General features: G+C 37.6%; 199 protein-coding genes, 1 tRNA gene, 1 pseudogene, 3 riboswitches and 1 other annotated feature. Of the genes and pseudogenes, 35 read left to right on the top strand and 166 right to left on the bottom strand.

Annotated features, from left to right (window positions below; translation table 11 throughout):
* Nucleotides 1-400: 400 nt before the first annotated feature.
* From HHT355_RS07965 to HHT355_RS08000, 8 genes are all read right to left on the bottom strand, one after another.
* Nucleotides 401-934, bottom strand: a complete 534-nt coding sequence (locus HHT355_RS07965) for a L,D-transpeptidase family protein (protein ID WP_103202916.1) — start codon at nucleotides 932-934, stop codon at nucleotides 401-403.
* A gap of 416 nt (nucleotides 935-1,350) precedes the next feature.
* Nucleotides 1,351-1,722 carry a PH domain-containing protein gene (locus tag HHT355_RS07970; RefSeq protein ID WP_103202917.1) on the bottom strand — a complete coding sequence of 124 codons (372 nt, stop codon included), beginning with the start codon at nucleotides 1,720-1,722 and terminating at the stop codon, nucleotides 1,351-1,353.
* Nucleotides 1,723-1,749: 27 nt separating this feature from the next.
* The gene (locus tag HHT355_RS07975) at nucleotides 1,750-2,460 is read right to left on the bottom strand and encodes a DUF4352 domain-containing protein (protein ID WP_103202918.1); all 711 of its coding nucleotides are present in this window, start codon (nucleotides 2,458-2,460) and stop codon (nucleotides 1,750-1,752) included.
* A gap of 113 nt (nucleotides 2,461-2,573) precedes the next feature.
* Nucleotides 2,574-4,076 (bottom strand): sensor histidine kinase, encoded by a 1,503-nt coding sequence (locus tag HHT355_RS07980; protein WP_103202919.1) that lies wholly within the window; start codon nucleotides 4,074-4,076, stop codon nucleotides 2,574-2,576.
* A complete protein-coding gene (locus HHT355_RS07985) occupies nucleotides 4,073-4,750 on the bottom strand; it encodes a response regulator transcription factor (RefSeq protein WP_103202920.1) in 678 nt (225 codons plus the stop codon). The genes HHT355_RS07980 and HHT355_RS07985 overlap by 4 nt, the downstream gene beginning before the upstream one ends.
* Nucleotides 4,751-4,819: 69 nt before the next feature.
* A complete protein-coding gene (locus HHT355_RS07990) occupies nucleotides 4,820-5,809 on the bottom strand; it encodes a Gfo/Idh/MocA family protein (RefSeq protein ID WP_199179174.1) in 990 nt (329 codons plus the stop codon).
* Between the two features lie 322 nt (nucleotides 5,810-6,131).
* Nucleotides 6,132-6,992: a GNAT family N-acetyltransferase gene (locus tag HHT355_RS07995; protein WP_103202922.1), complete on the bottom strand. Its 861-nt coding sequence runs from the start codon at nucleotides 6,990-6,992 to the stop codon at nucleotides 6,132-6,134.
* Between the two features lie 291 nt (nucleotides 6,993-7,283).
* Complete coding sequence (locus tag HHT355_RS08000; protein ID WP_103202923.1) at nucleotides 7,284-8,084, bottom strand: hypothetical protein; 801 nt, start codon at nucleotides 8,082-8,084, stop codon at nucleotides 7,284-7,286.
* A gap of 187 nt (nucleotides 8,085-8,271) precedes the next feature.
* Between HHT355_RS08000 and HHT355_RS08005 the strand changes: the two genes are divergently transcribed.
* Together HHT355_RS08005 and HHT355_RS08010 are read left to right on the top strand one after the other, a co-directional pair.
* Entirely contained in the window at nucleotides 8,272-9,084 is an 813-nt protein-coding gene (locus tag HHT355_RS08005; RefSeq protein ID WP_103202924.1) for a DUF2935 domain-containing protein, read from the top strand.
* A gap of 69 nt (nucleotides 9,085-9,153) precedes the next feature.
* Nucleotides 9,154-9,696: a rubrerythrin family protein gene (locus HHT355_RS08010; protein WP_103202925.1), complete on the top strand. Its 543-nt coding sequence runs from the start codon at nucleotides 9,154-9,156 to the stop codon at nucleotides 9,694-9,696.
* 52 nt (nucleotides 9,697-9,748) lie between these two features.
* On the opposite strand, the gene HHT355_RS08015 is transcribed toward HHT355_RS08010, so the two are convergent.
* Nucleotides 9,749-10,936 (bottom strand): CAP domain-containing protein, encoded by a 1,188-nt coding sequence (locus HHT355_RS08015; RefSeq protein ID WP_242967610.1) that lies wholly within the window; start codon nucleotides 10,934-10,936, stop codon nucleotides 9,749-9,751.
* Nucleotides 10,937-11,381: 445 nt separating this feature from the next.
* Here HHT355_RS08015 and HHT355_RS08020 point away from each other — a divergent pair, with 445 nt between their 5' ends.
* Nucleotides 11,382-11,576, top strand: a complete 195-nt coding sequence (locus HHT355_RS08020) for a hypothetical protein (RefSeq protein WP_103202926.1) — start codon at nucleotides 11,382-11,384, stop codon at nucleotides 11,574-11,576.
* A gap of 116 nt (nucleotides 11,577-11,692) precedes the next feature.
* On the opposite strand, the gene HHT355_RS08025 is transcribed toward HHT355_RS08020, so the two are convergent.
* From HHT355_RS08025 to HHT355_RS08055, 7 genes are all read right to left on the bottom strand, one after another.
* Nucleotides 11,693-12,430 carry an amino acid ABC transporter ATP-binding protein gene (locus HHT355_RS08025; RefSeq protein ID WP_103202927.1) on the bottom strand — a complete coding sequence of 246 codons (738 nt, stop codon included), beginning with the start codon at nucleotides 12,428-12,430 and terminating at the stop codon, nucleotides 11,693-11,695.
* 27 nt (nucleotides 12,431-12,457) lie between these two features.
* Nucleotides 12,458-13,225, bottom strand: coding sequence for an amino acid ABC transporter permease (locus HHT355_RS08030; RefSeq protein ID WP_103202928.1), 768 nt, complete (start codon nucleotides 13,223-13,225; stop codon nucleotides 12,458-12,460).
* A gap of 289 nt (nucleotides 13,226-13,514) precedes the next feature.
* Nucleotides 13,515-14,333 (bottom strand): transporter substrate-binding domain-containing protein, encoded by an 819-nt coding sequence (locus tag HHT355_RS08035; RefSeq protein WP_103202929.1) that lies wholly within the window; start codon nucleotides 14,331-14,333, stop codon nucleotides 13,515-13,517.
* Nucleotides 14,334-14,612: 279 nt separating this feature from the next.
* Nucleotides 14,613-14,794: riboswitch (Lysine riboswitch) on the bottom strand.
* Nucleotides 14,795-14,908: 114 nt separating this feature from the next.
* On the bottom strand, nucleotides 14,909-15,343 hold the full coding sequence (locus HHT355_RS08040) for an RrF2 family transcriptional regulator (RefSeq protein WP_103202930.1): 435 nt from the start codon (nucleotides 15,341-15,343) through the stop codon (nucleotides 14,909-14,911).
* A 31-nt stretch (nucleotides 15,344-15,374) separates the two neighbouring features.
* Nucleotides 15,375-16,052, bottom strand: a complete 678-nt coding sequence (locus HHT355_RS08045) for a peptidylprolyl isomerase (protein ID WP_103202931.1) — start codon at nucleotides 16,050-16,052, stop codon at nucleotides 15,375-15,377.
* A gap of 148 nt (nucleotides 16,053-16,200) precedes the next feature.
* Nucleotides 16,201-17,997: a DUF4153 domain-containing protein gene (locus HHT355_RS08050; protein WP_103202932.1), complete on the bottom strand. Its 1,797-nt coding sequence runs from the start codon at nucleotides 17,995-17,997 to the stop codon at nucleotides 16,201-16,203.
* A gap of 260 nt (nucleotides 17,998-18,257) precedes the next feature.
* A complete protein-coding gene (locus tag HHT355_RS08055; RefSeq protein ID WP_103202933.1) occupies nucleotides 18,258-19,556 on the bottom strand; it encodes a uracil-xanthine permease family protein in 1,299 nt (432 codons plus the stop codon).
* A gap of 233 nt (nucleotides 19,557-19,789) precedes the next feature.
* Here HHT355_RS08055 and HHT355_RS08060 point away from each other — a divergent pair, with 233 nt between their 5' ends.
* Complete coding sequence (locus tag HHT355_RS08060; protein ID WP_103201470.1) at nucleotides 19,790-20,737, top strand: DDE-type integrase/transposase/recombinase; 948 nt, start codon at nucleotides 19,790-19,792, stop codon at nucleotides 20,735-20,737.
* Between the two features lie 97 nt (nucleotides 20,738-20,834).
* Here the strand turns inward: HHT355_RS08060 and HHT355_RS08065 are convergent, their stop codons facing one another.
* Entirely contained in the window at nucleotides 20,835-22,229 is a 1,395-nt protein-coding gene (locus HHT355_RS08065) for an NCS2 family permease (protein WP_103202934.1), read from the bottom strand.
* A 203-nt stretch (nucleotides 22,230-22,432) separates the two neighbouring features.
* Nucleotides 22,433-24,517 (bottom strand): elongation factor G, encoded by a 2,085-nt coding sequence (gene fusA, locus HHT355_RS08070; protein WP_103202935.1) that lies wholly within the window; start codon nucleotides 24,515-24,517, stop codon nucleotides 22,433-22,435.
* A 363-nt stretch (nucleotides 24,518-24,880) separates the two neighbouring features.
* Between fusA and aroF the strand changes: the two genes are divergently transcribed.
* The 3 genes from aroF (at nucleotide 24,881) to aroA (ending at nucleotide 28,644) form a co-directional block, all read left to right on the top strand.
* Nucleotides 24,881-25,894 carry a 3-deoxy-7-phosphoheptulonate synthase gene (gene aroF, locus HHT355_RS08075; protein ID WP_103202936.1) on the top strand — a complete coding sequence of 338 codons (1,014 nt, stop codon included), beginning with the start codon at nucleotides 24,881-24,883 and terminating at the stop codon, nucleotides 25,892-25,894.
* Between the two features lie 117 nt (nucleotides 25,895-26,011).
* Nucleotides 26,012-27,139 (top strand): prephenate dehydrogenase, encoded by a 1,128-nt coding sequence (locus HHT355_RS08080; RefSeq protein WP_103202937.1) that lies wholly within the window; start codon nucleotides 26,012-26,014, stop codon nucleotides 27,137-27,139.
* 206 nt (nucleotides 27,140-27,345) lie between these two features.
* Nucleotides 27,346-28,644, top strand: coding sequence for a 3-phosphoshikimate 1-carboxyvinyltransferase (gene aroA / locus HHT355_RS08085; RefSeq protein ID WP_103202938.1), 1,299 nt, complete (start codon nucleotides 27,346-27,348; stop codon nucleotides 28,642-28,644).
* Between the two features lie 41 nt (nucleotides 28,645-28,685).
* On the opposite strand, the gene HHT355_RS08090 is transcribed toward aroA, so the two are convergent.
* The 13 genes from HHT355_RS08090 to HHT355_RS08150 all read right to left on the bottom strand — a co-directional run bounded on the left by HHT355_RS08090 (nucleotide 28,686) and on the right by HHT355_RS08150 (nucleotide 51,433).
* Entirely contained in the window at nucleotides 28,686-30,479 is a 1,794-nt protein-coding gene (locus HHT355_RS08090; protein ID WP_103202939.1) for an ABC transporter ATP-binding protein, read from the bottom strand.
* Nucleotides 30,479-32,194 (bottom strand): ABC transporter ATP-binding protein, encoded by a 1,716-nt coding sequence (locus HHT355_RS08095; protein ID WP_199179175.1) that lies wholly within the window; start codon nucleotides 32,192-32,194, stop codon nucleotides 30,479-30,481. Before HHT355_RS08095 ends, HHT355_RS08090 begins: the two co-directional genes overlap by 1 nt.
* Before the next feature lie 253 nt (nucleotides 32,195-32,447).
* Complete coding sequence (locus HHT355_RS08100) at nucleotides 32,448-33,881, bottom strand: alpha/beta hydrolase (RefSeq protein ID WP_103202940.1); 1,434 nt, start codon at nucleotides 33,879-33,881, stop codon at nucleotides 32,448-32,450.
* 148 nt (nucleotides 33,882-34,029) lie between these two features.
* Nucleotides 34,030-38,325: a 2-hydroxyacyl-CoA dehydratase gene (locus HHT355_RS08105; protein WP_103202941.1), complete on the bottom strand. Its 4,296-nt coding sequence runs from the start codon at nucleotides 38,323-38,325 to the stop codon at nucleotides 34,030-34,032.
* Between the two features lie 658 nt (nucleotides 38,326-38,983).
* The gene (gene abc-f, locus HHT355_RS08110; protein ID WP_103202942.1) at nucleotides 38,984-40,549 is read right to left on the bottom strand and encodes a ribosomal protection-like ABC-F family protein; all 1,566 of its coding nucleotides are present in this window, start codon (nucleotides 40,547-40,549) and stop codon (nucleotides 38,984-38,986) included.
* A gap of 308 nt (nucleotides 40,550-40,857) precedes the next feature.
* The gene (locus HHT355_RS08115; protein ID WP_103202943.1) at nucleotides 40,858-41,601 is read right to left on the bottom strand and encodes a lytic transglycosylase domain-containing protein; all 744 of its coding nucleotides are present in this window, start codon (nucleotides 41,599-41,601) and stop codon (nucleotides 40,858-40,860) included.
* Nucleotides 41,602-41,661: 60 nt separating this feature from the next.
* A complete protein-coding gene (locus HHT355_RS08120; protein ID WP_103202944.1) occupies nucleotides 41,662-42,651 on the bottom strand; it encodes a diaminopimelate dehydrogenase in 990 nt (329 codons plus the stop codon).
* A gap of 314 nt (nucleotides 42,652-42,965) precedes the next feature.
* Nucleotides 42,966-44,777 (bottom strand): phosphoenolpyruvate carboxykinase (GTP), encoded by a 1,812-nt coding sequence (locus HHT355_RS08125; RefSeq protein ID WP_330403389.1) that lies wholly within the window; start codon nucleotides 44,775-44,777, stop codon nucleotides 42,966-42,968.
* A gap of 312 nt (nucleotides 44,778-45,089) precedes the next feature.
* Nucleotides 45,090-46,100, bottom strand: coding sequence for a ketol-acid reductoisomerase (ilvC, locus tag HHT355_RS08130; RefSeq protein ID WP_103202945.1), 1,011 nt, complete (start codon nucleotides 46,098-46,100; stop codon nucleotides 45,090-45,092).
* Nucleotides 46,101-46,218: 118 nt separating this feature from the next.
* A complete protein-coding gene (gene ilvN, locus HHT355_RS08135; protein WP_103202946.1) occupies nucleotides 46,219-46,722 on the bottom strand; it encodes an acetolactate synthase small subunit in 504 nt (167 codons plus the stop codon).
* Nucleotides 46,723-46,949: 227 nt separating this feature from the next.
* On the bottom strand, nucleotides 46,950-47,879 hold the full coding sequence (locus HHT355_RS08140) for a glycosyltransferase family 2 protein (RefSeq protein ID WP_103202947.1): 930 nt from the start codon (nucleotides 47,877-47,879) through the stop codon (nucleotides 46,950-46,952).
* A gap of 12 nt (nucleotides 47,880-47,891) precedes the next feature.
* Entirely contained in the window at nucleotides 47,892-48,851 is a 960-nt protein-coding gene (locus HHT355_RS08145) for a glycosyltransferase family 2 protein (RefSeq protein ID WP_103202948.1), read from the bottom strand.
* 38 nt (nucleotides 48,852-48,889) lie between these two features.
* Entirely contained in the window at nucleotides 48,890-51,433 is a 2,544-nt protein-coding gene (locus HHT355_RS08150; protein WP_103202949.1) for a homocysteine S-methyltransferase family protein, read from the bottom strand.
* Between the two features lie 205 nt (nucleotides 51,434-51,638).
* Here HHT355_RS08150 and HHT355_RS08155 point away from each other — a divergent pair, with 205 nt between their 5' ends.
* Nucleotides 51,639-51,872: a ubiquitin family protein gene (locus HHT355_RS08155; RefSeq protein ID WP_103202950.1), complete on the top strand. Its 234-nt coding sequence runs from the start codon at nucleotides 51,639-51,641 to the stop codon at nucleotides 51,870-51,872.
* 12 nt (nucleotides 51,873-51,884) lie between these two features.
* Entirely contained in the window at nucleotides 51,885-52,052 is a 168-nt protein-coding gene (locus HHT355_RS13735; protein WP_170124940.1) for a hypothetical protein, read from the top strand.
* A gap of 226 nt (nucleotides 52,053-52,278) precedes the next feature.
* On the opposite strand, the gene HHT355_RS08160 is transcribed toward HHT355_RS13735, so the two are convergent.
* The 4 genes from HHT355_RS08160 to HHT355_RS08175 all read right to left on the bottom strand — a co-directional run bounded on the left by HHT355_RS08160 (nucleotide 52,279) and on the right by HHT355_RS08175 (nucleotide 58,241).
* Nucleotides 52,279-54,273 carry a sensor domain-containing protein gene (locus HHT355_RS08160; RefSeq protein ID WP_158245930.1) on the bottom strand — a complete coding sequence of 665 codons (1,995 nt, stop codon included), beginning with the start codon at nucleotides 54,271-54,273 and terminating at the stop codon, nucleotides 52,279-52,281.
* A 238-nt stretch (nucleotides 54,274-54,511) separates the two neighbouring features.
* Nucleotides 54,512-55,690: a Gfo/Idh/MocA family protein gene (locus tag HHT355_RS08165; protein ID WP_103202952.1), complete on the bottom strand. Its 1,179-nt coding sequence runs from the start codon at nucleotides 55,688-55,690 to the stop codon at nucleotides 54,512-54,514.
* Nucleotides 55,691-55,975: 285 nt separating this feature from the next.
* Nucleotides 55,976-57,139, bottom strand: a complete 1,164-nt coding sequence (locus HHT355_RS08170) for a Gfo/Idh/MocA family protein (RefSeq protein WP_103203100.1) — start codon at nucleotides 57,137-57,139, stop codon at nucleotides 55,976-55,978.
* Between the two features lie 25 nt (nucleotides 57,140-57,164).
* Nucleotides 57,165-58,241: a Gfo/Idh/MocA family protein gene (locus tag HHT355_RS08175; protein ID WP_103202953.1), complete on the bottom strand. Its 1,077-nt coding sequence runs from the start codon at nucleotides 58,239-58,241 to the stop codon at nucleotides 57,165-57,167.
* Nucleotides 58,242-58,501: 260 nt separating this feature from the next.
* On the opposite strand from HHT355_RS08175, the gene HHT355_RS08180 reads away from it, so the two are divergent.
* Nucleotides 58,502-59,341, top strand: coding sequence for an AraC family transcriptional regulator (locus HHT355_RS08180; protein ID WP_158245931.1), 840 nt, complete (start codon nucleotides 58,502-58,504; stop codon nucleotides 59,339-59,341).
* A gap of 18 nt (nucleotides 59,342-59,359) precedes the next feature.
* Here the strand turns inward: HHT355_RS08180 and HHT355_RS08185 are convergent, their stop codons facing one another.
* From HHT355_RS08185 to HHT355_RS08215, 6 genes are all read right to left on the bottom strand, one after another.
* On the bottom strand, nucleotides 59,360-61,384 hold the full coding sequence (locus tag HHT355_RS08185; RefSeq protein ID WP_103202955.1) for a methyl-accepting chemotaxis protein: 2,025 nt from the start codon (nucleotides 61,382-61,384) through the stop codon (nucleotides 59,360-59,362).
* A gap of 127 nt (nucleotides 61,385-61,511) precedes the next feature.
* Nucleotides 61,512-67,928 carry an RHS repeat-associated core domain-containing protein gene (locus HHT355_RS08190; protein WP_158245932.1) on the bottom strand — a complete coding sequence of 2,139 codons (6,417 nt, stop codon included), beginning with the start codon at nucleotides 67,926-67,928 and terminating at the stop codon, nucleotides 61,512-61,514.
* A gap of 263 nt (nucleotides 67,929-68,191) precedes the next feature.
* Nucleotides 68,192-69,202, bottom strand: a complete 1,011-nt coding sequence (locus tag HHT355_RS08200) for a GGGtGRT protein (protein ID WP_103202958.1) — start codon at nucleotides 69,200-69,202, stop codon at nucleotides 68,192-68,194.
* A gap of 20 nt (nucleotides 69,203-69,222) precedes the next feature.
* Nucleotides 69,223-69,915 carry an iron-sulfur cluster assembly scaffold protein gene (locus tag HHT355_RS08205; protein ID WP_103202959.1) on the bottom strand — a complete coding sequence of 231 codons (693 nt, stop codon included), beginning with the start codon at nucleotides 69,913-69,915 and terminating at the stop codon, nucleotides 69,223-69,225.
* Nucleotides 69,916-70,116: 201 nt separating this feature from the next.
* Nucleotides 70,117-70,791, bottom strand: a complete 675-nt coding sequence (locus tag HHT355_RS08210; RefSeq protein ID WP_103202960.1) for an acyltransferase — start codon at nucleotides 70,789-70,791, stop codon at nucleotides 70,117-70,119.
* A 143-nt stretch (nucleotides 70,792-70,934) separates the two neighbouring features.
* The gene (locus HHT355_RS08215; RefSeq protein WP_103202961.1) at nucleotides 70,935-73,022 is read right to left on the bottom strand and encodes a DNA topoisomerase; all 2,088 of its coding nucleotides are present in this window, start codon (nucleotides 73,020-73,022) and stop codon (nucleotides 70,935-70,937) included.
* Nucleotides 73,023-73,236: 214 nt separating this feature from the next.
* Between HHT355_RS08215 and HHT355_RS08220 the strand changes: the two genes are divergently transcribed.
* From HHT355_RS08220 to HHT355_RS13630, 3 genes are all read left to right on the top strand, one after another.
* The gene (locus HHT355_RS08220; RefSeq protein WP_103202962.1) at nucleotides 73,237-74,139 is read left to right on the top strand and encodes a DegV family protein; all 903 of its coding nucleotides are present in this window, start codon (nucleotides 73,237-73,239) and stop codon (nucleotides 74,137-74,139) included.
* A 60-nt stretch (nucleotides 74,140-74,199) separates the two neighbouring features.
* Nucleotides 74,200-74,835, top strand: coding sequence for a lactate utilization protein (locus tag HHT355_RS08225; protein ID WP_103202963.1), 636 nt, complete (start codon nucleotides 74,200-74,202; stop codon nucleotides 74,833-74,835).
* A gap of 74 nt (nucleotides 74,836-74,909) precedes the next feature.
* Complete coding sequence (locus tag HHT355_RS13630; protein ID WP_158245933.1) at nucleotides 74,910-75,083, top strand: hypothetical protein; 174 nt, start codon at nucleotides 74,910-74,912, stop codon at nucleotides 75,081-75,083.
* A 199-nt stretch (nucleotides 75,084-75,282) separates the two neighbouring features.
* On the opposite strand, the gene glyA is transcribed toward HHT355_RS13630, so the two are convergent.
* The 16 genes from glyA to HHT355_RS08305 form a co-directional block, all read right to left on the bottom strand.
* A complete protein-coding gene (gene glyA / locus HHT355_RS08230) occupies nucleotides 75,283-76,521 on the bottom strand; it encodes a serine hydroxymethyltransferase (RefSeq protein WP_103202964.1) in 1,239 nt (412 codons plus the stop codon).
* Between the two features lie 314 nt (nucleotides 76,522-76,835).
* Entirely contained in the window at nucleotides 76,836-77,324 is a 489-nt protein-coding gene (locus HHT355_RS08235) for a cytidine deaminase (RefSeq protein WP_103202965.1), read from the bottom strand.
* 12 nt (nucleotides 77,325-77,336) lie between these two features.
* Nucleotides 77,337-78,002, bottom strand: coding sequence for a deoxyribose-phosphate aldolase (gene deoC / locus HHT355_RS08240; RefSeq protein WP_103202966.1), 666 nt, complete (start codon nucleotides 78,000-78,002; stop codon nucleotides 77,337-77,339).
* 29 nt (nucleotides 78,003-78,031) lie between these two features.
* Nucleotides 78,032-78,739, bottom strand: coding sequence for a purine-nucleoside phosphorylase (gene deoD, locus HHT355_RS08245; protein WP_103202967.1), 708 nt, complete (start codon nucleotides 78,737-78,739; stop codon nucleotides 78,032-78,034).
* Nucleotides 78,740-78,946: 207 nt separating this feature from the next.
* On the bottom strand, nucleotides 78,947-79,264 hold the full coding sequence (locus HHT355_RS08250; RefSeq protein ID WP_103202968.1) for a hypothetical protein: 318 nt from the start codon (nucleotides 79,262-79,264) through the stop codon (nucleotides 78,947-78,949).
* A gap of 215 nt (nucleotides 79,265-79,479) precedes the next feature.
* Entirely contained in the window at nucleotides 79,480-79,995 is a 516-nt protein-coding gene (locus tag HHT355_RS08255) for an NUDIX hydrolase (protein ID WP_103202969.1), read from the bottom strand.
* Between the two features lie 183 nt (nucleotides 79,996-80,178).
* On the bottom strand, nucleotides 80,179-84,192 hold the full coding sequence (locus tag HHT355_RS08260; RefSeq protein WP_103202970.1) for an Ig-like domain-containing protein: 4,014 nt from the start codon (nucleotides 84,190-84,192) through the stop codon (nucleotides 80,179-80,181).
* A gap of 343 nt (nucleotides 84,193-84,535) precedes the next feature.
* Complete coding sequence (locus tag HHT355_RS08265) at nucleotides 84,536-84,967, bottom strand: Mini-ribonuclease 3 (RefSeq protein WP_103202971.1); 432 nt, start codon at nucleotides 84,965-84,967, stop codon at nucleotides 84,536-84,538.
* Nucleotides 84,952-86,355, bottom strand: a complete 1,404-nt coding sequence (cysS, locus tag HHT355_RS08270) for a cysteine--tRNA ligase (protein ID WP_103202972.1) — start codon at nucleotides 86,353-86,355, stop codon at nucleotides 84,952-84,954. The genes HHT355_RS08265 and cysS overlap by 16 nt, the downstream gene beginning before the upstream one ends.
* Before the next feature lie 48 nt (nucleotides 86,356-86,403).
* Nucleotides 86,404-87,096 carry a serine O-acetyltransferase EpsC gene (epsC, locus tag HHT355_RS08275; RefSeq protein ID WP_103202973.1) on the bottom strand — a complete coding sequence of 231 codons (693 nt, stop codon included), beginning with the start codon at nucleotides 87,094-87,096 and terminating at the stop codon, nucleotides 86,404-86,406.
* Nucleotides 87,097-87,395: 299 nt separating this feature from the next.
* Nucleotides 87,396-87,612 (bottom strand) — a binding site (T-box leader).
* Nucleotides 87,613-87,785: 173 nt separating this feature from the next.
* Nucleotides 87,786-88,337, bottom strand: coding sequence for a 2-C-methyl-D-erythritol 2,4-cyclodiphosphate synthase (ispF, locus tag HHT355_RS08280; protein ID WP_103202974.1), 552 nt, complete (start codon nucleotides 88,335-88,337; stop codon nucleotides 87,786-87,788).
* Nucleotides 88,338-88,433: 96 nt separating this feature from the next.
* On the bottom strand, nucleotides 88,434-89,993 hold the full coding sequence (locus HHT355_RS08285) for an ASKHA domain-containing protein (RefSeq protein WP_103202975.1): 1,560 nt from the start codon (nucleotides 89,991-89,993) through the stop codon (nucleotides 88,434-88,436).
* Nucleotides 89,994-90,274: 281 nt separating this feature from the next.
* A tRNA-Met gene (locus HHT355_RS08290) sits at nucleotides 90,275-90,348 on the bottom strand.
* Nucleotides 90,349-90,609: 261 nt separating this feature from the next.
* Entirely contained in the window at nucleotides 90,610-91,350 is a 741-nt protein-coding gene (gene pflA, locus HHT355_RS08295; RefSeq protein WP_199179177.1) for a pyruvate formate-lyase-activating protein, read from the bottom strand.
* 135 nt (nucleotides 91,351-91,485) lie between these two features.
* Nucleotides 91,486-93,711, bottom strand: a complete 2,226-nt coding sequence (pflB, locus tag HHT355_RS08300) for a formate C-acetyltransferase (RefSeq protein WP_103202977.1) — start codon at nucleotides 93,709-93,711, stop codon at nucleotides 91,486-91,488.
* 124 nt (nucleotides 93,712-93,835) lie between these two features.
* A complete protein-coding gene (locus HHT355_RS08305; protein ID WP_103202978.1) occupies nucleotides 93,836-94,069 on the bottom strand; it encodes a hypothetical protein in 234 nt (77 codons plus the stop codon).
* A 188-nt stretch (nucleotides 94,070-94,257) separates the two neighbouring features.
* Between HHT355_RS08305 and fliK the strand changes: the two genes are divergently transcribed.
* The gene (fliK, locus tag HHT355_RS08310) at nucleotides 94,258-96,168 is read left to right on the top strand and encodes a flagellar hook-length control protein FliK (RefSeq protein WP_103202979.1); all 1,911 of its coding nucleotides are present in this window, start codon (nucleotides 94,258-94,260) and stop codon (nucleotides 96,166-96,168) included.
* A 124-nt stretch (nucleotides 96,169-96,292) separates the two neighbouring features.
* Here the strand turns inward: fliK and gatB are convergent, their stop codons facing one another.
* The 7 genes from gatB to dapF all read right to left on the bottom strand — a co-directional run bounded on the left by gatB (nucleotide 96,293) and on the right by dapF (nucleotide 104,570).
* Nucleotides 96,293-97,726 (bottom strand): Asp-tRNA(Asn)/Glu-tRNA(Gln) amidotransferase subunit GatB, encoded by a 1,434-nt coding sequence (gene gatB / locus HHT355_RS08315; RefSeq protein WP_103202980.1) that lies wholly within the window; start codon nucleotides 97,724-97,726, stop codon nucleotides 96,293-96,295.
* Between the two features lie 106 nt (nucleotides 97,727-97,832).
* On the bottom strand, nucleotides 97,833-98,279 hold the full coding sequence (locus HHT355_RS08320) for a hypothetical protein (protein WP_103202981.1): 447 nt from the start codon (nucleotides 98,277-98,279) through the stop codon (nucleotides 97,833-97,835).
* Between the two features lie 75 nt (nucleotides 98,280-98,354).
* Nucleotides 98,355-99,818, bottom strand: coding sequence for an Asp-tRNA(Asn)/Glu-tRNA(Gln) amidotransferase subunit GatA (gatA, locus tag HHT355_RS08325; RefSeq protein ID WP_103202982.1), 1,464 nt, complete (start codon nucleotides 99,816-99,818; stop codon nucleotides 98,355-98,357).
* A gap of 10 nt (nucleotides 99,819-99,828) precedes the next feature.
* Nucleotides 99,829-100,116 carry an Asp-tRNA(Asn)/Glu-tRNA(Gln) amidotransferase subunit GatC gene (gene gatC / locus HHT355_RS08330; protein WP_103202983.1) on the bottom strand — a complete coding sequence of 96 codons (288 nt, stop codon included), beginning with the start codon at nucleotides 100,114-100,116 and terminating at the stop codon, nucleotides 99,829-99,831.
* 233 nt (nucleotides 100,117-100,349) lie between these two features.
* Nucleotides 100,350-102,578 (bottom strand): LTA synthase family protein, encoded by a 2,229-nt coding sequence (locus HHT355_RS08335; RefSeq protein WP_103202984.1) that lies wholly within the window; start codon nucleotides 102,576-102,578, stop codon nucleotides 100,350-100,352.
* Between the two features lie 8 nt (nucleotides 102,579-102,586).
* A complete protein-coding gene (locus HHT355_RS08340) occupies nucleotides 102,587-103,615 on the bottom strand; it encodes a S66 family peptidase (protein WP_103202985.1) in 1,029 nt (342 codons plus the stop codon).
* A gap of 118 nt (nucleotides 103,616-103,733) precedes the next feature.
* Nucleotides 103,734-104,570, bottom strand: a complete 837-nt coding sequence (gene dapF, locus HHT355_RS08345; RefSeq protein WP_103202986.1) for a diaminopimelate epimerase — start codon at nucleotides 104,568-104,570, stop codon at nucleotides 103,734-103,736.
* Between the two features lie 142 nt (nucleotides 104,571-104,712).
* Between dapF and HHT355_RS08350 the strand changes: the two genes are divergently transcribed.
* The gene (locus HHT355_RS08350; protein WP_103202987.1) at nucleotides 104,713-105,384 is read left to right on the top strand and encodes a PilZ domain-containing protein; all 672 of its coding nucleotides are present in this window, start codon (nucleotides 104,713-104,715) and stop codon (nucleotides 105,382-105,384) included.
* A gap of 3 nt (nucleotides 105,385-105,387) precedes the next feature.
* Here the strand turns inward: HHT355_RS08350 and HHT355_RS08355 are convergent, their stop codons facing one another.
* The gene (locus HHT355_RS08355; protein WP_158245934.1) at nucleotides 105,388-106,659 is read right to left on the bottom strand and encodes an LCP family protein; all 1,272 of its coding nucleotides are present in this window, start codon (nucleotides 106,657-106,659) and stop codon (nucleotides 105,388-105,390) included.
* A gap of 17 nt (nucleotides 106,660-106,676) precedes the next feature.
* A complete protein-coding gene (locus tag HHT355_RS08360; protein WP_103202989.1) occupies nucleotides 106,677-107,576 on the bottom strand; it encodes a diacylglycerol/lipid kinase family protein in 900 nt (299 codons plus the stop codon).
* 256 nt (nucleotides 107,577-107,832) lie between these two features.
* On the opposite strand from HHT355_RS08360, the gene HHT355_RS08365 reads away from it, so the two are divergent.
* Nucleotides 107,833-108,285, top strand: coding sequence for an Hsp20/alpha crystallin family protein (locus HHT355_RS08365; protein ID WP_103202990.1), 453 nt, complete (start codon nucleotides 107,833-107,835; stop codon nucleotides 108,283-108,285).
* Nucleotides 108,286-108,473: 188 nt separating this feature from the next.
* On the opposite strand, the gene HHT355_RS08370 is transcribed toward HHT355_RS08365, so the two are convergent.
* The 4 genes from HHT355_RS08370 to HHT355_RS14005 form a co-directional block, all read right to left on the bottom strand.
* On the bottom strand, nucleotides 108,474-110,153 hold the full coding sequence (locus HHT355_RS08370; protein WP_103202991.1) for an extracellular solute-binding protein: 1,680 nt from the start codon (nucleotides 110,151-110,153) through the stop codon (nucleotides 108,474-108,476).
* Nucleotides 110,154-110,229: 76 nt separating this feature from the next.
* On the bottom strand, nucleotides 110,230-111,099 hold the full coding sequence (locus HHT355_RS08375; protein ID WP_103202992.1) for a carbohydrate ABC transporter permease: 870 nt from the start codon (nucleotides 111,097-111,099) through the stop codon (nucleotides 110,230-110,232).
* Between the two features lie 15 nt (nucleotides 111,100-111,114).
* A complete protein-coding gene (locus tag HHT355_RS08380) occupies nucleotides 111,115-112,044 on the bottom strand; it encodes an ABC transporter permease (RefSeq protein ID WP_103202993.1) in 930 nt (309 codons plus the stop codon).
* A 6-nt stretch (nucleotides 112,045-112,050) separates the two neighbouring features.
* Nucleotides 112,051-112,161 (bottom strand): hypothetical protein, encoded by a 111-nt coding sequence (locus HHT355_RS14005; protein ID WP_456298589.1) that lies wholly within the window; start codon nucleotides 112,159-112,161, stop codon nucleotides 112,051-112,053.
* Nucleotides 112,162-112,371: 210 nt separating this feature from the next.
* Here HHT355_RS14005 and HHT355_RS08385 point away from each other — a divergent pair, with 210 nt between their 5' ends.
* The 3 genes from HHT355_RS08385 to HHT355_RS08395 all read left to right on the top strand — a co-directional run bounded on the left by HHT355_RS08385 (nucleotide 112,372) and on the right by HHT355_RS08395 (nucleotide 115,933).
* Nucleotides 112,372-113,199 (top strand): AraC family transcriptional regulator, encoded by an 828-nt coding sequence (locus HHT355_RS08385; protein ID WP_103202994.1) that lies wholly within the window; start codon nucleotides 112,372-112,374, stop codon nucleotides 113,197-113,199.
* 519 nt (nucleotides 113,200-113,718) lie between these two features.
* Nucleotides 113,719-114,726, top strand: a complete 1,008-nt coding sequence (locus tag HHT355_RS08390; protein ID WP_103202995.1) for an Ig-like domain-containing protein — start codon at nucleotides 113,719-113,721, stop codon at nucleotides 114,724-114,726.
* Nucleotides 114,727-115,306: 580 nt separating this feature from the next.
* Complete coding sequence (locus tag HHT355_RS08395; protein WP_103202996.1) at nucleotides 115,307-115,933, top strand: superoxide dismutase; 627 nt, start codon at nucleotides 115,307-115,309, stop codon at nucleotides 115,931-115,933.
* Between the two features lie 165 nt (nucleotides 115,934-116,098).
* Here the strand turns inward: HHT355_RS08395 and HHT355_RS08400 are convergent, their stop codons facing one another.
* Nucleotides 116,099-116,473 carry a RidA family protein gene (locus tag HHT355_RS08400; RefSeq protein ID WP_103202997.1) on the bottom strand — a complete coding sequence of 125 codons (375 nt, stop codon included), beginning with the start codon at nucleotides 116,471-116,473 and terminating at the stop codon, nucleotides 116,099-116,101.
* Nucleotides 116,474-116,655: 182 nt separating this feature from the next.
* Here HHT355_RS08400 and HHT355_RS08405 point away from each other — a divergent pair, with 182 nt between their 5' ends.
* Nucleotides 116,656-117,564, top strand: coding sequence for an EamA family transporter (locus tag HHT355_RS08405; RefSeq protein WP_103202998.1), 909 nt, complete (start codon nucleotides 116,656-116,658; stop codon nucleotides 117,562-117,564).
* A 170-nt stretch (nucleotides 117,565-117,734) separates the two neighbouring features.
* On the opposite strand, the gene HHT355_RS08410 is transcribed toward HHT355_RS08405, so the two are convergent.
* The gene (locus tag HHT355_RS08410; RefSeq protein WP_103202999.1) at nucleotides 117,735-118,802 is read right to left on the bottom strand and encodes a DUF362 domain-containing protein; all 1,068 of its coding nucleotides are present in this window, start codon (nucleotides 118,800-118,802) and stop codon (nucleotides 117,735-117,737) included.
* A 163-nt stretch (nucleotides 118,803-118,965) separates the two neighbouring features.
* Nucleotides 118,966-120,666: a M3 family oligoendopeptidase gene (locus HHT355_RS08415; RefSeq protein WP_103203000.1), complete on the bottom strand. Its 1,701-nt coding sequence runs from the start codon at nucleotides 120,664-120,666 to the stop codon at nucleotides 118,966-118,968.
* Nucleotides 120,667-120,850: 184 nt separating this feature from the next.
* Here HHT355_RS08415 and HHT355_RS08420 point away from each other — a divergent pair, with 184 nt between their 5' ends.
* Both HHT355_RS08420 and HHT355_RS08425 read left to right on the top strand, forming a co-directional pair.
* On the top strand, nucleotides 120,851-122,236 hold the full coding sequence (locus HHT355_RS08420; RefSeq protein ID WP_103203001.1) for a PQQ-dependent sugar dehydrogenase: 1,386 nt from the start codon (nucleotides 120,851-120,853) through the stop codon (nucleotides 122,234-122,236).
* Nucleotides 122,237-122,466: 230 nt separating this feature from the next.
* A riboswitch (THF riboswitch) is annotated at nucleotides 122,467-122,563 on the top strand.
* 76 nt (nucleotides 122,564-122,639) lie between these two features.
* Nucleotides 122,640-123,200, top strand: coding sequence for a folate family ECF transporter S component (locus tag HHT355_RS08425; protein WP_242967616.1), 561 nt, complete (start codon nucleotides 122,640-122,642; stop codon nucleotides 123,198-123,200).
* A gap of 225 nt (nucleotides 123,201-123,425) precedes the next feature.
* Here the strand turns inward: HHT355_RS08425 and HHT355_RS08430 are convergent, their stop codons facing one another.
* Nucleotides 123,426-123,956: a histidine phosphatase family protein gene (locus HHT355_RS08430; RefSeq protein WP_103203002.1), complete on the bottom strand. Its 531-nt coding sequence runs from the start codon at nucleotides 123,954-123,956 to the stop codon at nucleotides 123,426-123,428.
* A 411-nt stretch (nucleotides 123,957-124,367) separates the two neighbouring features.
* Between HHT355_RS08430 and adhE the strand changes: the two genes are divergently transcribed.
* Both adhE and HHT355_RS08440 read left to right on the top strand, forming a co-directional pair.
* Nucleotides 124,368-126,998: a bifunctional acetaldehyde-CoA/alcohol dehydrogenase gene (gene adhE / locus HHT355_RS08435; protein ID WP_103203003.1), complete on the top strand. Its 2,631-nt coding sequence runs from the start codon at nucleotides 124,368-124,370 to the stop codon at nucleotides 126,996-126,998.
* 199 nt (nucleotides 126,999-127,197) lie between these two features.
* Nucleotides 127,198-127,950 carry a phosphotransferase family protein gene (locus HHT355_RS08440; RefSeq protein WP_103203004.1) on the top strand — a complete coding sequence of 251 codons (753 nt, stop codon included), beginning with the start codon at nucleotides 127,198-127,200 and terminating at the stop codon, nucleotides 127,948-127,950.
* A 168-nt stretch (nucleotides 127,951-128,118) separates the two neighbouring features.
* Here HHT355_RS08440 and HHT355_RS08445 read toward each other — a convergent pair whose 3' ends face one another.
* The 3 genes from HHT355_RS08445 to iolC all read right to left on the bottom strand — a co-directional run bounded on the left by HHT355_RS08445 (nucleotide 128,119) and on the right by iolC (nucleotide 131,697).
* On the bottom strand, nucleotides 128,119-128,964 hold the full coding sequence (locus HHT355_RS08445) for a ketose-bisphosphate aldolase (protein ID WP_103203005.1): 846 nt from the start codon (nucleotides 128,962-128,964) through the stop codon (nucleotides 128,119-128,121).
* 121 nt (nucleotides 128,965-129,085) lie between these two features.
* Complete coding sequence (locus HHT355_RS08450; protein WP_103203006.1) at nucleotides 129,086-130,588, bottom strand: CoA-acylating methylmalonate-semialdehyde dehydrogenase; 1,503 nt, start codon at nucleotides 130,586-130,588, stop codon at nucleotides 129,086-129,088.
* A 92-nt stretch (nucleotides 130,589-130,680) separates the two neighbouring features.
* Nucleotides 130,681-131,697, bottom strand: coding sequence for a 5-dehydro-2-deoxygluconokinase (gene iolC, locus HHT355_RS08455; protein WP_103203007.1), 1,017 nt, complete (start codon nucleotides 131,695-131,697; stop codon nucleotides 130,681-130,683).
* Between the two features lie 271 nt (nucleotides 131,698-131,968).
* On the opposite strand from iolC, the gene HHT355_RS08460 reads away from it, so the two are divergent.
* A complete protein-coding gene (locus HHT355_RS08460) occupies nucleotides 131,969-132,730 on the top strand; it encodes a DeoR/GlpR family DNA-binding transcription regulator (RefSeq protein ID WP_242967618.1) in 762 nt (253 codons plus the stop codon).
* A 291-nt stretch (nucleotides 132,731-133,021) separates the two neighbouring features.
* Here the strand turns inward: HHT355_RS08460 and HHT355_RS08465 are convergent, their stop codons facing one another.
* The 12 genes from HHT355_RS08465 to HHT355_RS08525 form a co-directional block, all read right to left on the bottom strand.
* Nucleotides 133,022-133,873 (bottom strand): GNAT family N-acetyltransferase, encoded by an 852-nt coding sequence (locus HHT355_RS08465; protein WP_103203009.1) that lies wholly within the window; start codon nucleotides 133,871-133,873, stop codon nucleotides 133,022-133,024.
* 77 nt (nucleotides 133,874-133,950) lie between these two features.
* Complete coding sequence (locus HHT355_RS08470; protein ID WP_103201628.1) at nucleotides 133,951-135,063, bottom strand: IS30 family transposase; 1,113 nt, start codon at nucleotides 135,061-135,063, stop codon at nucleotides 133,951-133,953.
* A 472-nt stretch (nucleotides 135,064-135,535) separates the two neighbouring features.
* Nucleotides 135,536-136,321: an inositol monophosphatase family protein gene (locus HHT355_RS08475; protein ID WP_103203010.1), complete on the bottom strand. Its 786-nt coding sequence runs from the start codon at nucleotides 136,319-136,321 to the stop codon at nucleotides 135,536-135,538.
* Nucleotides 136,322-136,688: 367 nt separating this feature from the next.
* Nucleotides 136,689-137,744: a hypothetical protein gene (locus tag HHT355_RS08480; RefSeq protein WP_103203011.1), complete on the bottom strand. Its 1,056-nt coding sequence runs from the start codon at nucleotides 137,742-137,744 to the stop codon at nucleotides 136,689-136,691.
* Nucleotides 137,745-138,199: 455 nt separating this feature from the next.
* Nucleotides 138,200-139,285: a M42 family metallopeptidase gene (locus HHT355_RS08485; protein WP_103203012.1), complete on the bottom strand. Its 1,086-nt coding sequence runs from the start codon at nucleotides 139,283-139,285 to the stop codon at nucleotides 138,200-138,202.
* Nucleotides 139,286-139,477: 192 nt separating this feature from the next.
* Complete coding sequence (locus HHT355_RS08490) at nucleotides 139,478-140,479, bottom strand: DUF2804 domain-containing protein (RefSeq protein WP_103203013.1); 1,002 nt, start codon at nucleotides 140,477-140,479, stop codon at nucleotides 139,478-139,480.
* Nucleotides 140,480-140,758: 279 nt separating this feature from the next.
* Complete coding sequence (locus tag HHT355_RS08495; RefSeq protein WP_103203014.1) at nucleotides 140,759-142,579, bottom strand: Sip1-related alpha-galactosidase; 1,821 nt, start codon at nucleotides 142,577-142,579, stop codon at nucleotides 140,759-140,761.
* A gap of 13 nt (nucleotides 142,580-142,592) precedes the next feature.
* The gene (locus tag HHT355_RS08500; protein WP_146039181.1) at nucleotides 142,593-142,820 is read right to left on the bottom strand and encodes a hypothetical protein; all 228 of its coding nucleotides are present in this window, start codon (nucleotides 142,818-142,820) and stop codon (nucleotides 142,593-142,595) included.
* A 126-nt stretch (nucleotides 142,821-142,946) separates the two neighbouring features.
* Nucleotides 142,947-144,371: a sucrose phosphorylase gene (gene gtfA, locus HHT355_RS08505; RefSeq protein WP_103203016.1), complete on the bottom strand. Its 1,425-nt coding sequence runs from the start codon at nucleotides 144,369-144,371 to the stop codon at nucleotides 142,947-142,949.
* Nucleotides 144,372-144,723: 352 nt separating this feature from the next.
* Nucleotides 144,724-145,587, bottom strand: a complete 864-nt coding sequence (locus HHT355_RS08515) for an N-acetylmuramoyl-L-alanine amidase (RefSeq protein ID WP_158245935.1) — start codon at nucleotides 145,585-145,587, stop codon at nucleotides 144,724-144,726.
* Nucleotides 145,580-146,035: a phage holin family protein gene (locus HHT355_RS08520; protein ID WP_103203019.1), complete on the bottom strand. Its 456-nt coding sequence runs from the start codon at nucleotides 146,033-146,035 to the stop codon at nucleotides 145,580-145,582. Before HHT355_RS08520 ends, HHT355_RS08515 begins: the two co-directional genes overlap by 8 nt.
* Before the next feature lie 34 nt (nucleotides 146,036-146,069).
* On the bottom strand, nucleotides 146,070-146,585 hold the full coding sequence (locus tag HHT355_RS08525) for a hypothetical protein (protein WP_103203020.1): 516 nt from the start codon (nucleotides 146,583-146,585) through the stop codon (nucleotides 146,070-146,072).
* Nucleotides 146,586-146,861: 276 nt separating this feature from the next.
* Here HHT355_RS08525 and HHT355_RS13635 point away from each other — a divergent pair, with 276 nt between their 5' ends.
* On the top strand, nucleotides 146,862-147,014 hold the full coding sequence (locus HHT355_RS13635; protein WP_158245936.1) for a hypothetical protein: 153 nt from the start codon (nucleotides 146,862-146,864) through the stop codon (nucleotides 147,012-147,014).
* A 10-nt stretch (nucleotides 147,015-147,024) separates the two neighbouring features.
* Here HHT355_RS13635 and HHT355_RS08530 read toward each other — a convergent pair whose 3' ends face one another.
* On the bottom strand, nucleotides 147,025-147,537 hold the full coding sequence (locus tag HHT355_RS08530) for a hypothetical protein (RefSeq protein ID WP_103203021.1): 513 nt from the start codon (nucleotides 147,535-147,537) through the stop codon (nucleotides 147,025-147,027).
* The gene (locus HHT355_RS08535; protein ID WP_103203022.1) at nucleotides 147,521-147,724 is read right to left on the bottom strand and encodes a hypothetical protein; all 204 of its coding nucleotides are present in this window, start codon (nucleotides 147,722-147,724) and stop codon (nucleotides 147,521-147,523) included. Before HHT355_RS08535 ends, HHT355_RS08530 begins: the two co-directional genes overlap by 17 nt.
* Before the next feature lie 125 nt (nucleotides 147,725-147,849).
* On the opposite strand from HHT355_RS08535, the gene HHT355_RS08540 reads away from it, so the two are divergent.
* Entirely contained in the window at nucleotides 147,850-148,086 is a 237-nt protein-coding gene (locus HHT355_RS08540) for a hypothetical protein (RefSeq protein ID WP_103203023.1), read from the top strand.
* Here HHT355_RS08540 and HHT355_RS13640 read toward each other — a convergent pair.
* The 37 genes and pseudogenes from HHT355_RS13640 to HHT355_RS08705 all read right to left on the bottom strand — a co-directional run bounded on the left by HHT355_RS13640 (nucleotide 148,067) and on the right by HHT355_RS08705 (nucleotide 177,807).
* Entirely contained in the window at nucleotides 148,067-148,243 is a 177-nt protein-coding gene (locus HHT355_RS13640; protein WP_158245937.1) for a hypothetical protein, read from the bottom strand. The two genes, HHT355_RS08540 and HHT355_RS13640, sit on opposite strands and share 20 nt — an antisense overlap.
* 225 nt (nucleotides 148,244-148,468) lie before the next feature.
* On the bottom strand, nucleotides 148,469-149,377 hold the full coding sequence (locus HHT355_RS08545) for an Ig-like domain-containing protein (protein WP_103203024.1): 909 nt from the start codon (nucleotides 149,375-149,377) through the stop codon (nucleotides 148,469-148,471).
* A gap of 64 nt (nucleotides 149,378-149,441) precedes the next feature.
* The gene (locus tag HHT355_RS08550; RefSeq protein ID WP_103203025.1) at nucleotides 149,442-151,745 is read right to left on the bottom strand and encodes a tail fiber domain-containing protein; all 2,304 of its coding nucleotides are present in this window, start codon (nucleotides 151,743-151,745) and stop codon (nucleotides 149,442-149,444) included.
* 2 nt (nucleotides 151,746-151,747) lie between these two features.
* Entirely contained in the window at nucleotides 151,748-152,149 is a 402-nt protein-coding gene (locus HHT355_RS08555) for a DUF6711 family protein (RefSeq protein WP_103203026.1), read from the bottom strand.
* Nucleotides 152,150-152,161: 12 nt separating this feature from the next.
* Entirely contained in the window at nucleotides 152,162-155,113 is a 2,952-nt protein-coding gene (locus HHT355_RS08560) for a hypothetical protein (RefSeq protein WP_103203027.1), read from the bottom strand.
* Nucleotides 155,114-155,116: 3 nt separating this feature from the next.
* A complete protein-coding gene (locus HHT355_RS08565; RefSeq protein ID WP_103203028.1) occupies nucleotides 155,117-155,692 on the bottom strand; it encodes a Gp15 family bacteriophage protein in 576 nt (191 codons plus the stop codon).
* Nucleotides 155,670-156,125, bottom strand: coding sequence for a hypothetical protein (locus tag HHT355_RS08570; protein WP_103203029.1), 456 nt, complete (start codon nucleotides 156,123-156,125; stop codon nucleotides 155,670-155,672). Before HHT355_RS08570 ends, HHT355_RS08565 begins: the two co-directional genes overlap by 23 nt.
* A 72-nt stretch (nucleotides 156,126-156,197) precedes the next feature.
* Nucleotides 156,198-156,689: a hypothetical protein gene (locus HHT355_RS08575; RefSeq protein WP_103203030.1), complete on the bottom strand. Its 492-nt coding sequence runs from the start codon at nucleotides 156,687-156,689 to the stop codon at nucleotides 156,198-156,200.
* Nucleotides 156,689-157,138, bottom strand: coding sequence for a hypothetical protein (locus HHT355_RS08580; protein WP_103203031.1), 450 nt, complete (start codon nucleotides 157,136-157,138; stop codon nucleotides 156,689-156,691). The genes HHT355_RS08575 and HHT355_RS08580 overlap by 1 nt, the downstream gene beginning before the upstream one ends.
* Nucleotides 157,135-157,560 carry a minor capsid protein gene (locus HHT355_RS08585; RefSeq protein WP_103203032.1) on the bottom strand — a complete coding sequence of 142 codons (426 nt, stop codon included), beginning with the start codon at nucleotides 157,558-157,560 and terminating at the stop codon, nucleotides 157,135-157,137. The genes HHT355_RS08580 and HHT355_RS08585 overlap by 4 nt, the downstream gene beginning before the upstream one ends.
* An 8-nt stretch (nucleotides 157,561-157,568) precedes the next feature.
* Complete coding sequence (locus HHT355_RS08590; RefSeq protein WP_103203033.1) at nucleotides 157,569-157,943, bottom strand: DUF6751 family protein; 375 nt, start codon at nucleotides 157,941-157,943, stop codon at nucleotides 157,569-157,571.
* Nucleotide 157,944: 1 nt separating this feature from the next.
* Nucleotides 157,945-158,307 carry a head-tail connector protein gene (locus tag HHT355_RS08595; protein WP_103203034.1) on the bottom strand — a complete coding sequence of 121 codons (363 nt, stop codon included), beginning with the start codon at nucleotides 158,305-158,307 and terminating at the stop codon, nucleotides 157,945-157,947.
* A gap of 133 nt (nucleotides 158,308-158,440) precedes the next feature.
* Complete coding sequence (locus HHT355_RS08600) at nucleotides 158,441-159,322, bottom strand: hypothetical protein (RefSeq protein WP_103203035.1); 882 nt, start codon at nucleotides 159,320-159,322, stop codon at nucleotides 158,441-158,443.
* A gap of 16 nt (nucleotides 159,323-159,338) precedes the next feature.
* Nucleotides 159,339-159,899 carry a phage scaffolding protein gene (locus tag HHT355_RS08605; protein WP_103203036.1) on the bottom strand — a complete coding sequence of 187 codons (561 nt, stop codon included), beginning with the start codon at nucleotides 159,897-159,899 and terminating at the stop codon, nucleotides 159,339-159,341.
* 294 nt (nucleotides 159,900-160,193) lie between these two features.
* Nucleotides 160,194-160,490 (bottom strand): DUF4406 domain-containing protein, encoded by a 297-nt coding sequence (locus tag HHT355_RS08610; RefSeq protein ID WP_103203037.1) that lies wholly within the window; start codon nucleotides 160,488-160,490, stop codon nucleotides 160,194-160,196.
* Nucleotide 160,491: 1 nt separating this feature from the next.
* Nucleotides 160,492-161,652 carry a phage minor capsid protein gene (locus HHT355_RS08615; protein WP_103203038.1) on the bottom strand — a complete coding sequence of 387 codons (1,161 nt, stop codon included), beginning with the start codon at nucleotides 161,650-161,652 and terminating at the stop codon, nucleotides 160,492-160,494.
* Nucleotides 161,653-161,665: 13 nt separating this feature from the next.
* Nucleotides 161,666-163,015 (bottom strand): phage capsid protein, encoded by a 1,350-nt coding sequence (locus tag HHT355_RS08620; protein ID WP_103203039.1) that lies wholly within the window; start codon nucleotides 163,013-163,015, stop codon nucleotides 161,666-161,668.
* Nucleotides 163,015-164,925, bottom strand: a complete 1,911-nt coding sequence (terS, locus tag HHT355_RS08625) for a phage terminase small subunit (protein WP_158245938.1) — start codon at nucleotides 164,923-164,925, stop codon at nucleotides 163,015-163,017. The genes HHT355_RS08620 and terS overlap by 1 nt, the downstream gene beginning before the upstream one ends.
* A gap of 95 nt (nucleotides 164,926-165,020) precedes the next feature.
* The gene (locus HHT355_RS13740) at nucleotides 165,021-165,194 is read right to left on the bottom strand and encodes a hypothetical protein (RefSeq protein ID WP_170124943.1); all 174 of its coding nucleotides are present in this window, start codon (nucleotides 165,192-165,194) and stop codon (nucleotides 165,021-165,023) included.
* 199 nt (nucleotides 165,195-165,393) lie between these two features.
* Nucleotides 165,394-165,831: a DUF1492 domain-containing protein gene (locus HHT355_RS08630; RefSeq protein WP_103203040.1), complete on the bottom strand. Its 438-nt coding sequence runs from the start codon at nucleotides 165,829-165,831 to the stop codon at nucleotides 165,394-165,396.
* A 4-nt stretch (nucleotides 165,832-165,835) separates the two neighbouring features.
* On the bottom strand, nucleotides 165,836-166,009 hold the full coding sequence (locus HHT355_RS13645; protein ID WP_158245939.1) for a hypothetical protein: 174 nt from the start codon (nucleotides 166,007-166,009) through the stop codon (nucleotides 165,836-165,838).
* Between the two features lie 267 nt (nucleotides 166,010-166,276).
* On the bottom strand, nucleotides 166,277-166,804 hold the full coding sequence (locus tag HHT355_RS08635) for a hypothetical protein (protein WP_103203041.1): 528 nt from the start codon (nucleotides 166,802-166,804) through the stop codon (nucleotides 166,277-166,279).
* Nucleotides 166,788-168,161: an SNF2-related protein gene (locus tag HHT355_RS08640; RefSeq protein ID WP_103203042.1), complete on the bottom strand. Its 1,374-nt coding sequence runs from the start codon at nucleotides 168,159-168,161 to the stop codon at nucleotides 166,788-166,790. Before HHT355_RS08640 ends, HHT355_RS08635 begins: the two co-directional genes overlap by 17 nt.
* Nucleotides 168,118-168,453: a PDDEXK family nuclease gene (locus HHT355_RS08645; RefSeq protein ID WP_103203043.1), complete on the bottom strand. Its 336-nt coding sequence runs from the start codon at nucleotides 168,451-168,453 to the stop codon at nucleotides 168,118-168,120. Before HHT355_RS08645 ends, HHT355_RS08640 begins: the two co-directional genes overlap by 44 nt.
* A gap of 276 nt (nucleotides 168,454-168,729) precedes the next feature.
* Complete coding sequence (locus HHT355_RS08650; protein ID WP_103203044.1) at nucleotides 168,730-171,147, bottom strand: virulence-associated E family protein; 2,418 nt, start codon at nucleotides 171,145-171,147, stop codon at nucleotides 168,730-168,732.
* Nucleotides 171,148-171,157: 10 nt separating this feature from the next.
* Nucleotides 171,158-171,589 carry a hypothetical protein gene (locus HHT355_RS08655; protein ID WP_103203045.1) on the bottom strand — a complete coding sequence of 144 codons (432 nt, stop codon included), beginning with the start codon at nucleotides 171,587-171,589 and terminating at the stop codon, nucleotides 171,158-171,160.
* Between the two features lie 14 nt (nucleotides 171,590-171,603).
* On the bottom strand, nucleotides 171,604-173,577 hold the full coding sequence (locus tag HHT355_RS08660) for a DNA polymerase (RefSeq protein ID WP_103203046.1): 1,974 nt from the start codon (nucleotides 173,575-173,577) through the stop codon (nucleotides 171,604-171,606).
* Nucleotides 173,578-173,582: 5 nt separating this feature from the next.
* Nucleotides 173,583-174,155 (bottom strand): DUF2815 family protein, encoded by a 573-nt coding sequence (locus HHT355_RS08665; protein ID WP_103203047.1) that lies wholly within the window; start codon nucleotides 174,153-174,155, stop codon nucleotides 173,583-173,585.
* A gap of 15 nt (nucleotides 174,156-174,170) precedes the next feature.
* The gene (locus tag HHT355_RS08670; RefSeq protein WP_103203048.1) at nucleotides 174,171-174,434 is read right to left on the bottom strand and encodes a hypothetical protein; all 264 of its coding nucleotides are present in this window, start codon (nucleotides 174,432-174,434) and stop codon (nucleotides 174,171-174,173) included.
* Between the two features lie 54 nt (nucleotides 174,435-174,488).
* Nucleotides 174,489-175,646 (bottom strand): DUF2800 domain-containing protein, encoded by a 1,158-nt coding sequence (locus tag HHT355_RS08675; protein ID WP_103203049.1) that lies wholly within the window; start codon nucleotides 175,644-175,646, stop codon nucleotides 174,489-174,491.
* Nucleotides 175,646-175,996 (bottom strand): hypothetical protein, encoded by a 351-nt coding sequence (locus HHT355_RS08680; protein WP_103203050.1) that lies wholly within the window; start codon nucleotides 175,994-175,996, stop codon nucleotides 175,646-175,648. The genes HHT355_RS08675 and HHT355_RS08680 overlap by 1 nt, the downstream gene beginning before the upstream one ends.
* Nucleotides 175,997-176,212 carry a YdbC family protein gene (locus HHT355_RS08685; RefSeq protein ID WP_103203051.1) on the bottom strand — a complete coding sequence of 72 codons (216 nt, stop codon included), beginning with the start codon at nucleotides 176,210-176,212 and terminating at the stop codon, nucleotides 175,997-175,999.
* 4 nt (nucleotides 176,213-176,216) lie between these two features.
* Nucleotides 176,217-176,450 (bottom strand): hypothetical protein, encoded by a 234-nt coding sequence (locus tag HHT355_RS08690; protein WP_103203052.1) that lies wholly within the window; start codon nucleotides 176,448-176,450, stop codon nucleotides 176,217-176,219.
* Between the two features lie 160 nt (nucleotides 176,451-176,610).
* Nucleotides 176,611-176,719 (bottom strand): annotated as a pseudogene (locus HHT355_RS14010) (AbrB/MazE/SpoVT family DNA-binding domain-containing protein); the annotation flags it as partial.
* Between the two features lie 80 nt (nucleotides 176,720-176,799).
* Nucleotides 176,800-177,111, bottom strand: coding sequence for a hypothetical protein (locus tag HHT355_RS08700; RefSeq protein WP_103203054.1), 312 nt, complete (start codon nucleotides 177,109-177,111; stop codon nucleotides 176,800-176,802).
* Between the two features lie 238 nt (nucleotides 177,112-177,349).
* The gene (locus tag HHT355_RS13650) at nucleotides 177,350-177,508 is read right to left on the bottom strand and encodes a hypothetical protein (RefSeq protein WP_158245940.1); all 159 of its coding nucleotides are present in this window, start codon (nucleotides 177,506-177,508) and stop codon (nucleotides 177,350-177,352) included.
* A gap of 104 nt (nucleotides 177,509-177,612) precedes the next feature.
* Entirely contained in the window at nucleotides 177,613-177,807 is a 195-nt protein-coding gene (locus HHT355_RS08705) for a helix-turn-helix domain-containing protein (protein WP_103203055.1), read from the bottom strand.
* Between the two features lie 201 nt (nucleotides 177,808-178,008).
* Between HHT355_RS08705 and HHT355_RS08710 the strand changes: the two genes are divergently transcribed.
* From HHT355_RS08710 to HHT355_RS08720, 3 genes are read left to right on the top strand one after another with little or no spacing between them, the layout of a single operon-like run.
* Nucleotides 178,009-178,338, top strand: a complete 330-nt coding sequence (locus tag HHT355_RS08710; RefSeq protein ID WP_103203056.1) for a helix-turn-helix domain-containing protein — start codon at nucleotides 178,009-178,011, stop codon at nucleotides 178,336-178,338.
* Nucleotides 178,335-179,384, top strand: coding sequence for an ImmA/IrrE family metallo-endopeptidase (locus tag HHT355_RS08715; RefSeq protein WP_103203057.1), 1,050 nt, complete (start codon nucleotides 178,335-178,337; stop codon nucleotides 179,382-179,384). The genes HHT355_RS08710 and HHT355_RS08715 overlap by 4 nt, the downstream gene beginning before the upstream one ends.
* 15 nt (nucleotides 179,385-179,399) lie before the next feature.
* Nucleotides 179,400-180,986 carry a recombinase family protein gene (locus tag HHT355_RS08720; RefSeq protein ID WP_103203058.1) on the top strand — a complete coding sequence of 529 codons (1,587 nt, stop codon included), beginning with the start codon at nucleotides 179,400-179,402 and terminating at the stop codon, nucleotides 180,984-180,986.
* Here the strand turns inward: HHT355_RS08720 and HHT355_RS08725 are convergent.
* From HHT355_RS08725 to HHT355_RS08760, 8 genes are all read right to left on the bottom strand, one after another.
* Nucleotides 180,940-181,602 carry a polysaccharide deacetylase family protein gene (locus tag HHT355_RS08725; RefSeq protein ID WP_103203059.1) on the bottom strand — a complete coding sequence of 221 codons (663 nt, stop codon included), beginning with the start codon at nucleotides 181,600-181,602 and terminating at the stop codon, nucleotides 180,940-180,942. The genes HHT355_RS08720 and HHT355_RS08725 overlap by 47 nt on opposite strands.
* Before the next feature lie 177 nt (nucleotides 181,603-181,779).
* Nucleotides 181,780-182,412, bottom strand: a complete 633-nt coding sequence (locus tag HHT355_RS08730) for a hypothetical protein (RefSeq protein ID WP_103203060.1) — start codon at nucleotides 182,410-182,412, stop codon at nucleotides 181,780-181,782.
* A 22-nt stretch (nucleotides 182,413-182,434) separates the two neighbouring features.
* On the bottom strand, nucleotides 182,435-183,058 hold the full coding sequence (locus tag HHT355_RS08735; RefSeq protein ID WP_103203061.1) for a hypothetical protein: 624 nt from the start codon (nucleotides 183,056-183,058) through the stop codon (nucleotides 182,435-182,437).
* Between the two features lie 189 nt (nucleotides 183,059-183,247).
* Complete coding sequence (upp, locus tag HHT355_RS08740) at nucleotides 183,248-183,877, bottom strand: uracil phosphoribosyltransferase (protein ID WP_103203062.1); 630 nt, start codon at nucleotides 183,875-183,877, stop codon at nucleotides 183,248-183,250.
* 251 nt (nucleotides 183,878-184,128) lie between these two features.
* The gene (locus HHT355_RS08745; RefSeq protein ID WP_103203063.1) at nucleotides 184,129-184,602 is read right to left on the bottom strand and encodes a hypothetical protein; all 474 of its coding nucleotides are present in this window, start codon (nucleotides 184,600-184,602) and stop codon (nucleotides 184,129-184,131) included.
* Between the two features lie 485 nt (nucleotides 184,603-185,087).
* Entirely contained in the window at nucleotides 185,088-186,449 is a 1,362-nt protein-coding gene (locus tag HHT355_RS08750; protein WP_103203064.1) for an aldehyde dehydrogenase, read from the bottom strand.
* Between the two features lie 11 nt (nucleotides 186,450-186,460).
* Nucleotides 186,461-186,682: a hypothetical protein gene (locus HHT355_RS08755; RefSeq protein ID WP_103203065.1), complete on the bottom strand. Its 222-nt coding sequence runs from the start codon at nucleotides 186,680-186,682 to the stop codon at nucleotides 186,461-186,463.
* A 573-nt stretch (nucleotides 186,683-187,255) separates the two neighbouring features.
* On the bottom strand, nucleotides 187,256-188,314 hold the full coding sequence (locus tag HHT355_RS08760) for an aldose epimerase family protein (RefSeq protein WP_103203066.1): 1,059 nt from the start codon (nucleotides 188,312-188,314) through the stop codon (nucleotides 187,256-187,258).
* A 263-nt stretch (nucleotides 188,315-188,577) separates the two neighbouring features.
* A riboswitch (cobalamin riboswitch) is annotated at nucleotides 188,578-188,758 on the top strand.
* Between the two features lie 124 nt (nucleotides 188,759-188,882).
* On the opposite strand from HHT355_RS08760, the gene HHT355_RS08765 reads away from it, so the two are divergent.
* Both HHT355_RS08765 and HHT355_RS08770 read left to right on the top strand, forming a co-directional pair.
* A complete protein-coding gene (locus HHT355_RS08765) occupies nucleotides 188,883-189,287 on the top strand; it encodes a DUF4430 domain-containing protein (RefSeq protein ID WP_158245941.1) in 405 nt (134 codons plus the stop codon).
* A gap of 4 nt (nucleotides 189,288-189,291) precedes the next feature.
* Entirely contained in the window at nucleotides 189,292-189,801 is a 510-nt protein-coding gene (locus tag HHT355_RS08770) for a hypothetical protein (protein ID WP_103203068.1), read from the top strand.
* A 313-nt stretch (nucleotides 189,802-190,114) separates the two neighbouring features.
* On the opposite strand, the gene HHT355_RS08775 is transcribed toward HHT355_RS08770, so the two are convergent.
* From HHT355_RS08775 to HHT355_RS08835, 13 genes are all read right to left on the bottom strand, one after another.
* Nucleotides 190,115-190,972, bottom strand: a complete 858-nt coding sequence (locus HHT355_RS08775) for a hypothetical protein (protein ID WP_103203069.1) — start codon at nucleotides 190,970-190,972, stop codon at nucleotides 190,115-190,117.
* Nucleotides 190,973-190,988: 16 nt separating this feature from the next.
* Nucleotides 190,989-191,654, bottom strand: a complete 666-nt coding sequence (locus tag HHT355_RS08780) for an RHS repeat-associated core domain-containing protein (protein ID WP_199179178.1) — start codon at nucleotides 191,652-191,654, stop codon at nucleotides 190,989-190,991.
* A gap of 159 nt (nucleotides 191,655-191,813) precedes the next feature.
* Entirely contained in the window at nucleotides 191,814-192,014 is a 201-nt protein-coding gene (locus tag HHT355_RS08785; RefSeq protein WP_103203070.1) for a cold-shock protein, read from the bottom strand.
* A 90-nt stretch (nucleotides 192,015-192,104) separates the two neighbouring features.
* Entirely contained in the window at nucleotides 192,105-192,551 is a 447-nt protein-coding gene (locus HHT355_RS08790) for an ACT domain-containing protein (protein WP_103203071.1), read from the bottom strand.
* Nucleotides 192,552-192,592: 41 nt separating this feature from the next.
* Nucleotides 192,593-193,894 carry a phenylacetate--CoA ligase family protein gene (locus HHT355_RS08795; protein WP_103203072.1) on the bottom strand — a complete coding sequence of 434 codons (1,302 nt, stop codon included), beginning with the start codon at nucleotides 193,892-193,894 and terminating at the stop codon, nucleotides 192,593-192,595.
* Nucleotides 193,891-194,313 carry an ACT domain-containing protein gene (locus tag HHT355_RS08800; protein WP_103203073.1) on the bottom strand — a complete coding sequence of 141 codons (423 nt, stop codon included), beginning with the start codon at nucleotides 194,311-194,313 and terminating at the stop codon, nucleotides 193,891-193,893. The genes HHT355_RS08795 and HHT355_RS08800 overlap by 4 nt, the downstream gene beginning before the upstream one ends.
* Before the next feature lie 123 nt (nucleotides 194,314-194,436).
* Nucleotides 194,437-195,012, bottom strand: coding sequence for an indolepyruvate oxidoreductase subunit beta (locus HHT355_RS08805; protein ID WP_103203074.1), 576 nt, complete (start codon nucleotides 195,010-195,012; stop codon nucleotides 194,437-194,439).
* A 10-nt stretch (nucleotides 195,013-195,022) separates the two neighbouring features.
* Nucleotides 195,023-196,765, bottom strand: a complete 1,743-nt coding sequence (gene iorA / locus HHT355_RS08810) for an indolepyruvate ferredoxin oxidoreductase subunit alpha (protein WP_199179179.1) — start codon at nucleotides 196,763-196,765, stop codon at nucleotides 195,023-195,025.
* Nucleotides 196,766-196,986: 221 nt separating this feature from the next.
* On the bottom strand, nucleotides 196,987-198,291 hold the full coding sequence (locus HHT355_RS08815; RefSeq protein ID WP_103203075.1) for a phenylacetate--CoA ligase family protein: 1,305 nt from the start codon (nucleotides 198,289-198,291) through the stop codon (nucleotides 196,987-196,989).
* A 115-nt stretch (nucleotides 198,292-198,406) separates the two neighbouring features.
* Nucleotides 198,407-199,933 carry a sodium:solute symporter family protein gene (locus HHT355_RS08820; protein ID WP_103203076.1) on the bottom strand — a complete coding sequence of 509 codons (1,527 nt, stop codon included), beginning with the start codon at nucleotides 199,931-199,933 and terminating at the stop codon, nucleotides 198,407-198,409.
* Nucleotides 199,934-200,334: 401 nt separating this feature from the next.
* The gene (gene aspS / locus HHT355_RS08825; protein WP_103203077.1) at nucleotides 200,335-202,128 is read right to left on the bottom strand and encodes an aspartate--tRNA ligase; all 1,794 of its coding nucleotides are present in this window, start codon (nucleotides 202,126-202,128) and stop codon (nucleotides 200,335-200,337) included.
* An 84-nt stretch (nucleotides 202,129-202,212) separates the two neighbouring features.
* Nucleotides 202,213-202,521, bottom strand: coding sequence for a Dabb family protein (locus HHT355_RS08830; RefSeq protein ID WP_103203078.1), 309 nt, complete (start codon nucleotides 202,519-202,521; stop codon nucleotides 202,213-202,215).
* A 262-nt stretch (nucleotides 202,522-202,783) separates the two neighbouring features.
* Nucleotides 202,784-204,658: a sialate O-acetylesterase gene (locus HHT355_RS08835; RefSeq protein ID WP_199179180.1), complete on the bottom strand. Its 1,875-nt coding sequence runs from the start codon at nucleotides 204,656-204,658 to the stop codon at nucleotides 202,784-202,786.
* Nucleotides 204,659-204,848: 190 nt separating this feature from the next.
* Here HHT355_RS08835 and HHT355_RS08840 point away from each other — a divergent pair, with 190 nt between their 5' ends.
* A complete protein-coding gene (locus HHT355_RS08840) occupies nucleotides 204,849-205,829 on the top strand; it encodes a LysR family transcriptional regulator (RefSeq protein WP_103203079.1) in 981 nt (326 codons plus the stop codon).
* 108 nt (nucleotides 205,830-205,937) lie between these two features.
* Here the strand turns inward: HHT355_RS08840 and hisS are convergent, their stop codons facing one another.
* From hisS to HHT355_RS08875, 7 genes are all read right to left on the bottom strand, one after another.
* Nucleotides 205,938-207,200: a histidine--tRNA ligase gene (gene hisS / locus HHT355_RS08845; RefSeq protein ID WP_103203080.1), complete on the bottom strand. Its 1,263-nt coding sequence runs from the start codon at nucleotides 207,198-207,200 to the stop codon at nucleotides 205,938-205,940.
* Nucleotides 207,201-207,446: 246 nt separating this feature from the next.
* Nucleotides 207,447-208,925, bottom strand: coding sequence for a coproporphyrinogen dehydrogenase HemZ (gene hemZ, locus HHT355_RS08850; RefSeq protein ID WP_199179181.1), 1,479 nt, complete (start codon nucleotides 208,923-208,925; stop codon nucleotides 207,447-207,449).
* Nucleotides 208,926-208,957: 32 nt separating this feature from the next.
* Entirely contained in the window at nucleotides 208,958-209,587 is a 630-nt protein-coding gene (locus HHT355_RS08855) for an MBL fold metallo-hydrolase (protein ID WP_103203082.1), read from the bottom strand.
* Nucleotides 209,588-209,660: 73 nt separating this feature from the next.
* Nucleotides 209,661-211,952 (bottom strand): RelA/SpoT family protein, encoded by a 2,292-nt coding sequence (locus HHT355_RS08860; protein WP_103203083.1) that lies wholly within the window; start codon nucleotides 211,950-211,952, stop codon nucleotides 209,661-209,663.
* A gap of 75 nt (nucleotides 211,953-212,027) precedes the next feature.
* Entirely contained in the window at nucleotides 212,028-212,546 is a 519-nt protein-coding gene (locus tag HHT355_RS08865; RefSeq protein ID WP_103203105.1) for an adenine phosphoribosyltransferase, read from the bottom strand.
* 126 nt (nucleotides 212,547-212,672) lie between these two features.
* Nucleotides 212,673-214,430: a single-stranded-DNA-specific exonuclease RecJ gene (gene recJ / locus HHT355_RS08870; RefSeq protein WP_330403391.1), complete on the bottom strand. Its 1,758-nt coding sequence runs from the start codon at nucleotides 214,428-214,430 to the stop codon at nucleotides 212,673-212,675.
* Nucleotides 214,431-214,439: 9 nt separating this feature from the next.
* Nucleotides 214,440-215,075 (bottom strand): GDSL-type esterase/lipase family protein, encoded by a 636-nt coding sequence (locus HHT355_RS08875; RefSeq protein ID WP_158245942.1) that lies wholly within the window; start codon nucleotides 215,073-215,075, stop codon nucleotides 214,440-214,442.
* A gap of 440 nt (nucleotides 215,076-215,515) precedes the next feature.
* Between HHT355_RS08875 and HHT355_RS08880 the strand changes: the two genes are divergently transcribed.
* The gene (locus tag HHT355_RS08880; RefSeq protein WP_103203086.1) at nucleotides 215,516-216,385 is read left to right on the top strand and encodes a DegV family protein; all 870 of its coding nucleotides are present in this window, start codon (nucleotides 215,516-215,518) and stop codon (nucleotides 216,383-216,385) included.
* 247 nt (nucleotides 216,386-216,632) lie between these two features.
* Here HHT355_RS08880 and HHT355_RS08885 read toward each other — a convergent pair whose 3' ends face one another.
* From HHT355_RS08885 to HHT355_RS08900, 4 genes are all read right to left on the bottom strand, one after another.
* Nucleotides 216,633-216,842, bottom strand: a complete 210-nt coding sequence (locus tag HHT355_RS08885; protein ID WP_103203087.1) for a YdeI/OmpD-associated family protein — start codon at nucleotides 216,840-216,842, stop codon at nucleotides 216,633-216,635.
* 293 nt (nucleotides 216,843-217,135) lie between these two features.
* Nucleotides 217,136-218,890 carry a M3 family oligoendopeptidase gene (locus HHT355_RS08890; protein WP_103203088.1) on the bottom strand — a complete coding sequence of 585 codons (1,755 nt, stop codon included), beginning with the start codon at nucleotides 218,888-218,890 and terminating at the stop codon, nucleotides 217,136-217,138.
* Nucleotides 218,887-219,384 (bottom strand): methylated-DNA--[protein]-cysteine S-methyltransferase, encoded by a 498-nt coding sequence (locus HHT355_RS08895; RefSeq protein ID WP_103203089.1) that lies wholly within the window; start codon nucleotides 219,382-219,384, stop codon nucleotides 218,887-218,889. The genes HHT355_RS08890 and HHT355_RS08895 overlap by 4 nt, the downstream gene beginning before the upstream one ends.
* 443 nt (nucleotides 219,385-219,827) lie before the next feature.
* Complete coding sequence (locus HHT355_RS08900) at nucleotides 219,828-220,430, bottom strand: nitroreductase family protein (protein ID WP_103203090.1); 603 nt, start codon at nucleotides 220,428-220,430, stop codon at nucleotides 219,828-219,830.
* A gap of 270 nt (nucleotides 220,431-220,700) precedes the next feature.
* On the opposite strand from HHT355_RS08900, the gene HHT355_RS08905 reads away from it, so the two are divergent.
* Entirely contained in the window at nucleotides 220,701-221,192 is a 492-nt protein-coding gene (locus HHT355_RS08905; RefSeq protein WP_242967620.1) for a MarR family winged helix-turn-helix transcriptional regulator, read from the top strand.
* Nucleotides 221,193-221,342: 150 nt separating this feature from the next.
* On the opposite strand, the gene HHT355_RS08910 is transcribed toward HHT355_RS08905, so the two are convergent.
* The 6 genes from HHT355_RS08910 to argC form a co-directional block, all read right to left on the bottom strand.
* Nucleotides 221,343-223,994, bottom strand: coding sequence for an ABC transporter permease (locus HHT355_RS08910; protein WP_103203091.1), 2,652 nt, complete (start codon nucleotides 223,992-223,994; stop codon nucleotides 221,343-221,345).
* On the bottom strand, nucleotides 223,991-224,674 hold the full coding sequence (locus HHT355_RS08915) for an ABC transporter ATP-binding protein (protein ID WP_103203092.1): 684 nt from the start codon (nucleotides 224,672-224,674) through the stop codon (nucleotides 223,991-223,993). The genes HHT355_RS08910 and HHT355_RS08915 overlap by 4 nt, the downstream gene beginning before the upstream one ends.
* 191 nt (nucleotides 224,675-224,865) lie before the next feature.
* Nucleotides 224,866-225,870, bottom strand: coding sequence for a sensor histidine kinase (locus tag HHT355_RS08920; RefSeq protein ID WP_103203093.1), 1,005 nt, complete (start codon nucleotides 225,868-225,870; stop codon nucleotides 224,866-224,868).
* A 14-nt stretch (nucleotides 225,871-225,884) separates the two neighbouring features.
* On the bottom strand, nucleotides 225,885-226,619 hold the full coding sequence (locus HHT355_RS08925) for a response regulator transcription factor (RefSeq protein ID WP_103203094.1): 735 nt from the start codon (nucleotides 226,617-226,619) through the stop codon (nucleotides 225,885-225,887).
* Nucleotides 226,620-226,864: 245 nt separating this feature from the next.
* Entirely contained in the window at nucleotides 226,865-228,763 is a 1,899-nt protein-coding gene (locus tag HHT355_RS08930) for an alpha-glucosidase (protein WP_103203095.1), read from the bottom strand.
* A 279-nt stretch (nucleotides 228,764-229,042) separates the two neighbouring features.
* Nucleotides 229,043-230,029, bottom strand: a complete 987-nt coding sequence (gene argC / locus HHT355_RS08935; RefSeq protein WP_103203096.1) for an N-acetyl-gamma-glutamyl-phosphate reductase — start codon at nucleotides 230,027-230,029, stop codon at nucleotides 229,043-229,045.
* Between the last annotated feature and the right edge of the window lie 107 nt (nucleotides 230,030-230,136).

The following is a 230,136-nucleotide window of genomic DNA, read 5'->3' on the forward strand; positions in this document are numbered from 1 at the left end:
TTGGTCTTGCACTTAGACCTCGGCTTTTAGAATTTTCGGGGTTGTTTCACTGTTCAGTTATCAAGGTTCTGTTAATCTTGCTGATTTTATTCGTTTTTTGTCGGTTATTTATTGCCGCCGACAAGATCTAATTTTATCATATCTGCTTATTTATGTCAACCGCTTATATTAATTATTTTTTTCTTATAATAAGCAATACTTATAAGCGGTTGCCCCTTTGTCATCAGCGGATGTCCATATTATCACATCTAATTTATAATGTCAATACGAAATTGTATTAATTTTTTATTCAATTAACAAAATTTATTCCTGTATCAGATGTGGACCTATATTATCACGATCTAAATATAAAGTCAATCTTAATTAGAAAACTTTATTTTAAGTCTTTCCGTTATGTTTTTTACGGCTCTATAATTACCGGAGTTCCAGTCGGGCAATTATCCCACAATATATCCATTATATCGTTATCTACCGCCACACAACCGGCAGTCCAGTCCGAATGGGAGCCGTGCCCATGTATCATTATTTCACCGCCCAAAGGTGTATTCCAGGGAGGAGTTATTTTACGGTTAACAGCATCTGCAATCTTCTCGTATGTTTTTTGATCGATTAAACCCGCATTTAAAGCCTCCATTCCGTCTTCCTTATTTGGATATGATATCCCTAACGATAAATAAAACTTGCTTTTACTGTTTCTTATACAGATATAATATTCACCTTCAGGGGTCCTGCCGTCTCCCTCCTTTTTCTTGTCCCCAATCGGATTCCATCCTAATCCTACAGGGTAGCTGCCATATAAAATGTCTCCATCCCAAAGTTCAAGAATTCTTTTTTGCTTTTTTATAATAATTTTCGGTTTCTTTATTTTAACCTCTTTGTCTATCTCAAATCCGTTTTTATATTCAAATTTTTCAGGATTTGTAACTCCACACATAACTCATTTATACATCCTTTTCATTATATAATTTTACTTTTATCAAGATATATATCTCTTATTATCTCTTATTATCTCTTATTATCTCTTATTATCTCTTATTATCTCTTATTATCTCTTATTATCTCTTATTATCTCTTATTGTTTTTCTGTTTTATTTTCTGTTCTCTTAATTTAATATGAATAAATTTAATTATTAAAGGAACCTTCCCAAAATTCTTATTATTTTCGGGAATAAAAAATGAAAGTTCCGGGCCCAAGTCTAAAACTCATTCTGTAGGAAAATAATCTCATAGCAACTATAAAAAATCTTATACATAAAATGCAGAGTGTATATTTTCTTCCACTCTGCATAATTTCATTTTGTTATATGGTGTTATATTATTCTTTTATGCCTGTCAATTAAATTTTTGGATTTAATCGCTTTTGCTTTGTGATATATCTTCTTCTTCCATTTTCATAGCTCTTAAGGCTCTTCTTTTTCTCCTTGCTTCTTCGGAGGCATATAAAATAAAATCCTTTATAATCCCCGGCCGTTTGATATGTTCCAATACCAGCTTAGGATGGGTGGTATCACCGGTATAGCAAGTGATTGTACCCAGTTTAAATATCCTTTCCCAAAAGCTTCTTGTAAGGCGTACATCCTGTATCTTATACATAAATGCATCGTCTTCGGTGATACTCAAAAAGCCGGATGTTATTGTTAATTTTTCTTCCGATATAGTATACTTTGTATAACTTAAAGGAAGTCCAAAAAATAACGTACGTTTTCTTTCTATATATATCATTGTTAACCCCTTTAAAAAATATATATTTTATTTAACTTTGAGCTCTTTTGTCATTGTATCATTTGTAACAACCAAATTAACATTTGATAAGTCCGCATCTTCCTCAACTTCAAATGCCAATATGGCAGATATTTTCTCTCCGGCTTTTATATTCGTATTAATGAATAGCAGATTATTTTCCAAAAGGACCGACTGAGGTCTATATGTGGTTTCATCATTTATATGAAGCATATACCTTGCGTCTGATTTAATAAGGTCTAGTAGTTTTTCACTATCCGTTATGTTCTCAACCTCAAATTCAACCACAAAAAACCGATATCCTTGTTTGGCATCGATGTAAAAGACCTGATTGGTTTCATCGTCGGATAATGTATCAACCGTACGATATCCTACATACTGAAAATCAAAATTTGTCTCCCCTATAACTTCGGATAAAGTATATTCTTTAGTTTCGCTTTCATTTCGGTTATTATCCTCGTTAACCGTATCAGTATTACTGTCTTTAGAATCATTTTCTGCAATATCATTTATGTCTTCTTTTTCTTCAGAAGCGGAAGTTTCGTTTATCTTACTGTAACTTAGTAAATCCGCGGAATAATTTTTATCATACTTTAGAAGTAATCCGGCCATATATTCCGCCACTGCATTTATGTTATTTTCATTTAACGGATACTTTTTCATACATCCCGTAAGCAAAAGTGCAAATATACATATAAGTACAAAAGAAATTTTTTTCACAGCATTAAGCCCCCAATCTCCCGTATTCGACTATGCTAAGTATATTTTATATCAATAATCTTACCATTAAATTTTATCTTCTTCAACTAGAACCAAATGATAAATTGGTATGATTATGTCAAATCCACCTCGAACCAGAATTCCACACCCATATTGCGGTTTATAACACCACATTCTCTGTTATGGGAATTCATAATTGCCTTTACAATAGAAAGACCGATTCCGCTTCCGCCGTATTCCCTCGTCCTTGCCTTATCTACCTTATAGAATTTAATCCATATCTTATCCAGTTCATCTTCCGGAATATTTTGGCCTGTATTAAAGACAGCCACCCTTAATACGTTTCCCCTTGGTATAAGTTTTATTTCAATAATATTTTGGCCGCTTACATGGTTGAGGGCATTACTGATGTAATTTGTAACCACCTGTTCTATCAGATACTCATCTGCCCATACGTATATTGGCCCGTAATCTTCAAAATGGATGGTTACATTTTTCTGTTTAAAAAGTATTTCCGTAGACATCAGTACCGATTTTATTAATTGAACAATATCAAACCGTTCAAAATTTACCTGATTGTTTCCGAATTCCAACTCATTTAAAGTCAGAAGTTTCTTAACCAGTTGATTCATTTTATTTGCTTCATCAATTATAACTTCACAGTAAAAGTTTCTGTTTTCTTCGTCTTCGTTAACATTTTCCATAAGGCCTTCTGCATAACCCTGAATTAGTGAAATCGGAGTTTTAAGCTCATGGGACACATTGGAAAGAAATTCTTTGCGCATTTCATCAATTTCTATCTTTTTCTGAATATCGTTTTTAAGCTCATTGTTTGCTTTTTTAAGCTCTGATATGGTTTTTTGAAGCTTATCAGACAGAATGTTGATGCTGGCTCCAAGTTCGGCAATTTCGTCTTTCCTGTTAATTGGGTATTTTGCTTCAAAATCCAGATCTGCCATACGTTTGGCGATATTGGAAAGATCAAGAATTGGCTTTGTAAACCTGCTGCTTATTATAAACATTGCAATTATACCTATAATAACTGCAATCAGGCCTACATATCCCAAAAATTGGTTTGACAGATTAACGCTTTCTTGAATACTTTCAAAATTAGACCTTAAAAATACAACCTTATTGCCATCCACTAAGCCAATTAGATCTATATAATTGGCATCCAGCCTACTGTCATACAGCCTGTATATAACATAATTCTCACATTCTTCTATAACTGTTCTGTTTTTGCTATTGGCATTTCTGCTCATATAGTCTCTTATTAAAGATTGTATCTGGTATTGTTCTCTGTCGCCAAGATCATTCGGATGAGGATAACTGGATACCGGTGCCCCAGCAAAAGACATCAGAACATAAATATTGACATCACTGCTTGAAGACAGCTTCTCCATTGTTAATGTGTCTTCTTCGGCCAAAAAAATCTCTTCTTTACTGTTGGCATATATATCCTGAACTTTGTAAAAAACATCTTCCAACTTGTCTACTTTGCAATGAAGATAGTAATCGGACAAAAATGTCCGGTTGATAAACCACGGTATAAATATTGTAAATGCTATCAATGCTGCAAGTAATACTGACAGCTTAAACCTTATGGAATGTTTCATTCATCCACCTCAAATTTGTATCCAAGCCCCCAAATGGTCTTGATATAACTGCCCTTATCCCCCATTTTGCTTCTTAGTTTCTTAACATGGGTATCTATAGTTCTTGCATCCCCAAAATAGTCATAATTCCATACATTATTAAGAATCTTTTCTCTTGACAGGGCAACTCCCTTATTCTTGACAAAGTAGGACAAAAGCTCAAATTCCTTGAAGCTTAATTCTATGGGAACGCCGTCTATTTTTACCTGATGGGCCGCTTTATCAAGAGTAATTCCCCCAACTTCTATAACCTCATCGTCAATTCCTGCTGTTCTTCTAAGTACGGCTTCCACCCTTGCCACCAGTATCTTGGGACTGAATGGTTTGGAAATATATTCATCCACTCCGAGTTCAAATCCAAGCAGTTCGTCCTTTTCATCCCCTTTGGCTGTAAGCATAATTATAGGTACATCGGAATACTGTCTTATTTCCCTGCATACCTGCCATCCGTCGACTTTCGGCATCATGATATCCAATATGATTAAAGCAATGCCTTTATTGGAAAAAAATATATCCAAGGCCTGCTCACCGTCTTCTGCTTCAATAACTTCGTAATCGTTTCGTACCAGGAAATCTTTTACCAGCTTTCTCATTCTGCTTTCGTCATCGACGACCAGTATCTTTAGCTTTTCCATGGGGCACCTCCGACTTAGATATGTAAAATTAATTATATATTAGCAGTTATCTATGTCGAAATTGTGAATTTATTTTAGCTCCTGAGGATAAACAAGTCCCCATTGCATACGGATTTCATCCATTATATTCATAACATCCAGGGTACTTTGCAACGGATTTATCGGACTTTCAAGCAGACCTTCCCTTAAGCATCTGTTAACTTCGGCAGCTTCATATTCATAGCCGTTAACTATATATGGTTCTTTAAATGCCTCAACACATTGAAGATTATTGTCATATAAAAAGGCAGAGTCAGCCTTAAAGAATTTTTCCACTTTTATATAACCTTTTTCACCAAATATAAGGGCATCTGAACCTAATTGAGCACATAAAGCAGTGCTTAAATCTGCCAGAGTTCCGTCATTGTAATGAAGCAAAATAACATTTTGCTCGTCAACCCCGCTTTTGCCCATAATTGCGCTGCTGTATATCTTATCAGGCAAACGGTTAAGAAGATATGTGGCATAGGTTATGGGATAAACCCCTAAATCCAAAAGGGCACCGCCGCCCAAATCAGGATTGAACAGTCTGTGGTTATAATCAAACTCAAAGCAAAAACCGAAGGATGCCCTAATATGAAGGACTTTACCTATCCTTCCTTCGTCAATCCACTTTTTAATTCTTTTAGTAGCCGGTAAAAATTTTGTCCACATGGCTTCCATTAAAAATACTTTATTTTCTTTTGCGATATCGATTAATTGCTTCGTATCCTTGCTGTTTAGAGTAAAAGGCTTTTCACACAAGACAGCCTTTTTATGTTCTAGGCAAAGCTTAGCCATTTCCTTATGTTCTGTATGGTGAAGTCCTATATACACAACATCTATATCAGGGTCTTTTATAAGAGCCTCATAGCCTGCATATGCTTTTTCAATTTGAAATTCTTTTGCAAATTTTTCTGCCCTTTCTGCACTTCTTGATGCCACTGCTGCAATGCTGCAATCCTCCAATGCTTTTAGTGCTGAAGAAAATTGAGTTGCAATTGAACCTGTACCAAGTATACCCCAACGTATTTTTTTCATATAATGCATCCCTTTCTTAAAATGTTTATAAAATTCCTTCCCTAGACAATTGTTTAAATAAAATTTATAAATTCATTTTACTATCTGAAAATATTAAAATCAATTTATTTATATATAATAAAACTTTTATTATTTCTTCCAGCTTTTAAAGCAGAATCAAAACTTTTACTATTACAACTAAATATCACAATTATCATAATGGATAAATCCAGAAATTAACTCATTATAAGCTAAACAGTAACATTATAAAAACACTTAAAAAAATAAGCCTGTTTCTTACCTGGAAACAGACCTTTATGTATTACTTCAGAATACCATAAAATTATACCTGAAGTAATTTATATTCGTATATATCGTCCACCGTATGGTAGCCTACCTTCTCATATGCCCGTCTGGAAAGCATATTTTTCTTGTCCACAAACAGAGTACAAAAATCATAACCTTTATCAAGATACTTTTTACTGATATTATATATATTTGTTGCCGCATAACCTAGTCCTCTGTATTCTTCCGGTGTATAAACATAGTTTATAGCAATCCCATGGACGAGCTTTCTGCTTGCAGCGGCCATAGATACAACAGTTCCATTATTGTCTTCAAAAACATACAGCCTATTGTCGTCAATCATTCTTGTTGTCTTAACCAGCGCCGATTCATAATCTATTTCTTTAGCCAGTGCTTCAATTTGAAACTGTATCATCCAGTCGGTCAACATTTTTACTTCATGGGATAATGCCAGTCTTGTATATCCTTCTGCCGGTTTAATTTCATTTACCTGCGTAATTACCATAATGTCTGCTTCCAACCTTTGCACAAATGTGCATTTAACCCTTTTTCTGTACTCATCAATAAAGGCTTCACAAACCTCATACTTTGCACTGATACCTTCAAAATTTATCTGATTATCCGCCATATAACCGGCCAGCACCATAGCCGCTTCGCGAATGTCTTTGCCATAATCCTGGACATAAACTGCCATATTACTGTTCGGAATGTTGCTGAAATGCAATACAACCCGGTCATCATCCGTAATCACGCCAAACAGAATATCACATAAATCCGGATTATTTTTGCACTGATATGCATTATAAAGCACCAACTGACTGACTGCTTCATTTTCCAGCAGTACCGATTCATAATCCAATAAATATTCTTCGGCATTATTATAGACCCTGACAATCATATTGCTTTCCTTCTTTCTGCGGATATTTATACCCTATTATTAATCTTCCCATTTTTATGCATTTTAAACTCTTATATTTGCTAATATCATACAGTATAATTATTATACAGTTATTGGGTATAATTACTTTGTCTTATTTTTCTATACTTCGAATTCATTATCTGTCATAATGCAATTATACTATTATTTTCCATATATTGTAAATAGTTAAATAAATACCCGGTATTATAATTTGACAAAAGCCAGTGGGATTAAATAAAAATCCCATTGGCTTATTGTCATCGGCAAAATTTACTTAATATCCTTACCCATTTTCTTTTTCTTTAATGCAACGGTAGATGCTCCAAGCAAAACTACTCCGCCAGCTATTGCAGCTGCCATACCCGGTATTGATAACTTCTTCTCTTCTTTTTCACTATCCTTATCCGAAATGGTTCTAATATTATCATCTTCGATAGAAGTTCTCTTAAGTTCATCTATGACTTCTTCCGCATTTTCCTCAGAACCTGTTGCATATAATATCTCATCAGTTTCTTCGGCTAAATCTTTTTCTTCGGCTTCCTCAAAGGCCTGAATTTGAATTTTAAATTCCTCTTCTTCTATGGCAGTATCCTCAATTTCATCTTTTTCCATCAAAATCCCGTCAGATGCAGTGGCAGATACCGGTGTGTCGCCTGTATCTGTTATATCAGCCCCTGCATTATAAACATCTGCGTCGGGGGCTTCAAGCGGCTCTGACTGAAAGATTACCGGATCGCTGGCCACAACCTTAACCAAATCCTTGCCGAATAAGTCGTACAATATTTTTGCATTTTCCTCACTGTAAGGAGTTATGCCTACTTCAACATAATCTTTTGCAATTCCGGTGTAGACCACCATAAATCCCAATTTTTCTATATCTTTTACATGGTCAACAAAAAGATATTGATCCATTTCTCTTTGCTTTTCGAACAAAGCCTGGTCTTGTGTGTTTACCGTTCCTACGTATGCAGGCGAAGAACCGCCGCCGGACTGCGCAAATGCTGCTCCTGTCCACATTGCTGATATACATAAACCAAGTGCAAAAGTTTTTATCATATTTTTTCTGATCATATTATCCTCCTATCAAAATTTATTACTTTGTTAAGCGCTTACAATAATTAGACGAAGAAGCAGCTTTTTAGTTCCAATATAATTACGTATGTTTAATAGTTAATTTTGGTTATGCAGTCTAAGTTGTGCTATAAGATTTTATTACCTTGCATATACATAGAGTATAGAGTAACGCAGGAGGCAAATTATGGATGAGCATAATTTTTTTGATATTGCAGTGGCTGAACATAGATTTTGGCTGCAGATTATGGGTGACCACGCCAGATTTATATTTTTCTCATTGGCCCCAAATGAAATAGAATATCTCCAAAGATCACAAGACTTTATTATAGCTTTTGATGAACTTCTTGACGGAGTAAACAACATATCGGGAATCGATGAGCTTGAACGGATTACGGATCAGGCTTATAAAATGTCTCTTCATTTGCGTGAATTTAAACTTCTTCTATTGTCACTTACCTTAAATTCGGATATAAAAATACACCTTTCTTCCACCTTCATAAATGATATGCTGAATGAACTGGAAGAATATCTGACAGTTTTGTCTTTACTGCAATCTAAAGAATCCATATTGTTTCATCCCCTGCATTATCATCTGTTGTGGTTAACAGACGCTGTCGGGCATGCCGCTTCTGTATCATCGAATTTGGACCCTGTCGAAAAGGATATGATTGATAAATGCAGCCATTTTGAAACCCTATTTGTTGATCTGCTTCTTAAAGCAACAATTATGAACGGATACATTCGGACGCAGATAAATAATTTTCCGGCCCTTGACCGGTTAAACAAACAGGTAGAAACAGCGATAATTTTATTTAAAGACTTTTTGGAAGAAATCAGGGACCAAAGAATAAGCGGACAGGTACTTGGAACTCTCTTTCCTCTTATGGCTGATCATATGGCAAGGGAAGAATGTTATTATCTGTGGAAATTATCCCAAACGGCCGGCCTGACCAAGCGTCCTGACTGCAATCCTGCAAGCCCAAGAATTGAAGGATAATTATCCTGTTTACATATTAGTTATTTTATCACATAAAATATAGTAACCTATATCCTGAAAGGAGATTATATGGAATTCCAACAAAGCAGAACCTTTTCAAATCTGCAAAATGCTTATGAACTGGAACTTATGTTGAGTACTATTTATTCTATATATGGCGATATAGCAAGGCAGTCAGGCTATCAGGAAATCGGCTTTATATACGATACATTCCAAAGAAACAGCAAAGAACATGCAAGGATCTGGCTAAGGCAGATGAATCAAGGTCTTCTTCCTAATCTTGAAGAAGCCCTTGCTGCTTCCGCTCAAATTGAAAATTACAAAGGGTCTCAGCTCTACAGGCAAAATGCTATTATAGCCGGGGAAGAAGGGTATACGAATCTGGAATCGTTATTTAACGGTATAGCAAATATCGATCTTAACCATGCTCTCCAATTTGAAGAAAATTACAATAATCTTCTGAGAAACCAGGTTTTTTGCAAACCACAGCCTCAATTTTGGATATGTATGCAATGCGGCAACATCATGAACGGCTTATGCGCTCCTGAAGTCTGCCCCGTATGTGGTTTCCCGCAGGGTTACTACCGCCTATATAACGTCGAAAGGGTTTAGCTGCCAAAGAAAAAAGGAGGCAGCCAAATAAAGCCGCCTCCTTATGGTTTAATTAGTTTGTAAATAACTGTGACCAGTAAATTACACCATTTGCCTGGTATACACCGATACCTATTTTATTAAAGTTACCGTTCAGTATATTGGCTCTGTGTCCGGAAGAATTCATCCAGGCATTTACAACTTCCTGTGGTGTTCTCTGACCGTAAGCTATATTTTCTCCTGCTGTCCTGTAAGAAATTCCGTATTCCTGTAGTACGGTAGAAAATTTAGAACCGTTCGGTCTTGTGTGTGAAAATGACACGGATGTTTCCTGAGCCCTTTTATCTGCTGCCGCTTTCAAAGTAGCATTCGTTGTTAAAGGAGCAAGTCCAGCTTTTGAACGCTCAACATTGACAAGCCTTAATACCTCTTCTGCATAGCTGTTGCTGCTTGTAGTATTGGCAGACGTATTAGAAGAATTTGTATTCTTCGATGTTGTTCCGGTTTCCTTAGGTTTTGAACTTGAATTAGAGTTTGTTGCATTTGTGTCCTTCGGTGTGGTAGTGGTGGTTTTCTGAGTATTATTGGTACTCTTTTGACCTAATGAAGATAATATATCATTCAGAGCGCTTATATTATTGATATTAGCATCAGTAATATTAGTATATCCTTTATCCTGCAGTTTCTTTACTACATCATTTACCGAATAGCAATCGGACAGGTCAACATTATTATATATATAAGTTGTTGTTTTACCGGACTTGTTTGCTGTGGCTGTATTGTTAGCAGTGTCGGTGCTGTTATTAGCTTCAGAAACAGTATTCTTAGTTACTGTATTAGTCTTGCCGGCATTCGAAGCATTGTTACTGCTTACTGTATTTTTAGTTGAAACAGTATTATTTGTATTCGCTTTCCTACTGCCGGTTTTTGCGGCATTTCCTGTATTATTAACGGTTTTATCTTTCTTTTCTGTATTTGAATTTTTTAATTCTTTAGTATCGTCTCTTTTTGCATTTTCAGTTGTAGGGGCAGCCGTTTCTGCCTCAGAAGCCTTATCTTCTGTCGCTTCGTTTCTTTCAGTTTCCTGAGTAAATTCAGGCAGCTTTGCCATATTCTGTGTTTCATCGGCATCCTCTTGTATAATAACTTGCTGTATATTTTTATCTATATTTAAACCTTCATTGGTAACAAGCTGATTGATGCCGAAAGTACCTGCACAAGAAAGTGCCAGTGAACATATAGCTACAATTAATTTCCTCATTGTTTTAACCTCCTATTTGGTTTCTGTCTTGCTGCTCCTTAAGACTACCATAGTAGAACAATTGTTACAACCGTAAAATAATGGAGAACTACATAATTTATGTATAAAATATGGTATCTATCACCAAAATATTTGCTATATATTTCATAAAATCATTCAAGATTCTTCCATCTGTTGATTGATTAAATGCCGAATTTACAGATATTTTAGAGATATTATTATATTTTGATTCCGTTTAAAATCATTACAATTTCAACTGAATTTTGTAACTGATTTTAAGCTAAAATAAATTTCATTTTTTTAAAATTATTATTACAAATTCATTAAATCCAGCAGAACTTTTCCACTATTATGTTATTTATTATCATAAAATTGGAATATTTCTGCTGTTTCTAACAACAATATTATTGCTTATATATATTTTCTTACGAAAGGAGATATAAATATGAATAAATTCAATGACAGCAGAGCAACGCCCAAAAAAAGAACGAAAGAGGATAATGATAATTACACCGATATCAACAAAGAAAATGATTCAAAGCAGAAAAATACATCCGAAATTATTCAGCCTAATCCACCCTCCGCTACCCCTTCCTATCCTGACGAAATGCCCAGCCGGGATGTAAGAACAGAAATATAAAAAAAGAAAAACACCTGCTGTGATGCCATTTTCCGGACGTATGTCCGTATACGGCATTTGACGGCAGGTGTTTATATTAGGATGTTATATGATAATATTTATAAAGATAATTTATATTAGTTTCCGATAATTCTTTTTAAAAATTCTCTTGTACGTTCCTGCTTGGGATTGTTGAAGATCTCCCGGGCTGTGCCTTCTTCGGCAATAACACCTTTGTCCATAAATACAACCCGATCGGCAACCTCAGCGGCAAATCCCATCTCATGGGTTACTACCAGCATGGTCAGCCCGCTTTTGGCCAAATCTTTCATTACGTTAAGAACTTCCCCTACCATCTCCGGGTCCAGAGCGGATGTAGGTTCATCAAAGAGCATAACATCCGGTTCCATTGACAGTGCCCGGGCTATGGCTACTCTTTGCTTTTGCCCACCAGAAAGCTGGCTGGGCTTTGCATTTATATATTGATCCATTCCAACTACTTTCAAATATTTCATGGCAGTTTCCACTGCTTCTTCTTTTTTGCGGCCCAAAACCTTAATCTGCCCTACGGTGCAATTGCCTAACACATTATGATTGTTAAACAGATTAAATTGCTGGAATACCATTCCCATCTTTGTTCTGTACTCCTGCAAATCATGCTTATCTGACAGGATATTTTTCCCTCTGTAAAATATCTCTCCGCCACTGGGCTTCTCCAGTAAATTTATACAACGAAGAAGTGTTGATTTACCGGAGCCGGAAGCCCCGATTATACAAACTACCTCTCCTTTTTTTACATTAAAATTTATATCCTTTAAAATCTCGTTTGATCCGAACCATTTGCTCAGATGCCGAACTTCTATAATATTATCCAACTTTCTCTTCCTCCTTTAGCCAAAGCCTTACTGCCCGGCCTTTTTTGCCAAATCTTCCGGTCTTGCAACCTGCATCTGATTTCCCGGAATAACATTAAAGTGTTCAGGTCCGTCTATTTTCTTTTCAAGCCATCTAAGTAACCTGGTAACAGTCAGAGTCATAATAAGATAAATAATACATGCTACAAGAAAAGGTTCGAAGAACCGGAACACGTTTCCGGTTATGGAACTGGTCTGGAAGAATAATTCCGTAACCGATATTACATTAAGAACCGAAGTATCCTTGATATTAATTACAAATTCGTTGCCTGTAGCAGGAAGAATATTTCTGATAACCTGCGGCAAGACCACATAAAGCATAGTCTGGATATGATTCATACCGATGGCATGGGCAGCTTCAAATTGGCCCTTATCAATAGAAATAATTCCGCCGCGGACAATTTCCGCCATATATGCTCCGGTGTTTATCGAAACAATAAAAACACCGGCAAACATCCTGTCCATATCTATATTAAAAAGCATAAGAGATCCGTAATAAATAACCATAGCTTGTACTATCATCGGGGTTCCGCGAAATACTTCAACATAAACCGTAAGTATGGCATTTACTATTTTCAAAATAACTCTTTTTACCATGTTATCCGATAAGGGTATTGTACGGATTACTCCTATGATAAGGCCTATAGCAAATCCCAAAACCGTACCAATAATAGAAATAAGTAGGGTTACACCGGCTCCCCTAAGAAACATAGGCCAATAATCAACAATTACTTTAAAAAACCACTTCCATGTCATTATGGTTACACCAAACCTCTCAATTAAAATCAAAATCTAAGATTAAATTTCATTTATAAGTCTTTAATATTTATAAAACCCTCTAAACAATTTAAAATATGCCGAATTCGTGTTTAGGTATCATTACTAATATTTATAAATCTCATCACTAAAATTACTTGCATAAATTTAATTACCATATCGAATATTCATAATCAATATATGTTCTTTTCCAGTATCTAAACAACACCATAAAAACGGAGGCTCTCCAAGCGTTATATTATATAGGACAGCCTCCAAATCATATTTCTTATTCTGCTCCGGGTTGATTTTTGATAGCCTCGTCCATTATTCTAATCCGTTCTTCTTTAGAAATGTCAGCCAGAATCTTATTGATATCATCCAACAATTCGCTTCCTTTGCGAAGTCCCACAGCAATTGCGGTATCGTCAGGAGATGTTTCAAAACCGTCTTCAAAAACAACCATAGCAAAATTCGGATTGGCTGTAGTAGCACTTACAGCCTCAGGCCTTTCGGACACATATCCGTCTATAGCTCCGGATTCCAAGGCTACTCTCATAGCGGCAAAATTATTCATGGCTGTCTGTTTATTTACACCTTCTATCTGATCGATTACGGTATAATGGAAGGTATTGAGCTGTGCGGTAATTTTTGCTCCCGCAAAATCGGATAGTTTGGTCGCATTTTCGTACGGGCCGCCTTTTTTCACTACCATAACCAGATCAGACTCATAATAATTATCTGAAAAGTCAATGGATTCTTTACGTTCCTCAGTTGGCGACATACCTGCTATTATGGCATCAATTTTACCTGAAACAAGGGCAGGCAATAAGCCGTCCCAGTCTGTTTTAACTATAACCAGTTCTTTACCGAGACCTTCGGCAATTCTTTTTGCTATTTCAACGTCATATCCACCGGCATACTCTTTGGAGCCGTCAATCGGAACCGCCCCGTTCGAATTGTCAATCTGAGTCCAGTTAAACGGAGGATAATCCGCTTCCATACCGACCCTAAAGTAATTTCCGTCATTAGTTTTTTTACCGCATGCCGCTGTCAAAACCATTATTATGGCTGTAAAAATAACCAGTACTGCTGCTTTTCTTCTCATAAATTTCCTCCTCTTTAAAAACCTTATTTTCGTAACTTTTCCCTAACCCTATCTATTAAGGTTTTTATCTTTGTCCAATTAAATATGTAATCTTTACATAATTTTCCTTTCATAAAATAACCGAATTAAAACCTTTTATTAATGTAATGCTTTAATAAATAGACACTTTAATATATGAAAGGATTTCATCAAGAAAAAAATACAGGACAAAGATTCAGAGGATAAAAAAACCTGAGACTATCTCTCAGGTTATTAAACGCAATAATCCTCCTGTCCCCCCAATGAGATAGCGCAACTCATAAAGCCGGGCCACTTTATGAGACAGTCCTGCAGCTCTTAACTGCAGGCCCAGCATATAATACCGAGTATATTATATGCTTCGGCGATATTTCCTTCTCCCCAGCCTCATCGCTTCTCAGGCTCCACTGGGGACTGTTAAATACCGCGCCTCTACCTCACTGTCTTTAAGTGAGGCTTCTACAATATTCATTTATTGTTGCTATAAGTCTACAACATGCTCTTCTATATGTCAATAACAAATAATAAAAAATAGTACAAATTATATCCAAATTTTACTAAATATAATACATAGGAGCAGGATCTCTCTCCATATAGTCTTCGATAATATCCTTCAATGTATATTCATCTATGAATGAAAATACCCTTTCATCGATTTTATTCCAAATGCTTTCCCTGATAAAACTTTCTATAGGATTGGTTATAACTTCGTCTTCCATAGGAACAACAGACAAATCCCCTTCCAGGGCTCGCAGTATCATCCCGACGGTTATCTCGTCGGCATCATAAGCAAGCACATATCCGCCTTGGGACCCTTTTATACTTTTTACCAGTCCGGCCTTGCGCAGGGCTGAAAAAACCTGTTCCAGATAACTTTTTGATATATCCTGTCTTTCTGCTATACTGACCAGTGGTACCGAATCATTTTGAGAATATAAGGCCAGATCAATCATAGCCCTAAGGCCGTATCTTCCTTTTGTAGACACCTTCATAATACATCACCCTTCAAACAACAATTTATTTTTATTCATATTCAAATACACGAATTGTTTCTATTACAACAGGTTCTGCCGGTATTCCGGCTTCTTCGTCAAGTTTTTCGACTTTTGCCACCGCATCAAGTACATCATATCCTTCATAAACCTGCCCGAACACCGTATGTCTTCTAAACAGCCAGGGAGTCCCCCCTACTTTTCCGTAATTTTTTACGGCTTCTTCGCTAAATTCCACACCCAGGTTCAATCCTAACCAGGTCAGATAATCCTTTGTGTATGTTTCTTCAGACTGAACTATGAAAAATTGGCTTCCGTTAGTGTTCGGCCCGGCATTGGCCATGCAAAGTGCTCCCCGGTACGGATGCAAATCATCCGAAAATTCGTCTTCAAAGTCTTTCCCCCATATACTTTCACCGCCGGTACCGTTCCCGTTGGGATCACCACCCTGTATCATAAAATCTTCAATAATTCTATGGAAAGTAAGGCCGTCATAATATCCTTCCCTGGCATGAGTTATAAAATTTTCGACTGCTTTGGGCGCTTCATCTTCAAAGAACTTAACAAATATCGAACCGTAATCTCGTATTTTAATTTCCGCTACCGTTTCTCCTTTTTCAGGTTTTTTAAACTGTTTTGAAGAGCCTGCGCATCCGCTTAAAGAAAAAATTGATAAAAGCAACAATATAAATAAAGCCGCTTTCTTCATCTTTATCCTCCCCGTAAAGCATATAGTTAAGTAAAATTTGTTTCTCCCAATAACTATCTCTAACTTTCATATTCTAATTAACACTGTTAAATTGTAAATTCTTTAATTAAGAGAAAACTATCATGATAAATATTTTAATATTTGCCAACTACTTAATCTTTATCATAATTAACGCTTCAATATTTTGATATGAGCCGCCGTCCCAAACTTCATAATTTACACTTTTTGCAACAATACATAAAGAGACACTGGCACTTTCTACTATAAACCTAGCTTCGTCTAAAGACATTTCACCGACTTTTTCATCCCTGTCTGTAAACCTGTCAAAGATTTCATTCAGCGAAAAACTGATAAGCTCATTTTTTTGGCTGTCTGTCAGCAAAAGATTTCCTAAACTATCATTATCATTTTCATGGATTAAAATATATTCTTTATTTTCTCCGTCAGCAAGTTCGTATGATACCTGGTTATCCTTACCATAAAATTCAGCTTCCATAATATAATCGTATCCCGATACGTTTATAAATACCCCACTTGGCAGATAAAGCCTGTATACTACGGGATCTCTATAATCCGTTTCGTATTGGGAAAATCCGAATGTTTTTTCAAAATCATACGACTGACTGTAAGCCTTAAGCCAATCAATATCCTTAGTATAATTCATCCGGCTCAGATACTGAACCGAACTTATTATAACCTGTTTATCCTCCTGCGATATATTTGCATTCGGAACGATCTTTCCGTCCTTTAGCATATTGTTTTTTTGAAGCACTTCAGTCAGCCGGCTGATCTGATTATTTCTGCTTACGGTAAACGCATCCGTTACAGGAAAGACAGATATCAGGGAAAGAACAATTAATATAGGCGCAACTATATTAGTTTTACTGTTTGGTCTCAGGCTGAAAATAAATGCCGTTACCGTCGAAAAGATACCAAACATTATAACATAATACCTGCCTGCGGTTATTCCCAACTCCCCAATTTTAAGCACGGACGATACGGTCTGGAACAATACAACCGGTATCAGAACCTTCGGAAATATCATTCTGAAATATATGGCTATTTTGCTTTTAATAACACAAGCCAAAAGATACACGGTTATTACCGTAATGGAATAAGATACCAGCAAAGGCTCCATAAGATTGTCTTTCCAGAAGTCGCCGGTTATATTAAGAATTATATAAAGCAGTAGTATAAAAGTAAAAACAACCGTTATCGGAATAATAATATATGATATAAGGCCTTCCAAAAATTTTGAAGGTTCTATGGCTTTTATTAACTGCTTTTCATTATTATCTTCCAAATTTAGGACAGAATCATTTGCATCTTTGTTATAAGCAGGATATAAAGGAATTAATGAAAGAAAATGTAAAGGAGCATATAAAAAAGCGATCGCATTCAGAACATGCCTGTATGCTTTGCTGTTTATATCCGCAATCAGCATATCTATAGCCATCAGAATCAGGGCTATCCCCAAAAACATAACAGCCGAGTAAAATGCCACAGTAAAAAAACTTTTAAATACCGCCATGAAGCTGTCACTAAAACCAATTCTTGATTTCATGGACGGAATCCATATAAATAAAATCAAAAGTATAAATAACAGGACAATTGTTCTTACAGCAATTTCAGTACTGATTTCTTCAACAGCAAATTTTAATATTAAGTAATATATAATGGCTCCGATTACAGCAATGGTCGCGAATATAAGCCTGATTTTCTCCGACCTAATAAAGCGTTCATAGCATAATTGCAGCACCATAAAAAGAGCCGCACCGATTATAAAAGAAAATAACAGTTCAAAATAATTATCATCAGCCTCTTTGGTTATATAATAGGATGTCAGAATGGCCGAAGAAAAAAAGAAAACAATCGTCAGCGGAAAACGCTTTATCGTCCCGGTAAATCCCTGTAATGTAGATGTCAGTTTTTCTAAATGCTTCATGTTCTGGCCTCCTGTCAGCAATTCATAGTTTACAGACCAATCTGCTTATATATAACATTATATCATATGAGTTATTAAGTTCCAAGGTATACCATATTTTAAAGTAAAAATAATTTATTTAAAATCATTCTGTCATAAAAAAGTATTACCATCTCACAAACAGGATATTAGCCTCTTTATGAGATGGTAACCGATTCTGCATATATTTATTAATCTATGTGTATTCTAATATTTAATTTTTTATATGTGCCGATATTCTTCTAATTGGTCTCTTCTTTTTCTAAAATATTGTCTTTACCGACCGGAAGCACCAGAGCAAGGAATATTCCCGCAAATGCCGCCAGGGCAAGACCGGATATGCTTACAGTATCTGTAATAGGGATACTGTCACAACCGATACCCAGCACAAATATGATTGCGGCAATCATCAGGTTTCTGCTGTTACCAAAATTCAGTTGGGATTTAACAAGGATACGTACTCCAACAGAAGAAATCATACCGTATAATACTATACTTATTCCGCCGGTTACGGGTGCCGGTATACTGTTTACAAAACCGCCAAATTTACCTATAATGCCTAGTAAAACCGCAATCCAAGCCGCAACACGGATAACTGCGGGATCATAATTTTTTGTAACTGCTAAGACTCCGGTATTTTCGCTGTAAGTTGTATTTGCAGGTCCACCAAGCAAACCTGCCCAGGATGTTGCAAGACCGTCTCCAAGTAAAGTCCTGTGTACCCCCGGATCAACCATGAAATTCTGACCCACAACCGCACTGTTGGTTGTTATATCACCGACATGTTCTATTAAAGTAACCAAGGCAATCGGAGCTATCGCAAGAATAGCATCAAGTTCGAACTTAGGCATAAGCAATAATTGCTTCATTATATTTTCGTCCATGAAAGAGAACCATTCTGCCTGTCTTACAGGAGTGATATCTACAAGACCAAGAGGAATGCAAACTAAATAACCTGCAATTATAGCAAACAGAATTGGCATCAGATTATATATACCCTTTGCAAAAACGGAGATGCATATGCAAGTTGCCAGTACAACCACCGTTACCAACACAGCCTTAAAACTAAATACCTGCTCTCCGGTCTCAGTTGTCAGGAAGAAAGCGTTGTTAATGGCTACACTACTAAGTCTTAAGCCTATAACAATTATTATGGGTCCGGTTACAATTGGCGGAAGCAACTTATTAATTTTTTCGTAGCCAACAAACTTAATCAGTAAAGCAAATACCGCATAAACAAGACCGGCCACAATAAGTCCGCCTTTTACGGCAGCCAGTTTAGGAAGAAAATCAGGATCCCCTATTCTGGAATTTCCTATAACTGCCATGATTCCTACCATGAAAGCGAAACTTGAACCCAAAAAAACAGGAACCTTCTTTTTCGTTATCAAATGAAATAACAAGGTTCCTGTTCCTGCACAAAATAGAGTAATTGATGTATCAAGCCCTGTCAGCGCTGGTACTAATACCGTTGCACCAAACATGGCCAATACATGTTGAATGCCAAGTATTAATTTTTTGTGTAGTGATTTCCTTTCCATATCTTTCTCCTTTGACTTTATTTTCGGCAAACTTTCGTAAAAAAGTTTAACCTTTCATATATTACAGTATATTTTATAAAAAATCAATAGTAATTTAAAATTTTTATTTTTCTGTCTGTAGGTTTACAATACATGTGTTACAAAATTAAATAAATAAAAACGGAAATGCTCTCTTTTGTGTTATATTTAAGTTACCATACAAAAATACAAACAGAAAGGAGAAGCATTTCCGTATGGCTATTATAACACAGGATATGAGATTTAGACTAGCATTAATTAAGTATGCTGATAAATATGGTGTTTCAAAAGCTGCTGCTCGTTATAAAACCAATCGCCAGTATGTCTATCGCTGGAAACGCCGTTACGATGGCTCTTGGGATTCTCTTAGAGATCGGTCCAGAAGGCCTCATCATCATCCTAATCAGCATACTGAAGAAGAAATCAAACTTATTAATAACATGCGCCGTCGTAATCCTCATGATGGTTTGGTTGTTTTTTGGGTAAAACTTAGGCAACGTGGCTATAAAAGATCCATCACCGGTCTATATCGTTTTCTTCGTAAGAAAAGCCTTATGCCTACTAAACCAAAAAAACCAAAGTACATTCCTAAGCCTTATGAGAAAATGTCATATCCTGGCCAGAGGTTCCAGATTGATGTCAAGGCCGTACCTTCTTCATGCCTGGTTAATGAAGCCAAGGGGCAAAAGTTTTATCAGTATACTGCTATTGATGAATATTCCAGATGGCGTTATGTTGAAGCTTTTGAAGAGCGTAGTACATATTCATCTATGCAGTTTTTAGAGCACCTTGTAAAAGCATTTCCACTGCCCATAGAATGCATTCAAACAGATAATGGCATGGAATTCACTAAACGCCTTTCATCAGGAAATAAAGCTAAAACACCGACAATTTTTGAAGTACGACTTAAGCAACTAGGTATTCGTCATAAACTCATACGGCCATTTACGCCCAGGCATAATGGTAAAGTAGAACGAAGTCATAGAAAGGATAATGAGCGATTCTATTCAACGCATACCTTCTATTCATTCGAGGATTTCAGTAAGCAGCTAACTATATATAACAAAAGAGAGTATAACCGTTTTCCAATTAGACCCCTGGGATGGAAATCGCCACAAGAAGTCTTAAATGATTTTATTAAGTATGGTGTAACATATGTTTGACAAACCTACAAATTTAAAATTTTTATTTTTCTGTCTTAAACCCCATATAATACCGGGGTCGGTTTAAACCTCCCCCGGTATTTAAGCTAATATATAATTACAGTAATATATATTTCAAAATAAATAATACAGTCAATACATACATTAAAACGCTGATCTTTTTCTCTTTTGCCTTACCTGCAATCAGGTTGATAATAACGTAAGAAATAATGCCAAAGCAGATACCTTCTGAAATACTGTACATAAACGGCATAGCTATTACGCACAGGAATGCAGGTATAGCTTCTGTCATATCTTCAAAATTAATTTTAACAATAGAAGTAATCATGTAGAAGCCTACTACTATCAAGGCAGGTGCTGTTGCAAAAGAAGGAATAGCAAGGAAAATAGGTGACAAAATGATTGAAACAGCAAATAATACTGCGACTACAAATGATGTTAGACCTGTTCTTCCGCCTTCGGAAACACCTGTAGCACTCTCTACATAAGTAGTTACGGTAGAAGTACCGAGTGCGGCTCCTACAGTCGTTCCGATTGCATCTGCCATAAGGGCTCCCTTAATACGAGGAAGTTTCCCGTCTTTATCAAGCATATTCGATTTAGAAGAAACACCTATCAAAGTTCCAAGAGTATCAAAAATATCAACAAAGAGGAATGCAAATACAACTACCAAAAAGTCCATTGATAAAATACCTGAAAAATCCATCTTAAATGCTACATCTTTTAATGCGGATAACTGAATTCCGCCGGAGAAGTCAGGCAGCAAGGAATAAAATCCTGCTTCTGCATTAACTTCATAAAGACCTGTAAGCTGGCAAATGATTCCCAAAATCCATGTTGCCAGTATTCCTAATAAAATACCGCCCTTTACTTTTTTAATCAATAATACTGCAGTAATAATGATACCTAAAAGTGTAAGAACTATTGTGACATTTTCGGTTCTAGTAACACCTTCAGCGGTAAATGAATGGAACTGAACCAGAGTTGCGGAATTATCTTTTACAATACCGGAATTCTGAAGGCCTATAAATGTAATAAACAAACCTATACCGGCACTTACCGCATATTTTAATGTCATAGGGATTGCGTTAAAGATAGCTTCACGAACATTTGTTAAAGATAACAGAATAAAGATTATACCTTCGATAAACACTGCTGCCAATGCCACTTGCCATGAATAACCCATGGTAAGTACTACCGTATATGCAAAATACGCATTTAAGCCCATGCCGGGAGCAAGCGCAAACGGATAGTTAGCCAAAAATGCCATCAACAAAGTAGCAATGAATGAGGATATCGCTGTTGCCATAAATACGCCGTTGGGATTCATTCTGGCTGAACCTTCAAGGCCAAGAATATCATTAAAAGCAGTCATGGTGCTGGGATTCACAGCCAGAATATACGCCATTGTCATAAAGGTTGTAATTCCGGCCATTATTTCCGTCTTAACATTGGTGTTGTTCTCTTTCAGCTTGAAAAGTTTTTCTAACATAAGTATCCTCCCACAAAAAAATTATTCCGTAATAAACGGACCTTTATTACGGAATAATTGTATCAAATGTTACTTTTGTTTACAAGCAAGCCACTTATTATATATTTTAATCTTATTTATTAGTATATCTCTTAATAATTTGCTGTTTTATCGGATATATTGTCGGCCTCACTTTAAAATTAATATAAAATGTCAATTGAGGCTTATTCTTCATTCTCTTCTTCTTTAGCATTTTCCTCAATTACTTTTTGTTGAACATCCGCAGGTGCCTGCTCATATCTTGCAAATTCATAGGAGAATTCGCCGATACCGCCGGTCATGGATCGAAGATCGGTTGAATATCCGTATAACTCGGCCAAAGGTACGTCAGCAAGTATTTCCTGTTTGCCGTTTACGGGATTCATGCCTAGTACACGGCCCCGTCTCTTATTGAGGTCACCCATAATATCGCCGGTATACTTATCGGGAACGACAACCCTCATAGATACAATCGGCTCAAGAAGTACAGGCGATGCTTCCATAAAACCTTGCTTGAATGCCAAAATAGTAGCCAGTTTAAATGCCATTTCGGAGGAATCTACTGGATGGTATGAACCGTCTACTAATGTTGCTTTAATACCGACAACAGGATAACCGGCCATAGGTCCCTTTAATACGCTTTCCTGCAAACCTTTTTCTACAGCAGGGAAGTAGTTTTTAGGTACAGCACCGCCGAAGATTCTTTCTTCAAAGATATAAGGCTTTTCAAGATCTCCTGAAGGTTCAAATTCAATTACAACATCACCGTATTGACCGTGACCGCCGGACTGCTTCTTATGTTTACCGCGGACACTAACTTTCTTTCTGATTGTCTCACGATAAGGAACTCTGGGTTTGGTTACTTCAATATCAACTTTATATCTTGACAAAAGTTTGCTTACCACAACTTCCAGGTGCTGATCTCCGATACCGTAGAGTAATGTCTGTCTGTTTTCAACGTCATTTACTACTTTAAGAGTAAGATCTTCGTCCATCAGCTTAGCAAGAGCCTGTGATACCTTGTCTTCGTCGCTCTTATTCTTGGTCTTGTATCTCATGTATGTATAAGGTACAGATACCTCAATCGGATCATATTCAACCGGAACCGCCTTGGTTGCCAGGGTATCTCCCGTAGCGGTAACATTAAGTTTTGCCAAAGCTCCGATATCACCTGCATGAAGTTCATTAACTTCAATCTGTTCTTTTCCGCGAAGAATATAAATCTTGTTAACCTTTTCATCGGTATCCTTGTTTGTATTATACAAAGGAGTATCTCCCTTAAGTACACCTGAGCAAACCTTAAGCAATGAGAATTTACCGATAAACGGATCGACTATGGTCTTAAATACTCTTGCGGTAAACGGTTTCTTATCATCATAATTGGCCTCAAAAACCTCACCGTTTGAGGTGTTCTTGCCTTTAATGGTCTTCTTTGTCGGATCTGGGAAATACTTAACTATAGCCTGCATAAGCATAGTTGTTCCCTGAGCATTTATACCTGAACCCATAAGAACAGGTACAATGGAACCGTCTATAACGTTAGTTCGAAGTGCATGAGAGATTTCTTCCTGGGTAAATTCTTCGCCGCTGAAATATTTATCCATTAATTCTTCACTGGTTTCTGCAACTGCTTCCAGCAAATCCTCTCTGAACTTCGAAAGAGTTTCCTTACAATAATCCGGAATTTCGCATTCTACATAATTGCTTCCTGTCGTGAATTTTCTGCCGGCCATTTTTACTACATTTACAAATCCTACAAACTTATTGTCTTCTTTGATAGGAAGATGGAAAGGCGCAATCTTATGGCCATACAATTCTCTTAACTGATCTACTACCTGACTAAAATTGGCATTTTCTACATCCATATCGGTGACGAAAAAGATTCTGGGTAAATTAAATTTCTCACAATATTCCCACGCTTTAATTGCACCAACTTCAACACCGGCCTTTGCTGATACGACAATGACAGCCGCGTCGGCAACAGCTAATGCTTCTTCTACTTCTCCCACAAAATCGAAATAGCCCGGTGTATCCAGGAAGTTGATTTTAACCCCTTCATAATCAATGGGTACTACTGTGGTGCTTATGGAGAACAGTCTTTTCTGTTCTTCTTTGTCATAATCACTGATGGTATTTCCTTCTTCTACTTTTCCTTGGCGCTTAATGATTCCTGTAGTATAGGCCATAGCTTCTACCAATGTTGTCTTGCCGCATCCCCCGTGGCCTAATAAAATAACATTGCGTATTTTTTCAGAAGTGTAAACATTCATACCTATTCCTCCATTACATTATTTAGTAAGTAGTAGAGTAACAAACTAGTCACCTACGTTATTACCCGCTATACCTCTTAGTCTATTTTACTAAATTTGCATACTGATTACAATAGTTTTATAATAAACTTAACAAAGTTATATTTTCCAAATGCAAAATTTCTCGGAATAATTGATAAATCTACATTTTTACGTATTTTTCCATTATATTTAATGTCGTAACGCATTAAACCGTTACGCTTTAAACCGTAACGCTGTGAATAATCAGAGTATTGACATAAGGATTTTTTAAGAGTATAATCGGTCCAAGTACCCGGTTAATGAAAATATACGGTACATAATGAAAGTAAAGGAGTATGTCATATGATTATTGTAATGAAACCTCAGGCTAAACCCGAATCCATACAGCGTATAAAATCTATAATTGAATCAAAAGGTTTGCAGGCCCATATATCCGCCGGTCATGAAGTTACTATTATAGGTGTTGTGGGCGACAAATCAAAGCTGATGGATCAAAACCTGGAGATTTTTGAGGATGTAGACAAAATTGTTCCTGTTACAGAAAGCTATAAGCTTGCCAACAAAAAATTTCATCCGGAGCCTACAAAGGTTAAAGTCGGAAACGTGGAAATAGGCGGGGATACTACCGTAATTATTTCCGGCCCCTGTGCAGTAGAAAGTAGAACTCAGCTTCTTGTTACCGCCCATGCCATAAAGAAGGCCGGCGCCCACATTCTCCGGGGCGGAGCTTATAAGCCCAGAACATCTCCGTACGCATTCCAGGGTTTGGAAGAAGAAGGTTTGAAATATATGAAGGAAGCCAAAGAAGAAACAGGCCTTCCTGTAGTGTGCGAAGTCACAAGCCAAAATGCCATTGAAGCCGCCGTAAAATATGTGGATATGCTGCAGATCGGCGCAAGAAATATGCAGAACTTCTATCTCTTAAAAGAAGCCGGCAAGACCGGTTTGCCGGTTTTGCTTAAGCGCGGCCTTTCTGCTACTATTGAGGAATGGCTAAATGCTGCCGAATATATTATAGCCGAAGGAAATCCCAATGTAGTTCTGTGCGAACGGGGAATCCGCACCTTTGAAACATCTACCAGAAACACCTTGGATATAAGTGCCGTTCCGGTTATAAAATCAAAAAGCCATCTTCCTATCATAGTAGATCCAAGCCATGCTTCCGGTGTAAGAGCTTATGTAAAATCTCTTTCTATGGCGGCTGTAGCTGTGGGCGCAGACGGACTGATGATAGAAACCCATCCCGATCCTTCCACTGCATTAAGTGACGGTCCTCAGTCATTGTCCTTCGATCAATTTGAAGATTTGACAAAAGAATTAAAACCGCTTATACAACTAATGGGTAAAAAATTTTAAAATTAATAAAATTTTATGTACGATTTATTTATATAAGTATTGTCAAAATTATATGCCCTTTATTGCAAAAAGTAATTTATAATCAAACTTATTATTTAGGAGGATAAACCGGATAAAATGAAAGATCAAAACAGCGACTTTAAAATAAAAATCATAGGATTCATAGGTTTTGGACTTATAGGCGGTTCTATTGCCAGGGCCATAAAAAAAGTAAGGCCCGATATCAGCCTGTATGCCTATGATTATCACCCCAATCCTCCAAGCAGTGGTTATAAAGAAGCCCTGTCCGACGGGGTTCTTGATTTTGTTACAGGAAATCTTGAAGAAGGATTTCCCGATTGTGACATTATTTTCCTTTGTGCCCCGGTGCTTTCCAATATCTCATACCTGCCTAAACTTAAATCCATAATAAAGCCTTCCTGTATTCTAACCGATGTGGGCAGTGTAAAAGGCAATATCCACGAAGCCATAAGTGAACTTGGGATGGATGAAGTTTTTGTTGGCGGCCATCCCATGACCGGTTCGGAAAAAACAGGCTACAGAAATTCTTATGCTTTATTGCTGGAAAACGCTTATTACATACTTACGCCTACGGATAAAACACCCAAATTTAAACTTGATGTTCTCAAAAAACTGGTCGAAGATATCGGTTCAATACCTATTATACTGGACCCTAAGGAACATGATGAAATCACTGCTGCCATCAGTCACCTTCCCCACATCATAGCAGCAACATTGGTAAACCTTATAAGAGAGTCCGATAACTCTGAGAAGATGAAGCAACTTGCTGCGGGAGGTTTTAAGGATATAACCAGAATAGCTTCATCCTCACCGATGATGTGGCAAAATATTTGCCTTACCAATGCCGGCGTTATAAATACCATACTTGACCGTTATATAGAAATGCTGAAGACAGCTTCTAACGCCCTGTCCGAATTGGATGAAGATTATTTGTATACCATGTTTGAAACAGCCGGTGAATTTAGAAACAGCATTCCCAATAAATCGGCCGGTTTAATCAACAAAGTCTACGAAATATATGTTGATATTATTGACGAAACGGGAGCTATAGCTACTATTGCAACCCTTCTGGCAAATAATAATATCAGCATAAAAAATATCGGTATTATACATAACAGAGAATTTCAGGAGGGGGTACTTCACATAGAATTCTATGATGAGCAATCCGAAAATGATGCCATAGATTTGCTAAGCAGGCATAATTACCACGTTTATGACAGGTAATAAATCTGTGTTTCATAAAATGGGTAATACGAAAGATACGTAGAGTTTACTAATATTATATTATGACTATATAATAGGTGCTTTAAAGATACCAAAAACATTGTAAATGATACTATGCTTGCTAAAGCTATTATAAAACTAGATACGAAGTTAAACTTCAATATATTAATATTTAAAAATATTAATAAGAAAACGAGGAGCCAAATATGATAATTAAGAAAAATGGTCCCTTAAAGGGAAACTTATCAGTTCCTGGAGACAAATCCATTTCTCACCGTGCTGTTATGCTGGGAGCTCTGGCCAAGGGAAAGACCGAAATTGACAATTTTTTAATGGGTGAAGACTGCCTTTCTACAATCTCATGTTTTCGCAAGATGGGAATACATATAGAGCAGGATATTCGAAATCGTAAAGTTATCGTATTCGGCGAAGGATTGGACGGGCTGAAAGCGCTAACAGAAATCTTGGATGTGGGTAACAGCGGCACAACTATCAGGCTTTTGTCCGGTATCTTATGCGGGCAAAATTTTTCATCTGTCATAACCGGAGATACTTCCATTCAAAAACGTCCTATGGGCAGAATCCTTACACCTTTGCAGCAAATGGAAGCAGATATTGAAAGTGTCAATAACAACAACTGCGCTCCTTTGCGTATAAACGGACCGAAAAATCAAAGATTAAAAGGTATACATTATAAATCTCCCATAGCTTCTGCCCAGGTAAAATCCTGTGTGCTTTTAGCCGGTCTTTATGCCGACGGAGAAACTCATGTAACCGAGCCTGCCGTATCAAGAAACCATACGGAGATTATGCTGTCATATTTCGGCGGTGATGTAAAAGTAACAGGTAGTACAGTTTGCGTAAAACCAAGACCCAAGCTTTCCGGAAAAAAAATAAATGTCCCCGGAGATATCTCTTCCGCTGCTTTCTTAATGGCTGCTGCCTTAATAGTACCGAATTCCGAGATACTTATTGAAAATGTCGGCATAAACCCCACCCGCGACGGAATCTTAAAGGTATGCTCTATGATGGGAGCCGATATAAAACTCTTAAATATTAAAAAAGACGGAGGAGAACCAGCGGCAGACATTCTTGTTCGCCACAGCAGTTTAAGAGGAACAGAAATCGGGGGAGACCTAATACCCACTTTGATTGACGAAATTCCCATTATAGCCATTCTGGCCTGCTTTGCCGACGGAAAAACCGTTATAAAGGATGCACAGGAACTAAGGGTCAAAGAATCCGACCGGATTGAAGCCATGGTCAAAAACCTTTCCGCCATGGGTGCGGATGTTGAAGCCACCGAAGACGGAATGATTATTAACGGAGGAAAACCCCTTCGCGGTGCCGTTATCGATCCAAAATTTGACCACAGGATAGCCATGTCCTTTGCAGTAGCCGGTCTGATGGCAGACGGCGAAACCGAAATCCTTAATCCGGAATGTGTGAATATATCATTTCCCGGATTTTTTGAAAAGGTGTCAGGCACTGTAAACAAAATGTGAACGAAACGTTCACAATTTGTTTACAGTACCTGACACCATATTTATTCAAACTGAGAATTATATAATTTGTAATAAAACCCTTTCTTTTCCATAAGCTCTTTATGGGTTCCCTGTTCGACCACATCTCCCTGATCTACAACAAGTATATTATCTGCTCCCTGAATTGTTGACAGTCTGTGAGCTATAACAAAACAGGTCTTATTTTCCATCAGTTTTCGCATGGCCTTTTGAATTTTTATTTCGGTTCTGGTATCAACATTTGATGTAGCCTCATCCAGTATTAGCATTTTGGCATCCATTAGCATAGCTCTTGCTATGGTAAGAAGTTGCTTCTGGCCTTTTGATATGTTCATTCCGTCTTCATTGATTACAGTGTAGTATCCTTGCGGTAGCCGTTTTATGTATGAATGAATTCCTGCTGCTTTTGCTGCGGCTACTACTTCATCCATAGTGGCATTTTCTTTTCCGTAAGCTATATTATCAAATATGGTTCCGGAAAACAGCCATGTATCCTGAAGCACCATAGCATATGACCTTCGAAGGCTTTTTCTGGTTACGTCCCTGATCTCGTTACCATCAACCCATATGGCCCCGCCCCAAATGTCATAAAATCTCATTAACAGATTAATAATAGTAGTTTTTCCCGCACCGGTAGGGCCGACAATAGCCGTAAGACAACCTGGTCTTGCATACAAAAACAGGTTTTTAATAATTTCCTTATCGGGAATATAACCGAAAGAAACTCCTTCCATTTTAACTTCGCCTTTTACTTCCGAAAGTTCGTTGGCATTTTCCTTATCGGGCAGCTCAGGTATTTCATCCATCAGTTTAAAAACTCTTTCTGCCGCCGCCATTGCAGACTGTAGTTCGCTTATAATATTGGCCATCTCATTAATAGGCCCTGAAAATTTACGGCTGTATTGCACAAATGAAGAAATATTTCCGAGTGTCATTTTTCCGAAAAGATATAATACGGCGCCAAGTACTGTTATTAAAGACAAAGACAGATTATTTATGAAATTAACCGTAGGCCCGGTCATACTTCCGTAGTACTCCGCCTCAAAATAAGCATCAACCGTTTCTTTATTGATCCGGCCAAATTTCTCCATAACCGAATTTTCGGCAGCGTATGCTTTAATAGTCATTTGCCCGGATACCATTTCTTCGACAAAACCATTAAGTTCTCCCAGCTTCTTTGAACGGGTCCGAAACAAAGGCCGTACCTTTTTAGCCATATACCTGGTATAAAACAGGGATAATGGTATAGTAACCAGCATCACAAGCACAAGTATCGGTGATATAATAATCATCATAATTAATGATCCGAAAACGGTAATAAAGCTGGTACAAACCTGTATGAAATCCGACGATAACGAAGTGTTTATTGTATCTATGTCATAAGAAAACTTGCTTATTATATCGCCTGCCTGATTACGGTCAAAGAAGCTTACGGGAAGTTCCACAAGTTTTGAAAATAAATCTTCCCTCATTTTATGTATTATTTTCTGGCTGAACCGAATCATCAGTACCGATAAAATATATGACAGAACTGATGATACAATATAAAATGCAATCATCCATCCTGCATAATATAATACGGTTTGAAATACAACCAAACCTTTGCCTGGTTGAATGGCGTCTATCGCATACCCTGATAACATGGGTCCTACAAGTGCCAGAAGATTGCTGCACAATGTTAGTATTATTGCCGCTATTAAATGTACCTTATAGTGGGACACATACTTCCAAAGTCCTTTTAAAACATATCCTGTGTCTTTCGGTTTGTCTGTCTTATCGCTTATCTTGGGTCCTCCCCCTTGGGGATTTGTAGCCATTATAACACACCTTCCAACTGTCCAAATTGAGACTGATATATTTCCTGATATACGCTGCAGGTTTTAAGCAGCTCTTCGTGGGTACCGTAACCGACCATATGACCTTCTTCCAGCACCAAAATTTTGTCAAGCTTCATTACCGAACTTATTCTTTGAGCTATTATGATGCTGGTAGTACCCTTATAGTTATTTCTGATAGATTTTCTAAGCTGGGCATCCGTTTTATAATCAAGAGCACTGGAGGAATCGTCAAGTATCAGTATTTCAGGCTTTCCTGCCAAGGCCCGAGCAATTAAAAGCCTTTGCTTTTGCCCTCCGCTTAAATTGCTTCCTTTAATCGTCAATTTATGATTCAGTTTATCATCTTTATTTAAGATAAATGAAGCTGCCTGGGCATCTTCTGTCGCTATTAAAACATCTTCCTTTGTAAGCCCCCGTCCCAGGTTTATATTTTCATATATACTTTCGGCAAACAGAACATCATTCTGAAAAGCCACACCAAACATACCCCTGAGCTTCTGCTTGTCAATACTTCTAATATCCACACCGTTTATTCTAATGCTTCCTTTATCAACATCATAAAAACGCATCAGCAAATGAACAAGGGTGGTTTTCCCTGAACCTGTGGACCCTATAATCCCCAGGCTCTCCCCTTTTTTTATACCAAAACTTATATCTGTAATAAAAGGTTCATGGGTATAGGAAAAACATACATTGTCAAATTCTATATGATAATCCGAATTCTTCGGTTCAAACGGTATCTCCTTTAAATCTTCCTCTGTATCCAAAACCTCAGCAATTCGTTTTGCTGAGGCACTGGCTTTGGAAACACCTATAAATATACGGGTAATAGCCATAACTGCATGAAGCATTATCATAAAATATGACAGGAATGCTACAATTTTTCCTGGCTCGGATGAACCGCTGTTAACCCTAAATGCACCTACAATTACAACCAAAGTCAAACCCATATTAAGAAGAAAATTCATGGCCGGATTTGTAACCGCCATCAAAGTCCCTGCTTTAAGTTCCTTGTCCACTACTTCTTTATTGACGGATGAAAACCTTCCCTTTTCATATTCATTTTTTGATAAAGCCTTAATAACCCTGACACCGGTTATATTCTCACGGACCACCCTGACCATTTTGTCCACGGTTTCCTGCAAATTAGTATACAGAGGTATACCTTTCTTTGATACCAGGTAAACAATCAGAGCCATAAAAGGGAAAACCCCTATAAGAATTAGAGTAAGAACAGGCTCCAAGGTACTGGTTATAATTATACCACCGATCAGAATAATCGGAGCTCTGACACCGATACGCTGCATCATCCCAATCATATGATGAATATTATAAGTATCTGAGGTCATACGGGATTCTAAAGAGGGAATTGTAAAGTAATTCAATTGTCTTCCTGAAAGGCTGAGAATTTTTTGGAACAGATCATGGCGAAGAGTTTCTGTGGCATCCCTTGCTACTTTTGAGGCCATACGGTTAGCCACTATGTTTAAAGTCCTGGCACCAACAGACAAAAGCAGCATTCCAGCGCCCCACCACAAAATCAATGAAACACTTTTTTTCGGAATAACATCGTCCAATATATACGCCAGGACCCACGGCAGCCCTAGATCCATAAAAGTTCCCAAAATCTTTATAAATAACCCCAAAGCCATCCTGGGATAATACGGTTTTAAATATGCAAATACTCTTTTCAAAGCTGTACCTCCGTCGCATTAAGGTGTCAGGTACAGTTAACAAATTGTAAACAACCTTGTTCACAATTTGTTAACTGTACCTGACACCTTCTAATATTATATTATAATTTTACCATATTAACAACAGCAAAAAAATAATACATATGTTATATCCTATCATATTTGCATATTTATTTAAAATCTGGTGTCAGGCACTGTTAACTAATTGTAAACAACTTCGTTCACAATTTGTTAACTGTACCTGACACCAGATTCAGTTCTTCTTTATCCACTTTGCTATATCATTTATAACCCGGCTGTCAACGGTTCCTTTAATGCTGTATTCCGTAACGTCTGTTCTGCCGTTTGATTTCATAAATAAATGATTAAGATTATCATATAACTTAAAAGTCACATTTTCCTTATTCTTTAAAAGCTCCTTCCAGGCTACAAAATCTATATCCGCAAATACCTGAAAGTCTTCGTTTCCCTGAGCTATAAAAATAGGTATTTTAAGTTTCTTGACAATCTTTGGTATATCTATCTGATTTAGGCTATACCAATAGGATGCGGGATAGTTTAAAATAATATCTTTACTGCCCTCTTTCAATTCCTTGATTTTTTTTATGGCTGGCTGTATCTGAGCCATATAAATTTTAAGCATTTCAGGAGTAACAGATTTATCTGCCTCAAGCAATTTTCTTGTTTGGTCCACTATTATATCTTCAAGCTTTCTCGGGCTTCCGGCCAGACATACTATTCCTTTTACTTCCTTATTGTCCGCAGCAATTTTAGGGGCCATCATTCCTCCAAGGCTGTGGCCTATTATATAAATCCTGTTCTTATCCACTGATTTCAAGGTTTTGGCATATTTTATCGCCTGGGCTGCATCGTTTAAAGAATCGTCCTGTATGGTAAACTCAGGTTTGGAACTTAACGGAGTACTCTCATTATAACGAATTACCGCTATGCCCTGTTTTGCCAGTCCATGGGCCAAATCCCTGAAAGGCTTGTTTGCTGCTATAGATTCGTCGGCATCATGATCCCCCGAACCTGGAACAAGTATAGCAACCGGAGGCTTCTTTACATTCTTCGGAAGAGTAAGTATACCTTTTATTGGCTTCTTTTTATCCCCGAATGTAATAATTTTCTCTTCAAAATACTTATTGGATACAGGTTCCGGCTCATAAGGGGCATAAGTTATCCATAAGCCATCCAGCTTCTTATTAGTGTTATAGCTGAATTGAATCAAAATACCGCAATTGTCATAATTCAGTATAACATTGACAACCGTATTGATTTTTACTTTTTCTTCAGTTATACTTCTTATGCCTTTATAACTTCCCAAATCGGTTACAACTGAATTCCATACTTCTTCTAAATATTCAAGTGTAAGCTGTTGTTTAGCACCAATAGAAAGAGTATTATAAGTTTCTTTAAACTCTCCCTTGTTCATCTGTAGAGCCAGTTTTTTGCTTAATTTCCCCAGTTCCGACAGTTCTTTATCCTCAAACTTGGTTCCGGTATCTTTTTTAGCTGCCTGACTGTTTTTATCGGATTTTTTATTGCCAGTACTGCTTGCAAAAATAACTGCGGTATTAATGTTTATACCGGTATCTTTTGCACTGACTGCTTTCGTATCCTTACCTGTCAATGATAAAACACTTAGCAAAGTAACGAGAATAAATAATGATGCTGTCTTTTTCATTTCATTACCCCTTTATAAGATTTATATAATAGTGTCTTGTAAAAATATATATTACTTACTTTAAATACTACCATATTTAAGGGTGTCAGGCACTGTTAACAAATTGTAAACATTTTCGTTCACAATTTGTTAACTGTACCTGACACCCTTAATTTTCAAATGCGTTGGCCATCATCAGCTTAATCCTATTCAGTTGATTTACAAAGGATAATCCGGGATCATAGTCTATCGGGACTATATTTGCAAAAGGATAAAGCTCTTTGACAGGTTTTATCATTCCCTTGCCGGTCATATGGTTAGGCAGGCAGGCCAGGGGTTGGACACAGATAATATTATGAATTCCCTGTTCTATATACTCTATCATTTCTGCGGTAACCAACCAGCCTTCCCCCGTCTGATTGCCAAGAGAAAGGACCCGGGAAGCCAAACATGCCAGTTCTTCAATAGGTGTCGGAGGAATAAATCTTTTGCTTTTACCCAATTCTTTTTGAATTACCCGGCGATAAGCCTGTATATAATTAATGGCAAAGTTTCCGAGCATCATATTCAGTTTCTTCCCGGCAAGATATCTGTATCTGAATCGTGCATTAAAAGCAGAATATAGCAAATAATCCATAAGATCGGGTACAACTGCTTCGGCCCCTTCCTGTTCAATTATATTTACAATGTCGTTATTGGCGGTCGGATGGTACTTAAGCAGGATTTCGCCCACTACCGCCACTTTAGGTTTATTAATGTTTCTTAATTCCAAACGGTCAAATTCTTTTATTACTGATCTAACGTTTGATTTAAATTTTCTTAAGCTGCCGTCCCTTATATTGTCTTTAGCAATTTCCATCCACTTCTCAAGCAAAAGATTGGCTGATCCGGGAAAACGTTCATAGGGCCTTGTCCTGTTTATAAGCCTCATAAATAAATCCCCGTAAAGTAAGGCCAAAAGCGCACGGTTTAAGAGGCCAAATGAATATTTAAAGCCCGGCTGTTTTTCCAAGCCTACTGTATTAACCGATATCAGCGGAATATTCGGAAAACCTGCCTGCTTAAGGCCAAGCTTAAGCAATGCAAAGTAGTTGGTTGCCCGGCAACCTCCGCCGCTTTGGGTAAGGATTACCGAAGTATTGTTTATATCATATAATCCCGACTTTAATGCCTTAACAATTTGGCCCACCATTACAATAGCCGGATAGCAAACATCGTTATTTACATATTTTAAACCTTCATCAATAGCCTCACGGTCAACGGCAGGCAAAATTTCAATCCTGTAGCCGCTTGTATTGGCAGCCTCCTTTATCAGTTCAAAATGGATCGGCGCCATCTGGGGAGCAAGTATGGTATGGGTATGCCGCATGGCTTTTGTAAACAAAGGTCTCCTGTATGAGATCTCTTTTATTGTGTGTTGTATGCCGTTTCTTTCCCTTTCTTCCATAGCGGCCAAAAGTGAGCGGATTCTGATCCTTGCGGCTCCGAGGTTATTGCCTTCATCAATTTTTATCATAGTATACATCTTCCCCGCAGCGGCAAGTATTTCTTCGATTTGATCTGATGTTACCGCATCCAGCCCGCAACCAAAGGAATTTAATTGCACCAGCTCAAGATTCGGTTCTTTGGATACCAGGTAAGCCGCCCTATAAAGCCTTGAATTATACGTCCACTGGTCAACTACTCTAAGTTCGAAATCTAAATCCGTAAGATGGGCAACACTGTCTTCGGTAAGTACGGCAAGTCCGTAAGAAGATATAAGCTTTGCAATGCCGTGATTAATCTCCGGATCGACATGATAAGGTTTTCCGCAAAGGATTATTCCTTTTTTATTGTGTTTTCTAAGATACTCTAAGGTTTCTTCTCCCTTCTTCCTTATATCATTCTTATATTTTTCTCTTTCTCTTACAGCCTCAAAAACCGCTTCCTTTGCTTCTTTGTAAGTGACTCCGAAATCCTTAAATTCTTCTACAATCCTTTTTGTCAATGCCTTTTCATTGTCCAGTGACAAAAATGGAGATATAAATTTTACCTGTTTTGCTTTTATCTCATCTATATTGTTTCTTACAACTTCCGGATATGAAATCACAATCGGGCAGTTGTAATGATTGTTAACATTGGGGTATTCTTTTTTCTCATACACCACCGACGGGTAAAAAATGGTATCCACCCCCTGCTCAATCAGGCTTAAAATATGCCCGTGACATAGCTTTGCAGGGTAGCAGGCAGATTCGGAAGGAATGGTTTCTAAACCTTTTTCAAAAATCTTTTTACCGGAAGGAGGAGAAAGCACCACCCTAAATCCCAGTTTAGTAAGCAAAGTAAACCAGAAAGGATAATTTTCATACATATTTAGGACACGGGGTATCCCTATAACTCCACGATAAGCTTTCGATATAGGAAGCGGCGTATAGTTAAATGTTCTATGATATTTGTAATCATACAGATTAGGAAGCTTCTTATCATCCTTTCTGCCGCCTTTTTCACTTTCTTTTTTACTTAAACTGTCAATCCCGGTCCTTTTTTCTTTGAATCCTTTGCCTTCTTCAATACTTACAGACAAGCCACCTCTTTCACATCTGTTACCGCTTATATAACTGTTGCCGTCTGAAAATGTATTTATCGTTAACAAGCAGTTATTCTGACATCCCTCACACCTTTTTACCGAGGAATGCATAGTAAAGTTTTTTAAGTCTTTGCTTGACAGAAGTGAACTTAACTTACCCTCTTCCTCATGTTCTTTGGCATAAAGAGCCGCCCCGTAAGCTCCCATCAGTCCTGCAATCTCAGGGCGTACTACATTTATCCCAAGTACCTGTTCCATAGCCCTAAGTACGGCATCGTTATAAAATGTTCCGCCCTGAACAACGATATGTTTTCCCAGGTCCTCTTCTTTCCTAACTTTAATAACCTTATATAGGGCATTTTTTATAACCGAATAAGCCAAGCCTGCTGACAAATCGGAAATACGCGCTCCTTCTTTCTGGGCCTGCTTTACCTTGGAATTCATAAACACGGTGCATTTTGTACCCAAATCCACCGGCGTATCGGCAAATAAACCTTGTTTGGAAAATTCGTCTATTGATAAATTTAAGGAGGAAGCAAAACTTTCAAGGAATGAGCCGCAGCCTGAAGAACAGGCCTCATTTAAGAGGATATGAGTTATGGCACCGTCTTTTATCTTTAAGCATTTCATATCCTGGCCTCCGATATCCAGGATAAAGTCCACTTCAGGCAAAAAGTATCTTGCTGCCTTATAATGGGCAACAGTTTCAATCACGCCAAGATCCACATGGAGTGCCGCTTTTATAAGAGCTTCTCCGTATCCGGTAACTGTTGATTTTACAATGCTTGTCCCTTCTGAAAGTCTTTCGTATAAATCTGAAAGTATGGCTACCAGCTTGCCCACCGGATTTCCTTCGTTTTTAGAATAATGGGAATACAGGATTTCTCCCTCTTCTCCTATAAGTACTACCTTGGTTGTGGTAGACCCGGCATCAATTCCCAGATACGCCTTTCCCTTATATTCAGACAAATCTTTTCTTTTCACTTTAGCCCTGTCATGTCTTTCTTTGAAATCCTTGTATTCCTCTTCGTTATTAAATAAAGGAGCCAGGGTGATAACCCTATCTTCTTTTTTATTAATTAACTTTTGAGCCTTATTGCAAAGACCTCTAAAACATACGGGGGCTTCTTTTGCGGCAAGCAGCGCAGCACCTATGGCAGCAAAAAGCTGTGAATTTTCGGGACATATAAACTCCTGACAGGCATCTTTAAGGCTTTCGGTAAACCGTCTGCGCAGCTCTGATAAGAAATACAAAGGCCCTCCCAAAAAAGCCACCCTTCCTCTTATGGGTTTTCCGCAGGCCAGTCCCCCGATGGTCTGATTTACCACAGCCTGAAAAATAGACGCCGCAATATCTTCCTTTCTTGCCCCCTCATTTAATAAAGGCTGTATATCGGTTTTGGCAAATACTCCGCACCGGGAAGCTATAGGATATATTACCCTGTAATTTTTGGCGTATTCATTAAGACCTGCCGCATCGGTATTAAGCAAAGCTGCCATCTGGTCGATGAAAGCACCGGTTCCTCCGGCGCAACTGCCGTTCATGCGTTGCTCCACATTCCCTTTTAAATAGGTTATTTTCGCATCTTCACCGCCCAGTTCTATTACCACATCGGTTCCGGGAATAAATTCTTTTACCGCTTTCGTGCAAGCCACAACTTCCTGCGAAAAAGGCAGATTAAGCCACTTAGATACGGATAAACCTCCCGAACCTGTAATACTTACACTACATGACGATACTCCGAGATTCTTATAACAGTCGGCAATCATCCTGGCTACGGTTCCGGTCATATCCGAATAATGCCTTTCATAAGCCTTATAAATCAATTTTTTATTTTCCAAAGCCACAATCTTTACGGTAGTTGAACCTATATCTATTCCCAGATTTACTTTTGCCATAAGCCTACTCCCCAATTATTATTTTCTTAGGCTAATTTTCAGCCAAATGCAAACAACACACTTATGTATTATGTTCATTTTAAGACAATTCATTCAAATAAATGAAAAATTTTACTTTATGTTAGTTACATTAAAATAATATCCTAATTTTTCATTTACCCGTATTTTTTATTAGTTTGCCTAAATGAAATAAATTACTATGCTTATTAGTTAAAACAATATTCTTAATTAAAATAAGCTCGATCTAGAAACTCTCTACGTAAACAAGAATTATTTTATACTCTATTCACTTTTATCAGCCGGATCTTTCCGATAATCATATATTGTATAAATTAATCAGGTAAAAATCATAGGCATATCTCCGGTAAAAAATAAGCCTGAATACTCAAAATATTAATGAGTATTCAGGCATTATTAGGGACTTTATATGGTTAATACTTTCGAAAATAAAATCAACTAGTTTAAAAACATAGCATATATAGTATCTGGATTAACTGCATATGAGTCACTGTAAAACACTTTACATAAACCAGATCAATAATAAATCTAATAATAATATTATTAAAACTAATAATAACATTCTGCCTTTAAAAATTCTTAAAAACAATAATACTTAAAATCAGTCCGTTATGATAATTAAACCCGGATACAGTTTTGATTATAGATTTACAACCTTTGTAGCCACTTTCTGAGCAAATATCTCATCGTGTTCAATAAATACAATGGTAGGCTTAAAGGATAAAATCAGCTCTTCCAGCTGCATTCTGGTAAATATATCAATATAATTCAAAGGCTCGTCCCACAAAAATATGTGTGCAGGCTCTGCCAGGCTTTTTGCCAGTAAAACTTTCTTTTTCTGTCCCATGCTGAAATCTCTCATATCCTTGTCAAATTGTCCTCTCTCAAAATCCATCTGACGAAGGACAGCCTTAAAAATTGTTTCATCCAGCCCGTACCTGTCCGTAAATTCCTTTAATGATCCTTTTAAAAATGATGTATCCTGCGACACATATGATATTTTAAGCCCGGAAGCCACATATACCTTCCCCGTATATTCAACATCGGTGCCAAGTAGAAGCTTAAAAAGAGTCGTCTTTCCGGATCCGTTCTTTCCTTTTATAGCCACTCTGTCACCGACTTTTACACTAAAATCTATATCGGATGCTATTTTTCTGCTCCCGTAATAAAGGCTTACTTCTTCCAGATTAATTAACCCTTTTTTATGAAACGGCAGTATATTTATCTTTAAAGGTTCCGCCTGTTCTATATTTTTTAGCAGGCTTTTCTTTTCCTCTATGGCTTCCTGTCTGCGCCTTTCAATAGCTTTTGCCCTCTTCATCATCTTTGCAGATTTATGTCCAATATATCCCCTGTCAAACACATGACCGCCTATTTTTGAGGCTTCGACTTTATTGGCCCAACCTGCGGTAGTTCTTGCAGCATCAGTTAATGAATCAATTTCTTTTATCAGCTGTTTGTTTCTTTCAATTTCAAAATTGTCCTGCATGGTTTTGTTCTGATACCAGGATGAAAAATTTCCTTTTTGAACTTCAATATTGCAACGGTTGATTGACAGGACATGATCTATACATTTATCCAAAAAAGCCCGGTCATGGGATACAAGAATAAATCCTTTCTTTGATTGCAGGTAATCAGCTAATATATTTCTTCCTTCCATATCCAGGTGATTAGTAGGCTCATCGATAAGAAGGAAATTATTTTTCTTTAAGAAAAGGGCAGCAATCATAATCTTTGTCCGTTCCCCGAAACTTAAAGTATCAAAAGGCTGATCAAGAACAACAGTTTTTACCTTAAGTTTAGCCAGTTCTTTTTGGATCAGCTCTTCTATAATATATCCGTCATGTTTTTGATATAGCTCCTGTATCTGCCCGTATCTGTGAAGATCGCCGTTTTTAAGGCATTCTTCCATTTCCATTTCCCATTCTTTAAATGGCGCAATAATATCCTTTATGACATCCATGGTATTTCTGTTCTTAAACTCTACTTCAAAAGGGAAATAATCAAAACTTACCGAAGCCGTAATACTGCCCTTATATTCATATTTACCCATAAGCAGTTTTAAGAATGTTGTTTTCCCTCTTCCGTTTCTTCCTATAAAACCCAGTTTCCAGTCCGTGTCTATCTGAAAACTGACATTTTCAAATATCATATCAAAAGCGCTGTCATAGCTGAAAGATAAATTATTAACCGAAATAAGCGACATAATTACTCCCCCCTATATAAGTACGGCACAGTAACCGTAAAAAAACACCAATGAAATTTTGTTCTCGTCCGTTAAGTAAACTGTTATAATTTCTTGCTTCGCAAAATTGACATATTATTATATTAAAATAACAACAACAGATTAGTAAACAGAAAATTTATTATGCCGCATCCAAATTGATAAATAGTATCCGGTCCAGTTACTTTTTAAATACCAAAATGAAAGGATAAAAAAGAAAGGATATATCTGAATTTTATAATATATCCCTTCTTTTTTTACATTATAGATTGAAGATTATAATTAATTATCTAGAAAAAATTATACCTGTTATTATTGTCACTATTATTGTCATTTAAAAAGATATCAATAAAATTCAAATAGTCCTGATAAGAGAAAAGTAAATCCATCACATCAGCTATACTATCCATGCTTATCTTACCGTTAGGAAATGCGGGTGAAATAACCCAATCAGGCGCTTGATTTACTCCTGCTGTTCCTGCTACCGTTTTTGCGGCAAGCCCGTTATATTTACTTATTCCTGAAGACTTAACCGTACCGGCAGTAAAATCCTCTTCCATGTATTTCATTACCTTAACCACATAATTCTGGGTTTCTTTAAAAGGAGGAACTCCGCCGTATTTCTTTACGTTATTCATACCGGCATTATAAGCAGCCAAAGCGAGTTTTACATCCCCGTTATATCGTTTCAGCAAATCGGAAATATATTTTGACCCCCCCATAATATTTTGCTCGGGATCGAAAGGATCGGTAACTCCCAATTCTTTAGCTGTTCCGGGCATCAATTGCATAATCCCCTGGGCTCCCGCTTTTGATACCGCATTGGGGTTAAAATCCGATTCAGCCTTGGCTATGGCTTTAAGAAGTTTTACCGGTACGTTATATTTTTGGGATGCTTTTTCAAATATTTCATCCAGATTAGTTGTTTTATTAAGGTATGTGTCAAATGATTCGCCGCCTGTCTGACCGGCTTTCTTTATTCCTGTTTCATAATCGGTTGTTTGAATATTGTTTATACCGTTTATTTTTGACATGGCTCCTCCTTTGTAAATCTTCGGTCTATAAAAGTATCCCTGTATAAGTTATATACTTCTTTATAACAAAGTTCTTCTTAATTCTTCCCCTGATTTCATTGACAAATAAGCCGGAGCAATATCAAATACCGTCTTTGCCCCGTAAATTCCTTCTTTATTGAGCCTGTATGCAGCCCTTGCATATGCAAGAAGAACATTTGCCGTAAAATCAGGATTGGAATCGAGTTTTAAACTGTATTCGATAACATGGGTATTCTCATCATTAAGTCCGGTTTTTCCGCTGTGGATTACCACACCGCCATGGGGCATTTTGTTATGATTTTTTTCCAGTTCTTCTTTTGAAATAAAATGAACTATTGTATCATAATCACTGAAATAATCCGGCATAGATTTGATTTCGTTCTCAATGCGCTTTAGGTCTGCCCCTTCTTTAGCCACTACAAAGCATTCACGGATATGTTTTTGTCTGGGTGTAAAATCAGGCAGTTCACCTTTCCTGACTCTGTCTAATGCTTCCTCAATAGGAATAGTATACTGCCTTGCATCCTCAACGCCCTCCACCCTGCGGATTGCGTCTGAATGGCCTTGACTTACGCCTTTGCCCCAGAATGTATAACCTTTACCTTTAGGCAATATCACTTCTGCATACAAACGGTTAAGGGAAAACATTCCCGGGTCCCACCCGCTTGCTATTATACAGGTCTTTTTGGCTTTGCTTGCAGCTTCGTTGACCTTCTCATAGTAATCCTGTATCTTGGCATGAGTATCAAAACCGTCTACCGTATTAAATAATGCAGCAAATTCCGGCCCTTGAACCGGAAGATCCGATTTGCTTCCGCTGCATAAAATCATTACATCTATTATATCGGCCATTTCCCTGGCTTCCTTAATATGATAAGCCTTGGATTTTTCTGTGGCAAGTGTTAAAGTCTTGGGATCTCTTCTTGTAAATACTCCAACCAGTTCCATATCTTCGTTCTGCAAGATTCCAAGTTCCACTCCTCTTCCCAGGTTACCGTATCCCAATATACCTATCCGAATTTTGTTCATAAGTACCTCCCCTGTAACTACTATTTGTTTATAGCAAAATTCTGATCCGATATTATTTCGAAATAATAGATAAAACATAAAAAAAGCTTCTTTAATGTTATAACATATTACATAAGTAATGCGCAATAAAATTTAGGATAAAAAGTAAAATTAACGGATTAACTCAATAGATTGAACCCTTCTGATTAAAAAAAAAAAGCTTTCTCGTATGAAAAGTCCAAAACAAAAAGGACTTAATGCAAACGATAATGTATGCATCAAGCCCTTTTCTTAAATTATACGAATTTAATATTGCTAAATTAGTTGTTCAAAATTTACGCTTTCAATCTTGCCTCAAGAGCATCAAGCTGAGCAGCCAGCTCTTTCGGAAGCTTCTGTCCGTAATTTACATAGTGTTCTCTGATGGAAGCTACTTCAGCAAGCCAAGCTTCTTTATCAACAGTCAGAAGTTTCTTCATATCTTCCTCGCTGACATCAAGGCCGGTAGTATCTATAGCATCCAAAGTAGGCAGGTAACCGATTTCGGTCTTAACAGCCTTGCCCTCTCCTTCGGTTCTTTCGAAAATCCACTTCAGAACGCGGCTGTTCTCACCAAAGCCCGGCCATAAGAACTTGCCGTTTTCGTCCTTGCGGAACCAGTTAACATAGAAGATCTTAGGAAGCTTATCAGCATCTGTCATCTTGCCAATATCAAGCCAGTGCTGTAAGTAATCGCAGATATGATATCCGCAGAAAGGAAGCATAGCAAACGGATCACGGCGTACTTTACCGATCTTATCGGAGATAGCTGCAGCCGTAATTTCAGACCCCATAATTGAGCCCATAAAGATACCATGCTCCCAATCAAAGCTCTCATGAACAAGAGGAATGGTTGTAGGTCTGCGACCTCCGATTAAGATTGCGCTAATAGGCACACCGTTAGGATCCTCCCATTCAGGAGCAATAGCAGGGCACTGACTTGCAGGAGCTGTAAATCTTGCATTCGGATGAGCCGCCGGGTCTTTGGAATCCGGAGTCCAGTCATTGCCCCTCCAGTCAACCAGATGATCCGGAGCATCTGATCCGATGCCTTCCCACCAAACATCGCCGTCGTCGGTAAGGGCAACGTTTGTAAAGATTGTATTCTTTGAAATGGTGTGCATTGCATTAGGATTGGACTTCATTGATGTTCCGGGAGCCACGCCAAAGAAGCCTGCTTCAGGGTTGATGGCGTAAAGTCTTCCGTCTTTGCCAAACTTCATCCATGCAATGTCGTCACCGATAGTTTCAACTTTCCAACCGGGAATTGTAGGTATAAGCATTGCCAGATTGGTCTTTCCGCATGCACTCGGGAATGCACCGGTTACATACTTAACTTTGCCTTCGGGACTGGTAAGTTTAAGAATCAGCATATGTTCAGCCAGCCAGCCTTCTTCACGGGCCTGTACTGAAGCTATACGAAGAGCAAAGCACTTTTTACCGAGCAATGCATTTCCGCCGTAGCCTGAGCCGTAAGACCAAATTGTCTTTTCCTCAGGGAAGTGGCTGATATATTTCTGTTCCATAGGAGCACAAGGCCATGAGGAATCCTTTTCGCCTTCTTTTAAAGGTACACCTACAGAATGTAAACATTTTACAAATTCACCGTCTTCGCCCAAAGCTTCAAGGACTTCTTTACCCATCCTTGTCATAATTCTCATGTTTACAACAACATATGGGCTGTCGGTTAATTCAACACCTATTTTTGAAATAGGAGATCCGATAGGGCCCATGGAGAAAGGAATAACATACATAGTTCTTCCTTTCATGCAGCCGGTATACAGATTTGTCATTGTTTCTTTAAGTTCATCAGGATTAATCCAGTTGTTTGTAGGACCTGCATCATCCTGAGATTTGGATGCTATGAAAGTTCTTTCTTCAACACGGGCAACGTCAGAAGGATGACTGCGGAACAGATAACATCCTGGACGTTTTTCTTGGTTCAAAGGAATAGCCATACCGGAATCAACCATCTCTTTTAAAAGACGGTCATTTTCTTCCTGTGAACCGTCACACCAGTAAATCTGATCCGGCTGACACATCTTAGCCATTTCTTCAACCCATGCAAGTAGCTTTTTGTTTTTTACTTCAGCTTTAATAGTGATCACCGCTTTCTATATAGTTTAGTTTGAAAGTTAATGGTATTAATTTTTCTCAACAGGAAATTATATAAATTTCCTATGATGAAAAATTTTGGATGTTGCCTGACATAAATTATGGCAACAATTCCGTACAAAACTGATTATACCTAAAATTCTCAAAAAATGAAAGGTTTAAAAATTAAAATTTCATTAATAAAACAGCCCAATTACTTTTTTCACTTAAATTTAGAAATCATAACTGAGCTGTTTTACTTTATTATCCTATAAAAATTAATTGTTTATAATTTAAACTAATTTTATGTAAACCTGCCGATTATTTTAGTTATCCAATAATTTTTTCTTCTTTGTCCAGCTCATCATGTTACGAAGCTCTGCTCCTACTTTCTCCAGCGGATGTTCAGCCTCTATTTTTCTCATAGCGTTAAAGTGAGGACAGCCTATTTGATTTTCAAGGAGCCAGTTCTTAGCAAATGTTCCGTCCTGAATATCCTTAAGGACTTTTCTCATGGCATTCTTTGTCTCTTCGGTTACGATCTTGGGACCTGTAATATAGTCACCGTATTCTGCGGTATTGGAGATTGAATATCTCATTCCGGCAAAACCGCTTTCGTTTATCAGATCTATGATTAATTTCATTTCATGAATACATTCAAAGTATGCATTGGCAGGATCGTAACCGGCTTCTACCAGTACTTCAAAACCTGCTTTCATTAATGCGGTAACTCCTCCGCACAATACGGCCTGCTCGCCAAAAAGATCTGTTTCTGTTTCCTCTCTGAATGTAGTTTCAAGAACACCTGCTCTTGCTCCGCCAATACCCAAAGCATATGCCAAAGCTAAGTCTTTTGCTTTTCCTGTTGCATCCTGATGAACTGCCATAAGACAAGGTACACCCTGTCCTTCCAGATACTGGCTTCTTACGGTATGGCCTGGACCTTTAGGTGCCACCATCATTACATCCACATCTTTAGGCGGGATAATCTGACCAAAATGAATGCAGAAACCATGAGCAAACATTAATGCATTTCCGGGCTTTAGGTTAGGTTCTATAGATTCCTTATAAAGCTTAGCCTGCTTCTCGTCATTGATTAAAATCATAATAATATCTGCTCTTTTTGCAGCTTCGGCAGCGGTGTATACTTCAAAGCCTGCAGCCTCTGCCTTGGACCATGATTTGCTTCCTTCATACAGGCCGATAATAACTTTTAATCCGGAATCTTTAAGATTTAGAGCATGGGCATGGCCCTGGCTTCCATAGCCTATTATGGCTATTGTTTTGCCTTCCAATAGTGCTAAATTGCAATCCTGTTGATAATAAATCTTTGCCATAACATTTCCTCCATTTTTAATGGTTTATATTATGAAATAAATTTTATCGAAATACTTAAATATCAAAACTATAATTAGGCATTAATTATAATAACTTATTAATCATAATTTCCACTCATTAGTCATCAAAATCCGCTATATCCCCTGAGCCCCTCGGAAGTCCCGTAATACCGGTACGTACCAGTTCCAAAATTGTAAATGGCTCCAGCAATTTGATAAAAGCATCTATCTTATTCTGATTTCCGGTTAATTCAATCATAAGTGATTCCAAAGCCACATCGACGATTTTGGCCCTGAATATATCCGCTATGGATATGACAGACTGCCGTTCTTCTTCTATGGCTTTAACCTTTACCAAAATTAATTCTCTTGTAACCGATTCACCGCTTGTAAGCTCTTTAATTTCGATAACATCTTCAAGTTTTTGAAGCTGTTTTCTGATTTGATCAAGTATCTGGTCATCCCCGTGAACCATTATGGTCATTCTTGAAATAGCAGGATCATGGGTTTCACCCACACTTAAGCTGTCAATATTATAGCCTCTTCTGCTGAACAGTCCGGCAACACGGCTTAATACTCCGGCGGTATTCTCCACCAGAATTGATAATATCATCCGCTTCATAGTATTCTCCTTCCCTATGTACAAAATATCCTGTACCTGTATACATTGTACCATTTACATCCCGCAACTTTATAATAATAGCCCCGACACCACAGTACAACTGTATAGGGGCTAGTGCTGTTAGTATCAATATCATTTGAATTGAATGTATTGTAACAGGAACACATTTGTTTGTCAAGCATAAACAGTAAAGTTTTTATGCAAATTTTGTGTATAATAATACAAAGCTAGACTATAATAAACAGACCTATATTACGGACAATACCCGATTTTAAATAACCGTATTTTATTATAATAAGCCTTCTTCTTAAAAAGCCTTCTTTACTTAAGTTTGAAAACCTTAAAATAAGCTCCAGTTTTTTGTCGTCCAGATAATCCCTGTATAATTCTGCAAACTCCTTTGCCTGTATCTGTAAAGCCTCAAGTGCTTTTTTCTGCTTCTTTATATTACCTATTCGGTCTAGTACATACATAAGAAATCCCCTGTTTCCGACCACGTTTGCTTCATGCTGGCGATAATACAGGGTGGGCTCCGATATAAAGCTGATCTTTCCAAAAGAAGCAGCCATAAGCCCCAGCCATCCGTCATGGAATCTGGCATTTTTAGGGAGAGGTTTGCTTTGCAGTATCTTTCTTAATGCTCCGTTTATCATTACGGTACAGCCTATTAATTTATTCTCCATAAGCAGATGAGCAAGATCAGTAAGTCTGGGATTTAATCTTCCCGATCTGAAAAATGATTCATGAATAATGTTTAATTTACTGTCGGTAACGTAAGCATCCGTAAAAACAGCAACAGGCGTATCTTTTCCGAACTGAATCTCCATCTGCTTCATTCTTTTCAGGGTCTTTTCTATTTTGTCCTTCTTCCATACATCGTCCTGATCGCATAGCATGATATAATCTGATGTTGTATTATTTATTGCATTAAGAAAATTTTGTGTAACCCCTAAATTTGTTACGTTTTGGCTGATTTTTATTATATCCGGATACTGCTTTTTGAATCGGTTTAAAATTTCCATCGTAGAATCCTTTGAACCGTCATCCACGATATATAGCGTAATATTCTTATAAGAAGAGGTAAGAATTGATACTATCTGTTCCTCAATATATTTTTCACCGTTATAGGTTGCCATAATCACAGTAACCCTGTCCATGCCGCACTTCTCCTATACCAGATCATTTTTTTTCCAATAGTTCTTGTTCATGCTGCAACGTATTACAAAATTCATTGGCAATTTATGATACATCAGCCCTAAGCGATATCCTAAATATTTAAACCCGGAAGTCATAATTAGGTCAGGTATTAATAGATATCTTTTTTTATCAATTAAGTACTTTACAGAATTTTTCACCAAACGGATACCTTCCGATTCGGAACCTGCCTTAAGAAAAATATCCGCATACTGCCTGTGGGATACTCCAAGGTCAAAATTTCTTGAAAACTGCTGCAAATATGAATATACATGAGAATGTATTACTTTTGCCTCTGCCTGGTACGCAATCTTATATCCACCATGTATCATAGTGTATGCCATAATCATATCCTCGTTAAAAATGGTTCTTTCCACAAAACCTCCGAGTTTCTCGTAGGCATCCCGCCTGTAAGTGGCACATACGTTGGAGCAAAAGTACGTTTTAATACCAAACTTTCCCAAATCAGCGTAAGACTTTACCATACTTTTGGGAGGATAGTTAAATTTTCTGGTATACCGCTCTATTAAATCTGCCTTCTCATCCGGCAGCTGTCTGGCATAGGTGGCTGAAACCAAATTATCTTCATAAGGCTCAAGAAGTCTTTCAATAAGATATTCGTCAGCAGGTACGGCATCCTGAGTCATATACATAAGAATATCGGCATCCGATAAAGATGCACCAAACCTTCTGGTTCCACCATGGTCGAAATCTTCTTTTGCTATATAATAAATTTTGACATCGACACTTAATTCCGGAATTTTTAATTCTTCTTTATCTGCTAAATTATCCTCAGTTTTAAGTATAAGTATGTTTTTGGGTCTTATCGTCTGTTTGTCAATCATATTAAGCAGCTTATTAAATTTATCATCCGGTCTGTAAACAGGAATAATCAAATCAACCTTTAGTTCTTTTATATTATTTCCGCTTATCATATAATTACCTCGTTTTGTACTTAAACTTTTTAATTTTGTCAGTTTTTTGATTCCAATAAGGATTTTATAAGTTCCGGTGCTGTTCCCGCATCGGGCGCATAGCCATCCGCTCCTATTTCCCTGGCATACTGCTCTGTTATAACTGCCCCGCCGACAATTATTTTAGCTTTTAAACCTTCTTCTTTTGCCTTCTTAATTACATTTTCCATCTCAACCATAGTTGTAGTCATCAATGCCGACAAGGCTATTATATCCGCAGATTCCTTTTTTGCTTCCTTAATAATACTTTCTGTCGGAACATCCTTCCCTAGATCAATCACACGATATCCGTAATTTTTTAGCATTAATGCAACCAGATTTTTTCCTATATCATGTATATCCCCGGATACGGTGGCAATTATAACAGTTCCCTTATTTTTTGCGCTGCCGTTTTCTTTTGTCAGCATCGGCTCCAGATAATCGATAGCCAGTTTCATTGCTTCCGCTCCGGCAATCAGTTGGGGCAGGAAATATTTCTGGCTGTCAAATAATCTTCCCACTTCGTTAATCGCTGGTATAAGTATATTATCGATTATATCACCGGGTAAGGTTTTCTTGTCCAGTTCTTTATTGACCAAATTAATTATATCCTTTTTGTTTCCTTTCAATACGGCTTTATAGATTTCATACTTTCCCTCATCCATTAGTGAGCTATAATCCTGACCTTCATTTTTTTCGGCCGGTTTTTTATCATCGGTTTTTAATTCAGATATTACATTGTCTTTTTTTATACCGCTTTTGTCGGATGCTTTAGATTCGGATACTGCTTGCTGTATATTTAACTCCCTTACGTTTTCGATATATCTTTGTGCTGCCCCTTCCTTACCAAGCAGCAAATCTGCCGCCAGAACCGTATTCATAAGAAGCTCCTGCGACGGATTGGCTATTGCCATGGTAAGGCCGGCCTGTATGGCAAAAGCCAGGAAGGTGCTGTTTATATTTCCTCTTGCGGGAAGTCCGAAAGATATATTGGAAAGTCCTATTATTGTTCCTATACCAAGCTCATTTTTGCAATACCTGATGGTTTCAAGGGCATCAAGGGCTGCCCTGGGATTTGCCCCGACGGTATTTACCAGTCCGTCAACTATGATATCTTCCCGGGTTAACCCCAATTCGTACGCCCTATCCAGTATTTCGTGGATTATCCGCTTCTTTTCTTCTTTATCCTTTGGCAGGCCCGCATCGGACAAGGGAAGCAGAATAAACATGGCCCCGTATTTTTTTGCAAGGGGAAGTATTTTATCTATCTTTTCTTTTTCCAAAGAAACGGAATTAATCATTGCCCGACCAGGATAAATTCTCAATGCCGCTTCCATTGCCTCGGGATTGCTGGTATCTATCAGTAAAGGAACATCTACAGCCTTAGTTACCTCTTCGACAGCTTTGGCCATGATTTCCTTTTCGTCAATTCCACCCATTCCCACGTTTATATCAAGAAAATCCGCTCCCCGGCTTATCTGCTCGACGGCCATACCGACAACTATAGATAAATCCCCTTTCAATAAACTTGCCTGGAGGTCTTTTTTACCGGTCGGATTTATCCTTTCTCCTACCACCATAAATCTTCCATTCAAATCTATAGGTACGGTATTTTTTTCGGTTGCCAGCGCCCTGTAATGGCCTATTTTAATCTCCGGAACTTTTTTATCTTTAACAGCCTTTACCGTCTGCCCTATATGCTCAGGAGTAGTTCCGCAGCAGCCGCCTATTATTCCGGCACCACAGTCTACAAGTATTGCCATTTCTTTTGCAAATTCATCCTTATTCATTGGAAAAACGGTTTTACCGTCCTTAAGATACGGAATACCTGCATTGGGCTTAGCCATAACCGGAACATAAGCTATTTCTTTCATCTGCCTTATCATGTCATGCAGCTTGTCCGGCCCTACCGAACAATTGACACCGACCGCATCCGCTCCCATAGCCTGCAATACAGTAACTGCTGTTACAGGATCGGTCCCGTATAAGGTACGGTTATTCTCCTGATAAGTTAAGGAAACCATAACCGGCAAATCGCATAATTCATGAACAGCCAAAAGAGCTGCCCGGCATTCCTGAAGGCTCATCATTGTTTCTATAACAAAAAGGTCAACTCCTGCAGTCAAAAGGACGCTTATCTGTTCCTTATATACATTAATAAGTTCCTCAAATGGCATATTTCCGTGGGGAGCCACCATGCGGCCTGTCATTGTAATATCACCGGCAATGTATATCTTTCTTTGATTACCTGTCTTTTGTCTGAATACTTCAATAGCCTTTTTGCTAAGACCAACCAGCTCCCTGTTATAATATTCCATATATTCTTCTTTGCCGTATTCCGAAAGTTTAATTCTGTTGGATGTAAAGGTAGGTGCAAAAAGGATATCAGTCCCTGCTTCCAGATATTTAAACTGCAAATCAATAACTTTTTCTTTATTATCGACCATCCATTGTTCCGGGCAAAGTCCGGGTTGCAGCCCTTCTTTTTGCAGGTTACTTCCTGTAGCTCCGTCCAAAATAATTATTTTCGATTCCGCCAGTTTTCTGAATTCCTTCTTTGTCATCTATTAACCTCCAGCTTAAATTTTAATACCACATAAAGTTTATATAGATAAAATTTATTCTTTTCGGTAATGTTAATGTCAATTATATATTATAAAAATTTCTATAACAAGCAATAAATGGATATAATTATATTTTTCGATCAGGAATAAGTATTAAAAAATCCGCCAATACTGTTTTTATAACAACAAAGAAAGAGGCAGTATTATGATGAATTTCAATGGTTATATTGATACGGGAAATCAATTTAACGCAGGATTTTCAAATTCCAGTTTAACAGGTTTTTATTACATGAGTAATCCCCAGATACAAAAATGTCTTGACGGTTTGGACGAAGAAACCAGAAAGGAAGTAATGAAGCATATAGATGAGTTTCAAACCGTAGAGCAATTGGAAATGTTCATAAACCAAAAAATCGGCAAAGGAAAAAATTTTTATTAAGAGGTGATTAGTATGTCATATGTAGCTCCCGCAATAAAGGAAAAATTTGATACCCTATCTCCAGAATTGAAAAATGTAATTCTAGAGAGAAATGTAGAATTATATACAATCCATGATCTGATAAATGTATTGGACGAAATAGTAAAGGAAGCCGAAGCTGAGGAAGAAGAAAATAACTAAAAATATTTTATTATAAGATTTTCTTAGTATATTGAAAATAACAATATAGCCGTCTTATCCCTTCTGTAAAACAACACCTGCCGTAATTTGAGCTTTATAGCCTGACATTAAACCCTGTGGCAGCACAAATCACGGCAGGTGCTTATTATATACAGTAATACTGTTTCTTGTTTTTAATATAAACCTACTGTAAAATTAGTTATAATTTTATCTTAACCATCTACTGTTAATTAGACTTTACTTTCAAAAGTCCATATATTTTATCAATCGTAAGAGGCTTGCTTAGGAGATATCCTTGTCCAAAACTGCAATTATGATTAATAAGGCATTGCATTTGTTCTTGAGTTTCAATTCCCTCTGCGACCACATCATATTTGAGGTCGGCAGCCAGTTTCAGTATATTTCTTATTAATAAGGTATCAACACCCTCTTCGGTAATTGCATTAATGAAACTTCTGTCAAGTTTTATTATATCAATCGGAAATTTCTTAAGGTAATTCAGCGAAGAATAACCCGTACCAAAATCATCCAAAGCTATTCTTATTCCCCTTGCCTTAAGCTTTTTAAGGCGTTCTATAACACTGTCAACATTTAATATATCGGCTGTTTCAGTTATCTCAATAGCGATTTTACTATAATCCACAGCGAAAGCGGATAATATCTGTTCCCATTCATAGAAATTAACTTCACTGGTCAGGGTTTTCGATGATAAGTTAATAGCCAATTCTATATCCATAAAACCTTGTTTTTCTAAAAGCATCTTTTGTTCCAGAGCCTTTTTTAAAACAAGCCTGTCCAATCTGTAAATCTGACCGGTACTTTCAGCTATCGGTATAAACTCACTGGGAGAGATAAAACCTTCCTTGGGATGATTCCACCTAAGCAAGGCTTCCAAGCCGACTATTTCCCTGCTGCATAACTTATACTGAGGCTGATATACCAAATAAAACTGGTCTTCATCTATGCCCTGTTGCAGATAATTTATCATTTCTGCAACTTCCGTTTGCCTTTTCATCAATTTATCGTCATAAATCAAAAATCTGTTTTTGCCCTCTTTTTTTGAAGTATACATGGCAATATCCGCATTTTTCAGCAGTTCCGAAGGGCTTTTGCCATGATCCGGATATATAACAATACCCATGCTCGTTGATATATAAAACTGTCTGTTTTGATATGTCCATATCCTGTTGACATAATTTAATAGCTTTTCAACATTTTCCCGAATAACAGGCAAGGAGCTGTCAGAAAAAAGAATTGCAAATTCGTCGCCACCCAATCTGGCTATTAATCCCTTGTCTTTAATTTGTTCAACCATATTTTCGGTAAGATATCTTAAAAAAACATCTCCGGCCTGATGACCTATTGAATCGTTTATATTTTTAAAATTGTCAATATCCATATATGCTATGGCAAAGCCCGCCAGTCCATCATCTATACGTTTTTTTACTTCCTGCTCAAACATTATTCTGTTAGGAAGTCCTGTCAGTGAATCATAGTATGCCATATATTTAATTTTCTCTTCATACTTTTTCCGTTCTTCAATATCCGTTCCGATGGACACATATATATTATTTTCGTTTACGGTTTGAGACAGTATTTTACTGCTCCACAATATATCAATTTTTCTGCCGTCCTTGGTAATTATCGGCCCTTCGTAATTTAATGCACTTTTATTGGTCTTAATTTTATTGTATATATAATCAACAAGATAAAGTCTGTCTTTGGGGATTAGGGCATTCCATCCCAATCCGTTTACAAGTTCCTCTTCCGTATAACCGGTTATTTTTTCGCCAAAAGGATTAATATTTAAAATGTTTCCATGATCATCCCAGGTTATGATAATGGACGGTGCTTCCGTAAAAATATTTTCGTTAAGTTTCTTTTGAAAATCTAGTTCCGATTCAAGTGATATCAGTTCTTCGTGGGCAATTTTCAGTTCCTGATAGGCTTTTTCTCTTTTACCGTATTCCAAAAGCCACAGATTCATTCGTTTTTTTATAAGCCAAAAAACCATAAGAGTTGTTAAAATAATATAAATACAACCCTTAAATGTCTGATAATATTTATAATCTTTTATATCGGAAAACCATATCATAAGCAGCGAATCCGAAAGCAAAATCCATAAACTGCCAAACAATGCATATAATATTGATATCTTATATGCTTCCTTTAATAAGCTTTTCTTATGTTCGTTTTGGCTGTTACTTTTAGTTAAACTCATTAGTATATGCGCTCCTATATTAAATACATGACTATATATTACCATTTATTGCTTTAATTATAAATAGTATGCTATAATTTGTCAATTATGTTATATATTTGACACATTTCGACTAATCAAATGGCTTTTCATGTATTATAAAAGGTCATTGTATTTTTTATCTGTTTATGTCTGCCAAAACAAGCTTATGATTTTATTTAGGTCTACCTTTTATTAATACTATTAGGTTTAAGGCCAATTACCATCTTACCTTCCAGCGCTCACTATAATCGTCCACTGAATTACTTGCAATGTAATTCTTTTTTATGCACCCTTCGCTATCTTGCCTTTCCTTAAGGAATCTTAAATATAAGTTTTCATCCGGAGGCAAATCCACCCAACAGTCCATCCAATCGGATATGTAGGCTCCGTTGCAAATAATAAGTCCGTTTATGCCCTCATATCCCGGAGCCAATAAGGGTTTATTATACAATATGGCATCGGCAAAATTTTTAAGTATTGCTATATGTCCGTTTTCAGGCCCCTGTTCCTTATATTCTTCATAATATATATCCATCTTTGGAAAACTTTCATCGCTTACAAAACAGAATTCTCTTTCATCCATGTCATAAAGGTACAGTTTTAATACCCCTTCTTCTATAACCGCCTTGCCTTTGGTTCCTGAGTATTCTATTCGGTTGGTTCCCGGATATTCACCGGTTGAAGTTATAAAAACAGCCGATGCTTTATTTTCATATTCGCCATATATTGTTACGTCATCTTCAACAGTAATATTATGATAATGGCCGTATTTGCAAAATGCCCGAAGCCTTTTTGGCATACCGGTTATCCACTGCCATATATCAAGATTATGATAAGCCTGATTAATAAGTACTCCGCCACCTTCCCCCATCCAGGAACCCCTCCACTTTCCGGAATCGTAATATGCCTGGGAACGGTACCAATTGTTTACAATCCAGATAAAGCGCTTCATATCACCCAGAGTCCCTTCTTCAACCAATTCCTTTAACCTGGCAAACAAGGGATTAGTCCTCTGATTATACATAATGCCAAATATTTTACCCGATTTTTGCGCCGCTTCATTCATCTTTCTGACATTCAAAATATCAATTCCCGACGGTTTTTCAGTCAGTACATGCAGGCCTGCGCTAAAGCAATCAATAGCCATAGAAGGATGCAGACAGTGGGGGGTGGCAATCAAAACAGCATCAACCTTACCTTCATTTATCATCAAACGGTAGTCGGAATACAGGAATACATCCGGTCCTAAATTATGTTTTGCCCATTCAAGCCGGCCTGAATCAATATCACATACGGCGGTAAGCTCCAGTCCTTCGGTCTTTCCCTGAAATATAGCGTTTGCATGGGCAGTCCCCATGTTTCCTATCCCTATGATTCCCATCCGAATTTTTTTCATGTTAAATAATCTCCTTATAATAAATATCTTGATTAAAACTAGTAAAGATATGATTATAAGACTGTTCTAAATGGCACAGATATCATGACAATTAATTAAATATCGTGACAAATGCCATTTAGAAACAGTCTCTTATTTAAATTGAGGTACTTGAGCAGGCAAAATTGCTTGGCGTAATTCTATAATTTTAATGATTTTATTCTAAGCAAATCTGTAATAAAGCTTTTATTACAAAAGTTTAAATATTATTAATACCACCGCTTATTTAATTTACTAAGATGACAATTATTTATAATTACCGACAGTTATTTCATCGGGAGGAAGGTTTTCTATGGAAGCCCCTTTTTCATAAAATCTGACCGCATTCTTAAGAAGTCCTTCAACAGTATAAAAATCATCGTCTTTAGATAAAGGTAATTTTACTATTTCTTTTTTACATCCGGCTTTATAAATTGCCGCTATAAGTTCTATGGTCATACGGCCGTCAATACCGGTTATAAGCGGCCTGTTACCATTCTCTATCGCATTCAGCACATCCTCGATTTGCCCGGTATGCCCTTCGTAGGTAAGGTCGGGAATAGAATTATAGTACTCCTCTATCTTTGCAATCAATTCTTTGTTGCCGCCTTCAACGGGAAAACCGTTAGGCCTTGACATTTCGGCTTTAACGTCCCAAGGAGCAGCTAATTTTGCGTCTGCGCATTGTAAAACTATTCCCTGTTCTTCCCCATGGTGTACTACAGAGCTTGTAACCTGTGCCAGGCTACCGTCCTTATAACGAAGTACAGCAATGGAAAGGTCTTCAACTTCCGAATTATCATGCATAACATTGGCAAGCATAGCAGTTACTTCTTCCGGCAGAGAGCCTTCGATCCAGTTAAGCATGTCAATATGATGAACGGCGTGATTTAGAGTAGGACCTCCTCCTTCTTTCTCCCATAAACCGCGCCACCATAAGTCATAATAGCAGTGGCCTCTCCACCAATAAGAATTTACATGGGCGCAGCAGATTTTACCTGCAATACCGCTGTCTGCGGCTTTCTTTAATTTATATATTGAGTTTCTGAAGCGATTCTGGGCAATGACAGACATAACCACATTATTTCTTTTTTCTGCTTCAAGCATGGCATCGCATTCTTTAAGGCTGGCGGCCATAGGTTTTTCTACAATAACATGCTTGCCGGCATTCATAGAGTTAATGGCTATTTCGGCATGGACGTAGGGAGGTGTGCATATATGTACCAGGTCAATCTTAATATCCGATTCCAGCATTTTTTTGTGGTCATCAAAAATTTCACAGTCCAGATTATATTTTTTCTTCATTGCCTCGGCTTTTTCCGGATATATGTCACAAAGGGCAACTATTTTACAGCGATCCGGAAACTGCAGCAAACCGTTTATGTGCATTGGTGCTATATTTCCTGTTCCGACAATTGCTACATTTAACATGATATCTTCCTTTCTGATTTTTATTTTAAACAATCTTGGTGGCCTGCATTTGGGCTTTTACGCTTAGTTCTGCCGCTTTAAAGGCATGCTCCTGTGTCATGGCATTTTCGGTTCTATTGATACAATCAAGAATAAGTTGTCCGAAGAACGGATATCCTACCTTGCCGGTAACATCAAAATGATACTCCCCTTTACCGTTTACAAGGAAAACATGATTGGATGTACCGTCATTCATTCCGACATTGACATACTTTCTAAGCTCGATATATCCTTCAGTTCCAAGTATAAATGTACGGCCGTCACCCCATGTACTAAGGCCGTCAGGTGTAAACCAGTCTACCCTGAAGTAGTTAGTTGCCCCATTGTCTGCCACCAATACAGCATCCCCGAAATCATCAAGCTCAGGATATTGCGGATGATTGTAATTGGCTATCTGGCTCTTAACAACGACAGCATCCTTGGCCCCGCTGTAGTACAGGAACTGTTCAATCTGATGGCTTCCTATATCACATAAAATGCCTCCGTAGTATTCTTTTATAAAGAACCAATCCGGCCGGCTTGGAGCATTAAGTCTGTGTGGACCGAGACCAAGAACTTGTATTACCTTTCCTATGGCTCCCTCTTCAATTAACTGTCCGGCAAATACGGCTGCCTCCACATGAATGCGCTCACTGTAATAAACCATATATTTTTTCCCTGTCTTTTTAACCATATCTTTGGCTGCCTGTAACTGAGCAAGCGTGGTTAATGGAGCTTTATCGGTAAAATAGTCTTTGCCGGCAGCCATTACTCTTAATCCCAGCTCGCAGCGCTTGCTGGTAACAGCAGCCCCACAAACCAATTTTACTTCCGGATCATTTAATATCTCTTCTTCACTGGAAGCAACTTTTACTTCAGGAAAAGCGGCGGTAAATCTCTTTACCTTTTCCGGATCAGGATCATAAACCCATTTTAATGTGGCACCGGCTTCTGTAAGACCGTTGCACATTCCATAGATATGTCCGTGATCAAGAGCTATTGCGGCTATGCAAAATTCTCCAGGTTTTACAACCGGACTGGGTTTTCCCTTTGGCGCATAATTCATTCCGTCTGCTTTATTCATACGTAAACCCTCCTTTTATTATAGGCAGTAATAACCGTCACATTTATTGTTGCTTATCCCATATATTCGTATTCTGATAAAGGATTAATTTTCCGAATTAACAGCCATTATTAAAAATTACATGCGAAACAGTTATTACTCTATTGCATTTTATTACAATTACATTATAATGTTAAATAAAGACGAATAATACGCATTTATACACCTTTTTTATGCGCAATTTGACTTTATTTATACATTATAAATACGGGAGAGATATTATGGAACGGAAGAACTTTTTTGAGCCACTGGAAAAAGATCTTGTATGTTTACATAAAAAAAGCATGCCTTTTACCATGCAGTATCACCATCATGACGGATACGAAATATTCCTTTTTCTTAACGGCGATGCCAATTATTATATTGAGGAGAATTGCTATCAAATGAAGCGGGGATGTCTTTTTAATATGCGTCCCAATGAAATGCACCGTGTAGAATGTTACGACATAAAAAAATATGAAAGAATAACTATAAATATCCGCCCTAAATTATTACATGACCTTTCTACTAAACAGACCGATCTTACCAGATGTTTTACCGACAGACCATTCGGAAAGGATAATTTGATATATCTTAATGAACATCAGATTAATGAGTTTATTTTTCTTGCAAATAACTTGGAAAAAATCCAGAATTCCAGTGAATACGGGCATGATTTAATGGTACGTTCTTATCTGTATCAAATCCTTATTTTTGTCAATAAACTGTTCCTTAAGAAAATCCAGGAAGACCCTATCAATATCATGCCGCCGATTGTAAGTAAGACCATGTTGTATATTAATGAACACCTGACCGAGCAGATAACTATGGCTGATATTGCAAACCATGTCCATCACAACCCTGCCTATATTAGCAGGTGCTTTAAAAAAGTTACCGGTGTCTCATTGCAGCAATATATAATATACAAACGTATATTTCTGGCCAAAAAATATCTGCTGGCAGGTTATTCCCTAAATGATACCTGCAGATTATCCGGCTTCAACGATTATTCCAATTTTGCCAGAACTTTTAAAAAGCAAATTGGCTGTTCCCCGAAAAAATTTCAGAAACAGCCAATTTAACTCAATATATTAAGTTAATTAGTATTTGAACTTGCTGATTTCGGCCTGCAATTCCTGAGCCAGCTCTGCCAAGGCCTCACTGGCATTGGCTATTTCGGCAATAGAATTGGTTTGTACTTCTACAGATGCCGATGCTTCTTCTGTTCCTGCGGCATTTTGCTGTGCTATAGCCGACAAGTTTTGCATAATTTCTATCAAATCTTCTTTCTTCTCATTCATGTTCTGACCGGAAATATTCAATTCTTCAATAATTGTTCTGATATTTCCGATAGCTTCGCGTATACCGTTAAACTTATCAATCGTATTATTAACACTTACGGCCTGCATATTCATAATTTGGTCAACTCTTTCAAATACATTAACACAAGCCTCTGTGTTATTTATAAGCTCTACTATAATATCAGATATTTCATCGGTAAAGCGTTTGGACTGCTCTGCTAACTTTCTGATTTCCTCTGCTACAACCGCAAAGCCTCTTCCTGCTTCTCCTGCTCTGGCAGCTTCGATTGACGCATTAAGCGCAAGCAAGTTGGTCTGATCTGATATTTTCTTAATCATTTCGCTGGCTTCCCTAATCCTGTCTGCACTCTTATCTGTCTCAACAACCATATTGTAAATTTCTTTGGAAGCATTTTGGGATTCGATATTTCTTTCAGAAAGGTCCTGTATTACAACTAGTCCGGTATCGGACAGACCGTTAACAGTATCTATTGATAAATTAAGTTCATCTAAACACTTCTGATTCTCTACTATCAGATCTCCCAGTGTACTTGTTGCCATTGCCCCATTTTCAGTCTGTTTTGCCTGATCAGAAGCCCCTCTTGCTATATCCTCTATTGTTCTTGATACTTCGAAAGCTGAGTTGTTTGTCTGCTCAGTAATTGAAGTAAGCTCTTCTGAAGATGAAGCAATCTGTTCCGCATTAAAGGCAACGACCTTAACCAACTGCAGAATGTTATTTTTCATAACAGAAACTGCTCTGGCTATTCCGCCTATTTCATCATTACGGTTTAAAATACTTGAATAATTTTTTTCTAAATCTTCGGTTAAGTCATATCGGGATATAGCTTCCACTGAAGACTTAAGATTAAGAATAGGTTTTGCTATCATAATTCCCACAAAAACTCCGGCAGCTATACCTATAAATAAAACAAGCAATGCCAAAGCCATTATGAATGTTTTTAAACTGCTAAGATTTTTTAAAACTTCTTCTTCATTACTGCTGACACCTAATGTCCATGAGGTCCCTTCTATAGGATACAAAGCAGTAATTCGTGACTGTCCTTCAAAATCATAGGTAAAAATTCCTGCATTTCCAATGCCTAATTCCTGTAATTTCATCCCAAAATCTTTAAAAGGACCGTCTGTTTCATTGTGCTCGAAAACATTTATACGATCTATAACATATTCTCTGTCCCGATGGGCAAAAAATGTAGAATCATCACCTATGATATATGCAAATCCGGTTTCACCAATATCAATACTGTCTGTAATATCATTAAGGAGTGTTGCATCTGCCCTGCCTACCAAAGCACCGGTAATAACATCATTATTAGAAATCGGTACGGCATATAACACTTCAGGTAAGTTGGTTGCTTCATTGATATAAACATCGGAAATAGCTGAATACCCTTTTAAAACATTTTGTATAAAATCATTGTCCATATTTTCTTCCCGTTCATCGTCAAGTACATAACGGGCAAGACCGGTTTTACTTACCACCGCAATATCCAGATATCCCAGACGGTTAACATCATTCATTAATGTATTTTTTTGCAGATTCCAAATCATTGACTTAATGTAATCATTATTGGCAGCCTCAGCTAAAATTCCCAATCGCCTGTTAATCTCAGCTGCCACCTGATCAGCACCGCTCTTGGCCAGGTTTTCAATTTTGTTTTCTTCAACTTTCAATAGGATTTCTGAACTATAGTTAAGCGAGATAAACCCTAAAGAAAAAACTACAGCTAAAATAATAAGTCCGGTATAAAAACCGATTTGTGCTGCTAAGTTAAGCTTAATCTTTGGTAGTTTAAATTTCATATGCGATTCCTCACTTCCCAGATAGTTATTTTAATGTCGAATCTAACTATATATTGTCAATATATTGGTTATTTTATCACATTAACTTATAGCATTCAATGGACTATATTGTCTATTATGATAATAATTAAATGTAAATTTTTGCACCCTTTACACTACCAATATCCGCTGTTCTTCCGGTAACTGAGCCTGCAGCCTCATCTGCCCCTTCAGCAAAATACTGCAAGTTCATCTTTAATCTATTTCCATCCGTTGTGGTATTTAAGGGTTTGGTTAGCCCGGCACTGTTACCGTTCGTCGTATTAGCAGGAGCTGTTAAGTCAGGTCTATTATTTCTTGATTTAAGAGCTGAATCCAAGTCCGCTTTCTTTGCTACGTTTTCTAAAGATTCATCAGCCTTATCAATTACATCATCTATCATCTTTGCAGCATCGTCAAGATGCTTTCCGGCTTTGGATTTCAGGTTGCTTCCTACTCTTTTTATTCCTTCTCCTATGGTGTAACCTACGGCTCCGCTGATACCGGCTACTGCTGCTGTCTTTGCTGCCTGTCCTAAGTCTACTTCTTTAATATCCTTTTCGTCAACAATTATCTGCCTTCCGACATCAGCAGCAAATCCCATAACCGCTTCAGTTACACCCGTTTTAAGGGCATTTTTAGCCACACTCTTAGCTGTAGTTTTTGCAACTGTTTTTGCAGTTGTCTTAGCAGCAGAAGCGCCTAAGCCTCCACCTATCATTCCGGTTACTCCTCCGACAACTGCTTCATATGCTACAGCATTCCAGTCTACATTGCCCTTTTTGTTGGTAATTTTTTGTCTTGTATATTCAACAACTCCTCCAATTACAGCCCCTATTGCAAATGAGACAAGCAGTGTTGAGAATATACCATATCCGGAAGGATCGGTATATCTGACCGGATTATTATGGCAGTATGTGTAACGGTTAAGACTTAACGGATCGCTCAGTTGTCCTCTGTAGATGTCTTCGGTTAAAAATCTTCCGTTATCACTATTATAATATCTTGAATTTACATAATACAGTCCGCTCTCTTTGTCATATTGGTATCCAGCATAGGTAATGAAATTATCTGCATATCCGGTCTGATTAATTATAGTTCCGAAGGCATCATACCGATAAGTTACAGCCTGTAAGCCCGTGTTAGTATCTATCAGCATTACAACGTCGCCATGGGAATTATACAGGTAATAGTAAGTATTGCCATTTACAGTTCTGCTTACCAGATGAGTGCCATAGGTATTGCGGGCTGTTATATAACCTGAGATGTCTGCCTCTAAGAGGACTTTATCTCCTTCATAGAAATATAATACATCCAATACATCGTCTAAACTGAATACAGACTTTCTTACACGATAATCTTCTGCATTATATGTATAGTAAGCCCTTGTGTCACCCTGCCTGTATTCTATTAAGCGATTAAATCCGTCATATTGATACGTCTTATCTATAATTGTATTTACTTTATTAGGTATAACCAGTTTAATCGCAGGTCCGCTTACTGTATCCTTGGTTGAATTTTCATCTGTTAAGCCGACAACTAATTTATTGACATCAAAACCAATAGCTGATCCGCTGACTGTTTCCGGAGGCTTGTTTTCTGATTCATCAATTACGTTCCATTTTAAGGCAGAACCGCTGACAGTTGTAATACTTCCACTTTCAGAAATCAGATTACCGTTAGCATCATAATTATAGTAAATAACATCTCCTAAGTCATTTTCCTGTATTATAAGTCTGTTAGAAGCATCATATGTATAGTAAGTTGTAATCGGTTCTGTTCCTGTAAATACCTCCCGTTTTACAGACCTGTTTCCGGCTTGGTCATATTCGTATTCAGTTATTTTGCCGTTAGGTTCAGTTACAGATGAAATTCTTCCGTTGGCATCATATGTATAATGTGTAGTTTGTCCGTTGTTCGTTTCTGCTGTCAGATTGCCGACAGAATCATACGTATAGCTATAAAGGTTAAGGACATTTCCGTATCTGTCCGTATGTATTATAGTTGTAACTCTTCCGGCTGCGTCATAGAAATAATCTTCTCTCGTACCGTCTCCGTATACGGTTGCCTGTCTGCTGCCGTTTGAGTTGTATAAATAATGAACAATATCATTATATTCATACGGATTATAAATGCTATATGATCCAACCTTCTTAATACGGCCTACTGCGTCATAAACGGTTTCTGTTATGACTCCATCCGGAGTTTGAGCTGTTTCCTTAACCTCCCCGGCACCCATAATAATATCGTATTGATACATTACAGTTCCTATTGTGGGTACAGTTTTTGTCAGCACTCTTCCTTCGGCATCGTAAGTACGTGAAGTTGTTCCACTAATGTCTGTCATAGTAAGCAAATTACCGACGGCATCATAGGAGTATTCTTTAAAATCAACTCCCGCTATCTCGGAAAGCAACCTTCCGTATCCGTCATAAGAATACAAGGTGGTACGTCCGTTTCTGTCAATTTTCTTACTTATCTTTCCATCCGGAGTGTAATAATACAGCTCTTTAGGTGCATCTAAGATAGGCTTTTCTTCTGTTCCTATGTCCTGTCTGGATATTTCCAGATTTCTTACATTAAATGTATAAAATATACGATTACCATTGCCGTCTTTTTGCAGTATTAAATTATTGGCATTATCATATTCATAAGAAACATAGTTTGACATTGCGTCATATACGCCTATCATGCGATTTCTGCCGTCATAAACATATATTGTTGTATTGTTCATATCATCTGTAGTTGATATCAAATTATTTTGACTGTCATATTTATATGTAGTAACGGCATTCATCGGATCAATTACCGAAGAAAGATTACCTGCTGCATCATATGAGTAATATGTCGTGTTATTAAGGGCATCTGTCTTACTTATCAGTCTTCCATTATAATCATAGGCATTGGAACTTACCAAATTGTTCAATGCATCATATTCCTCAATAAGTCTGTCTCGCTCATCATAAACATATGTTGTCCTGTTTCCAAGCCAATCTGTTTTGCTGATGCAGTTTCCGTTTGCATCATATTCATAAACCGTAGTCTTAACTTTGGTTAGCAATGTATCAGAATGAATACTTTCCTCTTTTACCCTTCCCAATGCGTCATATTTTACAGTAGTAATAGTTCCGGCTTCATCTATACTGCGAACAAGATTTGAATTTAAATCATATTCATATACCTTTTCCAGTTTTTCCCCATTTGCTGAATCTATTTCTAATATAGCAGTTATATTGCCTAATGTATCATATTTATATTCTGTTCTGTTGCCTGCAGTGTCATATACAATTCTTTCTCTTCCGTTTAAATCGTACTGTGTAAATATAGTAAGCTCATCAATCGATGAATCTCCGGGTTTCTTAATACTACTTATGTTACCGAACGCATTGTATGTGTAAGTCGTGACATTGCCGTTGCCGTCTGTTTCTGTTATCTTTCTTCCCAATATATCATAGGAATAAGATATAACATCCCCGAGACTATCTCTTACCGATACCAAGTTACCCATTGAATCATAGGTATAATTTACGGTATAACCCTGTCTTTCTTCTTTAGCCAAATTATTATAGACATTGTAAGTAAAGACTGTCATTTGGCCTGTTTCATCTGCGGCATCTATGGCGGATACCTCGGTTGCAATTTTTCCATTCGGATGGTATGTATACACGGCACCGTTTCCATATGCATCGAGTTCTCTTGTGACATGACCTAATTCATCATAGAAGTAAGTTTTAGTCACTACTTCTTTCAGAGTACCGTTCTCATTCACATAGTCTATTTGGGCGGCTAATTTCCCTGTTGAATCATATCTGAATTCTGTCCTGGACATTTGGGAAATTGGCTTACCTTCGATATAATTCTTAGGTGAAACCTCTGCAATTTTTCTGTCTGTATAATCATATTGATAAAGGGTAACTCCGCCTAACGGATTAACAATCTTTATTAAATTACCTCTGTTGTCATATGTGTAATGCGTTGTTTCACCGTAAGAATCTGTAATTTTCACCGCATGTCCGTCACGATTATATTCTGCCTTCTTTGTATAAATGCCGGTCTGAATTCCCTCTGAATTGAATACAGGTTTACTTACTGATATTAAATTACCGACTGCGTCATACTCGTAAGTTGTAGTAATACCGTCAGGTGTAGTTTCAGAAACCAGCCTTCCTTCTTTATCATATTGATAAGATGTTGTTATGGCAGCCAGTTCTTTATCGCCGAAGTCATAGCCGGCTAAATCCCCTTTTCTTACAAATTTGCTTATACTCAGAGGATTTTTTCTGTAATCATATGTAGTTTCAGTTATATACGCTGTGGCGTCTTCTACCGTTCCTTCACCCACCTGCGTTCTTATGATATTGCCTTCGCTATCATAAGAGTATATAGTCTTTAGTCCTGAAGGCTCAATTTGCTCTATCAACAAACCGTCTTTGTATACATAGATTATGTCATACGTAGTAATTGCAGGAACAGATAACGGACTAATATTTTCTACGAAGTCACTGCCGATAGATTCTTTAATCAGTCTGCCTGCACGATCATACGTATATCCAATCCATGTATAATATATTTTTCCGTTTACTTTCATTGTCGGAATGTATTTTTGGGTTACATTGCCCTGTATATCATAAAAATAGTAAGTAGCGCTGTCGTCTGCCTCTGTTTCTTTCGCTAAAGTACCATCCGGATTATAGGTATACTGACGTAACGCCTTTTTCTCGTCACCTTCTAGGATATATTCTTCTTTCTTTCTGCCCCGGTTATCATTTACAGTTACCTGAACTATCTTATCATTGTCATTTGCATATACGTATGTTGTAATCTGATGTTCTCCGTCAGGCAAAGTCTTATACTCTATTTCTTTCATTAAAACTTTGGCTGAGTTTTTATTCTCGTTGTACCACTGTTTGACAATACGATCCCTGTTATCATACTCATAAGTTATGATACTGGAATTTTCTCTTATTTCACTGACAATATTTCCGTATGAATCATACAGGTAATCTGTTTTATAACCAAGGGCATCGGTAACACTTTCAAGGCGTCCTGATGAATTATAAACATATTTTGTTCCTTCATTTCCTGAATAATAATTACCGAAGTCTTTCTCAGGGTCATATAATTCTTGTGGAACTGTCTGCGTCAGATTACCGGTCAGATCATAAGCTGATACCACCACACCGTTATCCGGATAATATTCTCTGGTCACATATCCGTTGGCATCATATCTCCACCTGTATTCATAACCACCAGGTGAGATTTCCTTAGTTTTATTGCCCATTATGTCATAAGTAAAGTGACTGGTATTACCGGCCGCATTTGTTACTGTTGCGGTATTGCCATACTGATCGTAAGTATAAACGGTCTCTTCCCCTTCGGCATTTATTTCACTCTTTAACAGACCGTTTAATCTGCAATTAAATTTTTGAATTGCATCCAAAAGAGAGTAATATTTATATTCTACTACTATATAATTAGGATCAGTATAGTCAATTGTCGATAATACGTCATAAATGTTTTCCGGAGTAACGCCATCTATAGCTTTTCCGTCAATTCTCTGTATCTTCTTTAAAAGTTTAATACCGTCCGTATCATAGCAATAATATGTATGTACTCCGACTTCATTTACTTCAATAATGCAATTATTCCATTGGTCATATACAAATCTTTCTTCACTTCCGTCACTATAAGTTATTTTTGTAATATTGCCGTTTGAATCTACTTCATATGAAGTCTTGTTGCCATACTCATCCGTTGTAGACTTAATATCGGCAAATAATTTATTCTCATCAGTCTCATAATATTCTGTCTTTGACATACTGCCGTCAGGATTTTGAATATCTGTTATGTACATTTCTTCATTATACCAGTAAATCCACTCTCTGCCGTCCTGTCCGATTACTTTTGTCTGATTCTTTTCAGAATTATATTCATAGATCCAAACCCCGCCATATGAATCTATGCATTTGGTAACTACATAGTCGTTATAATTTTTTCTTGACGAGTATTGTATATCCTGAATGACATTTCCATTTGGATCAATAATCTTAGTCAGATAACCCTGACTGTTATATTCATATGTAGTAGTACCGCCAACCAAATTGGCTACAAAAATCAATAATCCATCATCGTCATATGTATATATGACGCTATCGCCGTTAGGATTTGTAATTTTAGTTATATGACCCTTGTGGTTGGTTTCAATCCGGTATACCCTTCCTACCGGGTCTGTAAGTTTGGTTATCACCCCATTTATATATGTAACTTCAGTTCTGTTTCCGTATCGGTCCTCAATATATATTAATGCTCCCTCTTCATTAAAACCGTATTTGCTTTGATCGGTTTCCGTTAATACATATGTATTATCATCGTTTCGTGTAAATTGTGAATGACTGCTCAAAGCAATATACCTATCGTTTTCCAGTCTAAATATATGAGAACTTCCGTCTGGTAAGTCAACAATAACACCGTCATCAAACAACTGACATTTGGCTTCAAAACTAAATGTCCAGCCTTTTCCAAACAAAGTATTTTCTAAATTTTTTATAATTTTAGTTAATAATAACATCGTATTTTATAGAAAATTATATTAGTAAAATTTTATCATATTTTAGCATTTTTTAACTTATTTTCAAAGTATAAAAAAGCCGAACGTTTTAATATTTTACCGGTATTATAACTGTGATATTTTGCATATGTGCCTGGTATAAAGTTTAGTATAAAAAAAGGATTTCTCAAATCACTGTGTGATTCGAGAAATCCTTTACTTATTGTTATATACAACTGTTCTTAAAATCTTCCTTCATCAGCAGCCTGCTGAATGGCTACCGCTACGGCCACCGTAGCCCCGACCATCGGGTTATTGCCCATTCCGATCAGGCCCATCATTTCAACGTGGGCAGGAACGGAGGATGAACCGGCAAACTGTGCATCGGAGTGCATTCTTCCCATAGTATCGGTCATACCGTAAGAAGCAGGGCCTGCTGCCATGTTGTCCGGATGAAGGGTTCTTCCTGTGCCGCCGCCGGAAGCAACGGAGAAATACTTTCTTCCAAGCTCAATACATTCTTTCTTATATGTACCTGCTACAGGATGCTGGAATCTGGTAGGGTTGGTGGAGTTACCGGTGATGGATACATCCACTTTTTCCTTATGCATGATAGCAACGCCTTCGGTAACGTCATTGGCACCGTAGCACAATACCTTTGCCCTTTCGCCGTTGCTGTAGGATCTGCGGTATAATTCCTTAACCTCACCGGTTACATAGTCCATTTCTGTAGCAACATATGTAAATCCGTTGATACGGGAAATAATCTGAGCCGCATCTTTACCGAGACCGTTTAAGATTACTCTTAAAGGTTTTTGTCTTACTTTATTGGCGGATTTTGCAATACCGATAGCACCTTCCGCTGCGGCAAAGGATTCATGGCCTGCCAGGAAGCAGAAGCACTCAGTTGTCTCTTCCAATAGCATTTTTCCGAGATTGCCGTGGCCTAAACCAACTTTTCTGTGATCGGCAACCGAACCGGGGATGCAAAAAGCCTGTAAGCCTTCGCCGATAGCTGCAGCCGCATCCGCAGCTCTTCTGCAGCCCTTCTTTATGGCAATTGCGGCACCTACTATATATGCCCAGCAAGCATTCTCAAAGCAGATGGGCTGAATGCCTTTAACCATATTATATACGTCAAGTCCGGCATCCTTTGTAATCTTTTCAGCTTCTTCTATGGATGATATGCCATAACTGTTTAGTACAGCATTAATCTTATCTATTCTTCTTTCATATGATTCAAATAAAGCCATTTGTATGTATCCTCCTTATTTTATTCGCATCTTGGGTCAATGATCTTTACGGCATCTTCAACTCTGCCATATTGTCCTTTGGACTTCTCATAAGCCGTATTGGGATCTTCACCTTTTTTGATTAAATCCATCATTTTACCCAGGCTTACATATTGATAACCGATAATCTCGTTGTTTTCATCAAGAGCTATACCGGTTACATAACCTTCTGCCATTTCAAGATAACGAGGACCTTTTGCTAAAGTACCATACATAGTGCCTACCTGGCTGCGAAGTCCTTTGCCCAAGTCTTCCAGACCTGCTCCGATAGGGAGCCCGTCCTCAGAAAATGCACTCTGAGTTCTTCCGTATACAATCTGCAAGAACAGTTCTCTCATTGCGGTATTAATGGCGTCACAAACCAGGTCGGTATTCAAAGCTTCCAGGATGGTTTTTCCTGGCAGAATCTCACAAGCCATAGCGGCTGAGTGGGTCATACCGGAGCATCCGATTGTTTCAACCAATGCTTCCTGAATAACTCCGTCCTTTACATTTAAGGACAGTTTACAGGTACCCTGTTGAGGCGCACACCAGCCCACTCCGTGAGTAAAGCCTGAAATATCTTTTATCTCTTTGGCTTGAACCCATTTTGCCTCTTCCGGTATAGGTGCAGGACCATGATTAGCACCCTGGGCAACCGGGCACATCTTTGTTACTTCATGTGAATAGATCATGTTGTAAAAGCTCCTTTCAGTTTACATTGTATGGCATATTAATAAGGCAAACCTTAAGTTTCCCTTACTTTATTAACGTCGTGGCATAAACCACGACGTTGCATAATTGTTATTTACTTAACATATTTTCTCACAATTTTATGTATAAGTCCAGCAATATTTTGCTTAAACCGATTAATTTCAATCCGATATGACAAAAAATTAATCAGTATACTTGGTTACAATTTCTCCTGCTTTCTTATAGATGCTTTTTTCAGGAATATATCCCCTTACCATTGACAAAGGATAAATGTTGGTATTTCTTCCTACGACCGAGCCGGGATTTAATACGGTATTGCATCCGACTTCCACATAATCTCCCAAAATTGCTCCGAATTTCTTTAGGCCCGTTTCTATCGATTCGTCTTCGATCCTTACCTTAACCAGGGTTTTGTCTGATTTTACATTGGAAGTAATGCAGCCTGCTCCCATATGGGCCTTATATCCGAGAACAGAATCTCCCACATAATTAAAATGAGGCACCTGAACCTTATTAAAGAGGATAACATTTTTAAGTTCGGTTGAATTGCCTACTACGGCACCCTCACCAACTATGGCACTGCCTCTGATAAAAGCACAATGTCTTACTTCCGCTTCTTTTCCTATGATGGCAGGACCATTAATCGAGGCGGTGGGTGCAATTTTGGCGGATTTTGCTATCCACACATCTTCCCCTATCTGATCATACTCCTCTTTTGAAAGCGTCGGCCCGATTTTTAAAATAGTTTCTTTAATCTTAGCCAAAACTTCCCATGGATAAGTACATCCTTCAAAAGCTTCTGCCGCTATGGTCTGACTTAAATCAAGCAGTTCATTAATAAATAATTTACGATACATAAATTTCCTCCTTTTACCGATACCGATTATATAATATTCTTCTTTGATAACATAGAAGCTGCACCTAAATACTATAACTTTTAAGTTACTAAACTTAAGCCTTATTCTCTTATTCAATATAATTCTATTACTAATGGTATTTACTATTTATAAAATGAAGCCACCTGCTTGAAAATTTTAATAAGCATATCCTGGTTGTTAAGGGTTTTCACTCCGTTAACCATCCGTTCCACAAAACCTTTCAGCTTCTCCATATACTCTTCTTTTGTTATTGTGCCTTCGGCTACCATGGTAAGTCCCTTTTCCCAACTGGCAGTAAGTTCGGCATTAAGTAAGGATCTGATTGATGCATTAACCACTTCATAAACCAATTCCCCAAGTAAAGTCGGTGTAATTATCTGTGTCTTTTTATTTAGATTAAGATAAGATATATTAACCAACTTATTCAATATCTCAGCCCGTGTGGCACTGGTTCCTATTCCGCTTCCTTTTATCTGAGCCCGAAGTTCCTCGTCTTCGATAAGCTGCCCTGCGTTTTCCATTGCTAGAATAAGAGTACCGGAAGTATATCTTTTTGGCGGCGAAGTTTCACCTTCCTTGATTGATAAACTATTTACCGCCAGTTTTGCCCCTGTCTTTATGTTCATGATAGTATTCATAAACTCTTTATCCAAAATATTTTCATTTTCTTCATTCTCATCCTGACTTTGCTTACCTTGGCTTGTCTGTGTTTCTTTTAATACCGATGGTTTTCCTGCTATCACCAAATATCCTTCATCTTCCAGTACCTTAAATGTGGAAAAGAAAGATTCGGTACCTATCTTTACCGTAAGATTGATTCTGCGGTACTGGGCTGGCGGATAAAAAATGCTTAAGAAACGTCTTACTATGGTTTCATAAACCTTTCCGGCTGTAGGTGACAAACTTCCCAGAGCATTGAAACCCTGGCCGGTAGGTATTATGGCATAGTGGTCCGTAATCTTGCTGTCGTCTACATACCGGGTTTTTGCTATTCCTTTATATGAACCGTTAGATAAAATCTCTGCCGCAAAGCCTCCCAGTACGGAATAACTTCGGAGCCCTTTTAAATTTTTATATATTTCTTTGGCTACCGGAGTTGACAAAACCCTGGCATCGGTTCTTGGGTATGTTATTAACTTCTTTTCATAAAGTTCCTGGGCTATATTGAGGGTTTCATCGGGGCTTATTTTATATAGTCTGGAGCAATCATTCTGTAGTTCCGCAAGATTATATAAAAGAGGGGGGTTTTTTTTCTCCTTTTTCTTCTCCGTATGAGTTACTGTACCATACAAGCATTCGTCCGAACTTTCATCCCGGTTCCATGTACCGTCATCATTATATTTAGGCAGATTCCCTGCCAACTGTTTTATCAGTTCTACGGCCGAATCTCTTTTAAGAAATCCGTTTTCCTTATAAAGCAGGGGGGAGTTAAAATATGCCGACCCTTCTATGGCTTTAAACTCACCGGTAAACTCTCCCGTATAGTCACCCCTGGTTACAGAAAAAGACGACAAAACCCTGAAAAAAGGAGTTTTTACAAAATTTCTGATTTCCCTCTCCCTTCTTACAACCATACCCAAAACACAGGTCATTACCCTTCCTACGGCTATGGCTGACCATTTCTTGCCTTTTAAAAAATCCTGAACTTTATTTCCGTATTTGAGAGTAAGTATCCTGGAAAAATTTATACCCATCAGATAATCTTCCTTGGCCCGAAGATAAGCCGCATCGGCCAGGTTGTCATAAGCGGACAAGGGTTTTGCTTCTCTTATGCCTCTTAAAATTTCTTCTTCGGTCTGGGAATCAATCCATACCCGTTTTTTTATCTTTGTATCCGGCACCTTGGCCACCTGGTCAACAAGCCGGTATATATATTCTCCTTCCCTTCCTGAGTCGGTGCAGACATAAATTGTCGTTACATCTTCTCGGTTAAGAAGCCATTTTACTATTTCAAACTGTTTTTTCACCGCAGGAATAACCTCATACAAAAATTCGTCCGGAATAAAAGGAAGGGTTTCCATACTCCATTTCTTTAAAGCTGGGTCGTAGCTTTCCGGATAACTCATAGTAATCAGATGGCCCACACACCATGTTATTATGGTGTCGCCGGCTTCAATGTACCCATCCTGTCTTTTTGCATTGATTTTCAATGCTTTGGCAAATTCCAAAGCAACACTGGGCTTTTCAGTTATATATAAACTTACAGACATGTATCCATCTTCCCTTTATGTTAATAAATACAATATCAAACATAAATAGTATAACTTATAATTGCCTTAAGGACAAATATAATTCTTGGACAAATATATAATGTTATCAATAGTGTATCAATATTAACATTATTAATATTGAATAATGACAATTAATAGTTTACAATTAATGTAGTATTCAAAACTACGACACAAGGTAATATAGGAGGATATTATGAGGCCTTATCAACTATTTAGCGACTCTGCATGTGATATTCCGGAACAGTTGCTAAAGGAACATCAAATAAATTTGATACCATTCTATGTGAGCTTTGATCAGGAAACATATTATAAGGAACATATAGATATCAGCAAGGAAATGTTTTATGATACCCTGATGTCAGGTAAAGTCTATGCCAAAACTTCACTTCCTTCGGTTCAGGACTATATCAGCATGTTTAAGCCGGCATTAAAAGAAGGCAAAGACATCCTGTGCCTGTGTCTTACCCAAAAATTCAGCGGTTCTTATCAGTCTGCTTTAAGCGCCAAGCAAATCCTGGAAGACCAGTATCCTGAATCTACCATTTCTGTTATTGACAGCATACAGGCCACCGGCGGTCAGGGGCTTTTAATGCTCCAAATAGCCGCCATGAAAGAAGCAGGCCTTTCTCTTGAAGAAGCCACAGAAGAAGCAAATAAACTGAAAAACACGGCTAGGATTATGTTCACGGTTAATACATTAGATTACCTCTCCAAGGGAAGAAGAATCGGCAAAGTTATATCCCTAGCTAAAGATATGCTGGACTTAAAACCTCTTATACAACTGAAAGACGGAGAACTTATCCCCTATGCCATTGTCCGCGGAAGAAAAAAATCTTTAGATAAAGTATTTGATATGGTAGTGGAATATTTTAAAGAAAACAATGAAAATCCAGACGACTATGATTTCTGCATTGCCAATGCTACAACCATGGATGATGCAATTTATCTGAGAGACAAACTTGAAACATATCTTGAAAGAAAATTAAATTACCCCGTATTTCAGATAGGTGTAACCATAGGCACTTATACCGGACCGGGTGCAATAGGAATTTGTTTTATTAAAAGGTATAACAAGCATATGTTTAAAATGGTATAATATGTTTTGAAAAAAATCGGTATGTAAATTAAATGTTAAAAGTTAAAGGAGGAATAATCGTTGTCGCCCAAAAAAACCTACTATGAGAATCTGGCAAATACCATTATCGAGCGGTTCAACAAACGGGGTATCGAAGGCTATTATTGTGATAACAGAGAGGAAGCCTTAGCTACCGCCAAACGGTTTCTGACCCCCGGATGTTCCATATCCTGGGGAGGATCGGAAACTTTGAAAGAAATCGGCCTGATTGATGATTTAATGGCTTCCGATTACATATTATATGACCGCAGTACCGCCAAAACCCCGGAAGAAAGCCACGAACTATACGGCAAAATCGCTACCTGTGACTACTTTTTCATGAGCTCCAATGCCATCACATTAGACGGACAATTGGTAAATATAGACGGCAGAGGTAACAGGGTGGCATGCCTTATAGCCGGACCTAAAAACGTAATTGTGATTGCAGGTATGAATAAAATCGTTACCGATGTGGAAACAGGTATCGAAAGAGTCAGAAATATGGCTTCGCCGCCCAATAGTGTAAGGCTTAAATATAATACTCCCTGTGCGGAATTGGGCCGCTGCACCAACTGCCTTGTAGATGACTGTATCTGCTGCCAGATAGTAATCACCCGAAAATCAAGAGTTCCCGGCAGAATTAAGGTTATACTTGTAGGCGAAGAGCTTGGATATTAAATTTGGAATGAAAAATGACATTATGTATAATATTATATAAAGATCGGATACATTATTTCTGAAAGGATGATAATATGTCAAAAAGCAACTTTGAACATAACGATAACGGTACTTCCATCCAGGTAACAGTGGACATAACCAAAATAGTAAAATATTTATGTTTTGCCGGTGTCATAATAGTAGGTATAATTTTCGGAACCAAATGTTTTCAGAATATGTTAAAAGAAGGTTTGATAGAAATAGAATAAATAATAGGATAATTTTCTGTTGTGCAAATTCTATACCATGAGTAATATAAAATTATAAAACAGGCTAAAAAATAGCTGTCCCTAATATTTCTGCTTTAAGGACAGCTATTATTTTAGTAGCCGGTTTTAGAATAAAGCGTTTATCCGCCTTTTCTATGTTATTAAATTATACAGGAAACATTATATAAATAAAACTTTATTAATACAGGGGATACTTGTCCGTAAGGGCTTTTACCATATCTTTAACCCTATCTCTGTTGGTCTCCCCATCTTTAATCATAAGGTAAATGGCTTCGGCAATTACATCCATATCCTCAGCCTTCATCCCTCTGGTTGTTACCGCCGGTGTTCCTAAACGGATTCCGCTTGTAACAAAAGGTGAAGCAGGGTCATTGGGTACAGTATTTTTATTGCATGTAATGTTTACTGATTCTAAAAGTTTTTCCGCGTCTTTTCCTGTTACGCCCATATTTTGCAAATCTACAAGCATCAAGTGATTGTCGGTTCCTCCTGATACTAAGTTAAATCCTCTCTTTATTAAACCCTTGGCAAGAGCCTGAGCATTTTCTACAACTCTTCCTATATAATCTTTAAAGCCGGGTTCCAGGGCTTCTTTAAAACAAACTGCTTTTGCTGCTATTACATGCATCAAAGGACCGCCCTGTGTTCCGGGGAAAACAGCCTTGTTAAGCTTATATTCTTCGGCAAATTCCTGGCTGGAAAGAATCAAGCCACCTCTGGGCCCTCTTAAGGTCTTATGGGTTGTAGTAGTTGTAACATGGGCATAAGGAATAGGGCTCTCATGATAGCCAGCTGCTACCAGACCGGCTATATGGGCCATATCCACCATCAAAAATGCTCCGACTTCATCGGCTATTTCTCTGAATTTCTTAAAATCTATTTTTCTGGCATAAGCACTGGCACCCGCAATAATCAACTTTGGCCTGCTTTCCAGTGCTATTTTTCTCACTTCATCATAATCTATAAAACCGTTATCGTTTACTCCGTAAGAAACTATATTAAAATAGCTGCCGCTTATATTTACCGGGCTTCCGTGGGTCAAATGCCCTCCATGATTCAGATTCATGCCCATAACCGTATCACCGGGCTTAAGCAAAGCAAAGAATACCGCCATATTCGCCTGAGCGCCGGAATGGGGCTGAACATTGGCATAGGTGCATCCAAACAGTTCTTTAGCTCGTGCAATAGCAAGATTTTCAGCTACATCCACAAATTCACATCCGCCATAATACCTTTTTGCCGGATAACCTTCCGCGTACTTGTTGGTTAAGGGGCTACCCATAGCTGCCATTACCGCTTTGCTTACAAAATTCTCTGAAGCTATAAGTTCTATATGCCCGTTTTGCCTTTCAATTTCAGAATCTATAGCTTTTGCTATTTCAGGATCAATGGCTTTTACATCATCAAATGAGTACATTCTAATCCATTCCTTTCAAGTATAACATAATTTAACCTGATTATATCATACCATTTTTTTATTTGAAAGTATTACCATGAATAAATTATCATACAAATTTATTATTTTATTTAATAACTGCATCCTTGCAAATTTATAAGTCTTGTTCGGATTTAAGAAAATGTAAGTTATAAGTCTTATAAAACAGGATTTTTATGAAAAAGAAAGACTGACAACAGTGAATTTCTCACAATTATCAGTCAAAAAATTTCTCTCTATTTGATTTCTATAAAAAAATCTGTTTATATATTAAGTATTTTTATGCAAGATTGTCTTTACAGATAATCAGGCCCAAAACTTAGCGGTAAAAGTTCTTCCAGGAAATACACCACATAGTCTTCTTCGGATGTAGCCAAAATTACCAAAAACTTGCGGGGGTCCACAAATTCCCTGATAACCTGGCGGCATACCCCACAGGGAGGGCACAACTCACTTAATATACCGTTTTTTCCACCTACTATGGCTATGGCTGCAAAATCCCTTTCACCCTCGCTTATTGCCTTAAAAAATGCGGTTCTTTCCGCACAATTGCCGGGTGTAAAGGCGGCATTTTCTATATTGCAGCCTGTATAGACTTTTTGCTTTGTTGTAAGCAAGGCCGAACCTACCTTAAAATTGGAATAAGGAGTATAGGCATTATCCATGGCCTGAATAGCCTGGCGTATTAAATTTTGGATTACAGACCTATTGACAAGCTCGTTTTTTGCCAGCAACTCTCCTTTTTCCTTGGGAATAAGGCTATTTTGCTCCCGTTCCGTACTCATACTTACACCTCCTTAGTATCCCGTTGCTTCCTGATTCTTTGCCAGCTTGATTATTCTGCTGGTACCAAGCCTGTCGGCTCCAAGCTCAATGAAACGCTCAGCATCATCAAAGGAAGCAATTCCTCCTGCCGCTTTTATTTTAACATTCTCTCCCACATATTTAGCAAACAGGGCTACATCTTCAAATGTTGCTCCTTTAGTTGAAAATCCTGTGGAAGTTTTGATAAAGTCTGCTCCGGCTTCGGTAACCGCTTGGCACATCCTTATTTTTTCTTCTTCGGTAAGCAAACAAGTTTCAATAATAACCTTAAGTATCCGGTTACCGCAGGCAGCCTTTATCTGTCTTATTTCATCGGTAACTTTGCCGTATTCCCTGTCTTTTACCCAGCCTATATTTATAACCATATCTATCTCGTCGGCTCCGTTGTTTATGGCATCTTTAGTTTCAAACACCTTTACTTCTGTTGTCTGATAACCGTTTGGGAATCCGATAACCGTACATACAGCCATCTTATCTTTTACATATTCTTTAACCCTCTTAACATAAGACGGGGGAACACAAACCGACGCCACCCCATAGGCTATGGCATCGTCGCATATTTGCTTTATCTCAGCCCATGTTGCTGTCTGAGTAAGTAAGGTATGATCCACCCTTTTAAATATTTCTGTTCTATCCAAAATCTATGCACCTCTCAAATACAAAATAATTATGCAATTTCCAGAGCAATCTCCATCATTTCACGGAAAGTATTCTGCCTGTCTTCAGCCGATAAAGCCTCTCCGGTAAATACATGGTCGGAAATAGTAAGAATGCATAGAGCATTTTTACCTGCCCTTGCCGCATTCATATATAGTGCAGCCGCTTCCATCTCAACGCAAAGTATATTCATCTTCTTCCACAGAGAATTGGCTTCTTTATTGTCATCATAGAATGTATCCGATGACAGTACATTGCCTACTACCGTTTTAATACCCAGTTTTTCTGCAGCTTCTACGGCTTTACGAAGCAGGCCGAAATCAGCAATAGGGGCGAAGGTTCCCGGAAGCTTGTACTGGGCGGCAAAATTGGAATTAGTCGAAGCACCCATAGCAATAACAATATCCCTTAACTTCACATTGTCAGCTATTCCACCGGCAGAACCGATTCTTATTATATTATCCACATCATAGAAATTAAACAGCTCATAAGAATAGATACCGATTGAAGGCATACCCATACCGCTGCCCATAACCGATACTTTTTTGCCTTTATAAGTACCGGTAAATCCGAGCATATTTCTTACCGTATTAACACATGTGACATTCTCCAGATAATTCTCGGCAATAAATTTAGCACGTAAAGGATCTCCTGGCATAAGAACTGTCTTTGCTATATCATCTGCTTTGGCATTTATGTGCGGGGTAGGTATATTCATATTCTCTCCTCCTTAAGTTAAAATAGATTTAATAAACACATTCATAGTATATACAAATAACTATTATACTACCAATATCTACGATTATATTCTATCATTTTATAAAAAAAAAGCAATTAAGCAGTAATAAAATAAAAATTAATATTCCTTGCCTCACACATATATAAGTTTCATAAAACGCCGGACCTAAATACTATTAAGAGAATATTAATATTCGAAAATATCTGCCGTAGTTGGGTCTACCCAAAAAAAGCCGTAAGTAACAATATGCCCTAAGCCTAAATCAGGATCGTCAACTACAAATTCATAAAGCCTGATAAGATAATTACCGCTTGCCTCATCGGTTTCCTCATATGCCAAATAGTAATCTTTTCCATCCAGTTTATAATAATAGTCAGACATATCTTCGGATAAATAAACTTTAGTAAAATTCAAAGCGTACTCTTCCTTAACAATATCCAGTGCCTCCATAGGTGTCAATATTCTAAGTGTCAGAATAACCAGTAATAAAACAAGTTGTTTCATAAAGATACCCCACCCGAATACTTTAAATTAATGGCGTATTTATCCTATCATAATATTACATATATTTCCAGTTATTTCAGATGGGGAAAATCGACCTTATATCGTTTAACCGTAGTTATTTATATAAAATCTTCGTTTAAAACCAATTATATTCTTTAGGACGACAGACAATCCTAATAAGAATTTTATCACCGCTTTTCCTGAGTAAAAAGATTTTAAGACCTCATTTGAGTTCTTAACTCATCATCAATCAGACGAAAAAGGAAATCCATATAAAAATAGTCTACCCATAAGCCTTCGTTTGCCAAGGCTTTTATGTCCTCACGGGTAGCCCATCTGGCCTCTTTTACTTCGGAAGCCTGTAACCTAAGCTCGTCTATGCTTACGTCGGTCCTGACAATCCATACCGCACAAAAACTGTTATGCCTTCTGTACATCATGGCAAGACTGGCATTTTCCCTGTCAGCTTTTAACCCCAATTCTTCCCATAATTCTTTTTGGCAGGTAGCCCATGCATCATCTCCCGATACTGCCGAGCCACCGGTTACGGCCCAGTATCCGGGTTTCCAACTGACCGTATCTGCCCGTTTTTGTATAAGAATCTGTCCGTTACTGTTTATCGGATAAATATGTACAACCAGATGGTAATCCCCGTCTGCCATCGGCTTTCCCCGTTCATGCAATCTTCCGGTCTTTATAAAACATTTATCGTATATATCCCACAGTTCCATGGCATCCTCCTTTGATTAAAAATTTATAATAATTATATTATATATGATAAAAATTCCGGCAGCAAAAATTTATAAAAGAACACCGATGGGCTTTGAAATGGCATTTACCGCATACATAAATGTCTGCCTATGACATCATAAACCCATCGGTGATCTTATAAAGAATGTGTATTATAAATGGTTTTATTTACTTACTTTGACTTTAACCAAAGGTCCTCTTCCTGCCTTATTCGTACCCCACAATTTTATTGCCGTTCCTTCTTTTTGAGCAGGAATTTCAATTACAAACTTACCGTCATTATCAATGGTGCCCTTGTAGGTTTTATCTCCTATCTGGGCATAAACCCTTGTTTGGGTTTTTGCCACATTGAGAGCCGCATCCTTAAACTCTTTCGGAATATCCTCCGAACTTTCGCCCGAGGAAGATACATAATCCAGTAGTTCAATAGTTCCGGTTATTTTATTGTCTCCTTTCCGGATCGGATCTACTGCAGGAGCATCCGGTGCCGCCTTTACGACTGCACTTTTTAAAGGATCGCTGGTTCCGGCTTCGTTAGATGCGGTTACGGTTACGGCCGTACCCGACAGGTCTCTGTCGATTTCCAAAGTGTAAATATAATTACCGCTTGCTTCGTCATACTGGTATTTATCGGTGTTATATGTCTTTTTACCTATGGTAAGGGTAACAGTACAATCCTTTGCGGCAATTACTTTTACTTCTTTGTCCGTATTTGCTATTTCATTTAACAATGCAGGTGTATCAGGCCGTCCCGCTGTTACCGTCACTTTCTGTGCCACAAGGATTTTCCCGTCTATAAATCTTGCCATTACGTATATCTTGGTACCTACATCCAATTTTTCGTCCAGATAATATATGAAACTGTCATCGTCATCTACATTGACACTGTATATCCTGCTCTTAAAGTTTTTACCCTCTCCATGCGCAATAGCAACATATACATCTCCTCCGGAATAATAATAACCGGATACTACATAGGATTTGCTGGTTACTTTGTTAACGATTAAGGTTGCAGAATTTGGCTTTACATAATTTTCAATATCATTAACCGTAACTTCAACGGGAATACTTGCTCTTTCCTTGTTGCCTTTAGTATCGTAAGCCACAACTGTCAAAATCTGTCCCGCATACAGCTGGTCACTTAAGGTAAATGTAAATTTGCCGTTTTTATCAGTCTTGGTAGTATAAACTTTATTACCAAGATTTAACTTTATCGTATAAATAGTATTTGTTGAGGAAGGTACATAACCTCTTATAGTTTTCTCAATATTGCTTACTTCATAAACCACCGGTGCATTTGGTCCAACCTCTTTAACCGTTACTGTCGTTACTCTGCTGTTTCTTGAAACATGATCAAGAGTATAAACTTTCACGGATGTACCGGCCTCAAGAGGCGGGAGCATAAGGATAAACTGCCCGTTTGAGGATATTACTCCTTCGGTTTCAACTATTTTAATTGACTTATTATAAACTTCAGTATTGGCTTCAAAAAGTTTTTTGCCGTTTTTTCCGTAAACATAAGCAATATCATCGACAAGGGCTACAACCGCCATTACATCGTCTCTGGCGTTACCGGTTATATAATTCATATTGTTATATATAGCATTCACCTGTGGCTGATTTGGACCGGTTCGGTTAATGCGTACCGCAACCCGTTCACTTTCTAGATTTCTTTCTTCATCTTTTACATACACGGTAATGTATGTTTCCGCCAACTGACCGGGCAATGCAACAGAAAAGCTACCGCTTGATCCTACTCTTGTCTCATAAACTTTTCCGGGAGTTTCGATTACCAGGGTGGTATTCGGTTCGGCTTTTCCGCTTATCTTTGATTTCCTGTTGGTATAATTGTCTACGGTTGGCCTGGGCAGTAAATTGTCATTAAAGTTGCTTATTACAATTTTCTTGGTTGTTTTATTCCCATGAGCATCTTCTGCATATACGGTATAAACGCCGTTTTTATGCACAGTAAAGCCTTTGCTGGGGATATTATAGGCAACTGCCCAAATATCATGGTCAGCCTCCATATCCTTGTCAAGATATTTTAAACTTACTATCTCGGAATCATCCACGGCCTGAACCGCAACCTCAAAAGAGCTTGCTGTAGGATTCGTAATTAATGGAGCTATAACCAAATGTGGTGGTGTGGTATCATTTTTTTCTGTCGGATAGGATGCAATATAATACTTATATTGATCCTTTACAGTCAGATATTTTACAAACCATGGCGTCTTTTCAAATAAGTCTCCTGCATAATGCGGCACTTTTATTATAAACTGATAGTCGGCAGGAAGTTTCAACTTCCAGTTGTAATCAACCTGAGGCATTATGCTGCCACTTTGTGCCAGAAGCTTTATATAATCGCCAAGTATAGCCTGGCCTCTTACAAAGCCTTTTAAAACTATCTGTTCTTCAACACCCTTGTTTGCAACAACAGGTTTAGTAATCTTGTTGGTAGCTATCAGAAGTTCCATATCATCGGTTACTTCTTTTCCCTGATAACGGACATTGGACACTCTTCTGTTGCTGCTAATAATATTGCCGGAAAAATCGTATCTTGGATCTTTACTAGGGTCTATTTCATAGGTGATGCCGTCAAATATATAGAAATTGCTCCAGTCATTCAGCCACTCTTCCCTAATAAGGGATTGTAAACCTGTGTCTTTCATCAAAGAAGCCATGGTGCTGTCTGACCATTTCATATTTTTACCTATGGTCTCATAAGCACTGGCTGACCATTCCAACCACTCTTTCAGTTGGGCTCCCGTAATCGTATACACATATAGATAACTGTTATAGTTCTGCAGGGAGGCGAGATTCGCTTCCGAAATTTCACCGCTGATTTTAACGAAATCATCTATAGATTTAACCCCGTAGCTTTCATAGCTAGAAGCGGCTATAATGGGGTAATTTATGTATTCTTTATAATCGGCCTTTATTTTGGACAAGGCATAATAAATCTTTGAATCATTCAATAACTGTATGGCGGCATTGTCGGAAAGCAAGCCGAAATAATTGTGAATTAAAGAGCCAGGCTCCAGCTGAGCAAGAACATCTTTTGAATAATGAAGAAGCTGCTTTTCCCATTCTCCAAACATAGCAGCTATGGTCTTGTCTTCCTTCGTATCTTTTTCCGTGACCATTCGAAGTTCGGATTTGCGGTCAACTATCTTTACCGAATTTCCCGCTGTCTCTAATACCAAATCTACAACTCCGACAGCCCTTCCCCGGTCACCGGCCATCACAACATTTTTTCCGTTCATAAGATAAGTTTTCTTATCAACATTCGGAAGCTTATAGTATGGTGATGTCATATCGGTAGTAGGGTAAAGATTATGCTCATGGCCACATACAATAACATCAATTTCATCTATTTTTGAAAGAGCATACGCAACATTCTTAAAATTGAGTTCTGGGTTAACAGGGCCTATTCCGGTATGAGACAAGGAAATAATAATATCGGCTCCCATTTCTTTAAGCTTTTTAGCCTGTTTTTTAGCATTTTCCACTATATCTTCACCGGTCAGGATACCTGCATAGCTATGGGTTTTACCCGTCAGATGGGGAATAGTATGACCCATAATTCCTATCTTTACCTCAACTTCTTTGCCGGACGTGGTTTTTAATTTACGGGTAATAAGCATATTTTCAAGAAAAGGATGTTCCCCTGTTCTTGCATCTGTTACATTGGATACAACGGTAATATCCCTAAGGCCTGAGCCGTCCAGCTGCTTTAAGATATAATCATACCCGTAGTCAAATTCATGATTGCCCAAAGTTATGGCATCATAACCAACATATTTCATAGCCTGTAATATAGGCTGTATTGCATCCTGATTTGTCGAGAAAATATATTCGGTTGTAAAGTCAAATAAGAAATCCCCGGCATCTAAAACGATGGTATTTCCATCAGGCAATTCGGCTTTTGCTTTTTTTATAAGGTCAAAAGCTCTGGCCAAACCCCCGTTATTATAATCCACGCCTTGCTCAAAATCGAAGCTTTTAAGCTGACCGTGCAAATCCGTGGTTCCGATAATTCTTAGCTTTACTGTCTCTTTATCATTAATAGCTGCATTTACGCTTCGAACATCGGATTTATTAATGCCGATAAAGAATCCCAATAAAAGAAACGATAAAACTGCTGTTAAAATGTAATATTTTGTCCTTCTTTTCGTCATTATTCCTCCTTACTAAGAAGAATCAATCATTGTGACTTGTGTCACGATTGTTCTTCAAATCTTTGTGTTTTTTGCCAGCCATTCACATCCAGGGTATATTTTAGTAAATTTTTAAGGCAAAAGAATGGCAAAAAAGTGAAGAATAATTTACCATTCCCAATTATTCCTAAGGTGGAAAAAAGAAAATGGTCCTCTAAAGATGTTATTTAATCACACTAAATACTATAACAATGGGATAACTCCATATTTGCGAAAATAAAGAAAATAAGCTTATAAAATTTTTTTTGCAGTATAAAACAACTAAAAGCTGACCCCATATCAGGTCAGCTTTTGCTTTAACTATCTATTTTTTATCTTTAAATATCGGCTGCATCAGTTCCATCATACGGGCAGTCTGGCCGCTTAAGTACAGGTACCCCATCAGGGCTTCCAGGCCCGTAGCAATCCTATAGTCAGATAAGTCTGCGTTTTTAGAAGCATGAATAGATTTGGAATTTCTTCCCCGTTTAAAAACTGCCAATTCATCCTCTGTCAACAGATCCTGTATCATATGGTAATGCTTTGCCTGGGCAGAAGCTTGTACCAGCTTAATAGCTTTCTGATGAAGCTTATTAACCGGGGCATTACCCTGTTCCACTATAATAGTCCTGATAACAAGGTCATAAATGGCATCTCCTATATAAGCCAGTGCAAGACCGGAGTAAGACTTTATGTCCGTATCCTGGATATTAAAAGATTGTCTGATATAAGCCGCCATGTTTATTTTCTCTTCCATCTTACACCTTCTTTTGTATCCTCAAGTATTATACCTTTCTTTAAAAGCTCGTCCCTGATTTTGTCTGCTTTCGCATAATCCTTGTTCTTTCTTGCTTCCTGCCTTTCTTCGATAAGCTTTTCGATTTCTTCAGGCAGAATTTCTTCTTCTTTTTCTGTTTCTATTCCCAGTATATCACATAAGGATACAATTCTTTCTTTCATCGATAAAATAAATTTTTTATTTTTGTCAGTGCCGCAATTTATATTTGCAAGCTTAACCAGCTCAAAAATAGCCGCAATAGCATCAGCAGTATTAAAATCATCATCCATTGCCGCCTCAAATTTTTCCCTCAGCAAGTCTGCTTCTTTAAGTACTGCCTCTTCTTTGGCAGTCAAATCTCCATCCTTTACCGAATCGTTTTTAAGCAAATAATCAAGCTGTCCCACGCAAGTCAATATCCTCTCCAGCGAATTTGCAGCCGCCTCCATTAAATCTCTGCTGAAATTCAAAGGACTGCGATAGTGGGCATTCAGCATGAAAAATCTTAAGACTTGCCCCGAATATTCTTTGCATATATCTCTTACGGTAAAGAAATTTCCCTCAGATTTGGACATTTTCTTGTTGTCTATATTAATAAACGCGTTATGCATCCAGTACCGGGCAAATTCTTTGCCGGTTGCGGCTTCACTTTGGGCAATTTCATTTTCATGGTGAGGGAAAATTAAGTCTTCACCGCCGCCGTGTATGTCAATCTGCTCTCCCAGATATTTACTGCTCATGACCGAGCATTCAATGTGCCAGCCGGGACGGCCGTCTCCCCAGGGTGAAGGCCAACTGGGTTCTCCTTCTTTTTTTGGCTTCCAAAGGACAAAATCCATGGGGTCTTCCTTTAATTCACTTACGGCAATTCTTGCTCCCGCTTCCAAATCGTCAATATTCTTTTTGGACAACTTTCCGTAATCTTTAAAGCTTCTTGCCCTGAAATAAACTGTTCCGTCTTTTTCATAAGCATAGCCTTTATCTATAAGTGTTTTTATCATCTCTATCATCCCTTCGATTTCCTCGGTAGCTTTGGGATGATATGTGGCTTCCTTAACATTCAAGGCTTTCATATCAGTCCTAAATTCCTTTATAAAGCGCTCGGATATAACCGAAGCATCGACGCCTTCCTCAATAGCTCTTTTGATTATCTTGTCGTCTACATCGGTAAAATTTGATACATAATTTACCTTATAACCCTTATATTCAAAATATCTTCTTACCGTATCAAAGAATATGGCGGGTCTGGCATTTCCGATATGGATATAATTATATACGGTAGGGCCGCACACATACATTCGCACTTTGTTTTCTTCGACAGGAATAAATTCTTCTTTTTTTTGTGTCAATGTATTGTAAATTTTCATAAGCTTCCTCCTAACATAATTATTTAATGTATATTCATTGCTTATGTCTTATTTTCCGGCAGTTTTTAATTGTTCAATCTCTTTTTTAAGTTCATCAATGGTTTCATAAATCTTCTTCAGTTCGTTTTTCAGTTCCTGATTCTCATTTTTTAAACCATTAATATCATTTTTTATAGGGTCAGGCAAATGCACATGATCCAAATCCTCACGGGGTATTTTTACATTGTCCCGTTTTACCACCCTTCCGGGTACTCCTACAACTGTAGAATTTGGCGGTACTTCCGACAGCACCACTGAGCCTGCCCCGATTTTGGAATTGTCTCCTATGGTAAATGAACCAAGCACCTTTGCTCCCGCACTTATCATAACGTTGTTTCCAATGGTAGGATGTCTTTTTCCTTTTTCCTTACCAGTACCTCCCAAAGTAACTCCCTGATAAAGGGTAACATTATCTCCGATTATGGCGGTTTCCCCTATTACCACTCCTATGCCGTGGTCAATAAACAGGCCTTTTCCTATGGTAGCTCCCGGATGAATTTCTATACCGGTTTTACGGGCTGCTCTTTGGGATATCCATCTTGCCAAGAAAAAGCGTTTCTTTTTATAAAGTTTGTGAGCTATCCTGTAATGAAGCATAGCTTTAAAACTGGGATACAGAAAAACTTCCAAAGGGGTTTTTATGGCAGGGTCCCTTTCCTTTATAATCTGCATTTCTTCTTTTATATATTTAATTAAACCCATGAATTGATACCTCCCGCTTAAAGTCACCGAATTACCTTAATTCTTGAGATGTATAATGTTTAGCTATAACTGTTTAAAAGTAAATTATCCGGAAATCTATGCCTCAAATTAAAATCTGAAGGCTTTTTTAAATCCGATATACAAATTTTTTAATTTTAATAAAAAGTTTATCAAATCATAAAACAGATAAATGCCGGATCGAACCTATTTTGCAGTATGTAAATATAATTTGACCTCAAGGTAAGTTAAAATATTGATTTATCGTTTAAAAATACTGTTTAAAAAAACCGCCTCTAAAATATAGAGGCGGTTTTATACGCGGTTCCACTCTACTTGTATGCCAATAAAATGCATACATCTTGTCAGGTTAACGGCCGTTACCGGATTCGGCTAGTTTCCTCACCGAATCAGCTCCCGGATGCACTTCGCCCCAGTTCCAGCAAGGAGTGCTTTCAGCCGCCGACACTCCCTCTCTGATGCATTCCCTAAGGTTACTTTTCCGTTCATAGCTTTTATATGATATATAGCTTAAATTATTCCTTTAATATAATATTTGTATTATCTTCGTATTTATGCTTAATTCTATATATTTTATGGTTATCTGATTTTCCTATTGGCTATTATAAGAAAAATATATAATCTTTAATACATTTTATGCGTATATACCGGTTTTGTCAATACCTTTACGATTACCGCCCCATACGGCAGCCTCCGCATGCACCGCAACTGCGCCCATTTACATATGGCGTTACATCTGCCTGATAATTCATCATAGATTCAATGAGGCATACGGCATTGGCAGCAATACCAAGTCCTGCTCCCGTAAAACCCAAACCTTCTTCAGTAGTTGCTTTTATATTAACCTGATCTTCGGATATCTTAAGAGCATCCGCTATATTTTTTTTCATTTCCGGCAGATAGGCTGCCAATTTGGGCCTTTGGGCAATAACGGTGGCGTCAATATTTTCAATCAAATATAGGTTATCCTCCAGCATGGCCCCTACCTGTTTTAATAACTCAATACTGGAAGCTCCTTTATATTTTTCGTCCGTATCCGGAAAATGCTTTCCTATATCTCCTAAAGCTGCGGCTCCCAGTAAAGCATCCATAATGGCATGTACAAGCACATCCGCATCGGAATGACCGAGCAGCCCTTTTTCAAAAGGAATCTTTACTCCCCCCAGAATCAGCTCTCTATTCTCAACCAGTTTATGAACATCATAACCTGCACCTATTCTCATTATTTGTCCTCCTGAATAATATATTTTCATTCCCGTAATTATAATGTTGAAAATAATGTTATATGAAATGTTAAATTATAATGTTAAATAATAATGTTAAAATGAAATATACTGAATAAACAAATCATTAAAATCCCTATCATCCGATAAGTGTATTTCTTTAGAAACAGATATAATATGTTCCAGCCTGTTTATTGCCCCATTATCGTATGAAGCCAATACCGCCCCTGAAAGGGCTGTATTTCCTAAAGTTTTTGCTTTTTTTACTGCCGACTGAGGAAACAACCCTATATATGCAGCCTTACTTATATCCAGATGATACCCGAATCCCCCGGCAATAAATACCTGTTCCACCTCGTCAATTGATATTGCGTAGCTTTTTAACAAAACTTCAATTCCCGCTCTTATGGCAGCTTTTGCCAGCTGAACGTTTCGTATATCCTCCTGCAAAAATCTGATTCCGTCTATACAGTATCCGTTTTCAAAATACTCATCGGTCAAAAGCCCTGTACTGTCAATTATGCCTTCTTTAAGCAATTGTGCGGTAAGATCAATAACTCCGCTCCCGCACAATCCAATCGGAGCAAGCCCGTCAATCGTTTCATATTTTAAATTATTGCCGGATAAAGATACATGACATATAGCTCCCGGAATACTTCCGACCCCGCAGGAAATATTTCCTCCTTCAAATGCCGGTCCCGCAGATGCAGAGGTCACAAGTATCTTTTCTTTATTTCCCAGGGCCAGTTCGCCGTTGGTCCCCAAATCAATAAAAAGACAAGGTTTATCTATTTTGTCAAACCCACAAGCTAAGAGTCCGGCGGTTATATCTCCTCCCACAAACACCGATATGGCCGGAAGAATGATAACCGGTATCTTTTCAGCTATGTCAAACAGTTCATCCGAATATGAATAAATAAATCCTTCCTTATAAGGAGTAAAAGGATAAGCCCCAAGGCCCTCACAGGGATAACCCATTAAAATATGAATCATAGCGGTATTTCCGGATATGACTATATTTTCAATATCCTTAAGCCTTATCTGCCGATAATAAGTTAAAGTTCTTATTCCGTTTGAAAGCTCTCTTCTTATAAGGGATTTTAAAAGCTCTCCTTTCCCCTCGTTAGATGCTTTTATTCTTGATATCACATCGGCTCCGTAAACCCTTTGGGGATTGGCTGCTGTGTATTTTTCAAGGATGCTTCCGTCTGCCGAATCAATCAAAGCAATAACCAAAGTAGTAGTCCCCAAATCTATAGTAATGCCATACCTTTTTTCATTTTTGGCAAATGAAAGGTCTTTAGTTAAACCCTTCTTAATATCAATGCCTTCAGATACTACTTTAAAATTCTTTTCCTCTTCTGTCGTCACCATTACAGTACAATCCCTTTCAGGATAAGCCATGCAGGCCAAACGAAAACCCAAAGAAAGCTCATAGTCTGTAAAATATTTTTTATCGGCCGATGTTATATTTAGAAATCCTTCCGAAACTTTTACCCTGCACTTTCCACAGGTTCCCCTTCCGGCACATACTCCATTAACCGGTATGCCGCACCTTATCATGGCATTATACAAACTTTCATTTGGATTTAGGCAAATTTCCCTTACTGTATCGGTCCCTGCCCTTACTATTTTAACTTTTACGGCTTTCTCCATAAGTTCACCACCTAAAATGCCGATACTTGAAAACTATACCTTTATTGTAAGTTTACCTTTAAAATCAGTCAACCAAAAGAACCAGGATATGTCAGATATTGTTAAGTTAACTTAATATGTAAAACAGCCGGTTTAAACTTATATCTTATCTTATATAAAAAAATTATATAAAAAACCTTCCCAAACGCATCGCACTCTTACGATGACATTCAAGAAGGTCTGTGTGCTTAATAAATATTTTTCAAAATCAAACCATATCAGTTGCAGATAAAATAAAAAAATAGCGAAGGACGGACTCGAACCGCCGACACTGCGGGTATGAACCGCATGCTCTCGCCAACTGAGCTACTTCGCCATATCATAAATCATATTCAAGAAGCACTTTTTAATTATATTCAGTCTTTTGAGATTTGTCAATACTATTATGCAAATAAAATCGGATTGCCGCATGCACTTAAAAAGGGCATCTGTTAATTGGTTTTTGAAAAACCAAAAACATCAATGCCCTCATTTAATATACTGCCGTTCAGTTATTGGCCAAACAACTTATATTGTGTATTATTTGCTATAAAAATATGGCTTAATGCCGATATTGTTTGATTTTTATTACTTCAACCTATTTATTTGAAGTTACCGTTTTCCCGTTTGCCGACAGTATTTCGGCTATCTGTTTCATCAGTTCTTTACTCGGTTCTTTGGTATCGGTAAGTTTATACTCAAGGCCAAGCTCTTTCCATTTATATTCGCCCATTTTGTGAAAAGCAAGAAGCTCTATTTTTTCTACATTCGGATATCCGTCCAGATGGTCTGACAATTTTTTTACCGCATCCAGATTATCGGTAAGATTCGGTACAACCACATATCGTACCCATGTGGCTATATTTTTTTCTTTAAGATAATCTAAAAATTTCAGAGTAGGACTTAGTGAAACCCCTGTGACGATTTTATATACAAGAGGGTCATAATTTTTTATATCAAGAAGGACCAAGTCCGTATATTCCAACAGTTCCTTTACCTTTTCATTAAATATAAAACCGGATGTATCTATCGCCACCGAAATTCCTTTTTCTTTGCATAATTTGCTTACTTCCAACAAAAAGTCGGCCTGAAGCAGAGGTTCTCCGCCGGTAAAAGTTACTCCGCCCTTTGAGTAATCTATATAGGGCTTATATTTTATTATTTCATTCATTAGTTCCTGAGGAGTATATTCCTTACCTTTATTTACATCCCAGGTGTCAGGATTATGGCAATACTGGCACCGTAAAGGACAGCCCTGCATAAAAACAACAAATCGTATTCCCGGCCCGTCTACCGTACCGAAACTTTCTAATGAATGAATTCTTCCGTAATTAGCCACAGCCATCACCCTTTCTGTTAATATACGGCTGTCTTATAATAAAATAAACATCTTACTGTATATAGGCTGTAAATCTTAAGAGATAATAGGCGGACATGCCATGTCCGCCTATGACCTGTTAAATGCAGTCTAATCTTATCTTTCGTGGAAAGTACGATTGATTACATCAAGCTGTTGTTCTCTGTTCAGTTTTATAAAGTTAACCGCATAACCGGATACACGGATAGTAAGCTGAGGATACTTTTCCGGATGTTCCATAGCGTCAAGCAGGGTTTCACGGTCAAAGACATTGACGTTGATGTGATGCCCTCTGCTGTGGAAATATCCGTCCAGCATTCCTACCAGATTGTCAACTCTTTCTGTTTCATTTTTTCCCAATGCCTTAGGAACAATGGAGAAGGTATAGGATATACCGTCCTGTGCATACTTGTAAGGCAGTTTTGCCACAGAAGCCATAGAAGCTATGGCTCCTTTTTTATCCCTGCCGTGCATAGGATTGGCTCCCGGAGCAAACGGTTCTCCCGCTTTTCTTCCGTCCGGAGTGCTTCCGGTTTTCTTACCGTATACAACGTTGGATGTAATGGTCAAAATGGACAATGTATGCATAGCGTCACGGTAAGTCTTAACTTTCTTAAGTTTATTCATAAATTTCTCAACAATGTCAATGGCGATTTGATCTACACGATCGTCATTATTACCGAAAGCCGGATAGTCCCCTTCAACTACATAATCCACTGCCAGGCCCTGTTCGTTGCGGATTACCTTAACCTTGGCATGCTTAATTGCAGACAGGGAATCTGCCACAACAGACAAACCGGCAATGCCACAAGCCTGGGTACGAAGAATGTTGACGTCATGAAGGGCCATCTGGAGTCTTTCATAGTTATACTTGTCATGCATATAGTGAATAACATTCAAAGTATTTATATACAATTCGGAAAGCCAGTCAAGAACCTGGTCAAATTTTGTCATAACCTCATCATAATCCAGATATTCGCTTGTTATAGGAGCAAACATAGGTCCGACCTGTTCTCCGGTTTTTTCGTCTTTACCTCCGTTGATGGCATAAAGTAAAGCTTTAGCCAGATTTGCACGGGCACCGAAGAACTGCATCTGCTTACCGATCCTCATAGCCGATACACAGCAAGCAATACCGTAATCGTCTCCCCAATAATTTCTCATGATATCGTCATTTTCATATTGGATTGAACTGGTATCGATGGAAACCTTGGCACAGTATTTCTTAAACGGTTCAGGTAAGTTTACGGACCATAAAACCGTAAGGTTGGGCTCCGGTGCAGGACCCAGGTTATAAAGAGTATGTAGGATTCTGTAACTGGTCTTTGTTACCAGCGTCCTTCCGTCAAGGCCCATACCACCGATAGATTCGGTAACCCAAGTCGGATCACCGGAGAACAAATCATTATATTCCGGAGTACGAAGGAATCTTACCATACGAAGTTTCATAACAAACTGATCGATAAGTTCCTGAACTTCCTCCTCTGTGATAAGTCCGTGCCTTAAATCTCTTTCATAATAAATATCGAGGAAAGTAGATACACGACCAAGGCTCATGGCTGCACCGTCCTGCTCCTTGATGGCACCCAGATATGCAAAGTAAGTCCACTGGGTGGCTTCAAAGGAGTTTTTGGCAGGCCTGCTTATATCATAGCCATAGGAAGCAGCCATCTCCTTAAGTTCTTTTAAAGCTTTAATCTGTTCTGACAGTTCTTCTCTTAATCTGATATCAGGTGATCCCAGAGTAGGAATTTCAAGCAGTTTTTTCTCCCTAATCTTATCCTCTATAAGAAAATCCACGCCATACAAAGCAACTCTGCGATAATCTCCGATAATTCTTCCTCTGCCGTATGCGTCGGGTAACCCTGTTATAATTCCCGAATGTCTTGCCTTTCTCATAGCATCGGTATAAGCATCAAACACACCGTCATTATGGGTTTTTCTGTTGTGAGTATAGATTTCTTCTGTTTTCTTATCCAGACTATAGCCATAAGCTTCCAATGCCTTTTTAACTACACGGATTCCTCCGTTTGGCATTATACCTCTCTTAAGCGGCTTGTCGGTTTGAAAACCTACTATAATCTCATTTTCTTTGTCCAGATATCCCGGGCCGAAAGCGGTTATACTTGAAGGTTTTGAAGTTTCGGCTTCCAATATGCCTTTTTCATGTTCTTCTTTCATTAATGCTTTAGCCTTTTCCCAAAGTTTTAAGGTCCTTTCAGTGGGGCCGGTCAAAAAAGATTCGTCTCCCATATATGGTGTATAGTTATGCTGAATAAAGCTTCTGACATTTATATCAGTCATCCAGCTTCCCGTATTAAAATCATACCATTCTTCTCTCATCATCTATCCTCCTGTTCAGAAATTATTTATAATAAAGGCATAAGCCCAAGTAACTATAGCTTATTATTTTTTTTAAGTCAATAGTATTGATTATAATAATCATTTCTTAAATCGCATAGGAAAATCATGGTTTTAATATCTCCGAAAATTCAGAAAACATGTCAATATCTTCTTTGCTTAGTCTAATATTTGAGCAGATTGATTTTCCTTCTTCGGTTTTTACATTAATTTCTATCACTGTACCTTCTTTTATAAAGTTGTTTTGCAAGGCAGCTAAGAAACTAACAAATTTAGGATGGTTCATAGAAAAACGTTCCCAAGTGCTTTTTAATTTTAAAAATTTTGCAGGATTAATCATTTTATTCAACTCCCGTAAGTATACTGATTTTTACACTTTGGTAACAGCCTAACTAATATTACATTATAGATAATATAAATTCAATGACTTGAATCACATTTCTAAATATTACATTTTAAAAATCGCCAGCCGATATATATTATGTAGGCTTACACGTATGATTTTATATGTAAAAGGATGTTTCAAATATGGAAATCAACGGATATTCCAAAACCAGAAATAACAAACTGTATAAAACAGCTTTATCAAAATACGAAGAAGCCATCGATAAAGCCAGGGAAACCAAACCTGCCGACCAAAGCGAAAAAACCGCCCGCTTACCTCAGGAAGGCAAAATAATTAAAGGGGAAATAATTGATTTAAGATATCAGGAGGCAAAAATAAGACTGGAGTCAACCGGTCAGGTTATTACGGCCAAAATTGACGGAAAAGTTCCTCTTTCTATAGGCCAGTCTGCGGAATTTGTGATTACCGATAAAACCGATGATCAGATTACACTGCGTTTGGTTTCCTCGGACAATAATCCCATGCATGACATAATTTATAAGGCTCTTTCTGCCGCCGGACTTTCAGCTTCGGAAAAGAATAAAGCCATAGTCAAAGAACTATTAAATTTTCAGATGCCTGTGGACAAAGATACCATACTTAAGCTGATTAAACTTACAGCTTCATATCCCAATACCGACATAAAAACCCTTTTACTGCTTCTTAAAAATCAGCTACCCGTCAACCCGGTTAATATAGCCCAACTGGAAGCTTATCAAAAGGGTATGCACCAAATGCTTGGTGACCTAAACATTCTTACTGAAAATATTAAAGTTTATCTGGAAAATATGTTTTTGCAAACTAATGATAATGCAGTCATATCGGATAAACCGGCAGGTAAGACAGATACAATCAATCCAAACCAGGCAAACGGTATTACTGAAGAAACAGTAAAAGACCTTTATAATTTGCAGAATATGGGAGAAAAAACTTCTAATCTTAAGGAAAACAACTTATCCGAAGATTACATTTATCCAAACAGTAACACTAATAATATCGGTTTTGATAAGATTTTAAATCTTTTCAAACAGTTACTTTACATATTATATGACGGAAAAACCGGAATCTATAAAGCCGAAACTCCCCTGCAGTCAGTCCTTGCCGAAAGTCAAACGGCAGGCTTTCTTGAATTTATCCGTAGCCTTACGGACCTTAATGCCGACAGTGGTACAAATTTAGATAATACATATATCTTCCCAAATCCGGAGAATTCAGGCAATATTATTAATGCAGAAATGTCGAAACCGTATACTGATCGCGATATCGGTTCGGCAACTCTACGGGATCTTATGAATTTGATTTTTGATTTAGTTGATAAAGGGCTGATTAAGTCACCGGATGAAAATATCATTCCTTCCCGTCTGTTTGAGGCTTTTATAGGAATTTCATCAACATTATCAGATACAGAAAAAGAAAAGTTAATAAAACTTTTAAAAGCCGGAAACTATCACCACCGGATAACTAACACCCTTCATAAACGCTGGACCTTAAGTCCTGAAAGTCTTAGAGAAGATATAACAGACAAGAAATTTTTCAGGCGCCTGTATGAGGATCTTGAAAAGCTTAAAGGTCTTTCGGAATACGGATTATTAGAATCGGAAAATATAAGAACACCAATTAATAAGCTCCAAGATAACCTGCAATTTATGAGAGATCTTAATGAGCTGTTCTTATATCTTCAGCTTCCTTTACGCCTTGCCGGACAGGACAGCCACGGAGACTTATATGTATTTACACGCAAAAACAAGGCACATAGCAATAATGAACAGCTTAATGTCCTGCTGCATCTTAATATGGCTAACTTAGGCCCTGTTGATATTCATATGGCTATGAAAGAACGACAGATAAATGCAGTCTTTTATCTTGAAAAATCATCAGAGCAATTAATATCCTCCCATTTGCACGAATTGTCCGATGCCCTTATCAAGCTGGGATACAAGATACAAGTGAAAACAAAAGTATCTGAAAGCAAACCCGACTTTATCACAGATATATTGCAAAAAGATGCATCGGTCAAAAATGTATCCAGATATTCTTTCGATATACGGGCATAATTAAAAAATGGGGTTGTCGCATAATTCAATCTTTATCCTCTTAATCTAATTATGCGACAGCCCCCCATTTATTAATCGGCCTGTTTGGTCTTTATTTTCCTTTGAAATAATAAACCTAATCAATTTATCCGTTAAGAAGTTCTGTCAGTATTTTATTTACTAGCATCGGATCGGCCTGGCCTTTAACAGCTTTCATGGTTTGGCCTACCAAAAATCCAAATGCTTTTGTTTTTCCGCTTTTATAGTCCGAAACAGATTTCGGATTTTCGTCAAGTACAGCCTGCACCAAATCCCGAAGCATATTTTCATCCGAAATCAGGCCGAGATTATGCTCTTTTACATATTCCTCAGGATCAATGTTTTCAAGGAATACTTTTTCAAACATTTCTTTTGCTACGGTACGGTTAATTTTCCCCTCTTCCACCATAAGGATAAGTTTTGACAAACCGGCCGGTTGAACATTTAATTCATCAGCATCCATACCTTTCTCATTTATAACTCTCATACCCTCTACCATCAGCCAGTTTGCAACTTCCTTTGGCATCTTACATAAATCTTCCGTTTTCTCGAACAAATCGGCTATTTTTTTGGAAGAGGTAAGTACCCTTGCATCATATTCCGAAAGTTTATATTCTTTCTGATACCTTATGATTTTTTCGTCACGTAATTCAGGCATAGAAGATTTAATTTCTTTTATCCAGTCCTCAAATATCTCTATAGGGCCCAGATCGGGTTCGATAAAATAGCAATAGTCCTGAGTTTCTTCTTTTGTTCTCATCCGTATGCTTATATTCTTACTGTCGTCCCACCGCCTGGTTTCCCGGATTATTTCCTTACCTTCTTTCAGAAGTTCAATCTGTCTTTTACTTTCACTTTCTATCGCCCTTAAAACAGCTTTAAAAGAGTTTAAATTCTTAATCTCCGTCCTCGTCCCAAGCCGATTATCTCCTGCTTTTCTTACGGAGAGATTTATATCCACCCGAAGGGAACCTTCCTGCATCTTGCAATCGGATACCCCCAGATAAGTCATAATCATTTTAAGCTTTTCAAGATAAGCAACGGCTTCAGCCGCTGACCGGATATCCGGTTTACTTACTATTTCAATAAGCGGTATTCCCGCCCTGTTAAAGTCAATAAAAGACCTGTTTCCGGCAGTATCATGCACCAGTTTGCCTGCATCCTCTTCAATGTGAATCTCTCTTATGCCTATAATCTTTACGCCGTTTTCGGTATTAATAGTAATTTTACCGTTTTCTGCAATCGGTAAATAAAACTGCGATATCTGAAATCCTTTCGGCAGATCCGGATAAAAATAATTCTTTCGGTCAAATATGATGTTTTTATTTATTTTGCAGTCAAGGGCTATTGCAGCTGCCAGAGCATACTCCACGACTTTTTTATTTAATACCGGCATTGCTCCCGGCATTCCGACACATACAGGGCATATATTACTGTTAGGGCTACCGCCAAACTTCGTTGAACAGCCACAAAATATTTTTGATTCAGTTGACAATTCTACATGTACTTCCAGACCGATTACAGTTTCGTATTGATTCATTTTTAAACTCCCACAAAATAATTAAAGATAAAAATTAGTTTTGCTCCGAAATAATCGAATTAATAATAAGTATAGAATAGAAAAATTTAAATTTTAACTTATATTTTTATTTTAGTGGGATAAAACCGCCGCTGTCATCCAGCTTATAAGTAATTTCCACTGCTGCTTTTGGTGTCAAATCAACAATATCTCCGTTCCTTAATTTTGCAAAAACAGCAAAAACACCATCTGAATCGACTGAGTAAGAAATATCCCGGTTAAACTCAAAATTAAATTGTTTAACTACTTCATCTTTTTCAAGATTAATGATATAAACTACGGCTTCTTCCTCTTTTAAATCTAAATCAAACTGTGAAATAACAAGCTTTGAATTGCCGGTAAGTCGGATACCTGTACCATAATCACTATAAAGCAAATCATTTAGGATATCGGAATAATCATTATCACTGAATGATGCATCACAAGAAATCAAATCTAAATCCGCATCAACATGATTTTTTGCACATCCTGCCAGTAAAACGGCAAATGCCAGAAACAGAAATGCTTTTTTCATACACCATCCTTCCTTCCGGTTTATCATGCTGTTATATTTAATAACTCTAATTATTTCATAAAACAAGATAAAATATTAAATAAGATCAGGCCTTAAGCACGGTCTTGCCTGTTCAAAAGCATATGCTGCTCGTATTATATCCTTTTCTCCCAGACGTTTGCCTACAATCTGCAGTCCTATAGGCATTCCGTTTTTGTCTTTTCCGCAAGGGATACTGGCTGCGGGCAACCCCGCCAGATTTACTGAGGAATTAAGGGTTAATGATGTTGATTTTTTGGGGGATGAGGATTTTTTCTCGGTAAGAGGAGGGGCTGTTTTTAATGTTTCAGGACTTAAAATAATATCATATCTTTCAAAGGCCTTATCGTATGCCTCACAGATAAGCCTTCTTATCTTTCTTGCCTTATTATAATATGTTTCATAATTTCCTTTACTTAGAACAAATGCTCCCAGCATAATTCTGCGTTTAACCTCATACCCAAAGCCTTCCCCTCTGGATTTTTTATAAACTTCCACCAGATTAGCATACTCATCGGCCCTGTGTCCGAATTTTACCCCGTCATAACGGGAAAGGTTGGAAAATGCTTCTGCACAGGAAATAACCTGATACACCTGTACACAGTACTTTACTTCTTCAAAATTAAAAATTTCCACTTGGGCTCCCATGTCTTTAAAAGTCTCTAATGCCATAATAAAATGCTTTCGTACATCTTCTTCCATATTCTCCTCAAAAAACGGTTTTGGAACCCCAATTTTCATCCCTTTTATATCATCTATAAGATATTGCCGGTATAAAAAGCTCTTTTGGCCTACGGTTGTGGAATCTTTAGGATCATGACCCGATATAATTTCAAGTAGTGCAGTGCAGTCCGAAACATTTCTGCTTATGGGTCCTATTTGATCGAGAGATGACGCAAACGGTACCAGCCCAAATCTGGATACTGCTCCGTAAGTCGGCTTAAAACCTACCAAACCGCAGTAAGCCGAAGGCTGCCTGATGGATCCCCCGGTATCGGTCCCTAACGATACATGAGCTTCTTCGGCAGCAACCGCAGAGGCAGACCCGCCGCTTGAACCTCCCGGTGTGTGCTTTATATTCCAAGGATTCTTAGTTTCACCAAAATACGAAGTCCTTGTGGAATCCCCCATAGCAAACTCATCCAAATTGGTTTTCCCGATAATAATAAGACCGGCATTTTTTAATTTTTCTATAACTGTAGCATCATAGGACGGTATAAAGTCTCTAAGTATTTTTGATGCACAGGTGGTTCTTGTATCTTTGGTGCATATATTGTCTTTTACTGCCACAGTTACCCCTGCAAGGGGAGAATCATCAAGCTCTTTGTCGTTTATCCTTTTTTGCACGATTAGCGCCTGGGATAGGGCCTCTTTTTCCATAACGGTAATATATGAATTATATATGGGTTCTCTTTTATATATAATTTCCAATTGAGCTTTAACAACCTCAGCTACGGATATTTCTCTTCTTTTTATCTTGTTTGCCAGTTCAAGGGCTGATATTGATGTAATTTCCTGCATAGCAGCCTCCCTATTCTATTGTCTTTGGCACCACATAAAATCCGTCCGAAAATTCCGGTGCATTGGCAAGTAGCTTCTTTTTTTCATAGTTTTCTGTTACGGTATCTTCCCTCAAGGCATAATTTACTTTACTCATAATTGAAAAAGGTTCGGTATTTTCCGTATCCACTTTATTCATAGTGCCGATAAACTCTATTGCCGTATTCAAATCATCGATTAACTGTTTTTCTTCACTATTTGAAACTTCAATTTTTGCCATATCTGCAAGGGTTAAAAAAATTTTCTTATCAATCTTCATTTTTTACCTCTATAAATACTGTTATCATATTGTATAAGTAATTTAAACCTTTATTAAGTTTATCAAAATATTAAAGCTATACCATATTTTTGTCTGTTTATCCATATATTCCATAAATCAACTGATATATAAGTCAGCTTAACAGAATTAAGCAAAAACTATCTAAATTACTATTTTTGTTCAAAAATTAGTCTGTCTATATAAAGATATAATATTTTCACCCTGTTCACACATCAGTCAGGCTTTATAAATTCATACGGATAATTTGGGAAAACGTAGCGGTAATAATCATACTTTAATATGCTTTTTGATACGGTAAATTTATTTTTTATTATATTGTTTATATTTTTTATATAATCAGGCGGAAGTTCTTCATCGATTAGCTTAATGACTTTTCCGGTTTCCGAATTATACATTACTTTATCGGTTATAAAACTTCTGTTGCCCAGAATTACCAAGGGTTCCGCATCGGAAAAAATATCCCTTCCCATCAGCAAACGGGAATCATAGGTTAATCCGAATAAATTGCTTAATGTAGGCAAAATATCCAGGCTGGAAGCAGGTTTGTCTATTATAACAGGCTTTTTTATAGCCGGACTCCATAAAATAAAGTGATTTTTATACACTTCAAAATACGGGTCTACTTCATGGCCCGCAAGCTCATCAATCTTATCCTTATCCCATCCGTAAGGATAATGATCGGCACTTAAAGCTATTACTGTCTTGTCTAAAACCTTTGCTTCGGTAAGTCTTTTTATCAGTTCTTCCAATGCCCGGTCAAGCTCAATCTGACAGGCAATATAAGCTCTTGCATCGGAAGAATAGGGCAGATCTTTGACCAAATTCTTGTTTTTATAGGACATACTGTTGCCGGAGAATGTATAATTCATATGGCCGCTTACCGTAAGATAATATACATGAAAAGGTTTTTCGTCTTTATATTCGTCAACGGTATTTTTTATCATTTCCCAGTCGGAAGCCGGCCATACGTCGGATTCAAGTACCAGCCCGTTTCCTTTGGCTTTAAATATATAACCCAGGTTGGGGTGAGTCAGGTTTCTTTCATAATAAGTATAAGTATGATTATGATATGCCTTGCTTTCCACTCCCAAAAGATTAAACTGGTTACCCAGGGAAAAAGGCATAAGATTTTTTCTGGACTTATACATGCTCCGAGTCCCTACCGGTATCAGGCCCGTCATAACCACATATTCCCCGTCACTGGTACTGGTCTGCCAAAGGGCTGTATAAAAGTTTGTAAACACGAAGCCTTCATGAGTTAATTTATATAATGTCGGGGTCAATTCTTCATGTACGGCATACGGAGAAAAACCTTCCGCCACAATATTTATCAGATTATAGCCCTTAAACAGGCCGGTATACTTATTCTTATTGGTAGGTTCTACATTTGCAAAATATTCATGAAGAATTCTGATTGCCTTGTTGTCTTCGTTTTTTGCAAGTTCTTCAAAATCTATATTCATTATATTTGGGGATGTGTCTATAGGTATCGGCGTAGGTTTCTCAGCCGGCTTACCCATAGATTGATTCTCAGCACTCGCCTTTTTTTCATAGGCTGTTTTAGCCGCAATTTTGTCTTTCTTTTCAATTGCGTTCGCCTGTTTTGAGTTTTTTTTCGCCTTCTTGTCTGCAGCAGCTAAATTCTCCACTGTAACTTCCTCAACCGAAGCAAGGAAATCGGGGTCAACATCAATTAACTGAGGTTCATCTTCTTTAAAAAGCCCGGCAATATCAAATCTTGTTAAAGTGATAATCCCCAAATGTTTGCCGCTTAATTCGGGAACCTTGCTGTGATGGTAAAGATCATAAGGAGTATAATCTTCTTTCCCGTATATTCTTAAGGACAGCAAAGCAAAAAGGTGAAACATCAGCACCCCTAAAAAAAGATAGCCCTGCAATTTATGATTTCTTTTTTCGCATAAAAAAACTTTCTTAATCAAAAAATGCAGTACTACCAACGGAATAATCAATACAAAGATTTGATATAAATTTGACATAATAGCTTTATTGACTTCATCTTTGAATTCAGTCAGGGCATCGTTGGCCATACCGATAGTCTGAAAAGAAAAATATACTTTGAATACACTGTAGTATACAACCTGAAGGCAAAATATTAAGCAAGATATGCCGGTAAGCAGCCACATCACCAGCTTATTACCATAGTTTTTAAAAAAACCTGCCAAGAGTGTAAAAAAAATCCCTGTCGGTATGGCAAATATAATTGGGTATATTATCCTGCCGTCAATCGTGTTATAGATAAAAAAATGTGAGTTTAATTCCAGGTAAATTAAAGTTCCGATGAAAAATGCCAACGGATATAACAGATTTTCTTTAGGTATTTCTTTTAAATATTTCCCTTTTTCTTTGATATATTTCCCCTTTTCTTTGATAAATTTGATTACAGCAGCCTTAATCCCAACGAAAAATGGCCCTGATTTCATATAAAACCTTACCTTCTTTCAAAAACTATGCTTCCTTTATTATTCCCGCTTTTTACCTTGGCTAATGCACCGTTTATAACAGTAAACTGGGGGTGCTTATGTCCGATATCTGCATCCAATATAATCGGCAGGTTTAAGTCGCCAAGTACCGAGCATACGGCTTCTTCATAAGAAATATCATAAAAGCTTTCATACATAGCCGGCCTGCCGAACACAAAACCAACCGCATTGTCAAACCAGCCGGCTTCTTTTAATTGCCAAAGGCCCCTGGTTAAAGCGGCACTGTTTAAATCATAACTTTCAAGAAGCCACAATATTCCGTCTGATTTATATTTTTTTACAAATTCTTTGGTTTTATCATATTTGGTACCGACCAAATTAAGCAGGCAATCCAAACATCCGCAAAGAACGCGGCCGCATACTTCAATCTCTTTTTCATCATTTCTGCCTGACGGGAAAATATTTTTCCATTCTACCTTTTTTTCAAGTACAAAACCTTCAAGGCCTGTTATTCTTTTGTAATATCCGTCCTGATATAAATCATAGCTTTCCTGAATAACATCTTTGCCTTCCAGGATCTTTAGATTATCGGATAAAGACTTATGCCAGCTTTCCATTCCGAATGTGCTGAAATTATACGAATAAACGGTGGCTATATCAAGATTCGTTGTTATTGTAAAATTCAATCCCGTTGTATCCGAAAATCCCTGTATCCATTTGGGGTTATCGGCTATCAGATTAAAATCAACATAGGGAAGCATCTCCACCAAAAAGTCTCCCCCGCTGGCTGCTATAACTGCTCTTATTTTAGAATCATTAAACAGGGTATTTAACTCTTTTGCCCTGGTCACACCGTCGCAACTTCGTCCTTTGATATTGGACTTTACATTAGGTGTTGTAATGACCGGATATCCCATCTTTTCAAAATTAAGGATTGCGTTATCAAGGCGATTATAATCCGGTTCATTGTCAAAACCCGCTGATGTAGCCGTAACGCCTATATAAAACCCTTTTTCCAGATTAGCCGGGTAGATCATATTATTTACCTCCAGATGTAAGCTGATTAAAGCATTTTAAACAGTATTATCTTATATCATTATTAACAATTGATTTTCTTGTTTATGCAAGTAACGGATTAAGAATAATTCGAAGAATTTATAAGCTGATTTCTCCTTCAAATACCGTTACAGCAGGCCCTGTCATATATACCATGTTTTTATCCTTATCATATTTAATATGCAGGTCTCCTCCCAGCAATGAAACTTTTACCTCATTGTCTGTAAGTCCGTTAATAACCGATGCCACCACAGACGCACAAGCTCCCGTACCGCATGCCAATGTTTCTCCGGATCCTCGTTCCCAAACCCGCATTTTTATATGATTTCTATCTATTACCTGGACAAACTCGGTATTTACCCTGTCAGGAAATATTTTATGCTTTTCAAATAATGGTCCAACGGTTTCTATCGGGAAATTGTCCGTGTCATCAACAAAAACAACCGCATGAGGATTTCCCATAGATATGCAGGTCACATTATATTCTTTATCACCCACAATAATCGGTTCGTTTATCATGACATTTTTATCTGTAATGACAGGGATATTTTCCGGCTTTAAATCGGGTGACCCCATGTCTACTGTAACCAAATCCACTTTCCCGTTTTCAACTGACAGTTTAAGATTTTTTATCCCGCTTAAGGTTTCTATTTTTAGCTCGGTTTTATCCGTAAGTCCCTTATCATATACAAATTTTCCGACACACCGTATTCCGTTTCCGCACATTTTACCTCTGGAACCGTCACTGTTATACATATCCATAAAAAAATCCGCATTTTCGGATGGTTTTATCAGTATAAGACCGTCTGAACCTACCCCGAAATGGCGGTCACTTATCTTAACTGCTAAATCTGCAACATCTCCCAACACTTGCGTCTTAGTGCAGTCTATATATACATAATCATTGCCGCATCCCTGCATTTTTGTAAATTTCATAAGAAACACACCTTTCTAATAACTAATTTATTTATATAATTATAATAAAATCGACATAAATGGTAAAGATGTATAGAAATTTGTTGTAATTACGGTTAAAATGTAATATACTTACATTAGTAACTGCTTAGGAGGTGCAGGCTTGCGAATTGAAGAAATTCCTTTGGGAGCCAACATAGAAATTGAAGTGCGCTTTTGTGGCCGTTCTATGTCATTTAACAGCGAAGTTGTTTCCTTACATAATGATTCTATATTTATAAATCCTATAACAGTAAATGAACGTACTATCGGTTTTAATGATAAATGCCGTATTAATCTGATAGTTAAGACAGACGGCAAAGTATTTTTATGGGAAAATGTAGACGTAAAACTTATCAGATTCGACGGCAATATTTATCATAAAATCACTATGCAGGGTGACGGTAAGCCATATAATCGCAGAGAAGCTTACAGAATGTATATAGGAGAAGATATGCCTATATACATAAACACCGCCTCAGGGCCTTATCTGATTAATGTACTTGTCAAAGACATCAGCGAAACCGGAGTAGGTTTTATAACAAAGGAAGATCTGGACATAGACCGGATGATTCGTTTAAAAGTTAAAGATTTTAATAACATCATACCATTAACCGGTGTTATAGTACGCAAAGAATATCTCTCTCATCTTGATTCATATTTATACGGTTGTAAATTTAATGAAAAAAGCGACAAACTTGGTAAATTTATTGCCAGAAAGCAAGGAGAACTGTTACGTAAAAGGCTTAACACTTATTCCTCTCCTATTGTACTAAAAAAATCAAAAAAGAAATAATATTCATCTGTATAAATCAAGATTTTTCCGGGCATCTTCTTCGGTATCCAAATATATAAATTTATATAATTCGATAATGTTTGCATCCCAATCGTTTATAATAGGATATTTGACTCCGTTATACTCCAACGGAGCTTCAAAAGCCCCATTAACCGGTATCCGCATGGTTTTCATACTGAATATTTTATTCTCAATAATATCTTCCAGAGCCTTTTCTATCTGGCTTTGCGTAACATTAGTATTAACATAGCCGAGTATTTTTTTGGTAATTAAAATTAAATCGATTAACCCTTTCGATTTATACTTATTAAAAATTGCGCTTAAAACTCTTTGGTGCCGTAAAGTCCTTCCGTAATCATCCCCGGTTCCTCCAAGAGTTTTTACCATGCGGATACGGCAATAACCAAGAGTTTGATTGCCATTAAGATGATTCCATCCCGGACTTACATTCCGATATGCCGGATTTGATATGTAATTGGTTGTATTTAAATAATGTGCTTCTTCCTCGCCAAGCTCTATATCAATTCCTCCAAGTAAATCGACTATCTTTTCAAAGGATTCAAAATTAATATAAGCATAACCATCAATTTTTATCCTGTAATTATCCTCTATAACTTCAACCAGTTTATTGGCTCCGCCCATACTAAAGAACGAGTTAAGCTTATGAGGTTTTCCGTCGCCACTTTCTATATACGTATCCCTAAGCAGGGAAACAAGTTTGATAGAGTCGTCATTAGTATTTATTGATGCTATCAATAAAGCATCTGTATTTTTTGCATTATCGATTTCTTCTACTCCAAACAGTAAAAAATTTTTTACATTCTCTTCGCTTCTTGGTTCTTTCTTGTTTTCTTCATCCTTATTATCCTTTGTGTTATCAGAAACATTTGTATCTGTTGCGTTATCTTTTTTTCCCTTGTATTGTTCAGATTCGTCTATAGGTATAATGACATTTTCCTTTCCTATTTCTTCTTTATTCAGTCCTTGATGTATTACATTTCCCGCTATCTTATAAATTACCCTGCGGCCGCTTTTGGTAAAAGCCAGCCATAAAAAAAGCAAAAGCAGGACCATAAAGAATATTATGCTAAGCAATAATATCTTTTTCAATCTGCCGGTATTTTTGCCGGGAGCTTTATTATTCACTGTTACATCTTTTACGTCATTTTCAAATTCGTGATTTTGATCATCTATCTTATTTATATTTTCTATTTTATCAATTTTACTTATATTTTCTGTCTTATCTATATTATTTTTTTTATCTATCTTTTCCATCTTTTCCACCTTTATGTTCATGCAAGTATTTTAATAGCACTGTGTAAATTTTGAATTTTGACTTTATTTACTCCGGCTTCATATTCACCGTCTATTGACCATGGAAACGGCTCATCCATATAAAATGTCACATCGGTAGCTTTAAAAAAATCAATGTATTTATCTTTAAAATCTTTCTTTTTGAGAGAAATAATCATTCTGCTTAAATCAATGGGTGTTTTCGGATTCTTTATAAGAATAATTTCAAACATGCCGTCATTTAAATTGACACAGTTTGCATCCAATTTTAAAATACCGCCAATCGATAAAGAATTGCTGACTGCCCCAAATATATAATCCCCTTCGTAAACTGCTTCGCTTGTTTCAACCCTTACATGATGAGGCCGTATATTAGGAATATCTTTCATTCCTTCCAATACATAAGCCAGATGTCCTATTATATTTTTATGTGATTGGGGCGTTGAATACGAACTTCCCGTAAATGCTCCAAAGGAAGCAATATAGCTAAAATATCTTTTTTCCCCAAATAAACCTATATCTACTGTTTTAGTTTGTCCTTTTATTATTGTCATGGCGGCCTTTTCCATACGGTCGGAAAGATTTAAACTGCAGGCAAAATCATTGGTTGTTCCTGAAGGAATATATCCCAATGTCACATCTTTTCCAAGCCTCATTATACCGCTTATTACTTCATTCAATGTACCGTCACCGCCGCTGCAAACAATAATATTCTTATCATGTCCGTATTTTAAAACCAACTCTGTAGCATGGCCTTTATATGCTGTTTTTTTCATAGTTACATCAAACCCATGGCTTTGAAATAATTCTATGACGCGCTTAAAATTAATTTTTGGAAAAATTCTACCTGCAATCGGGTTTACTATATATAGCAACTTATTCTTTTTTTGATCGGCCATTACTTTATGCCTCCTCGGTCTTAAAAGAGAATCCTAATTATCTGATTATTTATATTCTCTATTATCTCATTTATACTAATTTTTAGTAGTTTTTTCAAGTATATTGGTTAATTTTTTAGCAATGCTTCATAAAATTATATATTTTTTTTATTTTGAATAAAATATAAATAGATCCTTGACATAATAAGTTATATGTGTTATATTTCATATAGAACATATATATGATATATAAAACATATATTAAGGAGGTATGAATATGTTATTTCCAAGCATTTTCAACCGAAACTTTGTAGATAACTTTTTTGATGATTTTACCGATAATTTTGACGACATATTTAGTTTCCCTTCCTTCGGCAGATTTCCTATGAGCGGAATGATGAATACCAATATAAAAGATTTGGGAGATGAATATCAGCTTGAAATCGAACTCCCCGGCTTTGACAAGAATGATATTACAGCCCATTTAGATAAAGGATATCTTACCATTACTGCCACAAGGGAAGACGAAAAAGGCAAAAAGGACAGAAATGGCAGATATATCCGAAGAGAGCGTTACAGCGGCAGTTTAAAAAGAAGCTTTTATGTAGGCGAGAATTTAAAAGAAGAAGATTTTAAAGCATCATTTAAGAACGGCGTACTGACAATTGCTTTTCCTAAGGATAAAACCGAAACCAAGCTGGAGTATAGAAAGTATATCCCTATCGAATAAACTTAATAATTAATTACTTATCTTCTGCCGATAAAATATTTTAAAATATCGGTTTGGGCTTCAGGTTTTTATTACACAGTGTGATATTAGTTATGTCATAAGAGAACCGTTTCGGTCGTTTTAAAATAGCTATATTAAAAAGGTCTGGACTAATTCCAGACCTTTTTTAGTAATTACCAAGTTTATAATTAATTATTTAAGGATGCTTCATATTCTTCATATTTTAATCTGCGCTCTTCAATTATCTCTCTTGCACCAGAGTTGAGCCAATCTTCGATACCTGCATCCCATACGGCATCAAATTCTTCAGGAGCTGCTGTAATAGCTCTTGCCATTAATTCGTTACCCTTATCGATCAGGGTCTGTGTATAAGGACCTGCAGCACTTAAGGTTACAGGAACGATAATGGCAGGACGACCGTTACGCATAGCATTCTCATAAGCGGTAATAACCAGCTCAGGCTCAACAGTATAACCGCTAGCAATAGCCTTTACATTCAGTTCCTCGTCGCCAAGGTCAAGTCCGTTGATCATGATAGTATAGTCGATATTCTGAGGAGAGTTCATGATCTTCTCGCCTTCGGCAGGTATAATTTTAGGAACACCGTTTTCAATTACGTGAGTAACACCTTCGTCACCAAGCTGTAAGTAGCTGCGGTTTTCAAACTTGGACAACCAGTTAATATAACGAAGCGCGCCTTCTACGTTCTTGCTGAATGCAGGTACAAAGAAGTTAACACCTGCAGAATCGTAAAGGCCTTTAACTGTCTTGCCTTCTGCATTTTGGAAAGGATCGATAGATACGATTTCAGCATCAGGTACGTTTTGTCTTAAATCTCTTAACAGACCCGGTGTATCACGATAAGGCTGATCCCAGTTGTGTATAAAGGATCCTACAACACCCATCTTAATCAGGTTATCGCTGTCTGTATCGTCTTTATAAAGTGCGAATTGGTTATCGATTAAGCCTTCATGATACATCTTGTTCAGGAAGCGAACGCCTTCCTTATATCCGGGAAGCAGATATTGACGTTCAACAACTGTATTGATCCAGCGCTCTTTGTCGCTTAAATTAGGATCAACAAAGGATTCAATTAATGCTGATGCTCTCCAGCGAACGTCACTGGTCATAGTAAACGGAACAACATTGTTCTTGCCGACTCCGCCGGGATCTTTCTCTTTGAACTGTACTAAAGCGTTATAGAATTCTTCAGTAGTTGTAGGCAGAGGTAATTCCAGTTTGTCAAGCCAGTCTTTACGGATGAAAGTACCAATTTGTGCAACGTTCATACGACGTGCAGGTATAGAATAAACTGCACCGGTTTCCATATCCATGTTACGATAAATCATGTCACGACCGGGAAGAGCAAGGTCGGGACCAAGGAATTCTTTAAGATCCGGAAGTAAAGTATCGATATAAGGAGCCAAGTCGGTAAGGCCGCCTAAATCACGATAGTTTGCAATCAAATCACCGCTGTATGTTAAGCATACGTCAGGTGCGGTGCCGGCAGCCATCAGGTTGTTAAGCTGATCGGTTTCTTCCCAACGGGATACTGCTACAAATGTTACACCCAAATTAAGTTCTTCTAAACATTTTTGTTTGATCCAGTCGGTGTAGTAGTTATTTGTAGGATCAGTTTTTCCGCCGTCAGTACCACGGTCAAAAACTTCTACTGTAATCTCACTGTAAGGCGGTTTTTCATCAGCTACAGGTGTTTCATTATCCTGTTTATCAGGAGTATTTGTCGGTGACTCATTTTTTGTTCCAGAATCCTGCGTATTGTTGCCACCGTTTTTCTTACCACATCCCCCCAAAACTGTGACAATCATCATGCATACAAGCAGGATTGACAACAATTTCTTTTTCATTTTACATCCTCCTATTTATATTTTTATAAATCACAACGATATCCTTAACTTATATCGTTGAAATTTATCGTTATTATTACTCCTTAATTGCACCCAGGGTAACACCTGTTATAAAGTAACGCTGCAACCAAGGATAAACGACCAATATAGGAACTGTAGCAAACATAACAGAAGCCGCTTTCAGCCCTTCACTGGCAACCGGCGCCGCAAAGCCTTCCTGTTGTGCCGTTTCTATTGATGATCTGTTATTAATAACCTGCCATAATTTTAACTGAATAGGCGCATACTTGGGATCGGAAATATACATTAGAGCATCCGAAAACCCGTTCCATCTGCCTACCGCATAAAACAGGGCCAACGTAGCCAAAGCAGGTTTAGAAAGCGGCAGGTAAATTTTAATAAGGATATTTACAGGGCCTGCACCGTCAAGCTGAGCAGATTCTCGTAAACTTTCCGGTATTGTATAGAAAAAGCTTCTGAGTATAATCATGTTAAAAATGGACAAACAGTTAGGAATAATAAGTACCAACGGATTATCAAGCAGATTTAACTGCTTCATCAATAAATAATTCGGTATGGTACCTGCACTAAAGTACATAGTTAAAAGAAACATACTGTTAAAAAATCTTCTGCCCTTGAGATTTTCATATATCAAAGGATATGCTGCCATTACTGTAATAACAAGCGATACGATAGTACATATAAGAGTTAATAGGGCAGTCCACCATAATGAACGTACGAATGCCTTATCCTGTAATACGTAATAATATGACTCCAAAGTAAATTCCACAGGCCAGAATGAAACCCGGTTGTTTATCATAGCCTGGGTTGAGCTAAAGGACCTGGCAAGGATATTTACCATAGGCAATAAGCACAATAAAATAAATAAAAAGCATATAGCTGCAATTATAATGTCTTCAATTTTTCTTCTTTTTGACTTAACCATTAGTCCAAAACCCCCTTACCATATTCCGCGTTCGCCGAAACGTTTTGCAATAGCATTGGCACCAAATAAGAAAATAACACAAACAACCGACTGGAATAATCCTACTGCAGCTGTAAGGGAGAACTGAAATCCCCTGATACCTACACGATAAACATAAGTACTTAACACATCAGCCACATCCATAACCAAGTCATTTTGCATTGCAAAAGGACGGTCAAATTCGCTTCCTAAAATCCGTCCCATGTTCATAATCAAAAGCACAATTATAGTGGAACGGATTCCCGGCAAAGTAACATGCCATATTTTCCTTAAACGTGAAGCACCGTCAACTTCAGCCGCTTCATACAATTCAGGGTTTATGCCGGTAATCGCTGCCAGATATATAATCGTATTCCAACCCATTTCTTTCCATAAGCCTAAAGCTATATACGTTGCTACATATAAGCCGTTTTCCATAAGAAAGTTTATGGGACCCAATCCGACCTTGCCAAGTAACACATTTACAACACCGGTACGGGGTGCCAAAAGCTGCCTTGCCATACCGCTTATAATAATCCATGACAAAAAGTGAGGAAGATATACTATTGTCTGCGTTACCCTTTTATAGCGCTTAAATGCAAGCTCATTTAAAAGCAAAGCCAATATTATCGGAAAAGGAAATCCGAATATCAGATCAAGAAAGTTTAATAATAAAGTATTGCGAAGTGCATACCAAAAATCTTTTGTCTGAAAAGCCTTTTGAAACCATTTAAAAATGGGATCTGACCACTCAGAAGCCCATACACCCTTAAACATGTTATAGTCTTTGAAGGCCATAACTATATTTGTCATTGGCAAATACCTGAATACTACGGCAAATGCCACAGGTAACAACAACATCAAATAAAGGGTCCATGTCTTCTTAAGGTATACATAGGCTTTTTGTGCTGTCCGCTTTTTTTTCATGATATTTTAAGTCCCCCTTGTACTTAATTGACAAAATCTTTTTGTCTGATTGGTATAAACACTATAAGTATTTATAAACCAAATTATATACTTCTTACAATAAACACACCTGCTCATTAATAAACGCCATGCTTTTTAACTAATTTTAATCCATTATAACAGTGTATTTTGGAAAAAAACATGGGTAAACTATTGAAATCATGTAAAAATTATAGATAACTTTACATAATTTATTCAGTCCGATTAATTGACATATTACCACAAGTCATTTAAACTAGTATTGTAGACATTAATTATAATTGTTGCCTTAATTGGAAAGGGATCATAATGAGCAACTTCGACTATTTGGATGATATAAACGTTACAGTCGATTATTTTAACCATAGAATCTGCACACCCAACTGGGAAATTGAAGACGGAGTTATAGATTTTGTCGATATAACATATATTATTAGTGGTCAGGCTGAATATACCATAGACGGAACCAGGTATATTGTTTCATCCGGTGATCTTATTTGTATACCCAGCGGAAGCAAGCGTTCAGCTGTAAGCATTCCCGATGCTTTAATGGAATGCTACTCCGTAAACGGTAAAATATTCAATATCAACGGCGAAGATGTTACACTTCCCTTGCCTCTTATCCGCAATATAGGTCTGCATAAGGATATTATTAACTTATATAACGATTTAAATACCATTTGGACTTTAAAAGATCCCGGTTATAAATTGCGGGCAAAGGGAATATACCTCATGATTTTACAGCGTTATTTTCAAATAATAATTTACCAGAGAGATACCAGTATCATGGACACCAGGATTAAAAAAGTCCTTCATTATATGTCCAACCATTATAATGAACCTCTCACCGTTCAAAAAATGGCCTCTATGTTTAATTTGAGCGATATGTATTTCGGTAATCTGTTCAAGCAGGAAACCGGAATGTCATTTCGAAATTTTCTTACCCTTATCCGTATGAACAGGGCCGAAGAAATGCTCTACAGCGGCGAATATAAAATACATGAAATTGCCGATGCATGCGGATTTAACGATGTATTTTATTTCAGCAGGGTATTTAAGAAATTCCGGGGAATTTCACCTTCAGATGCTATAAGAAAAAACAAGCAAAAAAACGGAATATACGAAGACAGTGTATAAAAATGATCGGCATTATTTGCTTATGGTTTGTTTGCAGATAACCGCAGCAAATTATGCCGCCTTTTATTATCCTAAATCTCCCGTACAATTTATAAGAGCCTTATATATTCTTTACATACCCGATAATTCTGATATAAAATCCACATTTTCTTATTTTTTTCATCTCTAATTTTAATTTGATATTGTCCCCGTATTCAGCTTTTAAGTACATACTTTTTATTCCCATATTTAATATGCTTCACTTCTTGCCTGTCATTGTATTTTACAATCAGCCGCTATAAAGATGCTTTATATAATATAAAGAATAGACAGTAACATACTTTAATATTTTTTACTGCTTTTTATTGAAATTGCCAATTATTAATGAATTAAAAAATATGAATTTTGAATAAATATCAGTTAAAATTTGTGCCGGTATACGATTTTTCCGGTAAAATATTTTAAACACAAAACGTAAATGTTAATATACGTAAAAGTTTGTCGTTTATATTCCTCACATTCGCCGAATGGAGGATTTATATGCCAAGATTCAAAAAAATACTCTACTTATTAGTTTTATGTTTCTTATTTACCCTTCTTACTTTTATAGCTCCAAATAAGCATGCCCAGGCTTCAAAACTCTTTTCATTTGTTATTTTGTCCAGTTACAACAAGACGGTAAATATCGGTGATGAATTCTATCTGGTTGCTGTCACTTCCAACGGGAAAATGCCGAAATGGTCCAGTAGCAGTTCAAAAATAGCATCAGTCAATACTTACGGAAAAGTGACAGCCAAAAAAGAAGGTACCGCAACGATTACCGCCAAAATAGACAAGGCGGAAGCGTCCTGCAAAGTTACGGTCAAAAAAACCGAAATAACAATCAGTGATACATATATAATTATTGAGAGGGGCGAAACTTATAACCTGTCCGCGACCACCTCGAATAATAAACATGTTAACTGGACCAGCAGTCATAAAAGCATAGCCGTCGTTGACGATAAGGGTAATGTAACCGGCTTAAAGCCCGGTGAGACTACCGTTACAGCAACAGTCGACGGCAGCAAAGCAACCTGTAAGGTTAAAGTTAAATATCCGACGGTAACTTTGGATAAGAAAAAAGTAACCTTATATCGAGGCCAAAGCATAAAACTGAATGCCCATGTATCCTCCGGAGCAGAACCCAAATGGAAATCAAATAAAAAAAGTGTGGCCATCGTAAACCCCGACGGAACGGTTACCGCCATCAAAAACGGCACAGCCATTATCACGGCCACAGTAGACGGAGTATCCCAAACCTGTGAGGTAATCGTAAAAAAACCTGAGATCAAAATAAGTGCTTCCGAATTAACCATAAAAGCCGGTCAGAAAGTATTGTTAAGTGCTTATGTATCCTCAGGAAATTACCCTGAATGGTCAACAAGCAATCCAAATGTAGCCACAGTTGATTCTCTCGGATGGGTAACCGGAGTAAAAAAAGGCAAAGCCTACATATATGTTAAAGAAGATGGCACAAAGGTAAAATGTACTGTTTATGTAACCGATTAAATCACCATAAAAAAACTTTTAAAAGTGAGGAATATACGATAAACTTTAAAAAAGAGGATGTCTCAAGTTAATATTTTGGGACATCCTTTTAATTCGCCCGTTTAATAGTTTTCTTACCTGTCTAACCGGTAAAATTTACTTATTATTATAAAAATATATATATTAATGCAAGAATTAAGATTGATATAGATGCTAAAATTAACTTATTTCTATTTAAAATTCCTTTGTTTTAATATCCTAATTTTTTTACTCTAGTATCTAAATCCCTTATATTAATTCTTATATATTCTTTTATAAGTTTTTCTTTTTACCTTCTTAATAATTTACTTTTATATTTCCTTTTTATCTTCTTATTTTTATTTCATCCCTGATATTTTTACTAAGGATTCTATTATTTTTTAAAATTACCTCTTGATTTTTAAATGTAAATGTGTAATAATATGTTTACAATTTTATTGTATACAATTTAAAATAATTTAATTAAATTATGTTTAATTAAATTATATATTATTAAATCACACTTAATTAAATAATAAAAATATGAAATTAATTTACTATTGATTATAAAGGAGGATGCCATATGTTTAAACAAATTGAACTTAATTATGATTTCAACGCTTTGGAGCCTTATATCGACGAACTTACAATGAATACTCACTACTCAAAGCATCATGCCACTTATACCAACAACTTAAACACTGCTTTGGATAAATTGCCTGAATTACAGGGAAAATCCATTGAGGATATATTAAGAAACCTTGCCGACATTTCCGATGAAGGATTAAGAACCGCCGTAAGAAATAACGGTGGCGGCTACTATAACCACAACTTATACTTTGCGGTATTACGTCCCGGCGGAAGCAAAAAACCGGAAGGAGAATTGGCAAAACAGATTGAGAAAGACTTTGGCAGTTTTGAAGCCCTGAAAGAGAAATTGTCATCTGCCGCTCTGGGCAGATTCGGCTCCGGTTGGGCTTGGCTGTCGGCCAATAAAAACGGGGACTTACAAGTATCCTCAAGCCCTAACCAGGATAACCCCCTAATGGAAAACGGCGGGGTTTGGGTTCCTATACTTGGCATTGACGTATGGGAGCATGCCTACTATCTGAAATACAAAAATCTTCGCGGCGAATATATCAGTGCCTTCTTTGAAGTATTAAATTGGGATGAAGTAGCTTCAAACTATTCCAAAATAAAGTCCGCATAATTGCCCCCTAAAAAGCTCCTAAATTGAAACACCGGTTGAGATTTGCATTTAATATGCAAATCCGACCGGTGTTTTTTACAAATACAAGTCATAAACTCACACTTTTATTTCAGTCTTTAATTGCTTTGTACTGCTTTTACTATTGCATTCTGTTGACCTGTAAACCTATTTCACAACAGCTATTAATTCTACTTCCACCAAAACCCCTTTGGGAAGTTCTTTAACAGCCACACAGGAACGGGCAGGTTTTTCAGTAAAATACTCGGCATAAACTTCGTTAAATGCCGCAAAGTCCCCCATATCTGCCAAGAAACAGGTGGTTTTTACAACATTCTCAAATGTAGTGCCTGAGGCATCCAATATGGCTTTAAGGTTTTTCATTACCTGAAGGGCCTGTTCTTTTATGCCCCCCTCCACTACCTGACCGTTTTCGGGATTTAAAGGGATCTGTCCCGATGTATAAAGCATACCGTTTACTATTACAGCCTGACTGTAAGGTCCAATGGCAGCAGGTGCCTTGTCAGTATAAATTTTTTGCATATTATCCTCATCCCTTCTATTTAGATTAATCTAAATTATAGCATTTAAAAGCCCCAAATCAAAAAGTTTTTATAGACTATCTGCTAATTTTCGTATATAATTATACCGTTTTATTTCCTTATATGGCAATGCCATTTATAGCAAAAAAATCTAATATTTTACATTAACAAAGGAGAGTGTTTATGTGGTTTTTATTCGCATTACTTACTACCCTTTCATGGGGTGCGGCCGATCTGTTCTATAAAAAAGGCTCGGACAGCAACGACAAATATAGCCATATAAAAATCGGAATAATGGTCGGTATCGTAATGGGCATTCATGGTATCCTGTATATGATTACAAACGGAATTGCATTTGTTCCTTTAGATATCGTAAAATACCTGCCTGTATCATTTTTCTATATACTTTCCATGCTTATCGGATATTTGGGTCTCAGATATATTGAATTATCCATATCATCCCCGGTGCAAAATTCATCCGGAGCCATAACGGCAATTGCTTTATTGATACTCTTTCCGGAACAGCTCCGTGTTATTGATATAACAGGTATATTATTGATAACCGGTGGTGTTGTCGGTCTTGCAATACTTGAAAAGAAACTGCAGGACGAAGCCCTTAAGGCAGAAAATGTGGCGGTAGATCCCAAATACCAGATAAGCTTTTTGGCTATAACATTTCCTATTCTCTATGCGGTTTTGGATGCCGCAGGAACAGCCGCTGACGGCATTTACCTTGATAAACTTAGTCTTATAAGCGAAGATGCCGCATTGTTGGCTTATGAATTTACCTGGCTGATATATGCTATAATATCATGGATATTCCTTTCCGTAATAAAAAAACAAAAATTCAACGTATTAAAGGAACCGGTCAGATTGTCTGCAGCCGTATTTGAAACAATTGGCCAATTCTTTTATGTATTTGCCATATCAAATAATGCGGTTGTATCTGCACCCATGATTGCTTCCTACAGCATAGTCTCGGTTATTTTGTCCCGGATATTCTTAAAAGAAAAGCTCAGTAAACAACATTATATTTTGATTGTTATAGTCATGATTGGTATAATTGTTCTTGGGGTTGCTGAAGAGCTGTAAAAGATATTTTATAATACGATGTATAAATACTTATATAAAAAGCCAATGCCGGCAGATAGTTTTTTATCCACATGGCATTGGCTTATTTATATAATTATCCACAAATTAAACTATCACAGTACCGGTTATCCGATTCATACTCTTTTATTTCTGCAATAGGCTTTAAGGTCTCAAATATTTTCAAGCATTTCTATAATATCGCTGGCCTTTGGCGGACAGCCTTTTACAAATTTATCGCATCCCGATGTACATTGTCCTACTCCCAGTCCATTTAATTTCTTGCCTTTAAATCCCTGCCCTATTTTTATCTTCTCAATCTTTATTAGGCTTACCTTATCAAGAGCATATATCAGAGAAGCATAACAGGCTGAGCAGGCACTGTCCTCCTCTATATATTTGCTTAGTCTGGAAACTGCCGATATATGTTTATTATTTACAACCGGCCTGTTTTTAGTATTTAGTTCTACAATTTTTGTATCTTCATCAAAGTATTTTCCCAAGCCGTAATCTTTTGCCATACGAAGATATCCTATATCGTCCGGTTTATACCCTATAAGTTGCGCCCCATATGAATCCAGCAAAACAGGGTCAAAACCCAGCATTATCCGGTTTGCGGTTACGGGATGCCCTCCTTCTTCGAAAGACAGGTCCCCGCAAACGGAGTCTACAATATGAAGCGATGGCCGTAAAACGGCATTCAGCGCCGCAATTGGCTTATGTAAGCCTAAGGTATGAAATCTTCTTTTTTCACTGTCAGGTATACATCCTTTAAGGTTTTTTAAACAACAGGTCACACCTGTCTGACAGTGGCCTTTAAGCACCGGAACATTTATCAGGTAATCTACCGATACGGCACATTCACACACTTTTATTGTCAAGCCCTTACTCTCTTTTGCCACAGCATTATCCCGTTTTGTATCAATGAGTCTGACATTATATTTTTCCGCAAGCCGGGTATATCCGCAATTTCTGAAAGCTTGTTCTGTACTGTCTCCTACCCAAGCTCCTTCTAAAATACATATATCATGCACCCCTGCATCCTTAAGATACCTGATAATTCCTTCAACAATTTCGGGATGGGTTGTTGCTCCTTCATCAGCCGGGCGGGATACAACCAGGTTAGGTTTTATGCCTATCTTCATATCCGGCCTTAATTTAGAAGCAATGTCGGCTTCTCTCATTAGCTCATAGGTCATTTCCTGCAGGTTAGTACCATAATTAATATATATATCTGCCATTTTATCACTTCCTTACTTTTAGTAATCCGATATAATAAGTCATTTTATCATGAGGCATCCAAGCAAATCTTTCCTGTTTGCTCAGATGCCTCATAATAATTATGACCTATGCATTTAAAATATTTTATACATAGCACCAAAACCTTATAATGTTTATCATCTATTATTCACGTATCCAGTTAAGCAATTCCTCTTTGGCATAGGATATGGCTTTTGCCACGCTGCCTTCTTCAAAAGGTACAGACAGATTAGCTAATTTAAGCAGGCTAAGATAATTTGTGCTTCCGCCGGCTTTACACAGTGCCAGATAATCTTTCCATGCCTGTTCTTTGTTTTCGGCATACCGCTTCTTAAGCTCCATAGCTCCCATAGTTGTCAGGGTATAGTTTATGTAATAGAAAGGATAGAGGAAGATATGCAATTTATGATACCAATATCCGCCCCTTTCCATAAATTCATCACCGTCGTAATCCCTCCAGGGCATATACTTTTTCTCAAGTTTATGCCACTCCAGGGTCCGTTCCTTCGGTGTAAGGTCAGGATTGGCGTACATAATATGCTGAAACTCGTCAACAGCAACCCCGAAAGGTACAAATGTTATAGCTTCCTGCAAATGAGCGTGTCTGAATTTATCTGCATCCTTGCCAAAGAACCACTCTGCATAAGGATAAGAAAACTGCTCCATAGCCATTGAATGAATTTCTGCAATATCCGTACTGACCGAATAATAGTTTAAAGTATTTTGCTCTCTCATAGCCATATATCCTGCAAAAGCATGCCCAAGCTCATGGGTCAGCACTTGTATATCAAATATCGTTTGATTAAAACAGGAGAACACATATGGAGCCTTATAATCAGAAAGGAATGTCATATACCCGGTTGAGGCTTTATTGGGCTTGTTTTTAAGATCCATTAGCTCATGCTTAATCATAAAGTCAATAAACTCTCCGGTCTCTAAGCTCATTTCATGATACATCTTGCGGGCTTCATTTACCAGATATTCGTCATCACCTGCCGGAATAGCATTGCCATCCGGGAAAATGAACTTTTCATCATATACCCTAAGCTTATCTACCCCAATTCTTTTTGCCTGTGCCCGGTAAAGTTCCTCGCACAGAGGTACTATTTCTTTTAAAACCTGCTCGCGAAATGCAGCTACTTCTTTTTGACCATAATCGCTTCTTTGCTGCTGCATATAAGCAAGAGGGATATAATTCTCGTAGCCTAAAGCCCGGCCCATTTCATTACGTATTTTTACAAGCTCATCAAAGATTTGCTCCAACTCTTCTTCATGAGAATGATAAAAATCCGAATAAGCTTTAAATGCCGCTTTTCGTACATTTCTGTCGGGATGCTCAAAATATTTCTGAATCCCATACAAATTCAGGGTCTTTCCATCAAATTCAATCTGGGCGGTAGCCATAATCTTCTGATAACGCAAAGTAAGTTTTGCTTCCTGCTGCATGTAAGGAACAAGCTCTTCTTTGAATTTATCTACTTCCCTTTTTTCTTTTACCAGAAACTCCGGCCCGTATTCTGCGTTAATTTCATCGGTAAACTTACATTCAATCAATGCTTTGCTTATTTCGGTCATTGCAACGGCCGCTTCCGCCTCACGGTTATTTATATACTCTACTTCTTTTTCATAAAACTCATCGGTAGTATCAAGGGTATTGCGTATGTAGGCAATGGTTGTCATGGTGGAAACCGAACTGTATAACTTCTCCCTTTTTTCAAGAACTTCTTTTATATCACCATAGGTTCTGGCGTTTTTTATATCTTCAACCATCTTCTTGCATTCTGCTTCAAGCTTATCATAATCCGGTCTTACATACTCAAGTTGTGAAAATGTGAAATCCTTCATCTGAACATCTCCTTATATATAAAATAACAATTATAATATACCATATTAAACCTGAACTGTATATTATTTTTGATATGATATATAATTTTTACAACTATAAATAAACATGGCATATATAAGAATAAGGTAATATCGTCACAAGTTATATCATAACTTGTATTGATACCGGATAAGGAGTCATTTCATGCAAAGATTAAGGGTAGGCTTAAGGCCTATAGTTAACAATCTAAATCTTCCCACTGTTATAAAGACAGTTATATTCCCTGGAGAGGAAGAAGAAAGCCTGGTTATTGCCACCCAGGTAGGCGAGATATTTTATGTAAGAAATGATACTGTATCACTGCTTCTAGATATAAGACACAATATTATTGATCTTGGCGCAGCCGGAGGATATGATGAGCGTGGTCTTCTGGGCCTTGCTTTTCATCCGGATTTTTATTACAACGGTTTATTTTATATCCACTACACTCTGGCAGGAACACAAGGCCCCGGAGCCTTATCGGGCCGTTTTGTTCCCGACCCCTGTTATAGAGATACGTTAAATCTTGTATGGAGCAACAGGGAAAACAGGTATGACCATATCGACACAGTTGAAGAATGGATGGTGCAGGAAAACGGCAGCCCGGTAAAAAGAAGAACTCTTCTTAACCTTAGAAGGCCTTTTATGAACCATAACGGCGTAAACACCCTTAACTTTTCTCCCGAAACCGGAAGACTCGTTCTTGCCACAGGAGACGGCGGATCAGGCTTTGACCCGTTTAATTTGGCACAAAACGATATGGAAATAGCGGGAAAAATCATTGAAATTGACGTAGATATGGATGTATTCATAGACAATATGCCGGCAGTAACCAGATTTGACGAACTGCCCCAATCGGTTCAGGCTTCTCTTACGGTTATAGCCAAGGGTATACGCAATACAACAGGCATAGCCTATCAGAGATTTAACAATTATTATATAAAGTATGTGGGATTTGTAGGTCAGGATATGGTTGAGGCTGTTTTTTCTTTTGTGTCATATACCCCCCTGCCCGTAACCGATATTATCAGATCATATGCTTTACAAACCGTCCCCAGACAGGATGGTTTTATAAATCTCGGATGGAGGGGATGGGAAGGTATTCTTCCTACCTCAATTATAAGGCCTTGTCAAGACGGCAGAAATCAGGATCAAAAGATTATGGCATATTATAATGATGCTATAATAACAGCACCTTTGCGAATTTATCCCCTAACCTGCTATTATCATGATGACCCCAGACCAAATAAGATTGAAGGCATGGCTATCACGGGAGTGCAACCCTATCAGGGAACCGAAATACCGGAATTAACCGGAAGCTGTGTATTTACAGATTTTAGCGGTGTTATGGCATATACATTTGCAACACCCGAATGCAGAATGAACGATTATAATGTTATAGATTTTGATTTTGACTTTATGACAGATTCTGTATTTTTTACGGCGCTAGGTACAGATTTAAATCAGACAAAATTATATTTGGGTGCTTATGGGTCCGCAAATGTAACCGCACAACATCTGGGAACCGTATTTGAAATTATAAGAAGATAATTTTGTCTGATCTAAGTTTCTTTGATATATATTTAGATTTATTTTAGCTTCCTTTATTCTATAAGTACAAATAGCTTACAAATAGCCCCAAAGCCTAAATATTTGGGGCTAGCTGTTTTATTGGTGCAAGTCATATATTTTAAATAGGATTTTTCTCCTGCTTTTTAGTGCATTTTTCTATTGCTTTTTTGCACATATGTGATATTCTTGATATACTAAAAAAAATATAAAGCAGAGTAGGATTATGTGCGTTAAGTGCCGGTTGAACGGGGAGTTGTCAGCCGGACGAAAAGGAATCTTGCGATACATAATCCGCATCCCGCTGCTACATTCGGATAATCAAATATTTGCTATTTGATATTATCTCTTTTTGTAGTAGTGGAATACAAAGGAGGTAATTTTTTTGCGTAAAATTTCGGTTTTGTTTAAAGAATCAATTAAAGAATTTAAAAGTGTAAGATGCATTACATTTACAGCCATGCTGGGTGCGATTTCAGTTGTATTGGGAAGTTTAAGGATTGATGTGACACCTTTTTTAAGAATAAGCTTTTCTTTTCTTCCTAATCGGTTTGTCTTTTATCTTTTCGGACCGGCTGTAGGCGGAATATACGGTGCCGCTATGGATATACTGACCTTTATAATAAAACCTTCCGGTGCCTTTCATCCCGGAATCACCTTTAACGCCTTTATAACAGGGGTTATTTACGGATTGGTATTATATAAAAAACCGGCCACTATCAAAAGAATCTTCATAGCCGATATAATTCAGATGATCATTGTAAACCTGCTTTTGCAAACTTACTGGCTCACCGGTTTAACAGGCTTAAGCTTTTTTGCTCTGTTCCCTCCAAGGGCACTGAAAGCCTTAATTATGCTGCCGATAGAAACGCTTCTTTTCTATTCTGCTGTCAAAGCGGTAGAAGCAACCGGAATTAAAAAAATATTATCGGGAAGAGGCATGTAAGCTGAAACCTATAACGAATGTTCGGACTTACTGTTATGTTTTGATGATGGGACATAAAAATACCTCCAAAGTAGATTTTAAGTTATTTAACTTATCTACTTTGGAGGTATTAAATATCCCCATAATTTGTATACTGAATTTGTTTTAAATAGTCTTTCCGGTTAAACTATACAACTTTCACATTGCAGGTATATGTAACATTATATACTATAAGCTTCTGTAACTTTAATCTATATTATATACCTTTATTTCACAATTACCCAGGCTATAAGCTGCAAATTCTTCATTTTCCAAATCACAAAAATATGTATGGATAACCCTGCTTATACCGTTATGAGTCACAATCAGAACATTTTCCCCGACATACTCCTTAATTACTTCATCCAGGAAATTATATACCCGCTGGGCCACCATAAAATAAGACTCTCCGTGCTTAAACCTGGCAAAGAATTTTCTTTTTTCCTTCTGATATAATTCATCTCCCCTGTCCTTACCTTCAAAAATACCAAAATCCATTTCTATAAGCCTGTCATCGTATTTTATTTCAATATCCTTATTTTCACATATTATTTGCGCAGTCATGGCTGTTCTCTTTAGCGGGGATGCAAATACATATTTAAATTCGAAGGGTATATTGTCCCTTAATCTCTTAGCCTGCATAATGCCTGTATCATTAAGGGGAATATCCGTTCTGCCCAATATCAAATTCTTTTTGTTCCATTCAGTCTCTCCGTGACGTGTAACCAGTAATTTCATTCTTATCCATCCTGTTCTCTATATATGATTTAATAACACTTTAACAGCAAAGCAACCGACACTATTATAACATATCTTTCAGGATAAAAGATACCAAAACACGTATTAATCATATATACTGTAACTTTTTTAATTTTATTATTAATGAGTTGTCATGTTATTTTATACAAATTTTTGCTTTAAGCTGTTATAATTTCAAGCCAATATTCCAAATTTGCTATTATTTTAACAATTATACGGTCTCAAATACAACTTTTTTGCCTTATATTGTGTATAATTTTACTTTAAAACCTGTATTGACATAAAATTATTGTTTATTTTTATTGATTGACAGAATTTCATGTGTATTTTATAATTCTAATTGTTAAATAATTAACAATCTTGCTTTGATCATATAAAGGAGGATGTCCTATGGCAAAAAAAGATGTCACTGTTAACAATAAGACTGATAGCAAGAATTATATTATTGATTCTGTAGATGCGCTTCTTAGAAAAATAGACGAAATGAAAGAAGCACAGAAAATTTTTGCCACGTATTCCCAGGATCAGGTTGATAAAATCTTCTACGCCGCTGCTGCAGCAGCCAGTAAAAACAGAATCCCTCTCGCAAAGATGGCTGTAGAAGAAACCGGAATGGGAGTTGTAGAAGACAAAGTAATTAAGAATCATTATGCTTCTGAATATATATATAATGCATATAAAGATACCAAAACCTGTGGTGTTATAGAAGAAGATCCCGTATTCGGAATAAAGAAAATTGCTAATCCTGTTGGTTTGATTGCGGCAGTTATTCCTACTACCAATCCTACATCCACAGCCATATTTAAAACCTTGCTTGCCATTAAGACCAGGAATGCAATAATTCTTTCGCCCCATCCCAGAGCAAAAAATTGCACCATAGCTGCCGCAAAAATCGTTTTGGAAGCTGCAGTAGCCGCCGGTGCACCTGAAGGCATAATAGGGTGGATAGACGTTCCTTCCCTTGAGTTAACCAATGAAGTTATGAAAAATTGCGATTTAATTTTGGCTACAGGCGGCCCAGGTATGGTAAAATCCGCATATTCTTCCGGAAAACCTGCCATCGGTGTCGGTGCAGGAAATACTCCTGTTATTATTGATGAAACTGCGGACATTAAGCAGGCGGTAAGTTCTATCATATTATCGAAAACCTTTGATAACGGCATGATTTGCGCTTCCGAACAGTCCGTAACTGTTTTAGACAGTATTTATGATAAAGTTAAAGAAGAATTCGTTTACCGCGGTTGCTACATCTTAAGCCCCGAAGAAACGGAAAAAGTAAGAAAGACCATTATTATCAACGGTTCGCTTAACGCAAAGATAGTAGGCCAGTCCGCTTACACAATAGCAAATCTTGCAGGATTTGAAGTTCCTAAGGATACCAAAATCTTAATCGGTGAAGTTGAAAGTGTAGATATCACGGAAGAATTTGCCCATGAGAAACTTTCTCCTGTTCTTGCCATGTACAGGGCAAAAACCTTTGACGAAGCTATTAAAAAAGCCGAACGCCTTATAGCCGACGGAGGTTTCGGACATACCGCTTCATTATTTATAGATCCTAAGGAAACTGAAAAGATAAGCAAATACCAGGAAGCCATGAAGACCTGCCGTATTTTAATTAATACTCCGGCATCCCAGGGCGGAATCGGTGACCTTTATAACTTCAAGTTGGCACCGTCTCTTACTTTAGGCTGCGGTTCATGGGGCGGCAACTCCGTTTCCGACAACGTAGGCGTAATGCATTTACTTAATATCAAAACCGTTGCCGAAAGGAGAGAAAATATGCTTTGGTTTAGAACCCCCGAAAAAATTTACTTCAAGAAGGGTTGCATGCCTGTAGCTTTGGATGAGCTTAAAAATGTCCTTGGAAAGAAAAGGGCCTTTATCGTAACCGACAAATTCCTGTATAAAAACGGTTATGTAAAGCCTCTTACAGATAAACTTAATGAACTTGGAATTACCTATACATGTTTCTATGACGTATCTCCTGACCCTACATTAGCATGCGCCATAGAAGGTGCAACAGCCATGACTTTATTTGAGCCGGATGTAATCATAGCTTTTGGCGGCGGTTCACCTATGGATGCTGCAAAGATTATGTGGCTTATGTACGAACATCCCGGTGTTGATTTCCACGACATGGCTATGCGCTTTATGGATATCCGTAAGAGAATATACACCTTCCCCAAGATGGGTGAAAAAGCTTACTTTGTTGCCATTCCCACATCTTCAGGTACTGGTTCGGAAGTCACTCCTTTCGCAGTTATAACCGACGAAAAGACCGGAGTTAAATACCCGCTTGCCGATTACGAACTACTGCCCGATATGGCTATCATAGATACCGATAACATGATGTCACAGCCTCCTTCATTAACAGCCGCTTCGGGTATCGATGCCATGACACATGCTCTTGAAGCTTATGCTTCCATGATGGCTACGGACTTTACCGACGGCCTGGCTTTGAAGGCTTTGAAACTTATCTTTAAATACCTGCCCGTAGCATACAAGGACGGTACCAATGTTGAGGCAAGAGAAAAGATGGCTCACGCTTCCACTATCGCCGGTATGGCCTTTGCCAATGCATTCCTTGGTATCTGCCATTCAATGGCTCACAAATTGGGTGCCTACCACCATCTGCCTCACGGCGTTGCCAATGCATTGCTGATCAAGGAAGTTATGAAATTCAACATATCCGAACGTCCTGTAAAAATGGGTACTTTCCCTCAATATGAGTATCCGAATGTACTTGAGCGTTATGTTGAAGTGGCTAACTTTATCGGTATTAACGGAAAAGATGATATGGATACATTCAACAAACTTCTTGATGCCATCGACAAACTGAAAGAAAGTGTAGGAATCAGGAAAACCATCAGGGATTACGGTATTGACGAGAAAGCATTCCTGGAAACACTGGATGAGATGGTTGAACAGGCTTTCGACGATCAATGCACCGGTGCCAATCCGAGGTATCCTTTGATGTCGGAAATAAAGGAAATGTACTTAAAAGCATATTACGGTGAGTAAGTGACACTATTCGAAATTTGAAAAATTTGTTATTATGTAATTAAAAGCAATGTATGGGCTGATTGATGACGGTTAATAAAATTTTCAAATATTATCAGTCCATACATGTATCTTGAAAATTTATGAATATGGGATACCCGACCAAAGTGTATTCTGTATTCCGTATCAAACTTTGGTTTAATCGAAAGGGGATATTGCTATGAAGCTGGAACAAGTACTGGCAACCCGTGCCAATAAAATCATATACCGGTATGAAGATACGGTAGTAAAAGTTTTTGAAAAAGGCTATCCGAAATCGCTGATTTTAAACGAAGCCTTAAACCAGTCCAGGGTAGAAGAAACCGGCCTTAAGATTCCTAAAATCCGTGCCGTCGGAATGATTGATGAATGCTGGAGCATAACCATGGATTATATTCCGGGGAAGACTCTGGATCAGCTTTTTAAGGAAAATCCCGAAAAAACCGACGAATTGCTGGAGCTGTTCGTTGACCTGCAGCTTGAAATGCATTCAAAAACAGCACCGGCATTAAATAAATTAAAGGATAAACTGGTCCGCCAGATTCAAAGCATAAAAGAAATAGATGCCACTACAAGATACGAATTGCTGATGCGTCTTGATAGTATGCCCAAACACACCAAACTTTGCCACGGAGACTTTCTTCCGTCCAATATAATAATTAACGACTCTGGCGCATATATAATAGACTGGTCACACGCCACCCAGGGAAATGCCAGCGGCGATACCGCAACCACATACCTGAAGATGACATTATATTATCCCGACCTGGCAGAAAAATATATCAAACTCTTCTGTAAAAAGAGCGACACAGCTTTGCAATATGTTCAAAAATGGCTTCCTATCGTAGCTGCCCAGCAGTTACTTAGAGCCACAACCGAAGAAGAGAAAAAGTTCCTGTTTAAGTGGCTTGATGTTATTGATTATCAGGGATAATATTACCAAGCAACCTATATAAATAATTTCTTCTGTGTAATTTTATTTATCATCCGATGTACAATTTTACATTCTTTCTGTGAAAATTTCATATAACCGAAATAAGGGGCTGTCACTTATTTTGCGACAACCCCTTTTTCTTTTCAGGATTATATTTTCACAGGTTATTTACAAGGGTTCTTTATTATTGAATACCTTTATATGATGCTTTACCTGTTCGTAAGTCCCTTCAATCATTTTATCTCTTAAACCAAAAAAGCGATGGTTAGTATCGGACAGGCAATATTCTTTGGCTTTATTAGTCAGCCCATCCAATAAGGCTGTCGCAATATTAATTTTGCGAATTCCAAGATTTATAACCTTTCTGAAATCTTCGTCGCTTATTCCGGTTCCGCCGTGCAGTACCAGAGGAATGTCTACCAGCTTATGTATTTGTTCCAGAACTTCAAAATTAAGTTTCGGTTGTGTAATATAGTTACCATGTGCATTTCCTATCGCAACCGCCAAAGCATCTATACCTGTTCTTTCATAGAAATCCAAGGCTTCTTGCGGGTCAGTACAACGGATTTCTCCGTTAACCGTAGTTCCTTCATTTCCACCTACAACTCCAAGCTCCGCTTCTATACTAATATCAAAAAATTTTGCTACCGTTGCATACTCCTTTGTTTTTTGCACGTTTTCCTCATAAGGCAGGTTTGAACCGTCAAACATTATGGAAGTAAACTTGTACTTAATTGCCTCTTTAATAATATCCCTGCTTCGTCCGTGGTCCAGATGGACTGCTATATCTACTTTCGATTTTTTAGCAGCTTCAATCATCATAGGAGCTACCATGTGCATGGGAAAATATTTCAGCCTTCCTTCAGCCAACTGCAGTATAATCGGAGTGTTCATATCCTTAGCAGCCTCAATTGCCCCAATAATATGTTCCAGATTGCCTATATTGAAAGCTCCGACTGCATAATTACCCTTAGATGCCGCATCCAAGAGTTCTTTCATTGTAACAAGTGGCATATTGGCTCCTTCCTATCCATAACCGGAGCAAGTCATACAACATACTCCGGTATGTTATTTAAAAATGCTGTATGTAAATTCCGTTAAGATCGGAATTTTTCATATTAAACAATGCCGTTTATTAAATCGTGCCGTCCCAGGTAGTTACATGGGTGGATTTCTTCTCTTCTTCGTCAAACCACTTTGTCGTAACCGTTTTGCTCTCCGTATAGAATCTGATACCGTCTTTACCTAAGCAATGATTATCTCCAAAGAAGGAATCTTTATGGCCGCTGAAGGGGAAGATTCCGACCGGTACAGGGATACCTACGTTTACTCCGACCATTCCGCCGTGAGTGCGTTCTACAAACTCCCTGGCATAATATCCGCTCTGGGTGAAAATAACCGATCCGTTGGCAAACGGATTATTGTTCATAATGGTAAGGCCTTCTTCAAAGCTTTTTACCCTCTTTATGCAAAGAACAGGACCAAAAATTTCATATCTTCCTATTTCCATATCTTCCGTAACATGGTCAAAGATTGTAGGTCCCAAATAGAAGCCGTTCTCATAACCTTCCACTTTTACGTTTCTTCCGTCAAGGATAAGTTTTGCCCCTTCATCTATGCCTTTCTGAATCCATCCGAGAATTCTTTCTTTATGTTTGGCATCTACAACAGGACCCAATTTTGATGTCTTGTCGTAAGCAGGTCCGATTTTAATGTTTTTGGCAAGCTCAACTATTTTAGCTACCAATGCATCCGCAATGCCTTCTTCGGCAACCACGACGGGAAGTGCCATGCATCTTTCTCCCGCACATCCGAATGCGGAGTTTATTATACCTGCCGCAACGCGGTCAACGGGTGCATCATTTAAAACCAAAGCATGGTTTTTGGCCTCGCACAAAGCCTGTACTCTTTTTCCGTGAGCCGCAGCTATACTGTAAATGTGCTTTCCTACCTTGGTTGATCCTACAAAAGAAACTCCCTTCACATCGGGATGAGTAAGCAGAATTTCAGCTTCATTTCTGTCGCAAGTGATAACATTAATAACACCGTCGGGAATTCCCGCTTCCTTATATATTTCTGCCATCCTTAATGAAGTTCTCGGTGTGGTGCTGGATACTTTCAATACCATGGTATTGCCGCAGGCTATACAAATCGGCGCCATCCAACCGAAAGGAATCATTGCCGGGAAATTAAAGGGTGCAATTCCCGCAAATACTCCAAGAGGTTCTCTGTATAAAACGGTGTCATAACCTGTGGATGTATTCATAGTTGATTCACCCATCATTAATGACGGTACCGAACAAGCAAGTTCGGTAGCCTCTTTTGCCTTTGCCAAATCACCGTTGGCTTCATCCCATACCTTACCATGCTCTTCAGCTATCAGGTAAGTAAGTTCTTCTTCGTACTTAATCAATAATTCACGGACTTTATATAAATATTGAACCCGCTTTAAGACAGGTACTTTAGACCAGGTTTTAAAAGCCTCATTGGCAACTTTTATTGCCTCTTCCACTTCTTTTTTTGTACAGTTAGGAGCCTGGGCCACGACTTCACCTGTGCTTGGATTATAAAGATCATAGTATTTATCTGTCTCCGATTCTTTAAACCGGCCGCCCACAAAATATTTCAATCTTTCCATATGTAGTCACCTTTCTATAATATAAGTAATTTTAGTTACTTAATAAACATTTAATCAATTATACTCCAAGTTACATAAATCCATAAAATGCCCTATATACGGGCTATCATTTCACCGTACTCTTCTTTTGCCTTTTTGATAAATTCCATCAATTGTTCTGCGGTCGGCATATCCTGCGAACAGGCATGGCTTGCCACCAGCATGGCAGCCGAAGCACTGCCCAGTTCCAGACAATCAATAATTTCCATTCCTTCAAACAAGCCGTAAAGGAAAGCAGAAGCATACCCATCCCCGCCGCCAAAAGATTTAAGCAGTTTCACCGGGAAAGGTTTAATGCTGTAGGAGTTGCCGTCATTGGTGTAAGCGGTTGATCCTTCCTTGCCGTGTTTTATAACTACAATCTTGCAGCCTTTACTGTGGAAATATTCGGCTGTCTGCTTGTCCGTCCTTCCCTCTTCAATTAATTTTTCGGTTAAGTCAAATTCTTCCCTGGAACCTAAAATAATATCGCTTTCTTTAGCAACAATGGAATAGTAAATAGATATTTCATCGGTATTTTTCCATGTATAAGGTCTGTAATCTATGTCAAATATTACAACAACATTATTTTTCTTAGCCAAAGCTAAAGCTTTCAGGGCAGCCTCTCTTGAGGGGCTTGCCGATAAAGCCGTTCCGGATATCAATAATGCCTTCGTCTTTTTGATATAGTCTTCATCTATATCTTCAACACTTAACTGTAAATCGGCTATACCGTTGCGGTACATAAGAATGCTGCTTTCAGTCTCGCTTAAAATTTCAGTAAAAGTAAGCCCTATCTTCTCTCCGTTTTTGCAGCGGAAAATATGAGATGTATCTATTCCTTCATTATTAAAGAAATCTGTTACAAAATCTCCGAATTGATCGTCAGAAACTCTGCCGATAAAACCAACCTTTTTGCCCAGTCTTGCCAGACCGACACTGATATTGGCAGGAGATCCGCCTAAGTATTTTTTAAAAGTTGTACTTTCCGTAAGTTTCTTGTAGTAATCTACCGGATTAAAATCAACCGCCACTCTGCCAAGTGCTATTAAGTCAATTTCTTTTGTATTGTCAAATTCTATGTAGCCCATTTGCAACTCCTTCCTCTATTGACTAGATTACAATAATATTTTATTATTAACTTACCCATAATTTAATAATAATTTACTCATAATATAACATTTTGTCTTGTGTATGTCAATATTTTATGTGTTGTTTTAATAAAAAGTAACATACTTAGCTAAATATATTATTATTTATTGTGTGAATCCTGCCTTATTTACTTGTATTTATTAATATTATTTGTAAATTTCATGATAATAATGTATAATATAAAAAACACAAAATGCGTAAAGAGGTGTTATGGTGCGTACAAAAAGAATAGGGAATATAGAAAAATACATCTACATCAACAAAACCGTTACTCTTGACCAATTATGCGAAGAATTCAAAGTATCCAAAAATACCATAAGACGTGACATAGACGAACTGGCTTCGAAGGGACTTGTAAAAAAAATATACGGCGGTGTAACAATTCCCGATACTCAATCGATGAAACCGTTTGAGGAACGCAGCATCAGCAATTTAGGCTTAAAGCAATACATTGCCAAAAAAGCGGCCTCCTTGGTAAATGACGGTGAAATTATATTTATCGATTCGGGAACTACGACTTTTCCTATGGTAGAATTTATTCAGAAAAAAAATATAACCATACTTACCAACAATATAGAGGTAATTATTAAATGTATTCCTCATAATAACATCAATGTAATATCCCTGTCCGGCATATTGGACAGAAAAGCCTTGTCATTTACCGGCTCTACTGCTGTAGACGTATTGCAGCAATATAACATCAGCAAGGCATTTTTGGCTGCTACAGGAATATCATCAAAGAACGGTGCTACCAATTCGTCGCCTGCAGAAACGGCCATTAAAAAGACAGCCATTGAAAGAAGTGTTAAGAAATATTTGCTGGTAGATCACACAAAATTTGAGGTAAGTTCTTTGGTAACTTATGCTCAATTTGATAAACTTGATGCCATTATAACAGACCAATATCCCGATAAGGAACTTGAACATGCCATTTTATCCGCCGGCTGCGAGATAATTTTGGCTGATTCCTAAAATATATTAAGAATTTTATCTGTATTTGTGTTTTTCCGGCAGAAAATAAAAAAATAATTAAACCTTCTTTATATGAAGCACAATGATACATATATTAAAAGTGTGCAATTTTATATTGTCTATATAATTTTATAGCAAAGCAAAAATAACTGGGAACTTAACCCCAGTTATTTTCTTTTTATGCTATATAATATTATTCCTAATATTGTATTTTACTTTTAATCTTTACTATTTTAAATTGAAATTTATACCGAAATCTCAAAAATACTTATATTTGCTTGCCTTTAATAACTACAAGGTAAGATACATTTCATACTGTGATATTGAATCTTTCGTAAAATTCAAACGTTTTGCAAATCCCATAAGCGAAGCGTTATTAGGAAAATTGATAGCCAGCTTTTTAAGATTAAGCTCTTTTATGGCATGGCTCACAAGCCCTCTTCCGATACCCCGATTTCTAAAACCTGATTCAATCCACAGAAAATTAATCTTTCCTATTGGGTTGATGCTTAGTGCGCCGATAAGCTCTGTCCCATGAAATACTCCAAAATGTACCTGGCCTGTGATTTTTTCAATATAATCAAAATCATTTTGCCAATTTATATGAATGTCCCGTACTTTGCAGCTAAAGCTTTTTAAAACTTCCATGTCTATTTTTTCAACAGTTACGTCATCCGGCAAAACTTCATCGATATCATCCGGATTTTGATGAGAATAATAAGTTATATCATAGACTTTTTCGTATCCCATTTTCTTATAGAAATTAATGGCTCTGTCATTACCGACGATTACTTCCAAAAATAACTGCCGGCAATTATTTTCAATGGCTGTTTCCTTATGAAGGCTAAACAACTTTTTACTTACTTCAGTCCCTCTGTAATCCGGATGAACACAAAGGGCTCCGCATCTTAATGTCTTTATTCCCTCATATACTTTAATCCCGCCCAAAATCAAACCTACAGGCTTATCTTCATCAAAAGCAATAAATGAATATTCCGGGCTGTTTCCTTCCCGTCCAAAAAAATTCTTTATAAAAATTTCTTTTGTAATTTCCACTTTTATAATATAATCTGAAAATCCAATCTGGAACGCCTGAAATATGGCATCATCATTAGTTTCCGTACATCTTTTGTATGTAATCAAAAAATCCGCCTCTTCCATTATCAAATTTTTACCGATGAGTAATCTTAAATATAATTTTTAAATAAAATTTTTAAATCCTAAATTGCAATTTCAAATTGAACACCACTGGTAATTAAGTTACCTTGTACTTTGCCAATCGAATACACCTGATCCAGAAACTCTTCAAAAAGTTCCGCCGGTGTTCGGTACCCAAGATGCTTCCGGGGAAGTTCGTTCATCTCATCAGCAAACCACAGGATTTGTTCTGCAGAATATTTCTCAATGGAAACCCCTTTTGGAACATATCTGCGAAAAATCCTGTTATGTCGTTCATTCTGGGCTCTTTCCCAGGATGAATACGGATGTGTAAAGTAGATCCCTACTCCCCATGTTTCAAGTTCAGATAGCCTCTCAAACTCAGTACCGTTATCGGCAGTAATGGTCTTGAATACTTCACTGAATTTAGCCTCGCCGTATTCTTCTCTAAGGGTTTCCATGGCTGCCATTACGGATTCTGCATCTTTGCCGGGTATTTTTATGGCTATATAATAATCGCTTTTCTTCTCAACCAACGTTAGTACCACTGATTCATGACCGGCCTTGTGTCCGACAACTGTGTCGATTTCCCAGTGACCGTATTCCTCTTTAGTGGATACTGTTTCCGGACGTTCATCAATACTTTTTCCAAGAAAACGTTTGCTTTTACGAGGCTGGTTCTTTCTTGGCTTTCTTGACAAGGCTTCCGGAAAATCATGTGGTACCAGCGGCAGATTTCCGGCCCAAAGTTCATTATAAAGCGTCTTGGTACAAACAATATCCTCAGCAGGAAACAGCTCATGAAGTCTGGCATAACCTACGCAGGCATCAAAAGACCAATGATGTTCCTTGACCTGCTTAATAACCCATTTTAGAAACTTTGAGTTCTCATCAAGAGCATGTGGCTTGTGGCATCTTGACCTGTTTATTTCGTAGTTCTGTTGGCCACGTTTTGCAGAATACTCAGGATTACGTCCTCTGTCTCCATTACGCTTGCTGGTTCCACGCCGAAGTTCATACATTACGGTAGAAGCAGAACAATTGATTGCTTCTGCAATCTTACGAAGGGAGTAACCAAGTTTTTTATAAATTTTGATACTGCAACGATCTTCAAATTTTAAGTGCTGACCCCTTTCGCGATCGGGGGTAAATGTGGTAGAATAAGTTTGATCCATGGTTGCGATCTCCTTTGTAGGTTTTTGTGTGGTAACTTAATTCTACCAAAGAATCCTCCATGGATCTATTTTTTTAGGTGTTCAATTTGATTTTACAATTAACCAAAATTTTTAAATATAATTTTTAAATATAATTTTTAAATATAATTTTTAAATATAATTTTTTATATAATTTTTTATACTGAATAATATTTCGAATATGTTAGCAGTATAATAAAAACATTATAATTTACAATATACAAGCCTGTCAATCCAAATGGAACACTTTAGTTTCTGTCTTGGCTCATAGAATGCCGTTTTTATTAAACATGAAAAAATCATTTTTCTCTGACCTATGAAATAATGAGATTTCAGTCTGCCAATATAATATACTCCGACTTTTCTCAAATATTTTTTTGTTAACTATTTATATTATAAAACCACCTTAATAAGTTATAAAAAACTTGTATAGGTACTTACTGTAACGAAATTTCTAATCTGTATAAGGTATCATAGGAATTTCATTTTCTACAACCTTTCTTAAAAATTCATAATTTTCTTTTGTATTGGCGCATATTATTGGAATTGCCCGGTCAAAAACCGTAGTATCATATTCAATAGTTCCGATAAATCCTCCCGCTTCCTTAACAATTATTTCACCTGCCGCAAAGTCCCACGGGCATAATCTCAATTCAAAATAAAGGTCCAATCTGCCGGCTGCCAAATAAGAAAGCTCCAAGGCTGCCGAACCGATACGGCGGATATCATCGCATTTAGGATAGACTTCTTCTATAATATTTATGCAATGGTTTAATAAATCCTTATTATATACGCTTAATGAGGTGCAAAACAGTGAACTTTCCAAAGGGCGGTCTGAAACCCTGATAGGTTTTCCGTTAAGATATGCCCCTTTGCCTTCTTCGGCATAAAACATTTCATCCCTGTAAGGATTGTATATAACCCCCAGTACGGGCCGCCCTCTTTTAACCAACGCTACGGATATTGTGCTGGCTCCCAAATCCCTTACGAAATTGGCAGTGCCGTCTATCGGATCAACAACCCATTGGCAGAGTTTATCTTTATTTATCTTAAAATTTTCTTCCCCTAAAAAATAACTATTCTCTACCAAAGGTACCAGCCTGCTTTCCAAAAAGGCCTGAACTGAAAGATCGACAGTAGTTACATAATCTGAAATACTGCTTTTATTTTCAACCTTAAAATTCCTGTTTTCCATAAGTTTAGCGGCTTCACGTACAATCTCTGTGACCTTGTTTAACATTCGCAATCCCTTCCATTTTGCTTTGATTTATATCCGTATATTACCTTATAATAATATCCTTGCGTCATTCCTGCAAGAGTCTGCTTAACATTAATATATCTTAAACATAAGCATATTCAAAATCATCATAATATTTGCGCCAAAAGATATAAAAGCTACACGAACGGTACTTAACTATTTCCTTTAATAATAAGCTCAAAAATGAAATCTGTTATAAACAGACAAAATTCCCACAAACATATTTTTCTGTGTAGTTTCTTTCGGCAAAAAATTTAAGAAGTTTTCAAAAATAAAAAAAGAGAACCTATTAAGGTTCTCATATATCATATAAAATATAAACCATTGGCTACCTATAAATTATTATTTCCTAGTTTACTGCATTTATCTGTCCGCTCACATTTTTTAACGGATAGTTACCGTTATTTCCTACGTATACATAGTATGTTCCTTTTTTTATATTTCTTATATTCGTAAACTCTGCTTCGATTTTATTGCCCTGAACCGTGGTAAATTGTTTCCATTCAACTCCTTTATACTTGCTGATATCATCAGATTCATATAAAGCAACAAAGATATTTTCCCCGGTTTCAGCCGATGCGGTAATTTCATATTTGGAATCTTTCTTAATTTCTATCTTTCCTATGCATACTGCTTCGTTTGCTTCAATAACATCGATATAAAAAGATATCTCTTCATCAGAAGCAGTTACTTTAACTTTTTGCTCTTTATCTTTTTCTTGTTTATCTTTAGCCTCGTCTTCTTTTTCCTCTTTATCAATTATTTCCACTTTGTCATTTACCTGATTATCTGCTTTAAGTACACCTTCAATATTAACTAAAGGCACATTCCCGTTGTTTCCTACATAAACGTAATAAGTTCCTTTATTTCTATCGGTAAATTGTGCCTCAACTTCATTCCCTTGTACGCCAATAAACTGCTTCCATAAAACACCTTTATACTTGCTTATATTATCAGCTTTGTTCAAAGCAACGAATATTTTCTCTCCTTCTTTTGCATTTACATTTATTGAATATACAGACCCTTCCCTAATTTCAATTTTCCCGACACAAACAGCCTCATTAACATCAATAGTATCAATTACGAATGTTAAATCCTCATCTTCAGAAGATGAAAGAGTTTTTACTTTTGCCTCCTTTTCATCAGATGTAAGGGTTTTTACTCTTGCCTCATTTTCATTTGATATGGTTAAATTTAAATTTTTAGTATCAGCATCGGATTGAAAAGATGATGATACTCTATTTTGACCGACTTCTGACAGAGTATCATCTTTTTCAGTACTTTTAGCATATGACTTTATAGCAAATATACCTCCAACGATAATGATTAATAATAACACGGTGAGGGCTATAATATTTTTTCTGTTTAATATCAGTTTTTTACATTTATTAAACCAGGATTTCATACTTTACCACACCTCATATTTATTTTGTCATTATTTTATATCATTTACTCCTATTAGTAAATAATTCCTGTTAATTTTTCACATATTTTTCACAAAATTAACCACCGGCTTTGATATGCCCGCTGGCAGATGCGTTTTTACTTGCCTGCTTATGGGTATCATATCAATTATCCGGTGGTTTTCTTAACATAATTTTTATTCTATTTATAGCCTATAATTTACCGTTTGGGCCACCCGCATTATAAGTCTCTGTTTTTAGCCTTCCATTCATCTCTTGAAATCTCCAGATATGTTTCTCCCTCTTCCAGATAAGCCGGTCTTGGTTTTGATACAAAGCCTAAATTTTCATACAGTTTCCATGCCTTATGATTATCCGGATGAGGCTAAACATAAACCGCATTTGCTTTTACTTCCTTGTTTATTTTCGCTTTTTTACTAAATAAGCTGTATCTTGTTTAGAAACCTTTAATTATATCTTCATTTAATTCTTTTAAAATCTCGCAAGCCAGTCTGACACTTAAGTCAAAGTCGTAATAGGCCGAAATTCCATAATGGGTGTGGGCATATCTTACCGGAATGCCGATTACAATCGTAGGAACTCCTTCATTGGATAAATGTATGGAAGCTGCGTTGGTAGAACCTCCGGCTCTTACCGCTTCCTGAACCTGAAGTCCTTTTATAGCCGCCAGATCCAAGGCAAAACGTTGGAAGCGGTAATTGGTAATCATCCTGGCATCAAAATGCCTTAGCATCGGACCTTTCTTTATGGCTGTCTGCATCTCATAGGTATTGGCAAAGGTATCGTCAGCGGGACAGCCTTCTAATACTATAGCCACATCCGGCTTTATAACCCTTGACGTAACCACAGCCCCTCTTGCTCCAACTTCCTCCTGAGAAGCTATTCCTGCTGCCACATCGACATTTAATTCCTTGCCTTCCAATGCTCTTAAGGTACTTATAAGAGCCGCACATCCCAAACGGTTGTCAAAAGCTTTTCCCATCATGACATCATGTTCGTCGTCATATGTAAACTCGGCAAAAGGAACGATAGGCTCGCCGATACGGATTTTGAAATCTTTTACGGCCTCTTCCATTGATCTTGCCCCTATGTCCACATAAAGCTGGCTAAATTCCAAAGATGACTTTCTTTCAAATTCGCTCATGTAGTGAGGAGGCTTACTCCCGACAATACCTGGTATGTATTTGCCTTCGCCGTTTCTTACCCATACCTTTGTAGCCGGAATATTTGTAGTAACCCAGCTTCCTATAGGTACAATCTGCAGACAGCCGTTAGGACGGATTGCCTGTACCATAAATCCGACTTCATCGCTGTGGGCATCAAGTTGTACTACGGGCTTATTGCCGGTATTTTCTTTGCGGTAAATAAAAAGATTTCTTAGTGTATCTTCTTTTATTAATCCCAGCCCTTCACTGTAGTTTCTGGCAATATTTACGACCTGGTCTTCAAAGCCGGATACCCCCATGGCATTGGACAGGTCTGAAATCATCTTTAAGTTTTCCTCTTTGCTTAAGTAGTTCATGTCAAAGTCTCCTTGTCTGTTTGTATATGATTATTAACAGTTACGTTTATATTCTTGATATCATTTAATGTATGGCTTTTTGCTTCTTAAGCTATCCATTTCAAGGTTTTATTATATTAATTTTTATGAATTGATCATGTAACCGCCTTCTTATCCGATCAAGGGGAGGGGCTTATATTATCAGCTTATTGATTACCAGTTGTTAACCGCATGCTCGGCAAAGGATATCAGATTTTCAATCTTTAGTTCGGTTCCGTCATCTAAAACCGCCTTGCCTTTAAATTCGCCAAACATCTGATGACAGCAGTTATTTACCCACAACAGCTTAGTGCGGGTTGTCCGGTCATATGTCGGTGAAAGGGTCAAATCCAGCCTTCCATCTTTATCATAAATATGCCAGGGTTTCATATAGTCTGAGCCCAGTTCAAATACTACTTCCCCCAGTTTATGAACCGTGTCCCCGTAAAACAGGATGTTTTCGGTAGCATGGCTTGTATTGCCAAACCCACAGCCCAAATTAAAACCGAAAATTTTATCCCCAATATAGCCGGTACCGTTACTCCAATACCATTCATTATGGAAGGGCCAGACACCCCTGCCCCAGTCCAAAATCCCGAAGAAATCTTCCGGTGAAAAATAATATTCGCGGTCCCCGTATTTTACCTTACCCTCAGCTATCATGCAGTTTATTTTCTGGTTATAGTAAAACGCCTTTGGGGATTCATCAAAGGGTATATTAATAACCAGGGAGTTATCGTTCTGTCTGGTTAGCAATATTTCAGCCTCAAAATCATCCCACTTAAAATACAGGTGCCTTGTCTTTTGCTTTGCTTCAATGCGCATCATACCGGCTTTTCTTTTAAATTCTATCACATGGTCTTTTTCAGCATCCTCCGGCAGATGTAATGAATTAAAAGGAATAACCAGAAATGTTCCTTTCTCTGCCAATTTTACTCCCTCGGCAAAATCAAAAAACATAATACCTACCTGACCTGCATAGGAAGCATGTCCGACAGTAAATTGCAGGCACATCCTTTTGTCTGATACCTGATAAAAGTCCCATTCCTTAATCCTGAACGGTGATGCCTTGATGTCTTTCCTTCTGTATGTGCGAATACTTTTGGTTGAATATCCCGGAATAGGCTCACCCTTTTCATTAAGCACAGGCCCCGGTTCCAGAAACTGCTTTTGCATTATATAACCCCCCATTTCTACATTATATTTAATTGCTACACTTAAATTACGCAAAACCCCATTTAGTCAGAATAAAAAATTAACTCCCATAAGTACCTAAAGCAGGTTATTAATCATAGCACTTACACTATAGCAATTTATCCTTTATCAAAACAGTATTATATAAAACTAAATGTAATTTTACCATACATCAAATTTTTTTACCATAAAAAACACCCGGTTATAAAGCCGGATGTTTTGATAAGTTCCGAGTTTATTTGTTCTATTATGAAACTTTGCTTATTCAATATGTATTGATATTTCATTTTTATATTCTGATAAGTCAATTTTATAAAGGTTATCTTCTTTTATAAGTTTATCTGTCAAATCAAAACCGTTTACTATTACATACTTTGGATCCACTTTGGAATGAAAAGCAAATATCCCTCCCTCTTTCAATATTATTTTCTTTTTATTGTTTTCTGATATACTTGAAACAATAGGATGGGTACATATATATTTATTAGTTAAACCGATTGGTGTTATCAAATCCTCAACAGGAACAAACAATACTAAAGCATAGCCGTCATTATTAATATTTACTTTAATTCTTTCATCTTTTTTTACCTGAATGTATTTTCCTTCAAACCACAAATATGCACCAAATACTTCCCCATCCAAATCATATATATCCGATGGAGATATTTCGGTATTAACAGCACCACTGTCTTTACCTAAATGAAAGACTGCAACAGCTCCCGTACCGTTATATGTATTTGTTAACTTCAGTATACCGCTTTCTAACGGCGAATTGAAAATACAGTCCATGGTTGGCTTTGCACAGCGATCCATACGAAGTAATCTGCCGTCATTATAAACTAACGGCATAATTTCTTCACATTCTGATTCGCCAATGGGATCACTGCAATAAACCGGCCCTCCGCTGATTGCCCGTAATAATGCATGCCTTTTTACATCCGGATGATTTGTCCAGAACATATCAAAGTCACATACGTAAACATTATCATGATATAATCCGTTGTATGCATTCTGCAACAGATGTTCTGTAAAATTTTCTTCATCTTTTGGAACAAAATCATCACTGTTTCGTGAAATACATGATAAAGGTCTGCTTAATAAATTTTCCATAGCCATACCCATACAATTTATGATATTTCCGTTCATAAAAAGTGATACTGCTGCCTCTAATGCCATATGGGTTCCGGCTGCGGCTTTCGCTATTTCTACATTATTTTTATAGTAATTTTTCAAGGCACTCTGCCCGTCTACTTTGACAAAATCAATTCCTTGATTTTTCAAATAAGTATAAAAGTTTCTCCAAAATCCGAATCCCTTATCCGGGTCATAATGAGGAATTAGCTTTCCGTTCTTGGTTTCATACATATATTGCCTTAAGTCTGATGCCAATTTTGATTCCGGATGGATACCGTTCCAATAACCGCCCAAAGCATGCCATACACCTACCCATTTTATGTTTGATTCATTTTTTATGGTTTTAGTTAGACACTGAAATTCATTGGGAAACTTTTCTGTATCAGGCCGAAAATCGGTCAAACCCTGATCTTTTATATTCAGCCAACCGTCATCTATTAAAAGCCATCTGATCGGCAACTGTTTTTCTTTTATTTCATTTACCTTTTCCAGTAATTTTTCCTCGGATACATCCGTATAAAACGCATCCCAACTGCACCATCCGAAGTAATCGAACATCTTAGGATACTTTCGGTCTTTTTTCATGGGGATCTTCTTTAGTTCGCAAGCCTTTTTAAACCCTTCTTCAATAGCTTTATAAAGATCACTTCCTTCACTTGATATAAAAAACACATCATTAACATTACTAATTCCGGCTGTATAAGCTGTCAGCTCAAATAATATTGAGTTTGATGCCTCCCCTGAAATAAATGCTTTCATTTTCTCCCCGACCATTGGCATTAAAAAACCATAGCTGTTTTTTCCTTCTAAAAATAAAGCCTGAGTCTTTTCAGGAATTTCCTTAAATGATTTAATAAATGCAGGGCGGCTCCACCAGTCCCTACACATATAGGCTGCGCAAAGACTAACCGGGATTTCATCAAATGTTATTGATATTTTAATCGGCATCTTTTCTGTAAGGTTAAAATTTTCTAAAATCTAAAATAGGATGGTTATTTATTTTAACCGATATTGAACCTGTGCAGATATTATCTTCTTTGGTTATATAAACGGCAGCATTAACGCCTCGGTCCTCATGGAGGAAAATATATTGCTCATAGCCTGCCGTAATTGTTTTGTCTTTAAATTTAAGCGGCAATATACCATTCTCCAATTCTAAAACTAAATTAATATCTTTTATTTTAAACATTTTATACCTTCTTTCTTTTTTGTAAGCCTGATCTGTTAAATACATATAAGAATATTTATCCTCATAAGAGAATATCTCCATCCGAAAAAGAATGGAGATATGTAAATTAAGGCTATTTTATTCCGATTAATCTTTCGAAAAATCAATACTAAATTCATAACTTTTTAAATCGGCATCAAGTATAGCATAATGATTTTCGTATTTTCTGGTTATCTTTAAATTGCTTCCTTTACTTTCGACGATACAGTCTCCGTCAATATTGAATGCCTTATGACTGTTTCGGAATCTCATAAGCTCAAGCAACTTTTGCACAACCGGTCTATTTACTTCCCTTTCTATTTCGTCTAAGGTGTAATTATGACGATTTATATTTCTGCCAAACTTAGTACGTTCCATAAATTCCAAATCGTTTTTTCCGGCCAGCAGTCCCACGTAATATACCTGAGGAATTCCCGGTGCAAAAAATTGAATAGCTCTTGCCAAAAGATATGCCTGATCGTTATCTCCGAGAGCAGAATAATATGTGCAATTGATTTGATAAATATCCAAGTTGTTGTAGGCTGACGTATTATAAATCTTTTTTACGTTTGCACCATAACGGAAAATATCTTCCTGAGTACGGTTGATTTCGTTATCGGGAAGTAAGTCTTTTACGTCAACAACCCCTATACCATCATGAGTATCCAATGTGGTAAACTGCCTTCTGGGACACATGTCGAGCCAATTTTTTAAGTATTTTCCTTCACCATAATATAAGGCATGAATTAACAGCATAGGTAAGGCAAAATCATATGTATAATACCCCTTATCAGCTATCTTCATCTGTAAGGAATAATGCTCGTGAATTTCCGGTAATAAAATAATATTATATGGTTCAAGTACTTTATCACACAACTCTAACAGTTCCCATACATCCGGCTCAATAAAGAAGCAGCTGGTTCCTGCCTTCTTTGTAGCATAAGCAAAAGCATCAAGCCTTATTATGCTTGCACCGTGTTCGGCAAGAAAAGATAAATTTTCTTTTATTAACTTTTTAGCTATATCTGATTTACAGTTAATATCTATCTGCTCTTCGTCAAAAGTACACCATACTTTCTCCGTCGTTCCGTCTGCAAATTTTGCCTCGACATAAGGAGCTCTTGGTTTTCTCTTATATATGGCATCAAGCTGCTCTTTGGTCGGTTCACCGTTTTCCCAAAATTTCTTATATCTTATAAACAGATCATGATAGGGGGAATTGTCTTTATTATGTAAAAAATCTTTATAATATTCGCTCCTGGCAGAAATATGATTAATCATATAATCATACATCATATAATACCGTTTGGCCAGTTCCATTACATCTTCCCAATTGCCGAAAGCCCTTTCTACTTCCCTATAGGTAATCGGTGCAAACCCTCTGTCACCGGATGACGGGAAAAAAGGAAGCAAGTGAATTCCACCGATTGCATCTTTAACATATTTATTTAAAGCGAAGTTAAGTTCTTTTAAATTTTGCCCAAACGAATCAGGATATGTAATAAGCATTATTTTGTTATCTATTTTCTTCATATGTATACTCCATGTCATTGTAATTCTGTTTATTTTTAGTCATCGATGCAGTCAACACCATAGTCCTTCCAATCCAAAGAATCATCACTGAACACAAAAAGAAAGAAAGTTTATCTGCTATTACTCCTGCCATACTATTTTTTAATTTATATACAAAGCTATGTTGACGCGCAGAATTCTTTTGGAATAGATAGCAATGCAGTGGAATCCTTAATTTTTGACGGTGTAGAATACATTTCACAATAATTTTAACCCCATAAAACCAAAAATAAGGCGGGTTTAGTCCATATATGACTAATTACCCGCCTTATTTTTGGCTTTAATTTGACCTAAATTACGCAGTCAGACAAGGCTATTTTATCCTCCCCTCGGCCAGCGCTTCCCGGGTAGACACGCCAATCTTTTTCCCGTCGTCATTCATGTGCCTACCCCATCCCAGGGCATCCCAGTACATCAGGACCGCTATACGAGTTTTCGGGCCGTAGTCGCCGTCAACCTGTAGAGGGACGATTCCAGGAATTGCAGGATAGATTTTCGGCAATACAATATTGAGCCTTTCCTGCAACCATTTTATATCTTCCGCGGGCGATTCGGGGGTTATGGCTTTACTTGGCATGGTCGTCTTTTTTGGTAACTTAAAATATTTTGCTATAACCTTAGCCTGTGTCTGTGCTAATCTCCTTAAATTCTCTTCTTTTAAAAGCCATTCTGTACTTCTCGGATTAGTATGGAAACTATTTTCTACAATATAAAAAAGAGGGCAACCTGCATCATCAGCCCCTCTTAATACGCCATAATATTCCCAATCACCTTTTTCGGATTTTTTCGTTGCCGTTCTAGGAGCCTGTTTAGTTCCCATTGTTTCGGCTATTGCCTTTGCAAGTTTCATGGCCAGTTCATCTGCATTATTTTTATTTTTATAAGACCTGTAAACAACCACATAATCCACGGATTCATTTATGCCGGTTCCGACTGCATTACTGTGGTTAGATATAAACAGATCACAGCCTTTTGCTTTCTGCCCTCTGCTATATAAAGCCAGGTCCTTAGTTTGGTCTGTTCTTGTGGTTATAACTTCGCAATCTTTATATGTAAGCAATTCTTCTTTCAGATGTTCAGTCAATTTCCACATTGCTTCGGATTCATAATAAGCCTTATTACAGGGAGACTGATTATATTTGCCGTAGTGGCCGGCATCAAGACATATTTTAACCATTTGCATCATCCTTTACTTTTGCTTTTTCCTCAACTTGCTTTTTAACATTTTCAACAAGGGGCTGCAAAAATGGCGGTAGCTTCACGCCAATGTCTTTAATATTTTCTAAAATTGATATCAGTTCATTGCATATAATCCAGATTGCCACTACACAAGCAATCAAAAATGTAAATGGCATTTTAATTCCTATTATATCCCCAGCGTATAGTATAAGTTGGTCTACTAATGCCCCGACAATTACTAACAGCCACATACAAATCTTTTTTGCAATACCCCGGAATGATTTGTAACTGTTGATAGGCTCGTCCCGATATTTGCTTGCGATTAGACCGGTTACATAATCAACCAGGTTGCTTAATATCATAAGCAAAACCGGGATTGCTAAGGCACCTAGCCATGATGCAATTACAGAGAATATTGTTGTAAATATCGTTTTGAATTTGTTCATAATCTTGCCTTCCTTTCTTTACAAAATAAGAGCCCTACGGCTCAAAATCTTCCTCATCGTCTGTTTCTTCTGTTTCGGTTTCTTCGTCCGGAATCTCTGGTTCTTCCGGTTTGGCTTCAGGATCGAGGGTTTCTTCATCTCCGGTTCCTGGTTCTTGAACGTCAGGTCTTTCTGTTTCTTCAGATGTGTCAGACTCTTTTTCTGCTATCAAGTTTTCGACTTGTGATTTAAGTCTTTTTACTTCTTCCTGCAGCTCTAAAATTAGCTTTTCCGTTGCATCTGTGCTAAATTCCGCTGTATATGAACCATCGTCTTTCCTAGACAGAACTTTCAACTTTACACAATCAGTCAAAACGTCAGCCACATTTCCGCTGTCAAACTTACATTCAATCCTGCAAACATTGCTATATTCAGAAAACATTTCGAATAATACGTCATACGGAAGATCTGTTTGGAAGCAAATCGTGCGAGTTTTACTCATGTTATTTGGAAATGTGATAGGTGGTATAGTTTTAAGTACAACACCATTATTCAATACAAAATTTTGCATATTCCAACTCCTTTCTAAGCATAAAAATAAGCCCGTCTTTGGGCTACGGTTGATAAGCTAAATAATAAGTTAGCTGTACAAACCGTTGACTTGTCAACAATTTTAACGGTCGAAAATCCGAAACATACAATTCTATACGCTCGAGCTATGAAATACGGAAATATAGTGACATTATCGGTACGACTTGCTACAAGCGATAAATTCTCGAATTACGAAGTACAAACTTTTACGTTGCCTAATGGGTATAAACCACTTATTTCAGTTAGAGTTCCGTGTATGCTGCATAATAATCCTATTGATAATCCGGCATTCGGGTACACAGATATAGGATACTGCGCAATAGAGATAGGCGGTGCTTTTATGATACGGAATTTTACTGGTAGCACCGCTAAATATGCAATTGTAAGCGTTACTTATATAGCAACCTAAATAGCTATATTTAACTTGCATAGAACTGTGCTTGAGCGCTGTAGTAAAGTGCTGTTGTAAAACTTGAATCATTAGCTAAATACAAATTACCATTTTGGTTTAGGTACATTATAGCTCCGTTCGTTCTCCCGGTACTGTCTGCTAGTTGAATTAGTACATTTCTTTCGGGGCGATATCCGACTGGCAAAGTGGTTATTATTGTTAAACCTGTAACGGTGCCTGGATTAAGTGAGATTAAAACCAACCTAACTTCATTAAGACCATTTTTTGTGTATCTTATAGTGCCAGTCCAGCCATTTTGTAAAGTAGCGGTTTTCCACTCTTCCCAAGCTAACTTATTATTTAGCTCATTTACTGCCGACACCAAACTGGATTTATTTGATGTATTTAGTTGCGCTAAATCACCAATGGCCTTATCGTTATCGTCAATACCTTTATCCATCTTGTTAAGATTTTCGGCACTTATCGGCGTTGCCACATTAGGTTTATTCTGCCAATTTATTCTATTATACCTGTATGCCATCTTTCTTCTCTCCTTCCTCATAAGCTTTGCGTTCATTGGCAATAGCTATAGCATTCTGCGCCTGTACCTGGGGTACAAATTCGTTAAGTATCATTAAGAGTATCCCAGGAGGTAGCTGCGCTTTATTAATTGCTGCAGCAATATCTTCTTTGGCTTCCTGGATGCGCAGATTAATGCCTTTTTCCATCTATATTCCTCCTTTTTGAGTAAAAAATAAACAGCGTAATGCTGTCAAAGCTTGTTGTATTATGGTAAATCGTGGTATAATCTCCTTATCAGCTATGCTGAAACACATAGGAAAGGAGGGTATATATGCATAAATATGAGGTTAATCGCGGTCAAACATTAAACATCCTTACACCATTTAATATCAAATTCACAGACATAAAAACTGAAACCGTTGTTAAAAATGACAGCGTGATACTTAAGTCCGAATACCCGAATGGGCTTTATATTGAAATAACTCAATATAACGACAAAATCATTCTTTTAAGCAATCGAGAATTGATTGATAATGGCGATGGCACTTTTACTGCACCTGCGCAATAATACCATTATTGGTAACCGATAAACTGCTTTTTCCAATGCTGGAATAAAGCTTTTTATCATCAATCTTTAGTTTTATATCTTGCTGGCCTTGGACCTGTTTTTCAAGGTCAGCAATTCTTCTTTCTATAACCTGTATTCTTTTCTTAGATATAAACATATCCATACTCCTTTCTTTGCATAAAAAGAGCAGCCTGTTTTGGCTGCCCTGATATACTTATTTAATTGATATTATTCTGTCGGCTCTGTTACGCTTATATCGCACCGAAGTACTATAACCTGTCTGTCCGGAGATGTAATTGTGCATGTTACATACGCATCCCCCTTTCTTTGCATATAAAAAGAGCAGACCTTTTCGATCTGCTCTGTGAATAATTTTCTATTTTTATTCTTCTGGTTCCGTTACCGTTACATCACACCGGAGGACAATTACCTGATTTTCCGGTGTCGTAATCGTGCATGTTACATATGCTTCGCCTGGACCGACTGCAGTTACTTTGCCGTTACTAGAATTAACTTTTACAACGCTCCGATCTGAGCTTACCCAGCGATATTTAGATTTTGCTATTTTATTTTCTAAGTTTATATCAAATTTGTCGCCAACTTCTAAATCTAATTGTGTTTCGGTTAAAACAGGAGCGTTATCGTCATAACCAACAATAACAAGTGATTTTAAAGTCTCCACCGTGCCGTCAGGTAAAGTTATTTCACACGTTATAATCGCTTCGCCCTCGGAAACCGCCGTTACAAGACCGTTTTTTATATTAACTTTAGCAACCGATGGATTAGAACTTGTCCATTTGTATTTACTGCCAGAAACTTTATTGATTAGGTTAATATCATAACTCGTTAAAGTGTCGAGTGTTACTCTTATAGCAGTCAATGATGGAGTAGTAGGCTCGTCAATTTCTTCTATATCTTCCACATCTCTAGGCCGAACATTTACCTTTATTGTTCCGGTAACAGGCTCGTATCTATCATCTGCTGGAGTAAATACCCATTCTAAATCCCATAAGCCTAATCGTGTATTGTTGTAGTTAGGGTATGTGAACGTACCTTCGACCTCTGCTTCGTTTATAGTTATCCTGATTTGTGGGAGCTCTCCAATTATGTCACCGCCTTCTACCATATCAAAAATTTCTTTTTCTGTAGGAGCCATGACAAGCAGTCTATATTCTTCCCCGTTTTTATCTTTCTTTATCTCGATACCTCTTGCTCTAACCGGCATGTAATTAGTTATTAAGAGCGTCATTATTAAAGTTATCACGGAAACAAATTTAACCCTCTTTTTCACCTGTGCCACCTCCTGTTATTATAATACTATAGAATTTACCATAAATCAACAAAATATGCTTGTTTTAATCTAAATTTAAACTTCTCAACCACAAGAATATTAAAGGAATAAATTCGTCATAACGGAGGCTGTATTCATAATCAATAATTTCGCTCGTTGTGTCATATTCGTTTAATTCGTTTCCGTTCATATCTTTTAGTTTTTTAGAATATACAGGTGATTTTATCAGTCCTGCAAATTCCTTGTCTGATATTCCGCATTGATTCATAGCTTCTTCGATTCTTTGCGCTATAAATCCTACATGATATCTTCCTGATGTGCCTTCTATCATTTGATACATATAAGGCACTATAAGTTTTACAAACCTTAGAAACCTATCATCATTTGATAAAGGCTTGATATTTTTCTTTTTTCTTTCGTCAGAGGTTTGGATTGTGCCGTTAATGGCCCAAACAGAAGTCCATCTTCCCTCCGATGTCCCACATGAAGAGCCATACGGAGAATCAGCATCATTAAGAGGTCTGAAATTGTTATTTGATGAAACATAGACAGCATACCCCAATCGGCTTGCATTATAAGCTTCTTGACACGAATATGCATAGTTCGCATTTCCTGCATAATTAGCAGATGCTACGGTCTGATATGCGATATTTTCAGCGGTAATAGGCGTCCATCCGTTAATATACAGGCAATTTATATTACCGTTATATCCTTCTAATTGGATGTTTAACCCAACACCGAGTGACCCTGTTTGCATCGTATCAGCAATTACAGCGCCTGCGAATACACCGTCGGCAACAACACCCCCATCGGATATGGTAACGGTGCCATATGCACCAACACTAACTATTGTTGCTCCTGTTATTGTTCCGCCATTAATGGTGCTGCCATTTATAGTGCCAGAAAATTTGCCGTTTACCGCTTCGATTGTGCCGTCCTGCAGCACCTTAAAATTTCCGTTTACGGTAACAAGGCCTTCGAGACTTATATTATCCGCTTTAATCTTAATCGACGTTCCTTGGCTCGGATCCGCACCAAGCTCTACGGCTGCCACATTACCGCTGCTATCGACTTTAAGTACGATTTGTCCGGCAAGAACTGATATGCCGGAGTATAAGTCTTGGGCAATATCTTCTACCTCGACTAATACACCCTCGACATCCTTGCGGATACGGGTAACTTTCCCTTGTAATTGAATTATTTCTTCGTTTACGCCAAAATTCTGCTCTCTCTGTTCGGAGCCTTCTGCCTTTAACTCATCCCTTAATGCCTGTATGCCTGTAAATGTTCTCTGCAGTACATACCCAACTACAGGATCGCCATAGTTATTAATCTGTACTGTATCCCCCGGCTCAATGTATGGTAAGCCAATACATTTAGCCTCGTAAGGCCTGTATGGCCGCTTGGCCATATTACCATAAGCATTACAGGCAATCTGTTCTAACTCTGCAGCAGACTTGCCAAACACCAGAAAATTGCCCTGGATTATATAAGCATTGCTACCGGTGCCGACAATAGCGCCGATATCGTCCTCCTCAGACCGGATAATCAGCTTGTCAATTTCTTTAACCGTGTACTCCTCAAAGCGTACTTCCTGATGCCTGGGGATGGTTTCATCAATCAAGGTGTCGTTAATATATGAGATATCATCCTCAGCCACTGGATACAGATCCTCGCTCGGATATAAGTCCTCACTTGGATACAATCCATATGCCGGCTGCAGCACCTTGTGACAAAACTTACCCAGTCGGTTAATCTGGCCGAATGCACCCTGCAACTCCACACAACACCTTAATACTTCCCTTGCGCTCAGCTGACCGACATCAATTGTCTTTTCAATAATCATGCTGTCATTTGGTAGGGCCTCGTTCTCGTATTCAATCCCGAGATAGTCCAACAAGCTCTCCCGGAATTGCTTTAAGGTATAAGTTTCATTACCGTTAGGGAACAGGCCATTATACCACTCAGCAACATCTTTGTCGGTGTCCTTTAGTATGTTATAGGCTGTTATATCCTTAAAGCGGAGATTGTCTTGTTTAACGCAACTGTCAACCTTATATACTCCCAGCGGTACCGGGTCATAGCCTTCTATTACTTGGCTAATCGTAAACCACTGCCCCGTTAAATCTTGCGCTACATCAGCAACGGTAAATTTAACCTTTGCAGCTACACAAGAGCCAAAGATAACGTCAGATTCAGAACAGATACTTTCCTCCAAGCTAAAGCTATCATCAACTATCTGGTCTGTTTCGATGGTCAAATCTAGTGCCGGGAAATATATAATCAGGTCCTTAGGAGTGACTTCATCCGCAAAGGGAAACATATCATTTCGATATATATTTTTTAAGGTTTCAGGTATATTCAACATAGTTACTCACTCCCATAATCTATCAACTCAAATTCAACCGCATTGTAATAAAAGTTGCCATCCTTATCTATGTGCTTTATCGTATACTCTACATCCGGGACATAAGCAGTTATTGTCTGATATGTATTTCTTTCATCATTCCAGACCTCGCATACAACCTTATCACGGTTAGGGAAAAATGATTGGACTATTAATTTCTGCCCATATGTTAGATCATCCTTTGTCTTTATTTTTACCGTAGTCCTTTTTACAGGAAGAATGTTTCTATGCGTAACTCCCCGACCATCTGTATAGGAGTTTTTATCTTGCCGGCGATCGGGGGTGTTACTATACCCTCCAGGTGCAAGAAGGGAGTTAGGAAATATATTTCCGTTTACTTTTAAAACATATCCATTTCCTGTCATTAAATCCCCTCCTTAGTATGCAAATGCTGATCTGCCGGTTTGAGATTTATATTCTCGATCAACTCTAACAACCTCACTGTGAATCTGTTTACCGGAAAGATTTACGTTCAGGATTACTGTATTTACGCCTGCCCCGCCCATCTCTTGTATAACTTCTTTAAGCGCCTGTTTCATAGTTGACAGCGGAGATACAACCTCTGCCTCTCTCTTGTTGTCACCTAGGACTGCTAAAAACTCGCCATAATTTGCAGGTACAACGGTACCGGTTGCAAGTTTAGGTATTTGTGGCACTTTAAGAGGATTTTCACCCCAAAAACTCTTAAACGGCTCAAAACCAAGAATAGATACATTGCGGATTTTATTTAACATACCATTTATTGCATTGAAAGGCACCGCAATAATTGTATTTATTCCATCTATGAGTCTATTTACAACCGCCTTAAAAGTGTCTCCAATTCCTTCTTTTATCCCGTCATATATCTTTCCGCCAGTGCTGAAAACATTTTTTACATTGGTCCAGGCTTTAGTGAATGTATCTTTGAACCAATCTGATACCTTGCTGAAACATGATTTAATCCCGTCCCATACATTTGAAAAATGCGTTTTAACTGCTGTAATGTCGAATACTTCTTTAATTTTATTTAATGCATCTGTAAATTTATTTCTAAACCATGTTGGCAGATTTTCAAAGAACTTCTTAATATCTTCAACTAACTTATTAAATTTAGTTTTTACGTTTTCTACCAACGATGTAATGCCGTTTATCATGCCTTGCATAATATTCTTGCCGATGCCTTCCATAACCGTACTGGGACTATGTATACCAAACAATTTCTTGATATTGTTTATAATCGGGCTAAATATATGATCTTTTATCCACTTGCCTGCATTTTTTATTATTTCGCTGAGAGATATTCCGTTGCTTAAACCTTCCATTATGTTTCTTCCTATGGTTTCGCCTATGCCAAATATCAGAGATACAAGGCCATTAAATGCAGATACAAGCAAATCAATAATACTTCCCGCCAATCCCAGCCAGTCTATATTACTTATCATGTCGCCGATAGTATTTCCAATGGCCTGCCAATCAATTTTTCTTATTGCAGTTGTGACGGTATTTAAAAGTCCTAATGCTAAGCTGGATGCACCTTTTGCCAACTTAGTCCAATCGGTATTGCTCATAAATTTATTAATGGAGTCGGCAACTCCCTGACCAAGACCTGACCAATCAAACGTGGTGATAAATCCATATGCAATCCTAATAGCTATATTTAAACCGTTACTTAATGCTTGACCGACATTCGCCCAATTAATATTTGAAATTGACGTATTAAGACTGGTTGCAACTTTACTGCCAAAACCGGTCCAATCAGCCGATTCATAGAAACTGTTTATATACTTGGAAATTGAATTAAGGCCATTAGCAAGAAGCATTCCTAATGCGTTCCAGTCTATAGTGTCAAAAATAGACTGGAGCTTAGTGCCCATTCCGGCACCTAATGCACTCCAATCCGTACCTTTAAGCAAGTCATTAGCAAAATTGACCGCGGTATTTATTCCTTTGCCGATAGTAGCTCCCCATGCTTGCCAATCAAATTCGTTAATATATCCATTTATGCCGGTGTAAATGCTTCGGGCCAATTTTTGAGTAGCCGATTGTATATTTTCCCAATTAATAGACTTTAAAGCATCATTAATTTTCCCTGCAATTATTTTGCCAATCTCGCTAAAGTCTGCGTTTTCCCAGGCCTGTTTCAGCTTATCCACAAAGTCAGCAACATTTTCAGATGTTTCAATGTCATATGTAAAATTAGGTTGTACTTTACTTGAATCGCTTCCAGTCTCGTTCTCAACTATATTATTCAGCTTGTCTATGCTCGATAATTGATTATTGGCGCTCTTTGACGCATCTTCCATGGCCTGCGCCTGTTCATACTGAGCTTTTGCAGCGGCTTGTGATGCTTTAACCGTTCTCCCGAACAACAACGATGTAAATTGTGCTAAATAGCCGGTTAATTTAACAAGCCCGCTCATTAATGCATTAATCGCTGGCATAGCAGCATCAATTATCGGCTGAAATGCCGTATAAAGATTGCCTTTTATCCTTGACAAGCTCGACGTAAATTGTTCATTGGTTTTTAAAGCCGACCAGGTTGTTTGAATAAAATTCCGTAATATTTTTAGAATGCCACGATATAAAATTAATGATCTTAAAACCCTGCTCATGCCTGAGCCGAATTTATTGGTGATTTTATTTCCGAAAGAGAAAATACTTGTCATTTTTCTCAGGTTTAATATTGCAGATTTTGCAAATCTCATTACACCGGCCATAAGTTGGCCCATTTTACTAAAAGTAGAGGTCATAACATTACCTAAAGACTGCATTCCTGACCATGCTCGTGATGCTGCTGAGGCTATCATACCTAATACTCTTGAAACTCTCGAGCCTGATGTTGCATTCTGTTCTTCCTTTGCAGTCACTTCGGCTAGTCTTGCTTGGTATTCTGATAATTTTCCGCCAAGAAGATCATATTTAGCCCGCATATCTGCAAGTTTTGCTGAATCTCCACCCGTAACAAATGCCCCTCCGCTTGCTTCTAATGCGGCTAAGTCTGCTTTTGCAGCACGTAGGGTATTTCTTGCGTCTTCAATTTTCCACTGTAAATTTTGCCATGCTCTACTTTGCGTGCTTACCCCGGTATCTTTCATACGCTGTTCAGTTTCTAAATACCCGTTTAATTTCTTTTGTGCTTCGGCTATTTGTGCCTGTATTGCTTTATATTCTTCCGTCGGCACTTTTGCACTTTCCATTTGCTTTATAGCTTGTTCGAGTTTTGTCATTTCCATCTGGGTCTTTTTTATTTCGTTCTGAAGTTTAATTTGCTTACTCGATAATTTTTTAATACCCTCAACAAACCCGCTATCGTCAATTCTGGTATCAAATCTCAGTGTTCCGTCAGCCATGTATTACACCTCCCCGTTAAGGAGTTTTAATAAGCGTTCTTTTTCTGCCTGTTCCTCTGCTGATAATTTTTCTTTTATGTCAATCAGGTGTTTGTTCTCCCTGTAGAATTCCTGCTCATATTTTTCAAGCTTCTTGCCTTTATTCTTTTTCTGGCGGATATTGATAACAGTCGTAAGCAACCCCTCACCAATTTCATTAAAGTATCCAAGGAAAGTCCACCAGTGTAAATATTCAAGCGCTCTGACTTCTTTTCCAGCCACTTTATTTACAGCCGAAAAAATCATCTGTTCGTCCTGTTCCCAGTCCAATACCTTTTTGGCGCTTCTGTATTTTGTTTCCCTATCAGTCACGCCACCATCCAAAAACCATACAGCTTTATTTATAGCTTCTTCTATATCATCAGACAGAATTTCTTTGGCGTTTTCATATAAACAGTCGAGCATTATAATTGCCTTTTCCCAATCACTTAGCTCTGGATTATTAAAGGCATGGAATATTAAAAGAGCCACCCGGTAATCACTCCGGATAGCTCTTTCAACGCCATTTACATTTAAGCTAGTTGGCAGTTCTCCTATCATATTTTTTCACCTGACCGGTATATTGTTCAATATTTTTTTCAGATGCTTTGACGGCTGCATCAAGTTCCTTGCTGAGAACAGGTAAAATTGTATCTAAAAAACTCTCGATAAAATATTTGCCGGTACTTGCAACAACATCAAGGCAATGCAACCCCTTGAATACTGTTTCAGATACTTTGGAGTTGAATATATAGTCAAGTTGTTCTTTTATCTTGTTATCAATTTCAGTTATTTTATCGATTGCATCTTCTTCGTTTTCAACTGCTAATATTTCAGCCTCGTTTATATATTCCTCAATTTTTTTCTGTGCCTCTTTTGCTCTTTTCCCGATATTAAAATCTCTCGGATAAATATTTATAGTTCCGAGTACATTTCCGTTTTCATCTTCGATTTCATATGTTTTTACACCGGTTTGAATTCTTAATTTCTCCATTATATTCCCTCCTTTATTGCGGGCAGCGGCAGGAGGTAGACCGCCACCCGCCTCAAACTAAAACTTATTGGCTTAATCTTCACTATCTGTGGTAAAGGTTCTTGTGGTCACATTGAATGTACCTTTAACTCTGTTACCGATGTGGTGTAAGTTGAAAGGTATCTGATATCCTGTAGTGTCACCACCGTAGGATGATACCTCAATAATAGCGTCTTCTCTGTACGCCACAAAGGTATTAACAGAATCTTCCACCGGCTCCCAAAGATGTACCTCAACAACCGTAGTCTTAACCTTATCCAGAGTTAAACGCTCATCAACAATTTTTTGTAAACGTTCAAACATCGGATCATCATCATCTGCATAGTAAGGCTCTACGTTGGCCTGTGGCTCGTATCCGTCGATTATCGTAGATACGTTACCAAGAATGTTTCTCTTGGTTTCAACGTTGGCGTTCATTTCGACATTGTATTCTTCCAGGTCTTGACCGAGCCTTACATAATTCGGAGTGCCGGTTGTAGATGCGTCGATATAATGAGCCATGTACTTTCTTTCTATTTTACCCATTAAAATCCCTCGCTTTCTATTCTGTATTGAGCTTGTATCTGTATTTGATAAGTAACCGGACCGGATAATGTTTCATTGTTATAACCGTAAAGCATGCCGTTTGCACTGCTTAATTTGGTTAATTTTCCGGTTACGGTCTTATTGTTTATAGTTACTTCGATTTCTTGTCCTGTCTCTACTTTTTCTAAATAATAGGCAAGGTCTAATAAAAAAGTGCTATTTGCAAGCCTGTCGTAATCCGTGAAAGACTGAAAGACTGCATATAGCACAAAGTTATGTTGCCTATCTTGATTGCCGAGAATATCTTCTCTTAATAGTTGGTCGCCTGTTGGATATAGTCCAAAACTCACTGGCTTATCTTCGGTATAATCAATGTTTATACTGCCCGATAAGTCCGATACTAACGGACAATCAGTTAATATTTGCTTTACCAGTTCGATTATGTTCATTTCGCACCGGCCACCTTTCTGGCTCCGTTTAGGATTTCTTCTTTATGTTCCGCCTTCATCCTCTCAAACCAAAATGGTCCGGCTTGTGGATGCCGGCTTTTATCATGTACCAGGTCTTTATCGGTCAATACCTTCTTTTCCCCATATCTCGCCCATGCACTTCCGGTTATAGACGAGACCATAAGTTTCCCATAATATTGATATCTAGCATAAGGAGCAGTCTGATTTATTTCGCCGGAACCTATCTTTGTCCCCAGTGTAGCAGACCTCATCAGAAATCCGTTTCTCATAGGTGTATATGGAGCCATCAGCCTAATGCATTCGCTGTCAATGTATTTTTGCACAGGTCCCATATCTTGCAGCCCTCGCTCTTTAAGGAGGATATCCGTTGGCTTTATCTCCAGTCTGCCATTAAACTGCATACTATCACCTACTTGCAACCAAGCTGTATATGCTGCATCCAGGGGCTACCGTACATTTTTTCGTCCACTATGGAGACGGTCAGGACCTTGTCATTTTGCTCTTTTAATGTCTTGAGGCTGTTTGATATAGTCTGCTGGGACGTGTTGTCAAATTCAAAGTTGGTTATGCCTTTGACAATTATATCTTTGCCAGCATTAAATTTTAGTTCACTGGGTAGATTTTCTGCCGGGATAAATACTTTTACTGTTTCAATAGATGTAAGCCCACTTTTTAAGACGTTGGCCTGTTTGGTCTCTTCCCAGTGTACTCCTTCTATTGCGTATCGGGTAAATTTACCATCCTTACTACAGGAGTAATATGTTATATCGGCGTTGGTAATCATGTCAGCACCCCCGATATAACAGGCCAGTTGTGGCAAGCCAGTTATAGATTATCGACACACATTTTCCATGGAATACAGATTTGGCCTTTTCTTTATCCACAAAAGACACCGAACGTTCTCCAACCTTTTCGGATGCTATATTGCCAACATCTCCTTTATCATGTTTGTACATTTCTTCGGCCAACTCACAGCAACACATCTTTACTTCATCGGGGATATTATCTTCCTTTATCCGATTGAATGTGTGTAGTTTAATAAGCTGTGTGGCTTTCTGTGCATAAAATGGATATGAGGCGGCATCAATTACCGCCTGCCTGCCCTGTAGATATTCTTTTATATAATACTCATATGTAGCATAGCTCATTGATACCGCCTTCCTTTATTATTCCTGATTAGCTTCCTGCTTCTTATTCTCGTCTTTATTATCTCCAGCAGATTTATTGTACCTTTTCTTAATTATTAATCCGACTATTTTCCCCATGCTCTACCCTCCTATATTAAACTACCGGCTTATGATGCAGATAGATGCCGGCTAGCTTATTTTCGTATACATCAACCAAACCGTATTTACGATATTTCTGCATATATGCATCGGAGCTCTGGTTTGCCTGCGGCGTAATGATATCGCTTGCGATATGCTTATCAAATTTCAGGACCGCAGATTTGTGAACGATCATGAAGTTAATATCTGCGGCACCGTTGGCCTTTTTATAGCCACCTTCAAGCTCATTTTCACTTGTCCCGTCCAAAAGTTCTATTGCGGTATAGAATCTGCTTTGGGGAACCTTTATTATCTGTGTAAAGGCTTCTAGGATTTCTCTGGACTTCGTGGTGTCAAGGCCTTTGATGGCATTGTAAAGCGTTGGGGTAATAAATAGGTATCTGTTTTCCTCCGGGACCTCGTCGTCGTCCATAACTGTAGTGGCTTCAATCAAGGCTTTCATGACGTCCTCGCCGCTTTCCAATACTGCTGGAGTGCTAACTTTAGATATTCCCTCTTTACCCGCAAGTGTAGCAAAAGTAAATGCATCTGCTTCCGGAGCAACCTTTGTCCTCTGAAATTCTGCAGCAAGCATTCCGAAGGCGACTTCGGCAGTTTCCTCATTGTCAAGATAGTCAACCTCAAACTTACGACCTCTGTCGTAATTGAATTTTACTGTTTCCCATGTCAGGTTGACATCGCCTTTTACATAGCCAGAATTTCTGGAATAGTCAGCCAGACCATCCATTTTAATCTTAGGAATTATAATCTCATTTGCTCTGGCTCCAGCTCTTGCCATTGCATCGTTTGTGTTTAAAACAGTTGTAAGAGACGCTTTCTTATAAACCTGATCCAACAAAGGGACATAATTTTTAGATAACTCAATTACATTTGCCATAAATTAATCATCCTTTCTATTTTTCTTTTTCATCTGTTAATCCCATAGCCGCCTTAAGTGCTGCCAAATGAGCATCTTCACTAGATGGTGTTTTCCCACCAGTAGGTGCTACAGGATTGTTTATAGGTTCGTTTGCCCCAAATAAATAATCATTTTCTTCCTTGCATGCTTCAAGAGCTGCTTTAATGTCGGCTTCCTGATTCTTGCTTGCTTTGAGAGTTTCAATGTCTAGTAACGCTTTTACCGCTTTGACATTTCTGCCGCCAAACTCATTAATTTGTCTTTCCAACAGTGCATTGAAATCCCTGTCGGCAAGCTCCTTCTGGTACTGTTCTTCCTTTTCTTTGAGAGTATTTTGTAGTTTTTCAATCTCGCTTTTTAGATTGTTTACATCAACTCCCTCAAATTCTTTCAGAGCCGCCTGAGCTGTTTCTAACTGAGACTTGTAATTCTCTCTTTCTGCCTCGATTTTTGCAAACTTATCGTGCTCTCTCTGGATGTCCTTGCCATTCTCGGCCATGATAGCCTTTATTTGTTCCTCGTTAAGTCCGAGTTCTTTCAGAAATTCAGTTTTCATAAATTCTCAATCTCCTTTCGCTTATTAGGTATTTTTTAGGTGTTTTACCAAACCACCAAGCGCCGACTGTTTTAGGTCTAATCAACTGACCACATAAAAATAAGCCGTAGCAATACGGCTTAATCATCTTTATGAATTGTTCGGTAAGCAGCGTCTATGAGTTTTAATACCGCGCAAATACCAGTTGTATACAGAAATGTAATAGGCATATCCAATTTCAGGCCTAATATAAATATTAAAATATAAGCCATCTTTACCTCCTTGCATAAAAATAATACCGTTTACGATCTTGTGTTACTCAATCCTATCTATTCCATATTCAACAGCACATTCATGCTCAATTCTGCACCCTCTTGCTTCTTGCCATCCTTGTGCAAAATATGCCACATCCGCTTTTGATAGATATTCTATGGAACGCGCTAGATATTCAAGTGGTTTAGCATTTGAATCAAAATCGTCAAAGAATGTGTCAAGTACTTCTACTTCTTCTCCAATAAGTTCCTTCGCTTTTTGAATTGCATGTTCTCTTTCTTTGAGGATTTCTTCATCACTTTTACCTCTCATTGGTTGTGAAATAAATAATTTCTTCATCTTATCCTACCTTTCCTAATCCATCCATGTAAATTCTTTCTCTTTCCTGCGGTAACCCCATTTTCTTAGTAAAGTCAGCATATTCAGCCATTGACGCCCTATATTTTGCTTGTGCCGCTATTATTTCATCTTCGTTTGCTCCGCCTTCCTTCAACAGTTTTATTTGTCTTCGTAATGCCCTCATTTTTGTTTCGAGGTATCTTTGCCGCTGTGTTGCCTCATATGTAGTATATTCTTTGCCTTTATATTTTTTAGGTTTATTTTCTTGGGCGTTCATCCGGTCTAATTCTTCATCGGTATATTGCCTTTTTGATACGCCAGGAATAAACGGCCAGTAACTATGATAGCAATTCCAACCACATAACCCTGGACCTGTACCAAGTCCGCATACAGTTTCAAGCTCTTTACGGGTATAAACTCGTCCTTGCCATACTTGATGTTCTGGTCTGGCTGTGGCATGCCAGGATACTTCGAAATATTCAGTTTCAAGTTGTTGAGCATTAAAGTCATTAATATGCTGCACAACCTGGTTTACTCCGGTCATTAATGCACGCCTGGCAGCAACTTCTATTCTGTTACTCCATCCACTCGCATAATCAACCGTTCTAACGCCGCTTTTAGTCATTTCTCGGATAACTTTGTTCAGCGTGACGTTATACTCAAATGTTCCAGTTGTTATTTCAAATACTGCCTGGTCTAACGTTCTCTGCAGGTATTCGGCTAATGGTGTAAAAACCATCTTTCCGCCCATTTCTATAGCAAAGCCCATTGTTTGAGTTATATTGATAAGTTCCTGTTTAGTCTGGGCTATGACGGATTGAATAAGCTGTTGTAATTCATAGTTTTCCTCGAATGGTATAAAATCTTTTCCAACCGCTTCGTATAAACTTACGTCTCTTGCATAACCGGAAGCGATAATGTCTTTGTAAAGCCTATCAATTTCTATGTCAGATAATTTTAAAGCCTGCTGTATATATTTCCGTATTTCTTCCCGGCTTTTGCCGACCTGCACTAAACGATATATCTGCCAGTCTGCAGAACGGGTAATTTCATCGTTGATTTTTATTCGGCGGATGATATCTTGCATAATACGGATTTCCAATTCCGTCATAATATGTTCGAGTTCCTTAGGCATTCGTTCTAAGTCAGAGGGTTTAAACATGAGATATCACCGCCTATGGAATAATATCAGCTTGTTCCGGTAATCTGCTCTTTGCGGTTTCCTCATCTTCTCCATACCACTTCATGCGGTATTCCCAATGAGGCATAACACCCATAGCAACATCCTGCCGGTCTTGCTGACGTTCGGTTTCTTCGTCCGTGAGAATGCTATCCTTAAAGTCACATATAAATTCATAACCGCTTGTTGTAAGTCCGTTATAAAATGCCAGTGCGTCAACCAAATCAGATAAGCAATCTTTCAGGTTGCTCTGTATGGCTGTAACCGTGTTATATTTGCGTTTCTTTGCTGCCTTTACTTCTGTGGCTGTCTTTTCCACGTATGCCGGATTGGATAAATCTCCGTACGCAAGGCCGACGGCAAATTCTATGTTCCTCTTGTATTCTTCTAGGCCTTTGATTATGGACTGTTCCCTAAATTCAGGTGAGAATACCTCGAACAGCTCTTTGCCGTTTCCCATTTCTACGTCAACAGCACGATATAATCTTTTGTTGAGCTTGGGTAATTTCCAATCACCTGTATTCTTATTAAGTTTCATTGCTGTGGCGTCTACGTGTACCGCACGTTCACCTGATTCAAATTCCCAGTCTAACCTTGCAAATTGTATGTCAGCCTTTTTAATTAAGTCTTTGGCGGCATCAAAAATTGACACGCCGTTATATGACCCATCAATGGTATTCTTAATCGGGTTGCGATAGTACCCAAAATCAGGTTTAAAGAATAGATATGTAACTTCTGGGATAAGATTAGCCCAGTCACTTACTTCTGTCAGGCTTACCTCCACACCGAGGGAATTGATGTTTTTTGAATGATAAGCCTTATTTATAATTGTAAGCCCATTTTTGTCTACGGCGTGATATTCAAAACGCCTATAAATATCATCTTTGGCAATCTGTTTTGTCTCAACAAAAATAACTTTTGTTAATCTGCCCTGACTGTTAAATTCCAATGGGATGTAATTGCCTTGCGTGACACATTCGACCTTATCTCCACCTAATGGCTTAATAATAAATGATCCAAGGGCTAGTCCGCTTTGCAAATCCTCATTTAAATTCCGGATAGCAGATTGATATATCTTGTCCAACTTCTCAACCGTAACCTTGCTTGTCATTTCATTTAAGGCAACATTGGCAAATTCTTTGACTATCCCCTGTTCTAACCTCAATGAGTGAACTATATCGTTTACCCAAGGAGCTTCGCCTTTATACATCTTCTCCCAAAGTTCAATTCGTTCTATCATTTCTTCTGAGATTGCCGGGTCTATATCAAAAACTTGCTTTATGGTTTTAACAGGAAACATACGCCTTACCACATCCTTTACAAATTTAACGATGCGTTCAAACATTACTGCCCCCTCCGTTTCCATACCGGATTCATGGCATATCTAACTGCGTCTATAGCATGATTATTTTTATCAGGATAACCGCTTATGATATTACCTTCTTTGTCTCTCTCGTATTCATAATTTAAAAATTCTTCTGCTGTATAAGGGCATCTTCTGTTATCTATAATGATTTCACTTAATGATTGCAACCACTTCATGGAATAATCAACGCTTCCGGGGCCTTTTTCGGCCCCTCTTGCTAATAATCCGTATGCTTTATAATCGCTTACTGATTTTTGCTCAGCACTGTCGCAGGTGATTAAGTCATTTTCAGTTATACCTAATTCCCTAAGTTTATTTGCTGTCTCTTGGTTGGATTGTTTCCAGCATCTATATTCCATGAAGATATACAATTTATGCCTTGCCGAATCATAATGCATACGGCTGAAATGATACGGGTCAGGGTACCAGCCCCAGTCAACGCCATTATATATTCGGTCAAACTCTTTAATTTCTGCGTCTGTAATTTCTCTTATAGTAACATTATCGAATATATTTCCGCCTGTACCATTAGCAACACCCATGTATTCATTTTCATAGGCCGTAGGATTGACCTCTTTCAGGAACTCTGCTTCATCCAGGAATGGTTTACCAAGCCATTGTTTAGGTACATCCAGATAAGTGCTATGTGTCACCAGTCTTGTGGCCTTTGGTATCTTAATATATTTATTAGCCCAGTTGTTTGCACTTTTGGGAGGGTTGAAAGACTTAAATATCCAAGCTTTCTCACCGCCACGAATAACAGATTGTTCTATCTTTCTGACAGCTTCTTCTCCTTCAAATTGATCTAATTCTTCAAACCAAAGCACGCCAATATATCCAAATGGTACCTTAATGGATTTAATTTTTCCTGGATCATCAGCGCCACGGAAATATATCTTCTGGCCTGTACTCTTGCGAGTAATTTCTAACGGACTTACAGTACAATAATACTCATCTTCCAAACCTAACGCTTCTATAGCCCATTGCATTTGAGCATATACAGATGTCCTGAGTGTATCAGCCACTTGTCTGGCTATGACTGCATGTATATCTTCATTCTTCATCAGCAAGTCAATTATTTGTAAGCTGATGAATGAGGATTTTGTAGAACCACGGCCACCAGGGAAAACATATTCCAGATGTTCTCTGTTGGCTATGTCAAATGCTACTGGAGCAAATACCGGAGCAATCATTGTTGAAGGGATCCCGTTATACTTAACTCCTTCAGAGTTGTCCGCCGGCTGCAATTTCATAGTTTCTGCTTTCAATTTTTCAATTCGTTGTTTTTGTTCCTCAGTAGCCATATCCCAATTCTTATGTAGAAGCTCATCATATTGCCGGATCATACTTTCAAGTGTTTTCATTGCCCGGCTTTGTGCCTGCAGGAAGTTAGCATGCTTATCCCAAGCCTGTTGCACTTCCCAGCGCTCTCCGATAACATTACCGTCTTTTTCTTCAATCTTCTCAACGGTTTTGTCCTGCTGGTCCTTAACAAACATAATCTTCTGGGCTCTGACTATAGCAGTGAACTGCAGCATTATATTATCCCAGAGGATATCTAGCGGATCCTTCTGCTGTATCTCCTGAAATATCTCGAACGTCTCTTCCGGAAGCCACTTAGCAAAAAAGCCATGCTTCTCCGCATTCTTATTTCCTATAGGAGCCGCACCGCCTTTATTGCCTACTGCATTTTTATTATTAAAGGGTGCACCTTTTTTCTTTACGGGTGCGCCCTCTTTATTATTTAACTTGGACCAGCCGTATCTTTTGATCCAAGACTTAATTGTGTTTATGCTAATATTATATTTTTCTGATAATTCTTTAGGTTTCACACCTTTAAGGTATTCTCTTTTAATCTGTTCTTTATCAGGTGCTCTTACTTCATTCATCATCACCTCACCTGCCTATTGTGTTTGTTTTGTAAATAGTAAAAGCACCTACCGAAGCAGGTGCTTTTTGCTATTCTCAAAATATAATCAACAATTTAATTAAAGAATGCACGTGGCTCATACGAATTGTCATCATCTCTCAGCTCGGCTTTTAAAACCCTAATAAAATGTGCTATGTCTTTCGCTATAAACTCGCAATCTTTTTTATCAGTTAGATATCCATTTTGAATCAAGGTTACAACAATATCTTTAATTTGCTCATCTGACATAATACCCCTCCATATATTTTTTACCATAATTATACATCGTATTACATTATTCTTCAATACTAAAAGGCACCCGGCCGCAGCTAACCGGATGCCTTTTAAAGGGATGTATATGGGGGTTATGGGGGATAATCAGCCACCAAGCTTTGACACCTGGCAGCCGCATTTAAGGAGGTCATATACTTATAACCTTCCACCATAATTATATAACTGAATTTTGGGGAATTGGGGGAAAGTTAAGATAATTACGAATTTTCTTACCAACGCTACTGCGATCCATATTCATTATTTCAGCAATTTCCCATAATTTTTTTCCGTCAATATAACGATATTGAAATATCTGTCTTAACTCGCTGTCCTTTATGCTACTTATGAACTGCTCAATTCTTAATGCTTCTTCCCTTGCCCTATTAAGCCTTTCCTTGTACATGACAATCAATTTATCTCTGGCCGCCAACTCCTTCGGATCATTAATCCATACTCCCATACGAAACTCTGCGTAAGGGAAATACTTTGAGGATCCTCGAACTGTGCTATGACTTGTGGAAAGTTCTTTGTCATAAAGCTTATTTATCCGATCCTGAAGTTCTTCAATCTCACCAATTAAACTTCGGTATTGACTCAATTCTTTATCAGTCACCTAATCACCGTCCTTGGTTAAAATAGTTCCATCCGCAGTAATACAGGGTTTTGCCTTTAATTCTGCGTTTATATACATAATCGGTTCTATTATAACTGCCAATCATAAAATATACCCGTTTACCACATACAGGACATATCTCAAAGTTCATAATTTCAAATTGCTCAAATTTCTGCATTACTCCACCCTACCTTTCATCCGTTGCATTTCTTCATTTTTTCAGGTAAAAGCCTGCATATTTTTATTAATAACCGCCTAAATGGCTGTTTGAAGTAAATTGCATTACACATATATTTACTCCTCTCGTTATTTCATCCTGAAATGTGACCAGCTACAGTAATATGTTGTCTTGCCTCTTACAATCCGCTTATATACATACTCACTGCGGTTCATATGTAGTGAAAAATAAATTTTCTTGCCACATACAGCACAAGTCTCATATTCTTCAGGGACACTCCTTTTCATCAGGTTTCTTTTCCCTTTTATTACGTCTTATACCGTGTAAATAAAGAAAGTTGTTTACGGTGCTTTCTTTTACGCCAAAGTAATCTGCAATTTCTCTCCGGTTCTTACCTTCAGCAACATACATTCTTGTTACTGTTTCAACTGTCATGTTTTCCGGGTACCGACTGCGACTCTTTCTTTCCGGAGAATCCGTTTTAATTATCTCTTCACCGGTTATACAGTTTTTCGCAATAACAACTGGCTCAGATTTTATAAGACCCATCAATTCTTCAAGCTTTGCTACTTTCTCATTCCTGGTATTAATTAATGCGGTCCTAACAGTATCAAGTAATTTCTGTTTACTCTCTTTGCTAAGTTCATTAAGATGAATAATACCCGATCCACTTTTATAAACTACGACTTCTCCATTTTCAGACTTTGTAATAATTTCATTAAGTCTGCTAATTGTATCAGCCGTATCTTTTAATTCATTCGCCCTGTTTATTGCTTTATCAATTAATCCCATCATTTTTATACCTCCTTATCCTTGCTTTAATAGCATTCATTAGTTCCTCTTGTCCTAAATCTTTACGTTCCAAGGCTTTAAGTACATCCTCATCTACTGTCCCCTCAGTTATTAAATGATGAATTATGACATTCTTTGTTTGTCCTTGCCGATATAACCTTGCATTTGCTTGCTGATACAACTCCAAACTCCAGGTAAGCCCAAACCAAACTATGATATGACCGCCAGCCTGGATATTAAGTCCATGCCCTGCACTTGCCGGATGTGCCAACAACAATCTGATTTTCCCGTCATTCCAGTCTGCTATATCCTTTGATGTCTCCAGCGTCCTGGGCTTTAAATCCTTAAACCTGTCCACCAATCGCTGATAATCATGTTTGAAATTATAGAAAACTAATACCGGTTCCTGATTAAACTCCAGGATTTCTTCCAGGGCTTCAAGCTTACCGTCATGAATATGCGTTACATTTCCGTCTGTGTTGTATACAGCCCCATTTGCTAGCTGTAATAATTTCTGTGTTAAAGCAGCAGCTGTAAGTGCTGTTATCTGCTCATCTTCCACTTGCAGGATTAGCTCCTTTTCCAGCTGTTCGTACAGTAATTTTGCCTTATCATCCATCCGGATGTAGATATTGTTATTGATCCTCTCAGGTAGCTGCAGATAATCTTCCGTCCTCATACTGATACAGATATCTGATATTTTTTGCTGTATCACCTTGTCGGCTCCGGGCTTAAGGTCCCAGGTAAAGACTGTGTATGCATTTCTACGTCCAGGTGTAAAATACCTTTCCCGGTACCCTGTAAAGGTCTTACCTAATCGCTCCCCTCTATCTAACAGATAAATCTGCGGCCATAGATCCAAGTATCCGTTAGGTGTAGGAGTTCCAGTCAGTCCTATTACCCGTTGCATTAAAGGCGTTACTTTCTTCAATGCCTTAAACCTCTGAGACTTGTTTGACTTAAAACTGCTTAACTCATCTATCACCACCATGTCAAACGGCCATTTAGGTCCATATAAATCAACAAGCCACTTCACATTCTCTCTGTTAATGATGTATATGTCTGCCTTCTCTTTCAGGGCATCCAGCCTTTGCTTTTGACTTCCCAAGACTTTAGATATTTTCAAATGTCTCAGATGATCCCATTTTTCAGTTTCCCTGCTCCAGGTGTCCTCAGCCACTCGCTTAGGGGCTATAACCAGGACCTTTGATATTTCAAAGAAATCAAACATCAACTGATCTATTGCTGTCAGTGCACATACCGTTTTGCCTAAACCCATTTCCATCATCAGTCCGACTTTAGGCAACTCTAATATTTTATTGATTGCATATACTTGGTAATTGTGTGGTACAAACTTCATGCTTAAGCTCCTTTACAAATTCTTTTGCCTGGTCCATGCCATAGATTACTTTGACGTCCACACCCATTTGCCTAAACTGTTCTCTTTGCCACACCTGCACATTGGATAGCTTGCCGATTATCCTCTTAAGTTCCACGAAATACACCTTGCCACCAGGAAAAAGATATATCCGGTCTGGCACACCTGGATTGCCGGGGCTTATGAACTTATATGATTTACCACCAAGTTTCCTAACCTGTTCATTAAGCCATTTTTCGATTTTATTTTCAGGCTCAAAGTGCTTTTTTGGCATTTTTTGTATGACCTCCCCGTGTAACTAAGTTACCTAAAAACCCCTATACGCGCGCGTATGTGTGTATGCGTGTAATTAGTTACTTATTTTTATATAAATTCAATTTATATAGATTAATTGGTTACATAGTTACAAATCTTAGTTTTATCAGTGTTTTCAAGGCTTTCAAGTGTAACCAAGATGGTTACATTTTGGTTACAGGTTACATTTGATCGGCTAACTTTTTGTAACCAACATTGATTTTGTAACCAACATAATTTTTGGTTACACTTCTGGTTACACTCTTTCGTAACCTTTTGCCACGCCGTATATTTTAAATCTGATAGCTTTATCTGACTTCTTCCATCCCTCAATTCGTGCCATGATGGCAGCTATTTCGTAAGAGTCTTGACGTTTAAGGTCCCCTCTTTCCTTTTTGAAACACTCACACCAGATTTCAGCTATACATACCCGTTGCCGCTGAACTGTTCCGGTGTATTTTGTCCGTTCAAACTCGTCACCATGCAGATAATTCCGACGCTCATACAGGTTCATATCTTCCCAGTTTTCAGGCAACGGTGTATCCAGGTATTCTCGTATCATGCCTTCTCGTTCGTCCGTTTCCATTGCTGACTTTTGTTCTTTTTCAGCCATCTCTGTTAATTTTGCATCCAGGTATAGGGATTCCCCGGCTTTATAATAATGCAGTGCTTCGGCCCATATCTGCAGGATCTCTTCTTCCGTCATATCCCATACTCTCAGGATTCCGTTGCCTGTCACTTTAACAGGCCAAAATCTTCTGTTACCAGTTGTATCCCTCAAATATCCGTCCTCTGCGTTAGTTGTTCCGACAAATATACATTGCCTAAGATGCGGTGTAGCTCGCCGACCGAAGCTTGCCCGATATATATCATTCTGTTTACTCAGAAAGCCTTTTAAGGTTTCAACCTCAGTCTTTCTCATTCCTGCCAGCTCGCCAATTTCAATTATCCAGTACCCCTGGAGTTTTTCAGCTGCAGTCTTATCCTTGGTGTCAGACAAGTTCAAGCTGTCTGAAAACCACTCCCGGCCAAGCTTTGCAATTAAGGTACTCTTTCCTATTCCCTGGGGTCCATTGAGTACCAGCATATTGTCAAATTTGCATCCAGGATGCATCACCCGGCTTATTGCGGCCACAAGTGTTTTCCTGGTCACGGCTCTGACATATTCATTATCCTCAGCTCCCAGGTAGTCAATCAGCAACGTGTCTACCCTGGGAATACCGTCCCATTCCGGGAGATTTTGAAGGAATTCCCGGACAGGATGATAAGACCGGTCATCTGCCACCTTAGTGACTGCTATTTCATAATTCCGGGCAGAGAAAGTGCCATAAGTCAAATCAATATAGGATACCAGCTGTGCATCGTCAGCGTCACGCCAGAACCGGCTAGGATGCTTCCAGGGGACTTCTCCTTTAATCTCTAAGCTGTCGGAAAACTGATTGAAAACTATGCCTTTAAGGTTTGGGTCATTACGAAGAATAAGAATGAGATTATTAAGGGAATTTATGATGTTACCTTTTTTATCAACTTCCAGCTGCGCAAGCCAACTGTCGTCCTTAGCCGGTTCCTGCGCGAATTCTTCAGCAGCACTCTCCAGCTTTTCTCGGCCAAGCTGCAGCTTTGTTTCAGGGTCATTCTGAATAAATTCCATCATGGCCTTGTAGCTTGGCAGCTTAGCGGTGTCTGTTTCCTGTCCGGCATCTTCGTCCAGTTCTCCGAACTTATGGATACGGACAAGGTCAAAAGCATTACACAGTTTACCTGATGCCGGGTCTGTTGCATGATTACTGTAAGCAAATTTCTCATCATCATAGATAACAAGGCCTGCAGCCGTGGAACCTTTGGCATAGGTATACCGGTTAGGATTAGCACATCTGATATATACATCAGGTATAAACTTTTCTATTGCCTCAGGTACTGTATAAGTTCTGCAGAAAGCTCCTATAAGTCCTGGCTTTAAGCAAGGGTCTCCCTGTTTTTCAGCCTGCTTTTTACGTATACCTGTAGCTCTTGAGCTCTCTGGCCAGTAGCTTGTATCTGTCCAATCCGGATATCTTGCGAGTACCTTATCAGCACACAGAAATGGATTATCCAGATAGTTGTAATAATAATTGCCGTCAGAACTTACACTTGGCCAGTACATCAGCCTGGAAGCTTGATATGTGGTATCGTCAAAGTAGTCAATGCCGATTTCCTCAGCTACTTTTCTCGCAATGGCTTCATACTCGTCTGGAGTGACTTCCCGGTCCAAAGGAATAAGCAGCCGGTACCTTGGATTTTCTGGGCTGTGCTTGTGAGTACTATATACACAGCAGGCATAATCAGCCAGTAGCTCAAGCGTGTCAAAAAAGTCCACCGGCGCATAGTCGGCATCCAGTGTCAATATCTGCCTGGTGGCAACACTGTCTGCTTTACGTTTACCATTGGTTAAAGTTCCACCAACAAAGCCGCCGACATCCTTAATCCTATCCTGTTCAGCCTTACCTAGTTTCATGTACTCAGCGTATGTTTCAGGAGTAATTACCGGGTTTTTAAGCTTAGCAACAAGGCTGGACCATAGGATTTTTTTATTTTTCCAGTTGGTCTCATAGCGGTTTTTTCCAACTGCTATTGAGACCTGACCATCATATTTCAGTTTTAATTTGTATTCTTCAAGATTAGCCACTTTATTCATGGCAAGCCTCCTAGTTTTTATGTATATAAGGCATTACAATTCCTGCACATGCACCATTTTCAATGACTTTTACTGGGCTTAGTTCAGGTTTATTAAGTGCAATTTCAAATTTGCAATCTTTATCAAAATATTTAAGGAGTTTTTCATTTACCCAGGCATGGCCGTTTTGATTAGCGATTTTTATAATTATTTTATCATCTATACGTTTAAGCTCGCCTGTTTGCCACGCAGTCTCCATTTCAAAACCAAATAATTTATCTGCATCAATTATTTTTGTATTGGATTTATTAAGATTTAAATAAAATCTGCATTGCGGTATTCTATACATCACGTAATTATCAAGTGTTAACGCAATACTGTCATCTTTTAAGGTTGCCAGATACACCGGTTTGTTTTTCTCTAAAGCTTCCATTACTTCAGTCTGAATTTTGATATATTTCATACTGTTACCCCTCCTTAATCTTTCCTGTAGAATGGGCTCTCAAAAGTATCTCCCTTAAGTGGCAACCCTGGAGCCCAGCCAATTTCCTGGCTCATTATTGCATTAATCTTTTCAGGAGCTTCTTTATCTTCTATAGGCACATCACAGATAATTTCATCATGTACATGCATAACTACGTTGTAACCGGCTCTTTCTATCCGTAACAAGGCCTCTGCCAGACAGTCTCTTGCAATAGCCTGGACTATGTTTTCCACAAGTTTACCGCCATAGGTCTCAAGCCGTCCCCAGCGCTTGCTGTCTTGTTCTATCCCAGCATATGTAATCTGATCCATGCCTTTACTGTTGGGCTCTATTCTGGCGGAATAATAGGCAAGTTTCCGTCCGCTTGGCAGCTTTATAAAGAGGATTTTATTTATGTAGGAAAACTCCAAACCATGTTGTATTTTCACTGTTCTGTGTTCCTGTATAGCAGTCTTAGCAGCTGCTTCTACTGTGTACCATAGCTTCACAATCTTTTTATTGGCATCACGCCACTGATTAACCAGCATTGGTAGTTCATCCTGTGGTATCCCCATATCCAGGGCACCCATTGCTATCAATGCACCTACAGATCCCTGATATCCTAATGCGAGCTCTGCAACCTTACCCTTTTGCCTTAATGGACTGCCTTTTGTAATCCGATCAATTGGTACGTTAAACATTTGGCTGGCTGATGCTTCGTATATCTTTCCATGTGTACGAAATACTTCAAGCCGCCATTCCTCGTCTGCTAACCAGGATATAACTCTGGCTTCGATAGCGGAAAAGTCACTTACTACAAATCGACATCCAGGAGAGGGAATAAAGGCTGTCCTGACAAGCTGGGAAAATACAAATGGGGTTTCTCCAAATAATATTTCTACGGTTTCAAAATCCTTGTCTGCAACAAGTTGTCGTGCAAGTTCTATATCCGGAATTTTATTTTGTGGAAGGTTATGGACCTGGACAATTCTTCCCGCCCATCTGCCTGTTCGATTAGCACCATAGAATTGTAGGATTCCTCTTAGTCGACCATCACTACAAACTGCTTTTTCCATGGCCTTGTATTTAGCTGTTGAAGTCTTTGACATGGCCTGTCGAATTTCTAATACTCTTTTTACTGTTTCATCTGTGATATCATCTATGAGCTTTTTGACGCTGTCTTTCGTCAGGCTATCAACGTTATGCCCAAGTTTATTTGTCAGCCATTCCTTTAGCTGCACCGGACTGTTAGGATTACTAAGACCTGTAAGCTCCTTGGCTTCCTCTGCAAGTTCAGCTTGGACTTTATCATCATGCTTGATGATTCCTTGTACAAAATCCATATCTAAACAGATTCCTCTGTCGTTCATTCTCTGGTCAAAGCACCATAAAGCCCATTCCCAGTCCGGTACAGGATAAATTTTTAACTTGTCCAGAATTGCTTGTTCTGCAATAACATCCTGCTTATTGTATTCCTTAAACAAGTCCCACTTTTCCCTGTCGTGCTGCGGCAAGTTCCGAGTCCTGCCACCATTGGATTTAGTGGGCTTACAGGGCTTACAAAAGTAATCAATCAATGATTTGCCAATCTTATTTTTCTGCTTATCTTCCGGTAGGCCTAAGGCGTTGCCTACGTCTTCCAATGACCTAGGCAGTCCCAGCATAGCAGCGTGTACAGCTGTGCATCTCCATTGTTCTGGTGGCATATAGCCAAAATACTTACCAAGACAGGTTCTTTCAAAGTTGGCATTAAAAGCAGTTTTTATAACATCTGGGCTTAATAAAGCTTTAACAAATTCCGGATATAATAATTCAATGTCATCCAGGTCCATGCCTACTGTATCAATTACTGTTACATCCGTATCATCATCAAATTTGTAGCCTATAAGCAGGATTTCAAAGTCAGGGGTATCGCAATAAGCGTATACCCCTGCTTCTGTCAAATCCACGCTGCTATAGGTTTCAATGTCTATCGCCAGCGTTTTCATAAGCATCAACCCAAAAAGTCAATATCATTATCACTGTTGTTAAGGTCAGGACGGCTGTCTGCGAAATCCTCCTCTGCAGATGCTCTGGCCGCTCCAAGCGGTTCTCCATCCTCAAGTTTCTGCACGTTGTTTAGTCCAACAGCAACACCTTTGTTTCCGTTGCTATTAAACGGATAGAAAGTAATGCTAGCCCTGCCATAACAGCCAGAATATACCTCTGTTGCGTCAAGGATTTCATTCAGGTCCTTATCAACAACACCTGGCTTTTGAACGCTGTTAGCGTTTAAGAAATAGCAGCCTGCATACTCTGGTGCTTCCTCTGCTCTTTCAGCGTCGCCATCACGAAGGGGGAGTTTAAGATTAGCAGGACGCTTACCTCCCCATTTTGACGAAATACCGTCCTGAATAGCTGCTTCTATTGCAGCCTTAATCTTGCTTAAGGTTGTCTTGTCCTTCTTGTCAATCAACAGACAGATGCTATACTTAGCATCCTGCCCCTGCTGAAAAGCTCTTGCATTGAAAATGTTCACATAACTGAATCTTACCTTACCTGTGATAACCTTTGTTGAATTACTCATACTTAATTCCTCCCTTTAAAATTTATTGAAAATCTTGGGTATTTCACTTTCGTAGTGGTTTTTAATCACCTCATTTTTTTTGCTATGCAATGTGGTTGTAATCCCATCGTGTTTGACCTCGCTTTCTTTAAATTCCCAAAGTAAATTGCAATAATCATATTTGTCACATTGATGGCATGATAATAAAAAATATGACATTCCATGTGGACACGTTTCTTTTGCTTCTTTCTGTGCTTCTTCATGGCTAAGTATGCGTTTGATTCTTATTGTTTTAGGCATTGTATTCAGCCTCACTTTACTCTAAATATTGATATAAACCACCATCAAAGTTGTTTACCCAAAATCTTTAACTGCACTATCAACTGTACCAATCTCTGGCCGTTTATCGCTTTCAGGCACTAGTACAGGTTTGCCCGGTGGTTTGATAACTAAATCCTTAAGCAATTCTGCGAAAGTCTTTTTTCCAAGTATCTTCTCCATAGCTGTGATACCGTACAGCTTCTTCTCATAGATGACTGCTTCATCATAACCGGCTGCCTTGAGGGTCTCAGCAACTTTGATTTCATCCACATATGTTCTATTGCTTCGGCCCTCAACCAACTTCCAACCGTCAAACTTCTTGCCTTTCAGCGCTTCCTGGAGAGCATATTCTGTGATGTCCTTAACCCAGTCAGAAAGCCGCTCGGCCTTTGCGAGTACTTCTCCGATTTCATCATCATCCAGAAGCTCAGGATTCTTAAACTCAAATTTAGCAAGTTCCAGATTATATTCTGCACGAGCCCTGCAGGTCGCTTTTGCTCGGCAAAATCTACAGTGATCACCGACAACAAATTCGCCTTCACCCGCCATAGCCATTTTAGCTTTTGGTTTAACCTCTGTTTCAGCCCATTCTAAGAGTTCCTCAACTGTCAAAGTTTCTGATGTTACCATATCAAGTCTTGGTTGGCAGATTGTCATCCGGACTTGTTCAATGTTATATAGCATCCCATATTCATTCAGAGCTCCTAGAGCATACAGCCGAATCTGGGGATTGCCTTCAGCTACAACACCAACCCCCTTGCCATATTTGAGGTCTATAATATGTAGCTCCTTGTCTGCTATAATTACCACATCACCAGTACCAAACCCTTCAGGCACATATGCAGAAAAATCTAGTCGTTGCTCAGTCAGGACTATCACATCATTACAAAGGAGCTTTGCTTCATTGGTGTATTCAAATATTTGATTAGCAAAGCTTTCAACATATTCCAGAAGTTCTTGGGAGAAATACCGGTTTTCCTTCATTTTTTCAAATTTCTCGTAGAACTCGGCCTTTTTGAGATTGTGCAAATTATAGTTGATAATTAAGTCAGCAAGTGCGTGAGCAAATGTACCTTCTTCTGCATATTCTGATGTGTTTTCAGGAAATTGTGCTTCCAAGACTGCTGATGGTGTACATGTCATCCAACGGTGAGCACCACTGGCTGACAACATTGCATGTTTACCCGGCATTACAGAGCACCTGCTTTCTCCATCACGGCAGCATAATGTTTTGGATCCAGGCTAGTTAAGTTTTTAGCACCAAATGAATTAAGCAGTTCTTTTACTTCCTTTGCTTTTCCTGACCTGGTAAGTTCAGCGAGCTTTGCTCTTACCTCTTCTAAGGTGTAAGTCATGACTGTACCACCTTCAAAAGGCGCTTCATCAATGCTCTCCGGTGAATTCATCATGTTAGCTTCGGTTTCGCTTGGAAGAGCAGCCTCTTTCTTCTTTGGTTCTTGCTTTGATGCTGGTGTTCCCAGCAGCTGCTTTGCAAAAGCTATCATCTCTGCAAAATCTTTGAATTCTACTGTAATACTCACTTAAAATACCTCCTTAATCTTTGATATGAATGCTTCAAGTTCTTTTTCTGATAAAGTAATGCCTTTAGTCATTTTGGTACGGTCTTCATTCCAGCCCCTTAAGTCATATACCGGATCACGGTTATTCCAGCTGATTTTGTTCAGTTCCTTATGGAAGGTACTGGAACTAGGTAAGCTGAAAATGTGGTCTACAATTTCAAATTTGACTTCTTCCACCCTCTCACCCCCTTAATACCTTAAAGCAGTTACGCCTTACATATTTATCTACACAATCTTCACAGAGTATATGTCCGTCTATCTCATAGGCCGGATCCTGATCGTACAATGCATTTTCAGGGAATAATGGCATACCACAAGTGAAACAATGTGTTTTAGGCTTACGTTTTTTACAATCACACTGTTCACCAGGGTCCAAATTCGCACCGCAAAAAGGACAAGTCCAGTAATATGCCATAGTCAGCACCTCTTGACTTCTTCTACTCTCTTCAGTAGCTTATATGCATGCTCCAGACATATATAAGTTCCATCCACTTCAACCAGGTTATCCGTGCCACCGCATATTCCACATGATTTTTCCGGCATCTTTCTTAAACAAATCATGTCTCCTTCGACATATATCTCTATAGGGTCACCTTCTTTTATATCTCTGGTCTTTCTTATTTCCATTGGAATTACTACCCTTCCTAAATCGTCTAATCTTCTTACAATACCTGTATTCTTCATTACTGATTGACCTCCTTATAATTTCATGCTAAAATTTACTTAGGATACTTTCTTCTGGGCCCGATTGGAGTTGCCGCTCCTTAAGGGCTCATTCTTTGCATTCGTCGAGCAACAGCTTCCTGTTCTTTTTTCCTCCGGATATCTGTAAGCTTGTCCGTGATTCGATTTAAATCCTCAACAGTAGCCCTCTCAAATTCTTCCGGCAAAAGGTCTAATAAAAACAAGGCTGTAAAAGCTCCTCTGGCTCGTTCCAAATGTATCAGTGCATTTTCTAATTCTTGATAAGTACATTTGCCAGTGTTTTTTGCCATTTGCAATTCGTATGTTATTTGTTCCATTACATCTTTAACATCAAGATGTTCCACCAGGTTGATCTCAATCTTTTTCCCCATCACTTCCCTCCTTTCTTGAAAATGAATTAATTATTCTGGCTGATATGTACAAACCAGCTACTCCTATCCCGAGCCGCCATATGCACTGTCCCAGGCTGATCTTGCCCAGATCGGATGCACCGGCTGTGCCCAAGATCCAAAACAAGCTGATCAAAAAAGCAGAAAAGGCTGCAAGTTCTTTCAGAAATTGTTTATTGATAGCTTGTCCCTCCTTTCAAGCTTGTCCACCGTTTACCGCTTACGCGGTTTTATCCTTTGCTTTTTTTGCTAGTTCTAGAAACATTTGTTTTATTTCTGTCAATTTTTTATTTTCTTCTTCTTCGGATAACAATATGGTTTTAGAGGTAACTTTACACCCGTTTATAATTCGGACAGTTACATTTTTGTATTGCTCCATTCAACCACCTCCATATAAATGGATATGCGGTACTGCTTGTTCAACTTTACTAAACCTTTGATTATGTAGTATCTAACCTATGGTTAGATGCAGGGTAAAAAAAATTATAATTCTGATATGTCTATATTTAGAGCAAGGCATATCTTTTTGATTTTTTCAAATGTTGGACGCTTTTTCCCGCTCTCATAATAACTTATAGATGCTGGTGTAACACCTACTATTACTGCGAGCTCTTCCTGAGTAAGGCCCATTTTAATCCGTGCATTATAAATTTTCTTCCCAGCCTCGTGCCAATCCATAAATTCACCTCGCTTATACAAAAAATTACAAATACTCAGTTGACATTAACCGCTGGTTATGTTATAATTAACCTTGCTAGTGGTTGTTAATAAATAACTTACCCAGCGGGTAATGTCTTAACCGTTGATTAAATTATACTCTAACCAATGGTTAATGTCAATACCCTTAGTTAATTATTTTAAAAAAGGAGAATTGACATTATGTTGGGTGATAAAATCAAAGTATTAAGAGAAGGAAAAAATGTTTCGCAAAAGGAACTCGCCCAAGCTATCGGCGTTTCAGATGTTATGATATCATTGTACGAACAGGGCAAAAAAAGCCCATCTCTTCCTACAATTGTAAAAATTGCAGACTATTTTAATGTTTCAACAGATTATTTATTAGGAACAAAAGCAGTAAATAATGACATACCTGAAAACATAATGGCTGCAGCTAGAAATTTATTAGAGTTACCAGAAGAAAACAGAAAATTAGCAATAGATATGATTAAATACATGTCCCAAAAAGGTAAAGAGGCAAAAGAAAAATGAAGATACCAAAGTATGCAAGGTATGATTATTGCGTTCAGATTGCTTATACTTTTTTAAATGACTTTTCAATTTCTGATTATCCAGTCAATGTGTATGAAATAATTACTAAAATGAAATGGGGTCTATTAAAATATTCAGAGCTAGCTGATGAATTCAACTGTTCTATTAAGGATGTTATTAAATGCCTTGGAAGTGAAGATGGTTATACTATATATGATGGTTACAACTATACTATTGCATATAATGATATGAGAAAGCCTAAAAAAAGAATTATATTTACATTACTTCATGAAATAGGCCATATATATCTTAATCATCTAATAGATTTTGAGGCAACAAAATTATATAGGGGTTCTTTGACCAAAGAAGAATATAAAGTATTAGAAAACGAAAGTAATGCGTTTGCGCGAAATGTACTTACCCCAGCAGTAATAGTAAAAGATATGCACAATATAATGCCGCAAAAAATATCATTATTATTTGGCATAACTAAAAAAGCAGCTGAAACAAGAATTGATCTATTATATGATGATTTAAAATCAATACATATATGCGGAATAGAAGCTAAAGCCTTGAATGTATACAATAGATACTATTATAAAAGAGTTTGTAAGATCTGCGGTCATTATTTTATTATACCTAATGCAAAATTCTGCCCTGTTTGTGGCAGTAGTAAAACAATAAACAAAAGAGGCAATGATATGAAATATAAATCAATGGAAACTTATCAAAACAGAAAGCTTAAAATTTGTCCTAAATGCAATAATGAAGAAACCAATATTGAAGGACTTTATTGCCAAATATGCGGAACTTTACTTGTTAATTATTGCGATGATAGAGAGTTTAAAAATTCTCTTCCTACTGATTATACACCATGTGGATCTGAAGTTCCTACAAATGCAAGATTCTGTCCAAAATGTGGATCCAGAACTACGTTTTATAATGATGGTCTTTTAAAAGATTGGAAAGAAGAAAAAGATGAACATGACGGTCTAGCATTATTAGGTATACCTGATGCTATAGACGAAGAGTTACCATTTCTTTAATATGGGGGTTTTTAAATGAAGCTTATTTATGCAAGGCAATCTGTAGAAAAAAAGGACAGTATATCAATTGAAAGTCAAATCGAGAAATGTATAACGTTTTGTAATTATAACGGATGGGATTATAAAATTTTTAAAGATGCAGGATATTCAGGTAAAGATTTAAATCGCCCAGGTTTTATGGAAATGATGGAAGAAATAAAAGCTGGAAATGGTGACATGGTAATATGTTACCGACTTGATAGAATTAGTCGTTCTATTGCTGATTTTAGTAATTTAATTGTTGAATTTGAAAACTATAACGTTAAATTTGTTTCTGTTACGGAAAATTTTGATACATCGACACCGCTTGGCAGGGCTATGGTAAATATAATAATGACCTTTGCACAACTTGAAAGAGAGACAATAGCCGACCGTATAACTGACAATTATTATTCCCGTACAAAATTAGGTCGCTGGGGAGGTGGACCTGCTCCTTATGGGTATAAACTCAAAAAAGTATCAGGACCTGACGGAAAGAGATTTACAATTTTAGAACCAGATGAGTATGAGGCAGAAATAGTTCGTAATATATATAATTGGTATCTTGAACCAGATGGTTCTGTTGGCAAAATCGTAAATAAACTTAATGAACTCCAAATCCCTTCCAGGGGAGGTAGTGCTGGTGCAGCTGTATGGACCAGTAGGGTTGTATCTGAAATACTATGGAGACCGCTTTATGCACCTAATGATATAAAAATCTATAATTATTTTAAAAATTTAAATGCTAATATTATTAATAACATCACAGAATTCGATGGCTTAAAATCAGTAAATTTATATGGTAAAACAGAAAAAAATGCCGGAAAACACAAACGCTGCCGGAGTATAGATAAGCAATATTTTATAGTAAGTCCCCACAAACCTATTGTAGATAGTAATACATGGTTATTAGTCCAAGCAAAGAAAAATGAAAAAAAGCGTCAGCCAGCAAGGAAAGGAACCGGCACAACATCCGTTTTTACAGGACTTATGAAATGTGGTGAATGCGGATACTCTGTTTCTACAGTATGTGACGGAAAAAACTACAGAGGATATATATGTAGCACAAAGAAGAATCGTGCTAAGGACTTGTGTTCTCTTCCAGTGATTTCACAACGGTATGCAGATCCAATTATTTTTTCTGATATTGCCCAACATTATTCTTCCGATGAGGTAAAACAAAAGATTATATCTGCTAAGCAGGAGTATAAGGCCAGTCCAAGTTATTTAGCAAAAAAGAATGCTATTGAGATGGAAATAACCCGTATAGATGCAGAAATAGATAATCTCCTTAATTCAATAGCCGAAGGCAATACTACTGTTAACAAATACATAAATAAAAAAATAGAAACTTTAGATGTTCATAAATCACAATTACTCTCAGAACTTAACGAATTAGAACTCGAAGAGCGCAGCTCAAGAAATAACATAGATGGATTGGAGGAAATTATTGATCAAATATCTTCATTGGAAGAAACCCTAAATTCAGGCGATTTCAACAAGGTAAAGAATATGTGTAGAGTATTAGTTAAAAGTATTACATTTCATAAAGATAAAAGTATTGAAATTGAGTATTATATTTAGACTTTCTTTTTACGTCCAGTGTATCCACATCCCACTGAATAGTGTAATATCCGCATTCTCTGGCTACTCCTACAACCATGTTATTGTAATCTCCGTATGGCGGGCGGAAAAGTTCCATCTCAATTCCGGTCAATTCTTTTACCCTGTTATGGGCTTTCATTATTTCTTCCTTGCACTGTTCTTTTGTCAGTTTTGTCATCTGTTTATGATTTTCACTGTGATTTCCCAGATCATGGCCTGCCGCAGCTATTTTTTTAACATCTTCCGGATATTTTCTTACCCATTCACCGGTCATAAAAAATGTAACCTTTACATTGTGTTTTTCTAGAATGTCCAAAATTCTCTGTGTGTCATCGTTACCCCAAGCAGCGTCAAAACTTAAAGCCACCTTATTTTCATCCGTTTCAACACTATAGATAGGAAGGTCTCTTTTTTTACCGATATTAGACACTGTGATTGCATCCGGTAAAAATTTTATTCCCAGCCCGACAATAGCCAGAACCGTTAATACAATAATACCTAATTTTACAAACAAAGTAATATCTGAGATGATTTTTTTCTCATCGTTATTAGTATTTTGATTGTCCTTAATATTATTTGTGTTTTGATTAACCATAGCTTCACCAATAATTATGTTATATCACTATAATATATTGGTGTTTTGGGGCAAATATGCGATAATGGCAAGCTTATATAGGTGTATAATTTTCACATATATGAATAAAAATATAGCAAAAAACAGATGCGCCAAGCTATGGTTGCTTATACTCAAATATAAATCTACATTTTATCCTTATTTGAAATATTTCTCAATTACTTCATTGTATAGCGGAAACAGATAATTCAGTGGTTCGTCATCATAGTAGATATCAAAATCTGATTTCTCTGCTTTCCCGTCCTCAATCATTGCCATAACTTCATCTGTCGGTATGGCAAATATGCCCTGATAATCGCCAACTGTCGAATATCCTCCCAGCATTTCTTCATATCTAAGTATCATAAGGTATTCTTCACCTTGATTTAACGGTTTAACCGAGGATGATGTCACCAGTTGTTTTTTACCGTCAGATTTCGTCCATATGTAATACTCCTGCAACAATACCAGTTTATCTCCGACTTTTACGTCTCCCTTATATACTTTAGTTACTTCAACTTCCCATTTTGTATACCCGTATGTCGGCAATTCTTTTTGCAAAGCATAATCATATATAGTGTCAACTTCCTGACCGAGGTTTTCGCTTACAACAGCCTTTACAATTATAGTGGCCTGATCCTCTATTTGCTCAAGGTTTTCATAGTATGTTCTTTCTGACTGAAGACGTACAACCTCAATATCGGAAGGCATATCGGAATCTTTTTTGGTTTTACAAGAAACCAATACGAGCATTAATATCATACACATAATACATAAACCTATCTTTTTCATTTACCAGCACTCCTTTTTAATATTATTGACCCCATTTACTTATCAAATTTTGCCTATCCATTGTAGTCACTTCATCCGAGACACTTCCACTGGAAGTCGGTGCTCCCGAATGCATAATAGAACGATATGGCAAAGTTGGATGTTTGAGAAGAAAGACATGACCAATTTCATGTCTTATTGTTTTTATTAAGTAGGTTTGATTGGATACATTAGGATTATCAAAAACACTCGAATTAGAATTTATCCTTATCGAACATCTATAAATTAAGTTTGAATCCATAGCAGTATTACTGTCTATTAAATCTCCATTTATTGTATAAAAATATGTTTCACCAGGATGGTTATATGTCATTGGCCCTGCCTCTATCACAAAATGTTCTGCAGGCCTAGATGCAGGATATACAACAACTTGTGATACATACGCTTTATAGTCCCCGTTCCAATTAAAAGCTGCATTAATAAACGGACTTGAACCATATTTAGATATCGCTGAATAGTCCACATAGAATTTAAGTCCTGTTGTAGGTTGTACAGGTGCTGAAAGCACGTATCCACCTTTACCATAATCTGCTCCTGATAATAAAAGTGTATTTATTATAAGAAGTAACATTATGAATAACAGGAAAATACTTTTTCTTTTTTTCATCTAACTTACACCCCCATTATTATTTTATAACTATAATATATCCAATATTTGCTATTTGTCAATAAATGTAAGTCACTATGTATAAATAATATTTATTCACCCTTATATTGCGCTCATTCCCATACCAGCACACAAAAAACCCACATATACCTTTAAAGATATATGTGGGATTATATTCTAACCAAAATATTATTTTGTGCCAAATAATCTGTCGCCTGCATCTCCAAGACCAGGATCTATATAACAGTTTTGATTAACTTTTTCGTCGATTGCAGCACAGTAGATATTTACATCGGGATGCTCGGTGGCCAGTTTTTCTATACCGCTTCTGGCTGCCAAAATGCTCATGATTTTAATATTTTTTACGCCTTTGTTCTTAATTATTCTTACTGCTGCAGATAATGAACCGCCTGATGCTATCATAGGTTCCAATATGATAACTTCTCTTTCGCTGATATCCTCAGGGAATTTACTGTAATACTCTACAGGCTGTAATGTATCATGATCACGATAAAGTCCGATATGTCCTATCTTTACGGAAGGAATTAAATTCTGTATACCTTCAACCATACCCAGACCTGCTCTAAGTACGGGAACTATACACAGTTTCTTGCCGGAAATTATCTTTGTTTTTGCAACCCCGATAGGTGTTTCAACCTGTATTTCCGTTAATGGCAAATCCCTGGTTACTTCATATGCCATGAGCATTGATATTTCACTCATAAGCTCACGAAACTCTTTAGTCCCCGTATTCTTATCTCTAAGATAAGAAATTTTATGCTGGATTAACGGATGATCAAAAACAAAAATATTTTTCATCTGTAATTCTCCTTATTAAATTTTTTTGAACAAGTACGCCTTGTTCAATGTTCTCATAACATTATAAAATATTTTAAATATGGGTGCAATGAAAATTTTAATGTTTTTTTATATCAAAATTCTGTAAAATAAAAGCAATCTTACATTAATTAAGCGCCCCTTTATGCAGCCGTATTTAATAAATGTAAAATTGCTCTATTAGTTTCCGATATATAAATATTTCTGTCCCCAACAGGTAAAAATTATTAATATCATTCATCTTTTATATTATTTTTATTGTTTAATATAAGCCTGTCAAGGACTGCTTTGTAAACCAGTATAAGCTGGGCATCTACATAGCAGAATTTATTGGATATAAATTCATAAACCTTATATAAAAAGCTTATATTAACAAGTACTACTGATATAGTAGTAAGCTGCGGGTTCATATCTCTTAACAGCAGATATATAGTAGCCATAAGGTACACTAAAAAAGCAAAACCAAAGTTTTTGCTTATGCGAAATGCAAGAAGCATAGTGTCATTTAATCTTTTATGCATCATTGATATGGAATTTATATCTCTGGACTTTAATTTTTCATACATATCATTGAATATGATCTGGCTGTCGTTTAACCGTTCATTTATATTACGTTTATCTATATTCTTTTTTATAAAAGATGAATAACGGTGATAATTAACTTCACCCAATTCCTTTCTTATTAACTTGCGAAAAACATTTGCCATAAGACCACCTGCTCCCTAAACTATTAAAGCCAAAAATTGATTTATCATAAATGTATGTTTGTTAATATTATTCACAGAGGACATAAATTAAAACTCTGCAATTGATGTAACCGTTTCCTTATAATTCAATTCGACAACAATTTCCTACAATATTTTTCATAATATTATATGACAAAATTTTAGAAAAAGCCACACCTTTATAAGCTACATACATATATATGATTTTCGTCAAAATTTCTTATAAATTTATAATAATCCAAAAATTTCAAATAAATTTATCTGACTGCCGTAAGAATAACTTAAAATCACTAAATTTTCCCGTAGCAAGATAATGCATTATCATGCATATGCAAATTTTTTTGATTAATATTATAGTATTAAGGAAATTTTTTTAAGGAACTCTCTTTTAATAAAACATTTTCAATAAAAATAAAGCCTGTATAATAACAGGCCTTATAAATCCGGCTTTGTCAAATTATATATACTTATCTAAGTATATTTTTTAGCAGGCGTAATTTCTTTTCCGTATACGGCATATATCTTATAGGAATATCAATTTTGGAGCTTTGCTTAAATACACTCCTGTAGTGGGTAAATGTTTCAAAACTTTTTTTGCCGTGGTAGCTGCCCATACCCGATTCACCCACTCCGCCAAAAGGTAGCCTGGGGTTCGCCAAGTGCAAAATGGTATCGTTAATGCAGCCTCCACCGAAGGAGCAGGTATTAAGTACTTTTCTGATATTCTTTCTGTTCTCTGAAAAAATATATAATGCCAAAGGTTTGGGAAGAGACCGTATTACTTCAATACATTCATCCAGGTTATCATAAGTAATTATAGGAAGAATCGGTCCGAATATCTCTTCCTTCATTATAGGAGCAGATAAACCGACACCATCTATAAGGGTTGGTTCTATAAACAACCTTTCGTCATCAAATTGCCCGCCCAATATAATACGGCCGTCAGTCAGCAGATTTTTCAACCGTTCATAATGTTTTTCTGATATTATAGTTACCATTCGTGACATATCATTATCGGGGAAAAATTTTTGCAATGCCCTCTTATATTCAATTATAAACTTATCCTTCACTTTACTGTGAATCAAAAGATAATCCGGGGCCACACAGGTTTGACCGGCATTTGTCACTTTTCCAAATGCAATTCTTTTTGCTGCCAGCCGTATATTGGCTGTTTCATCAACTATAACCGGACTTTTTCCACCCAGTTCCAATGTAACGGGCGTTAGATTTTTGGCTGCCGCCTCCATAACAACCCTTCCGACAGTCGGGCTACCGGTAAAAAATATATAGTCAAATTTTTGCCCCAGCAGTAAAGCATTTTCCTTTCGTCCTCCGGAAACGACGGTTATATAGTACGGCGGAAACGCTTCTGAAATTATTTTTTCTATAACCTTGCTTGTTTCCGGTGCATAAGCCGAGGGCTTAAGTACGGCGGTATTTCCTGCAGAGATCGCTCCGATTAACGGAGCAAAGCAAAGATTTATAGGATAATTCCATGGTGCCATAATCAGTGTTACCCCATAAGGTTCAGGTAAACTATAGCATCTTCCCGGAAGCTGCCCTATGGACGGCATAATTACCCGTTTTTTCATCCACCTGTGGAGATTTCTCTGGTGATAACGAATTTCATCTAGAACTATTCCTATTTCGCAAAGATAGGTTTCTGTTTTAGATTTATTCAAGTCCTTAGCCAAAGCATCATATATGTCTTCTTCATAGTGGATAATGGCGTTCCTTAACCTGCTTAATGCTTTCATCCGAAATTTATAATCCAAGGTTTTTCCTGTCAGATAAAACTTTCTCTGTTCTTCCACAATTTTGCCTATCATAAGCCGACCTCCTACTTTTTTCTGTTCCCGTTTTTATCAAAGGTTTTTCTTAAGGCAATTTCCTTTGGTATTAAAGTTAATATCAAATAGCCGCATTGCACATAAGTTGACATATTTGTACGGTAGCCAAAATAAAAATTAATCTTTTTTGGCATCCTTATTCGAAAATAATGTCCCAGTATAATCATAGTCACAGGAATAAGTATGCTCATTACCGTAATAAATACGCGCATTTCTTTACTCCTTCTATTATCTTAAAAAATATACCTTTACAATTTATTTTAACATATAAAAAGCTGAGTACTATTATTTTTTCCTATATCAATTTTCCTGCTTTTATTTCAAATGAATTATATATTTAGTTACATTGAACTATTTTAATACTTACATATTATTGCATTACAATTGAAATGGAAAATAACAACGATAGCGATATGCTAAAAAATGTCCCAATAAACTAATAAAATATTAACAAATTGTTTACAATCTATCCATATTAACATTACAATTAGTAACTATAATTAATTTAAACTAAAGATAAGTTATTAAGTAATATTTAATATATGTAATTGCTGCTTGCCTATAAGATAATTTTTTTCATAAAACATGCCCGGCAGCTACCCTCCCCCCTCTACCGGGCTCTCCTCTTTTTTATATATATAAAAACGGTCCTATTAAAATAGGGCCGCTTTATTTTGCGCTTTTTTAGTATTCATTTAACATATAAAATACAGATATTTTAAATTTGCCTTATACTTAAGAAATTAACACTTATATATTTATTACCGTGCGGTAAAAATTGTATATTATCTGCAAGAAAATTTGTAAATGGTTACGAAATCATATTCCTGGCCGGCCTTTAATATACTGCTCGGGAAAGACTTAATATTGCAGGCATTGGGGAAATACTGGGTTTCAAAACATACTCCTGCCCGCTTTCCGTAAGTTGCCTCGTCTTTTCCGTTCTCTACGGGAGTCAGCATATTGCTTGTATAAAACTGCATTCCCGGCTTATTTGTAAACACTTCCATTACCCGGCCTGTTGATTCATCCACAAGCTCTGCAACTTTTTCTACTTCACCTGACTCATTATTAAGCACGTAATTGTGATCATATCCTCCCGCCTGACGAAGAGGTTCGTAATCACTGTCTATATCATCTCCGATGCGCTTTAATGTTCTGAAATCCATCGGAGTTCCTGATACATCCCGCAGTTCTCCCGTTGGAATTAAATCATCGGTCGTAGGAGTAAACTTGTCTGCATTTATCCAAACCTTATGATTAAGGATATCCCCGCTGTTATGACCTGATAAGTTAAAATATGAATGATTGGTCAGATTTACAACCGTATCCTTATCAGAAACCGCATGATATTCGATAACCAGTTCATTGTTATCCGTAAGGCTGTAAGTTACCGTAATATCTAAATTGCCGGGGAAACCCTGTTCACCATCGGGACTTAATCTGGAAAACTCAATGCTTATCATATCCCCGTCTTCAAAAATTTCCGTATCATACATAACCTTGTTGTATCCCGGACTTCCGCCGTGGAGATTGTTTGCTCCGTCATTTTTTTCTAATTCATAAACTTTTCCGTTAAGCTCAAACTTTGCTCCTCCGATACGATTCGCAGATCTTCCGATAAAAGAACCAAAACCGGGCTTATTATCCTCATAACCTTCTATATTTTCAAAACCTAAAGCCACATCATCTAATTTTCCGTTCCTGTCAGGTACTATTATGCTTACTATATTTGCCCCATAGTCGGTAAATGATACCTTCATGCCGTTACTGTTAGTTATAGTATATAATGTGGCTTCTTCCCCGTTTTTTGTTTTTCCGAATGGTTTTTGTGTTATTTTCATACTCTGCCCTTACTCCTTTTTTATTATTAATATCCGTTATATAAATACAAATATTAACTATAATGAACATTATACCATACATGATTAATTTATCCAATATACCTTTTACATCTTATTTTATAAACAGATTTAATTTTATATTGACAAGTATACCCAGTTGATATATACTTTACATACAATATATTGGCTGTTTGGTACCAAAAACAGCTATATATAGAAAACTATGGGTTTTAAGTGTCCCGGATACCGATAGGAATTTTTGATAAATACTATGGTTTTCGGGCATAATAGGGAAACAGGTGCAAATCCTGTACGGTCTCGCCGCTGTAAGTGGGGAGCCTGCTCCATCAATTTGATAAGCCACTGGATATTTATATCTGGGAAGGCCGGAGCCAAAGGCAATGATCCACAAGTCAGAAGACCTGCTTAAAACCCGTACCTAGGTTTCCACGAGTCATGGACAAAGGTACAATAAAGATCCTTTCTTTATTGTCCTTTCCTATTCATGCGAAAGGCTTTTTTATTGCCTTTTTGGCAGAGAAAGCCGCCAAAAAGAAAGGAGATACATATGAAAGAAGCAAAATATTGGTTAAAAGTATTTTTAGCAACACTGGGTCTTTTTGCTCTCACAGTTCTTTTGCTTTACCTGTTTTTGAACAAAAGGAACCCCTCATCTCCAGGTGTTAAGGAGATAACCGTACAGGTTATTGTTCCGGGCGAAGATGTCCAGGAGTTTGTCATAACAACTGAGGCATATACACTCCGTCAGGCATTGGAAGAAAAAGATATGATTAAAGGCCAGACAAGTACTTACGGTTTTTATATTACCGAAGTTAACGGCCGCAAAGCCGACGAATCAAAGCAGGAATGGTGGTGCATTACAAAGGACGGGGAAGAAATATTTACCGGAATAGACCTGATAAACATTCAGGATAAAGATAAATACGAGCTTACCCTGATGGAAGGTTATTAAAGCTATGAAAATATCATCAAAAACTAAAGATATTGTAATAGTCGGCATTATGTCGGCCTTGCTTTTAACCGTTCAGGTTGCATTATCATTTTTGCCCAACATTGAACTGGTATCTTTGCTGATTATTATCAGTACCATAGTTTTCGGGTGGAAAACCTTATCCATAATATATATCTTTGTCTTTGCGGAAGGGTTAATCTTCGGGTTTGGTTCCTGGTGGATATGCTATTTGTATGTATGGACTGTGCTGATGCTGATAACAATGATTTTCAGAAAGAACAGATCATCTTTTTTCTGGGCTCTTGTAGCCGGAGCTTTCGGGCTTGGCTTTGGCGCCCTTTGCTCTATACCGTATATTTTTATCGGCGGTTTACCCATGGCATTGGCCGGTTTCATAAACGGTATACCCTTCGATGTAACCCACTGCATCGCTAATTATATAATAACCCTGGTATTGTTTAAGCCATTGTATAATCTGCTTGATTGGATTAACAGGAAAGAATTCGGTAAGTAATGATATTTTAAATATAATACACAGTTAAATATCAAAAGACGGCTATAGATTTTTCTATGCCGTCTTTTATTTTTACTTTTATTAATATTTAGAAATCCAAACCGCTTCCCATGTTTCCAAAAGTAATACGCTTACCTTTTTGGTATATTCCGAAAATAAAAAGATCATCATCAAAGTTTGATGTATAAACAACGGGGGTTTTCTATTTTTTTGACAAGGTTTTTGCTATATCCAAAAGAAAACCCGGCTTACCTATTTGGCTTGCCGGGCTTTATAAGTTTTTATTACATAGTGATTGGCTCAAAAACCAAGTTTACGGTTGATTATACTTGTATACCCCTTCTTCTACTGTCTCATATTTAAGCTCTTTCCATTTTTTATAAAAATCAGGTAACCATCTTTCAATATTATGCCATTCTAAATAACATTCAATGTCATTATGATTAGCAGGTCCTTGTATATTTCCTATATAAGTTAGATATTTCTCAGGATACTCCGTTTTTTTGGTCATAAGTATCAATGCACTCATCCTAATAAACCCATCACTCAACTTGGTCCTTAAAGGAAAATCTAATGGTAATATTCGCTTATCTTTCATATCAGATAAATCAGGTAGATAATCAAAGATTTTGTCTATTATATGAATTCTCATGCTGGGTTTTCCTGAAAACTTATCAATACTCTCCCCAATTTTTTGAATTAATACATATTTCCCATCAAAATCGTGTCCATATATGCTACCTTCATGAAACTGATATGCATAAACATCATTGATGTTCCACAAATTCATATCAACTACACGTGGTTTTCGTACCTTTTTCTCTTTGGGCATAGGCGAATCCAATTTTTCTCTTAATTTCCCTAAAGTCTTTTTCCAACCGGCTCCACCGCTTTTGCTATCATCCCAATACTCCAAACCGCCACCTTTTTCTATCCATTCAAGAGCTTTTTCCTTTACTTCAGGAAGAAGGCGTCCCAACCTCCACTGGGTTTCAGCTAAAGCAAACCAAAAAAGAGGTTCGTCAATGTCTCCTATTAGCTCCTCATAATCTTCCATAATTGCTTTATAAGCGTCCTCGTTGCTATATCCATCCTGCAGCAGTTTGATATAACTGTCACGCACATCACAAGTAGTATCATTGGCATACAGACCTGAACCCCAAAAGCCCATTTTTACTTCCTCCTTATTAATCATCATAATAGCAGCTTAGAAGTTTTTCCAGACGTTCAAACTCGTATTTAAACTTATCCCACTTTTTAGGTGATATAGATTGTCTTATATTAATAAGAAATTTTGATATTTCATTATATAGTGAAAATGGTTTATTACCACTAGAATCTTTATAAATTAACGGATTATTATAACAATAGGAATATAAATTCAAACTAAGCGGATTTGTAACTTGTCCCTCATAAGTATCCTCATTAATAAACCTACCCAACGCCGGATCATAGTATCTTGCTCTAAGATAATATAATCCAGTCTCTTCATCAAATATTTCTCCTGCATATTTAAACGGATTACTTATGTTTTCATTGCTTTCCAGGATATTACCCCATTCATCATACTTATAATTATTTACAATTTTTCCGTTTCTGTCAACAATCTGGACTACATCTCCGTGGCCATTATAAAGAGAATAATATTCCCCTCCACCGGTATCCTTTTTAACCAGTACTCTGTCAGGTCCCCATACATAGTTTGCAGTTATATTATACGAATTATGGGCCTCAGCAACGACTCGTCCGGACAAATCATAGACATACAGATCAGAGCTTGTATTTGTATATTTTCCTGCTCTTAATCCGTCTGCATAATACTCCATGTAAGTTACTTTATTGCCTTTTGACACCTGATAACCAATTTCCCCTATAAAAAAGCATAAAAAAATCCTTAAGGAAAACCCTTAAGGATTTTTTATAATCAATTCCGTTATAACAATATAGCCTATTTTAAAACTTATATCTTATATATAAAGTTTGAAAAAGGTACATTGTAAACCCAACATTGATTATAATCTGGTTACATTAGTTGCTTGAGGCCCCTTAGCTCCTTGTACGATTTCGAACTCTACTTCCTGGCCTTCTTCAAGAGACTTGAAGCCTTCCATATTAAGACCTGTATAGTGTACGAAAATGTCGTTGCCTTGTTCATCACAGATGAAACCAAAGCCCTTTTGGTTGTTAAACCACTTAACTGTACCTTTGTTCATGAAAAAAATCCTCCAAAAAATAAATATTTAATTGCCGAACTGTTTCAGCAATAAACCAATCATATCATTCTTTTACAGCCGTGTCAAACATTATTTATTGTTAATATTATTTATTTCATAAGCTTCTTTGTCACTGCATACCTCATACCCGTTGGCTCTTAATACTTCCAGGGCAAGATTTAAATCGGATGCTTTCATAATTATTGAAGTATCTTTTCCGGTGGTTGAAAGTGTATACATATATTCTACACTTAATCCCGCATCAAAAAGTATTTTTAAAACTTCATGCAAGGTTCCGGGTTTTTGGGCTATCTTTACGGCTATAACATCAGCCAGACTGGCGGAAAATCCTTCCTCTCTCAAAACCCGCCTTCCTTCTTCCGGGTCTGAGACAATCATTCTTAACATACCGTATTCCGCCGTATCTGCCAGACTAAAGGATGCTATGTTTATATTATGATCCTTTAATACCTTTGTGACGTCTTCCAGTCTTCCCACCTTGTTTTCTATAAATACAGAAAGCTGCTTAATTAGCATGGTACCCCTCCTTTTTCAATCAACTGTTTAACAATACGGTCCTACTCATACAATTTTCTCTTGTCGATAACTCTCTTGGCCTTTCCTTCGCTTCTGGCAATAGTCTTAGGCTCAACCAAAGTAACCTTTACAGATAATCCGAGAGCCGACTGTAGTACGCCTGCAATTTTCTTTGTCAGGTTTTCCAGTTCCTTAATCTCGTCAGAGAAGAAATGTTCTTCGACTTCAACCTGGATTTCCAAAACATCCAGATTATTTACCCTGTCAACAATAAGTAAATAATGAGGGCTGGTTTCACCCAGTTCCAGCAAAGCAGCTTCAACCTGAGACGGAAATACGTTTACGCCCCGGATAATCAGCATATCATCTGAACGTCCTTTAAATCTTCCGATTCTGGCTATGGTTCTTCCACATTCACAAGGCTTATATGTAATATTTGTCAGATCTTTTGTCCTGTACCTGAGTAAAGGCAGGGCTTCCTTCGTCAGGGTGGTAATAACCAGTTCTCCGATCTCTCCTTCCTTGCAGGGCTCAAGGGTTTGGGGGTTGATTATTTCCGGCAGGAAATGATCTTCGTAAATATGCAGTCCCTTATGATACTCACAGTCTGCAGCCACACCGGGACCAAGTATTTCACTAAGGCCATAAATATCGTATGCCTTAAGGTTAAGTTTGTTTTCAATTTCCTTACGCATATTTTCCGTCCATGGTTCGGCACCGCAGATTGCAGCTTTCAGTTTTATCTTATCAAGCTTGCCTTCCTCTTCAAGGCACTCGGCTATATGAAGCAAATATGAGGGTGTACATGCAATTGCAGTTACTTCAAAATCTTCCATCATTGTTATCAGTCTTTTGGTGTTGCCGGTAGACATGGGTATAACTGTTGCTCCTAAATTTTCAGCTCCATAATGAAGTCCCAGACCACCGGTAAAAAGTCCGTATCCGTAAGCCACCTGTATTTTGTCGTTTATTCCTATGCCTGCCATGGCAAGTACCCTGGTTACGCACTCCTGCCATATCTCAATATCCCTTCTGGTGTATCCGACTACGGTAGCCTTGCCGGTTGTACCGGACGAAGCATGTACCCTGACAATCTGGGATTGGGGTACGGCAAACAGTCCGAAAGGATAATTTTCTCTAAGATCATCCTTTGTAGTAAAGGGAAGCTTATGCAGGTCTTCTATCCCTTTGATATCACCAGGTTCCAAACCAAGCTGCTGCATTTTTTTTCGATAGAATTCCACATTATGATAAACATGGCTTACTGTCTTTTTCAGCCTGGCACTTTGCAGGTTTATAAGTTCATCCCTGCTCATACATTCTTTGGTTTCATTCCATATCATAATATATCCTCCTGTTCGGCAACAGAATACCCCTTATCTGTTAGTAATAACTTGGTCTTTTCCAGGTCGCTTGTATTTAAGATTATTAAAGGAGCTTTATTTCTGCGAAATACGACTGAATAGATATAGTTTATCCCAAGTCCCTCATTGGCTATTAACTGCAACATATCATTCAAAACCCCTGGTTTGTCTTCAAGCTCTACGGCAATAGCATCCGAAACGGTAACCGCATACCCTTTCTCAATTAAATATTTTTTTGCCTCGTCCGGTCGGTCTACTACTATTCGTAATATGGCAAATTCCGGTGTGTCAAATGAAGCTATGGCCCTCAAGTTTATACTATGTTCTTTTAATATGGCGGTTACTTGCGCAACACTGCCGATTTCATTTTGAATAAAAACGGACAATTGCCGGATCACAGCTATACCCCCTCCCTCTATATAATCTATACGATTCCTTTAAATCGATAAGTAATTAAATCAATATCAGCAACCTTCACATAGTAAATCAGTAAAATGAAGTAATTATGAATTTCACAGTATTTACTCGCCCAAACCATATCCGATCTCAAATGCCCTTTTGTTTATATCTATTGTCTTTGGCGGCACGGTCTTTTCAATTACATTCAGCCATTCTTCCTTAGAAAAGTTCATATGCTTAGCAGCCATGCCGAGTACAATCATATTGAATACTTTACTGTTTCCCAGCTTTTTTGCTTCATCTATGGCATTTATCCTATATATTCTGTGATTGGAAGAAAGGTTTTCAATAATATCAGAAGGATATTTTGCTGCCCCTATGACAACCGGCATAGGATCAATTCTTTGGTCATTTAAAATTATTACACCGTCTTTTTTAAGAAAATGTGCATATCTTAAGGCTTCCAATTTTTCAAAAGCTATCAGGATGTCCGCCTGTCCTTCCTCGACAATGGGCTCGTATACTTTTTTTCCGTATCTTACGAAAGTAACAACACTGCCGCCCCGCTGTGCCATCCCGTGAACCTCGGAAAGCTTTACGTCATATCCTGCCTGGATAGTAAGACCGCCAAGGATTCTGCTGGTAAGCAATGTCCCTTGTCCGCCTACACCTACAATCATAATATTCTTTGTTTCCATGGTTGTCCTCCTATCTTACCTTGATACTGCATATAGCATTGAATTTACACAAAGATTCGCACAGGCCGCAGCCGTTACACATGGTATCGTTTATAACGATCTCGCTGTTTTCCGTCTTTGTAATGGCAGGACATCCGGGTTTCATACATTGCCCGCATTTCTTGCAGTTTTCCTGGTTTACGGTATACTGCTTTGTTACCGGTGATTTATCAAGCAAGGCACAAGGAGCCTTTGCTATTATGACCGCAAGTTCGTCCGAGGCAACCGCTTCCTTGACAGTCTTTTCCAGCAAATTTATATCAAAAGCATCCACTACGTAAACGTTAGGTACACCTACTGCTTTGCACAGTGCTTCCAAATCAACCGCATATGTATCCTCTCCTTTAAGGGTCTTTCCTGTAGCGGCATGGTCCTGGTGCCCGGTCATTCCTGTAGTGGAATTGTCAAGAATTAAAACCGTCCCGGTGCTTTTATTGTATACCATATTTATAAGTGAATTTATGCCTGTATGTAAAAATGTTGAATCTCCTATTACAGCCACCCAGTTTTTGATATATTCCTTGCCTTTGGCCTTTTCCATTCCGTGCAGGGACGAAATACTGGCGCCCATGCAGATTGTTGTATCCACTACTCCTAACGGAGCAACAGCTCCCAGAGTATAACAGCCAATATCCCCGGCTCCGTGAATTTTTAGTTTCTTTAATACGGAATAAACACTCCTGTGAGGACAGCCCGGGCACAATATAGGAGGCCTGTTAGGCAATTCCGCTGCCGGAAGCAAAGATATATTTTCACCTTTTATGGCCCGTCTTAACATATTGGCGGAATACTCTCCCTGTACCGTAAGAATATCTTTTCCTATGGCATTAATCCCCCAGGATTTTACCTGTTCTTCAATTACCGGGTCCAGTTCTTCTATTATATAAAGGGTCTCTACCCTGGATGCAAACTCCTCAATCAGTTTTCTCGGCAGAGGATTTACTATTCCCAGTTTTAACACCGAAGCTTCCGGAAGAGCTTCTTTCACGTATTGATAAGGGATACCCGAAGTGATAACGCCGATTTTTGAGTCTTTGTATTCAACCTTGTTAATCGGAAAATCGCAGCTGTCTTTTATAAGCGCAAGCTCTCTGCTTTCTACAACCAGATGACGCTGTTTTGCATTTCCGGGCATCATAACATATTTAGCTATATCCCTGACATATGGTTTATCCTCTATATCAAGCCTTTCATTTAATTCCACCAGTCCCTGGGAATGGGATAATCTGGTTGTGCTTCTTACAATAACAGGCGTATCATACTTTTCACTTAATTCAAATGCGAATTTAACAAACTCTTTCGCTTCTTGGCTGTCTGCAGGTTCCAGTACCGGAATTTTTGCCGCCCTTGCAATTGCTCTTGTATCCTGTTCATTTTGCGAACTGTAAAGGCCCGGATCGTCTGCTACTATTACTACCAGGCCTCCGTTAACACCGGTGTATGAAGCGGTAAACAAAGGGTCAGCGGCAACGTTTAATCCTACATGCTTCATTGATGCCAAAGCCCTGACTCCGCTTATGGATGCTCCTATGGCTACCTCCAGGGCTACCTTTTCATTGGGTGACCATTCCGAATATATCCCATCATACTTGACTATAGCTTCACTGATTTCCGTACTGGGCGTACCGGGATATGCGGCAGACACTTTACACCCTGCCTCATAAGCTCCCCGGGCAAAAGCCTCGTTGCCCAGCATCAATACTTTATCAGACACTTGTCTTCTCCTTTCTTATGTACCGATTTAACGTCATACGTTTTGCTTATATTATAATACATAAAAATGTTAAATTACACCTTTTTTCATCTGGCTATTTACTTTTTTTGCATTTACGTCAGGACATATTTTATATCTTTTAAATAAAACATATCTATTGCCTTGATTGATTTCGTTGCTATGTTTATTTACACATACATACTATATTAATCTTAATAATCTTACATTTTACGCAGGTCCGTAACACGCTTTGCTTTACCTTCGAATCGCTTAAGGCTTCTTGGCGCAACCAGTTTTACGGCTGCATCCAGGCCAAGCACAGTCCTAAGATTTGATTTTATCCTCTTTTCCAGTTCGCCAAGTTTGGCATAAGAATCAAGCAGAGATTCGTCTGCCAGTTCAACCTTAATTTCCATAAAATCCAAATAATCTTTTCTGTCCACAACAATTTCATAGTGAGCCCCGATTTCAGGCACTTTAAACAGCACTTCCTCAATCTGGCTTGGAAATACGTTAACACCCCTGATAATAAGCATATCATCGGATCTGCCGGACAAACTTTCCATCCTGACCGTAGTTCTGCCGCACTTGCAGGGTTCATAGAAAAGTCTTGTTATATCTCTTGTCCGGTAGCGTATTAAAGGAAGAGCCTCTTTTGTTATACAGGTAATAACCAGTTCTCCCTTTGCTCCCGGCGGCAAGACTTCGCCCGTATCCGGATCGATAATTTCCGGAATAAAATGATCCTCATTAATATGCATACCGCATAATTCAAGACATTCGCCGGATACCCCCGGTCCCATAAGTTCACTCATGCCGTAATTTTGAGTGACCGTCATTTTGCTTCCCCAAAGCCTGTGCATTTCACTGCGCATGGCTTCGGACATACCCTCACCGCCAAAAAGACCGATTCTTACATTTAAATCTTTTTCCGGGTCTAGCCCCATCTCCCTGGCAACTTCGGCAATATGCAAAGCATATGACGGCGTTGCCACAAGCAGGGTTGTCCCAAAATCCTGCATATACATAATCTGCTTCTTAGTATTACCTGCAGAAGCAGGGCATACAACAGCTCCTATATTTTCCAGACCATAGTGAAGACCCAAAGCTCCTGTAAACATTCCGTATCCGAAGCAAATCTGGGCTATATCTTCCGAAGTGGCACCTCCCATACAGGCAATACGGGATACGCATTCTGTCCAGATTTGCAGGTCTTTTCTTGTATAGCCTACTACGGTAGGCTTTCCTGTGGTACCTGAAGAAGCATGTATGCGCACCAGGTCTTTTTTCGGTACCGTAAACAAACCGAAAGGATAATTATCCCTTAAGTCCTGTTTTGTAGTAAACGGAAGTTTTTTAAGGTCTTTAAGATCCTTGATGTCTTCACAGCTTATTCCTGCCTGTTCCATTTTCTTACGATAAGCAGGCACCTTTTCATAAACCCGTTTTAAAGTTTCCTTAAGCCTTGTAAACTGAATATTTTCTATTTCCTGTCTTGGTAGCGTTTCCTCTTTCGCCCATATCATTTTAATATCCCCTTACTATATTTTATAAATATTGATTACTTCTTGATATGTTGTTAATTTGCCTACAGTTAGCATCTGCATTTTACATTTAACCTTTACTTTATAAGCGATTAAACTACTCCTGTACCGGTATGTAGCTTCCTTTGCTTTCTGTCTTTTGGTAGCACTCAAAAATTTCCTCTACTTTTTCCTTCTTCATTTTAGGGGTAAGGATACTGACTACAGGCACGACTATAAGTCCTGCAACCATAGCCAAAGCCCCGGCATTAATAGGAGAACTGATATATCCGAAGATCATATTGGTTGTTGTAATTCCCACACCGGTTGCAAAACTTGTCCAAACCGCAGTTTTTGTAACCCCTTTCCAGTATATTCCGTATAAAAACGGCGCCAAAAATGCTCCCGCCAAAGCTCCCCATGAAATTCCCATAAGCTGTGCTATAAAGACAGGCGGATTAAGGGCAAGAATTACCGAAAGCATTATAAATAACAGAATCAATATTCTCATTATCCTGATCTGCTTCTTCTCACTTAAGTCCTTATAGAGTGCCCCCTTAATCAGATCTAACGTAATTGTAGAACTGGATGTCAGTACAAGAGCCGATAAAGTCGACATAGAAGCTGACAGCACCAAAACGACAACCATCCCAATCATTGCATCCGACAAAGATGAAAGCATGCTTGGTATAATAGCATCATACATAACCCTGCCCTGGTCGTTATAAATAGCTGGACTGTCAAACAGTCTTCCGAATCCTCCAAGAAAATAGCAACCCCCGGCTATAACAATAGCAAATACAGTAGAAATCACCGTTCCAGTCTTGATGGATTTTTCATTCTTTATGGCATAAAACTTATGTATCATTTGAGGAAGGCCCCAGGTTCCCAGGGATGTTAAAATTACTACTCCGATTAAATTGAAGGGATCGGGACCGAATATGGAAGTAAACATTCCATCTTGTCCTATAGTTGCGGGAAAATCGCTCTCAAGCTCAGCAAGCTTTTCGACAGCTAATAACAGGCCTCCCTGTCTTCCAAGAACAGCCGCAATCACAGCAATTATCCCGATTATCATAACTATTCCCTGAATAAAATCGTTTATGGCTGTTGCCATATAACCTCCGGCTATAACGTATATACCGGTAAGTACCGCCATAGTAAGAACACACACCCAATAAGGAATATCAAAGGCCATGCCGAACAATCTTGATAAACCGTTGTAAACCGATGAGGTATAAGGAACCAAAAAAATAAAAGCTATAAGTGATGCGGCAACTTTTAAGGCTTTACTGTCATATCTGCTGCCAAAAAAGTCAGGCATGGTGGAAGATTTAAGATGATTGGTCATAATACGGGTTCTGCGTCCGAGTATTACCCATGCCAGCAAACTTCCGATTATGGCATTGCCTATTCCGATCCAGGTGGCGGATAAACCGAATCTCCATCCGAACTGACCGGCATATCCGACAAAAACCACCGCAGAAAAATAAGAGGTCCCATAAGCGAAGGCCGTAAGCCACGGTCCTACAGTTCTTCCTCCCAATACAAAATCCCCGACATTAGTGGCATACTTTCTGGCAAAGATTCCGACTGCAATCATAATTGCAAAGAAAGAAACCAAAAATAATAACTTTATTACCACTTTTTATACCTTCCTTTTTATGTATTCTTTATTCGTTTAACGCTTTAAAGCGTCTATGTCGTAAAGTAATGGTAGCACTTATTAATTTTTCTGTCAATACTTTGACAATATTTTTAGGTCGCTGCAGTAAAATTTTGTATAATTTACACAATCAAATAAGGTATCCTATTGAGCCAGAATTAAATCCCCCAAGCAGACATCTGTTTTCTCTTACTATATCTGTTTTATAATAAAAACCATCCCCAATATAAGAAATCCGTTCAATTCTTAAATGGAAGATGGGGGAAACCGCTATCATCAACAGTTAAAATTAAATAAATTTCAAACATAATAAAACTGCACCTCAAAATGCTGTTTTACTAACATTTTGGGTGCAGTTTTATAAAAATTTTTCTAAAATTTTATTCTTCTTTATTTGCCACAACGGCAATTCCAAGCTCTGCTAGCTGTTTATCATCAACAGTACTTGGTGCTTCAGTCATCGGGCATGAAGCGTCTTTAACCTTGGGGAAAGCTATTACATCCCTGATACTGTCTTCTTTTGCCATAAGCATGATAAGACGGTCAAGACCGTATGCCAAACCTGCATGAGGAGGTACACCGTACTTGAATGCATTAAGAAGGAAGCCGAAACGGTTGTAAGCGTCTTCCTTGGTAAAGCCTAAAACTTCAAACATTTTCTCCTGAACTTCGCTTTGATATATTCTTACGGAACCGCCTCCAATCTCGGTGCCGTTTAATACAATATCATAAGCCTTTGCCCTGACCTTGCCGGGGTCCGTATCAAGCAAGTGAAGGTCTTCATCCATAGGCATGGTAAAAGGATGATGCTTGGCCACGTATCTGCCCTCTTCTTCGGAATATTCAAGCAGAGGAAATTCCGTAACCCAAAGGAATTTATACTCGTCTTTATTCAAAAGATCCAGCCTTTTTGCCAACTCTACCCGTAAATTTCCGAGGGCGGCAAATACGATATCATCCTTATCGGCGGCAAAGAGCAATAAATCTCCCGGCTTTCCTTCCATAGCATTAACCAAATCTGCCAGTTCCTGCTCGGTCATGAATTTTGCAAAGGATGACTTGTAAGATCCGTCCTCATTTATTGCAAGGTAGGCCAAACCTTTGGCTCCGAAATCTTTTACGAAGTCAACCAAAGAATCTATCTGTTTTCTTGGCATATTTGCCTGTCCCTGGGCATTGATGCCGCGGACAGAACCGCCGTTTTCTATGGCTGATGTAAATACACCGAAACCACAGTTTTTAACTATCTCCGATACGTTCTTAAGCTCCATGCCGAAACGGATATCAGGCTTATCGGAGCCGAATCTTTCCATAGCTTCCGCATAGGTCATTCTCGGTATCGGAAGTTCAACATCTATACCGATGCATTCTTTAAACAGGGTCTTAAGCAACCGTTCGTTTACATCGATAACGTCGTCAACATCAACAAAGGACAATTCCATATCTATCTGGGTAAATTCCGGCTGACGGTCAGCTCTTAAGTCCTCGTCACGGAAACATTTTACTATCTGGAAGTACCTGTCGTATCCGGCGACCATCAAAAGCTGCTTAAATAGCTGGGGTGATTGAGGAAGGGCATAGAAATTGCCGGGATATATACGGCTAGGAACCAGATAATCCCTTGCTCCTTCCGGTGTGCTTTTTGTCAGCATGGGCGTTTCTATTTCAAGGAAACCTTCTTCCGTCAGGAATTTGCGAACCACAGTCGTTGCTTTGCTTCTTAGCATCAGGTTTCTTTGTAAATCCGGCCTTCTAAGATCCAAATACCTGTACTTAAGTCTTAAGTCTTCCTTGGTTTTGCTGTCCTCCTCAATAGGGAAAGGAGGGGTTTCCGCTTCTGAAAGAATTCTTAAATCATGAGCTCTTATTTCTATATCTCCTGTTACCAGGTTTTCATTTACCGCACCGGATCTGTATTCTACTCTTCCGGTAACGGCAATTACATATTCACTCTTTAAACGTGCCGCTTTGGCAAAGCCTTCGCTGCCGATATCGCTTTCTTCAAATATAATCTGCAGAATTCCGGAACGGTCTCTCAAGTCTACAAATATTATACCGCCCTTATTCCTGCTTTTTTGTACCCATCCCATTACCGTTACTGTTTCACCGACATTATTTCTTGATACTTCTGTACAACGATGGCTTCTGCGTAAACCTTTCATTGATTCAGCCATATTTTCACAATCTCCTTTTTCTATAAGTATGCCATATATTTTAATTAATTTATTTAAAACTGTCTACTGATTATTTTACTTCATTTATTCGTTGACGTAAAAGTCCAGGCATCTTCTGTTGCAGGTCCTCGGCCTTACTATATCAGTCCCCACTCTTACATGTTCAGGATGTGTCTGATATGCCTTATAGGCTTCCTCACTTACAAAGACCGAATCAAGAAGAATATCCGCATCAGAAGAAAACATGGGCTTTATAAGCACCTCTAATGATACAATCCCGTCAATCAGGTTTTTTAAGTTTTCCAATTCTCTTTTAATTTCTTCAGCGTATTTTTTGTTTTCTTCTTCTGAGAATTCTTCTCTGAAATTCCATGCCACTATATGCCTTATCATATATTATCCCCCTTGCCGCTCTGTATTTTCATTTTAAAATCCAAAAATATATTTCAGTATTCTAATTGACTCAGATAATTATAACATATGTGTCAAAAAATTCGTATCAGAAATTTAAAACGGTATTATGTATTATATCAATCCTTTCTGATCGTATTTAAAAGCAAACAAAAGAAGGCCGCTTCAAATCGGCCAGGTTTTAGGATTAAAAATTCTCAAACCTTTATGAAACAGCCTTCTTAATAGATATGATTTATGCAGACTATTGTGTTATAAATGGAGATGCGGGAAGTCCTTCTTTATTATATAAATTTGCCTTTTCGGGATTATCCGCCCAGGCATAACGGACCCTTGAAGGTTGCGGTACTTTTTTGCTGTATACTACAACACTGTCATTATCTATTTCGGCTTCGGCAGGATAAAAGACACCGTCTTTTCCGCATATTTCGAAAGTTTCAAGCTTATTTCCCTTTACTGTCAAACCGCTGCCGGTATATTTGAAATATAGCCTGATTTTGTTTTCTTCCACTATCATCCTGTCATATATAGGCCCACTGCAAACGATGTCCTCACCAAACACATGATTTAACGCCCAAAGAGCCAGTCTCTCACCGACACTCTTTTTATCCCAAGGATGAAGATCATTATACATACCCACATCAATTGTTACTGCCATGCCGGTATTGGGTAATTCCAGTACCCGCCTTTGTGCCTCCCTTAGTTCAGCCCAACCGCTGACTTCCGGTTCCATCCTCCACGGGCAATAGTTGGCAAGCTGCACATAATAGAAAGGTATATTTCCTAAGTCCCAAAGCTTTCTCCAGTCGTTTATAACGGCCTCAAACAGTTCTTTGTAATCGTAAGGGTATCCGGTATTTGATTCGCCCTGGTACCAAAGAACACCCCTGATACTGTAGTTTCTCAAAGGATAAATCATACCGTTATAAAGGCCGGTAGGTTTATATTGGAAAAAAGTAATAGGATCCTGTGCTTTTGATATAGCCCCTATCTTATATCTCCATGTTCCTGATATAGGTATTTGCTCGTCTTCAATCTTAATATAATAGGGCATATCAGTTACAAATCCGCCGATATTGGAAGTAATAATAAGACGTACTGCGATTACGTTTCTTCCGGTTTTTAATAATCCTTCCGGAATTTTATATCTTCTTGGAGGATAAAGATATCCTGTATTTCCGACCTGGACACCGTTTATATAAGTATCATCGCCATCAATGAGTGTGCCAAGTATCAGTTTTCCTTCTTTACCTGCCAGCCTTTCGGGAAGCCAGAATTCTTTTCTTAACCATACAGACCCTCTTATAGGTTCCAGTTCCGTCCCTCGGAAGCTTGCCGGTAAATCAATATCTCTCCAATCGCTGTCGTTATATTTTTCACTGTACCAGGGTTCAGGTATTTCATGCAGGCCTTCGTCTTTTTTGAAAAGTTCGTCATACCAGTTCTGAATTCTTTCGGCATCACTTGCTATGGTATCCTTTACATAAGATTCGTCTTTGCATTGTTCCAAAATATCCGTATATCTGTCAAATCTCATAAGTGTTTTTTCACTCATCCAGGCTTCTGCCGGTGTTCCGCCGATTGCGGTAAAGAGCAGTCCGATCGGTATTTTATATTTGTCATATATTTTCCTTGAGAAGAAATAGCCTATGGCACTGAAACTGTATACCGTTTCGGGATTTACAGGAACCCACATCCCTTCGGCAACTTCGTCTACCGGCCCGTTAAAATTATAGACCATAGGCACCGTAAATTGTCTTATTTCTGGATAATTTGCCCCTTTTACCTCATCTTCGAATAAATCAAGGGTACGGCTTACCGGAATTTGCATATTGGATTGTCCGCCAAGTACCCATACGTCGCCCACAAGGACATCCTTAATTACTTTTTCCTCATCCTCATGGTTTATAACTATTTCATAAGGTCCGCCCGCCTTTAGATCATATAAGACAACCATCCAGCAGCCGTCATCATTTACTACTGTCTTATATTCATTATTCATAAATGTTAGCTTTAGCTCTTTACCCGGGACCCCTTTTCCCCATATCTTCACTCTGGAATCTCTTTGAAGTACCATTCCGTCACTTAGTAAAGGTGAAAGCCAAATTTTATTTGTCATTTTATCGTAAGTCTCCTTTCAAAATTAACAGTATCAAAATGCCAGTACCACGGATGGTTAACTCAACTAACTGTTTTCTATTAATATTTATTGTATCAAATCGTTTTATTATAAGCTAATTGTTATTGACTTATTATTCTCATAAGCTTATACTTATACCATAATTTGCCTATGATAAAAGGAGGCTTATATGACTACCCAACAGATTGAGTATGTTCTAACTCTTGCGGAAGAAAAAAGTTTTTCAAAAGCCGCACAAAAACTATATGTAACCCAGCCTTCCCTTAGCCAATTCATTAAAAATCTGGAAAATGAACTTCGTGTTCAGCTTTTTGACAGAAGCACCAATCCCATACGCCTTACTCCTGCGGGAGAAGCTTTTGTTAATGCTGCCCGTAAAATTAAAGCAATTGAAGAGGAGTTGCATATAAAGTTAGCCGATCTTACAAATTTAAAAACTGGCGAGTTAAGAATAGGTACCAGTCCCTTTCGTGCCTCCTGCTTGTTGCCAAAAAGCATAGCTAAATTTCATGAGTTATATCCCGGGATAAGCATACATATCCTTGAAGAGGTTACCGTCAAGCTGGAAGAAGCCGCCATGGACGGCAGTATTGATCTTTTTTTAAGCACAGGCCCGTTTGATGAAAATATTTTTCATGTTGAAGAACTTGCCGTAGAACAGCTCTTTCTTGCCGTTCCTCCGGACAATCCTATTAATAAAGGGCTGGAATCATACCATATATCGAATTATGACATAAAGATGGCCTCTGTTAAGTATCATAAAACTCCCCCTGTAGATCTTTCCGTATTCAGGTCGGCTCCTTTTATATTTGTAAAGCAAAATCAAAAATTATATGACATAGCTTCAGAGTTTTGCCTGTCGGCAGGCTTTAATCCTTACGTTATATTATGCAGTGAGCGGCTGGAAACCGCATTTTCCTGGGCTTTAGCCGGCATAGGGTGTACTTTTGTCCCCGACTTCCTAATCAGATTCGGTAATTATGAAAAACATCCTATATATTATAAGCTTAACCACCCGAAAGCAACCCGTAATATATGTATTGTCTACCGCAAAAACCGCTATCTGTCCAGAGTCGCTCTGGAATATATATCACTTCTTAAAAAGCTTATAGGATACGGTACCTGGTCCTACCCTGTGCCGCTAAACTGATGAAATTTTAAAAACCTGCTGTAAATATTGTTTGGAATGTCATGCAGTCCCAAACTGGTATAATTACAGCAGGTTTTATTGTTTAGAAACACTATTTACACAAGTATCTTATTTACCGCTTTTAAAATTATTAATAAATACAGTTATTTCATTAAGGCTTATTTCGGTCTGTTCTCCGGTTTCCATATTCTTTATATTTGCTTTGCCTGTGGCAAGCTCATCAGCTCCGATTATTACCGAGTGTATTGCACCGATTTTGTTGGCGTATTTCATCTGTGCCTTTACGCTGCGCTCCATATAATCGGTTTCCACAATCAGGCCTTGTTTTCTTAAATCCCTTACTATCTTATAAGCCGCAGCCTTTGCTTCTTTACCCAAAATACCGACATACAGGTCCACATTGGGTTCTTTTGGTAACTCAACTTTTTGTGCTTCCAGTTCGTTTATAATCCTTTCTATGCCGATACCAAAACCAACCGCAGGAATATCCTGCTTTTCGTCAATTTCATGAACCAAATTATCATATCTGCCGCCGCCGCATAAGGTAAATCCTTCGCTGTTTATAAATTCGAAAACCGTCTTCGTATAATAATCAAGGCCTCTTACTATACCCGTATCAACTTCGAAAGGAATACCAAGGTCATTAAGAAGATTCTGCAGTTCATTAAAATGATTCCTACAGTCCTCATCCAGATAATCAACGGTTCTGGGAGCGTCTTTTACGATTTCCTTGCAGCTGTCCACTTTACAGTCCAATACCCTTAGCGGATTTTTTGTCATTCTTTCTTTACAGGTAGGACAGAGTTTGTCCGCATTTTTATTTAAAAAGGCCAGCAATGCCTCATTGTAATCTTTTCTGCAATTCTTGCATCCGATACTGTTGATATGCAGTTTTATCCCCTTAAGGCCAAGCTTCTCCAAAAATTCCATAAGGAGGGAAATAATCTCCACTTCAGCCAAGGGGCTTGCCGAACCGAAGAACTCGACACCGAATTGGTGGTGCTGTCTTAATCTTCCGCTTTGGGGATTCTCATAGCGGAAAGCCTGGGTAACATAAAACAACTTTGTAGGCTGGCTTTCTGCATATAAGCTGTTTTCAAGATAAGCCCGGACAGTTCCTGCCGTCCCTTCAGGTTTTAAGGTTATGCTTCTTCCTCCCTTATCCTCAAAAGTATACATTTCTTTTTGCACTACGTCCGTTGTTTCCCCTACACCTCTCTGAAAAAGGACCGTATGCTCGAAAACCGGAGTTATTATTTCTTTAATATTATATGACCGGCATAACTTACGGGCCGTTTCCTCGATTATGGTTCTCTTATACATGTTGGAACCGTACCAATCCTGTGTTCCCTTCGGTCTTTGTGTAATCATCATAATCCTCCTAAAAACCTAAATTTAATTTCCTAAATCCTATGACCTTTAATTATGTGGAATTTATTATATATGGCTGATTAATTCGTATTGTTATTATCATAAGTATATAGAGGAATTTACCCATTTAATTTATTTGTCATTTTAAAGAATGAATATATATCATTTATAAATACTCATAAATTTTTTAACTCAATTTATATAACCAGGCAATATAAAATTTAAAATAACTTAAAATCTATTTATCTATTTACTTTTCAGCAACTGCGGGTTATTTGCAAGAAATTCCTGCTTTCTTGCAATCATTTCATCAATCCGTTCAATATAATCATTCAGGTTTTTTACGTTATCTACCCGTTCTATTCTGTTTTCATCATAAAACACAAATTTTGACAAAGCTCCGGCACCCAACGCCAGGATGGTTTGCTTTTCTTCCATTATTAAAATATTATATAAACCTTCCTTGCCGTCTCTTGCATAGCCTATATTCTCAAGATTATCCGCCATATTCTTCTGTCTGTATAAATAATAAGGATGATAATCGTTCTTTCTTGCAAATTCCATAGATAGCTCAAGCATTATAGGTACATCCACCGGCTGCAGGTTATAAAAACTTTCTTTTTCGGCATTTAGCCTTGCAGCCCTCTTTATAGCCAGAGTATGGACTGTCAGGCTGTCCGGATTTAGCTTACCTATCTTTTTTAAGGTATCTTCCACGTCCTCAGGGGTTTCGCCGGGAAGTCCTATTATAATATCCATATTGATATTATCAAAGCCAATTTTCCTTGCCATGGCAAAAGCTTCTTCAACCTGTTCTACCGTATGTCTTCTGCCTATAAGATCAAGTGTTTTTTGCTGCATAGACTGAGGGTTTATGGAAATCCTGTTTACGCCCCACTTTTTCAACACTTCGAGTTTTTCTTTATTTATACTGTCCGGTCGCCCTGCCTCCACACAAAATTCCATCACATGGGTAAAATCAAATTGCTTTTTTACTAAACCAAGCAAACGGTCAAGCTGGCCGGCTGAAAGAGAAGTAGGGGTGCCCCCTCCCAGATAGACGCAAACAAGCTTTTTATCGGGAAAGCAAGTGGCCCCGTATCTAATTTCTTTTTCCAGGGCGTCAAGATAGGCTTCTATACGACCGGCAAATCTTTCTGCAGAAAATGAGGGAAAAGAGCAGTACAGACAGGTGCTTGGGCAAAAGGGTATGCCTATATACAGGCTGTATCCGTTTTTATAATCCATTTTATGAAGAAGTCTTCGCTCCCTGTCAGCTATGTCTATGCTTAAATCTGTTTTTTCCCTGGAGCAAAGGTATTCCTTTTCCATAATAGCATATATGGTTTCTTCATCCATACCCTTATCAAGCATTTCATATACCAATTTTGTTGGCCTGATACCGGTTAGTGTACCCCAGGGAAGTTCTTTTTTGCTCAGCTTCGAAAGGGTCTTATATAAAAGCCTTTTTAAGGCATTTTTATAAGCGGCTTTTTCTGTAACCGGGTCCGGCCCATCAGTTGCCGCCTGATACTGTTTGCCTTCTATATCTGCAAATATACTGATTTTATTTTTATCAAAATCCATCCGTATGAAATCCGATATATCGCTTTCTTTCGGTATATCTTTATCTGTTATTACCACTTCTTTTCGCGGATAAAATGCTTTTACCAGCGGATGGATATCATTTTCATACGTCCTGTCGGAAAGGATAACTTTTATCATTCTTGCTCCCATTGTGTAATATTTTAACAAATCTATAAAAAAGGATTATATTGTTTTTCATGCCCTATGGTTGTAGGCCTTCCGTGACCGGGGTAAACTTCCGTTTCATCCGGCAATATAAAAAGCCTGCTTTTTATTGATTCTATTAGTCTTTGATGATTTCCTGTCGGAAGATCCGTTCTTCCTATGCTTTCATAAAAAAGAGTATCTCCGCTGAATAATGTGGACTCATCTTTCAAATAATAGCAAGCCCCGCCTTCCGTATGGCCGGGTGTATATATAACCTGCCAGATTAGACCTGCTGCCTCGAACTCTTCCTTGTCTTTAAGGAAATAGTCGGGTTTTAAACTTACTTCTCTTCCAAAATTAATTGACGCGTTCAAATTGGAATCATTTAAAAGAGTTTCTTCGTTTTCACCGGCGTATATACCGGCTCCGGTCAGAGCTTTAAGTTTTTCGGCAGCCATTATATGGTCAAAATGACCGTGGGTTAAAAGTATACGCTTACACACCAGGTCATTTTCATTTAAATAACTATATATTTTTTCCGCCCTGTCGGCAGGATCTATAACGACGGCTTCCTTTGAATCCCGGGCTCTTACTATATAGCAGTTGGTCTGCACCATGCCCAGCACCATTGTTTTTATCTTAATATTTTTCATAACACCTTACCTGCTTTCATAGTGCAAAACTTAAAGTATTATTCTTAAAAATATTTATTGTTAGTATTTAATGTTATCCGGCTGTCCTTTCTATATCAAGTACGCTTTCCACATTACGGATTTTTGCGATAATCTCATTCAGCTGCTCAACGCCATTTATCTTAAATCCGATACTGATGGATGCCGTACCCTGCTTGCTGGTTCTTACATTCATCGAAGTTACATCAATCTTGTTTTCAGTCAGAACTCTGGATATGTCAACCAGAACACCGATCCTGTTGTTGGCGTATATCTTAATTTCGGCAGGATATTCGCCGACATCTTTAACATTTTCATCCCATTCTGCTTCAATAAGCCTTGCCCTGTCTTCTTCAGGAAGATTAATCACATTTATACAATCTGTTCTGTGAATGGAAACACCCCTGCCTCTGGTTACAAATCCTATTATTTCGTCACCGGGCACCGGGCTGCAGCATTTTGAAAATCTTACCGCCAAGTCGTGCAGACCTTTTACCACTATGCCGCTTTTTGATTTTGCTGTGGGTATTTTAATGTCCTTGTTTCCGACTATCCCTGAAAGAACACTTTCATCGGTAATTTCCGCTATATTTTTCTTGCGGTGTTCTTCCACAAGGCGGTTTATAACTTGGCTTTCTTTTAATCCGCCGTGTCCTACGGCAGCAAGCAGAGAATCCCAGTCTTTAAAGCCATATTTTCTAAGGACGGCAGCCGTATATTCCGGCTTCATCAGATCGCTTAAAACAATATTTTTCTGCTTGCAGTAGTTGGCAATTAATTCCTTACCTTTATTTATATTATCCTCTTTTAATACTGATTTAAACCATTGATTTATCTTATTCTTCGCCTGGGTACTTTTTACAATAGACAGCCAGTCCCGGCTGGGTCCCTTGGAATTTTGGGATGTTATTATTTCTACCCTGTCTCCGTTTTGAATAACATAATCAATCGGAACCAGCTTGCCGTTGACCCTGGCACCGACCATCTTATTTCCTACGGCACTGTGAATGCTGTAGGCAAAATCTATGGTATTTGAACCCCTCGGAAGGGTTTTTACATCACCGGTAGGTGTGAAAGCATAAACACTGTCGGAGAATAAATCAAAGTCGTTTTTAAGTAGGCTTAAAAACTCTTTATTGTCCGACAAATCCCTTTGCCATTCCAATACCTGCCTAAGCCAGGCCAGCTTTTCTTCTTCTGCCTTTGTCGTAACACCTTTTCCGTCTATGCCCTCCTTATATTTCCAGTGGGCTGCAATACCGTATTCTGCCGTTCTGTGCATTTCAAAAGTACGGATTTGAATCTCAAAAGGCTGTCCCATGGGACCTATTAATGTAGTATGAAGGGACTGGTACATATTAGGCTTAGGCATGGCTATATAATCTTTAAATCTGCCGGGTATCGGCTTATACATTTCATGGATGACACCCAAAGCCGCATAGCAGTCTTTTAAGGTATTGACAATAATACGGACGGCAAATAAATCATATATTTGGTCAAAGGTTTTATTTTGATTTACCATCTTCTTATAAATACTAAAGAAGTGTTTTATTCTGCCGTCTATCTTTGCCTGTATGCCGGCTTCACTGATATGTTTTTTGACGTCCTCAACTATACTGTCGATATAAGCCTGGCGCTCACTCTTTTTATATGCCACTTTTTCCGCCAATTCCTTATAAACTTCCGGCTCCAGATATTTTAAAGACAAATCGTCAAGCTCCACCTTAATTTTGGATATACCAAGCCTGTGGGCAATGGGAGCATAAATGTCCATGGTTTCTCTGGCTATTTCTTTTTGCTTTTCCGGAGACATATATTTTAAGGTCCGCATATTGTGAAGCCTGTCTGCCAGCTTAATTAATATTACTCGGATATCCTTTGCCATGGCCAAAAACATTTTTCTTAAATTTTCTGCCTGGATTTCAACCTTATCCTTGGAATAATTAAGCTGGGTCAGTTTTGTTACACCATCCACAAGTAAAGCGATTTCGTCAGAAAACATTTCAGATATCTGTTCGAGAGTAATTTCGGTATCCTCTACCACATCATGAAGAAGACCCGCTACTATACTCTCTTTATCCAGTTCAAGATCGGCCAAAATATTTGCAACAGAGAGTGGATGTATGATATAAGGTTCACCGGATTTTCTGTACTGGTCCTTATGGGCTTCCATAGCCAGTTTGTAGGCTTTATCCAGTAAGGTAATGTCTGCAGACGGATGATACTTGATAACTTTGTCTGTCAACTGCTTATACAACTCTTCGGGCGTAGCAACAGAAGCTGGCACCGCTATGGATGCCGGCTCGCTTATTAAGCCCTGATTTGTATAATCGTTTATATTATCCATAATATCACCGCCTCTTTTATGTCATACACCAAAACTCTTTGCAATTTCACCATATACTACTTCTTTCTATTATAATTAATCATATTGAATAACTGCATCAACATCAAATCCGGCCAATCTTTCACGACCTTTAAGGCCTTTAAGCTCTATTAAGAATATAATTTTTACGACTTCGCCGCCTAACATTTCAACCAGCTTGGTTATGGCCTCAATGGTTCCTCCGGTTGCAATCAGGTCATCTATAATAACAACTTTCTGTCCTGGCTTGATTGCATCTTTATGGACCTCAATAGATGCTTTGCCGTATTCCAGTTCATAATCGATTGAAACGGTTTCACAAGGCAATTTCCCTTTTTTTCTTACAGGAATAAATGCTTTATTCATATTATACGCAATAGGAACGCCAAAGATAAATCCTCTGGACTCAGGACCTACTATAAGATCAAAATCTACATCCTTTAAAAGCTCCTGCATTTTGTCAATAGCAAGCTTTAATCCTTCTTTGCTTTGGAGTATGCTTGTAATATCCCTGAATATTATTCCGGGCTCCGGAAAATCAGGTATACTTCTTACATAATCTTTTAAATCTTTCATTTTCACCCAAACCTTTCTTTGGATCAATTTTAATTTTTGATCCTATTATAGATGAATATTATATCACTTCCGACATTACTTCGCAAATCTAATTCATTTTTAGGCATAAAAATATAAGAAATTTTATTATCGGTAGTTTTGTATCATTAGTTGTATGCTTTTATATCCGTTATATTCATTAATATTCGGATAATATGTAACAGTAAGTTTTATATTTGAACCCCTTCCTGTCTTTAATCGCCAGACTTCGTCCTGTCCGTAAGTATCGCCGATGTATTTAAAAAACCGATCCACATCTCCAAAATACAGGGCATCCATCTCTCTTCCGTATTGGTTTCTTACGCGCATTTTTATACCGCTTGCGTTGCTTCCGACAATCATAAGAGACTTTACAGTCAAATCTTTTTCCGCAAATAAGGGTTTGCTGTTTCCGTTACCGAAAGGTTCAAGTAGCCTAAGTTCTTTTACCAGTCCTTCCGACAAATACCCCAGCGGAAGCAGGATATCTATAGTAACCTTAGGTTTTAACATTTCTTCGGTCAGTGTTGAATTTTCATTTAAAACTTTTCTCAAAACTTCTATATTTTCAGGCAGGATTGACATCCCGGCCGCCAATGGATGACCGCCTACTTTTATAAAAAGATCTCTGTGTTTTGACAATTCTTCAATCATATTGTATTCATTTATGGATCTTCCTGAACCTTTGACATGCTCGGCCGAATCCGTAAGAACTATGGCAGGCCTGTGGTATCTTTCGCGAAGTCGTCCCGCAATAATTCCAGCAACACTTTCATGACAATCCGGAAGATATACTACAAGCACCTTGTCATCTAACATATGCTCATCCTCAATCAATTTTATAGCCTTCTCCAGATATTTTTCAGTCATACTTTTGCGGGATTCGTTAAGACTTTTTAGTTCTGTAGCAAGGACCAAAGCTTCACTCTTATTTGGAGCTAAAAGCAAACTAAGTCCCTTTTTGGCTGTATCAAGCCTTCCTGATGCGTTCAGGCAGGGACCGATGATAAATCCAAGATGAAAAGCTGAAAGATCCTTGTTATTTATCTGGCATATTTCCATAAGGGTCAAAAGGCCGATATTCGGTGTATTTTTTAGCAGGTCAAGCCCGTGTTTTACAATAATTCTGTTTTCATCTACCAATTCCATTACGTCACAAACGGTAGCTATAGCGGTATAGGATATCAGTTCTTTCTCGTACTCATCTTTTTCAGGTATGTCGTATCTTTCAAGTAGGGCTACCGCCAGCTTATACGCAACCGCTGCTCCGCATAAGCCTTTAAAAGGATACGGACAATCAGGCCGCTTGGGATTGATTACGGCATCGGCCTGTGGAATAACAACTTTCTTATCTTCCGTTTCAAGTAGGTTGTGGTGGTCGGTTACAATTACTGTCATACCGTACTCTTTAGCTTTCAAAACCTGCTCCATGGCAACTATGCCGTTGTCGCAGGTAAGCAAAGTATCTATATTTTGGGCTTTTGCTTCTTCTACTATTCTCATATTTATTCCGTAACCGTCATTAATTCGGTCCGGAATTTCATAGTCCACATTAGCCCCTAACATTTTTAAAGTCCGATACAGGATGTAGGTAGCTACCACACCGTCAACGTCATAATCCCCGACAATACGGATGTTTTTTCCGTTTAAAATCTTTTCCTGTAAAATATCGCAGGTTTTTTCCATGTCTTTTAGCAAAAAAGGGTTATACAAATCTTCAAGACTGGGATTTAAGAAAACTTTGATTTTATCCGGATCTTCCAGGCCCCTGTTTACCAGGCACCTGGCCAGTACCTCACTAATACCGCACTCTTTCATTATATATTCAAAATCTGCTTTTTTGTTCTTAATAAACCAATTTTCCAAAATGTCCTCCTATAACCCTTTTTCTATCTCCTTAATCTTAAGATATACGGCTTTAGCTAATTCTTCATGACCTTTTTCATCTATATGGATTGCATCCCTATCGTCGGCTTTTGCAAAATCTGCAGCATCCATAAAATAACACCCATATTGATCAGCCACTTTCTTAAACTCCGGTGCCAAAAGCCTTGATTTTTCCGCACCTTTCAAGCCGAAAGCCTCAAAATACATTGAATCCACTATCTTATCGCTTATATGAATCGGAGATATAATCAGGATGTCTTTGTTATAAATACTGGGATTTCTAAGAATTTTAATTAACTGTTCCAATCCTTTTGCTATGTCCATTACTGTAGCAGAAAATTTCTCTTTGGTATCATTGGTACCAAGCATAATTATAACCAGGTCCAGTGGCCTGTGGGTGGCAATTAAAAATTCAAGGTATTGGCTTCCGTTGGTAAATTTATTGTCAGGATCATCATAAACAGTCGTTCTCCCGCAAAGCCCTTCTTCAATTACATAATAATCGCTGCCCAAATACTTTTGAAGCAATCCGGTCCATCTTTTATTCCTTTCATACCTTTCTCCGCTTCCCGCAACAAATCCGAAAGTATTGGAATCACCAAAACATAATAAATTCTTTAGCATCCTCATCATCCTAACCGTATTAAATTATATCTTGAATTTAAATCAATTTTTTAAAAAAAGCAATGTTTATATTCTTGTATATCAATTTTATTCAATAAGAAATCACGAATAATACCACCAAACTGAATAAAAAATAGGCCCGGCACAACACAGGCCTACGTTTCAAGTCAATTCATAATAAAAAGTACTATATTCTGAGAATATAATACCTAAAGAAAGCAACCATACTAAGTTTGATATATAATATCAAAATATCAAAAAATTGTCAAGTTAAGCGGATTTATTCATAAATTAAGATTTTTTGGCAAGAATATTGTATGTATATTTAATGGTATGTTATAATATATCATATCGTAATAAAAACTACTTAACAACATAACGATATCCTGATCGGATTATCAAATGCTGTCAGAAAACATATATAATACGGAGGTAACCTAATGAGAGATTTTGTAATAACAACCGACAGGACCTGTGATTTACCGGACAATTTTATTAAAAAACATAATTTGAAAATAATCCCTTTATACTATAGTTTTGACGGTAAAATCTACGGAGAAGAAGACGATTTGGATCCTAAAGAATTTTATGATATAATGCGGGCCGGTAAAATGCCCACCACAATGGCAGCAAATCCTGAAGCTGTAAGAAAAATTTTTTCGGGCCTGGTAAATGAAGGATACGATATACTACATATCGCATTCTCTTCGGCCTTAAGCGGCAGTTGCTCTGTGGCCGAAACCGTTGCCAGGGATATTTGTGAAGAAATACCCGACGCAAAAATTACCGTAATAGATTCTCTTTGTGCTTCCATGGGCGAAGGCCTTTTAGTCTACAAGGCCGTTAAAATGAAAGAAGAAGGCAAATCATTGGATGAAATAGCCAAGTGGCTTGAGGATAACAAATTAAACCTGTGCCATATTTTCACCGTTGACGATCTTCACCATCTGCGCAGAGGGGGCAGGTTATCCAGGACATCGGCTATAGTAGGTACATTAATCCACGTAAAACCGGTACTTCATGTAAACAACGAAGGAAGGCTTGTTCCCTTAAATAATGTCAGGGGTAGGAAGAAAGCCCTGATTTCTTTGGTTGAACAGATGGAAAAAAGGCTTCCCGGATACGAAGATAAAAATGATATTGTGTTTATAAGTCACGGGGATTGCCTTGAAGATGCCGAATATGTAGCTTCCCTTATAAGAGAACGGTTCGGTATAGAAAATTTCCTGATAAATTATGTTTGCCCGACAATTGGTTCCCATTCAGGGCCCGGCACAGTTGCTTTATTCTTCATGGGAAATGAACGATAAAAATATTAAGATTACATCAGAAATTAACTATTACTGAGGCTGATTTCAAGCGTATAACATTTTTATATTCGGTTTTTATATATATAATTTCATGATAAATAATTATCCTAGTAAAATTTAATGAAAAAATTAAAAATAATGCTCATTCTAATAATTACAAATAATTTATCAAGTAAAAAAGGACAGCTTCCCAATTTAATGAGAAACTGTCCTTATTTTTTTATCCGAAATGTTAGGATATCTTTCTTTAACTGAAAGCCCCCTTGTGAAGATTGCTTACAACCTCAGATACCCTGTTTTTAGCTTCTTCTCCCGTTGTGGAGCTTTCAATATAGTTTATAAGTTCCCTCTTTTTTTCGTCAGGTAAATTCGCAAAATTAGTCATAGCTTTTACATCCAGCGCCAGCTTCATACCAAGACCTACCGGAAGCTGGGTCCTGCCGTCTATTAAAGTCATAATTCTCTCCTTTCATAAAAATACGGAATAAATTTAAAAATAAGATTCCGGATTTATTTTTATTATTTTAAACAAATAACTTTATTATGTTATAAAAACTGTACCATTTTTCATTTAATTTATTAAATTACATTTATTTTTCGTAAATTTTTATTATGAAGTCACTTTTTCCATTATAAAAATAACCTGAATCCAATAAATATTGGATTCAGGCCTATAAAAATTAAAACATATTGATTGCTATCATTATTAAATACTTTTTAATAGAGTTCAAAAATTAATAATTGGTTAATCTACTGTATTCTTATAAACTCCTCTATCAGCTTTTCTACCGACTTTAAGCTTTCTCTCCAGAATTCGGGTTTTTCAAGGTCAATTCCTGCTTCCCTTGCAGCCCCTTCAACCGTACTTACGGTTGTTGCTCTTAACATAGCCTGGTATTTAGGCACAAAGTCTTTTCCTTCACTCTTATATTTTTCAAACAGGCCTCTGGCAAGCAAGCCTCCGAATGCATAAGGGAAGTTATAGAAGCTCAGTTGTTCAGAATAATAATGGCTCTTTACCACCCACATGTATGGATGAAGACAGTTGTGGTCAAGGCCGTCTCCGTAAGCCGTCTTTTGGGCATTGAGCATAATTTCATTCAAATCGTCGGCAAAAAGGAAGCCGGTTTTACATTTTTCAAAGACCTCGGACTCAAATAAATATCTGGAATATATATCACATATTATCTGGGTAATATCCTGAAGCTGGCTTTCGATAAGGGCCATCTTTTCTTTTCCGGATGCCTGCTTTATGGCAGCTTCCATGATTAACAGTTCATTAAAGGTAGATGCTGTTTCTGCCACCGGCATACTGTAATCAGTATTAAGAGGCAGGTGGTCCTGAATATGAAGACCGTGGTAAGCATGGCCGAGTTCATGAGCCAGGGTGCACACATCATTTAAGTTTCCGCTGAAGTTTGCAAGTATTCTGCTTTGTTTTATAAAAGGCAAATTATCACAGAATGCACCGCCCACTTTACCTTTCCTGGGAAGGAAATCTATCCATCTTTCTTCGAAAGCCTGATTAATCAAATCAACTAAATCATCCGAAAATTCTTTGAAGTTCTCTGTTAAAAACTTTCTTGCCTCTTCTACTGTAAACTTTGCTTCGCTTTCACCCATAGGAGCAAACAAATCATACCAGGGCAGGCCGTTAGTATGCCCCAGAAGTTTTGCCTTATGTCTTAGATATTTATGGAATACCGGCAGATACTCCCTTATGGCTTCAAGCATAGCATCCAGGGTTTCTTTTTTCATTACGGACTGTTCCAACGTAAGGGCAAGGGGTGATTCATATCCTCTTAATTCACATATGGTATTAACCTGAGTTTTTATATTGTTCAAAGAATAACTTATGGCATCTTTGATTTTTTCATATGCTTTAAGTTCTGCCTCATAAGCATCCTTCCTGACTGAAGGATCTTCACTGTAAGCAAGATTCCTTATCTGTGAGAGGGTTAACTTTTCACCCCTGTAGTCCGCTTCAAGGATTGACGTAAGATGTCCCTGCATACTGCTCCAGGCAGCACCGGCGGATATATTCAGTTTTGCTATTACATCTTCAACATCATCGCTTAACAGATGTTTTGCTTCTTTTTTAATTTCATCTATATAGAATGAATATGATTTAATCTTTTCGTGCTTTTCTTTATATTCTTCTATGGATTTAATTCCTGCAATCCATTTCTTTATTGCAGAAACAGGCTTTGATGTTTCACTCAGGATTTTATCCAGATTACCCAGTTCACTTACTATAGTGCTGTCAGTAGTATTTACCGCTTGTCTAAGCTGCAAATAAGAGCCTAATGATCTGCTTAAGACCTGCAACTGTTCCAAATAATCAAATGCAGTTAATAGCCTCTTTTCTTCATCCTCACCGTCTTCTAATTTTCCGCTGAAAACTTTTATATCGTTTATCAGTTGCTTTAGCTTATTTAAATCATTTTTATACTTTTCATCATCCAGTCCTTTATAAAGCACATCCAACGACCATTCATAATTCATAGATTTTCTTCCTTTCCGTAATGTATTTTTTCTAGAGTAAGCAATTTTTCCTTTATTTCAATACCACCGCCATAACCGGTCAGGCTTCCGTCGGAACCTATAACTCTGTGGCAAGGTATGATACACATTATAGGGTTTTTATGGTTTGCCATACCTACAGCCCTGCAAGCATTTGGGTTTCCTACGGCAATTGCAATATCTTTATAGCTTCTGGTTTCACCATAAGGTATCTTTAGCAGGGCATCCCAAACCTTCTTTTGAAAGGGCGTTCCTTTTGGATTAAGGCAGATGTTAAATTCTTTTCGTTTTCCCTCAAAATATTCTCTTAGCTGAGTGGCGGCTTTTTTTAAAAGTTCTGTTTCTTGAATAACATAATTTTTCGTATAATAATCTTCATTTTCATTTTTAATCAGTGTAACTTCATTTATTCCCGTCCCGTCTTCGCAAATAAACATTCTTCCTATGGGCATATCATAAAAATAACCAACTGCCATAAGCGCACCTCACATTTATTATAATCCGATTAAACCCAAATCATCCGTTAAGTACATATCTTACTTTTGCCCGTTATGTCATTTTAAGCCTCTTAATTTTTAATTAATATGTACACGCGAGTAATTAACCTGCTGATTTCAGTAATAAATTTTACCATATTATTTTCAAATAATCTATTCAGATTAAAAAACCGCTAAAATAAAAATTTGAATTATGAAAAATGCCCTGCCTTAAAATATATTTAAGTTAACTATAAAATCATCATTTATGTCATAATATTGAAGGATATACTGATATAACCCGCATAACATACTTTAGTCTGTTATGTGAAAAAATAATGTTATATCTGTATATCCCGATTTCATTAATACGTATTAATTTTGGCTATCAATAATGCAGTTTATTTTATCATTACATCAGCTCAATATATTAGCAATCATACTTATGAAAATACTTTAACTCTTGATTCCAAAGGTGCAAAGTCTTTCTCACCGGGTTCGCTTGTGGGAGCTCCAAAAGGCATCTGGGCAATAAGTTTCCATTTCTTTGGCAAGTTCCACTTAGCCTTTACCTCATCGTCAATCAAAGGATTATAATGCTGAAGGGATGCTCCGAAACCTGCACCCTCAAGGGCCAACCAAATAGTATACTGCAGCATACCAGAAGACTGCAAAGACCAGACAGGGAAATTATCCTTATATAGTGAATACTGATTCTGAAGGTTTTCAATAACCTCTTCATCTTCGAAGAAGAGAACGGTTCCGTATCCGCCTTTAAAACCGTCAATCTTTGCATCGGTAGAAGCAAAGGAATCGGCCGGTACAATCTTTCTTAAAGTTTCTCTTGTAATCTCCCACAGCGCATCATGGTTTTCTCCTAAAAGGAGGACTACCCTGGCACTTTGGGAATTAAAGGCAGAGGGTACATATTTTACGGCATGCTCAATAATTTCTCTTATCTCCTGATCCGAAACCGGAGATTTCTTTTCTATTCCGTAATAGGAGCGGCGTTTTTCCATCAGTTGAAACAAATTCATATCTTTCATCGTTCATACTTCCTTTCTATAATCAAATATCGGTTTTATTATTGGTTTTAATGCAGATTATATATTCATAAACCTACTTTTTATACATTCATATATATCCTGTGTTTAATAATATCAAATTGAATTGTTTACAATTATATTTTACACTTTATTTTCTTTTTGTCAATATCTTTTATTGACATTTTTTAAATAATTGTATAAAATTTAATTGCGCGTTTACACTATATGATGGCGACGTATTTTAAATATAAAGATAGGAAGGTTAAAATTATGAGTACTCAGTCAAATATGGAAGAATCCAATAAATATGACATACTCAAACTGGATAATCAGCTCTGTTTTTCCCTTTATGTTTGTTCAAAGGAAATAATTCGAAGATACAAACCGCTTTTAGACCCATACGATTTAACTTATACGGGATATATTATTATGATGGCTTTGTGGGAAGAAGACAATATCACCATAAAAGCCCTGGGAAAAAAATTATACCTGGATTCCGGTACCCTCACTCCTCTTTTAAAGAAAATGGAAGCACAAGGGTATATAAACCGTAACCGCAGCAAGGATGACGAGCGGAATGTATATATAAGCCTCACAGAAAAGGGAAAGAAGATGAAAGAAAAAGCCCTGTGCATACCGGAGCAAATGATATGCCTTTTGAAACTTGACCCGAAAAAAGGGATGCAGCTTATAGAAGAACTAAAAAAAATAATCCGGATATTATCCGAAGCCGATAACGAAAACACTGTTGACCAAAAATAAATGTGAATAGCTTTATAAAATAAAAAAAGAGCCTTTTATAAAGAATACTAAAACTCTTTATAAGGCTCTTTTTTAACAACTCTTTATTAAATTGTAAGAAGAGCTAACAGGATTATCGCATATATAGCGATATGACCTATTTTTCTATTATTATATATTTTCATTTTTTAATGTATCCAGAATATTTTCGCGGCGAATTTTTCTCATGGAATACATCATAGATACAAATACCACTAAAAATACACTAAATATGCTTATGAATATGCTTTTTACAGGAATAAAAAATCTTATATCCACTCCTTCCGTCATACTTAAATAAATAAGATAAGTAACACAAATTGACGCCGGTATACCATATAAAAGGGCTTTTAATCCATAGAATATACATTCATAATTTAACATTTTGTTAAACCCACTGTTTGTTATACCTACTGACTTTATCATGGCAAATTCCCGTCTTCGCAAATTTATATTTGTACTTATGGTGTTAAATACATTTGCTATTGTAATTAATGACATAAGAACAATAAACCCATAGGCAAAAACATTTAATATAGTAATGATATTTCTGTTATCCTCCACCTGTTCTGCTATATTAAATATATCTGTTGTATCAAGGCCAGCATCGGTCAGGATTTTTTTTATGTCCTCAATCACTTCGGCAGGTTTATCCGCTTTAAAGTACATATAAAATACATTATACCAAGGTAAATTTTTGACACTGCTTTCGGTATTTTTTATTACCTCATCGTCAACAATCAATAAAATACTGTTTACAGGGCTATATTCCGAAACCCCAATAGGCACCGTATCGGCAAAAGCTCCTATCACAATGGTTGCGCCGTTTAAATTATCAACTTGGGAAGTATCTGACTCATTGTAATCAATTTTAGAATAATCATATACAGTAATAGTTGTTTCATCATGCTTTTTAAATATATTTGAATTAATATATCTTCCCTCATCTTTACTAAAATAATGCTGTTTATCGACTGCTACTGCAGTAATCTCATCCGAATTTAAAAACTTTTCCTTATTAAGGCCCAACACGCTTATATAGTCTACAAATGTATTATGGTCAACGCTATATACAATGATATTAATCTCTACATCGTCTCCGTCGTTATAGCCATATTCAAGCATTCTGGAATAAAAGGACGGTTCAACCTGGTCTTTAGATAGTGCAGCATTCCAAAAGCTGTTTCTTATAATTGATCCGTCTTCTATACCGTCTAAGTTGCAGATATTTTCAAATGCCAGTAAATGATTTTGGCTTAAAACATCATTTTTATATATAGTATAAGATATATCATAGTTATAATCTTCATATACATTCTCCACACCCTTTGTCAGATACATGGAAAATGCTGATGTACTTATAAATAGCAATACGCTGATAAAAAGGGAAAATACCGTACTGCGATAACGCTTTCTATTGCGTTTTAAGTTCTTTAAAGCAATATCTCCTTCAATTCCGAATATTTTTCTTGTCAGAGCAGAAGTCTTAACTTTCTTGGCGGTTAATTTAATATCCATGGTCTGCCTAACCGCATCCATAGGTGATATCTTCTTAGCTCTTCTGGCAGGAATATAAGCAGATATTAATATGGTAATTATACTTACAAGTGCCGCAACTATAACAGAGGCTACCGAAACCGATAAAGACAGTTCTACCGGATAACGTTCACCGAACATTCTGATAAAATTATCCCTAAGCAAATATAAAGTTACCCCTATTCCAAGGATACCTGAGCCTATCCCTAAAGGTATGCCTATTGAGCCTATAACTAAGGCTTCATACAAAACAGAATTTATCAGTTGCTTTCTTGTGGCACCTACACTTGAAAGCAGCCCAAAATGTTTCCTTCTTTCACTTACAGAGATGGAAAAAGAGTTATATATCAGTGATACGGAGCCTACCATTATTAATACCATAACGATACTTGCAAGTCCGTATAATACCTTGTTAAATCTGTCTATATTGCTTATTCCCATATATCTTAAAACATCATCATTATATATGACGCTTTCAATATTATATTTTTTAGAAATGTCATTTTCGAAATCATAAACTTTCCTTGGGTTTTTAAGTTTTAAATAGACGGATATCCGTTCATTTTCTTCAAAAGTTATGTTTGTTTCGTCCAATCTGGTAATTATACTGTAACCCGGAGCCGAATAACCTTCTAATTCATAAGGAAGCCGTTTGCAGATACCGACTACGGTAAATTTTCTTGTTCCCGTAATTTTTAACTCTTCTTTTTCCCCTTCATCTTCGAAAGTAATAGGATTATACTGATTTAACACATACCCGTCCAAATAGCGCAGCCCCAGCTTTAGTTCAATTTGATCACCGATCTTATATTCCACCCCGCCGTTGGATAAGACATGCTCGGAAATTAAAACTTCATCACCATTTTCAGGCAGTCTCCCCTCAATTAAGTACAACGGCAAGGTATCCAGTGCTTTTTTGTCCAATTCCATAAGATAAAGATATGGTTTATATTGATTTATTCCTCCAGTTAAATAGGCATAATATCCTTCCTTAACAAGGGATATTTCGGCCACTCTTCTATCCTTTATTATCTCATTGTAAGCTTCTGAATTATTTAAACCAAACATTATATGCCAGTCACCGATTTTGGCAATTGAATAGTTTACTATATATTGCTGTATGCTTGATGTAAAGGCGGTAACTGCTGTAATCATAGCCGCCGATAAAATAACTCCGATTATGGTTACTATAGTCCTGGTTTTATTCTTTATTAAACTTTTTAAGGTGATTTTATTCATTATATTCATTGTCTGATCACCTCATCTTTAGCTATTTTGCCGTCTTCTATACTTATAATTCTGTCAGCCTGCAGGGCTATCCTTTCGTCATGGGTGATCAGTATTAAAGTCTGATTATATATCTGGTTATATAATTTTAATAAGTTTACAATTTCCTCGCTATTCTTACTGTCAAGATTACCGGTCGGTTCATCCGCCAGCACAATAGCCGGGTTATAGATTAAAGCCCTTCCTATAGACACCCTCTGTTGCTGGCCGCCGGATAACTGATTAGGCAAATGTTTTTGCCTGCCTTTCAAACCCAAGGTCTCTATCAACTCATTCAAATGTTTCTTATCAACGGTCCTTCCGTCCAATAAAATAGGCAAGGTCATATTCTCCTCTACATTCAGTATAGGAATAAGATTGTAAAACTGATAGATTAAACCTATTTGCCTCCGCCTGAATATAGCCAATTGTGACTCATTTAATTTATAGATATCGGTTCCGTCTATATAAACTTTCCCTGAAGTAGGTGTATCCACACCTCCTATTATATGAAGCAGTGTAGATTTACCCGATCCTGACGGCCCGATAACAGCCACAAACTCCCCTTTTTTTACCGAAAAGGATACATTATCAAGGGCGGTTACTGCTGTCTCTCCCTTCCCGTATATTTTAGTCAGATTTTCTACCCTAAGTATTTCCATAGGTTAACTTCCTTTCACTATCTAAAATTTCTTTAAACATTTATGTTTAATGTTATTCTAAAGTCTTCAGATGACTTTCAGGTGACTGTAATTATTACAAAATTGTCATTTTTCATAAGTTAAGCAAATTAAACGCAAAAAACCCACTACCAACTTTTACTGATATGTGGGCTTTCTGATTTTCCACTTTATTAGATTACAGATTTATATAATTTAACGGTAAATGTACTTCCTTGTCCTTCCACGCTTTTTACCGATATATCCCCGCCTTGTCTAAGGATAATACTTCTGGACATAGCTAATCCTATACCTACACTGTCCGATGATGAGTTCTTTCCCCTGTAAAACCTGGTAAAGATATATGGCAGATCTTCCTTGGAAATTCCGACACCTGTATCTTCTATTACAATTTCACTGTAAAGGGGGTTGTCATTTACGCTTATTTTAAGTTTTCCCCCCGGCATGGTATGTTCTATACAATTTTTTAAAATATTAAGCAGTGCCTCCCTCATCCAATGGGGATCACAGGTAATTATATTATCTTCCCCTGAAACACTTAAGTCTATTTCTTTAAGCTCCATCGGTATTAACACCGGTTCAACAGCAGATTGTATCAAATCTCCTGCTTTGATCCTTACCTGTTTCATTTCGATAACATCGGCATCCAATTTTGAGATTGTTAATAGGGATGTTACCAACCATTCAATCCGCTCTAATTGAGCATATATTTGGGATGTGAATTGCTTTCTTTTGTCAGCCGGCAAATTTTCATCCTTCAATAAATCCACCATAACCATCATGGATGTCAGCGGGGTTTTCAGCTGATGTGATATATCAGCCATATGCTCTGACAGAAGAATTTTGTCATTTTTTAATTTTTCATTATACTCCGATAACATATTGGTAACTTTATAAATTTCGCTTTTTAATATACTTAGCTCACCTTCTTTGTTATCTCTTATGTCTAATGAATATTCCCCCTGCTGTATTTTTTTTAAATATGCTGACAATTTTTTAATCTGGTTATACCGGTATAGGGTAAGGGATATGAAATACACACTCAATAATACGCCCTGGGCTAACAGCAGGATTCCGAATATTTTATTCGTCCGAAATCCAATAAGGGAAAATATAGAAATGGTAATTAAAGTAAATATAAGTACTGTTCTGAATTCTTTATTCCTTAAAGCAATCATACCGACCTAGCCTTTCAATTGATACTCCTGCTTTCTATCTGATAGCCCAAACCTCTGACAGTCTTGATAATGTTTGGATTTTGCGGGTCATCTTCAATCTTTTCCCGCAGCCTTTTAATATATACCGTCAGGGTATTATCATTAACAAAATCGCCCGATACATCCCATATATACTCAAGCAGCTGGTTTCTGGACAATATCCTGCCTGAATTCTGCAACAATGTAAGAAACAGCCGATACTCTAAAGCAGTCAAAAATATAATGTTTCCGTTCTTTATTACCTTGCCTTCTTTAAGATTTACTGTAATATTATCGATGGTTATAATATCTTCATTAATATTTTTATTTGCTTTGCCAGTTCTTCTTAAAACGCTTTTTATTCTTGAATGGAGTTCTCTGACACGGAAAGGTTTAGTTATATAATCATCGGCACCGATATCAAGCCCCATCACAATGCTGCCTTCATCGTCCCTGGCTGTCAGAAATATTACAGGGATATCCCCCATTTTTTTTATTCGTTTGCATAAATCATAACCGTTGCCATCAGGTAAAGCTATATCAAGTATAGCCAGGTCAAAGCTGGTCTTTCCTACTAAATCAATAGCCGATTTTACGTTGTAGCAACAACTTACCTCAAAGCCTTCCTGGGTAAGATAATATTCCAAGCCCTCAACTATAGCCTTATCGTCTTCTACTAATAACAGTTTAAACTTTTGTAACTGTGGTGAATTTGCAAATTCTATACTCATAAATGCCCTACTCCTTTTATTGTAAGGTCTCTTGCCCATTTATATCTATAGTATTCTAATTTTTTCAAACAATCAATATCCACATTATACATAAATACATATGAAATATTTGTCCGTAAAATTTATTGAATTGAGTACGCTTTGACGTGATAAGTAGGCAAACCAAAGTATTGTAAAAATTTATACAAAAATTTCGGATGAATTATCTTCAAAATATTAAAAGAGTTTCTTAAACGAAACTCTTTTTACACAATCCTGTAGAGATTTGCCTCATAAGGCCTTAATATATCTGATATATCATTGTAATTGGACAGAATAAGCTGTTTGCTTTTATATTTGTTTGTACTTCTTTTTACGGGATATTGGCAAAGATTGCACTCAATAAGGAATGTACTGTCTTTGCTGCTTCTGATATATGTAAATACATTTTTCTTCTTCTTATCCAAAATCTTAATATCTCCGTAAACAAAAGCTTCGTTTTCCTTTCTGAGCCTAATAAGTTTCCTGTAAAAATTAAGGATGGAATCTTCGTCTTTAAGTTCTGCTTCCACATTGATATTTTTATAATCGCCGCAAATCCCTATCCAGGGCGTCCCCGTGGTAAATCCCGCATTCTCGCTTGCATCCCATTGCATCGGAGTTCTGGAATGGTCTCTGCTGCCGCAAAGTACCTTTTTAAACGCCGCCTCTTCTCCTACGGAAACTTTCAGTTCATTGTATAAATTGATACTTTCCACGTCTCTCAAGTCGTCAATGGATTTAAAATCCCTGTTTACAGCTCCGATCTCCTGCCCCTGATAAATGAAAGGGGTCCCTTTTAGGGTGAGCTGCATCATGGCAAGGAGCTTCCCGAGGGCTTTGCGGTAAGCAGGATCGGGATTTACCTTTGATATCATCCTGGGATTGTCGTGGTTTTCAAAGAATAAGGACATCCAGCAATTATCCTTATAGTAATTTTCCATCCAGTCGATCATATATTCTTTATAATAGTTTAAATCATAAAGATAATCATCAAACTTGGAATGTCCCGGTGTTTCCAAATGGTCAAATGAAAAGATCATATCAAGTTCTTTTCTGTAAGCAGCCGTAAGAAGCTTACTCATTTCCATTCCTATGCCCGGTGTTTCCCCGACGGTAAACGCATTATACGGTTCAAAGGCTTCTTTTTTAATCTCTTTCAAATAATCGTGAAGTTTAGGGCCGTAAAAATAATGCTCAACTCCGTAATAACCCATCAGTTGCCCTATTAATTCATTCCCGTCAGGCAAACCCTCTTTCTTTGAAATATAATTGATAACATCCAGCCTGAAACCGTCAACTCCTTTGTCAAGCCACCACTTAATCATAGCTATGACATCCCGTCTTAGATCGGGGTTTTCCCAGTTTAAATCCATTTGCTTTTTGGAAAACAGATGAAGTGCCCAGGCATCCAGTTTGTCATAATAGTTCCATGCCGGACCGCTGAAAAATGAAGTCCAGTTATTGGGCGGGTTCCCGTCTTTATTGTCTGCAAAATGATAATAATCTTTATACTTTTCGGACCCTTCCAGGGCTTTTTTAAACCACTCATGTTCATCGGATGTATGGTTTATAACCAGATCCATAATAAGTTTCATACCTCTTTTATGGACTTCCTCAAGCAAATTATCAAAGTCCTCCATGGTGCCGAATTCTTTCATTATGGCATAATAATCCCTGATATCGTATCCGTTGTCGTCATTGGGTGAATCATATACGGGAGACAGCCAAATGGCATCAATGCCAAGATCTTTTAAATAATCAAGCCTTGAGCATATTCCTTTCAAATCGCCTATGCCGTCCCCGTCTGAATCCTGAAAACTTCTGGGGTATATCTGGTATATTACAGCCTCTTTCCACCATTTTCTCTCAAAATCCCCCTTTAAATTTTGAGGTACATCCCGTTCACTGTTTAATAAATCTAAAATTGTAGCAAAAAAATCTTTGTCTATTTTTCCCTTAGTCAAGGATACCAGTGTCTTTATGCGAAGATTTCCTATAAGAGGATTTGTAGCAAGTTTCCTGCTTTTATTAAGCTGAAGAAGAAGCTTATTGATTATGTCACGTCCGATTGGATTAGCGTAAATATCTTTTACCCTGCTGTTAAAATCCAGTTTTTTATTCATCCTGTACCCCCCATAATATAACGTTTACATTTATAATAATCGCATATAATTATCATACTTCAAAGTTCCTGATTAATCAATTGTCGAAAATATAGGGCTTTAAAACATTAAAAAAATATAAAAACTATAGGCAAGGAAAATAATATGCCCCTTTTTAAAGCCGTTTCACCAACTGCTAAAGTATTGAACTGCTGTCATTTAAATTTAATAAAAAAGCAGCTTACATGGATGAATAAATGTTCCACATAAGCTGTAATTTTGCTTATCATAGAATTATTTCTATAAATTAAAGTCTTCCTCAAATCCCAGCATCAGGTTCATATTTTGGATGGCAGCCCCCGATGCACCCTTTCCCAGGTTATCGATTCTGGTTATTATCATCGCTATTCCTCTTTCGTCATTGCCAAGAACGAAAATTTCCGCCCTGTTGGTATTATTGCAAGCTGTTATATCAAGCCCTCCGTCAAAAATTATTTTATTTATTTCATCACTCTTGAGGCTTTCCTCATCTATATAAGGCATTACTTTTATGAATTTTTGACCCTTATAATGCTCTTTATAAACGCCGTGAAGTTCTTTTCCGTTTAGTTTTTTATTAAGGAGTCTTGTATGAACAGGTATAGTTGTGGCAAGCCCTTTATAGTAGCCTGCTACAATGGGAAGAAAAACCGGGCTTTGGGTAAGACCCGTATGCATCATCATCTCTTTTAAATGCTTATGATTTAAACCCAGGCTGTAAGGTCTTGGAGCTTTAGTATAAGGATTGTCTTTGTTGTTATCTTCGTATTTTTCAATAAGACTTTTACCGCCTCCGCTGTATCCTGTTATGCTGTGGCATGTAACAGGGTAGTCCGGTGACATTATATTATGTTGAACTAAAGGATATACGGAGAGTATAAATGCTGTGGCATGGCAGCCGGGATTACTTACCCTTTTGCTTCCCTTTATGGCCTCTTTATGGGCGTAAGAAAGCTCAGGAAGTCCATATGTCCAACCCTGCGCCGTCCTATGGGCCGTACTGGTATCGATTATTTTTGTATTCGGGTTTTCTACCAGGGATACCACTTCTTTTGCCGCATCATCCGGCAGGCATAAAAACACAATATCTGCTTCATTTATGCATCTTTTTCTTTCATCCAAATCCCGGCGTTTATCATAATCAATTTTTATAAGTTCAATGTTTGTATATTTACTAAGCCGTTCATGAATCTCCAAACCGGTTGTACCGCTCATGCCGTCCACAAAAATTTTCTTTTTTGCGTTCATATTCTAAATCCCCTTATTGTATATTTATGCGTTATTATTTATTAATATACATATGTATACATCATATGTCAACATATAATTTATAAATATCTACTAAATAATAATAA

The sequence above is a fragment of the Herbinix hemicellulosilytica genome, assembly GCF_002904165.1.
GTDB lineage: Bacteria > Bacillota > Clostridia > Lachnospirales > Lachnospiraceae > Mobilitalea > Mobilitalea hemicellulosilytica.

Bases quoted from the DNA above. Each gene is read 5' to 3' on its own strand.
- argC (WP_103203096.1), bottom strand. From the start codon at position 230,029: ATGAACGCAAAAAAGAAAATTTTTGTGGACGGCATGAGCGGTACAACC.
- HHT355_RS08305 (WP_103202978.1), bottom strand. From the start codon at position 94,069: ATGATTAATCCTGCAAAATTTTTAAAATTAAAAAGCACTTGGGAACGT.
- HHT355_RS14005 (WP_456298589.1), bottom strand. From the start codon at position 112,161: ATGAGCAGGTGTGTTTATTGTAAGAAGTATATAATTTGGTTTATAAAT.
- HHT355_RS07990 (WP_199179174.1), bottom strand. From the start codon at position 5,809: ATGAAAAAAATACGTTGGGGTATACTTGGTACAGGTTCAATTGCAACT.
- HHT355_RS08690 (WP_103203052.1), bottom strand. From the start codon at position 176,450: ATGGCATATTACTGGACTTGTCCTTTTTGCGGTGCGAATTTGGACCCT.
- adhE (WP_103203003.1), top strand. From the start codon at position 124,368: ATGGCAAAAAAAGATGTCACTGTTAACAATAAGACTGATAGCAAGAAT.
- HHT355_RS08430 (WP_103203002.1), bottom strand. From the start codon at position 123,956: ATGAAATTACTGGTTACACGTCACGGAGAGACTGAATGGAACAAAAAG.
- HHT355_RS08470 (WP_103201628.1), bottom strand. From the start codon at position 135,063: ATGGATCAAACTTATTCTACCACATTTACCCCCGATCGCGAAAGGGGT.
- HHT355_RS08150 (WP_103202949.1), bottom strand. From the start codon at position 51,433: ATGACAAAGAAGGAATTCAGAAAACTGGCGGAATCGAAAATAATTATT.
- HHT355_RS08440 (WP_103203004.1), top strand. From the start codon at position 127,198: ATGAAGCTGGAACAAGTACTGGCAACCCGTGCCAATAAAATCATATAC.
- HHT355_RS08040 (WP_103202930.1), bottom strand. From the start codon at position 15,343: ATGAAGGTGTCTACAAAAGGAAGATACGGCCTTAGGGCTATGATTGAT.
- HHT355_RS08475 (WP_103203010.1), bottom strand. From the start codon at position 136,321: ATGTTAAACAAGGTCACAGAGATTGTACGTGAAGCCGCTAAACTTATG.
- dapF (WP_103202986.1), bottom strand. From the start codon at position 104,570: ATGAAATTTACAAAAATGCAGGGATGCGGCAATGATTATGTATATATA.
- HHT355_RS08210 (WP_103202960.1), bottom strand. From the start codon at position 70,791: ATGTATCGTAAATTATTTATTAATGAACTGCTTGATTTAAGTCAGACC.
- HHT355_RS08460 (WP_242967618.1), top strand. From the start codon at position 131,969: ATGGTGCGTACAAAAAGAATAGGGAATATAGAAAAATACATCTACATC.
- HHT355_RS08525 (WP_103203020.1), bottom strand. From the start codon at position 146,585: ATGCAAAATTTTGTATTGAATAATGGTGTTGTACTTAAAACTATACCA.
- HHT355_RS08405 (WP_103202998.1), top strand. From the start codon at position 116,656: ATGTGGTTTTTATTCGCATTACTTACTACCCTTTCATGGGGTGCGGCC.
- HHT355_RS08555 (WP_103203026.1), bottom strand. From the start codon at position 152,149: ATGACAGGAAATGGATATGTTTTAAAAGTAAACGGAAATATATTTCCT.
- HHT355_RS08260 (WP_103202970.1), bottom strand. From the start codon at position 84,192: ATGACGAAAAGAAGGACAAAATATTACATTTTAACAGCAGTTTTATCG.
- HHT355_RS08445 (WP_103203005.1), bottom strand. From the start codon at position 128,964: ATGCCACTTGTTACAATGAAAGAACTCTTGGATGCGGCATCTAAGGGT.
- gtfA (WP_103203016.1), bottom strand. From the start codon at position 144,371: ATGAAGAAAATAGATAACAAAATAATGCTTATTACATATCCTGATTCG.
- HHT355_RS08765 (WP_158245941.1), top strand. From the start codon at position 188,883: ATGAAAGAAGCAAAATATTGGTTAAAAGTATTTTTAGCAACACTGGGT.
- epsC (WP_103202973.1), bottom strand. From the start codon at position 87,096: ATGGGTTTAATTAAATATATAAAAGAAGAAATGCAGATTATAAAGGAA.
- HHT355_RS08090 (WP_103202939.1), bottom strand. From the start codon at position 30,479: ATGGCTACAAATCCCCAAGGGGGAGGACCCAAGATAAGCGATAAGACA.
- HHT355_RS07970 (WP_103202917.1), bottom strand. From the start codon at position 1,722: ATGATATATATAGAAAGAAAACGTACGTTATTTTTTGGACTTCCTTTA.
- HHT355_RS08785 (WP_103203070.1), bottom strand. From the start codon at position 192,014: ATGAACAAAGGTACAGTTAAGTGGTTTAACAACCAAAAGGGCTTTGGT.
- HHT355_RS08805 (WP_103203074.1), bottom strand. From the start codon at position 195,012: ATGGAAACAAAGAATATTATGATTGTAGGTGTAGGCGGACAAGGGACA.
- HHT355_RS07980 (WP_103202919.1), bottom strand. From the start codon at position 4,076: ATGAAACATTCCATAAGGTTTAAGCTGTCAGTATTACTTGCAGCATTG.
- HHT355_RS08385 (WP_103202994.1), top strand. From the start codon at position 112,372: ATGAGCAACTTCGACTATTTGGATGATATAAACGTTACAGTCGATTAT.
- HHT355_RS13630 (WP_158245933.1), top strand. From the start codon at position 74,910: ATGTCAAAAAGCAACTTTGAACATAACGATAACGGTACTTCCATCCAG.
- HHT355_RS08585 (WP_103203032.1), bottom strand. From the start codon at position 157,560: ATGCAGTTTAATGGCAGACTGGAGATAAAGCCAACGGATATCCTCCTT.
- HHT355_RS07995 (WP_103202922.1), bottom strand. From the start codon at position 6,992: ATGATTGTCAGGGTCTATAATAATGCCGAAGAATATTTATTGGATTAT.
- HHT355_RS08450 (WP_103203006.1), bottom strand. From the start codon at position 130,588: ATGGAAAGATTGAAATATTTTGTGGGCGGCCGGTTTAAAGAATCGGAG.
- HHT355_RS08920 (WP_103203093.1), bottom strand. From the start codon at position 225,870: ATGATTGCTTTAAGGAATAAAGAATTCAGAACAGTACTTATATTTACT.
- fliK (WP_103202979.1), top strand. From the start codon at position 94,258: ATGGAAATCAACGGATATTCCAAAACCAGAAATAACAAACTGTATAAA.
- HHT355_RS08530 (WP_103203021.1), bottom strand. From the start codon at position 147,537: ATGGCATACAGGTATAATAGAATAAATTGGCAGAATAAACCTAATGTG.
- HHT355_RS08120 (WP_103202944.1), bottom strand. From the start codon at position 42,651: ATGAACAAAATTCGGATAGGTATATTGGGATACGGTAACCTGGGAAGA.
- HHT355_RS08265 (WP_103202971.1), bottom strand. From the start codon at position 84,967: ATGGAAGAGAAAATAAACATGGCGGCTTATATCAGACAATCTTTTAAT.
- HHT355_RS08485 (WP_103203012.1), bottom strand. From the start codon at position 139,285: ATGAACTACTTAAGCAAAGAGGAAAACTTAAAGATGATTTCAGACCTG.
- HHT355_RS08060 (WP_103201470.1), top strand. From the start codon at position 19,790: ATGGCTATTATAACACAGGATATGAGATTTAGACTAGCATTAATTAAG.
- HHT355_RS08170 (WP_103203100.1), bottom strand. From the start codon at position 57,139: ATGTTAAATGTAGCAATTGTCGGAACAGGAAATATAGCACCAATGCAC.
- HHT355_RS08420 (WP_103203001.1), top strand. From the start codon at position 120,851: ATGCAAAGATTAAGGGTAGGCTTAAGGCCTATAGTTAACAATCTAAAT.
- HHT355_RS08215 (WP_103202961.1), bottom strand. From the start codon at position 73,022: ATGTCTGTAAGTTTATATATAACTGAAAAGCCCAGTGTTGCTTTGGAA.
- HHT355_RS08750 (WP_103203064.1), bottom strand. From the start codon at position 186,449: ATGATAGGCAAAATTGTGGAAGAACAGAGAAAGTTTTATCTGACAGGA.
- HHT355_RS08185 (WP_103202955.1), bottom strand. From the start codon at position 61,384: ATGAAATTTAAACTACCAAAGATTAAGCTTAACTTAGCAGCACAAATC.
- glyA (WP_103202964.1), bottom strand. From the start codon at position 76,521: ATGTACTCATTTGATGATGTAAAAGCCATTGATCCTGAAATAGCAAAA.
- HHT355_RS08410 (WP_103202999.1), bottom strand. From the start codon at position 118,802: ATGGCAGATATATATATTAATTATGGTACTAACCTGCAGGAAATGACC.
- HHT355_RS08885 (WP_103203087.1), bottom strand. From the start codon at position 216,842: ATGACTTTAATAGACGGCAGGACCCAGCTTCCGGTAGGTCTTGGTATG.
- HHT355_RS08100 (WP_103202940.1), bottom strand. From the start codon at position 33,881: ATGAAAAAGACAGCATCATTATTTATTCTCGTTACTTTGCTAAGTGTT.
- aspS (WP_103203077.1), bottom strand. From the start codon at position 202,128: ATGGCTGAATCAATGAAAGGTTTACGCAGAAGCCATCGTTGTACAGAA.
- HHT355_RS08375 (WP_103202992.1), bottom strand. From the start codon at position 111,099: ATGGTTAAGTCAAAAAGAAGAAAAATTGAAGACATTATAATTGCAGCT.
- HHT355_RS08140 (WP_103202947.1), bottom strand. From the start codon at position 47,879: ATGGACAGGGTTACTGTGATTATGGCAACCTATAACGGTGAAAAATAT.
- HHT355_RS13640 (WP_158245937.1), bottom strand. From the start codon at position 148,243: ATGTTTATATCTAAGAAAAGAATACAGGTTATAGAAAGAAGAATTGCT.
- HHT355_RS08880 (WP_103203086.1), top strand. From the start codon at position 215,516: ATGAGAGATTTTGTAATAACAACCGACAGGACCTGTGATTTACCGGAC.
- HHT355_RS08670 (WP_103203048.1), bottom strand. From the start codon at position 174,434: ATGCCTAAAACAATAAGAATCAAACGCATACTTAGCCATGAAGAAGCA.
- HHT355_RS08155 (WP_103202950.1), top strand. From the start codon at position 51,639: ATGATGAATTTCAATGGTTATATTGATACGGGAAATCAATTTAACGCA.
- ilvC (WP_103202945.1), bottom strand. From the start codon at position 46,100: ATGGCAAAGATTTATTATCAACAGGATTGCAATTTAGCACTATTGGAA.
- HHT355_RS08380 (WP_103202993.1), bottom strand. From the start codon at position 112,044: ATGAAAAAAAAGCGGACAGCACAAAAAGCCTATGTATACCTTAAGAAG.
- HHT355_RS08700 (WP_103203054.1), bottom strand. From the start codon at position 177,111: ATGGGGAAAAAGATTGAGATCAACCTGGTGGAACATCTTGATGTTAAA.
- HHT355_RS08635 (WP_103203041.1), bottom strand. From the start codon at position 166,804: ATGATGGGATTAATTGATAAAGCAATAAACAGGGCGAATGAATTAAAA.
- HHT355_RS08705 (WP_103203055.1), bottom strand. From the start codon at position 177,807: ATGGATTGGCACGAGGCTGGGAAGAAAATTTATAATGCACGGATTAAA.
- HHT355_RS08550 (WP_103203025.1), bottom strand. From the start codon at position 151,745: ATGTTGAATATACCTGAAACCTTAAAAAATATATATCGAAATGATATG.
- HHT355_RS08540 (WP_103203023.1), top strand. From the start codon at position 147,850: ATGCATAAATATGAGGTTAATCGCGGTCAAACATTAAACATCCTTACA.
- HHT355_RS08235 (WP_103202965.1), bottom strand. From the start codon at position 77,324: ATGAGTACGGAACGGGAGCAAAATAGCCTTATTCCCAAGGAAAAAGGA.
- HHT355_RS08575 (WP_103203030.1), bottom strand. From the start codon at position 156,689: ATGGGTAAAATAGAAAGAAAGTACATGGCTCATTATATCGACGCATCT.
- abc-f (WP_103202942.1), bottom strand. From the start codon at position 40,549: ATGTCGCTTATTTCGGTTAATAATTTATCTTTCAGCTATGACAGCGCT.
- cysS (WP_103202972.1), bottom strand. From the start codon at position 86,355: ATGAAAATTTACAATACATTGACACAAAAAAAAGAAGAATTTATTCCT.
- HHT355_RS08145 (WP_103202948.1), bottom strand. From the start codon at position 48,851: ATGATAAGCGGAAATAATATAAAAGAACTAAAGGTTGATTTGATTATT.
- HHT355_RS08565 (WP_103203028.1), bottom strand. From the start codon at position 155,692: ATGATAGGAGAACTGCCAACTAGCTTAAATGTAAATGGCGTTGAAAGA.
- HHT355_RS08340 (WP_103202985.1), bottom strand. From the start codon at position 103,615: ATGATCTACCCGGCTAATCTGGAAAAAGGGTTTTATATAGGCGTTACG.
- fusA (WP_103202935.1), bottom strand. From the start codon at position 24,517: ATGAATGTTTACACTTCTGAAAAAATACGCAATGTTATTTTATTAGGC.
- HHT355_RS08735 (WP_103203061.1), bottom strand. From the start codon at position 183,058: ATGAAAAAAAGAAAAAGTATTTTCCTGTTATTCATAATGTTACTTCTT.
- HHT355_RS08620 (WP_103203039.1), bottom strand. From the start codon at position 163,015: ATGTTTGAACGCATCGTTAAATTTGTAAAGGATGTGGTAAGGCGTATG.
- HHT355_RS08760 (WP_103203066.1), bottom strand. From the start codon at position 188,314: ATGAAAATAACACAAAAACCATTCGGAAAAACAAAAAACGGGGAAGAA.
- HHT355_RS08860 (WP_103203083.1), bottom strand. From the start codon at position 211,952: ATGGATAATATAAACGATTATACAAATCAGGGCTTAATAAGCGAGCCG.
- HHT355_RS08285 (WP_103202975.1), bottom strand. From the start codon at position 89,993: ATGGAGAAAGCCGTAAAAGTTAAAATAGTAAGGGCAGGGACCGATACA.
- deoD (WP_103202967.1), bottom strand. From the start codon at position 78,739: ATGAATATACCTACCCCGCACATAAATGCCAAAGCAGATGATATAGCA.
- HHT355_RS08105 (WP_103202941.1), bottom strand. From the start codon at position 38,325: ATGGCAAAAGTAAATCTGGGAATAGATATAGGTTCAACTACCGTAAAG.
- HHT355_RS08115 (WP_103202943.1), bottom strand. From the start codon at position 41,601: ATGTCAAAAATAAACGGTATAAACAATATTCAAACAACCGATTATGAA.
- HHT355_RS08890 (WP_103203088.1), bottom strand. From the start codon at position 218,890: ATGAATTATGAATGGTCGTTGGATGTGCTTTATAAAGGACTGGATGAT.
- HHT355_RS08605 (WP_103203036.1), bottom strand. From the start codon at position 159,899: ATGAAAACTGAATTTCTGAAAGAACTCGGACTTAACGAGGAACAAATA.
- HHT355_RS08045 (WP_103202931.1), bottom strand. From the start codon at position 16,052: ATGAAGAAAGCGGCTTTATTTATATTGTTGCTTTTATCAATTTTTTCT.
- HHT355_RS13645 (WP_158245939.1), bottom strand. From the start codon at position 166,009: ATGCAGAAATTTGAGCAATTTGAAATTATGAACTTTGAGATATGTCCT.
- HHT355_RS08570 (WP_103203029.1), bottom strand. From the start codon at position 156,125: ATGGAGAAATTAAGAATTCAAACCGGTGTAAAAACATATGAAATCGAA.
- HHT355_RS08030 (WP_103202928.1), bottom strand. From the start codon at position 13,225: ATGACATGGAAGTGGTTTTTTAAAGTAATTGTTGATTATTGGCCTATG.
- HHT355_RS08720 (WP_103203058.1), top strand. From the start codon at position 179,400: ATGAAGCTTATTTATGCAAGGCAATCTGTAGAAAAAAAGGACAGTATA.
- HHT355_RS08640 (WP_103203042.1), bottom strand. From the start codon at position 168,161: ATGAAGTTTGTACCACACAATTACCAAGTATATGCAATCAATAAAATA.
- HHT355_RS08180 (WP_158245931.1), top strand. From the start codon at position 58,502: ATGGAACGGAAGAACTTTTTTGAGCCACTGGAAAAAGATCTTGTATGT.
- HHT355_RS08910 (WP_103203091.1), bottom strand. From the start codon at position 223,994: ATGAATATAATGAATAAAATCACCTTAAAAAGTTTAATAAAGAATAAA.
- gatB (WP_103202980.1), bottom strand. From the start codon at position 97,726: ATGAATCAATACGAAACTGTAATCGGTCTGGAAGTACATGTAGAATTG.
- ilvN (WP_103202946.1), bottom strand. From the start codon at position 46,722: ATGAAGCGGATGATATTATCAATTCTGGTGGAGAATACCGCCGGAGTA.
- HHT355_RS08795 (WP_103203072.1), bottom strand. From the start codon at position 193,894: ATGATATGGAATGAAACCAAAGAATGTATGAGCAGGGATGAACTTATA.
- gatA (WP_103202982.1), bottom strand. From the start codon at position 99,818: ATGCAGGAAATTACATCAATATCAGCCCTTGAACTGGCAAACAAGATA.
- HHT355_RS08775 (WP_103203069.1), bottom strand. From the start codon at position 190,972: ATGGGCTTTTGGGGTTCAGGTCTGTATGCCAATGATACTACTTGTGAT.
- HHT355_RS08710 (WP_103203056.1), top strand. From the start codon at position 178,009: ATGTTGGGTGATAAAATCAAAGTATTAAGAGAAGGAAAAAATGTTTCG.
- HHT355_RS08665 (WP_103203047.1), bottom strand. From the start codon at position 174,155: ATGAGTAATTCAACAAAGGTTATCACAGGTAAGGTAAGATTCAGTTAT.
- HHT355_RS08500 (WP_146039181.1), bottom strand. From the start codon at position 142,820: ATGTTTAAAATAAAAGATATTAATTTAGTTTTAGAATTGGAGAATGGT.
- HHT355_RS13740 (WP_170124943.1), bottom strand. From the start codon at position 165,194: ATGTCAGATGAGCAAATTAAAGATATTGTTGTAACCTTGATTCAAAAT.
- HHT355_RS13635 (WP_158245936.1), top strand. From the start codon at position 146,862: ATGCTGCATAATAATCCTATTGATAATCCGGCATTCGGGTACACAGAT.
- HHT355_RS08220 (WP_103202962.1), top strand. From the start codon at position 73,237: ATGAGGCCTTATCAACTATTTAGCGACTCTGCATGTGATATTCCGGAA.
- HHT355_RS08790 (WP_103203071.1), bottom strand. From the start codon at position 192,551: ATGCTAATTAAGCAGCTTTCTGTATTTATAGAAAACAAGGTGGGAAGA.
- HHT355_RS08715 (WP_103203057.1), top strand. From the start codon at position 178,335: ATGAAGATACCAAAGTATGCAAGGTATGATTATTGCGTTCAGATTGCT.
- HHT355_RS07965 (WP_103202916.1), bottom strand. From the start codon at position 934: ATGTGTGGAGTTACAAATCCTGAAAAATTTGAATATAAAAACGGATTT.
- aroA (WP_103202938.1), top strand. From the start codon at position 27,346: ATGATAATTAAGAAAAATGGTCCCTTAAAGGGAAACTTATCAGTTCCT.
- HHT355_RS08830 (WP_103203078.1), bottom strand. From the start codon at position 202,521: ATGATAAGGCATATAGTGGCATGGAATTTCAGAGAAGAATTCTCAGAA.
- HHT355_RS08160 (WP_158245930.1), bottom strand. From the start codon at position 54,273: ATGAGTTTAACTAAAAGTAACAGCCAAAACGAACATAAGAAAAGCTTA.
- HHT355_RS08415 (WP_103203000.1), bottom strand. From the start codon at position 120,666: ATGAAGGATTTCACATTTTCACAACTTGAGTATGTAAGACCGGATTAT.
- HHT355_RS07985 (WP_103202920.1), bottom strand. From the start codon at position 4,750: ATGGAAAAGCTAAAGATACTGGTCGTCGATGACGAAAGCAGAATGAGA.
- HHT355_RS08165 (WP_103202952.1), bottom strand. From the start codon at position 55,690: ATGAAAAAAATTCGGATGGGAATCATAGGGATAGGAAACATGGGGACT.
- HHT355_RS08895 (WP_103203089.1), bottom strand. From the start codon at position 219,384: ATGGCAGTTGGTTATTTTTATGATATGCCCATAGGAAGAATGTTTATT.
- HHT355_RS08875 (WP_158245942.1), bottom strand. From the start codon at position 215,075: ATGCTAAAGAATTTATTATGTTTTGGTGATTCCAATACTTTCGGATTT.
- HHT355_RS08370 (WP_103202991.1), bottom strand. From the start codon at position 110,153: ATGAAAAAGAAATTGTTGTCAATCCTGCTTGTATGCATGATGATTGTC.
- HHT355_RS08600 (WP_103203035.1), bottom strand. From the start codon at position 159,322: ATGGCAAATGTAATTGAGTTATCTAAAAATTATGTCCCTTTGTTGGAT.
- HHT355_RS08365 (WP_103202990.1), top strand. From the start codon at position 107,833: ATGTTATTTCCAAGCATTTTCAACCGAAACTTTGTAGATAACTTTTTT.
- HHT355_RS08490 (WP_103203013.1), bottom strand. From the start codon at position 140,479: ATGCAAAAGCAGTTTCTGGAACCGGGGCCTGTGCTTAATGAAAAGGGT.
- hemZ (WP_199179181.1), bottom strand. From the start codon at position 208,925: ATGATAAAAGTTATCCTTTCCGACAGGACGTATGAAAATGATATCCAT.
- HHT355_RS08020 (WP_103202926.1), top strand. From the start codon at position 11,382: ATGAATAAATTCAATGACAGCAGAGCAACGCCCAAAAAAAGAACGAAA.
- HHT355_RS08055 (WP_103202933.1), bottom strand. From the start codon at position 19,556: ATGGAAAGGAAATCACTACACAAAAAATTAATACTTGGCATTCAACAT.
- HHT355_RS08065 (WP_103202934.1), bottom strand. From the start codon at position 22,229: ATGTTAGAAAAACTTTTCAAGCTGAAAGAGAACAACACCAATGTTAAG.
- HHT355_RS08205 (WP_103202959.1), bottom strand. From the start codon at position 69,915: ATGATCTATTCACATGAAGTAACAAAGATGTGCCCGGTTGCCCAGGGT.
- HHT355_RS08595 (WP_103203034.1), bottom strand. From the start codon at position 158,307: ATGAGCTATGCTACATATGAGTATTATATAAAAGAATATCTACAGGGC.
- HHT355_RS08725 (WP_103203059.1), bottom strand. From the start codon at position 181,602: ATGGTTAATCAAAACACAAATAATATTAAGGACAATCAAAATACTAAT.
- HHT355_RS08840 (WP_103203079.1), top strand. From the start codon at position 204,849: ATGACTACCCAACAGATTGAGTATGTTCTAACTCTTGCGGAAGAAAAA.
- HHT355_RS08395 (WP_103202996.1), top strand. From the start codon at position 115,307: ATGTTTAAACAAATTGAACTTAATTATGATTTCAACGCTTTGGAGCCT.
- aroF (WP_103202936.1), top strand. From the start codon at position 24,881: ATGATTATTGTAATGAAACCTCAGGCTAAACCCGAATCCATACAGCGT.
- HHT355_RS08770 (WP_103203068.1), top strand. From the start codon at position 189,292: ATGAAAATATCATCAAAAACTAAAGATATTGTAATAGTCGGCATTATG.
- HHT355_RS08390 (WP_103202995.1), top strand. From the start codon at position 113,719: ATGCCAAGATTCAAAAAAATACTCTACTTATTAGTTTTATGTTTCTTA.
- HHT355_RS08615 (WP_103203038.1), bottom strand. From the start codon at position 161,652: ATGTTTAAACCCTCTGACTTAGAACGAATGCCTAAGGAACTCGAACAT.
- HHT355_RS08355 (WP_158245934.1), bottom strand. From the start codon at position 106,659: ATGGAAAAGATAGATAAAAAAAATAATATAGATAAGACAGAAAATATA.
- hisS (WP_103203080.1), bottom strand. From the start codon at position 207,200: ATGATTACACAAAGACCGAAGGGAACACAGGATTGGTACGGTTCCAAC.
- HHT355_RS08175 (WP_103202953.1), bottom strand. From the start codon at position 58,241: ATGAATAAAGCAGACGGAATGAATTATGCGCCAAAGGGAAAACCCAGT.
- HHT355_RS08655 (WP_103203045.1), bottom strand. From the start codon at position 171,589: ATGAAATATATCAAAATTCAGACTGAAGTAATGGAAGCTTTAGAGAAA.
- HHT355_RS08590 (WP_103203033.1), bottom strand. From the start codon at position 157,943: ATGATTACCAACGCCGATATAACATATTACTCCTGTAGTAAGGATGGT.
- HHT355_RS08480 (WP_103203011.1), bottom strand. From the start codon at position 137,744: ATGAAATCCTGGTTTAATAAATGTAAAAAACTGATATTAAACAGAAAA.
- HHT355_RS08835 (WP_199179180.1), bottom strand. From the start codon at position 204,658: ATGACAAATAAAATTTGGCTTTCACCTTTACTAAGTGACGGAATGGTA.
- HHT355_RS08050 (WP_103202932.1), bottom strand. From the start codon at position 17,997: ATGAAGCATTTAGAAAAACTGACATCTACATTACAGGGATTTACCGGG.
- HHT355_RS08080 (WP_103202937.1), top strand. From the start codon at position 26,012: ATGAAAGATCAAAACAGCGACTTTAAAATAAAAATCATAGGATTCATA.
- HHT355_RS08010 (WP_103202925.1), top strand. From the start codon at position 9,154: ATGGAATTCCAACAAAGCAGAACCTTTTCAAATCTGCAAAATGCTTAT.
- HHT355_RS08535 (WP_103203022.1), bottom strand. From the start codon at position 147,724: ATGGAAAAAGGCATTAATCTGCGCATCCAGGAAGCCAAAGAAGATATT.
- gatC (WP_103202983.1), bottom strand. From the start codon at position 100,116: ATGAAGATTGATAAGAAAATTTTTTTAACCCTTGCAGATATGGCAAAA.
- HHT355_RS08745 (WP_103203063.1), bottom strand. From the start codon at position 184,602: ATGGCAAATGTTTTTCGCAAGTTAATAAGAAAGGAATTGGGTGAAGTT.
- iolC (WP_103203007.1), bottom strand. From the start codon at position 131,697: ATGGGCTACATAGAATTTGACAATACAAAAGAAATTGACTTAATAGCA.
- HHT355_RS08900 (WP_103203090.1), bottom strand. From the start codon at position 220,430: ATGAAAGATATGAATTTGTTTCAACTGATGGAAAAACGCCGCTCCTAT.
- HHT355_RS08915 (WP_103203092.1), bottom strand. From the start codon at position 224,674: ATGGAAATACTTAGGGTAGAAAATCTGACTAAAATATACGGGAAGGGA.
- HHT355_RS08250 (WP_103202968.1), bottom strand. From the start codon at position 79,264: ATGAAACAACTTGTTTTATTACTGGTTATTCTGACACTTAGAATATTG.
- HHT355_RS08730 (WP_103203060.1), bottom strand. From the start codon at position 182,412: ATGAAAAAGATAGGTTTATGTATTATGTGTATGATATTAATGCTCGTA.
- HHT355_RS08360 (WP_103202989.1), bottom strand. From the start codon at position 107,576: ATGGCCGATCAAAAAAAGAATAAGTTGCTATATATAGTAAACCCGATT.
- HHT355_RS08520 (WP_103203019.1), bottom strand. From the start codon at position 146,035: ATGAACAAATTCAAAACGATATTTACAACAATATTCTCTGTAATTGCA.
- HHT355_RS08400 (WP_103202997.1), bottom strand. From the start codon at position 116,473: ATGCAAAAAATTTATACTGACAAGGCACCTGCTGCCATTGGACCTTAC.
- pflB (WP_103202977.1), bottom strand. From the start codon at position 93,711: ATGAGAGAAGAATGGTATGATTTTAATACGGGAAGCTGGATGACTGAT.
- HHT355_RS08865 (WP_103203105.1), bottom strand. From the start codon at position 212,546: ATGAAAGATTTAAAAGATTATGTAAGAAGTATACCTGATTTTCCGGAG.
- HHT355_RS08930 (WP_103203095.1), bottom strand. From the start codon at position 228,763: ATGAATAAAAAACTGGATTTTAACAGCAGGGTAAAAGATATTTACGCT.
- HHT355_RS08755 (WP_103203065.1), bottom strand. From the start codon at position 186,682: ATGCGCGTATTTATTACGGTAATGAGCATACTTATTCCTGTGACTATG.
- upp (WP_103203062.1), bottom strand. From the start codon at position 183,877: ATGAAAAATATTTTTGTTTTTGATCATCCGTTAATCCAGCATAAAATT.
- HHT355_RS08320 (WP_103202981.1), bottom strand. From the start codon at position 98,279: ATGAAAAAAGCATTTCTGTTTCTGGCATTTGCCGTTTTACTGGCAGGA.
- HHT355_RS08905 (WP_242967620.1), top strand. From the start codon at position 220,701: ATGAGTACTCAGTCAAATATGGAAGAATCCAATAAATATGACATACTC.
- ispF (WP_103202974.1), bottom strand. From the start codon at position 88,337: ATGAGAATAGGTGCAGGTTATGATGTTCATAAACTGGTTGAGAATAGA.
- HHT355_RS08925 (WP_103203094.1), bottom strand. From the start codon at position 226,619: ATGAGTATAGAATTTGCAAATTCACCACAGTTACAAAAGTTTAAACTG.
- HHT355_RS08255 (WP_103202969.1), bottom strand. From the start codon at position 79,995: ATGGAACTGTGGGATATATACGATAAATGTTTTATAAAGACCGGAAGA.
- HHT355_RS08645 (WP_103203043.1), bottom strand. From the start codon at position 168,453: ATGCCAAAAAAGCACTTTGAGCCTGAAAATAAAATCGAAAAATGGCTT.
- HHT355_RS13735 (WP_170124940.1), top strand. From the start codon at position 51,885: ATGTCATATGTAGCTCCCGCAATAAAGGAAAAATTTGATACCCTATCT.
- terS (WP_158245938.1), bottom strand. From the start codon at position 164,925: ATGAATGAAGTAAGAGCACCTGATAAAGAACAGATTAAAAGAGAATAC.
- HHT355_RS08495 (WP_103203014.1), bottom strand. From the start codon at position 142,579: ATGCCGATTAAAATATCAATAACATTTGATGAAATCCCGGTTAGTCTT.
- HHT355_RS08200 (WP_103202958.1), bottom strand. From the start codon at position 69,202: ATGGCTTTATTTGAATCATATGAAAGAAGAATAGATAAGATTAATGCT.
- HHT355_RS08015 (WP_242967610.1), bottom strand. From the start codon at position 10,936: ATGAGGAAATTAATTGTAGCTATATGTTCACTGGCACTTTCTTGTGCA.
- HHT355_RS08000 (WP_103202923.1), bottom strand. From the start codon at position 8,084: ATGATCAGAAAAAATATGATAAAAACTTTTGCACTTGGTTTATGTATA.
- HHT355_RS08560 (WP_103203027.1), bottom strand. From the start codon at position 155,113: ATGGCTGACGGAACACTGAGATTTGATACCAGAATTGACGATAGCGGG.
- HHT355_RS13650 (WP_158245940.1), bottom strand. From the start codon at position 177,508: ATGGAGCAATACAAAAATGTAACTGTCCGAATTATAAACGGGTGTAAA.
- HHT355_RS08515 (WP_158245935.1), bottom strand. From the start codon at position 145,587: ATGGTTAAAATATGTCTTGATGCCGGCCACTACGGCAAATATAATCAG.
- HHT355_RS08580 (WP_103203031.1), bottom strand. From the start codon at position 157,138: ATGAACATAATCGAACTGGTAAAGCAAATATTAACTGATTGTCCGTTA.
- HHT355_RS08675 (WP_103203049.1), bottom strand. From the start codon at position 175,646: ATGCCGGGTAAACATGCAATGTTGTCAGCCAGTGGTGCTCACCGTTGG.
- HHT355_RS08650 (WP_103203044.1), bottom strand. From the start codon at position 171,147: ATGAATAAAGTGGCTAATCTTGAAGAATACAAATTAAAACTGAAATAT.
- HHT355_RS08815 (WP_103203075.1), bottom strand. From the start codon at position 198,291: ATGATATGGGCGAAAGAGGAAACGCTACCAAGACAGGAAATAGAAAAT.
- HHT355_RS08610 (WP_103203037.1), bottom strand. From the start codon at position 160,490: ATGAAGAAATTATTTATTTCACAACCAATGAGAGGTAAAAGTGATGAA.
- HHT355_RS08035 (WP_103202929.1), bottom strand. From the start codon at position 14,333: ATGAGAAGAAAAGCAGCAGTACTGGTTATTTTTACAGCCATAATAATG.
- HHT355_RS08005 (WP_103202924.1), top strand. From the start codon at position 8,272: ATGGATGAGCATAATTTTTTTGATATTGCAGTGGCTGAACATAGATTT.
- HHT355_RS08855 (WP_103203082.1), bottom strand. From the start codon at position 209,587: ATGAAAAATATTAAGATAAAAACAATGGTGCTGGGCATGGTGCAGACC.
- HHT355_RS08660 (WP_103203046.1), bottom strand. From the start codon at position 173,577: ATGAAAACGCTGGCGATAGACATTGAAACCTATAGCAGCGTGGATTTG.
- HHT355_RS08335 (WP_103202984.1), bottom strand. From the start codon at position 102,578: ATGAAATCAGGGCCATTTTTCGTTGGGATTAAGGCTGCTGTAATCAAA.